The organism is Streptomyces mirabilis, from assembly GCF_018310535.1.
Lineage (GTDB): Bacteria > Actinomycetota > Actinomycetes > Streptomycetales > Streptomycetaceae > Streptomyces.
The window spans coordinates 8806662-9037347 of the sequence record NZ_CP074102.1 but is presented as its reverse complement, the minus strand read 5'-3'; the positions used below and the strand labels follow the sequence as shown (position 1 = coordinate 9037347).

At 68.7% G+C, this 230686-nt stretch carries 198 protein-coding genes and 38 pseudogenes (2 of these 236 only partly in view); 137 read left to right on the top strand and 99 right to left on the bottom strand.

All coding sequences use genetic code 11. The features are described 5' to 3' along the window. Positions 1–373, bottom strand: the beginning of a protein-coding gene (locus SMIR_RS40350; RefSeq protein ID WP_212728218.1) for a sensor histidine kinase. Its footprint begins 920 nt before the window's first position; 373 of the gene's 1293 nt are visible here — the first part of the coding sequence; the start codon lies at positions 371–373; its stop codon lies beyond the left edge, outside the window. 184 nt (positions 374–557) lie between these two features. Here SMIR_RS40350 and SMIR_RS44085 point away from each other — a divergent pair, with 184 nt between their 5' ends. After that, positions 558–1130, top strand: a complete 573-nt coding sequence (locus tag SMIR_RS44085; RefSeq protein ID WP_168488221.1) for a hypothetical protein — start codon at positions 558–560, stop codon at positions 1128–1130. A gap of 529 nt (positions 1131–1659) precedes the next feature. On the opposite strand, the gene SMIR_RS40340 is transcribed toward SMIR_RS44085, so the two are convergent. Beyond that, positions 1660–2421 carry a DeoR/GlpR family DNA-binding transcription regulator gene (locus tag SMIR_RS40340; RefSeq protein ID WP_212728217.1) on the bottom strand — a complete coding sequence of 254 codons (762 nt, stop codon included), beginning with the start codon at positions 2419–2421 and terminating at the stop codon, positions 1660–1662. Between the two features lie 89 nt (positions 2422–2510). Here SMIR_RS40340 and SMIR_RS40335 point away from each other — a divergent pair, with 89 nt between their 5' ends. The 3 genes and pseudogenes from SMIR_RS40335 to SMIR_RS40325 form a co-directional block, all read left to right on the top strand. Next, positions 2511–3713 carry an MFS transporter gene (locus SMIR_RS40335; protein ID WP_249938590.1) on the top strand — a complete coding sequence of 401 codons (1203 nt, stop codon included), beginning with the start codon at positions 2511–2513 and terminating at the stop codon, positions 3711–3713. A 32-nt stretch (positions 3714–3745) separates the two neighbouring features. Then, positions 3746–4378 carry an HAD-IA family hydrolase gene (locus tag SMIR_RS40330; protein ID WP_212728216.1) on the top strand — a complete coding sequence of 211 codons (633 nt, stop codon included), beginning with the start codon at positions 3746–3748 and terminating at the stop codon, positions 4376–4378. Between the two features lie 346 nt (positions 4379–4724). After that, positions 4725–4955: pseudogene (locus SMIR_RS40325) on the top strand (integrase core domain-containing protein); the annotation flags it as partial. 335 nt (positions 4956–5290) lie between these two features. On the opposite strand, the gene SMIR_RS40320 reads toward SMIR_RS40325, so the two are convergent. After that, positions 5291–6196, bottom strand: coding sequence for a S41 family peptidase (locus SMIR_RS40320; RefSeq protein ID WP_212728215.1), 906 nt, complete (start codon positions 6194–6196; stop codon positions 5291–5293). Between the two features lie 57 nt (positions 6197–6253). Between SMIR_RS40320 and SMIR_RS40315 the strand changes: the two genes are divergently transcribed. Beyond that, positions 6254–6796, top strand: coding sequence for an ArsR/SmtB family transcription factor (locus SMIR_RS40315; RefSeq protein WP_168488230.1), 543 nt, complete (start codon positions 6254–6256; stop codon positions 6794–6796). A gap of 428 nt (positions 6797–7224) precedes the next feature. Then, the gene (locus tag SMIR_RS40310; RefSeq protein WP_212728214.1) at positions 7225–7761 is read left to right on the top strand and encodes a GNAT family N-acetyltransferase; all 537 of its coding nucleotides are present in this window, start codon (positions 7225–7227) and stop codon (positions 7759–7761) included. Between the two features lie 763 nt (positions 7762–8524). On the opposite strand, the pseudogene SMIR_RS40305 reads toward SMIR_RS40310, so the two are convergent. Next, a pseudogene (locus tag SMIR_RS40305) lies at positions 8525–9178 on the bottom strand (universal stress protein); the annotation flags it as partial. Here SMIR_RS40305 and SMIR_RS45095 point away from each other — a divergent pair. After that, positions 9177–9776 carry a universal stress protein gene (locus SMIR_RS45095; protein ID WP_422664498.1) on the top strand — a complete coding sequence of 200 codons (600 nt, stop codon included), beginning with the start codon at positions 9177–9179 and terminating at the stop codon, positions 9774–9776. The pseudogene SMIR_RS40305 and the gene SMIR_RS45095 sit on opposite strands and share 2 nt — an antisense overlap. Positions 9777–9977: 201 nt before the next feature. Here the strand turns inward: SMIR_RS45095 and SMIR_RS40295 are convergent, their stop codons facing one another. Then, positions 9978–10175: a hypothetical protein gene (locus SMIR_RS40295; RefSeq protein ID WP_075032525.1), complete on the bottom strand. Its 198-nt coding sequence runs from the start codon at positions 10173–10175 to the stop codon at positions 9978–9980. A gap of 855 nt (positions 10176–11030) precedes the next feature. On the opposite strand from SMIR_RS40295, the gene adhE reads away from it, so the two are divergent. From adhE to SMIR_RS40255, 8 genes and pseudogenes are all read left to right on the top strand, one after another. Further along, positions 11031–13724, top strand: a complete 2694-nt coding sequence (adhE, locus tag SMIR_RS40290; RefSeq protein ID WP_212728211.1) for a bifunctional acetaldehyde-CoA/alcohol dehydrogenase — start codon at positions 11031–11033, stop codon at positions 13722–13724. Between the two features lie 353 nt (positions 13725–14077). Beyond that, positions 14078–15292 carry a globin domain-containing protein gene (locus tag SMIR_RS40285; protein WP_212728210.1) on the top strand — a complete coding sequence of 405 codons (1215 nt, stop codon included), beginning with the start codon at positions 14078–14080 and terminating at the stop codon, positions 15290–15292. 41 nt (positions 15293–15333) lie between these two features. Continuing rightward, the gene (locus tag SMIR_RS40280) at positions 15334–15756 is read left to right on the top strand and encodes a hypothetical protein (RefSeq protein WP_249938589.1); all 423 of its coding nucleotides are present in this window, start codon (positions 15334–15336) and stop codon (positions 15754–15756) included. Between the two features lie 206 nt (positions 15757–15962). Continuing rightward, the gene (locus SMIR_RS40275) at positions 15963–17534 is read left to right on the top strand and encodes an oleate hydratase (RefSeq protein WP_249938588.1); all 1572 of its coding nucleotides are present in this window, start codon (positions 15963–15965) and stop codon (positions 17532–17534) included. 247 nt (positions 17535–17781) lie between these two features. Continuing rightward, positions 17782–18118 (top strand): annotated as a pseudogene (locus SMIR_RS40270) (IS1380 family transposase); the annotation flags it as partial. A 209-nt stretch (positions 18119–18327) separates the two neighbouring features. Further along, on the top strand, positions 18328–18852 hold the full coding sequence (locus SMIR_RS40265) for a hypothetical protein (protein WP_212728501.1): 525 nt from the start codon (positions 18328–18330) through the stop codon (positions 18850–18852). Positions 18853–19088: 236 nt separating this feature from the next. Then, positions 19089–19256: pseudogene (locus SMIR_RS40260) on the top strand (regulator); the annotation flags it as partial. A gap of 26 nt (positions 19257–19282) precedes the next feature. Then, complete coding sequence (locus SMIR_RS40255) at positions 19283–19933, top strand: CBS domain-containing protein (RefSeq protein WP_212728208.1); 651 nt, start codon at positions 19283–19285, stop codon at positions 19931–19933. A 582-nt stretch (positions 19934–20515) separates the two neighbouring features. Here the strand turns inward: SMIR_RS40255 and SMIR_RS40250 are convergent. Beyond that, complete coding sequence (locus tag SMIR_RS40250; RefSeq protein WP_422664497.1) at positions 20516–20818, bottom strand: BON domain-containing protein; 303 nt, start codon at positions 20816–20818, stop codon at positions 20516–20518. A 240-nt stretch (positions 20819–21058) separates the two neighbouring features. Here SMIR_RS40250 and SMIR_RS45175 point away from each other — a divergent pair. The 4 genes and pseudogenes from SMIR_RS45175 to SMIR_RS40235 all read left to right on the top strand — a co-directional run. Next, positions 21059–21232, top strand: a pseudogene (locus SMIR_RS45175) (hypothetical protein); the annotation flags it as partial. A gap of 66 nt (positions 21233–21298) precedes the next feature. Further along, positions 21299–21625: a hypothetical protein gene (locus SMIR_RS44735; protein WP_349636923.1), complete on the top strand. Its 327-nt coding sequence runs from the start codon at positions 21299–21301 to the stop codon at positions 21623–21625. Beyond that, on the top strand, positions 21622–21759 hold the full coding sequence (locus tag SMIR_RS40240) for a hypothetical protein (protein ID WP_212728206.1): 138 nt from the start codon (positions 21622–21624) through the stop codon (positions 21757–21759). Before SMIR_RS44735 ends, SMIR_RS40240 begins: the two co-directional genes overlap by 4 nt. A 67-nt stretch (positions 21760–21826) precedes the next feature. Next, a complete protein-coding gene (locus SMIR_RS40235; RefSeq protein WP_212728205.1) occupies positions 21827–22999 on the top strand; it encodes a site-2 protease family protein in 1173 nt (390 codons plus the stop codon). Positions 23000–23336: 337 nt separating this feature from the next. Here the strand turns inward: SMIR_RS40235 and SMIR_RS40230 are convergent, their stop codons facing one another. After that, positions 23337–24242 (bottom strand): universal stress protein, encoded by a 906-nt coding sequence (locus SMIR_RS40230; protein ID WP_212728204.1) that lies wholly within the window; start codon positions 24240–24242, stop codon positions 23337–23339. 282 nt (positions 24243–24524) lie between these two features. On the opposite strand from SMIR_RS40230, the pseudogene SMIR_RS40225 reads away from it, so the two are divergent. After that, positions 24525–24791 (top strand): annotated as a pseudogene (locus tag SMIR_RS40225) (BON domain-containing protein); the annotation flags it as partial. Positions 24792–24930: 139 nt separating this feature from the next. Beyond that, on the top strand, positions 24931–25632 hold the full coding sequence (locus SMIR_RS40220; RefSeq protein WP_212728202.1) for a response regulator: 702 nt from the start codon (positions 24931–24933) through the stop codon (positions 25630–25632). 21 nt (positions 25633–25653) lie between these two features. Here the strand turns inward: SMIR_RS40220 and SMIR_RS40215 are convergent, their stop codons facing one another. After that, a complete protein-coding gene (locus tag SMIR_RS40215) occupies positions 25654–26526 on the bottom strand; it encodes a CBS domain-containing protein (protein WP_168488246.1) in 873 nt (290 codons plus the stop codon). Between the two features lie 166 nt (positions 26527–26692). Between SMIR_RS40215 and SMIR_RS40210 the strand changes: the two genes are divergently transcribed. Genes SMIR_RS40210 through SMIR_RS40170 form a run of 9 tightly spaced genes read left to right on the top strand, consistent with a single transcriptional unit; the run spans position 26693 to position 34411 of the window. Beyond that, a complete protein-coding gene (locus SMIR_RS40210; protein WP_249938587.1) occupies positions 26693–27136 on the top strand; it encodes a hypothetical protein in 444 nt (147 codons plus the stop codon). After that, the gene (locus SMIR_RS40205) at positions 27133–28062 is read left to right on the top strand and encodes a V-type ATPase subunit (RefSeq protein ID WP_212728201.1); all 930 of its coding nucleotides are present in this window, start codon (positions 27133–27135) and stop codon (positions 28060–28062) included. Before SMIR_RS40210 ends, SMIR_RS40205 begins: the two co-directional genes overlap by 4 nt. Then, entirely contained in the window at positions 28049–29491 is a 1443-nt protein-coding gene (locus SMIR_RS40200) for a V-type ATPase 116kDa subunit family protein (RefSeq protein ID WP_212728200.1), read from the top strand. Before SMIR_RS40205 ends, SMIR_RS40200 begins: the two co-directional genes overlap by 14 nt. Then, complete coding sequence (locus SMIR_RS40195; protein ID WP_168488248.1) at positions 29476–29886, top strand: ATP synthase subunit C; 411 nt, start codon at positions 29476–29478, stop codon at positions 29884–29886. The genes SMIR_RS40200 and SMIR_RS40195 overlap by 16 nt, the downstream gene beginning before the upstream one ends. After that, a complete protein-coding gene (locus tag SMIR_RS40190) occupies positions 29883–30116 on the top strand; it encodes a V-type ATP synthase subunit F (RefSeq protein ID WP_168488250.1) in 234 nt (77 codons plus the stop codon). Before SMIR_RS40195 ends, SMIR_RS40190 begins: the two co-directional genes overlap by 4 nt. Next, on the top strand, positions 30113–30622 hold the full coding sequence (locus SMIR_RS40185) for a hypothetical protein (protein ID WP_168486581.1): 510 nt from the start codon (positions 30113–30115) through the stop codon (positions 30620–30622). The genes SMIR_RS40190 and SMIR_RS40185 overlap by 4 nt, the downstream gene beginning before the upstream one ends. Beyond that, positions 30607–32406, top strand: coding sequence for a V-type ATP synthase subunit A (locus tag SMIR_RS40180; RefSeq protein WP_349636922.1), 1800 nt, complete (start codon positions 30607–30609; stop codon positions 32404–32406). The genes SMIR_RS40185 and SMIR_RS40180 overlap by 16 nt, the downstream gene beginning before the upstream one ends. Beyond that, the gene (locus SMIR_RS40175; RefSeq protein ID WP_168488254.1) at positions 32403–33794 is read left to right on the top strand and encodes a V-type ATP synthase subunit B; all 1392 of its coding nucleotides are present in this window, start codon (positions 32403–32405) and stop codon (positions 33792–33794) included. The genes SMIR_RS40180 and SMIR_RS40175 overlap by 4 nt, the downstream gene beginning before the upstream one ends. Next, positions 33791–34411 carry a V-type ATP synthase subunit D gene (locus SMIR_RS40170; RefSeq protein WP_249938585.1) on the top strand — a complete coding sequence of 207 codons (621 nt, stop codon included), beginning with the start codon at positions 33791–33793 and terminating at the stop codon, positions 34409–34411. Before SMIR_RS40175 ends, SMIR_RS40170 begins: the two co-directional genes overlap by 4 nt. 57 nt (positions 34412–34468) lie before the next feature. Here the strand turns inward: SMIR_RS40170 and SMIR_RS40165 are convergent, their stop codons facing one another. After that, positions 34469–34744 carry an Hsp20/alpha crystallin family protein gene (locus tag SMIR_RS40165; RefSeq protein ID WP_283959580.1) on the bottom strand — a complete coding sequence of 92 codons (276 nt, stop codon included), beginning with the start codon at positions 34742–34744 and terminating at the stop codon, positions 34469–34471. 154 nt (positions 34745–34898) lie between these two features. Between SMIR_RS40165 and SMIR_RS40160 the strand changes: the two genes are divergently transcribed. From SMIR_RS40160 to SMIR_RS44470, 4 genes are all read left to right on the top strand, one after another. Continuing rightward, positions 34899–36293 (top strand): nicotinate phosphoribosyltransferase, encoded by a 1395-nt coding sequence (locus SMIR_RS40160; RefSeq protein WP_212728197.1) that lies wholly within the window; start codon positions 34899–34901, stop codon positions 36291–36293. Between the two features lie 166 nt (positions 36294–36459). Then, the gene (locus SMIR_RS40155; protein WP_248002716.1) at positions 36460–36768 is read left to right on the top strand and encodes a DUF1918 domain-containing protein; all 309 of its coding nucleotides are present in this window, start codon (positions 36460–36462) and stop codon (positions 36766–36768) included. Further along, positions 36752–37633, top strand: a complete 882-nt coding sequence (locus tag SMIR_RS40150; RefSeq protein ID WP_168488260.1) for a universal stress protein — start codon at positions 36752–36754, stop codon at positions 37631–37633. Before SMIR_RS40155 ends, SMIR_RS40150 begins: the two co-directional genes overlap by 17 nt. Before the next feature lie 191 nt (positions 37634–37824). Then, complete coding sequence (locus SMIR_RS44470; RefSeq protein WP_282190413.1) at positions 37825–37947, top strand: hypothetical protein; 123 nt, start codon at positions 37825–37827, stop codon at positions 37945–37947. On the opposite strand, the pseudogene SMIR_RS40140 reads toward SMIR_RS44470, so the two are convergent. After that, a pseudogene (locus tag SMIR_RS40140) lies at positions 37890–38153 on the bottom strand (helix-turn-helix domain-containing protein); the annotation flags it as partial. The gene SMIR_RS44470 and the pseudogene SMIR_RS40140 overlap by 58 nt on opposite strands. A 264-nt stretch (positions 38154–38417) precedes the next feature. Beyond that, positions 38418–39339, bottom strand: a pseudogene (locus SMIR_RS40135) (helix-turn-helix domain-containing protein). 118 nt (positions 39340–39457) lie between these two features. On the opposite strand from SMIR_RS40135, the gene SMIR_RS40125 reads away from it, so the two are divergent. Next, positions 39458–40132, top strand: a complete 675-nt coding sequence (locus SMIR_RS40125; RefSeq protein WP_212728195.1) for a CBS domain-containing protein — start codon at positions 39458–39460, stop codon at positions 40130–40132. Between the two features lie 214 nt (positions 40133–40346). Here SMIR_RS40125 and SMIR_RS40120 read toward each other — a convergent pair whose 3' ends face one another. Then, on the bottom strand, positions 40347–40952 hold the full coding sequence (locus SMIR_RS40120; RefSeq protein WP_212728194.1) for an Rv1733c family protein: 606 nt from the start codon (positions 40950–40952) through the stop codon (positions 40347–40349). A 179-nt stretch (positions 40953–41131) separates the two neighbouring features. Here SMIR_RS40120 and SMIR_RS40115 point away from each other — a divergent pair. The 8 genes and pseudogenes from SMIR_RS40115 to SMIR_RS40080 form a co-directional block, all read left to right on the top strand. Continuing rightward, a pseudogene (locus SMIR_RS40115) lies at positions 41132–41625 on the top strand (universal stress protein); the annotation flags it as partial. Between the two features lie 165 nt (positions 41626–41790). Further along, complete coding sequence (locus tag SMIR_RS40110; protein ID WP_168488264.1) at positions 41791–42966, top strand: 4Fe-4S dicluster domain-containing protein; 1176 nt, start codon at positions 41791–41793, stop codon at positions 42964–42966. After that, positions 42963–43421, top strand: a complete 459-nt coding sequence (locus SMIR_RS40105; RefSeq protein WP_422664496.1) for a Crp/Fnr family transcriptional regulator — start codon at positions 42963–42965, stop codon at positions 43419–43421. Before SMIR_RS40110 ends, SMIR_RS40105 begins: the two co-directional genes overlap by 4 nt. Next, complete coding sequence (locus SMIR_RS40100; RefSeq protein ID WP_168488266.1) at positions 43418–44236, top strand: FAD/NAD(P)-binding protein; 819 nt, start codon at positions 43418–43420, stop codon at positions 44234–44236. The genes SMIR_RS40105 and SMIR_RS40100 overlap by 4 nt, the downstream gene beginning before the upstream one ends. Position 44237: 1 nt before the next feature. Continuing rightward, positions 44238–45188 (top strand): NADH-quinone oxidoreductase subunit B family protein, encoded by a 951-nt coding sequence (locus SMIR_RS40095; RefSeq protein WP_168488268.1) that lies wholly within the window; start codon positions 44238–44240, stop codon positions 45186–45188. Further along, complete coding sequence (locus SMIR_RS40090) at positions 45185–46531, top strand: Ni/Fe hydrogenase subunit alpha (RefSeq protein ID WP_212728193.1); 1347 nt, start codon at positions 45185–45187, stop codon at positions 46529–46531. The genes SMIR_RS40095 and SMIR_RS40090 overlap by 4 nt, the downstream gene beginning before the upstream one ends. 76 nt (positions 46532–46607) lie before the next feature. Then, positions 46608–47033 (top strand): hydrogenase maturation protease, encoded by a 426-nt coding sequence (locus SMIR_RS40085; protein ID WP_249938584.1) that lies wholly within the window; start codon positions 46608–46610, stop codon positions 47031–47033. A gap of 141 nt (positions 47034–47174) precedes the next feature. Next, the gene (locus SMIR_RS40080; RefSeq protein ID WP_212728192.1) at positions 47175–48038 is read left to right on the top strand and encodes a universal stress protein; all 864 of its coding nucleotides are present in this window, start codon (positions 47175–47177) and stop codon (positions 48036–48038) included. A gap of 188 nt (positions 48039–48226) precedes the next feature. Here SMIR_RS40080 and SMIR_RS40075 read toward each other — a convergent pair. Further along, positions 48227–48583: pseudogene (locus SMIR_RS40075) on the bottom strand (ATP-binding protein); the annotation flags it as partial. Between the two features lie 197 nt (positions 48584–48780). On the opposite strand from SMIR_RS40075, the gene SMIR_RS40070 reads away from it, so the two are divergent. Beyond that, the gene (locus SMIR_RS40070) at positions 48781–49053 is read left to right on the top strand and encodes a hypothetical protein (protein WP_212728520.1); all 273 of its coding nucleotides are present in this window, start codon (positions 48781–48783) and stop codon (positions 49051–49053) included. On the opposite strand, the pseudogene SMIR_RS40065 reads toward SMIR_RS40070, so the two are convergent. Then, positions 49020–49493, bottom strand: a pseudogene (locus tag SMIR_RS40065) (NUDIX domain-containing protein); the annotation flags it as partial. The gene SMIR_RS40070 and the pseudogene SMIR_RS40065 sit on opposite strands and share 34 nt — an antisense overlap. A 302-nt stretch (positions 49494–49795) precedes the next feature. On the opposite strand from SMIR_RS40065, the gene SMIR_RS40060 reads away from it, so the two are divergent. Next, positions 49796–50176, top strand: coding sequence for a hypothetical protein (locus SMIR_RS40060; RefSeq protein WP_212728190.1), 381 nt, complete (start codon positions 49796–49798; stop codon positions 50174–50176). A 76-nt stretch (positions 50177–50252) separates the two neighbouring features. On the opposite strand, the gene SMIR_RS44070 is transcribed toward SMIR_RS40060, so the two are convergent. The 3 genes and pseudogenes from SMIR_RS44070 to SMIR_RS40050 all read right to left on the bottom strand — a co-directional run bounded on the left by SMIR_RS44070 (position 50253) and on the right by SMIR_RS40050 (position 52167). After that, on the bottom strand, positions 50253–50642 hold the full coding sequence (locus SMIR_RS44070) for an MFS transporter (RefSeq protein ID WP_249938583.1): 390 nt from the start codon (positions 50640–50642) through the stop codon (positions 50253–50255). Between the two features lie 85 nt (positions 50643–50727). Then, positions 50728–51486: pseudogene (locus SMIR_RS44065) on the bottom strand (MFS transporter); the annotation flags it as partial. Positions 51487–51792: 306 nt separating this feature from the next. Beyond that, positions 51793–52167: a VOC family protein gene (locus SMIR_RS40050; protein WP_212728498.1), complete on the bottom strand. Its 375-nt coding sequence runs from the start codon at positions 52165–52167 to the stop codon at positions 51793–51795. A gap of 525 nt (positions 52168–52692) precedes the next feature. On the opposite strand from SMIR_RS40050, the pseudogene SMIR_RS44060 reads away from it, so the two are divergent. From SMIR_RS44060 to SMIR_RS40040, 3 genes and pseudogenes are all read left to right on the top strand, one after another. Beyond that, a pseudogene (locus tag SMIR_RS44060) lies at positions 52693–52809 on the top strand (IS5 family transposase); the annotation flags it as partial. 43 nt (positions 52810–52852) lie between these two features. Then, a complete protein-coding gene (locus SMIR_RS44055; protein ID WP_349636931.1) occupies positions 52853–53485 on the top strand; it encodes an IS5 family transposase in 633 nt (210 codons plus the stop codon). A gap of 59 nt (positions 53486–53544) precedes the next feature. Next, positions 53545–53889: a hypothetical protein gene (locus SMIR_RS40040; protein ID WP_168486692.1), complete on the top strand. Its 345-nt coding sequence runs from the start codon at positions 53545–53547 to the stop codon at positions 53887–53889. Positions 53890–53898: 9 nt separating this feature from the next. Here the strand turns inward: SMIR_RS40040 and SMIR_RS40035 are convergent, their stop codons facing one another. The 5 genes and pseudogenes from SMIR_RS40035 to SMIR_RS40015 all read right to left on the bottom strand — a co-directional run bounded on the left by SMIR_RS40035 (position 53899) and on the right by SMIR_RS40015 (position 59306). Next, positions 53899–54444 carry a hypothetical protein gene (locus SMIR_RS40035; protein ID WP_212728115.1) on the bottom strand — a complete coding sequence of 182 codons (546 nt, stop codon included), beginning with the start codon at positions 54442–54444 and terminating at the stop codon, positions 53899–53901. A 188-nt stretch (positions 54445–54632) separates the two neighbouring features. After that, positions 54633–56231 (bottom strand): serine/threonine protein kinase, encoded by a 1599-nt coding sequence (locus tag SMIR_RS44730; RefSeq protein ID WP_349636920.1) that lies wholly within the window; start codon positions 56229–56231, stop codon positions 54633–54635. Between the two features lie 541 nt (positions 56232–56772). Then, positions 56773–58083, bottom strand: a complete 1311-nt coding sequence (gene tnpB / locus SMIR_RS40025; RefSeq protein WP_249938582.1) for an IS607 family element RNA-guided endonuclease TnpB — start codon at positions 58081–58083, stop codon at positions 56773–56775. Between the two features lie 34 nt (positions 58084–58117). Next, positions 58118–58663 (bottom strand): annotated as a pseudogene (locus SMIR_RS40020) (IS607 family transposase); the annotation flags it as partial. Positions 58664–58796: 133 nt separating this feature from the next. Beyond that, on the bottom strand, positions 58797–59306 hold the full coding sequence (locus tag SMIR_RS40015; RefSeq protein ID WP_212728189.1) for a DinB family protein: 510 nt from the start codon (positions 59304–59306) through the stop codon (positions 58797–58799). A gap of 274 nt (positions 59307–59580) precedes the next feature. Between SMIR_RS40015 and cpt the strand changes: the two genes are divergently transcribed. Continuing rightward, positions 59581–60111 carry a chloramphenicol phosphotransferase CPT gene (cpt, locus tag SMIR_RS40010; protein ID WP_168499318.1) on the top strand — a complete coding sequence of 177 codons (531 nt, stop codon included), beginning with the start codon at positions 59581–59583 and terminating at the stop codon, positions 60109–60111. A 45-nt stretch (positions 60112–60156) separates the two neighbouring features. Here the strand turns inward: cpt and SMIR_RS40005 are convergent. Both SMIR_RS40005 and SMIR_RS40000 read right to left on the bottom strand, forming a co-directional pair. Then, positions 60157–61277 (bottom strand): annotated as a pseudogene (locus SMIR_RS40005) (IS630 family transposase). Between the two features lie 274 nt (positions 61278–61551). Beyond that, a pseudogene (locus SMIR_RS40000) lies at positions 61552–62929 on the bottom strand (IS1380 family transposase). Between the two features lie 170 nt (positions 62930–63099). Here SMIR_RS40000 and SMIR_RS45090 point away from each other — a divergent pair. The 4 genes and pseudogenes from SMIR_RS45090 to SMIR_RS39980 form a co-directional block, all read left to right on the top strand. Next, positions 63100–63306 (top strand): annotated as a pseudogene (locus SMIR_RS45090) (winged helix-turn-helix domain-containing protein); the annotation flags it as partial. Between the two features lie 388 nt (positions 63307–63694). After that, positions 63695–64162, top strand: a complete 468-nt coding sequence (locus tag SMIR_RS39990; protein ID WP_168488282.1) for a DUF4232 domain-containing protein — start codon at positions 63695–63697, stop codon at positions 64160–64162. A 965-nt stretch (positions 64163–65127) separates the two neighbouring features. Beyond that, the gene (locus SMIR_RS39985) at positions 65128–66762 is read left to right on the top strand and encodes an FG-GAP-like repeat-containing protein (RefSeq protein WP_248002720.1); all 1635 of its coding nucleotides are present in this window, start codon (positions 65128–65130) and stop codon (positions 66760–66762) included. Between the two features lie 163 nt (positions 66763–66925). Beyond that, a complete protein-coding gene (locus SMIR_RS39980; protein ID WP_282190284.1) occupies positions 66926–67951 on the top strand; it encodes an IS701 family transposase in 1026 nt (341 codons plus the stop codon). A gap of 276 nt (positions 67952–68227) precedes the next feature. On the opposite strand, the gene SMIR_RS39975 is transcribed toward SMIR_RS39980, so the two are convergent. Beyond that, entirely contained in the window at positions 68228–68443 is a 216-nt protein-coding gene (locus SMIR_RS39975) for a hypothetical protein (RefSeq protein ID WP_212728188.1), read from the bottom strand. Positions 68444–68738: 295 nt separating this feature from the next. Here SMIR_RS39975 and SMIR_RS39970 point away from each other — a divergent pair, with 295 nt between their 5' ends. After that, entirely contained in the window at positions 68739–69941 is a 1203-nt protein-coding gene (locus SMIR_RS39970) for an IS110 family RNA-guided transposase (RefSeq protein ID WP_168491262.1), read from the top strand. Between the two features lie 223 nt (positions 69942–70164). Here SMIR_RS39970 and SMIR_RS39965 read toward each other — a convergent pair whose 3' ends face one another. Further along, entirely contained in the window at positions 70165–70650 is a 486-nt protein-coding gene (locus SMIR_RS39965; protein ID WP_212728187.1) for a hypothetical protein, read from the bottom strand. A 237-nt stretch (positions 70651–70887) separates the two neighbouring features. On the opposite strand from SMIR_RS39965, the gene SMIR_RS39960 reads away from it, so the two are divergent. Then, the gene (locus tag SMIR_RS39960; protein WP_212728186.1) at positions 70888–71865 is read left to right on the top strand and encodes a MarR family transcriptional regulator; all 978 of its coding nucleotides are present in this window, start codon (positions 70888–70890) and stop codon (positions 71863–71865) included. Here SMIR_RS39960 and SMIR_RS39955 read toward each other — a convergent pair. Both SMIR_RS39955 and SMIR_RS39950 read right to left on the bottom strand, forming a co-directional pair. Continuing rightward, on the bottom strand, positions 71805–72605 hold the full coding sequence (locus tag SMIR_RS39955) for an IS701 family transposase (RefSeq protein ID WP_212728185.1): 801 nt from the start codon (positions 72603–72605) through the stop codon (positions 71805–71807). The two genes, SMIR_RS39960 and SMIR_RS39955, sit on opposite strands and share 61 nt — an antisense overlap. 306 nt (positions 72606–72911) lie before the next feature. After that, a complete protein-coding gene (locus SMIR_RS39950; RefSeq protein WP_349636930.1) occupies positions 72912–73709 on the bottom strand; it encodes an NAD(P)-dependent alcohol dehydrogenase in 798 nt (265 codons plus the stop codon). Between SMIR_RS39950 and SMIR_RS44725 the strand changes: the two genes are divergently transcribed. From SMIR_RS44725 to SMIR_RS39910, 9 genes are all read left to right on the top strand, one after another. After that, the gene (locus SMIR_RS44725; protein WP_348774831.1) at positions 73626–73814 is read left to right on the top strand and encodes a hypothetical protein; all 189 of its coding nucleotides are present in this window, start codon (positions 73626–73628) and stop codon (positions 73812–73814) included. The two genes, SMIR_RS39950 and SMIR_RS44725, sit on opposite strands and share 84 nt — an antisense overlap. Positions 73815–73861: 47 nt before the next feature. Then, entirely contained in the window at positions 73862–74782 is a 921-nt protein-coding gene (locus tag SMIR_RS39945) for an alpha/beta hydrolase (RefSeq protein ID WP_168488296.1), read from the top strand. A 159-nt stretch (positions 74783–74941) separates the two neighbouring features. Beyond that, positions 74942–76402, top strand: a complete 1461-nt coding sequence (locus SMIR_RS39940; RefSeq protein WP_249938581.1) for a Na+/H+ antiporter — start codon at positions 74942–74944, stop codon at positions 76400–76402. 550 nt (positions 76403–76952) lie between these two features. After that, positions 76953–77714 carry a DeoR/GlpR family DNA-binding transcription regulator gene (locus SMIR_RS39935; protein ID WP_168488298.1) on the top strand — a complete coding sequence of 254 codons (762 nt, stop codon included), beginning with the start codon at positions 76953–76955 and terminating at the stop codon, positions 77712–77714. Positions 77715–77874: 160 nt separating this feature from the next. Beyond that, positions 77875–79239 carry an ABC transporter substrate-binding protein gene (locus SMIR_RS39930; protein ID WP_212728184.1) on the top strand — a complete coding sequence of 455 codons (1365 nt, stop codon included), beginning with the start codon at positions 77875–77877 and terminating at the stop codon, positions 79237–79239. A gap of 85 nt (positions 79240–79324) precedes the next feature. Further along, complete coding sequence (locus SMIR_RS39925; RefSeq protein ID WP_168488302.1) at positions 79325–80287, top strand: carbohydrate ABC transporter permease; 963 nt, start codon at positions 79325–79327, stop codon at positions 80285–80287. Beyond that, a complete protein-coding gene (locus tag SMIR_RS39920; RefSeq protein ID WP_212728183.1) occupies positions 80287–81153 on the top strand; it encodes a carbohydrate ABC transporter permease in 867 nt (288 codons plus the stop codon). The genes SMIR_RS39925 and SMIR_RS39920 overlap by 1 nt, the downstream gene beginning before the upstream one ends. After that, positions 81150–82139: a zinc-dependent alcohol dehydrogenase family protein gene (locus SMIR_RS39915; protein WP_168488306.1), complete on the top strand. Its 990-nt coding sequence runs from the start codon at positions 81150–81152 to the stop codon at positions 82137–82139. The genes SMIR_RS39920 and SMIR_RS39915 overlap by 4 nt, the downstream gene beginning before the upstream one ends. Further along, the gene (locus SMIR_RS39910; protein WP_212728182.1) at positions 82136–83101 is read left to right on the top strand and encodes a carbohydrate kinase family protein; all 966 of its coding nucleotides are present in this window, start codon (positions 82136–82138) and stop codon (positions 83099–83101) included. The genes SMIR_RS39915 and SMIR_RS39910 overlap by 4 nt, the downstream gene beginning before the upstream one ends. Positions 83102–83133: 32 nt before the next feature. Here the strand turns inward: SMIR_RS39910 and SMIR_RS39905 are convergent, their stop codons facing one another. After that, entirely contained in the window at positions 83134–84333 is a 1200-nt protein-coding gene (locus SMIR_RS39905) for an RNA-guided endonuclease InsQ/TnpB family protein (RefSeq protein WP_168488311.1), read from the bottom strand. Between the two features lie 50 nt (positions 84334–84383). Here SMIR_RS39905 and tnpA (SMIR_RS39900) point away from each other — a divergent pair, with 50 nt between their 5' ends. The 3 genes from tnpA (SMIR_RS39900) to SMIR_RS39895 all read left to right on the top strand — a co-directional run bounded on the left by tnpA (SMIR_RS39900) (position 84384) and on the right by SMIR_RS39895 (position 86913). Continuing rightward, positions 84384–84812, top strand: coding sequence for an IS200/IS605 family transposase (tnpA, locus tag SMIR_RS39900; RefSeq protein WP_168488313.1), 429 nt, complete (start codon positions 84384–84386; stop codon positions 84810–84812). 360 nt (positions 84813–85172) lie between these two features. Next, positions 85173–85298 carry a hypothetical protein gene (locus SMIR_RS44460; protein ID WP_283959578.1) on the top strand — a complete coding sequence of 42 codons (126 nt, stop codon included), beginning with the start codon at positions 85173–85175 and terminating at the stop codon, positions 85296–85298. A 451-nt stretch (positions 85299–85749) separates the two neighbouring features. After that, on the top strand, positions 85750–86913 hold the full coding sequence (locus SMIR_RS39895) for a glycoside hydrolase family 64 protein (protein ID WP_249938660.1): 1164 nt from the start codon (positions 85750–85752) through the stop codon (positions 86911–86913). A 14-nt stretch (positions 86914–86927) separates the two neighbouring features. Here the strand turns inward: SMIR_RS39895 and SMIR_RS39890 are convergent, their stop codons facing one another. Beyond that, positions 86928–87587: a TetR/AcrR family transcriptional regulator gene (locus SMIR_RS39890; protein WP_101408396.1), complete on the bottom strand. Its 660-nt coding sequence runs from the start codon at positions 87585–87587 to the stop codon at positions 86928–86930. A gap of 128 nt (positions 87588–87715) precedes the next feature. On the opposite strand from SMIR_RS39890, the gene SMIR_RS39885 reads away from it, so the two are divergent. After that, entirely contained in the window at positions 87716–88279 is a 564-nt protein-coding gene (locus SMIR_RS39885) for an NADPH-dependent FMN reductase (RefSeq protein ID WP_168488318.1), read from the top strand. A 133-nt stretch (positions 88280–88412) separates the two neighbouring features. Continuing rightward, positions 88413–89090 carry an AIM24 family protein gene (locus SMIR_RS39880; RefSeq protein WP_212728181.1) on the top strand — a complete coding sequence of 226 codons (678 nt, stop codon included), beginning with the start codon at positions 88413–88415 and terminating at the stop codon, positions 89088–89090. 64 nt (positions 89091–89154) lie between these two features. Here SMIR_RS39880 and SMIR_RS39875 read toward each other — a convergent pair whose 3' ends face one another. The 3 genes from SMIR_RS39875 to SMIR_RS39865 form a co-directional block, all read right to left on the bottom strand. Further along, positions 89155–90930: a M4 family metallopeptidase gene (locus SMIR_RS39875; RefSeq protein ID WP_168488322.1), complete on the bottom strand. Its 1776-nt coding sequence runs from the start codon at positions 90928–90930 to the stop codon at positions 89155–89157. 203 nt (positions 90931–91133) lie between these two features. Further along, positions 91134–92207: a polyprenyl synthetase family protein gene (locus tag SMIR_RS39870; RefSeq protein WP_212728180.1), complete on the bottom strand. Its 1074-nt coding sequence runs from the start codon at positions 92205–92207 to the stop codon at positions 91134–91136. Continuing rightward, entirely contained in the window at positions 92204–93262 is a 1059-nt protein-coding gene (locus tag SMIR_RS39865) for a tetratricopeptide repeat protein (RefSeq protein ID WP_168488324.1), read from the bottom strand. Before SMIR_RS39865 ends, SMIR_RS39870 begins: the two co-directional genes overlap by 4 nt. A gap of 292 nt (positions 93263–93554) precedes the next feature. Here SMIR_RS39865 and SMIR_RS39860 point away from each other — a divergent pair, with 292 nt between their 5' ends. Further along, positions 93555–94457 carry an aminoglycoside phosphotransferase family protein gene (locus SMIR_RS39860; RefSeq protein ID WP_168500790.1) on the top strand — a complete coding sequence of 301 codons (903 nt, stop codon included), beginning with the start codon at positions 93555–93557 and terminating at the stop codon, positions 94455–94457. A 45-nt stretch (positions 94458–94502) separates the two neighbouring features. After that, a complete protein-coding gene (locus SMIR_RS39855; protein WP_212728179.1) occupies positions 94503–95129 on the top strand; it encodes an alpha-ketoglutarate-dependent dioxygenase AlkB in 627 nt (208 codons plus the stop codon). Between the two features lie 39 nt (positions 95130–95168). On the opposite strand, the gene SMIR_RS39850 is transcribed toward SMIR_RS39855, so the two are convergent. From SMIR_RS39850 to SMIR_RS44040, 3 genes and pseudogenes are all read right to left on the bottom strand, one after another. Then, on the bottom strand, positions 95169–95768 hold the full coding sequence (locus tag SMIR_RS39850) for a TetR/AcrR family transcriptional regulator (RefSeq protein WP_168500791.1): 600 nt from the start codon (positions 95766–95768) through the stop codon (positions 95169–95171). Next, positions 95765–97210, bottom strand: a complete 1446-nt coding sequence (locus SMIR_RS39845; protein WP_168488328.1) for an MFS transporter — start codon at positions 97208–97210, stop codon at positions 95765–95767. The genes SMIR_RS39850 and SMIR_RS39845 overlap by 4 nt, the downstream gene beginning before the upstream one ends. Positions 97211–97317: 107 nt before the next feature. After that, a pseudogene (locus SMIR_RS44040) lies at positions 97318–97469 on the bottom strand (FAD-dependent monooxygenase); the annotation flags it as partial. A gap of 484 nt (positions 97470–97953) precedes the next feature. Here SMIR_RS44040 and melC1 point away from each other — a divergent pair. Both melC1 and melC2 read left to right on the top strand, forming a co-directional pair. After that, on the top strand, positions 97954–98346 hold the full coding sequence (melC1, locus tag SMIR_RS39840; protein WP_168488333.1) for an apotyrosinase chaperone MelC1: 393 nt from the start codon (positions 97954–97956) through the stop codon (positions 98344–98346). 34 nt (positions 98347–98380) lie between these two features. Next, entirely contained in the window at positions 98381–99205 is an 825-nt protein-coding gene (gene melC2, locus SMIR_RS39835; RefSeq protein ID WP_168488335.1) for a tyrosinase MelC2, read from the top strand. A gap of 102 nt (positions 99206–99307) precedes the next feature. Here the strand turns inward: melC2 and SMIR_RS39830 are convergent, their stop codons facing one another. Beyond that, entirely contained in the window at positions 99308–99646 is a 339-nt protein-coding gene (locus tag SMIR_RS39830; protein WP_168488337.1) for a thioredoxin family protein, read from the bottom strand. A gap of 558 nt (positions 99647–100204) precedes the next feature. After that, the gene (locus SMIR_RS39825) at positions 100205–101344 is read right to left on the bottom strand and encodes a PucR family transcriptional regulator (RefSeq protein WP_168488339.1); all 1140 of its coding nucleotides are present in this window, start codon (positions 101342–101344) and stop codon (positions 100205–100207) included. Positions 101345–101431: 87 nt separating this feature from the next. On the opposite strand from SMIR_RS39825, the gene SMIR_RS39820 reads away from it, so the two are divergent. The 4 genes and pseudogenes from SMIR_RS39820 (at position 101432) to SMIR_RS39805 (ending at position 104952) form a co-directional block, all read left to right on the top strand. Next, a complete protein-coding gene (locus SMIR_RS39820) occupies positions 101432–102487 on the top strand; it encodes a ferredoxin reductase (RefSeq protein WP_168488341.1) in 1056 nt (351 codons plus the stop codon). 7 nt (positions 102488–102494) lie between these two features. Further along, positions 102495–103613: a fatty acid desaturase family protein gene (locus SMIR_RS39815; RefSeq protein WP_168488343.1), complete on the top strand. Its 1119-nt coding sequence runs from the start codon at positions 102495–102497 to the stop codon at positions 103611–103613. Positions 103614–103984: 371 nt separating this feature from the next. Further along, positions 103985–104461, top strand: a pseudogene (locus SMIR_RS44720) (ATP-dependent DNA ligase); the annotation flags it as partial. 249 nt (positions 104462–104710) lie between these two features. Next, positions 104711–104952 (top strand): annotated as a pseudogene (locus tag SMIR_RS39805) (hypothetical protein). Between the two features lie 33 nt (positions 104953–104985). On the opposite strand, the gene SMIR_RS39800 reads toward SMIR_RS39805, so the two are convergent. From SMIR_RS39800 to SMIR_RS39780, 5 genes are all read right to left on the bottom strand, one after another. Further along, complete coding sequence (locus SMIR_RS39800; RefSeq protein WP_212728178.1) at positions 104986–105306, bottom strand: hypothetical protein; 321 nt, start codon at positions 105304–105306, stop codon at positions 104986–104988. Positions 105307–105339: 33 nt separating this feature from the next. After that, entirely contained in the window at positions 105340–106542 is a 1203-nt protein-coding gene (gene ltrA / locus SMIR_RS39795; RefSeq protein ID WP_249938636.1) for a group II intron reverse transcriptase/maturase, read from the bottom strand. 754 nt (positions 106543–107296) lie between these two features. Then, a complete protein-coding gene (locus SMIR_RS39790; RefSeq protein ID WP_168486688.1) occupies positions 107297–108748 on the bottom strand; it encodes an NF041680 family putative transposase in 1452 nt (483 codons plus the stop codon). Between the two features lie 339 nt (positions 108749–109087). Further along, on the bottom strand, positions 109088–110071 hold the full coding sequence (locus SMIR_RS39785; RefSeq protein ID WP_212728177.1) for an NADPH:quinone reductase: 984 nt from the start codon (positions 110069–110071) through the stop codon (positions 109088–109090). Positions 110072–110089: 18 nt separating this feature from the next. Beyond that, the gene (locus SMIR_RS39780) at positions 110090–110668 is read right to left on the bottom strand and encodes a PadR family transcriptional regulator (RefSeq protein ID WP_212728176.1); all 579 of its coding nucleotides are present in this window, start codon (positions 110666–110668) and stop codon (positions 110090–110092) included. Positions 110669–110701: 33 nt separating this feature from the next. On the opposite strand from SMIR_RS39780, the gene SMIR_RS39775 reads away from it, so the two are divergent. Together SMIR_RS39775 and SMIR_RS39770 are read left to right on the top strand one after the other, a co-directional pair. Further along, a complete protein-coding gene (locus tag SMIR_RS39775) occupies positions 110702–111187 on the top strand; it encodes an ester cyclase (protein WP_249938578.1) in 486 nt (161 codons plus the stop codon). 79 nt (positions 111188–111266) lie between these two features. Then, a pseudogene (locus tag SMIR_RS39770) lies at positions 111267–112178 on the top strand (IS630 family transposase); the annotation flags it as partial. A 49-nt stretch (positions 112179–112227) separates the two neighbouring features. Here SMIR_RS39770 and SMIR_RS39765 read toward each other — a convergent pair. Then, positions 112228–112989, bottom strand: coding sequence for a class I SAM-dependent methyltransferase (locus tag SMIR_RS39765; RefSeq protein ID WP_212728175.1), 762 nt, complete (start codon positions 112987–112989; stop codon positions 112228–112230). 236 nt (positions 112990–113225) lie between these two features. Here SMIR_RS39765 and SMIR_RS39760 point away from each other — a divergent pair, with 236 nt between their 5' ends. Together SMIR_RS39760 and SMIR_RS39755 are read left to right on the top strand one after the other, a co-directional pair. After that, complete coding sequence (locus SMIR_RS39760) at positions 113226–113708, top strand: helix-turn-helix domain-containing protein (RefSeq protein WP_249938536.1); 483 nt, start codon at positions 113226–113228, stop codon at positions 113706–113708. Beyond that, positions 113705–114259 (top strand): transposase, encoded by a 555-nt coding sequence (locus tag SMIR_RS39755; RefSeq protein WP_168499913.1) that lies wholly within the window; start codon positions 113705–113707, stop codon positions 114257–114259. Before SMIR_RS39760 ends, SMIR_RS39755 begins: the two co-directional genes overlap by 4 nt. 108 nt (positions 114260–114367) lie before the next feature. Here the strand turns inward: SMIR_RS39755 and SMIR_RS39750 are convergent, their stop codons facing one another. Then, positions 114368–115231 carry an IS701 family transposase gene (locus SMIR_RS39750; protein ID WP_283959589.1) on the bottom strand — a complete coding sequence of 288 codons (864 nt, stop codon included), beginning with the start codon at positions 115229–115231 and terminating at the stop codon, positions 114368–114370. Positions 115232–115745: 514 nt separating this feature from the next. Next, the gene (locus SMIR_RS39745; RefSeq protein WP_212728496.1) at positions 115746–116651 is read right to left on the bottom strand and encodes a LysR family transcriptional regulator; all 906 of its coding nucleotides are present in this window, start codon (positions 116649–116651) and stop codon (positions 115746–115748) included. Positions 116652–116797: 146 nt separating this feature from the next. Here SMIR_RS39745 and SMIR_RS39740 point away from each other — a divergent pair, with 146 nt between their 5' ends. From SMIR_RS39740 to SMIR_RS39720, 5 genes are all read left to right on the top strand, one after another. Beyond that, complete coding sequence (locus SMIR_RS39740; protein WP_212728174.1) at positions 116798–117916, top strand: PrpF domain-containing protein; 1119 nt, start codon at positions 116798–116800, stop codon at positions 117914–117916. After that, a complete protein-coding gene (locus SMIR_RS39735; RefSeq protein ID WP_212728173.1) occupies positions 117913–119328 on the top strand; it encodes a C4-dicarboxylate transporter DctA in 1416 nt (471 codons plus the stop codon). The genes SMIR_RS39740 and SMIR_RS39735 overlap by 4 nt, the downstream gene beginning before the upstream one ends. A gap of 211 nt (positions 119329–119539) precedes the next feature. Then, complete coding sequence (locus SMIR_RS39730) at positions 119540–120046, top strand: hypothetical protein (RefSeq protein WP_249938577.1); 507 nt, start codon at positions 119540–119542, stop codon at positions 120044–120046. A 67-nt stretch (positions 120047–120113) separates the two neighbouring features. Then, positions 120114–120947: a transposase family protein gene (locus tag SMIR_RS39725; RefSeq protein ID WP_212728172.1), complete on the top strand. Its 834-nt coding sequence runs from the start codon at positions 120114–120116 to the stop codon at positions 120945–120947. Positions 120948–121634: 687 nt separating this feature from the next. Next, a complete protein-coding gene (locus tag SMIR_RS39720; protein WP_212728171.1) occupies positions 121635–121928 on the top strand; it encodes a hypothetical protein in 294 nt (97 codons plus the stop codon). A gap of 115 nt (positions 121929–122043) precedes the next feature. Here the strand turns inward: SMIR_RS39720 and SMIR_RS44035 are convergent, their stop codons facing one another. Then, entirely contained in the window at positions 122044–122343 is a 300-nt protein-coding gene (locus SMIR_RS44035) for a hypothetical protein (protein ID WP_249938576.1), read from the bottom strand. A gap of 429 nt (positions 122344–122772) precedes the next feature. Next, positions 122773–123309, bottom strand: coding sequence for a DinB family protein (locus SMIR_RS39710; protein WP_212728170.1), 537 nt, complete (start codon positions 123307–123309; stop codon positions 122773–122775). Positions 123310–123808: 499 nt separating this feature from the next. Between SMIR_RS39710 and SMIR_RS39705 the strand changes: the two are divergent. Beyond that, positions 123809–124006, top strand: a pseudogene (locus SMIR_RS39705) (CorA family divalent cation transporter); the annotation flags it as partial. Positions 124007–124032: 26 nt separating this feature from the next. After that, positions 124033–124887: pseudogene (locus tag SMIR_RS39700) on the top strand (site-specific integrase); the annotation flags it as partial. A gap of 153 nt (positions 124888–125040) precedes the next feature. Here the strand turns inward: SMIR_RS39700 and SMIR_RS39695 are convergent. Beyond that, on the bottom strand, positions 125041–125622 hold the full coding sequence (locus tag SMIR_RS39695; RefSeq protein ID WP_212728169.1) for a suppressor of fused domain protein: 582 nt from the start codon (positions 125620–125622) through the stop codon (positions 125041–125043). A 1218-nt stretch (positions 125623–126840) separates the two neighbouring features. Here SMIR_RS39695 and SMIR_RS39690 point away from each other — a divergent pair. Then, positions 126841–128616 (top strand): IS481 family transposase, encoded by a 1776-nt coding sequence (locus SMIR_RS39690; RefSeq protein ID WP_212728492.1) that lies wholly within the window; start codon positions 126841–126843, stop codon positions 128614–128616. A gap of 163 nt (positions 128617–128779) precedes the next feature. Here the strand turns inward: SMIR_RS39690 and SMIR_RS39685 are convergent, their stop codons facing one another. Continuing rightward, positions 128780–129010, bottom strand: coding sequence for a DUF7848 domain-containing protein (locus SMIR_RS39685; RefSeq protein WP_212728168.1), 231 nt, complete (start codon positions 129008–129010; stop codon positions 128780–128782). Continuing rightward, on the bottom strand, positions 129007–129159 hold the full coding sequence (locus tag SMIR_RS39680; RefSeq protein WP_212728167.1) for a hypothetical protein: 153 nt from the start codon (positions 129157–129159) through the stop codon (positions 129007–129009). The genes SMIR_RS39685 and SMIR_RS39680 overlap by 4 nt, the downstream gene beginning before the upstream one ends. A gap of 243 nt (positions 129160–129402) precedes the next feature. Here SMIR_RS39680 and SMIR_RS39675 point away from each other — a divergent pair, with 243 nt between their 5' ends. The 4 genes from SMIR_RS39675 (at position 129403) to SMIR_RS39660 (ending at position 133598) form a co-directional block, all read left to right on the top strand. Then, on the top strand, positions 129403–130590 hold the full coding sequence (locus SMIR_RS39675) for an FtsK/SpoIIIE domain-containing protein (protein WP_212728166.1): 1188 nt from the start codon (positions 129403–129405) through the stop codon (positions 130588–130590). Positions 130591–130760: 170 nt separating this feature from the next. Then, positions 130761–132107: a replication initiator gene (locus SMIR_RS39670; protein WP_212728165.1), complete on the top strand. Its 1347-nt coding sequence runs from the start codon at positions 130761–130763 to the stop codon at positions 132105–132107. Next, positions 132100–132285: a helix-turn-helix domain-containing protein gene (locus SMIR_RS39665; protein ID WP_212728164.1), complete on the top strand. Its 186-nt coding sequence runs from the start codon at positions 132100–132102 to the stop codon at positions 132283–132285. Before SMIR_RS39670 ends, SMIR_RS39665 begins: the two co-directional genes overlap by 8 nt. Next, positions 132282–133598, top strand: coding sequence for a tyrosine-type recombinase/integrase (locus SMIR_RS39660; protein ID WP_212728163.1), 1317 nt, complete (start codon positions 132282–132284; stop codon positions 133596–133598). Before SMIR_RS39665 ends, SMIR_RS39660 begins: the two co-directional genes overlap by 4 nt. A 463-nt stretch (positions 133599–134061) precedes the next feature. Here SMIR_RS39660 and SMIR_RS39655 read toward each other — a convergent pair whose 3' ends face one another. Both SMIR_RS39655 and SMIR_RS44455 read right to left on the bottom strand, forming a co-directional pair. Beyond that, positions 134062–134535, bottom strand: coding sequence for an SUKH-3 domain-containing protein (locus SMIR_RS39655; RefSeq protein ID WP_212728162.1), 474 nt, complete (start codon positions 134533–134535; stop codon positions 134062–134064). Next, the gene (locus SMIR_RS44455; protein WP_212728161.1) at positions 134523–143063 is read right to left on the bottom strand and encodes a ricin-type beta-trefoil lectin domain protein; all 8541 of its coding nucleotides are present in this window, start codon (positions 143061–143063) and stop codon (positions 134523–134525) included. Before SMIR_RS44455 ends, SMIR_RS39655 begins: the two co-directional genes overlap by 13 nt. Positions 143064–143371: 308 nt before the next feature. Between SMIR_RS44455 and SMIR_RS39645 the strand changes: the two genes are divergently transcribed. The 5 genes and pseudogenes from SMIR_RS39645 to SMIR_RS44015 all read left to right on the top strand — a co-directional run. Next, a complete protein-coding gene (locus SMIR_RS39645; protein WP_212728160.1) occupies positions 143372–147724 on the top strand; it encodes a LamG domain-containing protein in 4353 nt (1450 codons plus the stop codon). Between the two features lie 100 nt (positions 147725–147824). Then, on the top strand, positions 147825–148190 hold the full coding sequence (locus tag SMIR_RS39640; protein ID WP_212728491.1) for a TIGR04141 family sporadically distributed protein: 366 nt from the start codon (positions 147825–147827) through the stop codon (positions 148188–148190). 359 nt (positions 148191–148549) lie between these two features. Next, a complete protein-coding gene (locus SMIR_RS39635; RefSeq protein ID WP_212728159.1) occupies positions 148550–148972 on the top strand; it encodes a hypothetical protein in 423 nt (140 codons plus the stop codon). A gap of 470 nt (positions 148973–149442) precedes the next feature. Next, a complete protein-coding gene (locus SMIR_RS39630) occupies positions 149443–149793 on the top strand; it encodes an antibiotic biosynthesis monooxygenase family protein (protein WP_168488416.1) in 351 nt (116 codons plus the stop codon). A gap of 469 nt (positions 149794–150262) precedes the next feature. Then, positions 150263–150814, top strand: a pseudogene (locus SMIR_RS44015) (suppressor of fused domain protein); the annotation flags it as partial. A gap of 69 nt (positions 150815–150883) precedes the next feature. On the opposite strand, the pseudogene SMIR_RS44010 reads toward SMIR_RS44015, so the two are convergent. After that, positions 150884–151117: pseudogene (locus SMIR_RS44010) on the bottom strand (transposase); the annotation flags it as partial. A gap of 196 nt (positions 151118–151313) precedes the next feature. Between SMIR_RS44010 and SMIR_RS44450 the strand changes: the two are divergent. From SMIR_RS44450 to SMIR_RS39615, 3 genes are all read left to right on the top strand, one after another. Beyond that, the gene (locus SMIR_RS44450) at positions 151314–151439 is read left to right on the top strand and encodes a hypothetical protein (RefSeq protein ID WP_282190287.1); all 126 of its coding nucleotides are present in this window, start codon (positions 151314–151316) and stop codon (positions 151437–151439) included. 75 nt (positions 151440–151514) lie between these two features. Beyond that, a complete protein-coding gene (locus SMIR_RS39620; protein WP_168488423.1) occupies positions 151515–152048 on the top strand; it encodes an RNA polymerase sigma factor in 534 nt (177 codons plus the stop codon). After that, on the top strand, positions 152045–152500 hold the full coding sequence (locus SMIR_RS39615) for a hypothetical protein (RefSeq protein WP_168488425.1): 456 nt from the start codon (positions 152045–152047) through the stop codon (positions 152498–152500). The genes SMIR_RS39620 and SMIR_RS39615 overlap by 4 nt, the downstream gene beginning before the upstream one ends. 4 nt (positions 152501–152504) lie before the next feature. Here the strand turns inward: SMIR_RS39615 and SMIR_RS39610 are convergent, their stop codons facing one another. The 3 genes from SMIR_RS39610 to SMIR_RS39600 form a co-directional block, all read right to left on the bottom strand. Further along, a complete protein-coding gene (locus SMIR_RS39610; RefSeq protein WP_168488428.1) occupies positions 152505–153386 on the bottom strand; it encodes an alpha/beta fold hydrolase in 882 nt (293 codons plus the stop codon). 609 nt (positions 153387–153995) lie between these two features. Then, positions 153996–154757 (bottom strand): SDR family NAD(P)-dependent oxidoreductase, encoded by a 762-nt coding sequence (locus SMIR_RS39605; protein WP_168488437.1) that lies wholly within the window; start codon positions 154755–154757, stop codon positions 153996–153998. Positions 154758–154794: 37 nt separating this feature from the next. Then, positions 154795–155646 (bottom strand): SDR family oxidoreductase, encoded by an 852-nt coding sequence (locus tag SMIR_RS39600; RefSeq protein WP_168488439.1) that lies wholly within the window; start codon positions 155644–155646, stop codon positions 154795–154797. A gap of 118 nt (positions 155647–155764) precedes the next feature. On the opposite strand from SMIR_RS39600, the gene SMIR_RS39595 reads away from it, so the two are divergent. From SMIR_RS39595 to SMIR_RS44005, 3 genes and pseudogenes are all read left to right on the top strand, one after another. Next, a complete protein-coding gene (locus SMIR_RS39595) occupies positions 155765–156736 on the top strand; it encodes a LysR family transcriptional regulator (protein WP_168488441.1) in 972 nt (323 codons plus the stop codon). Positions 156737–156940: 204 nt separating this feature from the next. Next, a pseudogene (locus tag SMIR_RS45085) lies at positions 156941–157405 on the top strand (ATP-dependent DNA ligase); the annotation flags it as partial. Between the two features lie 76 nt (positions 157406–157481). Next, positions 157482–157733, top strand: coding sequence for a hypothetical protein (locus SMIR_RS44005; RefSeq protein WP_249938575.1), 252 nt, complete (start codon positions 157482–157484; stop codon positions 157731–157733). Between the two features lie 355 nt (positions 157734–158088). Here the strand turns inward: SMIR_RS44005 and SMIR_RS45170 are convergent, their stop codons facing one another. After that, complete coding sequence (locus SMIR_RS45170) at positions 158089–159063, bottom strand: hypothetical protein (protein ID WP_527252129.1); 975 nt, start codon at positions 159061–159063, stop codon at positions 158089–158091. Positions 159064–159934: 871 nt separating this feature from the next. Between SMIR_RS45170 and SMIR_RS39585 the strand changes: the two genes are divergently transcribed. Next, complete coding sequence (locus SMIR_RS39585; RefSeq protein ID WP_248002734.1) at positions 159935–162079, top strand: SpoIIE family protein phosphatase; 2145 nt, start codon at positions 159935–159937, stop codon at positions 162077–162079. Between the two features lie 177 nt (positions 162080–162256). After that, positions 162257–162493, top strand: a complete 237-nt coding sequence (locus SMIR_RS39580; protein ID WP_168488448.1) for a hypothetical protein — start codon at positions 162257–162259, stop codon at positions 162491–162493. A 452-nt stretch (positions 162494–162945) separates the two neighbouring features. Here the strand turns inward: SMIR_RS39580 and SMIR_RS44715 are convergent, their stop codons facing one another. Together SMIR_RS44715 and SMIR_RS44710 are read right to left on the bottom strand one after the other, a co-directional pair. Further along, the gene (locus SMIR_RS44715; protein WP_212728490.1) at positions 162946–163509 is read right to left on the bottom strand and encodes an NADPH-dependent F420 reductase; all 564 of its coding nucleotides are present in this window, start codon (positions 163507–163509) and stop codon (positions 162946–162948) included. Positions 163510–163851: 342 nt separating this feature from the next. After that, positions 163852–164298 (bottom strand): annotated as a pseudogene (locus tag SMIR_RS44710) (RICIN domain-containing protein); the annotation flags it as partial. A gap of 620 nt (positions 164299–164918) precedes the next feature. Here SMIR_RS44710 and SMIR_RS39565 point away from each other — a divergent pair. From SMIR_RS39565 to SMIR_RS39555, 3 genes are all read left to right on the top strand, one after another. Further along, positions 164919–165923, top strand: a complete 1005-nt coding sequence (locus SMIR_RS39565) for an expansin EXLX1 family cellulose-binding protein (protein ID WP_249938573.1) — start codon at positions 164919–164921, stop codon at positions 165921–165923. Between the two features lie 153 nt (positions 165924–166076). Continuing rightward, positions 166077–166580 (top strand): transposase, encoded by a 504-nt coding sequence (locus tag SMIR_RS39560; RefSeq protein ID WP_422664495.1) that lies wholly within the window; start codon positions 166077–166079, stop codon positions 166578–166580. A 50-nt stretch (positions 166581–166630) separates the two neighbouring features. Beyond that, positions 166631–167182, top strand: coding sequence for a hypothetical protein (locus SMIR_RS39555; protein ID WP_212727417.1), 552 nt, complete (start codon positions 166631–166633; stop codon positions 167180–167182). Here the strand turns inward: SMIR_RS39555 and SMIR_RS39550 are convergent. From SMIR_RS39550 to SMIR_RS39540, 3 genes are all read right to left on the bottom strand, one after another. Continuing rightward, positions 167139–168056 (bottom strand): IS5 family transposase, encoded by a 918-nt coding sequence (locus tag SMIR_RS39550; protein WP_249938474.1) that lies wholly within the window; start codon positions 168054–168056, stop codon positions 167139–167141. The genes SMIR_RS39555 and SMIR_RS39550 overlap by 44 nt on opposite strands. Positions 168057–168299: 243 nt before the next feature. Next, positions 168300–169502, bottom strand: coding sequence for a group II intron reverse transcriptase/maturase (gene ltrA / locus SMIR_RS39545; RefSeq protein ID WP_249938636.1), 1203 nt, complete (start codon positions 169500–169502; stop codon positions 168300–168302). 754 nt (positions 169503–170256) lie between these two features. Further along, positions 170257–171708, bottom strand: a complete 1452-nt coding sequence (locus tag SMIR_RS39540; protein ID WP_168486688.1) for an NF041680 family putative transposase — start codon at positions 171706–171708, stop codon at positions 170257–170259. A 147-nt stretch (positions 171709–171855) separates the two neighbouring features. Here SMIR_RS39540 and SMIR_RS39535 point away from each other — a divergent pair. The 4 genes and pseudogenes from SMIR_RS39535 to SMIR_RS39520 form a co-directional block, all read left to right on the top strand. Continuing rightward, positions 171856–172776, top strand: a pseudogene (locus tag SMIR_RS39535) (ISAzo13 family transposase); the annotation flags it as partial. Positions 172777–172845: 69 nt separating this feature from the next. Beyond that, complete coding sequence (locus tag SMIR_RS39530; protein WP_282190263.1) at positions 172846–174204, top strand: IS4 family transposase; 1359 nt, start codon at positions 172846–172848, stop codon at positions 174202–174204. Between the two features lie 17 nt (positions 174205–174221). Next, positions 174222–174952, top strand: a pseudogene (locus SMIR_RS39525) (ISAzo13-like element transposase-related protein); the annotation flags it as partial. A gap of 3 nt (positions 174953–174955) precedes the next feature. Further along, a pseudogene (locus SMIR_RS39520) lies at positions 174956–175840 on the top strand (IS701 family transposase); the annotation flags it as partial. A gap of 279 nt (positions 175841–176119) precedes the next feature. Here SMIR_RS39520 and ltrA (SMIR_RS39515) read toward each other — a convergent pair. From ltrA (SMIR_RS39515) to tnpA (SMIR_RS39500), 4 genes are all read right to left on the bottom strand, one after another. Then, on the bottom strand, positions 176120–177322 hold the full coding sequence (gene ltrA, locus SMIR_RS39515; protein ID WP_249938636.1) for a group II intron reverse transcriptase/maturase: 1203 nt from the start codon (positions 177320–177322) through the stop codon (positions 176120–176122). Between the two features lie 754 nt (positions 177323–178076). Beyond that, on the bottom strand, positions 178077–179534 hold the full coding sequence (locus tag SMIR_RS39510; protein WP_168489884.1) for an NF041680 family putative transposase: 1458 nt from the start codon (positions 179532–179534) through the stop codon (positions 178077–178079). Positions 179535–179938: 404 nt separating this feature from the next. After that, on the bottom strand, positions 179939–180313 hold the full coding sequence (locus tag SMIR_RS39505; protein ID WP_212728156.1) for a hypothetical protein: 375 nt from the start codon (positions 180311–180313) through the stop codon (positions 179939–179941). Positions 180314–180853: 540 nt separating this feature from the next. Further along, positions 180854–181282 (bottom strand): IS200/IS605 family transposase, encoded by a 429-nt coding sequence (gene tnpA, locus SMIR_RS39500; RefSeq protein ID WP_212728155.1) that lies wholly within the window; start codon positions 181280–181282, stop codon positions 180854–180856. 2 nt (positions 181283–181284) lie between these two features. Between tnpA (SMIR_RS39500) and SMIR_RS39495 the strand changes: the two genes are divergently transcribed. After that, the gene (locus SMIR_RS39495) at positions 181285–182430 is read left to right on the top strand and encodes an RNA-guided endonuclease InsQ/TnpB family protein (protein WP_212728489.1); all 1146 of its coding nucleotides are present in this window, start codon (positions 181285–181287) and stop codon (positions 182428–182430) included. Between the two features lie 353 nt (positions 182431–182783). Beyond that, on the top strand, positions 182784–183611 hold the full coding sequence (locus tag SMIR_RS39490) for an SAM-dependent methyltransferase (protein WP_212728154.1): 828 nt from the start codon (positions 182784–182786) through the stop codon (positions 183609–183611). Positions 183612–183893: 282 nt separating this feature from the next. Here SMIR_RS39490 and SMIR_RS43995 read toward each other — a convergent pair whose 3' ends face one another. From SMIR_RS43995 to ltrA (SMIR_RS39475), 3 genes are all read right to left on the bottom strand, one after another. Next, a complete protein-coding gene (locus tag SMIR_RS43995; RefSeq protein WP_249938572.1) occupies positions 183894–185351 on the bottom strand; it encodes a hypothetical protein in 1458 nt (485 codons plus the stop codon). Positions 185352–185376: 25 nt separating this feature from the next. After that, positions 185377–185898 (bottom strand): hypothetical protein, encoded by a 522-nt coding sequence (locus tag SMIR_RS39480; RefSeq protein ID WP_249938571.1) that lies wholly within the window; start codon positions 185896–185898, stop codon positions 185377–185379. Positions 185899–186119: 221 nt separating this feature from the next. Then, on the bottom strand, positions 186120–187322 hold the full coding sequence (ltrA, locus tag SMIR_RS39475; RefSeq protein ID WP_249938636.1) for a group II intron reverse transcriptase/maturase: 1203 nt from the start codon (positions 187320–187322) through the stop codon (positions 186120–186122). Between the two features lie 868 nt (positions 187323–188190). Between ltrA (SMIR_RS39475) and SMIR_RS39470 the strand changes: the two genes are divergently transcribed. Continuing rightward, entirely contained in the window at positions 188191–189642 is a 1452-nt protein-coding gene (locus tag SMIR_RS39470) for an NF041680 family putative transposase (RefSeq protein WP_168486688.1), read from the top strand. Positions 189643–189794: 152 nt separating this feature from the next. Then, positions 189795–190712: an IS5 family transposase gene (locus SMIR_RS39465; RefSeq protein ID WP_249938474.1), complete on the top strand. Its 918-nt coding sequence runs from the start codon at positions 189795–189797 to the stop codon at positions 190710–190712. On the opposite strand, the gene SMIR_RS39460 is transcribed toward SMIR_RS39465, so the two are convergent. The 7 genes and pseudogenes from SMIR_RS39460 to SMIR_RS39430 form a co-directional block, all read right to left on the bottom strand. Next, the gene (locus SMIR_RS39460) at positions 190669–191220 is read right to left on the bottom strand and encodes a hypothetical protein (protein WP_212727417.1); all 552 of its coding nucleotides are present in this window, start codon (positions 191218–191220) and stop codon (positions 190669–190671) included. The two genes, SMIR_RS39465 and SMIR_RS39460, sit on opposite strands and share 44 nt — an antisense overlap. A gap of 215 nt (positions 191221–191435) precedes the next feature. After that, positions 191436–192638 carry a group II intron reverse transcriptase/maturase gene (gene ltrA / locus SMIR_RS39455; protein WP_249938636.1) on the bottom strand — a complete coding sequence of 401 codons (1203 nt, stop codon included), beginning with the start codon at positions 192636–192638 and terminating at the stop codon, positions 191436–191438. Between the two features lie 754 nt (positions 192639–193392). Continuing rightward, positions 193393–194844: an NF041680 family putative transposase gene (locus tag SMIR_RS39450; protein ID WP_168486688.1), complete on the bottom strand. Its 1452-nt coding sequence runs from the start codon at positions 194842–194844 to the stop codon at positions 193393–193395. Positions 194845–194954: 110 nt separating this feature from the next. Then, positions 194955–195173, bottom strand: coding sequence for a hypothetical protein (locus SMIR_RS39445; protein WP_212728153.1), 219 nt, complete (start codon positions 195171–195173; stop codon positions 194955–194957). 79 nt (positions 195174–195252) lie between these two features. Beyond that, positions 195253–196959: an IS1182 family transposase gene (locus tag SMIR_RS39440; RefSeq protein ID WP_168500831.1), complete on the bottom strand. Its 1707-nt coding sequence runs from the start codon at positions 196957–196959 to the stop codon at positions 195253–195255. 167 nt (positions 196960–197126) lie between these two features. Beyond that, on the bottom strand, positions 197127–198224 hold the full coding sequence (locus SMIR_RS39435) for an integrase core domain-containing protein (protein ID WP_212728152.1): 1098 nt from the start codon (positions 198222–198224) through the stop codon (positions 197127–197129). Between the two features lie 125 nt (positions 198225–198349). Continuing rightward, a pseudogene (locus SMIR_RS39430) lies at positions 198350–198841 on the bottom strand (helix-turn-helix domain-containing protein); the annotation flags it as partial. Positions 198842–198989: 148 nt separating this feature from the next. Here SMIR_RS39430 and SMIR_RS39425 point away from each other — a divergent pair. The 5 genes and pseudogenes from SMIR_RS39425 to SMIR_RS39405 all read left to right on the top strand — a co-directional run bounded on the left by SMIR_RS39425 (position 198990) and on the right by SMIR_RS39405 (position 204603). Further along, the gene (locus tag SMIR_RS39425) at positions 198990–200255 is read left to right on the top strand and encodes an IS701 family transposase (RefSeq protein WP_168488627.1); all 1266 of its coding nucleotides are present in this window, start codon (positions 198990–198992) and stop codon (positions 200253–200255) included. Between the two features lie 188 nt (positions 200256–200443). Further along, positions 200444–201447, top strand: a pseudogene (locus SMIR_RS39420) (IS5 family transposase). 153 nt (positions 201448–201600) lie between these two features. Beyond that, entirely contained in the window at positions 201601–202218 is a 618-nt protein-coding gene (locus tag SMIR_RS39415; protein WP_212728150.1) for a hypothetical protein, read from the top strand. A gap of 218 nt (positions 202219–202436) precedes the next feature. Further along, complete coding sequence (locus tag SMIR_RS39410; RefSeq protein WP_212728149.1) at positions 202437–204149, top strand: ISL3 family transposase; 1713 nt, start codon at positions 202437–202439, stop codon at positions 204147–204149. After that, a complete protein-coding gene (locus SMIR_RS39405) occupies positions 204130–204603 on the top strand; it encodes a WapI family immunity protein (RefSeq protein ID WP_212728148.1) in 474 nt (157 codons plus the stop codon). The genes SMIR_RS39410 and SMIR_RS39405 overlap by 20 nt, the downstream gene beginning before the upstream one ends. Positions 204604–204647: 44 nt before the next feature. Here SMIR_RS39405 and SMIR_RS45080 read toward each other — a convergent pair whose 3' ends face one another. After that, entirely contained in the window at positions 204648–204821 is a 174-nt protein-coding gene (locus SMIR_RS45080; protein WP_422664494.1) for a transposase, read from the bottom strand. 46 nt (positions 204822–204867) lie between these two features. Between SMIR_RS45080 and SMIR_RS39395 the strand changes: the two genes are divergently transcribed. Continuing rightward, positions 204868–205017: a hypothetical protein gene (locus SMIR_RS39395; RefSeq protein WP_212728146.1), complete on the top strand. Its 150-nt coding sequence runs from the start codon at positions 204868–204870 to the stop codon at positions 205015–205017. A 61-nt stretch (positions 205018–205078) separates the two neighbouring features. Here the strand turns inward: SMIR_RS39395 and SMIR_RS39390 are convergent, their stop codons facing one another. Beyond that, the gene (locus SMIR_RS39390) at positions 205079–205801 is read right to left on the bottom strand and encodes a DUF5677 domain-containing protein (protein WP_212728145.1); all 723 of its coding nucleotides are present in this window, start codon (positions 205799–205801) and stop codon (positions 205079–205081) included. 549 nt (positions 205802–206350) lie between these two features. Here SMIR_RS39390 and SMIR_RS39385 point away from each other — a divergent pair. The 4 genes and pseudogenes from SMIR_RS39385 to SMIR_RS39370 all read left to right on the top strand — a co-directional run bounded on the left by SMIR_RS39385 (position 206351) and on the right by SMIR_RS39370 (position 209227). Further along, positions 206351–206629, top strand: a complete 279-nt coding sequence (locus SMIR_RS39385; RefSeq protein ID WP_249938570.1) for a DUF6233 domain-containing protein — start codon at positions 206351–206353, stop codon at positions 206627–206629. 384 nt (positions 206630–207013) lie between these two features. Then, complete coding sequence (locus SMIR_RS39380; RefSeq protein ID WP_212728519.1) at positions 207014–207244, top strand: DUF6207 family protein; 231 nt, start codon at positions 207014–207016, stop codon at positions 207242–207244. Between the two features lie 468 nt (positions 207245–207712). Beyond that, the gene (locus tag SMIR_RS39375) at positions 207713–208132 is read left to right on the top strand and encodes a hypothetical protein (protein ID WP_212728143.1); all 420 of its coding nucleotides are present in this window, start codon (positions 207713–207715) and stop codon (positions 208130–208132) included. Between the two features lie 91 nt (positions 208133–208223). Then, positions 208224–209227, top strand: a pseudogene (locus SMIR_RS39370) (IS5 family transposase). A gap of 245 nt (positions 209228–209472) precedes the next feature. On the opposite strand, the gene SMIR_RS39365 reads toward SMIR_RS39370, so the two are convergent. Continuing rightward, positions 209473–209667: a hypothetical protein gene (locus SMIR_RS39365; RefSeq protein ID WP_212728142.1), complete on the bottom strand. Its 195-nt coding sequence runs from the start codon at positions 209665–209667 to the stop codon at positions 209473–209475. Positions 209668–210068: 401 nt separating this feature from the next. On the opposite strand from SMIR_RS39365, the gene SMIR_RS39360 reads away from it, so the two are divergent. The 4 genes from SMIR_RS39360 to SMIR_RS39345 all read left to right on the top strand — a co-directional run bounded on the left by SMIR_RS39360 (position 210069) and on the right by SMIR_RS39345 (position 212523). Continuing rightward, positions 210069–210389, top strand: a complete 321-nt coding sequence (locus SMIR_RS39360; RefSeq protein ID WP_212728141.1) for a hypothetical protein — start codon at positions 210069–210071, stop codon at positions 210387–210389. 292 nt (positions 210390–210681) lie between these two features. Then, positions 210682–211542 carry an aldo/keto reductase gene (locus SMIR_RS39355; RefSeq protein WP_212728487.1) on the top strand — a complete coding sequence of 287 codons (861 nt, stop codon included), beginning with the start codon at positions 210682–210684 and terminating at the stop codon, positions 211540–211542. Between the two features lie 308 nt (positions 211543–211850). Further along, complete coding sequence (locus SMIR_RS39350) at positions 211851–212306, top strand: hypothetical protein (protein WP_212728140.1); 456 nt, start codon at positions 211851–211853, stop codon at positions 212304–212306. Positions 212307–212361: 55 nt separating this feature from the next. After that, a complete protein-coding gene (locus SMIR_RS39345) occupies positions 212362–212523 on the top strand; it encodes a hypothetical protein (protein WP_249938569.1) in 162 nt (53 codons plus the stop codon). A gap of 451 nt (positions 212524–212974) precedes the next feature. Here SMIR_RS39345 and SMIR_RS39340 read toward each other — a convergent pair whose 3' ends face one another. From SMIR_RS39340 to SMIR_RS39305, 8 genes are all read right to left on the bottom strand, one after another. Further along, positions 212975–214000, bottom strand: coding sequence for an aldo/keto reductase (locus tag SMIR_RS39340; protein WP_168488516.1), 1026 nt, complete (start codon positions 213998–214000; stop codon positions 212975–212977). Between the two features lie 8 nt (positions 214001–214008). After that, positions 214009–214473 carry a MerR family transcriptional regulator gene (locus SMIR_RS39335; RefSeq protein ID WP_168488518.1) on the bottom strand — a complete coding sequence of 155 codons (465 nt, stop codon included), beginning with the start codon at positions 214471–214473 and terminating at the stop codon, positions 214009–214011. Positions 214474–214569: 96 nt separating this feature from the next. Beyond that, positions 214570–215154 (bottom strand): DUF6262 family protein, encoded by a 585-nt coding sequence (locus tag SMIR_RS39330; protein ID WP_168488521.1) that lies wholly within the window; start codon positions 215152–215154, stop codon positions 214570–214572. Positions 215155–215441: 287 nt separating this feature from the next. Then, positions 215442–217775: a tyrosine-type recombinase/integrase gene (locus SMIR_RS39325; RefSeq protein WP_248002745.1), complete on the bottom strand. Its 2334-nt coding sequence runs from the start codon at positions 217773–217775 to the stop codon at positions 215442–215444. A 71-nt stretch (positions 217776–217846) separates the two neighbouring features. After that, positions 217847–218968, bottom strand: coding sequence for an IS630 family transposase (locus tag SMIR_RS39320; protein WP_422664493.1), 1122 nt, complete (start codon positions 218966–218968; stop codon positions 217847–217849). Between the two features lie 34 nt (positions 218969–219002). Beyond that, positions 219003–220079 (bottom strand): tyrosine-type recombinase/integrase, encoded by a 1077-nt coding sequence (locus tag SMIR_RS39315; protein WP_248002746.1) that lies wholly within the window; start codon positions 220077–220079, stop codon positions 219003–219005. Between the two features lie 120 nt (positions 220080–220199). Beyond that, the gene (locus SMIR_RS39310; RefSeq protein WP_211118548.1) at positions 220200–220457 is read right to left on the bottom strand and encodes a hypothetical protein; all 258 of its coding nucleotides are present in this window, start codon (positions 220455–220457) and stop codon (positions 220200–220202) included. 24 nt (positions 220458–220481) lie between these two features. Next, a complete protein-coding gene (locus SMIR_RS39305; protein WP_168488523.1) occupies positions 220482–221216 on the bottom strand; it encodes an alpha/beta fold hydrolase in 735 nt (244 codons plus the stop codon). 79 nt (positions 221217–221295) lie between these two features. Here SMIR_RS39305 and SMIR_RS39300 point away from each other — a divergent pair, with 79 nt between their 5' ends. The 3 genes and pseudogenes from SMIR_RS39300 (at position 221296) to SMIR_RS44700 (ending at position 222849) form a co-directional block, all read left to right on the top strand. Further along, on the top strand, positions 221296–222267 hold the full coding sequence (locus SMIR_RS39300; protein WP_212728139.1) for a helix-turn-helix transcriptional regulator: 972 nt from the start codon (positions 221296–221298) through the stop codon (positions 222265–222267). A gap of 27 nt (positions 222268–222294) precedes the next feature. Further along, positions 222295–222645: pseudogene (locus SMIR_RS44705) on the top strand (recombinase family protein); the annotation flags it as partial. Beyond that, positions 222622–222849 (top strand): helix-turn-helix domain-containing protein, encoded by a 228-nt coding sequence (locus tag SMIR_RS44700; protein WP_348774810.1) that lies wholly within the window; start codon positions 222622–222624, stop codon positions 222847–222849. The pseudogene SMIR_RS44705 and the gene SMIR_RS44700, both read left to right, overlap by 24 nt. Positions 222850–223016: 167 nt before the next feature. Here SMIR_RS44700 and SMIR_RS39290 read toward each other — a convergent pair whose 3' ends face one another. The 10 genes and pseudogenes from SMIR_RS39290 to SMIR_RS39250 form a co-directional block, all read right to left on the bottom strand. Then, entirely contained in the window at positions 223017–223844 is an 828-nt protein-coding gene (locus SMIR_RS39290) for a class I SAM-dependent methyltransferase (protein WP_249938568.1), read from the bottom strand. 132 nt (positions 223845–223976) lie between these two features. Then, positions 223977–224510 (bottom strand): hypothetical protein, encoded by a 534-nt coding sequence (locus tag SMIR_RS39285; RefSeq protein WP_212728138.1) that lies wholly within the window; start codon positions 224508–224510, stop codon positions 223977–223979. Positions 224511–224633: 123 nt separating this feature from the next. Further along, positions 224634–224807, bottom strand: a complete 174-nt coding sequence (locus SMIR_RS39280; RefSeq protein WP_212728137.1) for a hypothetical protein — start codon at positions 224805–224807, stop codon at positions 224634–224636. Between the two features lie 468 nt (positions 224808–225275). Next, positions 225276–225599, bottom strand: a complete 324-nt coding sequence (locus SMIR_RS39275; protein WP_168488529.1) for a helix-turn-helix domain-containing protein — start codon at positions 225597–225599, stop codon at positions 225276–225278. Further along, positions 225596–226165: pseudogene (locus tag SMIR_RS43990) on the bottom strand (site-specific integrase); the annotation flags it as partial. The gene SMIR_RS39275 and the pseudogene SMIR_RS43990, both read right to left, overlap by 4 nt. 30 nt (positions 226166–226195) lie before the next feature. Next, the gene (locus tag SMIR_RS43985) at positions 226196–226627 is read right to left on the bottom strand and encodes a hypothetical protein (protein ID WP_249938567.1); all 432 of its coding nucleotides are present in this window, start codon (positions 226625–226627) and stop codon (positions 226196–226198) included. 176 nt (positions 226628–226803) lie between these two features. Then, positions 226804–227247, bottom strand: coding sequence for a recombinase family protein (locus SMIR_RS39265; RefSeq protein WP_248002751.1), 444 nt, complete (start codon positions 227245–227247; stop codon positions 226804–226806). Between the two features lie 27 nt (positions 227248–227274). Further along, complete coding sequence (locus SMIR_RS39260) at positions 227275–227520, bottom strand: hypothetical protein (RefSeq protein WP_168488531.1); 246 nt, start codon at positions 227518–227520, stop codon at positions 227275–227277. Beyond that, positions 227504–228028, bottom strand: coding sequence for a helix-turn-helix domain-containing protein (locus SMIR_RS39255; protein ID WP_212728136.1), 525 nt, complete (start codon positions 228026–228028; stop codon positions 227504–227506). Before SMIR_RS39255 ends, SMIR_RS39260 begins: the two co-directional genes overlap by 17 nt. A gap of 174 nt (positions 228029–228202) precedes the next feature. Then, positions 228203–228481: a DUF5372 family protein gene (locus SMIR_RS39250; RefSeq protein WP_212728135.1), complete on the bottom strand. Its 279-nt coding sequence runs from the start codon at positions 228479–228481 to the stop codon at positions 228203–228205. Between the two features lie 47 nt (positions 228482–228528). Here SMIR_RS39250 and SMIR_RS39245 point away from each other — a divergent pair. From SMIR_RS39245 to SMIR_RS39235, 3 genes and pseudogenes are all read left to right on the top strand, one after another. Further along, positions 228529–228738 (top strand): annotated as a pseudogene (locus SMIR_RS39245) (integrase core domain-containing protein); the annotation flags it as partial. A 31-nt stretch (positions 228739–228769) separates the two neighbouring features. Further along, positions 228770–228973 (top strand): annotated as a pseudogene (locus SMIR_RS39240) (carbohydrate ABC transporter permease); the annotation flags it as partial. A gap of 161 nt (positions 228974–229134) precedes the next feature. After that, a complete protein-coding gene (locus tag SMIR_RS39235) occupies positions 229135–230109 on the top strand; it encodes a helix-turn-helix domain-containing protein (protein WP_212728134.1) in 975 nt (324 codons plus the stop codon). 179 nt (positions 230110–230288) lie between these two features. Here SMIR_RS39235 and SMIR_RS39230 read toward each other — a convergent pair. After that, positions 230289–230686 (bottom strand): annotated as a pseudogene (locus tag SMIR_RS39230) (transposase) (its annotated part continues 109 nt past the right edge of the window); the annotation flags it as partial.

Sequence of the window (230686 nt, the reverse complement as noted above, 5' to 3'; positions counted from 1 at the left end):
AGGCGGCCTTCCGCCAGGTCTGCGCGGAAGCGAGCAGACGGAGCGGGTGATGCGGCCCCAGACGCTCTCCCGCCGCCGGTGCCGAGGCCGGCAGGGAGCGGGGGATGTCCGCTCCGAGCAGTTCTCGATGACGCCACCTTTGAGCCGCCGTCAGCGGCAGCGCGACCAGGAGGAGCAGGAGGACGACGGCGACCAGGCCGGGAACGATGTCCCAAGGCGTGTGCACCGATCTGACGATCGGCTTGGCCCCGAGCCACAGCCACGCCGGTACCGCGGCGAGATGCGGCACCACGCCCGCGGCCAGGAAGGTGGTGTCCTGCCCCCGTCGTCGCAGTAAACGGCGGGGCGGCCCGAGTACGGAGGAGAGCGTCATGGACCGACCGTAAAGCTCCAGGTGGGGCGGGGACCATGCACCTGTCTTCAGGTTCGATGGTGAAGTCCGCACCACCCCGAAGCCGGATCCGTCCGTTACTGACCTTCGCGCGCCCCACAGCCACGCTGTTTCCACAAGGCCGCAGACCCGCTGCGGTACTGACAGGGACGGGGTGGAAGACGCCATGGACGCACCACACGCGCAAGGTCCGGGAGCCCACCGTGAGCAGGCGCCTCAGCAGCCGCGGTCCGCGGGGCGGACGGTCACCGAACTCCAGGAGACCGGAGTTCCGTACGACGCGGAGGCGGCGCCCGGTCCTGGGCCGTCGTCGCGACGCAAGTGGCGCGGTGGCGAGCCCCGTTGCCTCAGCCTGGCGCTCGTCGGCTGCGGCGTGGCCATGCTGCCCTGGCTCGTCGTCCTCGCGAAGACCCTGCCGGACACCATGCGCGTCCGGCACTGGTCGACCGCCTGGGTGGGACTCGACGCCCTCGAGGCGCTCGGTCTGGCTACCACCGGCCGGCTGCTGCTGCGCCGGGATCCCCGCTGCGCCCTCACGGCCACGGCCACCGCCGCCCTCCTGGTCACCGATGCCTGGTTCGACGTGACAACTTCGGCCGCAGGCACCGAGTTCACCACGGCCGTCGTGATGGCCCTGTGCGCCGAGCTGCCCATGGCGACGCTGTGCACGCTGTTGGCGGTCCGCTCGCTGCCGCGTCCGTCCCGGGAGCCGGGCCGAGGTGTCCGGACGGGCTGGTGACCGAGAGCCCGAAGCAGCGGTACGGCGGACGATCTGCGGCCTTCGCCCCCGGGCGATGGGTTCGGCCCCGCCCCCATGTCCGGAAACTGCCACCTTCACTGCGAATTCTTGAAGCAGGTGGCCCGATGTCCTGACGAGGCCCAGCTCAACAAGCACCGCCCTCGCCATGATCGATGGGACACATGCGCGACAGCGGCCACATCACTGCCGGAACACCTCGCCTCGCCTGCCGTGAGTCGCAAATCAACCAGTCACCCCGCAGGTCAGCGGCCCCGTCTCTGCGAGATCTAACGAGACGGGACAAGGGCACTCGGCGCCATCACCCACAAGGATGACAGCGCCGCCTCGCTGGCCTCCGAGCCGAGACCGGCCACTGCATTGAGACCGAACAGCTTGGCCACGGCGTGAGACAGCCCGAGAAGCAGCAGGTCACGGGCGCGCGCTCGGCCACTCGCGGCGAGACCCTACAACCAGCTGTGGGATCTCACATCCCGTGGCCAAATCTCACGACCGATGGCCGACGGTCTTGTCAGACGGCCTTGACGACGGTGCCAGTGCCTTCGAGCGCGGTGACCTCGTCGACGGGTGCTGCGGTGTCGGTGACGAGGGTGTCCAGGAGTGTGGAGGGACCGACGTAGGCGTAGGCAGTGTGGCCGAGCTTGCTGCCGTCGGCGGCGACGATGATGCGGCGGGTGGAGGCGATGCCGGCCTTCTTCACGGCCGCATCGTCGAGGTCGTAGGCGGTCAGGCCCTGGGCTGCGCTGAGACCGCAGCAACCCATGACGGCAGTGTCGAAGCGCAGCGCCGCCAGGGACGCGAGGGTGAGGGGGCCGGTGAGGGCTCCCTCGGCGGCCCGTGGCTGCCCGCCGGGCACCATCAGTGTGGCCGGGCCCGGGCCCTCGCCGAGTACGTGGATGGCCTGCAATGACAGGGGCATCACAGTGATCGGCCGCCGGCGCAGCAGGTGGGCGATCTCCAGGCAGGTGGTGCCGCTGTCGAGGAGGACGGTCTCGCCGTCGGCGATCAGCGAGGACACCTCGGCGGCGATGCGGCGCTTGGCGTCGACGGCCTCGTGAGCACGCAGCGCGAAGGGCGGTTCCTCGCCCCTGAGCAGCAGGGTGCGCGCCCCGCCGCGGACGCGCTCGAGGACGCCTTGCGCGGCCAGCGCGTCGAGGTCGCGCCGGATGGTCATCTCGGAGGCGCCGGTCAGTTCGGCGAGTTCCTGGACCGTGATCCTTCCCGTCTCTCTGACGGCCTGCGCGATCATCCCGTGCCGGTCTGCGTTGCTCATACCGCGATTGAACACCACACGAAACGAACAATCAATGTGTGCGAATGGACAGTATTCAACCGCTCACTATGTTCGTTACGGTGCCTGTCATGAACGATTCGCTTCGAGCCGCCCGAGTAGCGACCTTTGTCTACTTCAGCCTGTGCGGCACTCTGATGGGCACCTGGGTGGTCAACATCCCCGCCATCGAGGAGCGCGTGGGCATCAGCCACGCGACGCTCGGGGGACTGCTGGTGCTGCTGGGGTTGGGAGCCTTCATCGGTATGCAGGTGGCCGGACGTCTGACTGACAGGCTCGGGGCGCGCATCGTCGTTCCCGCCACCGGCGTGCTGTGCAGCGCGACCCTGGTGCTGACCGGCCTTCCCCGGGAGCCGTGGACGCTGGCAGGTGCCCTGCTGGCCTTCGGATTCTGCAACGGTTGCCTGGACGTGAGCATGAACGCCCACGCCGTGCACGTGGAGAAGGCGTACGGCCGGCCCGTCATGTCGGCCTTCCACGCCACGTTCTCGGTCGGCGGCATCCTCGCCGCGCTCGTCGGAGCTGCTACCGCGAGCGCCGGCCTGAGCCCGGCCGCAGGCATGGCCGCCATGGGAGCCCTGGGCATCGCGATCGCCCTGGTGTCGGCACGTGCCCTGCTGCCGAACGCACCCACCGCTGCCGACACCGGCTCCGCGGGGGAGACCGAGCAGGCGCCGGCCGCCGAGCAGCGCGGCACCAGCAGGCGCATCTGGATCCTCGCCGCCCTGGCTCTGATGGTCATGCTGTGCGAGGGAGCCGCCAACGACTGGAGCGCGCTACACCTGAAGGACGTCCTCGGCGCACCCGCGAGCACTGCCGCCTTCGCGTACGGCACCTTCGCAGCGACCATGACCATCGGCCGACTGCTCGCCGACCGCCTCGCCGACCGGTTCGGGTCCATGGCGATCCTGAGATACGGCGCGGCGACGGCTGCCGCCGGCATCACGATCGTGACCGTCTCCCCGTGGATATGGGCCGCGTTCGCGGGGTGGGCGCTGTTCGGTCTGGGGCTGTCCGGCTGTGTCCCGCAGTTGTTCAGCGCGGCCGGGCACGCCGACCCCTCCGCTGCGGGGGCCAATGTCTCCCGCGTCGCCGGGCTCGGCTACGTCGGCATGCTCGCCGGCCCCGCCGCCATCGGCTGGTTGACCCACCTCGTCGCTCTGAACCACGCCTTCGTACTGCTGATCCTGCTGTGTGCGATCACCTCTGTGGCCGCCGGGATCCTGCGCACCGGATCCGACCGCACGAGCGAGATGGCAGCAAGCAGCAGCTGAACGCCCCTCGGGATCCGGAGGAACCCACGACGATGTCCACCGACCGCAGCATCGTGCTGTTCGACCTCTTCGGGGTCGTCGCCCGCCACCAACGCCCGGGCGCCCTGGGAAAGATGGCCGCCCGCTGTCACACACCCACCGACGCCTTCACCACGGCCTACTGGGCCTGCCGCCCGCCCTACGACGCCGGTCAGCAGTCCGCGCCCGAATACTGGACCGCCGTACTGCGACGGCTGTCCCTGTCCGTCGACGCCGACACCATCGAGGAACTGCGCCTCACCGACATCGACAGCTGGTCACGCATCGACGACCGGATGGTCGCCTACGCCCAGTCCCTCCGCGACGTCGCCGAGGTCGCCTTGCTGTCCAACATCCCCTCGGACCACGCGGACGCCTTCCTCGCCGCGCAACCCTGGCTGCACCATCTGGACCACGTTGCCTTCTCCGGGAAGATCAAAGCGGCGAAGCCGGCCCCGGCAGCCTTCCATCACTGCGTCGTCGCCATGCGGGCCGCCCCGACCGACTTCCTCTTCGTCGACGACCGCGAGGAGAACGTACGCTCCGCGCAGGCCATGGGTATGAACGGACACGTCTTCACCGATCGCGACGAGCTGGCAGCCGTCATCGACACCTGGTTGCCGACTCGAGGACTCACGTGGAAATGACACCTCCGTCACCGCCTGACTCCGGACCAACTGTCCTGGTACCCCGGGCCGGCAACCGCATCAGTGCCTCGGAGGCTTCCTCCGGGGCGCCGGCGGAGCGCACGAGGCCCCGGCCGCGACGGCGTACCGCAGGAAATGCGGTACGCCGACTCCGGCCGACCAAGACCAGAGGGAAATGCCACGTTCGTGAGACCGAGCGGCTGTGCCACCGTCCTGAGACAGCGGAAGAACCGCAGTTCAGCGAACGCTGCCTATGCAACGAGCGGCAAGATCCTACAATTGTGGGATCTCAGATTCCGGGGCCGAATCTCACGGCCAATGGCCAATCGATGGCCGATCGGCCACGACCGTCGGGGACGGCCTGGACAACGCGATGATGGAGTCGTTCTGGTCCTCGATGCAGATCGAGCTGTTAAATCGCAGGCGGTGGAAGACCCGGGTCGAGTTGGCGAACGCGATCTTCGAATACATCGAGGTCTTTCACAACCGACAGCGGCGCCACTCAGCACTGGGCTACCGCACCCCGATCGAGTACGAACTACTCTTCGAGCAAGACACCATCCCCGCCGCCAGTTAGCCACTGCGGCTGGAACCCAAACCGTGGGGCACGTCAACCTGTCACCCAAACCTGCAGCAGACCCATGAGATACACACGACCCCGAACGGCGTCAGCACGAGCAGACTCGTTGACATCCAACCCGTCGACCCAGGTCAAGTGGCTGCACACGACTAACTTCGCTATCAAAGGACAACTGCTGTCCTCTGCCGTCCAATCAAGGCGGTTGACAGCGGACCCGGCCGTTTCGGGGTGAGCACGTAGGGGCCGCCGGAGACTGGGGCCTCCGCCGCCGAAGCCAGCCACGGACGTGGATAGGGGCACTGCGCGCAGTGCTGTCGATGAGCTGGACCGGGTCAGCCTGCCAGTCGGGCGAGGGCCAGCGCGTGCGCCTGGCTGAGGGAGTCAACAGCAGCGCAAGGGACGTCCGGCTGCACACCGGCACCCTCCCAGTTCGCGCCGGAGACGGGATTGATGGCGCGGCCAACGGGGACGGTGGCTTCCAGGTGTGGGTGCACGGTCCAGCCCTCGCACGGATGTGCGCCGCCGCGGGTGCGCTCGCCGACGACAACGGCGCGGCCGAGCTGCTGGAGGTCGTACGCCAGCTCCTCAGCGGCAGAGAAGGTGCTGTCACTGGACAACACATACAACGGCTTGCTGCCACCGAAGCACGCGCCGGGAACGTGCGGCAGGCTCCAGGACTGCTCGCTGCGCTCGCCGCCGCGCCAGTACATGGTGTTGAGGTGCGTGCGCTCGTCCAGTAGGTAACTGCAGACGAAGGCGACCGTGTCCGGGTCGCCACCCCGGTTGGCGCGAAGGTCCACGATCAGCGCCTGGGCGCGGGAGGCCATGGTGAGCGCGGCGCTCAGCGGCTCGGCGGCCCACTCCAGCGGAAACAGCATCGGCGCCAGCTCCACCACGGCGACCCCTCCGCCGAGCAACTCCACCCGGGGCGCACCGCCCAGCGAGGTGTCGAAGTCCCGGCGGATGGCGGCCCGGTTGGCCGCCCCCTGCTTGGGGGGCACGGGGTCGGCGTGGTGCTTCAGTCTCAGGTGTCGGTCGCCGTTGACGGACTGCAGGTCCGCGGTGACCAGACGGGCGAGCGCCTCGGCGTCGTCGACGTCATAGGCGCCCTCGGTGAGGCGTCGGTGCAGCAGGCCGGCGAGCTGCTCGGCTATCTCGGGGAAAACGTAGTGCTCGGTCAGCAGCCGGGCTGTCTCGTCGATGACAGGGGCGGGCTGAAGCTTCGTCAGAGTCGTCATGACAGGGAGTAGAGCACTGCGCTTGCGAAAGCGTCAATGAGATTAGACACTTCCGGTATGCGTGATCAGCCTTCCCACCTGCCACCCCCTGAGGATGTTCTGGAGATCGGTGCGCCTGACCAGTTCGCGGCGCTCGCCCACCCGTTGCGTCAGCGGTTGCTCTTCGCCCTGGGCCACCGGCCTGCCACCATCAGCCAGCTTGCGGCGCAGCTCGACGCGAAGAAGGGCAACGTGGCCCACCACCTCAAAGTGCTCCGCGAAGCCGGGCTGGTCCACGTCGCCGAGACCCGCCAGGTCCGCGGCGGCACCGAGCAGTACTACCAGCGCACGGCCCGCCAGATGGTCGTCGCCGAACCCCAAGCGGCAGGCACCGCCGCGATGCTCGCCGCCATCGCCCAGGAGCTGGACCTCTCTCCCGCCGAGACCCACCTGACACTGCGCCACCTGCGTCTCAGCCCTGCGAAGGCAAGAGAACTCGGCGAGGCTCTCGCCAAACTGGTCGACGAGGCCGAGGAAAATGCAGAGGACCAGCCAGTGCACGGTGTGTTGGTGGCGCTCTATCAGCAGGCTCTGCCAACCAGCACCACCAGTTCCGCCTAGCGGTACCAGCCTCACGAGACAGCACACGTAGCCCACTCGAGACGAGCCGCATCCATTGACATCCGACCCAGTCGCCCCAGATCAGCGCGCTGCACACGACTATCTTCGATGTCGAAGGACAACTGTTGTCCTTTGTCCTCCAATCGAGGCGTTTGACAACGACCTAAGCCGTTTCGGCTTCCTTGCCAGCGAACCTAGTCGTACGAGGGGACGTACTGGGGGTGCTGGGTGGCCGTACCGGTCGGGGCAGATCTTGCGGAGCCGTATGTCGAGCTGTCGTACGTGGATGCTGTACGCGAGTCTCGGCGGCGTCCGCTGCTGGACTGCGCGACTGAGTCCCGACACCGTATGTCGACCGGGAGCGACAGCGCCCAACGTCGGCGGAGAATCGCTTGGCCAGTGCTCGGCGGAGAGATCATCATGTCGGAATGTCTGAGAACCGATTCTCTGTGGCACCGAGCGCGGTGCGGCTCCCCCAGTATACGAAGGCGGACCAGGAGGAGATCCTTGGCAAAAGCGACGATCCCTTCGGCGTCGCCTCGACCGGTCTGACCTGGCTGCCGAAAGAAGAACACTTCGGCATCAGACACGAAGGCCGGCTCGTGGCACACGCCGGCCTGCTGCGACTGCCTGTCGCGATCGGCGACGCCGAGACAGAGGTGGTGGGTGTCGGCGGGGTGGCCGTCGCACCCTGCATGCAAGGTCAGGGCCTGGCTCGGCTCGTCGTCACAGCTGCCCTGGAGCACGCCCGCGCGATGGGTCCTCAACACGCACTGCTGTTCTGTCGGCCTGCCCTCGTGCCGCTCTACCAGCGCCTTGGATGGCACTCGCTCGACAAGGACGTACTCGTCGAACAACCCGAAGGCCGCCTGGTGACCATGCCGCTGCGAACTATGGTGACGCCCCTGCGCGACGACGCCCGCTGGCCCTCAGGGACAGTACGGCTGTTCTCGCTCCCTATGTGACGGAGGGCCACCCAGCACAGCGACCAGGGTTCACCCATCAGAGTCGGATCTCGGTGACGAACCCGACCCGCCTCGCCTGATCGTTTGCCAACCAATCCAGTCGCCGCAGGTCAACGCGAACGGAACGACTAACTTCGCTGTCAAAGGACAACTGCTGTCCCGTCTCATCGAACCGAGTCGGCATCGATTCGTCTCAACGAATCCAGTCACCGCAGGTCGGCGATATGGAGCAGTAGGCCGGCCCGAGAGAGGCCGTCTCAATCAAGTTGGTCCGCTCAGGTCAGCCGCCTGCCGTCGACTGGGTTCGTTGAGAACGGACAACTGCTGTCCCTTGTCGCCCAATCGAGTCGCTTGGTGTCCCGTCTCTCTCGATCTGGTCCCCGTCTCAAGTGATCTGGTCCGATTCGCTCGTTGCCTCAGACGGTCCGGCGTCCTGTTCCTCGACTGCGTGGGCAGTTGAGGTCTTCCAGGCATCCGCAGCGACGACTCGTCCAGGTCTCGGTAATTACGTAGTCGGCGCCGGTACTCGTCCTCGTCGACCTCCCCGCGTGCGAACCGCTCGGCCAGCAGCTGCTCCGGTGTGGTTCGAGAGGCACGCGTATGCATGTCCGTAGTGCCTCGGCTCAGAGCCCGGAAGAGCAGGACGCCGACGGCGATCAGCAATGCCCAGAAGAGGACCATGCTCAGCGACATGGTGAGCCAGCCCCAGTCGTTCATGTGGTTCGAGTTCCAGTACATGGTGTCAGTTCCTTCCCAGGTGAGCTGCGCGGGTCGCCGGGCGCAACCCGTCACTGTCGCCGGATCCGAGGCCGGTCCGGTGGGGCGCGTGCCAGGCATGCACAGCCCGCAGCCGCGCATGCCGGAGCCGGGCCGCCTCGAAGGCGAACTCGATGACCTCGTAGCAGGGGTCGTCCAGGTCGATGGCGAGCACCACGTCCCGGTATCCGGTGTCCGTCGAGGCTCTTCCCTCACCCGTCGGTACGTGTTCGTCCTCCGCCTCCTCGTCCGCCCGTACGAGGACGACGGGACGCGTGACCTCCGCGACCACGCCGAACGCGACGGAACCCACGAGGAATCCGGTGAAACCGCTCAGTCCGCGCGAGCCCAGAACCGTCACGTCGGCCTGGTCCACCGCCTTCAGCAGGGCCGCGACGGCCGGGCCCTCCACCTGCTCGTCGGAGAGACGGACGTCCGGACACTCGGTGCGGACGCGTTCCTCCGCCTGGCACAGTGAACGCCGGGCCAGATGCCGTTGCGCGGCGTTCGCGATCTCACCGTCCCGCTGGCGGGGGTGCCAGTCCCAGACGTGTACCAGGCGCAGCGGTCGTCCTCGCCGCACGGCCTCGCGCACCACCCATGCGCCGGCGGCCAGGCTCTCCGCGGATCCGTCGACTCCGGCAACAACGGGCAGAAGCATGCCGGCACCTCCAGCGCCAGGTCTGTCATCCAGTACCAGCGTCACGCCGCGGCCCGCACTGGGGCAGGGGCTGTCAGGTCCCCTCGGAGGGCCGTCCGGCCCTGCCGCACCGCCCTCGTCAGCCCCGGAAGCAGCAGCCGGCACGCCCCTCCCCGGCTGCACGCGGACAGCGCGGTCCGGCAGTCTGATCCTCGGCGTTCCGCTCGACATCGGCGTCATCACCGCCGACAAACGGGCCGTTGTGGGCGTCGACGGATCCATGGCACCCCCGGCCGCTCTCCGCTGGGCCGCGGAGCAGGCCGGAGCCCCGCAGAGCCGGAGGGTTGCCGTCCACGCATGGGAGCGGCCCAGGCTCGCCCCTACGCTCCTGTGCAGGCTGACCCGACGATGTCCCAACAGGCAGGAGGCCAAGCAAGTACTCGCCCAGTCCCTTCGCGAGGTCCACAGCTCGTACGTCGACAGCACCGTACGTACCTTCGTGGCCGAGGGAAGCCCGCCGGGGTCCGCTCGCGGAGCGCTCCCGCCGGCCACCGGGGGCACGGCTCATGAAGAAGGCGGATCACCAGTGAGAGGCGCCGTCTGCCGGGAGTGCCTATGACACGCGGCTGTCCCCTGTGGTCGCGGTGCCGGCGACGGACCAGCCGATGCGGCCGCTCGGGAAAACCGGAACGCTGGTGCTCCTCAAGAGCGGAGCCGCGTAACGTTCACGGAAACGCGTGGCGACGCCGCCGGAGTTGTACTCAGCAGCGTGGGCCGGGGACCAGGTCCCCAGCCCACGAAACGTTGCTCGCCGAAAGCGTCAGCAGTGCACCGACGTACGGTGGTCGTTCCGCTCCGGCCGGTACGGCGCCTGTGGCGGCGTCCTGTGTGCCCGAAGGCGCAAAACCCGGACGGCGAGATCGTCGAAGACCGCGGCGAGGACACACGTCAGACCCGCCGCCAGCACGAGCAGCACCGCGAACCGCTCCCAAAACTCCGGTGTGAGACTGGTACCCACTGCCCTCGCCCTCCCTGGTCGACGTCCTTCTCCGTGCTCCCAGCCAACTCCGCCGCAGGTCGGGGCGCATGGGCCAAGAGGGCCTGCCAGAGGTCCACAACGGCCCTTGCACACGGGGGCTCACCGGCCTTGGGCCGGCCCACCCGAGGGGGAAGAGCGAGAGGTCCCGAGGTTGGTGGACGATCGCCTCATGATCCGGCCGCCCGTCACAGACGAGGCCACGGACACGGTGCCGAAGAAGCCGGCCGAGCGCGGACATCCGTGCCGGAGGCGGCGATCATGAAGGCATACGTCGCGCCCTGCGGGGTCGCACCCTCAGCGGACTAGCGCGTCCTCCCCGGGCCATGACACCACCTCCGCCCAGCCCAGGGTCCGATCGATCCGGTCGCGCAGCACGGCTGCCGCGTCCGGTTCGCCGTGGACCAGGTAGTCCGAGTGAGGGGACTCCTGAAGAAGATCGCCAACGCTACCTGCGCCCTCGCCCCTGCCCTGCTCCCGCAAGATCAACAGAATGACCCGAGCCCGCTCCCTCCAGAACCACGAACTGTTCGACGATCACACCGCGTTCCCACCCAACTTGCCCAGACCGCTTGACATGTCAGAAGCGTGAGGTGGCTCTGCGGTCACGGCACCAGCCGGCACGAGTGGCCGTGGCGGGGCGAGTAGCACGGCCCGGCGACTTCGAGGCCGGTCAGCCCAGCAAAGGGACCAACGGGACCTGGGTCGGAGAACCGCGGACGAGAGACGGTGCCGGTGGGAGCGGTACCGGTCTTTCTCTCTCCTCCCGCCGTGCCGTTCCCTCCGCGCGCCGCCGCCTGTGCGGCGTCGCCCTCTCGACAACGGAGGCTTGCCCCCATGACCCGCCACGACGACCCAGGCGCGACCGCCGGCCCCGCCGCCACGCCGTCCGACATCGCCATCGCGGTGGACCGGCTGGTGACGAACGGGCTCAAGGCGCTCGCCGACTATGAGACGCTCGATCAGGAGCAGGTCGACCACATCGTGAAGAAGGCATCAGTCGCCGCCCTGGACCAGCACACCGCGCTCGCGCGGCTCGCGGTGGACGAGACCGGACGCGGCGTCTTCGAAGACAAAGCCGCCAAGAACATGTTCGCCTGCGAGCACGTCACGCACAGCATGGACCCGATGAAGACGGTCGGCGTCATCGCCCGCGACGACATCGAAGACATGATCGAGGTGGCCGAGCCCGTCGGTGTGGTCTGCGCGATCACTCCGGTAACCAACCCGACCTCCACCACGATCTTCAAGGCACTGATGGCGCTGAAGACACGCAACCCGGTCGTGTTCGCCTTCCACCCTTCCGCCCAGCGCTGCAGCGCGCAGGCGGCCCGCATCGTGCGCGACGCCGCGGTCGCAGCGGGTGCGCCCGAGCACTGCGTGCAGTGGATCGAGACCCCGTCCGTGGAGGCGACCGGCACCCTGATGCGACACCCGGGTGTCTCGCTGATCCTCGCCACCGGCGGCAACGCCATGGTCAAGGCCGCCTATTCGGCGGGCAAGCCCGCTCTGGGCGTGGGCGCCGGAAACGTCCCCGCCTATGTCCACAGGAGCGCCAAGCTGCGCCGGGCCGTCAACGACCTGGTGCTGTCCAAGTCGTTCGACAACGGCATGATCTGCGCCTCCGAGCAGGCCGTCATCCTGGACGAGCAGATCTACGACGCGGCCCTCGCCGAGTTCCACACCCTGCATGCCCATCTGGCGACCGCCGAGGAGAAGGCGAAGCTGGAGGCGTTCCTGTTCCCCGCAGGCACCAAGGGCGCCGGCTGCGAGCCCAAGGTCAACTCCGCGGCGGTCGGCCGGAGTCCGGCCTGGATCGCCGAACAGGCCGGATTCTCCGTGCCTGACGACACGTCGCTCATCCTGGTCGAGGCCGACCGGGTCGGCGCGGACGAACCGCTCACCCGGGAAAAGCTCTGCCCGGTCCTCGCCGTGCTCCGCGCCGGCTCCGAACAGCAAGGCTTCGACCTGGCCGCCGACATGGTGGCCTTCCACGGGCAGGGACACAGCGCCGTCATCCACACCGAGGACCCCGCACTGGCCGAGGCGTACGGAAGGCGCATGAAGACCGTGCGGATCATCGTCAACGCCCCGTCCTCGCAGGGCGCGATCGGTGGTATCTACAACAGCCTGCTGCCGTCGCTGACACTGGGGTGCGGCTCGTGGGGCAGCACGTCGGTGTCGAACAACGTCTCCGCCGCCCAGCTGCTGAACGTCAAGCGCGTCTCGGTGCGCCGCAACAACCTGCAGTGGTTCAAGGTGCCACCGAAGATCTACTTCGAGCCACAGGCCATCCAGTACCTCGCCTCCATGCCGGAGGTCCACCGCGTCACCATCGTCACTGACGCGACAATGACCCGCCTCGGCCTCGTCGACCGGGTCGAGCGCGTGCTACGGCGGCGCCGGGAACCGGTCACCATCCAGGTCATCGACAACGTCGAGCCCGAGCCCAGCATCGACTCCGTCCGGCACGGCGCCCGCCTGATGGGCGACTTCCACCCGGACACCATCATCGCGCTCGGCGGCGGCTCTCCCATGGACGCGGCCAAGGTGATGTGGCTGCTGTACGAGCAGCAGGCCATGGGCAAGGACGTCGACTTCGCCGACATGCGGCACAAGTTCTCCGACATCCGCAAGCGAGCCTTCCGCTTCCCCGTCCTCGGCAGGCTAGCCCGCCTGGTGTGCGTCCCCACCACCTCCGGCACCGGCGCCGAGGTGACCCCCTTCGCCGTCATCTCCGACCCTTCCACCGGAAAGAAGTACCCGCTGGCCGACTACGCGCTCACTCCCAGCGTGGCCATCGTCGACCCACTGCTCACCACCGGGCTGCCCCGGGCGCTGGCCGCCGACAGCGGCTTCGACGCCCTCACCCACGCCATCGAGGCGTACCTGTCGGTCTACGCCAACGACTTCACCGACGGCCTCGCCCTGCAGGCGATCCGACTGATCTTCGACAACATCGAGGCAGCGGTCAACGACCGCGCGGCCCAGCCGGAAGCCCGGGAGAAGATGCACAACGCCGGCACCATCGCGGGCATGGCCTTCGGCAACGCCTTCCTCGGCATCGTCCACGCCATGTCCCACACGCTCGGCGCCACCTTCCACATCGCGCACGGCCGTACCAACGCCGTTCTGCTTCCACACGTCATCCGCTACAACGGCACCGTCCCCCCGAAACTCACCGCCTGGCCCAAGTACGAGGACTACCGCGCCCCCGAACGCTTTCAGGAAATCGCCCGCAGCCTCGGACTGCCCGCCACCACCCCGGCCCAGGGCGTCGAGTCGCTCGCCTCAGCAGTGGAACGTCTCCGCGACGCCTTGAGTATCGAGCCTACGTTCCAGGCCCTCGGCGTCGACGAGCGGGCCTTCCTGGACGCGCTGCCCCTGCAGGCCCTCAACGCCTACGAGGACCAGTGCGCCCCAGCCAACCCACGGATGCCCATGCTCGACGACATGCAGGAACTCATGCGTACGGCCTACTACGGCCGTGTGCAGGGCCCTCCGGACGACGAGCGGGCAGAACGACCGTAGCGTGCGCATCGCGGCCGTCGTTCCGATGAACCGACCAGGCCTGACGTGTTCAAGCGACCGTGCGGGCGGGCCTCGTCCCGCCCACATCAGCCGGGCGACGACTGCCTCGTAAGCGCTCCTCCGCGAGAACGGCGGTGGCAGGGGCCGAGAGGGTAGCGCCAAGCGCCGTCCGACCCCGGCCGCATGGACCCGGTGGAGCCGATGTGCCCCAGGTGATGGGGCCCTTCGGCCCTACTTCACCCGCTGCCGCCAAACGGCGTCGAAACGCGGTCCGCCCGCCTGCTACACAGAAGACCGCCGCCCTGACGCGATGCGGCTCCTTTCCTCTTCATCCGCCCTTTCCGGGAGGTTCCATGCTGTCCGCAGAATCCGCCGCTCTCGTACGGGCCACCCTGCCCACCGTGGCTGGGGCGCTCGACGAGATCACCACCCGCTTCTACGACATGATGTTCCACGACCGGCCGGAACTGCTCGACGGGATGTTCAACCGCGGCAACCAGGCCAGCGGCGCCCAGCGCCGCGCCCTGGCCGGCTCGATCGCCGCCTTCGCGACTGCGCTGCTCGACGATCCGGACACCCGCCCGGACACACTGCTGGCCCGGATCGCGCACAAGCACACGGCCGTCGGCGTCACTGAGGACCAGTACACGATCGTGCACAAATACCTGTTCGGCGCGATAGCCGAGGTCCTCGGCGACGCGGTCACACCCGAGGTGGCGGCCGCCTGGGACGAGGTCTACTGGCTGATGGCCGGCGCCCTGATCAGCCAGGAAGCCCGCCTCTACCAGGCCGCCGGGGTGCAGCCCGGCAAGATCTGGCGGCAGTGGACGGTCGTCGAACGCCGCACCGAGACCGCGGACGTCGTGTCCCTCCTGCTCCGCCCGGCGGACGGCGAGCCGGCGCCGCGGGCTCGGGCGGGACAGTACGTGAGCGTACGCGTGCGCATGACCGACGGAGTCCACCAGTTGCGTCAGTACAGCCTGTCCTCGGACCCGGGCCGAGAACTGCGGCGGATCACCGTGAAGCGTGTCACTCGTGACACCGGCGGGCCGGACGGCGAGGTCTCCAACCTGCTGCACGACCACATCCGTGAAGGGGACGAGCTGACACTGTCCACGCCGTTCGGCGACGTCTTCCTCGACGCCCCGGCCGACGCCACCACCCCACTCGTCCTGGTCTCAGCGGGAATCGGCTGCACTCCCATGACCAGCATCCTGGCCGATCTCGCCGCCCACGGCTCGACCCGCCCGGTACTGGTCCTGCACGCCGACCACTCCCCGGGCGACCACGCCCTGCACGCCGAGACACGCGACCTCCTCGGCCAACTTCCGGAAGCCCGCGCCGTCTTCTGGTACGAGCGACCCGGACCGGAAGAACCCGACGCCCTCACCGGCCTGATGGACCTGAGGGAGACCCAACTCCCCGACGACGCCACTCTGTTTCTGTGCGGCCCGCTCCCCTTCATGCGCGAGGTACGCGGACAACTGCTGAGCGCCGGGGTTCCCGCACGACGCATCCGCTACGAGGTCTTCGGACCCGACCTGTGGCTGCCCGACACCGCGGCCTGAACCGCGCCGAACTTTTTGATATCCCCAAGGAGGCACCTCGCATGACCACCGACAACACCCAGGCGACGCCCACGATTCGGCTGCGCTCCGATGGCGCCGTGGACGAAGAGACCCTGGCGTACGCCCGTACGAAGATCGACGCCGTCGTGAGCAGGCCGGGCTTGCCCGCCGTCACGGGGGAGGTGCGCATCGTGCGGGCAGCCACCCACCACGCCGACCGCCCGTGGTCGGCCACGGCCGACCTGCAGGTCAGCGGTCACCAGGTGATCGCCATGGCCGAGGACGCTACGGGCACGGAGGTCGTCGACCGGCTTCAGGACCGGGTGCGCCGCCAGATCGACAAGGCCGCCCAGGCCTGGGAGAACGGTCACCGGACGACTGCCCCGCCGTGGCGCGGCGGAAGCCGACAGTCGCGTCCCGCCACGGAGCCCGGCAGCACGGCAGAGGACTCCCGCACTGCATGAATCCGCGTGAGAACAGGCCCGGTCGGTGACTGTCCACCGACCGGGCCGCCGCCCTGTCCTCCGCCTGCAGGCGGCAACCGCCGAAACTCACTTCGAGGGCCGTCCGGACCAATGAAGTGACCAACGGCCCACTGCGGAATTCCGGGCCTAGGGAGACCGTGGGACGAGTGGTTCCCGATCGACCGGTGAGAACGAGGAGTTGTGTGATGGCCAAGGCATATCTGGTGGGCAGCGGAATCGCGGCACTCGCCGCTGCCACGTTCCTGATCCGCGACGGCGGATTCAAGGGATCCGACATCCACCTCTTCGAGGAACAGCGGACCATCGGCGGCAGCCTGGACGCGGCCGGCACACCGGACGCCGGCTACACCATGCGCGGAGGGCGGATGTTCGAGGCCGAGTTCCGCTGCACCTACGACCTGCTGTCCGGCATCCCCACCCTCGACGACCCCTCCGTCTCCGTGACCGAGGAGATCTTGGCCGGACACGAGGAGTCCGCCTGGGACGACATCGCCCGTCTCGTCAACGGGGATGGCGAGATCGTGGACACGACCTCGATGGGATTCTCCGAGCGCGACCGGCTGGAGCTGGTCCGCTGCCTGGCCACCCCCGAGGGGCACCTGGACGGCAGGCGGATCACCGACTGCTTCGGCGAGCACTTCTTCACCACCAACTTCTGGTTCATGTGGTGCACCACGTTCGCCTTCCAGCCCTGGCACAGCGCGATCGAGTTCCGCCGCTACCTGAGGCGCTTCATCCACCTCTTCCCCCAGTTCGCCACGATGTCGGGCATCCACCGGACCCGCTACCACCAGTACGACTCCATCGTGCGGCCGCTGACAACCTGGCTCCGCGAACGCGGTGTCACCGTCCACACCGGCTGCCGTGTGATCGACCTCGGGTTCACCCCGGGAGTCGAAAGCGGCACTGTCGAGATTCTCTACCTGAGCCGGGACGGCCACGACGAGAAGATCGCCGTCGCTCCCGAGGACCTCGTCTTCGTCACCAACGGCTCCATGACCGATGCCTCCAGCGTCGGCTCGCACACCTCCGCACCCCCGTCGGCTCCGCATCGCTCGGACGCCTGGCTGCTGTGGCACCGGCTGGCCCGCGGACGCGACGACTTCGGCGACCCGGCCGTCTTCGACAAGGACGTCAAGGCGTCCCGCTGGGAGTCGTTCACGGTCACCGCGAAGGACCCCGCCTTCCTGAAGGCTCTCGAGGAGTTCAGCGGCCGTCCGGCCGGCAAGGGCGGCCTGATGACCTTCACCAACTCCAACTGGCTGCTTACCATCGTCGCCAACCGACAGCCCGTCTACCACGACCAGCCCGAGGACGTCTCCGTCTGGTGGGGCTACGGCCTGTTCCCCGACCGTGCGGGCAACCACACGCCCAAGCCGATGACCATGTGCTCCGGCCGGGAGATCCTCGAAGAGGTCCTGCACCACCTCCCGTTCGACGAGCAGACAGCGGCCCGGGTCCTGGAGACGTCCAGCGTCGTGCCCTGTGTGATGCCGTACATCACCAGCCAGTTCCTGGCCCGTCGCCGCGCCGACCGGCCCCAGGTGGTACCCGAGGGATCGGTGAACCTCGCCTTCATCGGGCAGTTCGCCGAAGTGCCCGACGATGTCGTCTTCACCGTCGAGTACTCCGTGCGAACCGCCTGGACGGCGGTGGCTCAGCTCCTGAACCTGGACAAGCGCCCTCCGGCGGTCTACAAGGGCCACCACGACCCCCACGTACTGGCCGCCGCTCTGGAGACCATGCACCGTCGATAACTCAGAGCGTGATCACCGACGCGCTCCCGTCGGGGGGAGGAAAGACAGCCGCCAAGTCCGCTCGGACTCCTGGGGGGCCGGGACGCAGCCTCCGCGTCCCGGGAAGGGCGGCGCAATGAGCGTCACCGTCCATACCACTGCTGACAGCGGCACTAACCTGCGCGATTCACTTGCGGCGGTGTCCGAGTCTTGATCGGAAAAGCGAAAGTGTCTTCTGAACTGGGAAGATGAGGCTTGCCGAAGGTCTCTGTCATCACAGCCGGAGGGCACTTTCTGCGCGCACACGACCGGGTCGCGTCCCAAGCTCGTCCTCTCGGCCGACGGTCACGGGGTGGTCAGCCACGCGGGATCCCGCCTGCTGGCCGACCTCGCCGACACCACTGGTCTGACCAGAGCCAGCACGGACGCGCTGCGTCGACTGCGACCACGTGGCACCGGGCACGGCCCCGGCCGGATCGCGGTCGATCTCGCGGTCATGCTCACCGACGGCGGCGAGGCGACAGCGGACCTGGCCTTGCTGCGCCACCAGGCGGAGGTGTTCGGCCCCCCTCGCCTCCACGCCGACCGCCTGGCGCCGACTGGCCGACGCCGTTCCAAAGACGCGTCCGGGTTCGCCGTCCTGCCCCGCCGTTGGGCCGCCGCATCACCCGCGGCAACAGCAGCCTGGTCCGCCTGTCCGTCACCCCGGACCGCGCAAACCGCCGGCATCAGCCGAAGCCGTCCCTGCCCGCCCCGTTGTCAGTGCCGACTGGCAGGATCAGAGAGCAAATCAGCCGAGGTGAGAGCGGGATCAATGAAGTTGCTTGTCAGTGGCGAGGTGCATGTGGACTACGGCCAGATCTTTGTAGAGAGCGGCGGGGACGAATGCGACCTGCACGATGCCTTCACCGGGCAAGAGGGCGTCGGGCTCTGCGGAGGCGGGACGGACGGGACGCTGTTCTTACTGACCGGTCTGCGCATCGGTGGCATCGGCTTCACCGCCGAGCTGCATGACAGCCGACCTGTACTGGACGAGACGTGGGAGGAAATCGTCGAGGTCCCGTTCCGTCCGGTGTCGGAGGAGACCAAGCTGCGGCAGTGGAACTGGAAAAAGTGGTGGGAGTTGGGACTGGAGGTGCGCGACTACCGCGTGCGGTACTCCGCCACCGGTATGGATGCCGGCAAGAGTAAGAACGTCCGGGAGGACGACGAGTCTCAGACGGATGACCGGTATCTGCTGCAGTTCTGGCCTGCCCCGCCCGAACCGGCCCGGCTGCTCAAGCAGACCAGCAGCACGGCCGCGTCCTGGCACGACTTCGCCACTTCGCCCGTGGGCTGACCGCTTGAACGGACCGGGTGCGGCACCCGCCCCTACGCTGACCTCCGCGTCGAGTTCGCCCGACGCCTGCAGACACTGCAACAGCCCGACACCCGGGGAGGACTGATCAACGGGGTTCCGGATGAACGCCTCCCAGCGGAACTTGCGGTTCGCCTCCGCCATGTCATCGTTGAACTCGGCCGCGGCTTCTCGCTCGGAGGCCGCATCGTCGGTCAGCCCGGCAGAGGATCCGGCCCGCTTGGAAGTTCGACGCCGAGACGGTCCGGGCGATGTGCGCCGAGGACCCCGAGTTCGGCCGGGCGATCGCAGTCTGGGTCGGGCGCGTGGTCGCCCAGCGGCTGCACGCCTCCCGGATCCGGCTGCTCGACCTTTACGCCCCCTACGGCAGCGGTGGTCTGACGTGACCACCCGGCCTGGTGAGGAGGACAGCATGCACAGTAGCCCGCATCGAGTGAGTGACGTGATGACGGGTGCCGTCGTCGCGGTGGGCCGCGAGGCTCTGTTCAAGGACATCGTCGAGCGCATGGAGCAGTGGAAGGTCAGTGCCCTTCCCGTGCTGGAGGGCGACGGCCGGGTGATCGGGGTGGTGTCGGAGGCCGATCTGCTGCCAAAGGAGGAGTTCCGGGACAGCGATCCGGACCGGTTCACCCAGCTGCGCCGGCTGCCCGACCTGGCCAAGGCCGGGGCGATGAACGCGGAGGAGCTCATGAGCACCCCGGCCGTCACCGTCCACTCCGACGCGACGCTCGCCGAAGCGGCCCGCATCATGGCCCTGCGCCAAGTCAAGCGACTGCCCGTCGTGAACGCCGAGGGTCTGCTTGAGGGCGTCGTCAGCCGCGGGGACCTGCTCAAGGTGTTCCTGCGCCGGGACAATGATCTTGCCAACGAGATTCGCCGCGACGTGGTCGACCTCCTCTTCCCCGCTCCGGTCGAGCCCGTGCACATCACGGTCACCGAGGGCGTCGCGACGCTGACCGGACGAGTGCCGGACGCCACCCGGATTCCTCTCGCCGTCCGCCTCGTGCGGGGCGTCGAGGGCGTGGTGGACGTGGACTGCCGACTCACCGCGACCGATGAGTAGTGGCCCTCGCCAGCGTCTGCCTAACCCCGCTCAAGCGCTCAGGTTCCCCCACTGAAGTCCGGCCTGCTTCCATTCCTGGCCCCATTCGGCCTTACGCCGCCGGATGAGCCGGGTGCGGACCACCCACCCTGCTGCCGAGACAGCAGCACCGGCCGCCGGGGCGACGAGCGCGCCGATCAGGCCTGCCTGCAGCCTTGCGGCGGTCCCCGTGACGGGTGCGGACACCCTCCGGCCGGAGGGGTCCGTCCAGACCGTGATCCGGATACACGGGGGTCCATACCGGGCCGTCGTCGTATCCGGTCCCTCCGAGCGGGTTTCTCGGCGCGTCGTCGGTGAGGACGGCGGACACAGCGTGGACCTGGGCCTGCCGCGCGGCGAACGTCCCTGGGCTGCCGCCGCGCCCGCGAGGACCCCGCCGAGGAGGGAGCAGATCCAGGTGGCGAGCACGATCCGGACCTCGACGACATCACTGTGCCGACGGAGCGGGTTTCCGCCGCCAGCGCCACAGTCGTGCGCGCTTCACCGTCGTGGGAGGTGTCCGCGTCGCGGTCGCCACCTCCTCTCGGCGGGCGCCGCCCGCCGTCAGGCGGGGGCCGCTCGCTGTGGGTCCGGCAGGTCAGGATCGAGGTCCGGATGGCGCGGCGGACCGGTCAGCACGCACTGTGCGTCCACCACGCCTTCGACGGCCCGCGCCGGCAGGGTGGCGAGTGGGACGAGCGCGGTGCCGTGCACCCGGCCACCGAGTGTCACAACACCGTCGTGCACCTCGATCCGGACCGCTTCGGCGTGCGTACCGAAGAGGCGTAGGACGATCTCGCGCTGGACCTCCTCGGCGATGTCCGCGTCGTCCCGCAGGAACACCCTCAGCAGGTCGGAGCGGCTCACGATGCCCTTCAGAGCGACGCCGGCCGCCACGGCCTTGTGGCGCGGGGCCTCGCGGGACGAGCGTCGAGGTCATCACCACGGCGAGGAGGTGTCCCGCCATGAGCGCGAGGAAGTCGATGTGGCGATGGCGGAGCAATCCGCTGCGGCGGCACGAGGACATTGTCGAGGCATGGGTCATCCTCGCCGTCTGGATCACCGTGGTTGTCGGCGGGGCCACCGCCGGACTGGTGACGGCTCGCGCTGCAGGAGAGATGTTCGCGCAGCAGCGGGCCCAACGGCATCCTGCCTACGCGGTACTGCGCTCCGACGCGCTGGGCGAGGCGGCCTGGCCGACAAGAGGCCGGGTCCAGGGTCCGGTGCGCTGGAACGCTCCCGACGGGTACGTCTCGTACCGGGCGGACGCTGGTCGAGGGTGGGCTGAAGGCCGGCGCCCGTGTGGTGGTCTGGCTGGACGTCTGGGGCCGTCTCACCACGCAGCCCATGGACCGCATCGAAGCAGCCGTCGAAGCCGACCTCTTCGGCTCTGCGGCCGCACTCGCGGTCGCAGCTCCGGCTCTCGGCGCGGGGCCCTCGCACGAGCGCGGCTCGACCGGCGTCGTGTTGCCCGGTGGGACCGGGAATGGGATCTGGTGGGGCGACGGTAACCTCGAGGGCGAGCTGAACCAGGAGAGCCAGGGCCGACTCCCTCTGGGGCCATGGGCGATCAACTCCCTTTTGTCGGGCTGCCCCTGGCACGACGCTGAGCCCTGCACACACCAACTGACCATGGTTGCTCGCGGTGCCCCCGACATCGTCGCAACGGCATGAGCGGCTCCAAGGTGGTCTCCCTGGAGAGGAGCCGTGGCAGCGCCCGGGCCGGTCGTCCCTGGTGCGAGCCGATCGGCCCCTCCCCGCGAGACGACCGCCGCCGGACGATGAAGGTGCTGCGGACCTGCTTCTAGCAGGGAGATCGGCGCCGTCCGCCCGCGTGACGGCCGAGGCGCCAGTCGGAGGGTGAGGCGAGATTTCATGAACGAGACGTTGCCCCTCGGCCGGATCGCCGGCGTGCGGGTCGGCCTGCACTGGAGTGTCCTGGTCATCGTCGCCCTGGTGACGGTCGCATTGGCGCGCGGCCGGTTTCCCGATGCCCACCCGGGCCACTCCGCCATCGCGTACTGGGCACTCGCGCTGCTGACCGCAGTCGTCTTCCTCGGCTCCCTGCTGACGCACGAACTGGCACACGCTGTGGTCGCCCGCCGCAACGGCGTCCAGGTGGAGGGCATCACTCTGTGGATGCTGGGTGGTGCCGCCCGCCTGCACGACGAGGCGCCGACTCCGGCCGCGGAACTGCGCATCGCGGGTGTGGGTCCGCTCACGAGCCTGCTGGCCGGTGGTGTGCTCGCGGGCGTCGCGGCAGGGCTGGACGCACTCCACGCGTCCGGGCTGGTGGTCGAGGCGTTCGTCTGGCTGGCCGCGATCAACGTTCTGTTGGCTGTCTTCAACGCGCTGCCCGCCGCGCCGTTGGACGGGGGGCGGCTGCTGCGCGCGTACTTGTGGCATCGCACCGGCGACCGTCTGAGGGCCACTCGAGGTGCATCGTCGGCGGGCCGGGCACTGGGCTGGTTCATGGTGGTGACCGGATTCGTGGCCGTGCTGTACGGGCGTGACCTGTCTGGTCTGTGGGCCGCGCTGATCGGCTGGTTCCTCATAGGTGCGGCCACCGCCGAGGCTCGTCAGGCCGAGATGCGCAGCCTGCTGGGCGGTGTCCCGGTCAGCCGGGTCATGACTCCGGACCCGGTGACCGTGCCGGCCACGGCGACCCTCGCCGACTTCCTTGCCGAGGGGCCCTTCGGCCAGTACCGCCACTCCGCGTTCCCAGTGCTTGCAGCCGATGGCTCGGTGACCGGTGTGATTAGCCTTAGGCGCGTCGAAGCGACCCCGCCCCAGGCCCGGGCGAGCACGATGGTCCACGAGGTGATGCGTCCCCTCGGCGACATCGTCACGGCCGCCCCCGTGGAACCCGTGCTCGGCCTGCTCCCCCGCCTGCAGGCGAGCCCGGTGCGCCGGGCGCTGATCCTCGACGAGGGCCGCCTCGTCGGCATCCTCACCATCGCCGACGTCACCCGTGCCCTGGCTTGGCCGGGCACGCCCGGCCCTGACGGGCCGCACCACGGTCCACCCGCACAACCGAAGGAAACATGATGACGAACAACAGCCCGCCTATCACCCCGGTAACTCCGGGCCGAGTGCAGGTGGGGCTTCCTGACTTCGAAGGCCTGGCTTTCGCAGTATTCGGGTCGCGTTCAGGTGACCCGTCTCCTCAATGGACCCGGTGCAGTGCCCCGGATACGCCCTGCCGCAGCGGCGTTCAGCACTCTCCTCGGCATTGCCGCATCGTCCGGTGAGTACCGCGCTGCTCGTGGTGGAGGTCCGGCACCGCACGGGCGGGGCGCAGTTCGTCGTTCCGCCGGCTGCCGACACCCGCGATCGTCATGGCCGAGCGCTTGCCGTAGTACGTTCTCCTGCTCAGAACGCCGGGTTAGCCGTGCGCCACGACGGCGACAGGGGCGGTGATGTGGTGCAGAGCCGCGTGCGTGACGTGGCCGATATGAGCACCGAGGGGGCTGGTGCGGATACGCCGGCCGACGACAGCCAGTGATGCGTCGTGTGAGGCGCTGACGAGAACCTGTCCGGCGCTGCCGCACCGGCTGGCCTCGATCACTTCGACACCCGGGAACTTCTGCCGCCAGGGACGCAGAACCTCGGTCAGGGCAGCGGCCTGCTGACGCTCGAGAGAGTCGTAGAGTTCGGCGTCGCCGGAGAAACGGTAGAAGGAGGTGGGCGGCTCGGGCCAGGCGTGCACGACACGCAGGGACGCTTCCCGGCGCGCGGCGGCGTCGAAGGCGAACTCCAGCAGGGTGTCGTCCGGAGCATCGGTGTCGAGGCCGAGCACCACGGGTCGGAAGGGTGCCGAAGCGGAGGGCGCACCCGTCGGGTCCATCTTGCGCTCGTCCGCGGCCTGCTCTTCCGCCCGCACGAGTACCACCGGCCGTTCAGCGCGGGCGACGACGGGCAGACTCACCGAGCCGAACATGAACCCGCCGATCTCACCGAAGCCCCGCGAGCCCAGCGCCAACAGCTCTGCCAAGCCCGCCGTCTCGCACAGGATGTCGACCACGGTCCCCCCTGTGAGCTGCTCGCTGATCACCTCGAGACCGGGGTGGCCCAAGCGCAGGCCCTCGGCGGACTCGCGCGTCAGCTGCTCGATCCAGTGCTCGTGGGTCTCGGAACCGTGCAGAAGGTGAGCCGTGTACTCGGGCACCGGCTCCCAGACGTGGACGATCTTCAGCGGCAGTGCGCGCAGCAGGGCTTCACGCGCCGCCCACTCGGCGGCAGCCCGGCTCTCGGGCGATCTGTCGAGGCCTACGGTGACGGTTCGGGACATGGTCTCCACCTCCCGGGTGAGGGTTCGATTCCAGCGTGATGACGCGGTCGTGGCTGAGGTCAGGGGCCACACGTCCCTGAGCGGGGCCAACCGGCCCACAGGAGCGGCGGTGGCCCGGGGTGCACAGGGCCGCGGTGTCCCTCACCCGCTGGTCGTACCGCAGGTACTCGGCGTGCCGGATATCGGAGGTCTGTCTCCGTGACCCCGAACGGCCCTGCCGTGCGGGTCGGTGTGCGGGCAGTGTGGGTGCGGAGGATGTGAGCGGCTTGCGGGGTCTGCACTGAGGGCGTGATCAGCCGCACCGACCTGCTCAAGGTCTTCCTGCGCGACGAGGAGGACATCGCCGAGGAGGTCCGGCGCGACATCGTGGCGAACCTCTTCCCCCTGCCGTCCTCTGCCATCCAGGTGAAGGTGCACGACGGAGTGGCCACCCTGACAGGCAAGGTCCGCGACTCTGCCCTGATCCCCGTGGCCGCTCGTTTGGTGCGGGCCGTCGAGGGAGTGGTGGACGTGGAGTGCGACCTCACTCGGGGGGCTGGTGTGCGGTAGGCGGTGCGCACTCATCGTAGGAGGCCCGTCTCCAGATGAGTGGGACCCGGACGGCCCTGGTGTGTTCGGCAACTGTGGGTGACGATCGCCTTCGTCGACAGCTCGCAGTCCGTGCTTGCCCGGGGGCCGAGGGGTGATCATGGCCGAGACAGGCGCCTTCACGGAACAGAACCCGATCCGGGTGTTCCTGCTCGACGACCACGAGGTCGTACGACGCGGCCTGACCGACCTGCTCAACACCGAACCGGACATCTCCGTCGTCGGCGACGCCGACACCGCCGAACACGCCCTCGCCCGCGGCCCCGCGCTCCGCCCGCACGTCGCCGTACTCGACGTACGTCTCCCCGACGGTGACGGGATCTCGGTCTGCCGGGAGCTGCGCGACCGGATGCCGCGGCTCGCATGTCTGATGCTGACCTCATTCGACGACGAGGACGCCCTACTGGACGCGATCATGGCCGGTGCCTCCGGCTATGTGCTGAAACACATCAAGGGCTCCGACCTGGTGTCGGCGGTGCGCACCGTCGCTTCGGGACAATCGATGCTCGACCCGGCCACGACAGCCCAACTCATGCGGTCGCCGCGTGCAGAGCCGGCCGGGACACCGTCGCTGCCGCCCGAACTGACGAGTCTGTCGCCCCGGGAACGGAACATCCTCGCCCTGATTGGCGATGGCCTGACCAACCGTGAGATCGGCAGGAAGCGGTACTTGTCGGAGAAGACCGTCAAGAACCACATCTCCCGGCTGTTGGCCAAGCTGGGCGTCCAGCGCCGGGTCCAGGCGGCGGTCCTCGCCTCCCACCTCGACCAGGACGAGGCCGGGGACCACTCAGCGCATTGATCGACATCAAGGAACCCTGAGTCAGGCGGCGGTGAGGAGGTTCTTCACCTCGACGACATCAGCGATGTCTTCCACCTCCGCCACCAGCCGGGCCGAGGTGGCCGACGGCATCCGTCCCGTCAGTTCCACGATGCCGTCATGGACGGCCACCTCCACCGTGGCCCGGTCTTCCGGCGGGCAACAGGCCTCGATCCTGGCCTCGGCCTCTGCCCGTATGCCTGCGTCGTCCCTGATGAGGGCTTGGAGCAGCGCGTCGCGGGGCACGACTCCGACCAGGCGACCCAAGCCATCGGTGACCGGAAGCCGCTTGAGCCGGGACAGTGCGGCCAGCCAGGCGGCCTCGGCGACGGTCGCGCCCGGGAGCACCGTGACCGCGGGGCTCGTCATCAGGTCGGCGGCCGTCTCACCGCGGGCCTTGCTGTACATCCGTCGCTCGCGCAGCCTTCCGATGCGTCCGGGCCGATGGCCGGAAGCCTCGAAGGCCACCTTCGCCAGCAGGTCGGACTCCGAGACGACGCCGACCACGTGGCCCTCGCCGTCCACGACCGGGAGGGCGCCGACCCGCTCACGCGCCAGCAGACGGGCGATGTCGCGGTACGGCAGGTCGTCGCGCAGGGAGGCAGCGGGTACGTCCATCACGTCCCTCACCAGCGGGACCCCGGCTTCGGGCGGCGAAGGTTGCCGCGAGGGCGAGGCGGCCGGCGTCGCGGGGCGGGCGGTGCCGCGTACAGGGGCCTGCTCTTCGGCATGTGCGTGTTCGGCCGCGGCTGTGGCCACGGCTCCCAGGTAGCGAATCAGCATGTCCTGTCGGCCCGCCTCGCCGGGGCTCCAGGGTTGGGAGGGCAGGTCCTGCCGGGCCTCGGCCTCCGCGGAGAAGTTCTCGTGGTCGTTCACGGCCGCCTCCGGACTCCGTCGAGTTGCCTACCGTCCCAGTCTTTCGCTCTGACCGCCGTCGCCAAGAGCCGAACGGCCCTGATCGACGGCGTTACGGCCCTAGCCGGTGCGGGGCGGAAGGAGAACGGTGACACTGAGAGAGCAGCCGACCGGCAGGAGGCCGCCGATGAGCCTGCGGGACTTCCTGGAGCGGTTCCGTCCGGTGGGGACGCCGGGAGCGTCCGCCACTGGCGTGCCCGCCGACCGTACGGCAGAACGGGCCGCGGAACTGGAGCCCGCCCTCGCACAGCTGACGGATGTGCAGCAGGAGGCGGAACGGATCCGGGCCGCGGCGGACGCGGCGGCCGCAGCCGTACGGCAGGACGCCGTGCGGCAGGCGGCAGAGCTCGTGGCGGCCGCCCGCGAGCGTGCTCCCGAGATCCGACGACAGGCCGCGGAACCCGTCCTCCGGGAGGCGCGGCGGGAGGCGGAGGCCCTGCGCGTCGCCGGGGGCCTCGCCACTTCGGCCGTCCGGGAGCGGGCCGGGGAGCGCATGCCGGATCTGGTGGACCGTGCGGTGGCCGACGCGCTGCGCCTGGCAGGAGGCCCCGGCGAAGGCGAAGCGCCATGAGTGCCGGTTGGGTCGCCGGGGCGGTACGGGCCAAGGCCCTCGTCTGCCGGTACCCGGGTGCCGGTGGGGCGAGGGAGATCGCCGGGTGTGGCACGTTCGACGACGCCCTGCGATGCCTGGCGGCGACCCCGTACTCGAGATATGCGCGGACGGTGGTCGGCCTGCCCGAGGCTCAGCGGGCGGTGACCGCCACGCTGCTGTGGCATCTGCGGGTGCTGGCCGGCTGGCTGCCCCGGGGTGGTGCCCGCTTGCTCGTTCCGCTTGCTGCGGGGTTCGAGATCGCCAACGTGGCCTCCCTGCTGCCCGCGCCGGACGGTCGCCGTGCGGAGGCCCCGGAACCGTACCGGCTCGGCGCGCTGGAGACTGCCTGGCGGACGCTGGAGCGTGCCGGGACACCTGCGGAACTGCGGGCGGCGCTCATCGCCTCACCCTGGGGCGATCCGGGTGGCGACACGCCGTGGGCCCTGATCACGGGCATGAGGATGGCCGCCGCGCGGCGCACCGCCGTCGCCGTACCGCCCGCGCGTCGCTGGGCCCAGGGACGCGCCGTCCTGCTGACGGCTCGTGAACTGTTCGTGTATCAGCGCCCTCTGCCGGGGCCCGCGCGGCGTGACGCGGCACGACTGCTCGGGGCGCGGGCGTCGGCCGCCACCTCGTACCAGGAGTTTCGCGAGCGTCTTCCCGCAACGGCCGGTTGGGTCCTGGCCGACATCGAGGAAGCGGGCGCGCTGTGGAAGGCCGAGGCCCGCTGGTGGCGGACGGTTCAGGCCGACGGTGCGGCGATGCTGCGCGAGGGCCGGTACGGGCTCCGCGTGGTCGTGGGTGCGGTCGCGGTGCTGTCCGTGGACGCCTGGCGGGTGCGGGCGGCGCTGGAGTCGGCGGCGCGTGGCGGACGGTCCGGGGAGGTCTTCGATGCCCTGGTCTGAGGCATGGACGCCGGTCCGGATGCGCCGTGTGGCGGTGATCGTGCCGCAGGTGGCCCTGCGGGACGCTCTGGTACGCATCGCCGAGGAGGGGTGCGTGGAGCTGGACCGTGCCGAGGAAACGGCTCCAGGCGCGGCGGCGGTGCGGCTGCGGCGGCTGCGGGGACGCGTCACGACGGCCGGGCCCGAGAGCACCGCTTCGGCCGTCCTGGCCGCCGCCGCGCCCGACCTCGACCTGCTCGAAGAGCGTCGCGATGTCGAATTGTTGGCGGGCGAGGCTCAGTTGCAGGAGCGCGCGGAAGGCGCTGTACGGCATGGAGAGGTGGCCGCGCTGGCCGGATGGTGCCCGGCCGCCGAAATGCCCCGCGTCGCGGGCCGGCTGGCCGCCGCAGGCGGCGCACTGGTGCCGCTGCCGTCCCCACGCGGCACCGATCCACCGACGCTGCTGCGGCCGGGCAAGGCCGTCTCCTTCGCGCCGTTGGTGACGACGTACGGCACACCGGCCTATGCGGACCTCGACCCCTCGTGGCCAGCGGGCCTCGCCTACATAGCAATGTTCGGGATCATGTTCGGTGACGTGGGGCACGGAGCGCTGCTGGTGCTCGGAGCGCTCGCGCTCCGCCTCGGGTGGCCCCGCCGATTCGCCCGGTTGGGCCGACTGTGGCCGTTCCTGGCGGGCGCGGGAGTTGCCTCCATGCTCGCGGGCGCCGCCTACGGGGAGTTCTTCGGCCCCACCGGGCTGCTGCCGGTGCTGTGGCTGAGCCCGTTGGACAGTCCTGCCCGCCTGCTGGCCGCCGCCGTGGTCTTCGGGGCAGGACTGCTGGCCGTCGCACATGCCGCCGGCGCGGTCAACCGCGTTCGTGAGGGCGGCTGGGGCACGGCGCTGTACGCGGCGTCGGGCTGTGCCGGGCTGCTGTTCTACCTGGGGCTCGCTCTGGCAGTGGCGGGCCTGCTCCTACATCGGCCGCCCGCGACCGTCGCCGGGGCCACGCTCGCCGTCGTCGGGCTGACGCTGGTGGCCCTCGGCATGTTCCGCGCCACGGCGGGCGGCGGTGCCGGATGCGCCGAGACGGCCGTGCAGGTGTTCGACGTGGTCGTGCGCACGGGCACCAACACCCTGTCGTTCGCCCGGCTCGCGGCCTTCGGCCTTACCCACGCCGCGCTCGCCGACCTGGTGTGGCGCGGCACCACCGCCCTGGCCGGGCACGGTGGCGCCGGAGTCGCGGGGGCAGTGCTGCTGTTCGCCGCGGGCACGGCCCTCTCGTTCGGCCTGGAGGCCCTGGTGGCGGGTGTCCAGGCCCTGCGGCTGGAGTTCTACGAGCTGTTCTCCCGGCTCTTCGAAACGGAGGGCCGTCCGTTCCGTCCGTGGCACGTTCCCTCGGCGGAACCTGCCGACAGTACTACGAAGGTGATCCCATGCTCACCTGGCTGATCATCCTACCGGTCCTGGCCGCGGTACTCGGCGCCGTCCGGCTGCTGCGGCGGCGCCGGGTCAGACACGCCTTCCGCTGGCTCCTGGCCACGAACCTGGCCGTCCTGGGCGGCGCCTGTGTCGTACTGGCCACGGCACTCGCGGGACCCGCACAGGCGTCGGCACCCGCCCCGTCCGGCGGAGTCAACGGATCTGCTCTGATCGGGGCAGCCATCGCGGTGGCCGGAGCCTCGATCGGGGCAGCGATCGCCGTCGCCTACACCGGCGCCGCAGCGCTGGCGGCACTGAGCGAGCGACCGGAGATGTTCGGCCGGGCGATGGTGATCGTCGGTCTGGCGGAGGGCATCGCCGTGTACGGGCTGGTAGTAGCGATCCTGCTGATCGGAAAGGCATGACGGGGGGCACCGTGGCCGCCATCGGGGCACGGACCAGCGTGTGCGGTCTGGCCCTGGCAGGGGTGGACGTGCTTGTCGCGGACGATCCGGACGCCGTCCGCCACGCCTGGCGGACGCTCCCGGGCACGGTCGGCCTCGTGATCCTCACAGCCGAGGCCGCCGAAGCGCTGGGGGCCGAGGCAATGGCGCCCGGCCCTTCCCGGCCGCTGACCGTCGTGATGCCCTCATGACCGCGTCCATGGACGCACTGGACCCCGTGCGCGCCGAGTTGTTGCGCGCGGCACGGGCGTCGGCCGACGCTGTCCGGGAACGAGCGCGGGCCGACGCGGAGGAAACCCTGCGCGCGGCACACGGTTCTGCTGACGAGGTGCTCGCGCAAGCCCGGGACCTCGGGGAGGCAGACGGCGCCGCCGAGGCGGCCCGGGAACGAGTGCGAGCGGTGCAGGACGCCTGGGCGGCGGAACTCGCGGCTCGCTCCGAGGTCTACGCCGAACTCAGGGCCGCGGTCCGCACGGGCGTGCGCCGAGCGATGGCGGAAGGTGCCGTACCTCAGGCCCGACTCGCCGAGGCGGCACGGGCGCTGTTGGGAACACAGGCGCGGGTCACGGCTGCCGCGGAGGGTGGAGTGACGGCCGAGGTGCCCGGCCGACGGGTCGACCTGTCGGCGGACGCCCTCGCCGACCGTGCCCTGGAACGGCTGGGTGCGCAGGCCGAGACGCTGTGGAGGCCGCCGTGACCACACCCAGCAGTTCGGGGCCAGGCCGGCAGGCCACGTGTGCCGGACCGGCACGCCTCCAGGCGGACGATCCATCCCGCTCTCGGATTCTCCGCGTGACCGGCCCCCTGGTAGAGATCGTCTGCCCCCCTTCGGTCGCCATGCACGACATGGTCGTGCTCGGCGCCGCCCGGCTGCCGGGCGAGGTGGTCGCCATCCACGGCGACACGGCCACCGTCGAGGCGTACGAGTACACGGGTGGACTGAGCCCGGGACATCCGGCGGAGCCCCAAGGCCGACCGTTGTCGGTACGCCTGGCCCCGGATCTGCTCGGCGGCGTGTACGACGGCCTGCTGCGCCCCCTGGCCGGCGCCGGCGACCTTCTCACGACAGGCGAGCCGAGCGAAGCACCGGAAGCGCGCAGTTGGTCGTTCACACCAGGGGTGGCCGAGGGAGCGCGGGTCGCGGGCGGGGACGTCCTCGGGGAGATCGCCGCGAGCGTGCCCATGCGGCTCCTGGTGCCTCCGGACCGCTCGGGCGAGGTGACCCGGGTCGCGGCGGCGGGCGAGCACTCCGCCGACGCCGTGCTCGCCGTGGTGGGCGGACACGAGGTGCGGATGGCGCAGTCCTGGCCCGTGCGCAGGCCGCGACCGGTAGCGCGGCGGCTGCCGGCCGACATGCCACTGAACACCGGGCAGCGGGCCGTCGATCTGCTTTTCCCGGTGGCCCGCGGCAGCACGGTCGCCGTACCGGGCGGCTTCGGGACTGGCAAGACCATGCTGCTGCAACAGATCGCCAAGTGGTGCGACACCGACGTGATCGTCTACGTCGGCTGCGGCGAGCGCGGCAACGAGATGGCGGACGTCATCGAGGAGCTTGCGGAGCTGACCGATCCCCGTACCGGAGGCCGTCTGGCGGATCGGACCGTGACAATCGCGAACACCTCCAACATGCCGATGATGGCCCGCGAATCAAGCGTGCACACGGGTGCGACGGTCGCCGAGTACTTCCGCGACATGGGCCTCGAAGTCGTCCTGATCGCCGACTCGACCTCCCGCTGGGCGGAGGCACTGCGCGAGTTCGCCTCCCGCATGGGCGAACTCCCTGCCGAGGAAGGCTATCCGGCGGGGCTCGCCTCCCAACTGGCCGCGTTCTATGAACGGGCCGCCGCGGTGCGCACCCTCGGCAACACCCGTGGCTCCGTCACGGTGATCGGAGCCGTGTCCCCGCCGGGTGGCGACCGCACCGAGCCGGTCACCGCGCACACCGAACGGTTCGTGCGGTGCCTGTGGAGCCTGGACCGCGACCTCGCCTATGCACGGCACTATCCGGCCATCTCCTGGGCGGACTCCTTCTCGCGGGACACCGCCGCGCTGGCCGCTGCGCACGCGCGGGCCGGCGACCCCGAGTGGACCGAGCGGCACGGGCGAGTGACGCGGCTGCTGGCCGAGGCCGACCGGCTGGCCGATCTTGTCGAACTGGTCGGCATCACGGCCCTGCCGCCGCGGGAGCGGATCAGCGTGCTCGCGGGACGGCTGCTGCGCGAAGCCGTGATCCAGCAGAGCGCACTGTCGCCGGCGGACGCCTACAGCGCCCCCGAGAAGACCGCGGCCCTCGTGGACGCCGTGCTGGCAGCGATCGACTGCTGTCTGGAGCTGGTGGACTCCGGTGCCCCGGCGGACGCAGTCGAGGCGGTCGACTTCACCCCGCTGCTGCGGGCCCGTGAGACCGCGGGCCCAACGGAGACCGCTCCCGTGGCGGCGGCCCGCGACACCGTGCTGGCCCGGCTCAAGGAGGCGGCATGAACAGTGCGGACATCGAGTACACGGGCGTGCGGGAACTGCGCGGCCCGCTCGTGGTCGTCGAAGGCGTGAGCGGGGTGGGGTGGGACGAGTTCGCCACGATCGTCCTCGACTTCGGAGAACGACGGCACGGGCTGGTCCTCGAGGTGGACCGCGACCTTGCGGTGGTGCAGGTCCTGGAGGACACGGCCGGCATGAACCGCACGGGCACCCGCGTCGCGTTCTCGGGCACGCCACTGCGGATCCCGGCCGGAAGCGGATGGCTGGGGAGGGTGTGCAACGGGAGGGGCGAACCGGCCGATGGCGGGCCGCCGGTGCTGGGCAGCACGTCCGTGGCGGTGGGCGGCGCACCGATCAATCCGGTACGGCGGGAACCCCCTGACGAGCCGGTGCTCACCGGCGTGGGCGCCGTGGACGTGCTCACCACGCTGGTGCGGGGACAGAAGCTGCCGGTGTTCTCGGTGGCCGGGCTGCCGCACCTGGAACTGGCGGTGCAGATCGCGGCCCAAGCGACGTGCGGCGGCGAGGCGTTCGCCGTCGTGTTCGCCGGTATGGGGCTCACACACGCCGACACGGCGTTCGTCCGTGACGGACTGGCCGCCCGCTCCGCCGCGCGAGAACTGGTCCTGTTCCTCAACACCGCGGACGACCCGGTGATCGAACGGTTGCTGACGCCGCGTCTCGCGCTGACCGTCGCCGAGCACCTGGCGTTCGCCGAGGGCCGTCACGTCCTGGTCGTGATGACAGATATGACGGCCTATTCGGAAGCGCTGCGCGAGGTGTCCGCTGCACGGGGCGAGATTCCGGCCCGGCGGGCGTATCCGGGCTACCTCTACAGCGACCTCGCGTCCCTTTACGAACGCTGCGGCAGGATCAGGGGCCGCCCGGGGTCGGTGACCGTCCTGCCGGTGCTCACCATGCCGGCGGGCGACATCACCCACCCCGTTCCGGACCTCACCGGTTACATCACGGAGGGGCAGATCGTGCTGTCCGCCGAGGTGCACGCGGCCGGCACGTATCCGCCCGTGGATCCGCTGGCCTCGCTGTCGCGCCTGATGCGCAAGGGAACCGGAGCGGGACGGACCCGCGCGGACCATCCGGCCGTCGCCGCGCAGCTGATCGCCGCGCTGGCCCGGTCCCGGCAGGTGCGGGAACTCGCCGACCTGATCGGACGGTCGGCACTCAGCCCGACCGACCTGCGCCACCTCGACTTGGAGAACGCTGTCCGGCACCGGTTCCTGGCCCAGGGAACGAAGGAGAACCGGTCATTGGACGAGTCCCTGGACCGGGCCTGGGAAGTGCTGCTGACCTTGCCGCGCAGCCAGCTCGGCATGATCCCGGCGGACCTGCTCGACGCCCACGCCCCGCCGCAGGGCGAGGGGCCGCCGTGAGCACGCACGGGCGCCGAGTGCCGGTGGGACGGGCCGGGCGGTTGCGGCTTCGCCGTAACCTCGCCACCGCGCAGCGCGGAGCTGACCTGCTGGAACGCAAACTCCGGCTCCTGCTGGACCGGGAGCGTGTGCAACGACGGGCTGCGGAGGATGCGGGTTCGGTGTGGCGGGAAGAACTGGCCGCCGCCGACACCTGGCTGCTGCGCGGGGTGCTCCTCGGCGGCGAACGAGCACTGACCCAGGCGCTGCCTGTGAACCGAGCCTGCATCGACGTCGAGTGGGCAGCGCTGATGGGCGTACGCCATCCCGCGGCCGTGGCCTGGACCGCCCCCGTCCGCTCCCCCGCGGAACAGATGCCGCCCAACACCGCGCTGGCGCACGCCGAGACGGCCTACCGCTCGGCGGTCCGCGCAGCGGCGGAACACGCCGCCCACCGGACAGCGGCCGAACTGCTCGCCGCCGAAGCCGAACGGACGCGGCGGCGATCCCGCGCCCTGCGCCGACACTGGATCCCCCGGTTGCAACGTGAACTGTCCGCGGTGGAGCTGGCGTTGGAGGAGGCCGAACACGAGGAAGCGGTGCGACGCCGCTGGGCCGCCTCACAGGGGGTACGGTGATGGCGCCGCGAAAAGGGCACGGCGTTGGCGGGCCCACGCGGGACCCGCCAAATGCCGTCAGCCGCCGTGCTGGATCTCGACGTGCTTGGCCTCCGCCTTCTCGGCGCCCAGGCCGACGCTGACGGTGAGCATGCCGTCGGTGTAGTCGGCCGTGACGTCGTCCTCGTCGGCGCCCGGCGGCAGCGTCACGCTGCGGCTCATCGCGCCGTAGCCGATCTCGTTGTGAGTCTTCGTGACGTCCTTCTCGGTGCGTTCGGCCTGAACGGTCAGCACCCCGTCACTGATGAAGACGTCGGTGTCCTCGGGGGACATGCCCGGAAGTTCCGCTCGCATCACGTAGCCTGCCGACACTTCCAGTCCAGCGCGCACGGGCCCGTACCGCTAAGGCCGAACAGCCCATGCCGATGGTCCCAAACGTCCCTTTCCTCCCACGCATGCGCGGTCAGACTGGTAAAAGAAGGGACGACCACATTCGGCGGCGATCATCATGTCCGACGTCACGACCACCGATCTCTACGAAGTAACCATGGCCCTGTCCTACCTCCGGGAGGACATGTGGGCCCCGGCCACCTTCAGCCTCTTCGTCCGCGACCTCCCGCCCGGCCGGGGCTTCCTGGTCACCGCAGGGCTGGAACCCGCCCTGGACTTTCTTGCCGACTACCGCGTGGAGCGGGAGGACGTCGAGGAGTTCGCGACCGCGCTGCACCGTCCGGTACGGGACCTCGAACCGCTCCTCGGCCTCGCCTTCGAAGGCGAGGTGCGCGCCGTGCCGGAGGGCCGTACGGTGTTCGCCGGGGAGCCGTTGCTGGAGGTGACCGCCCCGCTGCCGCAGGCCCAGCTGGTCGAGACGTACCTGCTGAACCAGGTCTGCCACCAGACGGCGGTGGCGTCCAAGGCTGCACGCTGCGTCCTGGCCGCCGCCGGGCGGCCCGTGGTGGACTTCTCGCTGCGCCGCACGCACGGCCCCGGGGCCGGATACCAAGCGGCCCGGCTGGGCGTCCTGGTCGGCTTCGCCGGTACCAGCAACGTCGCCGCCGCCACCGCGCTGGCCGTCCCGGCCTCGGGCACCATGGCCCATTCGTACATCGAGGCGTTCCCCGGCGAGGAGGAAGCGTTCCACGCCTTCGCACGCAGTCACCCCGGCCCGGTCACCTTCCTCGTCGACACCTACGACACCGAGGAAGGCGTGCGGATCGCGGCGCGGGTGCTGAGAGACCTGGGGCGCGGTACCGGCTGCGCGATCCGGCTGGACAGCGGAGACCTCCACGCACTCTCGTGCCGGGCACGCGCCATTCTGGACACCGCGGGGCTGACCGACGTACGAATCGTGGCCAGCGGCGGACTCGACGAGTACGCCGTCGCCCGGCTGGTGCGCGCCGGTGCCCCGATCGACGTGTACGCCGTGGGCACGCGTGTGGGTGTGGCCGCGGACGCCCCGTACCTGGATGCCGCGTACAAGCTCGTCGAGTACGACGGCCGCCCGGTCATGAAGCTGTCCTCGGCGAAGGTCACGGCCCCGGGCGGCAAGCAGGTCTTCCGCCGCGCCGGGCAGCCCGACGTCATCGCCCTGCGGCGAGAGGAACCGCCGGACTCGGCACGGCCGCTGCTGCGCACGGTGATGTGCGGCGGCCGTCGGACGGGGCCGCCGGACCGCTGGCAGGACGCCCGCGACCGGTTCCGCGGGGACATCGCCGATCTGCCCGGCCCGACGCTCCGGATCGAGAACCCCGAACCGGTCCGACCGGTTTGGTCCCAGGCTCTGCAGAAGCTGACAGCCACGGTACGTGCGAGCATCGAAGCACGGTTCCGCCCGGACCACCTCGCCGCTCCCTGCGGCACGGCTGCCTCCCACTCTTCGACGTTGTCGGCCGGTGCACCATGAGGGGCCCGGCGGTGGGGCCAACGGGGACGAGGCGAGGACCAATGGCCCCTGGAACCCTGACCGCGCCAGGTCTTCCATGAAATCGGCGGCACTGCTCCGCGCCACCACAGGGAGGAGGCGAGCGAGATGTCCGCTCCTCCACCAACAAGGAAGAAGGAACAGGCCCGTGCCGAGTACCGGACCCGAGGCGACCGGCGCCTCGATGCGCGCCCGCGTGGGCGACGAGATCGTCATACACGGCACTACTGCCGGGGTCGTGGCCCGGGACGGCGAGGTCGTGGGGCTCTCCCATCCGGACGGCAGCCCGCCGTACGACATGCGCTGGGCCGAGAACAGACAGGTGACCCTGTACTTGCCCGGGCCCGACGCCATCGGGCATCTGACGCCCACGCCGCACCCGGCACGCTCGTCCGCACACACCTCGTCGGCCTCCGACGGACTGGTGACTGGAGGCGGTCATGTCCCGACCCGGTGACCGTCGGCCGATCGTGGTGGGCGTCGATCCCGACCCCAGCCGACGGATGGCCCTGGCCTGGGCAGCCGACGAGGCCGCCCGCCGTCGGCTGCCGTTGCGTCCGGTCCACGTCGAGGGCGTGCCGACCAGGGGCTATCGGGGGCAAGAGATCCCGCCTTCCTGGGAGGAATGGAACGAGGCTCTGCACAGGGCCGGGAAACAGGTACTCGAAGAAGCCGCGGACTTCGTCACGGCACGGCACCCGCAGGTCGAGGTGGACGCTGTGCTCGCGGAGGGCGACCCCGTATGGGTGCTGCGTGAGCAGAGCCGCGACGCCACGGCTGTCGTACTGGGCTCGCGACATCTGAGCCGGACGCAGGAGGTGTTCGGCTCCGCCTCGGTCGCCCTGCCGGTCATGGCCCACGCGCACTGCCCCGTGGTCGTCGTGCCCGAGCCGGAGCACGTCACCCAGGAGCCCGCGTACTACGTCGTCGGCGTCGACGGCAGCGAGCACTCGGCCGCCGCCGTCGACGTGGCATTCGAGGAGGCGGCCCTGCGTGGCGCCGAGGTGCGGGCCCTGTACGTCTGGGAGCCAGGTCCGCTCAGGATCTTCGACGAGTACGCCCCGCAGCAGGAGGCCCGCCGGTTGCTCTCCGAGACCGTGGCCGGCCGCCAGGCCCGCTACCCAGAGGTGGACCTGCGCCACGAACTGCTCGTCGGGCATCCCGTGCAGGTGCTCACCGACGCCTCGGCCCACGCGCTGGGCCTGGTGGTGGGAACCCGGGGTCACGGAGGATTCACCGGCATGTTGCTGGGCTCGGTCAGCCAGGGCGTACTGCACTATGCCCGCTGCCCCGTCATCGCCGTTCCGTCGAGGCCGACATGAGGAGTCCCGGGCGAGCAGGAGGCGCGGGAAGCCCATTCGGCCCCACGCCGGGTCCAGACGGCCCCTGCCCTACGACGGTCCGCGCGCACATGCTGGAGACGGGATTCGAGGAGGTCCTCGGGCTGTCGTCCGAGCAAAGACGGGGTCCCCCTGGCCGAGCTCGGCGCACCCTGCCGCAAAGGGAAGCCATCGTGACTGCACAATCCCTGGACGTGAAGACCGTCTCCGCGCTCGTGACGGAGGCCGCGGCGGCACCCTCGCTGCACAACGCACAGCCCTGGACGTTCCGCAGCTCGCGGTCCAGTACCCGTTGAATCGTGGGCAGGTCCATGCCCAGCTCGCGCAGTGTCCGGAGGAGTTCCAGACGAAGCAGTGCGTCGAGGTCGTAGCGCCGATAGCCGGCGGGACTTCGGGGGGTAGGCGCTACCACCCCCGAATCGGAGTAGAACCGGATGGTCCTCACAGGCAAGCCGGTCCGCCGGGAAAGCTCCCCGATCGAGTAGAGGGTCGTAACGTCCATGTCCCCCCCCACTCTGCTGTCTCCAGTCACTGGAGACTCAAGGCTATTCCCCATCTGGTCCCCGACCGAGACGTCCTCCGAGTCGCTGAGCACGCGTCACGTGCTTACCGCTGATCGCCAGGACGACGGGGACGCCTTGCACGCGCTGGGCGAGCGATGGCAGGGACATGTGCCACCGCTCGCTGGCGGCCTACGGCTAAGAGCCCTTGGACTCATTCATCTGGGGTCGGTGGAGGGGCCAGCACTTCACCAGCGCATCGGCGTCTACTGATCGGCCGGAGTGATGCGACGCCCCGTGAGGCTCGTGGGCCGGATCGACACCCACATCTCGCGTTCGCCGCCGGGCCATGGCGTGGTGTGGGCGCGTTGGGTGAGACGGCGCACGGCGTCAGGCTCCGTCACAACGCTCGCGGGGCCGACGGCGAGCACGCTCCAGCCCTGGCTCAGAGCCTCGTCCACGTGGTCGACCTCGAAGGCGACTTCCGTTTCCACGGCCGCTGCGGCCACGGCGTCGGGCGCGGTCCGGAAGACGATGGCTTCGTCGACGACCTCGTAGTTGACCGGTACGACCGCCGGGCGGCCGTCGGACGCCGATACCGCGACGCGCCCGACGCCGTGCGTGGAGAGCAGAGTGCGGCATTCGTCCGGGCCGAGGTCCAACAGTTGAGGGTGCAGCAGTGCGTGGCCTTGTCCGGGCGGGAGATCGATGCCTCCGCCGAGCAGAGCCGTGACCGTGGTACCCAGCGCGTCGGCCAGCCTGATGAGAGCCGCCATCGTGGGGTTGGCGGGCCGCTCCTCCAGGTATGCCAGGTAATGGGGCGACATTCGGGCGCGGCGGGCAGTTTCCTCCCGGCTGAGCCCCTGTCTCCGGCGTTCGACGCCCACACGCCGACCGATGTCGCCAGGATGGGCTGCACCGGTTGGTGGGGCAGCCGCGGGCACGGCCTCCGCCTCACCCGTGCCCTGCTGCGACTCGCGGGGGGGTCCCGGACTGTTCGTACTCGAGGTGGCGGATGTGCGCATCGGGCCCGGGGAAGACGAGCGTCACTTCGTCCGTGTCCGACCAGTGCACGTCGTAGGGAGGTGTTCCGTCCTCGTGGTGGAGCCCGACAATCTCGCCGTCGCGCTTGGCGCCGTCGGCGGTCGGACTTTCGATGACGAGTTGGTCACCGAGGTGAGCTCGCATGATCGCCGCCCTCTGCTCAGAATGGTGCTGTATCCAACCTGCCACGCGGGACGCCCCACCACATGGGACGAGAGCCCCTGCTGTCCGCGAGGTGGGCGGCCCATATCCGGGAGGCGACATGCACCACCGAACAGTCGAAGAGCTCATGACCCGGGGCGTCGTCAGGGCACGGCGTGACACGCCGTTCAAAGAGCTCGTCAGGCTGCTGGCGGAGAACGACGTCACCGCCGTGCCCGTGGTGGACGATCTGGACCGCCCCATGGGTCTGGTGTCCGAGGCCGACCTGCTGCGCAAGAGCGCAGACCAGACCGATCCGTCAGGCAGGATCCCCGTTCCGCACCTGGAGGCCTGGGAGCGGGCCAAGGCCGAGGGTTCCCGCGCCGAGGAACTGATGTCGGCTCCCGCGGTCTGCGCACGTCCGGAGTGGAGTGTGGTCGAGGCTGCGCGCCTCATGGAGGCCCAGCATGTCAAGCGGCTGCCTGTGGTGGACGAGGCGGACCGGCTCCTGGGCATCGTCAGTCGTGGTGATCTGCTGCGGATCTTCCTGCGCCGTGACGACGCCATCCGCGACGAGATCGCAGCGGACGTGCTGCGGCGCACGATGAGGCTCGGTCCCTCGGAGGTGACGGTCGAGGTGCGCGACGGGAGGGTCGCCCTCGGCGGGTCCGTGGAGTTCCGGAGTCTGATCCCTGTCATCGAGCAGCTGTGCCGCGGCGTCGACGGCGTTGTCTCGGTCGCCGGCCACATCGCGTACCGGACGGATGACGCCGACCCTTCCCCCACCGGCGTCTGACGAGGGCCGGCAGGCACGGCGGCCGGCAGCCGTCCCGCTGGATGGCCCATGTGAAACCCGGCGGATTCCAGAGGGATCACCCATGACAGATCCCGTGTACAACGTCGGAGGCCTCCAGTCCGGGCCGATGTGATCCGAACCAGTTGGTATCCGGCGGAGACCCTGTGCAGACATCATCGACCGCACTTCCTCGGCCCCCGTCCGGTCCTGCGCGTCACCGACGGAAGCGCTCGGACCACAGCGGCTCCACCAGGTCCCATTCGACATCCCACTGCGCGTACCTTCTCCGGTCCAACGCGAGGAGCATGGCTGCTCGTGCCGCGTAGAACCAGGCGACCACACAGAGTGCCGCCATGCCACCCACGAACCAGCCGTTGGCCTTTGCGGTGACCGCGTTCATGGGTGCACCGGTGATGGCTCCGTCCCGGTCCACCCACACCCGCATGGTGGCGCCCGTGGGTGTTCCCGGTCCCACGAGGGTGATCCCCGTGCGCACGATGCCGTTCCGCTCGGTCCAGCGGATCTGCGCCCGTTGCTTCGACACACGGTCGTCGCCCGGCGCGTTCGGCGTCACTCGGGCGGTGACCTCGTGTCGTTCCGCAACCTGGGCCTGCACGGTGCGCATGGATGACTCGTACGCCGTCAGCCCCGTGCTGAGCGCCGCCACCGGCAGTCCGAGGACGAGGAGGAGCATCAGTACGCGGCGGAACCAGGATTCAAACCTGTCGGACGTACGCCTCAGAGGGTTCGCCCCATGTGGCGCGTTGCCTTTGCGCGGCCGGGGCGGACCGGATGCGGACGGCGAACCTTTTGCGCTCATGATGCGGCCTCCAGCACGTTGCTGGTCCGTTCCCCCACCTCGTCCCACAATCGAACGACAGTGGGCTTCGGTCACGAGGCCGAAAGTCCCTTCGGGACCGGCGTCCGGCCCCGAAGGGTCGGCCGTCGACACGGTCCGTCTCAGCCGGTGGCGGTGGTGGCGGTCATACAGCCGTCACCGTGGGCCTCGACGGCTCGCCCGAGAGCCTTGCCGCTGCCCACTGGGCCGCCGACGAGGCCGAGAAGCACAAGCTCACCCTGCGCCTGCTGCACGCGTGGCCGCTGCTGGCGCCGGAACCGACCTGCGTCCCCGCGGAAGTCGTTCAGAACTACCGGGCGAAGCGTCTCGTCCGCACCGCGCGGGCGGAGCTCCAGGCGCGCCATCCGGGCCTGCCCATCGTCGGGAACCTTGTTGCCGACGACGCTTCGAAGCCCTGCTCCAAGCGGCGTCGGAGTCGGCGTCGGAGACGACGGTGCTGGGTTCGCGTGGTCTGGAGCGCGTCGAGAGCTACTTCCTGGGTGACGTCAGCATGCCCGTCGTAGCACGGGCCGAGCGGCCGGTGTTGCTGCTCCGCGCCGAACCCAGGTACCAGGGACCGACCCCGGCACCCGCCAGCCGTGTGGTCGTGGCCCTGAAACTGCACAGGACCTCCGATGCCCTGCTCGACTTCGCAGCAGTGTGAGCCGGGCCGATCGAGTGGGCGAAGACGAACGGCCCCCGGCCCATGGCCCGCATGGCCCTACCCGAGTGGTGCCGGACCAGAAATCCTGGGTTCGTGGACTCTGTGAGGCACCCGCGATGTCCCACTTGCCAGACGCGGTGCTGAAGGAGAACGGCCATGACTACGGACCCCGACATGAACGCCTGCTCCCCTCCTGCGTCCGGCGGGTCGAATATGGGGAAGGACGGCATGGTCGCGCTGGTGGAGGTGTTGACCGGGCGCGGTTTCACCGTGATCGGGCCCACCGTGCGGGACGGTGCGATCGTGCTGGCCGAGCTGGAGTCGGCCGACGAGCTGCCGTACGGGTGGGGTGTAGAACTTGAAGCCGGGCGGTACCAGCTGCGGGAGCGGACCGACGGTGCCGCCTTCGCGAACGCGGCGGGCCCCCAGTCGTGGAAGCAGTTCCTGCATCCGGCGAAGGTGCGGCAGTGGCGTGCCGACCGGGTGGGCGAGGAGATCGTGTTCACGGCCGAGGAGCCCCCGGCACCGCGGTACGCCTTCCTCGGGGTGCGTCCCTGCGACGCACGGGCCATCGCCATCCAGGACCGGGTACTCACCGGGGGGACCCACCGCGACCCCGCCTACCAGGGGCGGCGCGCAGGAGCGCTGCTCATCGCGGTCGAGTGCACGGAGCCCGGCGGTACCTGCTTCTGTGTCTCGATGGGCACGGGACCCGCGGCCCCTCTCGGCTGTGACCTGGTGATCACCGAGGTGGTCGATGACGACGGCCACCGCTTCTGGATCCGCGGCGGTAGCCGGGAAGGCGACGAGATCCTGGCGCAACTGCCCGTCCGCCCGGCCGACCCCGCCACCCGTGAGGCGGCCCGCGCGGGCGTCGCCGCCGCCGCGGACCGGATGGGACGGACCATGCCCGAGGCCGACCTGCGGGAGCTGATGGCCGGTACGCTCGACGCCCCCCGCTGGGACGACGTTGCCGGGCGCTGCCTGACGTGCGGCAACTGCACCATGGTGTGTCCCACATGCTTCTGCACCACCACCGAGGACGTCACCGACCTCACCGGTGACCACGCGGAGCGGTGGCGGCTGTGGGACTCGTGCTTCGACCTGGACTTCTCCCAGTTGCACGGCGGCCCCGTCCGTACGTCCCCGCGCAGTCGCTACCGGCAGTGGATGACCCACAAACTCGGCACGTGGTACGACCAGTTCGGCTCCTCCGGCTGTGTGGGCTGCGGCCGCTGCATCGTGTGGTGCCCGGTGGGCATCGACATCACCGAGGAGGCCGCCGCTCTGCACGACTGGACGCGGTCCGAGGCATCGGGGCAGGCACCGTGACCGAGCTGCCGCCGCCCCTGGACTTCCTGCCACTCGCACAGCGCGAGCGGCTGATGGCCCTCGGGCTCGACGTGGTGTTCCCGGCCGACGCGCGCCTGTTCGACGAGGGTGCAGAAGCCGACCGCTTCTGGCTGCTGCGCGGCGGCAGGGTCGCCCTCGACATCTGCGTTCCCGGCAGGCAACCGGAGGCGCTGGTGGAAACGCTCGGTCCGGGCCAACTACTGGGCTGGTCGTGGATCTGCCCGCCGTACCGCTGGCACCTCGGCGCACGAGCGGTGACCGCGGTGGAAGCCACGGAGTTCCCCGCCACCGACGTCCTCGCCCTCTGCGCCGCCGACCCAGAACTCGGCTACGCCCTGATGCGCCGCTTCACCGAGGTTGTCGCCGAGCGCCTGCAGGCCACCCGCATCAGGCTGCTGGACCTCTACGCACCCCACGGAAGCGGCCCGCCATGAGCACCGTGACGCCACCGCTGCCGTACCGGGTCGCAGAAACCCGGGCGGAGACTGCCGACACCCGTTCGGTGGAACTGGTTCCTGCCAGCAGGGAACTCCCGCCCTTCTCACCGGGCCAGTTCGCGATGATCTACGCGTTCGGGGTCGGTGAGGTGCCGGTCTCGGTCAGCGCCCTGCGCGGCTCGCACGGGGGCCTCGTGCACACCGTACGCGCGGTGGGGGCGGTCTCGACCGCCCTGTACGACCTGTGTCCGGGGGACACCGTCGGGCTGCGCGGGCCGTTCGGCACCCGCTGGGACCTGGACGCGGCAGCCGGCCAGGACGTACTGGTGATCGCCGGCGGCATCGGGCTGGCGCCACTGCGACCGGTGGTGCACGCGGTCCTGGACCGGCCGGCCGCCTACGGTCGGCTGGGGATCCTGGTGGGAACCCGTAGCCCTGGCGATCTGATCTACCTGGAGGACATCGAAAACTGGCGCAGCAGGGCCGAGGTGGGAGTGACCGTCGACCGCCCCGGCCCGGGCTGGCAAGGCTCGGTGGGGGTCGTCACCACCCTCCTCGACGCGTTGGCACTCCGGCCGGACCGGACCCACGCGCTGGTGTGCGGGCCCGAGGTGATGATGCGCCACACCGCGCGAGCCCTGATGGGCCGAGGCCTCGCCGCGCACCGCGTTCAGGTGTCGCTGGAACGCAACATGCGCTGCGCCTCCGGCCACTGCGGCCACTGCCAGCTCGGCCCGCTGCTGCTGTGCCGGGACGGACCTGTGGTCGGCTACGACCGCGTGGAACGCCTGCTGTCCGTACGGGAGTTGTGAGATGGAATCCGACCGAGGACTGGCCGGCGCCCCAGGACGGTCCACCGCCCGAGCGGCGGACACCGATCTGGGAGACGCCGCCCGCCGACGAGCGAACCCGGACCGTCGGCCCACGCTCGCCGTATGGAAGTTCGCGTCCTGCGACGGCTGCCAGCTGACCCTGCTCGACTGCGAGGACGAACTGCTCGGCCTCACCGAGCAGGTACGCATCGAGCACTTCCTGGAGATGTCCGCCACCGAGGGTCCCAGCGGGGGGCGCGCGGAGCTGTCCGGACGGGGTCCGTACGACCTCTCCCTGGTCGAGGGCTCGATCACCACGGCCGAGGACGCCGAGCGAATCCAACACATCCGGCGCATCTCCCGGCGCATGGTGACCATCGGAGCCTGCGCCACCGCGGGCGGCATCCAGGCACTGCGCAACTTCGGAGACGTCGACGCATTCCGCGCGGCGGTCTATGCCCGCCCGGACTACATCGCCACCCTGGAGACCTCGACCCCGATCTCGGCACACGTACCGGTCGATTTCGAACTCCGGGGCTGCCCCATCGACCGCCGCCAGCTCCTCGAAGTCATCACCGCCCACCTGTCCGGACGCAAACCCCAGATCCCCAGCCACAGCGTCTGCTTCGAGTGCAAGAGGCGCGGCACCACCTGCGTCACAGTGGCCCACGGCACCCCCTGCCTGGGCCCGGTCACCCATGCCGGGTGCGGTGCCATCTGCCCCGCCTACGGACGCGGGTGCTACGGCTGCTTCGGACCGGCCGAGCGGCCCAACCTGCGCTCCATGGTCGCGCAGCTGCGCCGCGACGGAATGAGCGAGGCGGACATCCTGCGTGTCTTCCGCACCTTCAACGCCGCGTCGCCGGAATATGCCCCCGTAGCCGATCTCGCCGCCGAGGAGCAGGACACCCCTCGGGCAGGAACAGAAACCGACCCGGAAAGGCCCGCATGAGCCATCGCGGAACCCGCGTCCTGCGGCTGGACGCACTGGCCCGGGTGGAAGGCGAAGCCGCCCTGCACCTGCGCGTACAGGAGGAGACGGTCACCGAGGCGCGGCTGCGCATCTACGAACCACCCCGGTTCTTCGAGGCCTTCCTGATCGGCCGGGGCCACACCGAGCCACCGGACATCACCGCCCGCATCTGCGGAATCTGCCCGGTCGCCTACCAGATGAGCGCCTGCCAGGCGATCGAGAACGCCTGCGGTGTCACCGTGGACGGGCCTCTCGCGGAGCTGCGCCGCCTGCTGTACTGCGGCGAATGGATCGAGAGCCACACCCTGCACATCTACCTGCTGCACGCCCCCGACTTCCTCGGCCGGGCCGATGCCATCGAACTCGCCCGCGACCAGCGGGCGGCCGTCGAGCGCGGCCTGCGGATCAAACAGACCGGCAACGCGATCCTCGAACAACTGGGCGGACGCCCCATCCACCCGGTCAACGTCCGCGTCGGCGGCTTCTACCGCACACCGGCGCCCGAGGAACTCCGTCCGTTGGCCGAACGGTTGCGGCAGGCCCGCGACGACGCACTGGAAACCGTCCGCTGGGTGGCGGCGTTCGACTTCCCCGACGCGGCAAGCGATCACGACCTGCTCGCACTGCGCGACCCCGGCCGCTACGCCATCGACTCCGGCACACCAACGGCCATCACCGCCCACGGCCGAACCCCTGCGCTGCGCGAGTTCCCCGTGTCCGACCTCGAACAGCACGTGCACGAAGAGCAGGTGCCGCACAGCACCGCTCTGACCGCCGCGCTCGACGGCCGCCGCTACCTGACCGGCCCACTGGCCCGCTACGCGATCAACGGCCGGTGGCTCCACCCGGTGGCGGCCCAAGCCGCCAGGGACGCCGGGCTGGGCGATCCCCTGGCCGGGGACATCTGCGACAACCCCTTCCGAAGCATCGTCGTACGCGCCGTGGAGGTGGTGCAGGCCGTCGAGGAAGCCCTGAGGATCATCGAGGGCTACGAACAACCGTCGCGGTCGGCTCTCGACGTCCTCCCGCGGAAGGCGGTGGGCGCCGGAGCGACCGAGGCACCCCGCGGGCTGCTGTACCACCGCTACGCCCTTGCCGAGGACGGCACGCTCACCTCGGCCCGCATCATCCCGCCCACGGCACAGAACCAGACGGCCATCGAGGAGGACGTACGCCGGGCCGTCCAGGCACGCCTGGACAGGCTCGGAGCCGCAGCCGACGACGAGGAGCTCATTCGCTTGTGCGAGCGGGCCATCCGCAATCACGACCCCTGCATCTCCTGCGCCGCCCACTTCCTCGATCTGACCGTGGAACGCGCATGACCGGCCGGGTCGTGGTGATCGGCGTGGGCAACCCCCTCGCGGTGACGACGGGGCGGGTCCGGCGGTGGTGGAGGCCTTGCGGGGCAGGGTCCCCGAGGACGTCGTGCTGGCGGTCAGCGACGGCGAACCCGGCCGGATGCTCGAACTGTGGCGCGGAGCGGACACCGCGGTCGTGGTGGAAGCCCTCCGTCTACATCCGGCCAGGCCGGGCGCGCTGCACACCCTGACAGCGACGGAGGCGGCCGGCCGCGGGACTGGTACGGCGAGCACACACGCCCTGGGGCTGGGGGAATGCCTCGCTCTGGCGGAAGCCCTCGACCTGCTCCCGCGGAAGGTCGTCGTGCACGCCGTTGAGGTGGCCGATGTCGAACTCGGCACGGGACTGAGCGACCCGGTGCGGTCGGCCCTCTCCGAATTGATCGAGCGCACCTCCGCCTCCGTACTTCAGGCCCGCGAAGGGAACCACCAGCGGCAGACGTCTGGCGGTGCGCCTCTACCGTGAGCGGCCGTGGCGGGGATGGACGAGCCATGGACCTATGGGCCCCGGAAGGGGCCGAAGGGCCCCTCGTGCCCCGGCGAGAGAGGGTGCAACGGTTGAAGTCGGTCCCATGCGCTGTAAGTCCCAAGAAAGGCGGTGGGGACGATGACACTCCCTCTGGTTGTAGGCATCGACGGATCGGACTCGAGTCTGCTTGCCCTCGACTGGGCCGTGGACGAGGCAGTCCGCCACGGGGTTCCCCTCAGGCTCGTCTACGCCTCCCTCTGGGAGCGATACGAGGGTGCCCTGCCGTCCATCGGCCTGACGCGCCCCTCCGAGCAGGTGCTGGCGGAGCACATCGTAGCTTCCGGGGCGGAGCGCGCCGAGCGGCGCAACCCTGACGTGAAGGTCACCACCGACATCCTCGCGGAGGAGGCGGCAGTCGCCCTCGTGCGCGAGGGTGATGGTGCGTCCGCGCTGGTGACGGGGTCGCGCGGTCGCGGTCAGCTCAAAGGAATGCTTCTCGGGTCGGTCGGTCTGGCCGTGGCGGGCAGGGCCCGTTGTCCGGTGATAGTGGTCCGAGGCGATCGAGCGGGCATGGCCGGAACACATGAGCGGATACTGCTTGGCCTGGGGGACGCCGACACCACCGCCGAGACCGTGCGGTTCGCCTTCCGCGAGGCCGAGGTGCGCGGTTGCGTCCTGGACGTGGTCCGGGCCTGGCGCAGTCCCGCCCACCTGAGTCGTCCTCCCGAGGAAGCGGCGAACACTCCCGAAGAGGAGGCCTCCGCACTGCTCGACGCCGTGCTCGCAGAAGCGATCGCCGAGCATCCCCGGGTACGGACGCACCGTACGACGATCGAGGGGCCGGCCGGCAAGATCCTCGTGGACCGATCGGCAGCCGCTGACCTCGTGGTCATCGGGGCCCGGCCCAGGACAGGCCACTTCGGGCTCCAGCTCGGACGCGTCAGTCACACACTTCTGCACCACGCCCAGTGCCCGGTCGCGGTCGTGCCGCAGAGGCCGTGACATCTCAGGCGAGCACGCGCGCTGCCCCTGACGGCCAGCGCCGGGCGCCCCAGCGGCTCCCGCAGATGGCACGCGGCCGCACCGGCCGACAACTCGATCGGCCCGGTGTACAGCGCCGGCGCCGCGACGGACGCCCGGTGCAGCGCCTCCAAGGCCGACTGCCCGGCCTGCCGGTCGAAACCCGGTGATCAGATGTCCGGGGCGACAGGCACGGTGCCGTCCGGATGCGTGGGCAGCGGTTGTTCGGTCCAGATGGTCTTGCCGCGGCGGGTGTGGCGGGTGCCCCAGCGGTCGGTGAGCTGGGCGACGAGCAGGAGCCCGCGGCCGCCCTCGTCGGTGGTCCGCGGGTGGCGCAGGTGAGGGGCGGCGCTACTGCCGTCGGTCACCTCGCAGATCAGCGCGCGGTCCCGGATAAGCCGTACCTGGATGGTGCCCGGGGCGTACCGGATGGCGTTGGTGACCAGCTCGCTGACGATCAACTCCGTGGTGAAGGCGAGCTCGGACAGTCCCCAGCTGGTGAGCTGGCGGTCGGCCAGGGCTCGCGCCGGTGACCGAGCAACGCCTCGGCTTCCCCGCTCCACTCGATGATCACCCCGTCGGCGTCCAAGAGGACCCTGGCCTGCGATGTTGTCAGTGCGTCCACCCGCCCCCTTCCCTGAAGTGGTCATGGCAGCCCTCCAGTCCCCCGGGGTCCGCGGCGTCCGCCCGGTAGGCACCGCCCTACCGGGACCATGCCGGGCCCGTGTCACTCCTTCAAGCAGTCAAGGACGGCATCACCGAGATGCTGGAACAACTCGACCTCACCGAGGACGAGCGCGACGCCCTCGCCGGGGACCTCGACGCCATCTCGGCCCTGGCCGACAAGCTCGCCGACACCCCCACCCCGGCGGGCCCCACCCCCAGGGAGCTCGGAACGACCAGCGGCTTCATTCCCCTGACCCAGCTCACGAACACCCTCTCCGCGAGAGACGCCGGGTCAGCGCGACGTGCAGAATACCGATCGAAAATCTCCTGACTATCAGGAGTGAAGGTCCACTGCTGCAGGGCCCGCCGCAGCTCGGACTCGGTCAGCCACCCGTGCCAGGCCACCTCTCCCGGATCGGGGGCGACGACCTTCGGAAGCATGGCATCGCACGCCCCAAGCCAGTGAGGGCTGAGCCCAACCCGGTTGAGGAACTTGAACCGAAGGCACACCGTCGCCTGCGCCCCCAGCTCCTCACTGAGCTCGCGGGCAGCCGCCTGCTCATAAGACTCGCCAACGCCCGCAGCGCCCCCGACACCGAGTTCGTAGTGCCCTGGGAACCGGGACAGCTGCTCGGCACGCCGATGGACGAGAAAGCGACCCTGCCTATCACGGCACACGACCACGCCAACACGGTGCAGCCAACCCTCCCGGACGGCCTCCCTCCGGCTGACCACTCCCAACACTCGGTCCTGAGCATCGACACGTTCCACGAGTTCATCCACGACGCACACGGTCCCAGACACCACTGACACCGTGCCGAAATACCCAAAGCGTCAGGCCAAATAGCCCCGCCGCGCGAACTCCACTGCACGAAAGATCACGCTCCTGTCTCGATTCTCAATAACTCTGACATCATCGCTTCCTGCGTGGAACGAGCCCGGCTGCGCAATCCCGAAGTGAAGGCGTCGGGCGAGGTACTCCCCGATGATGCCGTTTCCGTGCTGTTGCGTGCGGGTCCCGAGGCATTCGCTCTGGTCGTCCCGGCGACATCCGTGCACTCCAGCTCGACGACGTGAACCTCGGCGACCGCCTCATCACCGTCGCAGGACGCCACCGGCGACTCGATGACCTCACCCTCAAGGTCCTGGGCGACTACCTGCACCATCGCAGGACACGCTGGCCAGACACCGACAACCCCCACCTGCTGGTGTCAACCCGCACCGCCTACGACACCCGCCCCGTGACGGACTATTTCCTCTCCACCCTGTTCCGCGGCCACAACGCCACCCTCGACCGCTTGCGAGCAGACCGCTGGCTCGCCGAAGCTCTCGACCGCGGGCCCGACCCACTCCACCTGGCCGCCGTCTTCGGCATCAGCACGGCCACCGCCATCCGCTACGCGAACGCCGCCCGCTCAATCCTCGAACCGGACCCCGAACAACAACCGCCCTGACCACCCACGTCGCGACGAATAACAAGTCATCTCATTCGGCGAGTCTGCGGTAATGGATGAGGGTGCAGGCAATCGCTCACCCTTGCTCCTCCTCCGTCACCGCCCGATCCCCCCTGGTCGTCGCACGTTGTTTGCACGCTGCCGTTTGGTCCCACCAGGCCGGGACGAGGGCTGTCAGCATCAGGAGCGCGGTCAGGACGAATGCCCAGGGGTAGCCGGTCAATCCGGCCACCGTGCCGAAGCCGACCGCGCCGATGCCCATACCCGCGTCATAGGCGACATTCCACAGGGCGCTCACCGTCCCGTACCCGGAGGCCGGGACCCGGGAGTACATCAGCGTGATGGTTGCGCTCTGGGTGATGCCGAAGCCGGCCCCGAACACGGCCGCACCCACGACGACCGCGACGGGGACGCCCGTGCGGGCAACGACGAGGATGCCGACGGCTGAGGCGACCAGCCCCGGCACGACCAGGCCGGCGGCACCGCGGCGGTCGGCGCGCCGACCGGCGAACCAGGGATGCGGTCGCGGCGGCCGGTTGCACGAAGAGAGCCGCGGCGACCACGCCGGAATTGCCCGGCGCCAAGGCCAGTGGCAGAAAGGTGACGACGATCCCCGCGCCCACTGCCGTCACCGCGAACACGGCCGTGGGACGGCCGAGCGTGCCGGAACGGGCCCCAGCGAAGATCCCCAGGGGCGGCCCCGACGCCGCTTCCCGGCCGGGCAGGCCCGGGACGGCGGCGATGGAGACCAGAGCGATCAGTGCCGCCACCGAGCAGACGGGCCCGTACCCCGTGTGCAATGCCAGCCAGGCCCCGAGTGGCAGGCCCACCAGCGACGGCACGCCGGCCATGACGCCGATCAGTGCCAGCCCCTCCCCGCGGCGTTCGGGCGGGATCAGTGACGCCGTCAGCGCCCCACCCGCCACCAAGGTGAACGCGAAGCCGAGCCCCCGGACAAGGCACACCGCCACGACGCACGCCATACTCTGCGACACGGTCAGGGCCAGTGCCGGAGCACCCAGCAACAACAACCCCGCCCCCAGCATCACGCGATAGCCGCAGCGTGCGGCCAGCCCTGGGGCTATCAGCTCGCCAGCCACCGTGGCCAGCATCAGCGCACCGGTGACCAGGCCCGCCTTGTCGCTGCCCCCGCCCGGCGCGCTCTGCGCGTACGCCGGGACGACCGACAGCAGCAGGTAGAAGCTCGCCGAGGAGCCGACGACCGTCACAAAGCGCAACAGGAGCGGGCGGGTCACCAGGCGCGGCCGCGCCTCGGCAGCTCGGTGTTCAGGATCGGCGGATGAGGCCATGGGGCGAAACCTAAGGGACGGAGCCGCCCGTCACTGGTGACCGATTGCAAGAGCCACTACCCGTGCAACTCGCTCACCACGTCATCTCATTCAACGATCCCCACCCGACCGGTTACCGAACAAGCCAAATGAGATGGCCTGTGTGCACATTGCACAAACCCACGGCGCAAACCCACCACACCGTCTTCGACGCGCTGGTGCTGGCCGTGGCGCTGGGATGCACCTGGCAGATCGAACGCGGGGTCGAGAACCCCGCCCGACGGCTGATCCTGACGCCGCCTCAGTGGCTGTTGTGGTCCGGTGGACTCAGTGGAGGCAGAGGCAGAACGGATGGCCGGCCGGGTCCGCGTAGACCCGCCAGTTGGCCTCCGGGCGGAGCTGGTCCGTCCGCTCCAGCATGGTCGCGCCGAGGGTGAGGGCCCGCTTCTCCTCCCCCTCGAGGTCGTCCACGTCGAAGTCCAGGTGAAGCTGCTGCGGGCGCTGCTGACCGGGCCATTCGGGCGGTCGGTAGCCGTCCACCCGCTGGCAGGCGAGCGGCGTCCCCTCGAACCCGTGCACCTCGACCCAGTCGGGATCCTCAGGGTCCGCGACCACCCGGCCGCCGAGCAGATCCGCGTAGAACTCAGCGAGCCGTACCGGATCAGCGCAGTCCAGCGCGACCGCCTGCAGCTTTCGAATCACTTCCGACACCCCTCGCTCCTCGGCCGCTTCCGCGACGTCCCCGTACGGGAGGGGTCGTACCCGCCGCCGCGGCGGGCATGCGCGGCGGTACGCCGGACCGCCACCGGGCTACACCCGAGAGGCGAGGCAGCAACGGGATCCGCCATCCGCTACGCGAACGCCGCCCGCTGGCTCCTCGTACCGGACCCCGAACAACAACCGCCCTGACCACCCACGGCGTGACAAATAGGGCACATTGCACAAACTCACATCTAAGTGGCTGTTGTCGTTCCGATCTTGAGCGGTGTTGGTCGAACGGGAGTCTCGTTCGGGTGATCGCGGCGAGTGTCGGGCATGGAGAACAGGGCCCCTTGGTAGCTGGGGTGGTGTCTACGCCAACAAGCTGTCCAGGGAGCCCTGTTGCCGCATTTGTACGCCCTCGGGCCAGTCGGGTCCAGTTCGGTCACCCCGTCGTGTGACTGCCTCGCGCACCGGTTCGGGAACGCCGCGGACAACGGCACGCGCGAGCGGCGCTATCCCACTGACATGACGGACGCGGAGTGGGCCGTAGTCCGTCCGCTGCTGCCGGTGCCGGGCTGGCTGCAGGGACGCGGCGGCCAGCCGGAGGCGTACTGCCACCGGGCGATGTTGGACGCGGTGCGCTACCTGGTCGACAACGGAACCAAATGGCGGGCGATGCCGTCCGATTTCCCGCCGTGGGACCGGGGTCTACGCCTTCTTCCGCCGCTGGCGCGACCACGGCCTGGTCACCGAGTTCCACGACCGGCTGCGCGGCAGGGTCCGCGAAAAGGCGGGCCGGGATCCGGAGCCGAGCGCGGGCGTGATCGACTCCCAGTCGGTCAAGGCGGACGCAGTCGTCGGCGCCGACAGCCGCGGCTTCGACGGCGGAAAGCTGATCAACGGCCGCAAGCGCCACGCCGTCGTTGACACCCTCGGCCTGCTACTCGCCGTGCAGGTCACCCCCGCGGACACCGGCGACCGCGCCGCCGCGCAGACCCTGCTCGCGCGGGTCGTCGACGCGCACCATCGGTTGGAGCTGGTCTGGGCTGATGGCGGCTACACCGGCAGCCTGATCAAGCGCTGCCTGACCGCGCTTGCTCTGGTCATCGCGGTCGTCAAACGCAGTGACGACATGCGCGGTTTCGTGGTCCTGCCCAAGCGGTGGATCGTCGAGCGGTTCTTCGCCCACCTGATGCGCACCCGCCGCCTGGTGCGTGACTTCGAGCGCCGCACCTCCAGCGCCGAAGCGATGATCTACTGGTCGATGACCCTGCTCATGACCCGCCGCCTTGCCCGGCCACGCCCCTCGCGGGTGTGAACCCCTCCGGCGCCGGGGCTTTTGGCACAGGCCAGGTGGGCACCTGAGATCATTCGCACATGAGCTACGACCTGGCCGTGTGGGATGGAGAGCTGCCGCGCGGCGACGAAGCCGGCGCTGTCTTCGACGCGCTTTACGAGCGCTACCTCGATTCTGAAGACGTGATCGCCGAGCTCTCGCCGCGCATCGAGACCTATGTCGAGGCACTCGTCGAGCGGTATCCAGATGATGTCGCCGGCAGTCCCTGGGCGTCACCGCCCGTCATGGGCGAGGCATCGGGCCCGATCGTCTATCTGCTCATGTCCTATAGCAGAGCGGAGGAAGTCTCCGAGTATGCGGCTGCCCTGGCACGCGAGCACGGGCTCGTCTGCTACGACCCCCAGGGAGAAACCCTGCGGGTCTGAGGTCGCCGTTCACAGTCCCTCGCCTTGTCCGGCCACGGCCTGCGAGAGCGTGAACCGACCCGGCACCGGCTCGACCAGCCACCCCCGGGCCACCATCCGCTTCGCCTTCGACCGCAACGCTTCCACCTTTGCCGGCACGACCTCCAGGCCGAAGCAGACGGCCATCTCCTGGCAGGAAAGCGAACCCTGACCAAGTCGGTCGCGGTCGGCAAGGACTCGCAGGATGCGTTGGTAGTCCACCGACAGCGCCGACCAGGCCAGCCCCGCACGCCACATCGGCACCATCGACTTCGACTTCGCTGGTTCCAAAGCCCCTGCGGGCAACGGCTGTTCACCGCCATTCGGCAGGTCCAAAGCGATATCAGGACCGGCGACGTCACCCTCGCCTGGGGCCAGTACCTCGCGGACACGCAAGCGAGCGATGACCCACTCGTTCCAATCGTGCTCGGCCACGGACAACTCGGCCTGGATCCGATCGGCCTCCTCCCGCAGTTCGTCCACACGACGGCGAGCGGCGCACTCGCGCTGTTCCAGCAGTCCAACGACCGACGGCATTCCTGACCTCCACTGGAGCGACGACACAACAGGTCACCACTGCAACGGAACCGCCGCCCCCATGCCTGACCAGCGGAAATGCAGTCCTCAAGCTCGGAAAGACAACGGCTTCTAAGCACCGCATGCACCGCACCCCCCGGCCTGCCCGAGGATCGGCGCAAGCTGAGGCAACCAACCCTCTCCCCTGCTCACGCACGCAGGGACAGCCGGACACGGCCAGACTCAACAGATGCAGCTACGTTGACGTCCGGATGTGCACGGACTGCCTGCACGTCTTTGGCGTAGACCCCCTCGACCCCCAAGACGGCCGCTGCCCCAACGGCTGCGCCCGGCTCCCCCTTGAGCGGGCGTGGCTGGCCTCGCTGTAACGAGCCCCCAAACACACGCTGAGCAGGTGCTCGGTCAGGCGCCGACGTGTTCGGTGAGGCAGACATACTTGGGGACTCCTGGTCGCCGAGGCTGCTGTAGTCCAGAACGGCGGGGTAGGTCAGGCGGGTTCCGGGGTACAGGGCTGTGCAGTGCTGCTCGTGTCGTAAAAGACGATCGCGCCCCCCAGCGCATCCCGGTGCCGGAGGGGCCGCCAGGTCGGCGCCGCACTGGTAGCCGGGTGCGTTCATCAGCAGCACGGCGTCACGAGAGGTGTCGCTGGCGCTGCCGGTCCAGGCCACGCAGTAGAAAACACCTGGATCTCCGCCGGTGGACGGCTCGGAGATGATGTTCACCCTCTGCAGGGCGGGCGGGCCACCGCACAGGCTGTTGATGTCCTTGACGTAGTACGGGGACCCGACGGCGCAGATGTCCTTCTTGGACTCGCAGACCGCCGTGCCCGTGGACATCTTGTAGGTGACTGGCAGGCACGTGGCAGACACGGTCGCCGCCGGGGTCTTCTTCTCTTGCCCGGCTTTCGGGGCGCCTGCTGTAGGGGAGGCGGTCGCCGCTCCCTGAGAGGCGATCACCGCTCCGGAACGTTGGCCGGGGGAGACCGTGGCGGAGGCCGTCGTGCCCGCCCCGGCCCGCGTGGTGCCCCGCTGCCCGTCCCGGTTCTGTTCTGCGATCAGGTAGGTGCTGGCGGCGGCCACGGCGAACCCGGTGACAGCAGCCGCGGCAACGAGTCCGGAGCGACGGCGGGCGAACCGGCGCCGGGCCAGGGTCCAGGCCGGGTCGTCCTCGGCCGCCGGTAGACCCTCCCACCCGGCCGCCACCAGGTCACCCGCCAGGGTCGGCGCCGCGGCCCCCGGCTGCAGGACCTGAGTGCTCTGGGCGGCGAGAAGCACTGTGCATTGCCCGGCCAGCGCCGCGGCCGTAGGCCGCTCCTCAGGGGTTTTGGCCAGTGCGGACGTCACCAGGGCCAGGAGGTCGTCGGGGATCCCGGCCAGGTCGGGGTCGCCGGACATCACCCGGGCCGCGACCGCGTCCGGTGCACCGGTTCCGAACGGCAGCCGTCCGGTGGCGGCGTAGGCGACCAGTGCTCCCCAGGCGAAGACGTCCCCGGCCGAACCTGTAGCGCCGGTGCGGTAGCCCTCCGGGCTGATCCAGCCCGCGGTGCCGGTCATCACGCCGGTCCGGGTCACCGAGGTGCCGTCCAGGGCGTGGGCGATGCCGAAGTCCAGCACCCGTGGTCCGTCCGGTGCCAGGATGACGTTCCCCGGCTTCACATCGCGGTGCACCACCCCGGCTGCGTGGACGGCTGCCAGCGCGGCCGCGGTCCCGACCGCCAGCGCGTACAGCCGTGCCCCGGACAGCGGGCCGTGCGCGGCGATGTGCTCGCCGAGCGTGAGGCCGGGCACGTACGCGGTGGCCAGCCAGGGAACATCCGCGCCGGGGTCGCGGCAAGCAGGGGCACCAGACAGGGCCCCGTGACCCGCCGGGACACCTCGACTTCCCGCTTGAACCGCGCCCGGAACTCCTCGTCGCCGGCCTGCGCCGGGTGGACGACCTTGACCGCCACCCGCCGCCCGCCGGGATCCAGGGCCGCATGCACCGTTCCCATACCGCCCGAACCCAGCTGGCCGATGACCCGGTACGGGCCGATCCGGCCCGGATCGCCAGGCCGCGCAGGATGAACACGCATGGACAACAACGCCGTTGCTTCGAGTCTCAGCGACTCTCAGTATTCCGGGTGTTTCCGCCCGGAAGGTTCGTGACGGTGTCACCAGAGCGCGAGTTGCTCGCGCCTGGTGTCCTGTCGACGATCTCTCGTTTCCGTCCCCTGGCGGGGTGTTGCGCCAGCTGCCCGCGTGCCGGTCCCCTTGCGGGTTCGGGCGGTGCGGGTCTTCTGGTTGGCTCCACGAGGCTTCGGCACCACCACCAGGGGGCCCGGGTCTCCGGTCACTCCGGTACCCGTTTTACCGTTGGCCGCCGCGAGGGCGGCCAGGTTGTGGCCTGCGTTCGCGTCCGGTCCAGGACGAGTCCGCAGGCGTCGCACTCGAAGACGCGCACGCCGAGGGGCAGTTTGGCTTTCACCACACCGCAGCGGGAGCAGGTCTTCGAGGAGGGCATCCAACGGTCGGCGACGACAAGACGTCCACCGTGGCGCTGGGTCTTGTAGGTGAGCTGGCGCCGCAGTTCCCCGAACGCCGCGTCGGAGATACGGCGGGACAGACGCCGGTTGCGGACCATGCCTTTCACGTTGAGGTCCTCGACCACGACGGTGCCGTACTCGGCGGGGATACGCGCCGTGGCCTGGTGGAGATGGTTCTCCCGCAGGTTCGCCACCCGGTGGTGCACCCGGTTACGGACCGCGTTGGCTTTCTCCCAGCGACGGGACGGGGCCTGTCCGGTGCGCCGGTTGGGGCCGCGTCGGCGGGAGACGGTCCGGGAGGCCTTCCAGAGCTGCGTGAGTGCCTGGTCGTAGTGTTTGGGGTTCGCGACCTCGCGGACCTCGCCGGCCGAGTCCGCCATGACAAGGAGAGTCTTGACGCCGAGGTCGATCCCGACCGCCGTGCCGGGCGGATGGCAGGAGCGATGGTGTGGCGTTCCTCGGTCTGCAGGACCGCGAACCAGCGGCCCCGCTCGAACCGCACCGTCACCGACAGAATCCGCCTCCCGCCTTCGGCGATCGCGTCCACGAGGGGCTGGACGTCCTGTGGAGGCGGATCCGCCGAGGCGGGGCAGGACGATATGCCGCCGGTCATCGAGGCGGATGGTGCCGGTGGTGAACTTGCACGCCGGACGAGCCTTCCGCTTCGACTTGAAACGGGGTCTGCCCATCCGGGCGCCCTTGCGCTCGCCGCGCCGGGACTTGGCGTAGTTGTCGAACGCGGCGGCAGCGTTCGCGAGGCCGGTGTTGTAGGCCTCCTTCGAGTTCTGTGCCCACCACTCCCGCAGGAACGGGTCGGTGTGTTTGGCCTCGTTGAACGCCTTCCGCAACGACGGCAGCGACCACGACCGCCACGCAACGCGCTCTGCCTCGGGGACGCCGTAGGTCTCCTCCGCTGCGCGCTGCGACCAACTCGCCAGCACATGCCGCACCGCCCAGTTGTAGGCGACCCGCGCCGCCCCGCAATGCGAGGCCAGAGCCTGCAGGGCGGACGCGTTGGGATCGAGGGCGAGCCTGTGGCCCACGACGTGGAAGCCGGGCCGCGCCTCGAACCCCCGGCGCTTCTTCTTCCCGTTCCCGGCAGGCTCCGCCCCGCTCACCCGGTCGTCTCCGCCGCCGGGGGGTGGCCTCGGCGATAGCGCGTGCGGCCCGGTTCTTCGCCGCTCGCTGCCCATACAGTCGGGCACACATCGAGGTGAGGACTTCGGTGATGTCCCGGACCAGGTCGCTGGTCGTCTCCTGCGGATCGAGTACCACCAGCGCCGGCCGGAAGCCGACAGTGCCGATTCCAGCTGCTCGACACCGAAACGGGCCAGCCGGTCGCGATGCTCCACGACGATGACGGCAACGGCCGGGTCCGACAGGACACGGTGCAGCTTTGCGCCGATTCCCGTTCAATCCCGACCCGACCTCGGTCACAACCTCGGCAACGGCGAGCCCCAGCCCGCCTGCTCCCTGGACGACACGGGAGACCTGCCGGTCAAGATCCGCCTTCTGGTCGCCGGACGAAACACGGCAGTACGCCACCGTCCGCCCAACGACCTCGGGAGCGGACTCTTCGACCAGCCACATACCGGACGGCGTCTGCACGACAGGGACCGGCATACGCCCCTCCTTCGCCCAGGCCCACGCGGTCTGGTAGTGCACGCCGTTGCGCGCCGCCCACTCGGAAAGCTTCACGCAACCATGATAAAGACTGATGAAGGCAGATAACTACTGATGAAAAATGCGACTGTTGTTCACCCCTCCTTCCAGCCGCGCGGGCGATTCTCTGGAATGGATCAGCAATGGGAGACCGGTGGCTCCTGCGGACTCAGGCGCCCACAGTCCCGTCGACACCCTCACGCAGAAAGTCCGCGTGCCCGTTGTGGCGGCCGTACTCCAGGAGCACGTGCACCATCACCATCCGCAGCGATACCTCCTCACCCCATCTTGGCTGATACCCGGCCTGGTCCAGGGACTCGGCCTCCCGCTCGATACGGCGGGAGTTCTCCACCTCGGCCTCCCAGGCTACGAACGCCTCGTCCCTGGTCGACGCGCTCGCGTCGTAGGCCGCCTGGAAGTCGATCTTGTCGGACCAGACCATGGGAGCGTCGTTGTCCTCGAACACTCGACGGAACCAAGCACACTCCACCTCCGCCATGTGCCGCACCAGACCGAGTAGCGAAAGCGTGGACGGCGGCATCGACTGCTGCCGCAATTCCTCGTCGGTAAGCCCTTCGCACTTCATGGCGAGGGTCGCGCGATGGTAGTCGAGAAAAGCCCGCAGCACGTCGCGTTCGCTTCCAAAACTGGGCGGTCCTATGCGATTGTCGCTGGTCACTGGCCGCGCTCCTTATCTGTGCCTGCATTCAGGGCCAGAATCTACTCCCGTCGGCTGTCCCCATACGAGGCCCGTCAACCGGACCTGACTGTCACCACGAAGGGCGCCGGTCACAGGAATCAGCAAGGCTCATCGGTCACCCGCAGCCGCAACTACCCCTTGGAATCGATCATCTAGTGCTCTGACCGGGAAGGTTCACCGGGTTGTAGGAGGCGGCAGCGTTCGCGGAAATCCGTTTCGGGGGTTGCTGCGGTGCCTCTACTGTGGCGCGGTGATGACTGAGGTGATCGTTCTCAACGGTGGTTCCAGCTCCGGGAAGTCCGGGATCGCCCGGTGTCTGCAGGCGGTCCTGCCGGATCCGTGGCTGGCTCTCGGGACCGACACGCTGGTTGACGCGATGCCAGCGTCCATGCAGGCGTCGGATGCGGGGATCGAGTTCGCTCCGGACGGAGAGGTGGTCGTCGGGCCGGAGTTCCGGACGCTGGAAGCGGCATGGATCGAGGGAGTCGCCGCGATGGCCCGTGCGGGCGCCCGGGTCATCGTCGATGAGGTCTTCCTCGGCGGAGCGGACTCGCAGCAGCGGTGGCAGAAGACTTTGCGTGACCTGCGGGTGCTGTGGGTCGGCGTCCGGTGTGACAGTGCGGTTGCCGCAGGCCGTGAGGTCGCACGAGGCGATCGGGTCATCGGGATGGCCGTGTCCCAGGCGGATGTGGTCCACCGAGGCGTGGTCTATGACCTGGAGGTGGACACCACGCATGCCGAGTCGATGGAGTGCGCACGGGCCATCGCCGCACGTGTCAGGTGATCGACAGCGCGGCTGTCTGCCGCTATGACCGGGGCGCCGTGACGATCAGGCCGCTGGGGCCAGGGGCCGTCCTCCCCAGCGGATGCCCTTCTCGCTGCGGATCCGGGAGCGTTCGCGGCGTTGGGCGGCCAGCACGTCGGGGTGGCGGGCATGGGTGTTGCGCCAGCGCAGGTAACGGTGCAGCTCGCGGGTCTGGACGGTGTGGTTGGGGTGGTGGGAGTTGGCAAGGGTGAACTGCCGCAGCGGTCCGAAGTGCGCTTCGATCGGGTTGGCCCAGGAGGCGTTGGTCGGGGTGAAGCACAGTTCGACCTTGTTCTTCTTCGCCCAGCGGCGGATCTTGTTGCCCGTGTGGGCGGAGAGGTTGTCCAGGATGATGTAGATCGGGGCGCCGTCGGGGGGGCTGCCCGGATCGACTTCAGGGCCGTGAGGGTGTTGGCCGTGCCTTTGCGGCGGCGGTTGACGCCCCACAGGGTGTCGTCACCGACGGAGTAGCAGCCGTGGAAATAGGTGACGCCGTGGGCGCGGTGGTAAGTCGCCGGCAGCCGGTCGGGCCGGCTGCGTTGGGCCCAGCAGGATCCTGCGGTGGGCCGGATGCCCAGCGGGCCGAACTCATCGAAGGCGAACGTGCGGTCCGGGAAGTGCTCCAGGACGTGCTCGATCCGGTCGAGCTTGGCGTCGCGGGCGGGGTCGGTTGACTCCTTCCACGTCTTGGTGCGCTGGAAGGTGACCCCGCGGCGGGCCAGTAGCATTCGCAGAGCCTCACGGCCGATGCGGATCACCCTGCCGTGGACTTTGCGCAGATAGGCGGCGAGTTTGCGGATGGACCAGCGGGTGAAGGGCTGGTCGAGTGTGCGGGGGCGGGTGGTGGCCGTCTGGATGACGAAGTCCTCGTCGTCAGGGCTGAGCAGGCGGGGACGGCCTCCCGCCCACTGAGGGTCCAAGCAGGCCAGGCCGATCTCGTTGAACCGGTGGATCACATCGCGCACCGTGTCCTCGTCGGCTTGGATCAGCTGGGCGATCACCGGAACCCGGTTACCTCCGGCCGAGGCCAGGATCATCATCGCGCGCCGGTAGCGCACCGTACTGGTGCTGCCCCGGCGCACAATCTGCTGAAGCCTCTGCCCTTCCTGGTCGGTCAGTCTGCGGACCTTGACCGGCTCTGCCACCGCGCCTCCACGCACCAGATTGGATGTCGGCACACATCCAACCGCGCGCAAGTCCCGCACCGCGAACGGCAACCCGGTGAACCTTCGCGGTCAGAGCACTAGCCTCGATCGTTCATGAGTCCCCGTGAGTTTGCTGGCGGGAACTCTGCGTTCGTCGGGTGCGGTCTTTTCGGGGCTGGGGCAGGCTGAGGGCCCGGCTGTCGGGTCGGGTGGGCGCCGGGTACCACTTCACCGGTGTGGTGGTGCGGGTTGTTGGGACGGTCGAAGTGGCTGGTCAGCCCGGGTTCGGCAGAGCGTGGAGCCTGTTGATTGCCGTGGGTGATGACGTCGGTCCAGGGCCATCGGGCGGACAGGCGGAGCCAGCGCCGACGGCCGGTGTTCACGAGGTGGGCGGCGGCGGAGAACAGCCGCAGACGGAGTCTCTTGGGCTCCCAGAGCCGGGCCTGGCCATTCAGTGCAAGCATCGGCATCCAGGCCAGCAGGTCGAGTGCGATCTGAACGATCTCCAGCCAGACCCTGTTTTGCGCGGTGTCGTGCAGGGGCAGGTTCCGCAGGCCGGTCGCGCGGGCAGCCCGGACGCGGTCCTCGGCCCGTGCCCGCAGGCGGTGGCGGAGTTCGAGCTCGGCGATGGGCCGGCCGGTGGTGTTGGTGGCGAAGCACGTGATCCGCATGCCGTCGGCATCCGTGATCCTCAACTGGGCGCCGGGGTGCGGTCGTTCCTTCCGGACGATCAGCCGCATGCCCTTCGGCCAGCCGTCGAGCATGCCGCCGGTGAGTTCGGCCACCCAGGCCCCGTCGCGGATCTCTCCGTCGGGCTCGACGGCCGGCGTCCATGCCGCGAGCGGCACCTTGAGTACGGCCTGGTGAATTGCGTCGGTGATGGTCATGCCGACCGAATACGACAGCCACCGTCCGCGTTTCGCGAGCCAGGCCACGAACTCGTGGGTGCCGCCCGCGGAGTCGGTGCGGATCAGCGTCCGGCGCCCGCGCCGATAGGACTTGGGCAGCTGGGCCAGGGCCAGTTGGGTGGTCGTGATGTGATCGGCGGCGGTGTTGCTGCCGGCGTTTCCGGGTCTGAGCAGACCGGCCACAGGCTCGCCGGACCCGCCCGTCCCGTGGTCGACGAAGCCCATCAGCGGGTGGTGGCCGAAGGTCTTCTTCCAGGTCGCAGCCGTGTCTTCCTTGTCGGAGTGCGCGATCACCAGGACGCCGTCCAGGTCCACGGTCACAGAACCGGTCGCATCCGGCGCCGTCTACCCGGCCAACTTCCATACATGTTGACGCACTTGGGACCGGGCACTGCGGATCGCGTTCAGGGCGCGTTGGCCGCCCGCTGCGAGCGTGTCGATCAGCCGGGAGACTGTCGGGTCCGAGGCCACCGGCCCGAACACGGCCGGCTCGGCCCGCAGCATGCCGATGTCGGCCAGGCAGTCGCCACCGAGGGCGACCGCGAGCGCCACATCCAGCAGGATCTTGCCGGGATCGTGCACCGCCCGCGGCTTGCGCCAGGGTGCCAGAGCCGCCGATATCGCAGTATCCAGGCCCGTCTTGCGGACTGTCTCCACCAGCAGCACGGTCCCGGCCTGCGAGACCACTCCACGACCGCTGCCCTCAACGCGGACACGCGGGTACGACCCGATATGCTTCTTCACCTGAGAAGTGCTTCTTTCCACGGCACGATCTGGACCCTCGACAAGTCCTATCGTTCCAGGTCAGGAGCACTTCTCGCGTTTGTGATCAAGCCTCGGACAGACCACCTCGTGAAAGCCCGAGGTTAGGTTGGCCGGCGGTCCGCACCGCCCGGGCCGAAGTACGCGAACACGTCTGGTCCGGTGGTCGGCATGTTCTGGCCTCCAAGGGTCCTGGCGGTGCCCGCTGCAAGCTCGATCCGGGACAACTGCGCGTTCTGGAAACGGCGTTGGATGCCGGTCCGGCCGCCTTCGGCTGGAGTGACCAGTGCTGGACGCCAGCCCGGATCGCCGAGATCGTGCGCCGCCGGTTCGGCGTCGAGTACACCCTGGCCGGGCTCACTCGGCCGAGAGGTCTGGCCGCTATTGCGTGAATCCCCAAGGGATTGTGCGATGCGGGAGCGCTTCTCGCGGGCACTGCCCTGTCATGGGGGCCGTGGTGGTCGGAAGATGGCTCAGGCATGGGCGTGGGGAATCAGCCTTGGGAACCTTCCGGGAGGCGTGTGCATCTCCCTGTCCGGGAGTCGGAAGCGGGGGCACACGGCCTTTGCAGGGGTGCTCCGCCAGGGGGATGTACTCATGGCACGGCGAACAGCGGCAGTCTGCGCGATCAGCCTGGGGGTGGTTGTGGCTGCTGCAGCCTGCGGTCCAGAACACCGTGTTGCCGCGCAGCCGACCACCGGGCCGTCACGGACAACGGCGCCGACCGTCGAACCGTCACAGACGACCGTGTCGCCCTCGACCTCGGCAGGCGTCCGACCAGGTGCCGCATGCGGCACCAAGCAGCTGCGATGGAGACTGACGCGCCTCGCCGACAAGTCGAGCAAGGCGCCGACGGCCCTGCTGAGCGCGACCAACACCAGCACCGCGTCCTGCGCCTTCAACGGCTATCCGGAGCTTCACGCTTACGCGGGCAAAGGGCCGGCCGTCTGGTCGGAGCCGAAAGCGAAGGCGCCGGTCCGCCTGATGCTGGATCCCGGCAACGCGGTCGACTTCCCGCTCTTCTACCCTGCGTCCCCTGCCCCTGACGGTTCCTGCTCCATACCGGTCGACGACGACCCACGCATCGAGGTGGTGCCGCCGCACCCCGCGCCCACCGACTATGGCGCTACCGTGCAGATCACCGACCCACACGGCCGGAATGTGACCCCGGTGTTCTGCGACACCGTTCACCTCGGCGCACCCCGACTGCGGTAGACGGCGCACGGTACAGCGCCCCGCCCCGGCATTGCGTTCTCGCCGGTTGGTCGGTGCCGAGCCAGTGGGGAGGGCCCGCCGTACGGCTGTCATCCCACGCCCGGACATATAGGCGTACATATGTTCGAGGATTGTGCGATCATGGCAACGGCGACCGCTGACCACGGTCGACTGGATGCCGCCTCACGGGCGGCACGGGGGAACGCATCGGGGGGTGCGCTGTGAGCTGGGCTGGATTACAGGGGCGTCGACTCCTGTCCGCAGGTGATGGCCTGTTTGTCGGCCGACCCGCGCCGGGCCGGCTACCGAGCCCGTCGCCTGCCGGGGCGCCCTGTGGGCGCAGAGGGCAACCGGCACCGGGTGCCGATACCGCATCCGTCGGGGGCCCGGGCCGGACATCCGAATACTCACTGCCGTCTTGTGCGGCCGCACCCTCGCCTCCGCGGTGTCGACAGTGACTGCACAGGGCGCCTGGACCATGATCACGATCAGTCGCCCCCGCTGAAGCGCCGACACCCGGAAAGCCGCCGTCAGTGCGGAGGTCCCCAGCCCGCGTCGCCGCACGGCAACGGCGGGCCTGGCCGCCGCTCGCAATCCGTGGCGACGGACTGAACTTCCCCCAGGCAATGACCCGGCCTCGCACTCTGCGTCGGCCGTCAACCGCTTGCGTGGCCCCGGCTCATCGAGCCCTGAGGCCTGCCTGACCTGGAGCAATTAAGTTGCTTAATACACGAATAGGCTTGGGGGGTGTGTTCGCACTGTGCGCCGCGCTTCTGCTGGGCAACGCCGCTGCGGCCCGAGCTGTCACACCGACCCCGGCCCCCACCAGACATGTGACGGCCCAGTCGACACGCACCGGCAAGACAACCGCCGCCGCGAGTCCCTCGGCGTCCGTCGCACCATCATCGGCCGGCAACAGAACGTGGACGGTCCAGGACGCCGTCCGGTTCTGGACGCCCCAGCGCATGGCCTCGGCCACCGACCCCTCGGGCCGCATCGCGCAGCCGCAGGGCTGGAAGGCACCGCGCGGGAAGCGATCCGTCGCCACCAGGATCACCGGCGAGCACTTCGACGGCGTCAAATCCGTCGGCACGCTCTTCAGTACCACAAGTGACATGAAGGCCCATAACTGCACAGCCAGCGTGGTACGCAGCCCAGGGCGCAACCTCATCCTCACCGCCGGTCACTGCCTCGGCCACAACGCGGCGTTCGTGCCCAAGTACGACCACACCAAGTCGGCGGGCGACCAGCCGTACGGAATCTGGCCGGTCGACGAGTGGTTCCGCGACTCGCAGTACGCCTCGGACCGGAGCGCCAACTCCGACCTGGACTTCGCCTTCGCGAGCCTCAAGGAGAACGGCGGGCGGAAGGTCCAGGACCTCGTGGGCGCCAACACCCTGGCCCGAACGTCGGGCTTCGTCAACCAGGTGACTGTCATCGGCTATCCCATGGTCAAGTACGACTCGCAGGACCGCGCCTTCCGCTGCCCCAACGTCGGGACGACACCACTGCCGGCCTACAACCAGATGCAGATCGACTGCGCCGGTATGTGGGGCGGGGTCTCCGGCGGACCGTGGTTCTCCAAGTTCGACTCCTCGGGCGAAACCGGCGAGATCATCGGCAATGTGGGCGGCTTCCTGCAGGGCGGCCCCGATGTGAAGACCGACAACCCGCTGTACAACCGGATCACCTACAGCCCCCTGCACGGCGACCGGTTCTTCCAGCTCTACGACGATGCCCAGAAGGGCCTGCACACCGACCACGGCCCGTACCACCAGCCGCCCCTGCCCTACTCCATGGGCAGTGGCACGACGTGGGAGCACGCCAAGCTCATGGCCGCCGGCGACTTCAACGGCGCCGGCCACAGCGACCTGATCGTGGTGTGGACCGACGGCGAGGTGACCCTCTACACCAATGACGGCAACGGTCACTTCATCACAGAGCGCCAGTTGCTGGCCCCCAACTCGACCTGGACCCACGCGGAGACCATGACCGCGGGCGACTTCACCGGGTCGAACCGGTTCGACCTGCTCGTCCGCTGGTCCGATGGCGAGGTGACCCTCTACGGCGATGTCGGCACCAACGGTCTCACCGTCGCCGGCACCCAGATGATCGGCCCCAACTCGACGTGGCAGCACGCCACCCAGATCGCCGCGGGCCGTTTCAACGCCTCGGCCTATGTCACGGACTTGATGGTGCGCTGGTCCGACGGCGAACTCACCCTCTACACCAATGTGGGCGCCGGAGGCTTCGGGCAGGAACACAAGCTCCAAGACCCCAACTCCACCTGGCAGAACGCCACACTGCTCACCAGTGGCGAGTTCTCCGGCAACCAGAAGTGGGACCTGATGGTGCAGTGGTCGGACGGCGAACTCGACAACTACGTCGGCACCACCACCTCCGCCCTCGGCACCGAGGCACGCATCCAGAACCCCAACGGGCTGTGGACCCACAACACGGTGATGACGACCGGCAACTTCACCACCAACCACCGCACCGACGACCTCGTCATCCGCTGGTCCGACGGCGAGACGACGATGTACGTCGACACTGGGATGAGCACCCTCGGCACCGAACAGAACCTGGTTTCCCACGCCTGAGCTCGGAGGGTCGTGGTCGTGATGCAGAACGGGCAGGCCGATCACCTGCTCGTTCTGCACCGGTGGGGTCTTCGAACTTGAGCGGTGCAGCCGTACCTACGTTGACTGACTGTCACAGGCTGTGATCGGCAGTGCAGTTGTCGCCCCTGGATGAAGGACGCCCGTGGTCCTGGTTGATCATTTCTGTTCTCTACGCAGAAGGATCACCGGGGAGCCACGGGCTTGGTCAACGATACGACGTTGCTGCTGGACCTCGACGGGGTGTCCGTCATACACGTTGAGCGGCTTGCACTGCGGACTGACCGGAGATGTCCGCAACTGTCAGACCATGGTCATGCTCACCTACGCCACCGCCGCCGGACACGCCTTCATCGACCGCCCCCTGTACCTGCCCGAGGAATGGACCGAGGACCGTGAGCGGTGCCGGGCGGCTGGCATCCCCGACGAGGTTGACTTCGCCACCAAGCCCGAGCTGGCCATCGCCATGCTCGACGGCGCCCTGGCCGCCGGTGTCCCCTTCACCTGGATACTGGCCGATTCCGGCTACGGACGCGATCCGCAGGTGCGGGCCTGGTGCCATGACCGGGCCGTGCCCTACGTGCTCGGCGTCCCCGTCGACCTCCCGCTGGACGGCCCGCCGGGAAAATCCCGCCAACCGGCGGTGAAGCGCGCCGATGACCTGCTGCACTATGCCCGCGTCCGTGACCAGTGGGAACGCCGCTCCTGCGGCTTCGGCGCCAAGGGCGAACGGCTCCACGACTGGGCCGCGTTCACCGTCGAGGTCACGGAGGAGAAGCCGGCCGTGGGCCTCTCCCACTGGATGGTCCTGCGCAGATCCCTGCATCCCAACCGGCGCGGCAAGGACGGACAACTCCATCGCGAGATCGCCTACTTCCTCGTGCACGCACCCGCCTGCAGCACCGTTTCGGAGATCATCGCCAGGGCGGGAGGCCGTTGGCAGATCGAGGAGGACAACGAGATCAACAAGCAGCTCGTCGGCTTCGCGCAATACCAGGTCCGCAAGTGGACGCCCTGGTACCGGCATGTCACCGCCTGCATGTTGGCCACCGCCTTCCTCGCTGTCCAACGCGCCGCCTTCCCCGAACCAGAGCAGGAGAGCGACGCCGACTTGCAGCCGTCCGCCTCGGGAAAAGTCCTGGCCACGGCCGAGAGCGAGGCCACCGGCTGATCCCCGGACCGCTCCTGCGGCCCTCCGCCCACACCATCCGGCACTGCCTGGCCGCCACCCACCTCAACCCCCACCACCCCGTCGAGACCACCCTGGCCTGCCAGTTCTGGCGCCGCCTCCACCAGACCCGCGCCCTCGTCAGCCAATACCGCCGCCGGGGCGATCCCCTCCCGCGCCACCTACGCCCCTGGGCCAAGCACCAGCCGATCCCGCCGATTACAGACCCTCAAGATCTCCGGCTGTAGTACAAGCAGCGCAGCACGGTCCCGCGGTGCATCAATCATCGACCCGGTCCGGGTCGATTGTGCTGGCATGCACGGGCGTGGTAGGCGTCGGCGTGCCGGCGGGTTGCTGCCGCCCGTCCTTGTCACGCCCGCCGAGCCACAGCGCCTTCGGCTCAAAGCCATCCTGGCTCACTGCGCTGACCTCGATGCCTTCATCGGCCACGTTCGTGCCTTCGGTCAGAAGCTCACCGAGCGCCGGGGCAAACACCTGCCACAGTGGCTCCGGCGAGACGCCCCCCCCGTTATCTTCTTCGCGGTTCCGCAACGGGACCGCTGGCCTCCGGGCCCGGCATGGCTGTTCCCCCCTGTCGAACGGATGACCTGGGGGGTGGTGTCACCGGGCCCGCGAGGCGCCGTTGGAGACGCTGATGAGAGGTCCGACTACCGCCTGGCCGGGCGCAATGCCCGGCCGTTTTCGGGCGGCAGGTCTGCATAACGTGGATGCGCGTATACGACGCCGAAGCCCTGGCCAGCACCGCACGAACCCCGTTCGGGAGGACGGCTTGTACGACATCGACGACGTGGGCGTCTTCCTCGGCCTGGACGTAGGCAAGAGCGCCCATCACGGGCACGGCCTCACCCCGGCCGGCAAGAAGGTCTTCGACAAGCAGCTGCCCAACAGCGAGCCGAAGCTGCGGGCCGTCTTCGACAAGCTGGCCGCGAAGTTCGGCACCGTGCTGGTGATCGTGGACCAGCCCGCCTCGATCGGAGCCCTGCCTCTGACAGTCGCCCGGGACGCCGGCTGCAAGGTCGCCTACCTGCCCGGACTCGCGATGCGCCGGATCGCCGACCTCTACCCGGGCGAGGCGAAGACCGACGCGAAGGACGCCGCGGTCATCGCGGACGCCGCCCGGACCATGCCGCACACCCTGCGCTCGCTTGAGCTCACCGACGAGATCACCGCCGAACTGACCGTGCTGGTGGGCTTCGACCAGGACCTGGCAGCCGAGGCCACCCGCACCTCCAACCGGATACGCGGCCTGCTCACCCAGTTCCACCCCTCGCTGGAACGCGTCCTTGGCCCACGCCTGGACCACCCCGCGGTGACCTGGCTGCTGGAACGCTACGGCTCTCCGGCCGCGCTGCGAAAAGCCGGACGCCGCAAGCTCGTCGAGGTCACCAGACCCAGAGCTCCACGCATGGCCGAGCGGCTGATCGACGAGGTCTTCGATGCCCTGGACGAACAGACCGTCGTCGTTCCAGGCACGGGCACCCTCGACATCGTCATACCCTCCCTTGCCCGTTCGCTCGCCGCCGTCCATGAACAGCGACGAGCCCTTGAAGCGCAGATCAGGCAGTTGCTGGAGGCTCACCCTCTTTCCCCGGTCCTGACCTCGATGCCGGGGGTCGCGGTCAGGACCGCCGCCACCTTGCTGGTCACCGTCGGCGACGCAACCAGCTTCCCCACCGCCGCCCATCTGGCCTCCTACGCCGGCCTCGCCCCGACGACGAAGTCTTCGGGAACCTCGATCCACGGCGAACACGCGCCCAGAGGCGGCAACCGGCAGCTCAAACGGGCGATGTTCCTGTCCGCGTTCGCCGCCCTGCACGATCCCGCCTCCCGTTCCTACTACGACCGCTGCCGAGCTCGCGGAAAGACCCACACGCAGGCCCTCCTCCGCCTCGCCCGACAGCGGATCAGCGTGCTGTTCGCGATGCTCCGCGACGGCACCTTCTACGAACCCAGAACCCCACGCCTCGCTTGACGAAGGACATAGAGGCACCCCCCCGGCCTCCACGTACTCGGTGTGGGCATCGACCTGACCGCGATACGGTCATCGCCGTCCTGACTCTGCCCTGGACCCAGGCCGCGGCCTTCTTCGGGTTCTTCTCGCGCGAGCGGTGTTCCGGGCCTTGTCTGTACCGTGCGGGTCCGGCCGATACGTCTGGTCGACGCACCGGCCTCGCACCGCTTCATTCCGAATAGGGTCAGCAGCCGCCCGAGTGCGGGCCGTCCCAGTCCTGCCCGCCGTACCAGTGCTCCGTGCCCAACGCCCAGGAGCCGCAGCCGTTCACGATCGCCCGCGCGTGCCAGGCGTCCGGGTTCGCCGAGTGGATGTCAACTGTGCCTGTGGGGACGTCCTTGGTGTAGGTGTACCCACCGCCGTATCCGTACACAGCGCTGTAGTAGGAGACGATGTTGACGTCCACCCACGCGCCTGGGTGGGAGTTCTGGAAGCCGCCCGCCCACTGCCAGTGCGCGGACGCCTGCCCGTTGCAGGTGTTGTACTGCTGCTCGACCTGCCCGGCGTACTCACCGCCGTAATAGACGTTGCCGGGCAGCCCGATGTTGATCACGCCGCAGCTGAGGGCCTTGGCCGGCTGGCGGGGGGCGGTCTGCGCCGAGGCGGTCCCCGCCAGCGACGCTGCGAGCATTCCGGTGGTTAGGGCGAGCAGTGCGAGTCTCTTGATCATCTCGTGGTTCCCCTGTTCCTGTCCGTGACTTGGATGGTTCGACGGCGATGAACCACGCGGTGGTGGTTGGCGTCTTCGTTCTCAGCACAGCGCCCAGGGGCAGGTGCTCGGAACGCTGCTTCCGCAGTGACTCAGTGCCTCTACGATTGCCCGCCGGCCGGGCGTCCGACTACGCTTTTGCGCCGGCGCGCAAAGGCCTCAGGACATCAACGCAAGGCACGAGTTGGGGGACTCAGGTTGATACGGATACGCCTCGGCGCCGATGATCTTGAACGGGTGCAGATTGCTGATGCGCCCGACTTCGGCTATGAACTCGCCCTGGGCGGGTCCGTGTTGGCCGACCGGACCCGAGCCAGTCATCTCTCACAATGGCGACGTGAGGTCGCCCGCAACTGGAACCCGGGCTACTCCAGGCTATTTGACCTCTATACCCCGGGCTATCTGCCGACGTTCTCCGGCCTGGCCGCCCGTCCCGTCCAGGCCCAGATGGCCCACCCGGCCGTCGATCCCGACTCCACCGGCACTGTCCTCCACGTGCGCGACCTGGCTCGGGCCCGTGCCCTGACGCCCTTCACCACTGCTCTGGCCGATGGACATGCTCCCGCGTACGGCGCGTTAAGTAAGCTGGTCTCCGGCTTCCAGACCATCGCGTTGGATCCGTTCCGACGCCGGATCACCTCCGTTGTGGCTACCGCTTCGGCTCGGGCCGGAACCCGGGCTGCGACATCCGGTATCGATGCCATGCTGCGCACTCTGCACCCCATGGTGCACTGGGATGGGTCTGTACTGGCCCTGGACATCCTCCACGACTGCCACGAGCCGCTTGAAGGCCGCCCGTTGGTTCTTCAGCCCTCGGCGCTCGCGATCGGGATCAGCATCAACCCCGCTGCCGACTCGGTCACCATCACGTACCCGGCAACCAACGGTGTCCTTGCCCTTGATCCCGCATCACGCGCGCCAAGCTTGGCCTTGGCAACATTGCTCGGCTCCACCAGGGCGGCCGCTTTGGCCGCCGTGGTCGAGGCTCCGGCTCTGACCACCGGAGACCTCGCGGCGGTCCTGGGCCTGTCTGCTGCCGCCGCCTCCCGGCAGGCCACCGCCCTACGCGAGGCCGGCCTGATTGCCACGTTCCGCAACGCCCAGACCGTTCACCATCACCCGACCCGGCTCGGTAGGGACCTGCTCAGCGGCTCGGACGACGCCAGGGACTGGTGAAAGGGGAGGTGACGACATCTCGAACGCTCTCCCCGCGCGAGCGGGGGTGGTCCGTTCCCCCTTTCGGGATCGAGGGGAGCCTCCCCGGTTCTTCCTGCACAGGCGGGGGAGTCCGGCTGCGGGTCACGGCCGTAGTCGGCGTCGGCCAGCACCCAGGAGAACGGCACGTGGGTTGCGCGGGCCTGCTCGAGCATCGTGCTGGCCAGTTCGGGCTTGGTGGCGAAGCCGACGTCCTGGGGCACCCCGGTTTCACGGCATCGCTGCTGGTCGGCGGTCCATTCCTCGGGCAGGTACAGGCGGCGGTCGATGAAGGCATGCCCGGTTTGGGTGGCGTAGGTGAGCATCACCATGGTCTGGCAGTTGGGGACATCGCCCGTCAGACCGCAGTGCTGGTAGGCCACCCCGACCGACTTGGTGACCTTCTTCTGCGCCTGCGTGTCGTCGATCACCAGCGAGGCGTCCGGATCGCCCAGATGTGTCACGACGTACTCGCGGACCGCGTCCCGCAGCAGGTCAGCACACCACACCGAGCCGTTCAGCAGCCACTGCATCCGATCCGCGGTCACATGCCCGGCCCGCTCGGCCAACGTCCAGCCGTTCTTCCTCGGCAACTCCGCCAGCAGCCCCTCGACGAACTGCGCGAACACCACCCGAGGCTCCGGCCGGTTGAACAAACGCCCCATCGAGCCGCTCAGTTCGGTCAGCGCCGCGTCCCACCCGGCTATCTGCTCAGCCGTCACACTCTGCATCATGCCCGGTCAACGACGAACGAAGACCCTCGTCACATGATCTCCGGCTGTAGTACTAGCTCTTCGAGTAGCGGTCGCACCAAGCTCCAATGCCAACCCTGATGGGCTCCCCCGTGGAGGAATATGAACGTTGCCACTGGATATCCCTTCGCGATCACAACGTCAGGTGCCGTTGCCTTCTGCAACTGAGGGGGTGAAGGTTTGGGCCTTCAGCAAGGACGCCCGAGCCCGGCGGCTGAGCAGCGCCGGGTCTCCCGTCCTACTGCACAACAGCCGCAGGACGGGAGCTGTCCGTAGTCAGTCTGCCGCCATCGTGCTGATGTCGATCACGAACCGGTAGCGGACGTCACCAGCTGCGAGCCGATCGAAGGCAGCGTCGATCTGATCCGCCTTGATGACCTCCACTTCGGCGGCGATCTCGTGCTCGGCGCAGAAGTCGAGCATTTCCTGTGTCTCCTGGATGCCGCCGACCAGCGTGCCCGCCATCGATCGTCGGTTGTACAGAAGGGAGAAGACATCTACGCTGATCGGCTTCTTGGGGACGCCGAGGTTGACGAACGTGCCGTCCAGCGTAAGCAGTTCGAGAAGGGCCTCGTAGTCGAGGTTCGCCGGCGCGGTCGAGACGATCAGGTCGAAGGTTCCGGCCAGATCAGTAAACGTCGCGGGGTCGGTGGTGACCCGATAGTCACGGGCACCGCGCCGCATTGCGTCGTCACGCCGGTCCAGGGTCAGGTCCAGTACGGTCGGGGGCGCGCCCAGCGCTGCCGCGATCGGCACGCCGACGTGTCCGAGGCCCCCGAAGCCAACGATCGCGACACTCTTGTCCGCTCCGGCCTTCCAGTGCCGGAGCGGCGAGTACATCGTGATCCCGGCGCAAAGCAGGGGCGCGGCGGTGCGCAACGGAAGGGCATCGGGGATGCGGACCACATAGGCCTCATCGACGACGATCTTCTCGCTGTATCCGCCCAGGGTGGGCTGCCCGTCGCGGCCGGTGTCGTTGTAGGTCCGCACGTGCCCGACACGGCAGTACGGCTCCAGCCCCGCCCGGCAGTGGTCGCACTCCCGGCAGGAGTCGACCATGCAGCCGACTCCCACCCGGTCCCCGACCGAGAACCTGGTCACCTCGGGCCCCGCGGCGGACACGACGCCGGCTACCCCCAGGTCGGCGACCTCACCCTCAGCGGCCAGAGCATGCACTGAGCGCGCTCGCCACCGGTGTGGGATTCCTGCCGATGACCGTGCTCGGTGTGAGCACCGGGAAGGTCAGCTTCCCGCACGGCGGGCACCAGGTCGTCGGCAACGTCTTCCTGCCGCCCGGCTTCGACGAGACCAAGAAGTACCCGGCCATCGTCGCCCCCCACCCCTTCGGCGCCGTGAAGGAGCAGGCCTCAGGTCTGTATGCCGAACGCCTCGCCGGACAGGGGTACATCACGCTCGCCTACGACGCCTCCCACTACGGCGAGAGCGGCGGCGAGCCGCGCCTGTTCGAGGTCCCTGGCGACCGGGTCGAGGACATCCGCTGCGCCGTCGACTACTTCTCCGACCACCCCCAGGTCGACCCGGAGCGCATCGGTGCGCTGGGCATCTGCGCCAGCGGCGGTTACACCGTCAACGCGGCGCAGACCGAGGCTCGGATCAAGGCGGTCGCCACGGTCAGCGCCTTCAACGTCGGCGACGCGCGCCGCAACGGCGTCCCGCGCGGTCTGTTCACCGAGGAGTTCCGCGTCCAGCGTCTGAAGGAGATCGGCGAACAGCGCACCAAGGAGGCGGCGGGCGAGCCCCTCCATATGATCAACTTCGTGCCCATGTCGGCCGAGGAGATCGACGAGAACACCCCGGAGCTGTACCGCGAGGTCTACGACTACTACCGCACGCCGCGCGCGCAGCACCCGAACGCGCCCGGCAAGTACGCCTTCACCAGCCTGGACAGGCAGATGGCGTTCGACGCGTTCACCCACGTCGAGTCGATCTCGCCGCGGCCGCTGCTGATGATCGCCGGTTCCGAGGCCGACACGCTGTACTTCAGCCGCGAGGCCATCGACAAGGCGAACGAGCCCAAGGAGCCGTTCGTGATCGACGGCGCCACGCACATCGACATGTGCGACCGGCCGCAGTTCGTGCCGCAGGCGATCACCAAGCTGACGGACTTCTACGCCAAGTACCTGTAGACGGCCACACTCGTCCGTTGAGCGCATCGCCGTACTGCGGGATCGGTGATCCGGTCAGACTGCGCCCGTGGCGAGGGCGGGCGAGCGACGCCGTCGTCGTTGTCCGCCCCCGCCGCTCCGTCGCCGTCCCGTTGCCCTGCTGCCACTTGGGAGAGTCTCGTGCTCGGTCTCGAACTCCTCGTCGCCGTCGGGCTCGCGATCCTGGTCGGCACCGTCACCTCCGGGCGTCTCCGCGTCCCCGAACCACTTCTTCTGCTCACCCTCGGGGTGATCATCGGCTTCGTCCCGGCGCTGCGTCGGGTGCAGTTCTCCCCGGACGTGGTTCTGCTTCTCTTCCTTCCGGCGCTCGTGTACTGGGAGAGCGTCACCACATCGCTGCGGCAGATCCGCCGGGACCTGCGTGGCATCGTGCTCGTGAGCACCCTGCTCGTCATCCTGACGGCCGCCGTGGTCGCGGTCGTCGCCCATGAACTGGGCCTGTCCTGGGGCGCGACCTGGGTGCTCGGCGTGTCCGTCGCACCCAGCGACGCCACCGCGCTCGGTGTGGTCGCCCGCCTGCTGCCCCGCCGAAACGTCACGCAACTGCGCGCCGAGAGCCTGATCAACGACGGCACCGCCCTGGTCGTCTACGGCCTCACCGTCGGCATCGCCGTCGGCGAGGAGCACTTCTCCGTGCCGCACGTCCTGGGTCTCTTCCTCCTCTCGTACGTCGGCGGAGCCGCGGCAGGAGCGCTGACCGCATGGGTCGGCATCCAGGTCCGCCGACGTGTGGACGCGCCTCTGGCGGAGAACACCGCGATCCTCCTCATCCCCTTCACGGCGTATCCGTTCGCCGAGTCCATCGAGGCCTCCGGGGTCCTGGCCGTCATCGCGTGCGGGCTCATCATGAGCCAGGCCGGACCCCGCCTCGGCCATGCCCACCAGCGCCGCCAGACCGAGGAGTTCTGGTCCCTGGCCACCTTCCTCCTCAACGGCACCCTGTTCGTCCTCGTCGGACTCGAGGTGCGGACGGCCGTACGCGACCTGAGCGCCTCCGACCTCGGCCGCGCGCTGGCCGCCATCGCGGCCATCTCCGTGACCCTCGTCGTCGTACGCTTCGTCTTCCTGGTCACCAGCATCTACACGATCCGTGCCCTCGACCGCAGTCCCAGCCAGAAACTGCGCCGCAGCACCCACCGCGCCCGCGTGGTCAGCGCGCTGTCGGGCTTCCGCGGCGCCGTCTCGCTCGCCATGGTCCTCTCGGTGCCCACCGCACTCGACTCGGGTGAACCGTTCCCCGACCGCGACGCGATCATCTTCGTCACCTGCGGGGTCATCGTCGTTACCCTGCTCCAGAGACTCCTGCTGCCCGGCGTAGTCCGCTGGCCCGCCTCCCCCACGACACCTCCCTCGAAGAGGAACGCCACCTCACGGAGACCACCACCGCGGAAGCCCTCGCCGTCCTCCCGAAACTCGCCACGACCCTCGACACCACACCCGAGGCCGCCGATCGCCTTCGTCAGGAGTACGAGACCCACCTGGAGGTCCTGCAGGCCGACAAGGGCGAGCCGGCGGCACTGCACGCGCGGGACTACACCGCCCTGCGCCTGGCCCTGCTCACCCACAAACGCGGCATCCTGATCCGCCTCCGCGACGAACAGCGCACCGACGACAGCGTCCTGCAGCAGATGCAGACCCGTCTCGACATCGAAGAAGTACGGCTGATCCGCCGCGAGACCGCCGACTGACCGTCTGCCGGCATCCGAAGCCGCTCTGGACCCTCTGTCCGGGCATGCTCGCCGGCTAGTGGCTGCTGCCCCGGCGCTCCGCCGCCAATCACTACGCACCGCTCGGCGGCTGAACTGCAATCGGCAAAGGGCCCATGTGGACAGCGAACCTGCCCAACACCCCTCCTCTGTGCGAAACAAGCCATGGGCCGAGCGGTGACGAGGTGGGTCACGGTTCGCCGTCCACCCGAACCGGGCACTGAAGGCGGGCCATACGGACATCGGGAATGGGGACAAACCGCACAGCGGGGTCGTGAGCTGGGATTTCGTGTAATCCCTTCAGGCATCATCGGGCGAATTCAGGCCCATTGTGGGCCACTTTGCGCCAAAAGCTGATTGGTATAAATGTCCGGCAAGACCGGGCACGCCGTGCCCGGACCGGAACGGAAGGCGAGGTGAGTGCGATGAACGCCGAAGAGCGTCAGAGCCGGATTCTCGCGCTCGCCCGTCACCAGGGACGGGTCGAGGTCACCACCACGGCTGTCGACCTGGCTGTAGCACCTGAGACCGTCCGCCGCGATCTCGGCGTGCTGGAACGCAGGGGGCTGCTCCGCCGCACCTACGGCGGCGCATACCCCGTCGAAGGCGCGGGCTTCGAAACAGGCCTCCCCGAACGGGAGACTCTGCACGTCAAGGACAAGCGCCGTATCGCCGCGGAGGCGGTCAAGCTCCTCGGTGACGCAGAGACCGTGTTCGTGGACGAGGGCTACACCCCGCAGCTCCTCGCCGCGCTCCTTCCGGGCGAGCGGCCCCTGACCGTGGTCACCGCGTCGCTGTCCACCGCAGCCGCGATCGTGGACTCCCCGCAGCTCAACGTGTTGCTCCTGGGAGGCCGGGTCCGGGCCCGGACGCTGGCCACGGTGGGCTCATGGGCCTGCGCCATGCTCGAGGGATTCGTGATCGACCTGGCCTTCCTCGGGTCGAACGGCATCTCCCGGGAGCTCGGTCTGACCACCCCCGATCCGGTGGTGGCGGACGTCAAGGCCAAGGCGCTGGCCGTGTCGCGCCGACGTGTGCTCATGGGGCACCACAGCAAGTTCGGTGCCAGCAGCTTCTGCCGCTTCGCCGGGGTGGACGACTTCGAAGCGATCGTCACCGACACCGGGCTCTCCAGCGCCGAAGCGCACCGCTACTCACTGATGGGACCCCGCGTCCACCGGGTCTGACCGCTCAGCCCACACCCCCTACCCGCACGGGACGGATCCGCCGGAGCCGCCCCGACGGCACCCCCTACCCGCACGGCCGAGACCGCTTCCGCCCGATTCCCCATCCTTCTCCACCTCTCCCCTGTCAGCTCACACCCGACATTTCATGAAAGGGACAATCATGAATTCGAGACCGACTGTTCTGCGCCGCTCTGTGCCACTGGGAGCGCTGGCCGTGTGCGGCGCCCTGCTCACCGCCTGTGCCGGCGCCGGTGGCTCCGGGGGCGGCTCAGGTTCGCACTCCATCAACGTGCTGATGGTGAACAACCCGCAGATGGCGGACCTGCAGAAGCTCACGGCAGCCAACTTCACGAAGGAGACCGGCATCAAGGTCAACTTCACGGTGCTGCCCGAGAACGACGTCCGCGACAAGATCACCCAGGACTTCTCCAGCCAGGCCGGCCAGTACGACGTGGCGACGATCAGCAACTACGAGACGCCGATCTACGCCAAGAACGGCTGGCTCGCCCCGCTGACCTCGTACACGAAGAAGGACACCGCCTTCGACCAGAGCGACATCCTGCCCGCCATGCAGCAGTCCCTGACTGCGTCCGGCCAGGTATACGCCGAGCCGTTCTACGGCGAGTCGTCCTTCCTGATGTACCGCAAGGACGTCTTCAAGGAGAAGGGGCTGACCATGCCGGCCAACCCCACCTGGCAGCAGGTGGCGGCCCTGGCCGCCAAGGCCGACGGTGCCCAGTCCGGGATGAAGGGCATCTGCCTGCGCGGCCTGCCCGGCTGGGGTGAGCTGATGGCCCCGCTGACCACGGTGGTCAACACCATGGGCGGCACCTGGTTCGACAAGAACTGGAAGGCCCAGGTCGACAGCGCCGCCTTCACCAAGGCGACCAAGTTCTACGTCGACCTCGTGCGCGCCCACGGTGAGGCGGGCGCCCCGCAGTCCGGGTTCGCCGAGTGCCTCAACAACATGGAGCAGAGCAAGGTCGCCATGTGGTACGACGCGACCTCCGCGGCCGGGTCGCTCGAGTCCAGCGATTCGCCGGTGGCCGGAAAGGTGGGCTACGTGCCCGCGCCGGTCGACCAGACCAAGAGCTCGGGCTGGCTGTTCACCTGGGCCTGGGGCGTGCAGAAGGCGAGCACGCACCAGGCCGACGCCTGGAAGTTCATCTCCTGGGCGTCCAGCAAGAAGTACGAGGACCTCGTCGGCACCAAGCTCGGCTGGTCCCGGGTCCCGGCCGGCAAGCGGACCTCCACCTACACCAACCCGAAGTACGTCGCCGCGGCCTCGGCCTTCGCCACCGCCACCGCGAACGCGCTGAAGACCGCCGACCCGAGCAACCCGGGCGTGCAGCCCCGGCCGGCGCCCGGCATCCAGTTCGTCGGCATCCCCGAGTTCACCGATCTGGGCACAAAGGTCTCCCAGCAGATCAGCTCCGCCATCGCCGGCAAGACCAGTGCCGAGCAGGCGCTGAAGGCAAGCCAGGCGCTCGCCGAGAAGGTCGCCGCCAAGTACGCGGCCAAGTGATCCCTGCCCGATCCACCCGACGCTCCCGTCTCCCCTCTCCCGCACCAGTGGGACCGGGAGACGGGGGCACAGCGGAGACACACCGATGACCATCACTCACTCGCTCACCAGGCGTGCCCGGGCACCGCAGACCGCTCGACGGACAACACCCCCGCGGCAATCCCGCGGGGCATGGGCCCGGCGGGCCCCGCTGCTCCCGGCCCTGATCTTCATGATCGTGGTCACCCAGCTGCCGTTCGTCGGCACCGTGGTGATCTCGTTCATGCGCTGGAACGCCCTCGATCCGGACAACAAGGCCTTCGCGGGCCTCCAGAACTACAAGGAGGCGGTGACCGATCCGCAGCTGCGTTCCTCCCTGCTGACGACTGTCACGCTGACCGTCAGCGTGGTCCTGGTCAGCCTGGTCATGGGGTTGGGGCTGGCGCTGTTGCTGGACCGCCAGTTCCGCGGCCGCGGCATTGTCCGCACGATGCTGATCACACCGTTCCTCGTCGTGCCCGTGGCCTCCGCGCTGCTGTGGAAGCACGCGCTGTACAACGCCACCTACGGGCTGATCAACGGATCGCTCACCTGGCTGTGGAGCCTGTTCGGCAGCGACAGCCCACCGCAGCCCGACTGGCTGTCGTCGCTGCCGCTGATGTCCGTGGAGGCGTCGCTGATCTGGCAGTGGACGCCCTTCATGATGCTGATCCTGCTGGCCGGACTGCAGAGCCGCCCCATGGACGCCGTCGAGGCGGCCCGCGTGGACGGCGCCACCACCTGGCAGGTCTTCCGCTACCTCACCTTCCCCCACCTGCGCCGCTACCTGGAACTCGCCGCACTGCTCGGCAGCATCTACGTGGTGCAGAACTTCGACGCCGTCTTCACCCTCACCGGCGGCGGCCTCGGCACCGCCAACCTGCCCTACACGGTCTACGAGACCTTCTACCAGGCCCATGACTACGGCCAGGCCTCCGCGGAGGGCGTCGTCGTCGTCCTGTGCTCCCTCCTCGTGGGCTCCTTCGCGCTTCGGACCGTCTCGTCCCTGCTCCGAGAGGAGACTCGCTGATGGCCGCGACCCTCGACACTCCCCAGCGCCCCAGGGGCTTTGCGGCCCGAGGCCGACGCGGTGCGCTCGGCCTGCTGGCCTGGCTCTGCGGAACCGTATTCTTCCTTCCGGTCGTCTGGATGGTGCTCACCTCGCTGCACCGCGAGTCCGACGCCGCGACCAATCCGCCGAGCCTGGGGGCACCGCTGACCCTCCAGGGCTATCGGGAGTTCTTCGGCGCGAGTACCGGAGTCTCCCCCTGGCCGCCCCTCATCAACTCCTTCTCCGCAAGCCTCATGTCGACGCTGCTGGTGCTGGTGCTGTCCATCCCGGCCGCCTACGCACTGTCCATCAAACCGGTGCGCAAGTGGACCGACGTGATGTTCTTCTTCCTGTCCACCAAGATGCTGCCCGTGGTGGCCGGCCTGCTGCCGATCTACCTGATCGCCCAGAACAGCGGCATGCTCGACAACGTCGCGCTGCTGGTCGTCCTTTACACCTCGATGAACCTGCCGATCGCAGTGTGGATGATGCGTTCCTTCCTCGCCGAGGTCCCCGTCGAGATCCTGGAGGCAGCCTCCATCGACGGCGCCGGGCTGCCCACCGTCCTCGCCCGGATCGTCGCACCGGTCGTCGCGCCCGGCATCGCTGCCACCTCGCTGATCTGCTTCATCTTCAGCTGGAACGAACTCCTCTTCGCACGCGTGCTCACCGGCGTCGTCGCCGGCACCGCACCCGTGTTCCTCACCGGCTTCGTCACCAGCCAGGGCCTCTTCCTGGCCAAGGTGTGCGCCGCCGCCGTCTGCATCTCCCTGCCGGTTCTCATCGCCGGATTCGCCGCCCAGGACAAGCTGGTCCAGGGCCTGTCCCTTGGAGCAGTCAAGTGAAAGCCGCCGTCATCAGCGCGCCCGGCCAGGTCGGCGTGGAGACCGTCGACGACCCCACACCGGGCCCCGGCCAGGTGGTGATCGAAGTCTCGGCCTGCGGCCTGTGCGGCACCGATCTCCACATACTCCAGGGCGAGTTCGCACCCACCCTGCCCATCATCCCCGGACACGAGTTCGCCGGCGAGGTCGTCGCCCTGGGCTCCGGCGTACGCGACCTGAAGGTCGGCGACCGCGTCGCCGTGGACCCCTCCCTGTACTGCCACGAGTGCCACTACTGCCGTATCGGGCGCGGCAACATGTGCGAGCGCTGGAACGCCATCGGTGTCACCGTCCCCGGCGGCGCCGCACAGTACACGGCCGCCCCCGCCGCCAACTGCGTCAAGCTCCCCGAGCACGTCCGCACCGAGGACGCCGCCCTCATCGAACCACTGTCCTGCGCGGTGCGCGGCTACGACATCCTGCGCTCCACGCTCGCCAGCAATGTGCTGATCTACGGCTCGGGCACCATGGGCCTGATGATGCTGGAACTCGCCAAGCGCACCGGCGCGGCCACGGTCGACATGGTCGACATCAACGAGGACCGGCTCGCCACCGCCCGCACCCTCGGCTGCAGCAACGCGGTGACCACCGCCGACGCGATCGAGCGCCCGCGCGGCTGGGACGTCGTCATCGACGCCACCGGCAACGCCCACGCCATCCAGGACGCCCTGGGCCGGGTCGGCAAGGGCGGCACCTACCTCCAGTTCGGCGTCGCCGACTACGCGACCCGGGCCACCATCGACCCGTACCGCATCTACAACCAGGAGATCACCATCACCGGCTCGATGGCGGTCCTGCACAGCTACGAGCGAGCCGCCGAACTGTTCGCCGGCGGCGTGCTCGACCCGGAGATCTTCATCAGTGACCGGCTGCCGCTGGCGGACTACGCCGAGGCCATACGGCAGTTCCAGGCCGGCGAGGGCCGGAAGATCCAGGTCCTCCCGTGACCGGGAGACTCCCGGCACTCGTCATCGGCGAAGCCCTGGTGGACATCATCGCCGGCCCCGACGGCCCGCGCCGCAGCCACCCCGGCGGCAGCCCCGCCAACGTGGCGCTGGGCCTGGGCCGGCTCGGCCACCCGGTCCGGCTCGCCACCCGCCTGGGAAACGACCCCCACGGTCGCCTGGTGCGAGAGCACCTGGAGGGCAGCGGGGTCGAACTGGCACCGGGCTCCGTGGTCGGCACCGCGACCTCCACGGCAACGGCCGTGCTCGACGACACGGGCGCCGCGAACTACGCCTTCGACCTCACCTGGGCACTGCCGGCGGCCGTCGAGGAGTCGCTGCGCGACGGCCCGCCGGCGCACGTCCACACCGGATCCATCGCCACCGCCCTGGCTCCGGGAGCCGACCAGGTCCTCAGCGCCCTGCACGGCCTACGGGCCTCCGCAACCGTCTCCTACGACCCCAACCTGAGGCCCGCACTGCTCCGCTCCGCGGAGCAGGAACGCGAACGGGTGGAACAACTCGTCGCCCTCAGCGACGTGGTGAAGGCGAGCGAGGAGGACCTGGCCTGGCTCCACCCGGACGTCGCCCCCGACAGGACGGCGGCTCGCTGGGCCCGAAACGGCCCGGCATTGGTCGTCCTCACTCTGGGAGCAGACGGCGCCCGGGCCTGGTGGCGACACGGCTGCCAGGACATCGCGCCGTTGCCCGTCCGGGTCACGGACACCGTGGGGGCGGGCGACGCGTTCATGGCCGGACTGACCAGCGGGCTACTCCACGCCGGGCTGCTGGGAGCCGGCCCCGAAGCCGAGGCGGCGACGGCACGCGCGGCACTCCGCGCGGCGACGGAGACCGACCGACTACCCACGGCCCTCGGCGCGGCGCTGGCAGTGGCCGCCCGAGCGGCCGCTCTCACATGCGCGCGCGAGGGGGCGAACCCGCCCCCACTGCAGCAGAACTGGTGACTCCTCCCCCTCATAAATGAGGGGGCTTCTCGCTATGCCGGTCGGGCGTCGCGACGGACCAGCCCGGCCCGTAGAACGTTCAGGGCGCCCACTGTGTCCGCGTGCGCGTTGTGGCGGCACGAGACGCAGTGGAACTTTTCCTGTGTGGGCCGGTTCTCCTTGGCGGTGTGCCCGCATGCGGGGCACCGCCGGGAGGTGTTGCGGGGGTCCACGGCGATCACTTCCCGTCCGGCACCTTCCGCCTTGGCGGCCAGGATCGCGAGGAACACCCCCCATCCGGCATCGGCGATGCTTCGGTTGAGTCCGGCCTTCGCGGTGGCCCCGTTGGGCAGGAAGCTGCCCGGCTGTTCGGGGTCTGGCCTGGGCGCGGGGGTCTTGCTCATGTTGCGGATCTTGAGGTCTTCGTGCGCGATGATGTCGTGTGCGCGGACGAGGTCGAGCGCGGTCCTGTGCGCGTGGTCCAGGCGCTGACGCCGGACTTTTCGATGCATCCGGGCAACAGTCTCCACGGCCTTGCGGCGGCGCTTGGAACCGCGCTTGCACCGGGCGAGGGCCTGCTGCGCGGCTTCGAGTTTCGCGGCGGCTTTGCGGCCGTGGCGGGGGTTGGGTACGAACTCGCCGTTGGAATCGGCGAGGAAGTTGGCTATCCCGAGGTCGATGCCGACCACGCTGCCGGTCGCGGGGAGCGGTTCGGGTGCGGCCTGGTCGGCGGTGAGGATGACATACCAGCGGCGCCCTTCGCGCTTGACGGCGATCGTCTTGACCTTGCCGGGGACGGGGCGGTGCTGATGCACCCTGACGTGTCCGACACCTTGCAGACGGACGCGGGTGGCGGGGTCGTGCGGTGTGCTGTCCCAGCGGCAGCCGTCGCCGTCCTTGGGGAATTCCACGGTGTCGAACCGCTTGTTCGACCGGAAGCGGGGATAGCCGGGTTTTTCACCGGCCTTGACGCGCCGGAAGAACGCGGCGAACGCCTTGTCCAGGCGGCGCAAGGTGGCCTGCTGGGATGAGAAGGACCAGCGCCCCTGACGCTCGGGGTCGAAGGCGCGGATGTCCTTGAGCTGGGCGGACTGCTGCCCGTACCGGACGGTGGTCTTCGAGGTGTGCCGGTAGGCGTCGCGGCGTTCCTGCAAGGCTCCGTTGTAGAGCGAGCAGTGATCGCGCAGCATCTCGGCGAGCGCGCTCTGCTGGCCCACGGTGGGCCTGATGAGGAACTTGTACGCACGGATCATCCAGCCCACCCCCTCCCTGGTCCCTTCCAAGATCCTACTACGCTTGGGGTATGTCACCACGCTGGGATCCGAACCCCGATATCCGCACCGGCCGCCACGTAGCCTACGACCTGCACGCCCACTTGGTGTTCGTCACGAAGTACCGGCGTGGCGTCTTCGATGACGGGATGCTGAAGCGGTGCGAGGAGATCATGCGGGAGGTGTGTGGCAAGTTCGAGGTGGAGCTTCGGGAGTTCAACGGCGAGGCCGATCACGTACACCTGCTGGTGCACTATCCGCCGAAGGTTGCCCTGTCCAAGCTGATCAACTCACTCAAGGGCGTCAGCTCCCGCTACCTGCGGGCCGAGTACACCGGCCGGATCAACCGGATCGGCATGGGCTCCGTTTTCTGGTCCCGCTCCTACTTCGCAGGCTCATGCGGCGGCGCACCGCTCACCGTGATCCGTCAGTACATCGAGGGCCAGAAACGCCCCGTCTGACCGTCACCCCGGAGGCGCAGCGGACTCCGCCGCTGCGCGGCTCCGGCCCGAGGATGCGTTTCCCTCCCCGGCTGAAGCCGGGGATACCCACGCAAGATCAGGGATGGTGTGACCTTCGGGCCGTCCGTCCCGTTCCGGCGCGGCGGGCTGCTCGGGCGAGGCAGCACGACACCGGATCACTGCAGCCACCGCCTGCCATGTCGCTCGTGTCGGCGGCACCGTCGACGAGCGGGGCCGGCTGCTGTTGCACCCCGACCACGAGGGCGGCCGGCACGCCCGGCACACAGCGCTGCGCTCGGGGCAGCACGCGCTGCTGGCCCACATCCGTCGGCTCCGGCTTGAGCACTACCGATGGTGCTCGTGCGGCGTCGCGGTGCCCTGCGCATCGCTTCCTTCGAGCAGGAGCTCGGCGGCCAGGGCGCCCGGGGTGACCGCGGGCTGCTGCACATACCCGACCGGCGCAAACAGGGACGCAAGGGCCCCTGACTCATCCGGAGCGTCGGCAGATCCCAAAGGATCGCCTACTGCCACGAGTACACCCTTTGGCTAAGGGAGTACGAGCGGTGCTGGGGAGCGCATGAGGAGAATCGACTGCGTAACTCCATGCACCTTGAAAGACACTCAAAGACTCATCGACGCAGGCAATGGACTGCGATGATCGCTTGGGCGCGGGTCAGGGCTACCTGATAGATCGCTTCCGCCGGCTGCCGGTCAGATCCGCCCCGGACATCACCATGTGACGCCACCGCGACCGGTTGGACCAGACCAATCCTGTCCGAATCGTTGACATGTACGTCACCCGCCGCAATTCTGAGAGCGCTCTCAACGAGAACCGGACGGCTTCACTCCGCCGGAATCGACCTCGTTGGAATCCCCCCACCCAAGGAGAGAGCGAGTGCCCAGAAGGCTCAGGAGTCTCAAATGGCATGCCCTTGCGGTGGCCGCGGCCACCGCCACCACGGCGCTTCTCACGTTCGGCGCCCCCTCCGACGCGAGCGCGGCCGTCCCGACGACGATCCCGCTGAAGTTCACGAACAACTCCGGCCGCAGCGAACCCGTCTACATCTACGACCTCGGAACACTCCTCTCGACGGGCCAGCAGGGCTGGGCCGACGCGAACGGCACGTTCCACGCCTGGCCCGCCGGCGGCAATCCGCCGACGCCCGCGCCCGACGCCTCGATCACGGGACCGGCCAACGGCCAGTCGATGACGATCCGGATGCCCAAGTTCTCCGGCCGGATCTACTTCTCCTACGGCCAGAAGCTCGACTTCCGTCTGACCACCGGCGGTCTCGTGCAGCCGGCCGTGCAGAACCCGAGCGACCCCAACCGCAACATCCTCTTCAACTGGTCCGAGTACACGCTCAACGACTCCGGGCTGTGGATCAACAGCACCCAGGTCGACATGTTCTCGGCCCCGTACGCCGTCGGGGTCCAGCTCGCCGACGGCAGTACCAAGAACACCGGCCACCTCAAAACGGGTGGCTACACCGGGTTCTTCAACGCCCTGCGCGGTCAGCCGGGCGGCTGGGCCAATCTGATCCAGACCCGGTCCGACGGCACCGTCCTGCGGGCGCTGGCTCCCGGTCACGGCATCGAGGCGGGCGCGCTGCCGGGCACCGTCATGGACGACTACGTCAACCGCGTGTGGCAGAAGTACAGTTCGTCGACGCTGACGGTGACGCCGTTCACCGATCAGCCGAACACGAAGTACTACGGGCGGGTCTCCGGTGACGTCATGAACTTCACCAACAGCGCCGGAGCGGTCGTCACCAGCTTCCAAAAGCCCGACTCGGACAGCATCTTCGGTTGCTACAAGCGGCTGGACGCCCCCAACGACCTGGTACGCGGCCCCATTTCACGGACCCTGTGCGCGGGCTTCAACCGCTCCACGCTTCTCACCAACCCCAACCAGCCGGACACGAGCTCGGCGAACTTCTACCAGGACACGGTGACCAACCAGTACGCCCGCAAGATCCACGCGCAGATGGCGGACGGCAAGGCCTACGCGTTCGCCTTCGACGACGTCGGCAACTACGAGTCCCTCGTCCACGACGGCAACCCCCAACAGGCGTACGTCACGCTGGACCCGTTCAACTGACGGATACCGAAAGGCTAGTCGGACACCGGGCAGGTGGTCCGCTTCACGAGGTCGTGCCAGCCGGACTCCAGGCGTTCGAGGGGCATCCCGCACTGTCGCGTCAGGTGATGGATCAGGGCGGGTTCCAGGTAGCCCATGAGGGTCTGGGCCAGGAGAACGCTGTCCGCGCCGGGCACGGCCTCGCGCAGGAGCATGGCGACATGCGTGAAGCGGACGCGGTACGGGGCGGAGCTGAAGCGGCGGGAGGCGTCCGGCTCGGCGGCGATGTACAGGTCGAGCCGGTCGTGGATCTCGCGCAGGACCCGGCAGCCGAAGGCGTGCAGGCGGTCCGCCGGTGACGCGCCGGGGCCGAGAGGCGGCGGGCCGCTGAGGAAGGCGGCCTGGAACTGCTGCTCGGTGTGGTCGAGCAGGGCCATCAGCAGGCCGGTGCGGTCACCGAAGCGCCGGAAGACGGTTCCCTTGCCCACCGAGGCCGCGACGGCGACGGCCTCCATCGTGACATTGGCGACCCCGTGCTCCTCCACCAGGCGGGTGGCGGCCTCCAGCAGCCGCGCGCGGTTGCGCGCGGCGTCGGCGCGGAGCTGCGGCGCGGCAGGCCCGACGGTCAGCTCCAGCGGGACCGGGGCTCCCGAGGGTTCCTGCCCTCTCGGGAAGGGCGGAAGTGGGGTGGACATGAACACAGCGTAACGGCAGACGGGGACAACTGGACCCTGGTCCGTTTAGCTGCTACAACATTAAACAGACCAGCAAGCGGACCTCGGTCCGCTTTATTGCCGCAACGTTTCGTCCCCGGGAGTTCCCCATGTCCGTACGCATCCTCGCGCTCGTCGGCAGCCTTCGCGCCGGCTCCCACAACCGCCAGCTCGCGGAGGCGGCCGTCAAGCTCGCCCCCGAGGGCGCGGAGATCGAGCTGTTCGAGGGGCTCGCCGAGGTCCCGTTCTACAACGAGGACCTTGACGTCGAGGGCAAGGTGCCGGCCGCCGCCACCGCCCTTCGTGAGGCCGCGGGCCGCTCCGACGCCTTCCTGCTCTTCTCGCCCGAGTACAACGGCACGATCACCGCCGTCCTGAAGAACGCCATCGACTGGCTGTCGCGTCCGTACGGCGCCAGCGCCTTCACCGGCAAGCCCGCCGCCGTGGTCGGCACCGCGTACGGTCAGTTCGGTGGCGTCTGGGCGCAGGACGAGGCCCGCAAGGCCCTCGGTATCGCGGGTGCCGCCGTCCTGGAGGACCTCAAGCTCTCCGTTCCCGGCTCCGTGGTCCGCTTCGCCGAGACCCACCCGGTCGACGACGCCGAGGTCGCCGCCCAGCTCACCGAGGTCGTCGCCCGCCTGCACAGCCAGGTCGGCATCGCCAGCGCCTCCTGACGACTCCCCCCAGGGCCGGTCCGGTGCGCCGGACCGGCCCTTCGCGCGTTCCCGGCAGCCGCCAACCGCCCCCAACGGTCCCCGGATGTCAGCGATCTTGGCGGAACCAAACCCTCCGGGCCAAGATGCCCGCATGAAGGGTGATCTCTTTTCCAGTGACCACATGGTGCAGCCCGCCGTCACGCCGGGCATGACCATCCAGAACGCCAAGTCGATCAAGTACGCCGTCAACGGCGACATGCTCGCGCGCCAGGGGGCGATGATCGCCTACCGGGGGAATCTGCAGTTCGAGCGCAAGGGCCAGGGCGTGGGCGGCATGCTCAAGCGGGCGGTCACCGGTGAGGGACTGCCGCTGATGACGGTACGCGGGCAGGGCGAGGCCTGGTTCGCGCACGAGGCGCAGAACTGTTTCGTCATCGACATCGAGCCTGGCGACCTGTTCACCGTGAACGGGCGCAACGTCCTGTGCTTCGACTCCACGCTGTCGTACGAGATAAGGACCGTGAAGGGCGCGGGCGTCACCGGCGGCGGCATCTTCAACAGCGTCTTCAGCGGTCACGGCAGACTGGGGCTGATCTGCGAGGGCAACCCGCTGGTGATACCCGTCTCACCGCAGCAGCCGGTGTACGTCGACACGGACGCGGTCGTCGGCTGGACCGCGCAGCTCCACACCTCGCTGCACCGCTCGCAGTCGATCGGTTCGATGATCCGCGGTGGCTCGGGCGAGGCCGTGCAGCTGAAGCTGGAGGGCGACGGCCTGGTCGTCGTACGGCCGAGTGAGGCGACTCCGCAGAAGGCACAGCAGCACTGACGCCGGGAGAACAGTCGAAAGGGGCCCCGCCCGATGGCGGGGCCCCTTCTTCTTGTCCCGTCCGTCAGCGCCCTGCGGCCGGGGTGTTGGCGGTGGTGACATTGACGGCGGCCCACGCCGCGTCCACCGTCCGGTACTCGGTGCTGGTCGCCCCGTACATGTCGGCGGCGGCCTTGAGGGTCGCGGTCCGCGCGTCGTGGAAGTCGGTCGTGGAGACCATGTAGCGGGTCAGCGCGCGGTAGAAGATCGCGGTCGCCTTGGTGCGTCCGATGCCGGTCACCTGCGAGCCGTCGTACGTCGGCGAGTCGTACTTCACACCGCCGATCGTCTTGCGGCCACTGCCCTCGGCGAGCAGGTAGTACGCGTGCGAGGAGACGCCGGAGCCGGCGTGCACCTCGGTGTCGTACGCCGCGGGCGACCAGTAGTCGATGGTGCCCTCCAGCTTGTCCAGGGAGGGGTGGTCGAGGCGGCGCAGGAACTTCTGGGCGAGGCCCAGCTTCTCGCCCATGAGGTAGTTGGGCGGGTTCTTCGGATTGTTCGCGGAGAACTCGACGTTGGACCCGAAGATGTCGGCGAGGGACTCGTTGAGTGCGCCCGGCTCGCCGTACTGGTTGCCGTCCGCGTCCACCCGGGTGGGTTCGAGGGCGGCGGTGGCGTCGACGACGCCGTGGGTCAGCTCGTGGCCGGTGACGTCCAGGACGACCAGCGGCTTCTTGAACATGTCGCCGTCACCGTCGCCGTAGAGCATGCAGCCGCACGTCGAGTCCCAGAAGGCGTTGCCGACCTTGCGGCCGAAGTGGACCATCGCGCGGGCGCCGGTGCTGTTGTTCTTGATGCCTTTGCGGCCGAAGGTCTTCTTGTAGAAGTCCAGCGTCTGGGTGACGCCGTACTGGGCGTCGACCGCGGTGGTGGTCCGGTTGGCGGTGGTGCCGGTGCCCCACTTGTTGGTGGTGCTGGTGAACTTCGTGCCGCGCGAGAAGGCTTCCAGTTCCGCGCCCTTGGCGTCCCGGGTCTCGGTGTTCCACCGGGTGGGGTCCTTGAGGAGGAAGCTGGTGCGCGCGGTCCGGGTCGTGGTCAGCGTCACCTTGCCGACGAAGAGGGAGATGCCGCTGCCGGTGGCCTTGACCGGGTAGCGGGCGGCCGCCGTCACGCCGAGGAGGCCGGACGGCTGGGTGGCCACGCCCGTCACCGGGCTCGCCGTCTCGCCCTTCTCGCGCAGCGTCTTCTCCAGGTGCGGCGAGATGAACTCGTCGCTGTCGGGGGTGTTGCTGCGGATCCGGCCGCTCTGCGCGTCCACGACGACCGTGCGGGAGCCGCCGGCCTCGGTGGTGTCGCTGTCCGTCACGCGCACCTGGTAGGCGAGGGCGGCGGCGCCGTCGCGGGCGTCGACGACGAGTGCGGCGCTGCCCGCGTCGCCCTGGGCGACCGCGGCGGCCTTCTGCTCGGCCTGCCGGGGCGTCAGCTTCGCCTCGGTCGTGGCCGGCTTGACGGCGTGGTCGGCGGCCCGGGTCACGCCCAGGTAGGCGGACTGCTTGCCGAGATGGACGACGAGATCGCCGCCGAGCACCGGGAGTCCTTGGTGGCTACGGACGAAGCGGACGTGCTGCTTGCCGTCCGGGTCCGTCATGACGTCCGTGGCCCGCAGGGTGTCACCCGGGCCGACACCGGTGGCCGGGGCGTGGGCGAACGCGGCGGCCCGGGCGGCCTCCACCGGCGAGGAGGCCGAAGTCGCGGCGCGGGCGGGCGAGTCGGGCGCCGCGAGGGCGGGGCCCATCGGAAGCGTGGCCGCCGTCGTCACCGCGACGGCGATCGCCACGCGGCGTATGTGGGGTCTACGCACTGAGTTCCTTCGAACGGGGGCGGTCGGCGTCGCCAACCGCCCTGAGGCACGGCGCCGTTGAACGCCGTGGGGGCTGTCTGGCCCTCCCGACAGATGCGACGAGGGGGGCGGTGGTTGCCCGACGAGGTCCACCAACCCGCACATGTGATCGAGGTCGCAGCGCCTCCGGCCCACAGTGGGGGGGAGCCGGAGGCGAGCAGGTGTCAGATCGTGCGGTGGGCGAGGGAGGACAGGAGCGTCCGTAGGTCCGTGGCGGGACGCGGGGCCAGGGAGGCTTCCGTCAGCAGGGTGTCCGCCGCCGTGAGATGGCGGCGCGCCGCGCCCAGGGCCGCCGAGCGGCCGCCGGCCCGCTCGATCAGGGTCGCCGCCCGGCGTACGGCGCCGTCGTCGAGGACGGCGGCGGAGGCGAGGAGTTCGGCGAGCGCGGAGCGTCCCGGCGCGGCCAGGGCGGCGAGAACGGGAAGGGTCTTCTTCCCGTTCCGCAGATCACCGTGCACCGGCTTCCCGGTGACGGCCGGATCGCCCCAGATGCCGAGCAGGTCGTCGGCGATCTGGAAGGCCACCCCGAGATGCCGTCCGGCGCGGTCCAGGGCGGCGGCGGTCTCCCGCGGCGCGCCCGCCAGCCCGGCCCCGAGGGCCAGCGCGCAGCCGAGCAGGGCACCGGTCTTGTGCTCCGCCATCGCCTCGTACTCCCCCGCACTCACCGCGTCGGGGCCGCTCCACGGGCGGTGGGCGAACAGCAGGTCGTCGGCCTGACCGCGGACCAGGTCGCGCGAGGCCCTCGTCAACTGCCGTACGGCCGCCGCGGCCTGGGAGGTCGCGGGCGCCACGGTGAGGGTCTCGACGGCCAGGGCGAAGAGCGCGTCGCCCGCGAGGACGGCGGGGCCGGTGCCGTATGCCTTCCACACCGCTGGGCGGCCGCGGCGCATCGCGTCGCCGTCCATGATGTCGTCGTGCAGGAGCGAGAAGGTGTGCAGCAGTTCCACCGCCACCGCGCCCGGCACGCCCGCCTCGGCGGAACCTCCGGCCGCCTCGGCCCCGAGCACGGCGAGTGCCTGCCGTACGCCCTTGCCCTGGCGGTGGGTCGCGGGCTGGCGGTGGGTCGCGGGGGCGCCGCCGACCTCGCAGCGGCCCAGCGCGTAGCCGGCCATCTCCGCCACCCAGGGGTGCAGCCCGTCGATCGCCTCCGCGAGGGCCGGGGCGACCAGTTCGCGGCAGCGCGCCAGGATCTCCGCGGCGGCGGGCGGCGCCGTCAGGACCGTACGGGGAGAGGTCATCGGGCGGCCTCCGTGTCCGTGCCCTCCGCCGGGGTGAGGCCGAGTTCCGTCCGCGCCCGTTCGACCATCTCCCGGGCGTGCCGCAGCCCGATGCCCTCCAGCACCTTGGCCAGTTCGGTGAGTTCGGCGGCGGTCTCGGCGTGCGCGCGGCCGAGCCTGGCCAGGGACTTGACCAGCCCGAGCCGGGACAGCGCCCGGCCGCGCGGCTCGCTCATCGCCTCGAACTCCGCCAGTGCCTGCGCGTAGAGGTCCCGGGCCCGCTCATAACGCCCGGCCCGGTAGAGGACGTTGCCGCGCATCTTGTGGTTGTAGGCGAGTGCCCCGGACAGGTTCATCGCCCGGCAGGACACCTCGGCCTCGCTCAGCAGTGCCAGCGCGCGGTCCGGGTCCCGGTCGCGTACGGAGACGATGTCCGCGAGGCCGCGCAAAGCCCAGGCGTGGCCGCGCCGGTCCTCGGCGCGCGCGGAGATCTCGGCCGCTTCCTCGAACATGGCGTACGCGGTGTCGTAGGCGCCGGTGTTGCGGTGTATCTGCGCGATGCCCTCCAGTGCCCACACGGTGTGGCGGGCCTCGCCGCGCTTGCGGGCCTCGGCCAGCAGCTGTTCGTGCAGGGCGGTCACGGCGGCGTAGTCGCCCTGGATGCGGCCGGTCTCCGCCATGCCCGCCAGGGAGTAGCCGCGTACGACGACGTCCCCGGCCTGCTTGCCGAGTTCGGCGGCCAGTCGCAGCAGCCGCCAGGCCAGCGGGAACGCCCCGCGCTGGCGGGCCAGGGTACCGCCGCTCCACAGCGCCCATGCCATCGCGCCGGTGTCCCCGGCCTCGCGGGCAGTGCGGTAACTCGCCTTCCACGCCCGGTCGGCGTCGGCCACCTGTCCGAGCCTGCGGTGCGCCTCGGCGACCGCCAGGCCCGAACGGGCCGCCTCGGCACGGGCGCCCACGCGCTCGGCGGCGCGCAGCTGCTCGGTACCCGCCGCCAGGACATCGGTCAGCGAGGAGTTCACGGACAGGGTGGTCAAAGCGCCCTGGTATTCCGGGGCGAAGGCCTTGCCGTACATGGATCCCTTTCGATCGGCCGATTTTCACGGATCGGCGGCATCCGACGACTCGACTATGCACCTCACGTATACACACCTTGTATACACGGAGCGTATAGTGTGCTGGATTTCCACTCGGGAATCCGTGCTCCGTCGCGGTTGTCACGTCGCCCACCCGTTGCCGATCAAGACGACGACGGCGTGTGCCAGGTTGCCTGCCGCGAAAAAGAAGCGCGAACCGCCTTCGTCGCAGGCATAGTTGGGCCCCGTGTCAGACAGAGAACCAGAAGAGCAAACGATCCCCGAGGGCCCGATGCGTCCCGGCGAGTTCCCCATCGACGCCTCGCTCGTGCGACGACTGCTGGCCGCACAGTTCCCCCGGTGGGCCGAGCAGCCTCTGAAGCGCTTCCCGTCGGCGGGCACCGTCAACGCCCTGTACCGGCTCGGCGACGACCTGGCCGTACGCCTCCCCCGGATCGAAGGGGGCGCCGAGGACGTGGGCAAGGAAGCGCACTGGGTGCCGCGGCTCGCCCCGCTGCTGCCGGCCGCCGTCCCCGAGATCCTCGCCACCGGCACCCCCGGCGAGGGCTACCCGTGGCCCTGGATGGTGCAGCGCTGGCTCGACGGCGAACCCCCGCGCGCCGGCCGTCTCACCGATCCGGGGCCCCTGGCCGCCGACCTCGGCGCCTTCGTGGCCGCGCTGCGCCGGGTCCGGCTGCCCGACGGGCCGACCGCCTACCGAGGTGTACCCCTGTCCACCGTCGATGCCACGACACGCGCCGCGCTCGACGAGCTGCGCGGCACGATCGACACATCGGCCGCCACGGCCGCCTGGGAGGCGGCGCTCGCCGCGCCCGCGTGGACCGGTCCGCCGATGTGGGTCCACTCCGACCTGATGCCCGGCAATCTGCTCACCCGCGGGGGCCGGCTCGACGCCGTACTGGACTTCGGCACCGTCGGCGTCGGCGACCCGGCCTGCGACCTCATCCCGGCCTGGAACCTGCTCCCCGCCGAGGCACGGGACACCTTCCGGCAGGCGGCGGGCGCCGACGACGCCACCTGGGCGCGGGGGCGCGGCTGGGCCCTGTCCATGGCACTCATCCAGCTCCCGTACTACCGCGTCACCAATCCGGTGATCGCCGCCAACGCCGAGCACGTCATCCACGCGGTCCTCACGGAGGCCGACACCCTCGCGGAGGCCGATGTCAGACCCTGAGCATCACAATGGAACGTATATTCGAATACGGAGTACGCTGGAGGCATGTCCACGCACCTCCAGGGCTCGCTGTTCGACCAGACCGACGAGCTCCACCTCAGTCAGTTGACCGCGATGCGCCGGACGGTGCTGGGCGACGGGGCCTGGATCGACCTGTTGCCCGGATGGCTCAGCGGCGCCGACGCCCTGTTCGCCCGGCTCGTCGACGAGGTGCCGTGGCGGGCGGAGCGGCGGCAGATGTACGAGCACGTGGTGGACGTACCGAGGCTGCTCGCGTACTACCGGGCGGGCGACGCGCTGCCGCACCCGATCCTCGACGAGGCGCGACGGACACTGTCCGCGCACTACGCCCGTGAGCTGGGCGAACCGTTCACCACCGCGGGCCTGTGCTACTACCGGGACGGCCGCGACAGCGTGGCCTGGCACGGGGACCGGATCGGGCGGGGCGCTCGGGAGGACACCATGGTCGCGATCCTCTCCGTGGGCGCTCCGCGCGACCTGTTGCTGCGCCCGCGCCGCGGCGGGGAGACCGTACGGCGCCCGCTCGGACACGGCGACCTGATCGTGATGGGCGGCTCCTGCCAGCGCACCTGGGAGCACGCCATTCCCAAGACGGCGCGGGCGGCGGGGCCTCGAATCAGCGTCCAGTTCCGTCCCAACGGCGTGAACTGAGACGGACGCGGGCGTTCGTGTCCGGCAGCGCCCTTCGCCTCACGGCGTCAGGAGCGCCTGGACCGTGGGGCCGTACCGGTCGACGATGTCCTCGATCGCGGTAGCGCGCAGCCGCGTGCCGCGTGCGATGCCGTACATCGCGCCGAGGCCGAGCAGTGTGCCGACGGCGAGTTCGGCGCGCAGGTCCGCGTCGGGGCCGCTCAGCCGCAGGGCGAGGCGGTCGCTGACCTGGGTGCGGAAGTTGGCGCGCATGATGTCGCCCTGGTCGCCCTGGCGCGGGGCGAAGATGATCCGCAGCACGGGGTCGGCGCCGCGCTCGGTCTGGCCGACGAGCACCTGGCGGACCATGTGGGGGCCGAGTTGGTCCAGGGGTGCGTCCAGGAGGGCGGCGGCGTCCGTCTCGAAGGACATCACCCGCCCGAAGAGCGCGTCCTTGTTCCCGAAGTACTTGAGGATCAGCGGAGCGCTCACCCCCGCCCGGTCGGCGATCGCCTTGAGCGTGATGTCCGCGTGGGCGTGCCGGGCCATCAGATGGCGGGCCGCGCGGAGGATGGCCGCCTTCGTGGCCTCGGCGTCGCGGCGCGGTGGGGCGATCGGGGTCGCGCTGAGGCCGGAGGGCGGAGTGGACACGGTGCTCAGGCTCCTTCGAATGCCTCGTCCCGAGGTGCGTCCGAACTGCCGGAGGCCCGTCGGATGTCACGGAGGGTGGGGTCGGCGGGTATGACGAGGGCGGCGGCACAGGCCACCAGTGCGACCGTACCCGCCATGGCGAAGGCCAGCAGATAGCCGTGCAGCGTGGGTATCGGGGCACCGCCGACGAGGCTGGTGTGGTGGACCAGGATGGCGGCGACGGCGGCGCTGCTCACGGCCTGGCCGACGGTGCGCATCAGCACGTTGACACCATTCGCGGACGCGGTCTGCCCGGCGGGCACTGCGCGCAGGATGAGGGTGGGCAGCGCCGAGTAGGAGAACGCCGTTCCCATCGCACAGACCGCGGAGCCCAGCAGGATCACCAGCAGGCTGTGGCTGTTGATGATGCGTATGCCGTAGCCGGCGGCGATGACCAGGGTGCCGAGGGCCAGCGTCACCCGGGCACCGCGGGCCGCCGAGATACGCGCCGAGACCGGCGAGAGCAGCAGCATGATCACCCCGCCGGGCAGCAAGACCAGGCCCGTCGCCACGATGGACAGTTCGAGGCCGTAGCCGGTCGCCTTGGGCGCCTGTACCAGCTGCGCCGTCACCAGGGAGTTGGCGTAGAAGGCGAAACCGGTCAGGAGCGCCGCGACATGGGGCAGGGCGACGCGGGGGCTGGTCGCCAGTTTCAGGTCGACCAGGGGGCGTGCCGCGTGCAGTTGCTGAACCCACCACAGGCCGAGGACGCAGCCGCTCCCGACGAACAGACCGAGGATCCGGGGGCTGGCCCATCCCCACTGGCCGCCCTGTGACACCCCCAGCAGCAGACAGGAGAGCCCCAGGGCCAGGCCCAGCGCGCCGGTCATGTCGAAGCGGCCCGGCTCGCGGACGGGCGACTCGCGCACCGCCCACCAGGCCAGCGCCGTCCCGAGGGCGCCGACCGCGGTCGTCCCCCAGAACATGACGTGCCAGCTGGCGTACTGAACCACCATCGCGGCGATCGGCAGGCCGAGGGCGGCGCCGATCCCGACGGTGGAACTCATGAGCGCCACCGCGGAACCCGTGCGCTCAGGCGGCAGTTCGTCCCGCAGGAGACTGATCGACAACGGTACGACGGCGGCCGCGGCCCCCTGCAGGGCTCGGGCCGCGATGAGTATGCGGATGTCGGACGTGAGGGCGCACATGAGCGAGCCGACCGTCATCATCCCGAGGGCGATCAGCAGCACCTTCTTCTTGCCGTACATGTCGCCGGCGCGGCCCAGCACGGGGTTGAGCACCGCTCCGGTCAGCAGCGTCGCCGTCACCATCCAGGACACGGCACCCGCCGACGCACCCGTCAGCCGCGGCAGGTCGGGCAGCAGCGGCACCACCACCACCTGCATGACGGCCATGAGGCTCCCGCCGAGCGCGAGGACCGGGACCGTCAGTCGGTCACGCAGTGCCACCATGAACTCTCCAGAAGTCGGCGCGAAGAGGGGGGTGAATGGCAATTCACCATAGCTGGTGAATTGCCATTCACCCAATGGGCGCCCCACTTCAGGGGGTGCGACCGGCGCGAGCGGGCCTGCACCGTGCGCGCCACGCGCGGACCCAGCCAGCGCTTGAACCGGCGCAGCGCCTCCGGCTGCCCGGCCGCGCGGTCGATCCGTACAGGTGCGGCGGGATGTATGGGAGCAGTGGAGAGTGCCGCCGGCCGAGCAGGGCGAATCGACGTGGGCGACTCCGTCGCTCCAGCACACCGAGTGGTCGCGCACGGCGGTAGACGGCTATGTCGTGGGACGGGTCCTGGCGCTTCATCAGGATCGAGAAGTACGGGCTCGCGGGTCCGCCACCGACGCGCGCGATCTTTCACGGGCACTCCGATTCGCCACACAAGGCGGTCAATTGATCACGTAGAGCAGCAGGCAGGTGCGACCCCCGCGGTTCGCGCCAGCTTGCGGGCGTGAGCCGCGCCACCCGCCACCGGCCGACCCGGGAAGATCATCGGCGGAGCGTCCACCGGCCGGAGGAATTCCGCCTTCCGGTCTATCGCGGACACCCTCACAGCAAGATCATCTTCGTTCAACCTTGCACGACATTTACTTAATTGTCCTGATCGCGGCCAACCGACATCCGGCGATTTCTCCCACTCTCCGACGAACCGATAGGCATATCGGGTCATCGACCGAGCTTGATCGCAGGAGGTCTCCGCATGCCGGAACTCACCCGTCGCCGTGCCCTCGGGGCTGCGGCCGCCCTCGCCGCCGCGGCCGGCACCCAGACCGTCGCCGTGGCCAGGGCCGCGGACACCGGACACCACGGCGGGCCCGAGGCCTTCGACGAGGTGTACCAGGGCCGTCGCATCACGGGCCGTGCCGCCGGCGGCGGTCACCACCATGAACACGGCGCCGGGTACGCGGTGTTCATCGACGGGGTCGAGCTGCATGTGATGCAGAACGCCGACGGCAGCTGGATCAGCGTCGTCAGCCACTACGACCCGGTGCCCACCCCGCGCGCCGCCGCCCGCGCCGCGGTCGTGGAACTCCAGGGGGCACCGCTCGTCCCCCTCGGCATGCCCATGCCCATGCCCATGCCCCAGCAGTGACCCAGCCCCGTCAGCACATCGTGGAGTCCCGCACATGACCGTACGCAAGAACCAGGCGAACCTGACCGCCGACGAGAAGCGGCGTTTCGTCGACGCGCTCCTCCAGTTGAAGCGCAGTGGCCGGTACGACGCCTTCGTCACCACGCACAACGCGTTCATCCTCGGCGACACGGACAACGGCGAACGGACGGGTCACCGTTCGCCCTCCTTCCTGCCCTGGCACCGCAGATTCCTGCTGGAGTTCGAGCGGGCGCTGCAGTCCGTGGACGCCTCCGTCGCCCTCCCGTACTGGGACTGGAGCACCGACCGTTCGACCCGTTCCACCCTGTGGGCCCCCGACTTCCTCGGCGGCACCGGGCGCAGCCTGGACGGCCGGGTGATGGACGGCCCCTTCGCGGCCTCCGAGGGCAACTGGCCGATCAGCGTGCGCGTCGACGGCCGTACGTATCTGCGGCGTTCGCTCGGCAGCGGCGTCCGTGAGCTGCCGACCCGCGCGGAGGTGGACTCCGTGCTCGCCATGGCGACGTACGACATGGTGCCCTGGAACAGTTCCTCGGACGGTTTCCGCAATCACCTCGAAGGGTGGCGCGGCGTCAACCTCCACAACCGGGTGCATGTCTGGGTCGGCGGCCAGATGGCCACCGGTGTCTCCCCCAACGACCCCGTGTTCTGGCTGCACCACGCCTACATAGACAAGCTCTGGGCCGACTGGCAGCGCCGCCACCCCGCCTCCGGCTATCTGCCGCTCTCCGGCACCCCTGACGTCGTGGACCTCGACGAGACCATGAAGCCGTGGAACGACGTGAAACCGGCGGACCTGCTGGATCACACCGCGTTCTACACCTTCGACACCGTCTGACGGCGCGTTCACAGGTCCGGTCCCGGTCGCCCCTCCTCCCCGGGAGGGGCGACCGGGACCCCAGACGTGACGGGCGTCGCGGCCACATGCCGCAGCGGCCGCTCAGAGGTGGCCGTCCAGGAACTTCCGTACCTCGGCCATGGTCATAGGCCCCGTGCCGTGCGCCACCACCTCTCCCTCCTTCAGCAGGACGTAGGACGGGGCTCCGGTGATCCCGTATCGCTCGGTCGCAGCCGGACAACGCGTGATGTCGGCGCGGACGGCCGTCAGGCGGCCCGCGTAGTCGTCGGCGATGCCACCCACGACGAGGTCCGTCACCCGGCAGGGCTCGATTGCCTTGGGCCATGTCCCGGTGAAGTATGCGAGGACCGGAACTCCGCTCATCCCAAGGATGAAATTGAACTCCGCGTCCTCACGGGGTCGGTGAACCCTCTTCGCCATGGAAGCTCCTGACCTCACATTCCGTCATTCCATCCCCATCATCCCTCGCGCGGTGTGCCAGGCCCGCCCGGTCGGTCGTCCGGTTGACCTGTCGGAAGGGAGGCGCGGGGCCGTCGCAGAACCACGGTGGTCCCCGGCGCAAGCGGCCCGGCCCCCCGCCCCTGGTGACCCGGCCTGGCCGCCCCGCCGGTCACCCAGCTGCAGCCCGCCGCGCGCCCGTGGGTCAGCTCGTGCCAGGACAGCGCACGACGACATGAAAGCCGTTTTCCAGGGCATAGCGGCCCAGATCACCGACCAGATGCTCGATGAGCGCGTCGACGAGCGGGCCGGTGCGCATCGTCCACCGGATCCAGTCGAGCCGTATCGCGCCACCGCGCTTCTCAGAGACAGCGCCCCCGACGGGCTTCCCGAGGCCTTAGCTGGTCTTCACATCAACCCCCGGTCTCAGCTGGCTAATACCGCTCTTCCCCGGGCCGCATGAGCCAGCTGATGGCACCGAAAACGAGGCACGATTCCTGGACCGCTCGCGGACACAGTCGTGGACGGCCGAAGTACGCGTCAGCTGACCCGTAGACCGACCGCCAGCGTCAGTTCAAGGACCCGGTGTGGCGATGCGAGATCCGGAAACAGCTCCCGCAGCTGCGACATCCGGTACCGGACTGTCTGGGGATGGACGAACAACGCCGCCGCCACCTCGTCCCGTCTGCCCTGGTGCAGCAGCCACGCCCGCAACGTCTCCTCCAGCCGCTGTGCGGTCGAGGCAGGCAAGGTCCGCAAGGGTGTGAGGGCTCGGGCACGCAGGTCTGCGAACGCGTCCATGTCGGCGCTCAGCACCAGCTCGGGCAGGTGGTCCTCGGTGTCGCGAATATCAGAGGAGAGGGAGCGCGCGCGTACGGCTCGTGCGTACGAGGCGGACGCACGAGTCCATGGCCGGGCCGGGCCGACCACGGCGGTGCGGTCGGTCAGCTGCCGCAAGAGATGTGATCGGTCGGCATCGGGGACGAGCAGCACACCGGTGGCATCCGGCAGATCGTCGAGGACGAGGGTGCTCGGGTCGAGCGCGCGGTAGGCAGGCCGGGCCTGGGCGGCGGGCAGCAGGACCGCGGTCAGCGAAACCGGAGGCTGCCACCCGGCCCGTTGAACAGAGGCCAGCAGCACGTCCGGGCTCGCGCCGGCGAGGAGGTCGCGGGCCAGGTGTTCCAGGTGGCGCTCGTGGTCCCTGCCCCGGGCGGCCAGTTCGTCGGCGTGGCCCGCGGCGCTCGCGGCGGAGAGCTCGTCGATGTAGGCGAAGGTCAGCTCGGCGAACTTGGCGACCTCGGCGGCGGGCAGACCTGCGGGTACGGCACCCGCTGCCAGGCATCGCCAGGCCACGCGGGCGCCGACGCGGTAGGCGCTGAGCAGGGCGTCCATCGAACGGCCGTCGCGCACCTCGCCGCGGCCCAGCTCGTAGGCTGCGTCACCGGCGTCGCCGCCTGTGGCGTTCCCGCTCGCGAGGTCCAGGTAGTGCCCCAGGGCGGTGCGGACGGCTCGGCGGATGGTGGCGCCCATGTGGCCCGAAAGCGCGTTGGCGTAGGGAGGGACCTCGTCGATGATCGCCTGGACGACCTCGTCGGCGGTGGTCTTCAGCGCGGCCCGAAGTGCGGTGACCGTCGTCTCATCGAGGGCCAGTTCGCTGGCCCTCCGGATTGCATGGCTCACGTTTTTGTTCCCTGCGAACAATTCAGCCGACCAGATTTACGTCCTGCGGTCAGGACTTTACGCCTTGAGGCGCAGCAAGCTGGAGTCATGACGAGTGCAGCCCTCCGCAGCAGGGCGTGGAAACTGCTGGAGATGGTCACGACGCCGCTGCTGCCGTCGGACTACCTCGACCTGGTCAGCCCGCTGCGTGCGGGCGCTGACCTGCGTGGGCGCATCGAGGCCGTGCACCCCGAGACGGGTGACGCCGCGACTGTCGTGATCAGGCCGGGACGGGGCTGGCGTGGCCACACAGCCGGTCAGTACGTGCGGATCGGGGTCGACGTCGACGGGGTGCGCCTGTGGCGTGCCTACTCCATCACCTCGCCGACAAACCGCCAGGACGGCCGCGTCACGATCACCGTGAAGGCGATCCCGGACGGCAAGGTCAGCAACCACCTGGTCCGCAGGGCCAAACCGGGCACGCTGATCCAGCTCGACCAGCCGACCGGTGACTTCGTGCTGCCGCAGGCCAAGCCCGCCAAGGTGCTCTACCTGACGGCCGGCAGCGGCATCACGCCCGTGATGGGCATGCTGCGCGACATCGAGTTCGACGACGTCGTCATGGTCCACTGCGCGCCACAGCCGCAAGACGTGATCTTCCGCAACGAACTGCACGACCTGGTCGCGGACAAGAAGCTGCGGCTCACCGAGGTGCACACCGACACAGACGGCATGCTCGACATCGCCCGTCTCGACGAACTCGTGCCCGACTGGGCCGAGCGCGAGACCTGGGCTTGCGGGCCCGCGGGCCTGCTCGACGCCGCCGAAGAGCACTGGACCGAGCGCGGCGTACAAGAGCGCCTGCACACCGAACGCTTCCGCCCCAGCATCGTCGTCGCCGGCGACGGCGGCGAGGTCACGTTCAGCGCCACCGGCAAGACCGTCGCCGCGGACGGCGCCACGCCGTTGCTGGACATCGGCGAGGAGGCCGGCGTGCTCATGCCCTCCGGGTGCCGCATGGGCATCTGCTTCGGCTGCATCACGCCGCTCAAGGCGGGCGCCGTCCGCGACCTGCGCACCGGCGAGATCACCGAGGCCGAGCCGGGCGTCCTCATCCAGACCTGCGTGTCCGCCGCGGCGGGCCCCTGCGACATCGAACGGTAGGAGCACCTTGACCGCCATCGACCCCACCGCCCACCTGACCGCGGAGCAGATCGAGGAGCTTGGCCGCGAGCTGGACGCGATCCGCGACGAGGTGATCGCCAGCCGCGGCGAGAAAGACGCCGCCTACATCCGTAAGGTCATCTCGGCGCAGCGCAAGCTCGAGCTGGTCAGCAGGGGCGTGCTGCTGTTCTCGATCTTCCCGCCCGCGTGGCTGCTCGGCACCGCCGGTCTGTCCGTGGCGAAGATCATGGACAACATGGAGATCGGCCACAACGTCCTGCACGGCCAGTGGGACTGGATGCGGGACCCGAAGATCCACTCCACCACCTGGGAGTGGGATCACGTCTCGCCGTCCGAGCAGTGGAAGCACTCGCACAACGAGCTGCACCACACGTACACCAACGTGATCGGCAAGGACAACGACCTCGGCTACGGCATCATGCGCGTCGACGAGGACCAGAAGTGGCACCCGTTCCACCTCGGCCAGCCGCTGTGGAACTTCATCAACGCCTGCTTCTTCGAGTACGGCATCGCAGCGTACGACCTGGAGCTCGGCAAGAACCTGCACGAGCGCCGCCGCAAGAACCCGGAGTTCCGCGCGCGGGCCAAGGCCGTGGGCCGCAAGATCCGCAAGCAGGTGCTCAAGGACTACGTGATCCACCCGCTGCTGTCGGGCCCGTCGTTCCTCACCACGCTCGCCGCCACGTTCACCGCGAACCTGGTCCGCAACATCTGGTCCCACTCGGTGATCATGTGCGGGCACTTCCCCGAGGGCGTGCAGGTCTTCGAGCGCCGGTCGATCAAGGGCGAGACGCGCGGCCAGTGGTACCTGCGCCAGATGATGGGCTCGGCGAACATCAGCGGCAGCAGGGCCATGCACTTCATGACCGGCAACCTGTCGCACCAGATCGAGCACCACCTGTTCCCGGACCTGCCGAGCAACCGGTACGCCGAGGTCGCGGTGAAGGTGCGCGCGCTGTTCGAAAAGTACGAGCTGGAGTACGTCACCGGGCCGCTGCCCAAGCAGGTGTTCTCCGCGTGGCGCAAGGTCTTCCGGCTCTCGCTGCCGAACAAGAAGCCCAAGGTCAAGACGCCGGACCGCGAGCAGGAGCTCGTCGCGGCCTGATTCCCGGTATTGGTTCAGATCTTTCGGCCGTACCGGCGGCACCGCCGGGCTCGGTGAGATCCGTTGCGGACGGTGGGCGGCCGCGACATCAGACCGTACGACACGGGATCCGGGCAGCCCGGCTGCGCTGCCTGGACGTGCGCCAGGAGCTCAGCACACAGCCCCCGGCGAGGTGTTGTAGTGCGCTGACCTGCCGTGGTCGGGCCGGTAGTCGGGTGCGTACGCGCACTCGGTTTGCCGACGGGCGGGCTGGGTGGAAGGCATGGGCTGTGACGTGGACACTGCCGGAACCGATGCTCGCCGCCCCTGTGTCCGACCCTGCGCTGCTGCCGGGGTGGGCCGGTGAGCCGAAGTAAGACAGGTGGCAGGCCCTGGTCTCTATCGACGCGGGGCGGGTGGTACTGCGCTCGAGGCGCGGCACCGAGATGGGGCCGGCCTTCCCCGAGGCAGTCGCCGGGACTGCGCAGCTGCCGGACGCGACAGCGCTGGACGGCGAGCTGGTCATATGGGACGCCGCGGGCCGCCTCGCGTTCGAGCGGTTACAGAACCGGCTTGCCCGGCGCGGTGCCGGGGCCGCCCGGGCAGCGGAGGAGTGGCCGGCCCACTTCGTCGCGTTCGATCTGCTGAGGCTGTCCGGGACGGACATGACCGGATGGCCGTACCGGCGGCGCCGGGCCGCGCTGGAGTCCGTGTTCACCGCCCGCTGCCTGTCGGCGCCGTGGGCACTGTGCCCGTCGACCACCGAGGCCGACGTCGTCCGCGAGTGGCTGACATGGGCATCGGTCGGGATGGAGGAAGTGGTCTTCAAGAGACTGGACGACGCCTACCGGCCCTCGGTGCGCGGGTGGCAGAAATACAAGGTCCGCGAGACGAGCGAGGCGATCGTCGGCGCAGCCACCGGCTCCCCGGCCGCTCCCCGGACGCTGCTGCTCGGCAGGTACGACACCGATGGCCGCCTTCAGGCACGAGCGGTGCATGTACCCCTCGCCGCCGTCCGGCCTCTGGACCATGCCCGACCGGGTTATCCACAGGCCGGAACGCGATCGGCTGTTCCCTCGTACGCTGCTGCCTCAGTCGATCACACGGGGGTGTGCGGAATGCGGTACGGCCTGGTGGTGGAAGAGCTCGCGGTTGAGGTCATGGCGTGCCGGACGACCGAGCCCGGCAGGAGGTGATGGCGCTCGTGGAGGTCGCGCGGATGGATCCGCGGGCCTGGCCCGATGTGCGCGACCCGGGATCTGTGGAGGAGATCCGGGAAGCGTTCGGGCGACGGTGCTGGATCCAGTACATGCCGCATGCCGGAGCGATCGAGGTCCGTGCCATCGGGTGGGCAGGCTGATCTCCAGGCTTGGCTGACCGGGCGCAAGAGCCGTCAGCGTCGGCGCAGTTCCGCAGACCAGTCCCGGAGCTGGTCGGCGAGGGCAAGGTTGTCCCCGCGGCTCACTGTCTGCAGCAGCTGGGCGCACACGGTGGCTTCGGCGGCGAGGCCGGCCGGGCTGCCCAGGACGGGGAAGGCGTAGCGGACGCGGGTGGCGACGTCCTCCTGGAGCAGCGAGTAGGCGTAGAGCGTGGCGGCGTCGAACCCCTCCGGAGCCTGCCCCCAGCCCTCCCAGTCCAGAAGCCTTAGTAGGGTCGGGGACTGGCGCGGTGGCTGATGCCCCGTTTCCAGTCCCCGCCGCTTCAAACCGTGCATGCAGTTCTCCCGCACACGGCTTTCCGACATCGTTCACCGGCTGGCATGCGCCGTTGCCCTGTGCACGTTTCCGGTAAGGCGGTAGACACCGAGCCGGGTGATCCACCCATAAGTAAATCGGGTGGTCCAGTTCCTGCCCGCAAGTCCGTGTTTCGCGCTGGCAAAGATCGCCAGCCGTTCGTGGACATAGCCGTCGACCACGTTGAACTTCCGTCCGGAGTTCCCGTTACGGAAGTACGCCGACCAGCCCCGCAGGACCGGGTTGAGATCGGCGACCACGGCGGATACCGGCCGCTCAGTCTTCGAACGAGCGGTCGCCGCACGGACTTTGTCCCGCAGTACCCGCATCGCCCTGGCCGAGGGCCAGCGTTGCAAGTAGTACCTGCCCCGCCATTTCCACGATTCCATCTTCCGGTGGTGGAAGCCGAGAAAGTCGAAGCCCTGCCCGCCTCGGGTGAGGCAGACGATGCCGGTCTTCTCAGGATGCAATCGCATCCCGAGCCGTTCCAGAACTCGTGCCGCCAATTCACGGGCCTGTTCGGCCCGTTGCTTGGTCGGCGACAGGACTACGAAATCATCGCAGTACCTCACCAACGTCCCCAGCCGGCGACCTTCGTTCTGCCACGCCTCGTCGAGAACGTGCAGCGCGATATTTGCCAGCAATGGGGAAATCGGTGAGCCCTGAGGGGTTCCCGCCCCGGTAGGCGAGGTCACCCCGCCCACCAGGACTCCCATCCGCAGCCAGGCCCGGATCAGCTTCAGCATCGGCCGGTCCACCACACGCCGCGCCACTTGGGCCATCAGCGCCTCATGGTCGATCGTGCCGAAGCAGTCGCGGATATCGGCCTCGAACACCCACTCCCGCCGCTGGTTCGCGGCGACACGCACTGCCTCGCACGCGTCGATCGCGGACCGCTTCGGCCTGAATCCATAGCTCGCCTCGGTGAACTGGGCCTCGAATACTGGTTCCATGACCAGTTTCGCAGCCGTCATCACCACGCGGTCCGCCACGGTGGGGATCGATAGCGGCCGGAACTCCCCCGGCCGCCCCGGTTTGGGAATCTGGACCCGTCGCAGCACTGACGGACGATACGTATGCGCCCGCAGTCTCTGCGAAAGGTCTTGGAGGAATGCATCCACCCCCGAGGATTCCACCGCGTCGACGGTCGTACCGTCCACGCCGGGGGCACCCCGGTTTGCGCACACACCGGCCCACGCCCGCCTCAGAACGTCCATGCGGTGGACATGGCCATACAGGGCGTGAAACCGGCGTTCGGGTTCTTGCTCGGCACAGCGGTAAAGCGTCCGTTGCAAGGCTCGGACCTTGTCCAGAGGACGGCGGACTGGTCCTGCGACGCTTTCCTCCCGGCGGATGGAACTAGCCGTAACGGCACTCATCCGGGTCCCTCCCTGTTTTCGAATCGCGTCGATGAAGCAGGGGCCCTTCGCTCCCAGCGGGTTGTGTTGTCCCGCCGATCGTCACTACTACGACCCCCTCCGACTGCCTCTCGACAACCCGCCATTTCCCGGTTCTGCCGGTTATAGGCAGGCCACGCTTCCCGGGCCGCAATACCCGGGGCCGAGGAGGCTCTCTCCAGTTCCCAGGACAACCTTCCGACCATTCCACGCCCCTTACGCCGGGAGGTTCTTCGACGACCGCTCCAGGTCCGAGATCATCTTCCGTGGCCTTCGCCAATCAAGCACAGGCTCGGCTCCTCCTTGGCCCGCCCGCGGGCGGGGGTTAAATGACGACGCTGCAGGCTTCACTTCATGTTGCGGACTGGTCGGTTGCACGCCCCCGAGAGGCGCTTGTCACTCCACTTCGACGCCACCATTTCGGGCGACGCCGGGAGTCAGCTACCGGGGACCCTGGCGTCTCCCCGGACCGGACTTCCACCGGCTGGCTATCCTGAGCTTGACGTCCGGTTACATCGTTCACACCCCTTCTGAACTGGGAAGACGCCCGGACTGCTGGACGTACGCTTGATCATTAACCTCGCTGCTGTTTCAGGCGGACGTGTTCGGTGAGGGTTTCGATTCGTTTCACGGTCTTTCCAGGCTCGTGACGTGGGGCTGACCTGCGGTTCTTTGAACCGGGTGGGCGTCCGGGTCCGGGCTTGGAGGGTCTGGGCACGTCGGCGGGACGGGCGGTCTTCACGCGGAGGTGGCGGAACCCCCGCCGAACCCGGGCAGGGGTGAGGCGACGAGGTTGCGCCGGCCGCTCCCAGGGCCGACGAAGGTCCTCGGCGAGGGGCCGGGCAAGGCGGAGCTGGGTGTGGGCGGCGATGATCAGCCACGTCCACAGGTCGGCCGTGTGCGGATCGCGGACCTTGGGGACGGTCCAGCCCAGGGTCTGCTTGAACAGTCGGAAGGTATGTTCAAGATCGAATCTGCGAAGGAACGCCTGCCAGCGCAGGTTGACGTCTTCGCCGGTCATGCCGGTGCGTGAGGACCACAGCCATACCGGCTTCGGGTCACGGTCACCGGGCAGGTGCTCAACCTTCAGCCGGATCAACGTGCCGTGGAGCAGAGGGAGTTCACCGCAGTGATCGAGCCAGGGGCCACGGGCCTGTAACCGGGGGTGCATCCGGTCCCAGGCGAGGGCTTCGGCTGTGCCGTAGCGGGTGGTGTCGCACGTGGTGGCCTGGTCAGGGGTGTGCCAGGACTCCGGCTTGGAGAAGGTGAGGACGCCGCCGTGCTTGCGGGGCTGTCCGCCGCGCGGGGTGGAGCGGCGTGGGCCGGCGTCCCGGAGCATGACGCGGTCCGAGCGGAGCCGGCCGACCAGCTCGACGGGCAGGTCGGCCAGGACATAGGCAAGACGGGTGACGTCGTAGCCGGTGTCCATGACGACGAGGATGTCCGCGTCGCCCGGCCGCCACTGCCCGGCGTGCACCAGCCGGGTGACCACCTCGCGCAGCTGGCTGGCGGTCACCGCGGTGGCATCGTCGCACGGCCCCAGCCGGATCGCGTCCAGCACAGCCGTCCAGGACGTGCGTCCCGTCTCCAGCGCGGCAACGAAGGAGTAGGGCCAGCCGGGGATGAACTGATCCGCGCTGCGGCCCCGCCCGTAGACGTGGCAGAACAGCAACTCCGGGCTGGTGGGGGCGTCGGGACGCAGCCAGTTGCTCACGTCCACCGCGAGCACGATCCGCCCGTCGGCGGCACGCGGCAGCGGCGTGGAGGCCAGCAGCCTGCGCAGGCGGCGCGGCTCCAGCCAGCCGTGATTGACCGCGTCGTACATCGCTCCGTGCCCGCGCCGGTGCTCGGCCGTGAGCGTCAACTCGACCAGCGAGGTGACCGGGCCGTCCGAGCACAGCACCGCGTCGGCGAGCTCGAAGAGCGCATCCGCCCGGGTGTAGAGACAGTCGTAGAACTGGACACGAAAGTGGGACAGGACGCCCAACGCGGCGTCGGCGGACTGTTCAGGGGCGAGACTCTTCACCAGCGGCCGTTCCTTCACGCGACGTTGCTCGACACCTCGAAGCGTGAAGAACGGCCGTCCTGCTGTCCCGGGAACGAACCAAGATCAGCGGGTCAGGTGAACGGCCGAGGTTAAACACCAAGCTAAGCGGCGAGGTGACGTTAGCCCAGTGCAGGTCGGCGTGGGCGGCTGCCCAGCGGGTCACGGCCGGGTGTCCCTTGTCATCCAATCGAGTCGTTTGACAACGAACCCAGTCGTTTCGGCTTCTTTGACAGTGAACCTAGGCGCGTGGGGTGAGCGATCCAGTGGCCGTCAATGAGACGGGGGTTGCTGGTGACGGGCCGGTGTTCCGAGTCTGCGCTATTGGGGGAGGGTGACCAGGATGCGGCTGTGGACACCGTCGGCGTCGACGTGGTCGTGGGCCTTGGCGATGTCGTCCAGCGCGTAGCGGTCGCCGACGGCGACGGTGAGGGCGCCGACGGCGGCGGCGGAGGTGAGGTCGCGGGCGGCCTGGCGTTTGGCCTCGACGGGAAAATCGTCGCTGCCGAGCAGCCGCAGGGTGACGTTGTTGAACAGCAGCGGCCAGAAGGGGATCTCGGTGCGGTCCGTGCGGGTGGCGTAGGCGGCGATGACGGCGTTGTTGGCGGCGACGGCGTTGTCGAGATCGGCGTTGTCGGACAGCGCGACCTCGATGATCCGGTCGACGCCCCGCGGCGCGTACGAGCGGATGGCTGTGGCGGGGTCGCCGGTGTCCAGGGCGACGGCGTGGGAGACGACGGCCGGGTCGACGCGGTCGAGGTCCGCGGTGCGGCGGACGGTGGCGATCACGGTGGCGCCGGCCCAGTGGGCGAGCTGGGCGGCCAGGGAGCCGACGCCGCCGAGAACGCCGTGGACCAGGACCAGTTGGCCGTCGACCGGGCCGTCGGCGAAGACGGTGCGGTGGGCGGTGATGCCGGGGATGCCGAGGCTCGCCCCCAGCTCGTCACTCAGATGATCTGGCAGAGGTACGGCCTGGTGGTCGGGTACGACGGTGTACTGGGCGGCCGTGCCGAAGGGGCGGTAGGACTGGGCCCCGTATACCCAGACCCGTTGTCCGACGCGGTGGGCGTCGACTTGGGCGCCCACGGCGTCGATGACTCCGGCGGCGTCGCTGTGCGGGATCACTCGCGGGAAGGGCATGGACGAGCCGAGCCAGCCACGCCGTTTCTTGGTGTCGCCGGGGTTGACGCCCGAGACGGTGACACGGACGCGGACCTCGCCGGGGCCGGGGACGGGATCAGGGAGTTCGCCGACGTGCAGGACATTGGCGGCGGGTCCCTGGGCGTCGTACCAGGAAGCAAGCATGGGTACCTCTGTGGGCAGTCAGCTCGCGGGAGCGGCGGGCGCATGTGGATCGTTGTCGGTGCAGGCGGTGTCGAATACGGGCGGTTCCTCGCCGAGGGTCTCGCGCAGCCAGGTCCGTTCGGCGCGGCTGGTGGCGCGGGCGGTGAGCAGCATGCCCTGCCGGTAGGGGTCGGCGACCTCCTCGGCACGCAGGGGCCGCTCGTTGTCGTAGAAGAAGCTCGCCGGCTCTTCCAGGAACTCCAGCCGCCTGCGCAGCACCGCGTGCTGTTCGGCCACGTCGGGCAGGTGGGAGAGGAAGGCCAGGACGACGTAGAACCGGGTGAAGTCGGTGATCTCGTGGTCGGCGGGCTTGCGCAGGCGCTGAAGCATTTCGGCCCGGCCGGCCGCGGTCAGGCTGAGCACGTACCGGGCCGCCCCCGCGGCCGGGTCTGCGCGCCGCTCGATCAAGCCCGCCCTGGTCAGACGATTGATCGCCGGATACAGGCTGCCGTCACTGACCGGCCGCGTATAGCCGGTCAGCTGCGAGACGCGGCGGCGCAGCTCGTGTCCAGGCAGGGGTCCCTCGGCGAGGAAGCCGAGTATCGCGAGTTCCAGCATGAGCCCATCTTCGCACGCGAACATCGAATCGATGTGGACATCGATTCGATGTTACGCTCGCAGGTACCCGCCCAAACGTCTCTGGAGAGGCACAGCAAGATGCCATCGCAGTCCACCGAGTCAGTGATGAACCGTTTCGTCGAGTTCATCAACACGGGCAACGAGGATCTCGCCCGCGAGATCATTTCTCCGGACGCGATGTTCCACGCGCCAAGCCACCCGGAACCACTGCGAGGGCCCGATGGGTACATGGAAGTCATCGGGATGATGCGCAGCGCCTTCCCCGACGTCCAGTGGACGCTGGAGGAGACAGTCACCGAAGGCGACACCGTGGCCGCGCGGTTCACCATGCGGGGAACCCACGACGGTGAATTCTTCGGGATCCCGGCGAGCGGCAACAAGATCTCGGTGCAGGCCATGAACTTCTACTACCTGGCCGACGACCGGATCGTCGGCGAACGGGGCCAGCCCGACCTCCTCGGGGTGATGCAGCAGATCGGTGCCGTACCGGCGCCGTGAACCCAGTCGTGCTGGGTACCTTTTTTCGCGCGGAGCTACTGCTCCCAAGGGGCCCGTACGTCGCCGTGGCGGAGGGCGCGTGATCCACAAGTTCAACGAGATCGGGCTGGCCTGTCTGGACCCTCGATGGGCGGGAGGCCGTCCCCGCCTGCTCAGCGATGACCACGAGGACTTCGTCATCCGGACGGCCATCACCCGCCCTACCAAGCTCGGCAAGCCTTTCACCCGATGGTCGATCCGCAAGCTCGCCGACCACTTGCGGCGCAACGTCCCCCGCTCCATACGGATCGGACGCGAAGCACTGCGCTGCCTGCTGACCCGCCGCGGGATCACCTTCCAGCGCACCAAGACGTGGAAGGAATCGAGCGACTCGGACTTCGATACCAAGCTGGACCGGATCGAGTATGCCCTCACCCAGCGGCCCGAGCGGACCTTCGCCTTCTATGAGTTCGGCCCCCTGGGCATCCGCCCGACCGCCGGGTCCTGCTGGGCGAAGCAGGGGCGGCCGGACCGGCTGCCGGCCACCTATCACCGCACCCATGGCACCACCTACTTCCACGGCTGCTATTCGGTCGGCGACGACACCCTGTGGGGCGTCAACCGGCGCCGCAAGGGCATCGGGCCGACCTGGGCCGCGCTGAAGTCGATCCGCGCGGCACACCCGGACGGCGCCCCGATCTACGTGATCCTGGACAACCTGTCCGCCCACAAGAACGGGCGGATCCGCCGCTGGGCGGCGAAGAACAAGGTCGAGCTGTGCTTCACACCGACGAACGCGTCGTGGGCGAACCCGATCGAGGCGCACTTCGGGCCGCTGCGGCAGTTCACCCTCGCCAACTCTCACCACCCCAACCACACCGTCCAGACACGGGAGTTGCACCGATATCTGCGCTGGCGCAACCAGAACGCCCGGCACCCCGACGTCCTGGCCGCTCAACGGCGTGAACGCGCCCGCGTCCGCAGTGAGAAAGGCATCCGATTCGGCGGCCGCCCCGTCGTTGGAGCGGCCTGGCCGTCCGGATCTCAGGACACTGGGCAGGTCACGGACGAGTGGCCACCAGTAGATCAACCACGTAGACCTCTTCCACCGCCTCGCCGGGGAACATCTCCCGCAGTCGCCTGCGCTCCTCGGAGAGAAAGGCACGCTTGTCGTCCTCGGTAAGGACAAGGAACGCCGAGCGACTGCTGATGTTGGAAAGGTGCATGTCGAGGGAGACCACACGGCTCCACCGCACCTGGCGGCGCGCGACTCGGAGCCCCGACAGGCCCGCGAGCCGGACGGCGTCGCTGTCGTTGGGACGCGCCCGAGAAGTCGGCTTCACTCCGCAGTGGTGCGCGAGCCGCTGGTGCTGCTCTCGGATCCAGGGCACGTCGAAGGCGGTGGTGTTCCACCAGATCGCGAGCGCACCGCTCGGACGCAGGACCCGCAGCGTCTCCGGGACCGAGCGGGTGGTGTCGGTCCACTGCCAGGACTGTGCGTAGGTGACGAGGTCGTGGGAGGCGTCCGCGAGGGGGAGGGCGTTGCCGTCACCCCTCACAATCGGCACATCCGGGAGCACGGTGTGGAACTGGGCAGCCATGGCGTCGCCCGGCTCAACGCCGATTACGTGAGCTCCGCGCCCACGCAGCAGCGCGGTGGCGATTCCGGTGCCCGCGCCCACATCGGCGACGCGGGCACCCGCCAGGGGACGGCTCGTGAACTGTTCGATTAAATCGAAGAGCGCGGGCGGGTACGAAGGCCGGCTGGCCGCGTACTGGTCAGCCGCCGCGTTAAACGAATGGGCGCGCGAGCTGGCGGTCATCCCCACATCATCGCCCCTTGCCCCGCTGACTGCCCGCCCCGGTGATCATTTCCGGTCACAGCACTAGTGCTGGATTCCTCTTTCGTTGGGTATATGTCCTGGTGGCGGGGTAGTTGACGGTGCTCGGGGGCGGGTGCTGGGCGATGGTTTTACGAGCACGACCGGGGCGTGACGAGGACGAACGGACCGTCGTTCGCCGATTGTCGCGGGCGCGGAAGGCTCCGCGGGATGCAGTGATGCGGGCCCGGATGATCGAGCTGAGCTGGGCGGGGCTACGGGTGCCGGCGATCGCCGTGGAACTGGACTGCAGCCAGAAAACGGTCCGCTGCTGGCTGCACCGCTTCAACCGCTCAGGCCTGCAAGGGCTGGATGATCTGGGCGGGCAGGGCCGCAAGCGGCGGATCACCGAAGAGGAACGATCTCGGATCATCTCCCTGGTCAAGACCGTCCCGCCGGGGCGGCTGAGGTGGGAGCCGGTCGGGGAGCTGTGGGCCTTCGACGAGTCCGGGCCACCCGAGTGGACGCTGGATTCCCTGGCCGCGGCAGCGCGGGCCGAAGGGATCGAGGTGGGGCGCTCACAGGTCCGCCGCATCCTGCTCGCCGAGGGCGTGCGCTGGCGCCGCACCCGGTCCTGGACGCGATCGAAGGACCCGGACTTCGTCCCAAAAGGACACGGATCATCGGCCTCTACACCCACCCGCCCGCCGGTGCGACGGTGATCTGCGCCGACGAGCTGGGGCCAGTGATCCCGCGGACCTTCCCGCCCGCCCCCGCCTGGTCACCCGACGGGCACCGGATCAAAGCGGAACTCGACTACAGCCGCGGACCGGAGAAGACCTGGGTCTACGGCGGTCTGCGACCAGCCGACGGCCAGGCCGTCACGATGACCGCTTCCTCCCGCAACAGCGTCTTCTACCAGCAGTTCCTGCAACTGCTTGAGGACGCCAACCCGGAGGGTGAGATCTGGATCGTCACCGACAACCTGTCCAGTCACAACAGCCTGTCCACTCGGACCTGGCTCGAAGGCCATCCCCGGATCCACCACGCCTTCATCCCCGTCGGTGCGTGCTGGCTCAACCTGCAGGAAGGCTGGTGGCGCATCTTCCGCAAGGCCGCCCTCGCCGGCCGGTCATTCGCCAACCGCGACGACATCGAATACGCCACCACCCTTGCGACCGACCAGCTCAACTCCCGGGCCAACCCCTGGATCTGGGGCAGACCGGCACCGCCAACTCGCTTACTACGGCGCCGATATGTGTACACCGTTTGAGGAATCCAGCACTAGTAGGACTCCGTTAGGTCGTTCTTGATCTCGGTGTTCTGTGTGTCCTGCTGGGCAGCGGCTGTTGGCAGGTGGTGCAGATGCCGGTCCAGCACCTCAAGGTGTCCTGGAGTGCATCGAGGATCTGGTAGAGGGTGAGGCCGGACTGGGTGCTTTTGGGGCCAGGCGTTGTTCGGTGAGGAAGGCGTGGGCGGCGGTCACGAGGGTGACGAGGTGGTGCCAGCCGGGCCAGGACCGGCCTTCGAAGTGGTCCAGGCCCAGGCCGTGCTTGAGTTCGCGGTAGTCGTGCTCGATGCGCCAGCGGACCTTCGCCAGACGGACCAGGTCGACGATCGCCATGTCAGCCGGCAGGTTGGACAGCCAGTAGTCGGTGGGAGCCTCGGCCCCCTCGGGCCACTCGACCAGCAGCCAGCAGTCCGGCAGGACCCCGTCCCACCAGCCCTGCTCGGCCGAAGCAGCGGTTCGGATCGGACGCTCGACGGCCTTGCCTGCAGGGCGGATGCGCACGGCGGCGAAGCGGGACCGTAACTCTCCTCGCGAGCCGTTCCGCCAGGCGGCGGTGGTGAACGCGTCCTGCGCGAGACCGGCGGCCAGGGCTGCCACTGACGGTGCGGGATGGCGGTAGCGAGGCTGTGGCCAGCACCCGACGGGCCCGTTGCGGGCTGGAGCGACGGGCTGTTCCTCGAAGGGATGGGCGGTCACGTCCGCGCGGACGGCCAGCACGTAGTCGATGCCGCGCTCTGCCAGGCCGGCCCGCAGGTGTGCGTTGGTGCCGTAGGCGGCGTCAGCCACGACGACCGGCGGCCTCATGCCCCAGCCGGCCAGGGTGTCGAGCATGTCCAGAGCCAGCCGCCACTTCTCCCGGTGCGTGACCTCGGGCGGGACGCGGGTGACGGTCCTGCGGCCGGTGTCTGACGCCCATTCCTTCGGCAGGAACAGCCGCCATTGAGGATCTGCCATCTTGAATTCGCTGGTCACGGGGCTGGTGTGTGTGGTGGGTTGTGTACTCGCGCTGGTCGGGGGCGATTGTCTGGCGTCAAGATCGTCTGTCAGCGCGCGATCTCGATGTTGGTCAGTACGAGCAGGGCGCGAAGGAGCGTGGTGGCGTGTCGGACGTGCAGGCGGAGCTTGGTGATGATGCGCCAGTTCTTCAGGTGGGCCATCCCAAGATCGCCGTCAAGTACCGTGCACGCCGCGCACCCGGACAAGGCGCTGCCCCGGATCCGCTGACCGGGCGCACCGCCCCCACCCCGCAGTGGAAGACCTCGATCAAGCCTTCGGCCTGTCACTGCCGGAGCCGACGCTCGCCACGCTCACCTCGGAGCCTGTGCTCCTTCCGGATCACGAACCCAACGTATGGCCAGGGTTGCTTGGCGCCGCCCGTTGCCCACGTCCAACACCGAAGTGCGGGGCCTGGATTGGCGGCGGTGAGCGCGGCGGTTCCATGACCGGTGGGCGTGGTTCGGTGTCAATGTCAGGTTGTTCGGGCTGCGGCGGTATCGCGGAGGAGTCCGGCGAAGGTGAGGGCGGCGGGGGTGAGCGAGTGGTCGGCCATGCGAACGAGGAGGATGCGGCGGATGGGGGCCGGCGGCTGGAGGGGCAGGACGGTGACGCCGGGTCGGGTGCCCTCCAGGGCCAGGGTGGGGGCGAGGGCGACGCCGATGCAGGCGGCGACCATGGCCTGGGCTTCCTGGTAGTCGTGGGCCTCGTAGGCGATGTGGGGCTCGAAGCCGACGGCGCGGCAGCCGCGGACGAGGGCTTCGGCCACCGGGTGATGGTCGGCGCGGGTGATCCAGGGGTCGTCTGCGAAGTCGGCGAGTGAGGCGGCGTTACGGCCGGCGAGTGGATGGTGGCCGCTGATGAGAAGGGCCGGCGGGTCATCGAGGAGTGGGGTGACGACGATGTCCTCCCGGTCGATTCGGCTCCAGTCGTAGTCCCACATCAGCGATATTTCGATCTCCCGGTTCTCCAGCATCGTCCAGAGTCCGGCGATGCGGGCGCTGCGGACGGTCAGCCGTACGTCGGGGTGGGCGTCGCGGAAGGCGATCACGGCCTGCGGGAGGAGCGAGGCGCCGACGGTGGGGAAGGTGCCGATGCGCAGTGTGCCTGCGCGCAGGCCGGCGAAGTCGGCGAGTTCGTTTTCCGCGGCCTGCAGTTCGCGTTCGATCCGTTGCCCTCGTTCGGCCAGCGCCCGTCCGGCGTCGGTGGGGGTGACACCCCGGGCGTGGCGTTCCAGCAGGGGCTGGCCTGCCTCTGTTTCCAGGCGGCTGATCTGCTGCGATACCGCTGACGGGGTGTAGTTGAGGGCGCGGGCTGTCGCGGTCACCGAGCCGCGCCGGGCGACCTCCGTGAACAGCAGGATCCGCCGGACGTCGAGCATGCCGCCACCTCCAGCGTTCACTTCACCTTAATAGCCATGCAGATTTCCGAGATTGTACTTCACGCTGCTGTAACCCACCGTGGAGGACACCACGCACGGCGAGACCGCCGGTGGACTTCCCCTTCCATGGCTGTGAGGAGTCAGTTGTGCTGCGTCTGCAGGGCGAGATGATCCGCGGAGGAACCAGCAAGTGCTGGATCTTCGACCACCGCGACGTGGCCGCCACGGGCGTGGACGTCGATGCCCTCCTGCTCGCCGCCTTCAACGCCGCCGACCCCCGTCAGATCGACGGCGTGGGCGGCGCCTCCTCCACCACCTCCAAGGCCGCCGTCGTACAGGCGTCGACCCAACCCGGTGTGGATGTCGAGTACGCCTTCGCCCAGGTCGGAATCGGCGACGAGCGCGTGGAGTGGGCCAGCAACTGCGGCAACTGCGCCACCGCCGTGGCCCTGTACGCCGTCCACCACGATCTCGTGCCGATCGCGTCGGACACCACCACCGTCCGCATGCTCAACGTCAACACCGGGGCCCGCCTCACCGGCACGATCCCCACCCCCGCGGGCGTGGCCCCGGAGGAGGGCACGGCCGTGGTCCCTGGTACCTCGGCGCCCGGCGTGCCGGTCCTGCTCGGGTTTCAGGACCCGGCGGGCTCGACGACCGGCCGCGCACTGCCGACCGGCCGGGCACTGGACGAGCTGACCGGCCCGGACGGTCCCGTCGAGGCATCCCTGGTGGACGCCGGCGCTCCGGCCGCGCTGTTCGAGGCCAAGGCGTTCGGCCTCGATGGCACGGAATCCCTCACCGCGTTCGCCACCGCAGTGTCCGCGCTGACACTGCTGCGCCGCCAGGCAGCGCTGGCCATGGGCCTGGCCCGCGAGGGCGATCCGGTCAGCCACGCGGTGCCGAAGGTGGGCATCGTCGCCCGGCCTGCCCCCTATCGCACCACACAGGGCATACTCGTCAACCAGGACGAGTACGACCTGGCCGTGCGCATGGTCTCCATGCACGCCCCGCACCCGGCGATCGGCCTGACCTCCGCCGTGGCCCTGGCCACGGCCGCCGCCACCCCCGGCACCCTCGCCCACCGCGTCGCCCGGCAGACCGCCGACGGCACGCTGCGCCTGGGCACCCCCGCCGGCGTGATCGCCACCCAAGCCGTCCCCGCACCGGACGGCGCGTCCCCCACGGTGCTGCTGCACCGCGCCGCCCGGCGTATCGCCCGAGCCGAACTCCTCGTTCCCGTCCTGGAAGGACGCCCCGCATGAGCCGCAACGACGCTGCCCCGGGTACCGTCACCGCACCACCCGGCCGCATCCGCCGGATGCTGTCCCACCTCTACGTCCAGTGCCTGATCGCCGTCCTCCTCGGCGCCGCCGTGGGCGGGCTGTGGCCGTCCATCGGCGGTGACCTCAAGCCGCTCGGCGACGGCTTCATCGCGCTGGTGAAGATGTTCATCGCGCCGATCATCTTCTGCACGGTCGTCCACGGCATCGCCTCCATGGGCAACGCCCGCGCGGTCGGCCGCGTGAGCCTGAAGGCCCTGGTCTACTTCGAGGTGCTGACCACCGTGGCCATGGTGATCGGCCTGGTCGTCGTCAACGTCGTCAAACCGGGCAGCGGTCTGCACATCGACCTCTCGACCCTGTCCACCAAGGGCCTGCCGCCGGAGGCGACCACGGCCCACGAGGGCTTCGCCGCCTTCCTCCTCACCATCATCCCCGCCACGCTGGTCAGCGCCCTGACTGGCAACGAGATCCTGCCGGTGCTGCTGGTGTCGGTGCTGTTCGGATTCGGCCTGCACGCCAGCGGAGAGGCCGGCCTGGGCATCGCCCGGGGCGTCGAGAAGTTCTCCATGGTTCTGTTCACGCTCATCCGGTGGATCATGCGGCTGGCCCCCATCGGCGCGTTCGGCTCGATGGCCTTCACCATCGGCAACTACGGCCTGGGCACCCTGCGCCACTTGTCCCTGCTGGTCGGCTCGTTCTGGCTGACCGCCCTCTTCTTCGTCCTGGTCGTCCTCGGGACCGTGATGCGACTGAACGGACTGCGGCTGCTGCCGTTCCTGCGCTATATCAAGGAGGAGCTGCTGATCGTCCTGGGCACGTCCTCCACGGAGCCTGTCCTGCCGCGCATGATGGCCAAGCTTCAGCATGCGGGCGCCTCGAAACCGGTCGTCGGCATCACGCTGCCCGCCGGGTACTCCTTCAACCTCGACGGCACCGCCATCTACCTGACCATGGGCTCGGTCTTCCTCGCCCAGGCCCTCGGCATCGACCTCAGCCTCACCCAGCAGCTGGCCATGCTCGCCGTCATGCTGCTCACCTCCAAGGGCGCCGCAGGCGTCACCGGCTCCGGCTTCATCGCCCTGGCCGCCACTCTCAGCGCCGTCCCGCACGTCCCGGTCGCCGCCCTCGCGCTGATCTTCGGCGTCGACCGGTTCATGTCCGAAGCCCGCGCCCTGACCAGCCTGGTCGGCAACGGCGTCGCCACCCTGGCCGTCGCCCGCTGGGAGGGCGAGCTCGACGAGGACCGCGCCAAGGCCGTCCTGAGCGGCGAGATTCCCTACACCCCTGCCTCCGCTCCCTCTGCGGTGACAGTCGAGCCCGATCCGAAGCAGACGCCCGCACCCGAGGCGATGCCCGAACCAACCCGCGACCCGGTCCCCGCCGCAAGCTGATATTGCGTGGGCGGGTCGGCCCAGAGCAGATGCTCCGCTCCGGCCCGCCCACGTCTCAACAGGACGTCGTACTCGCCGTCCAGGCTGGTCAGGAACGTCTGGCCCTCCGGTACGCCCAGTCTTCCAACCGCTGATCAAGTCCGGCGAACGCCGCGCAGAACTCCCGCGGAGTCTGCCGTTTCGGTGACCAGGGATCCGCGGATTTCCCGGCGTGAGCGAGGTACCTGTCCGTACGATCCGGCGGGAGGTGCGTCAGGTGGCCAGGGATGCGGAACCGGACCTTCATGGGCTGATCACGGCCCGCAGGGCCGAACTGGAACTGCAGGCAGAGAAGTTGAGCCAGCAGCTTCAAGAGGTGCGCGACGAGCTCGAGGAACTCACCGTCGCCGAGCGGGTCGCGCGTCGGCTGGCCGAGCAGCTGCACGCCGAAACGAGGACGACGCCTGGGGGTGCCAGCCAGGTCGCGGGCCGCGCGGTGCTGCTGGTGCCGCAGCGCGAGCGCAACACAGACGAGACGGTACTGCCTGTGGACTACCAGCGGATCATGGACGTGGTGCGACGGGCGGATACGCCGGTCATGGTCAAGCAGGTCTGCGGTGAGCTGGGGATGTCCGAAGAGCCGGCCCGCTCGGAGGCGATGCGCTCGAAGCTGAACCGGCTGGCCGAGCGGGGCTGGCTGCGCACGCTGGCCGACGGGAAGTTCACCACCACGCTGTGAGTGTGGTCCAGCAACGGCATACAGCCCGGGCCGTAACGCCGATGGCCCCGGCGGCAGTTGATAGATCATGCCAAAGAAAACCAGCCCCGCCGGGGGCACTGAGACGGTTGTCTACCAGTCCAGTCTGCAGCTGTCCACGGCCACCCTGACCTTCCTCGGCGACCTGCTCCGCGGCCATCTGAAGAAGATCCGCTCCCGGTGGCGCAAGCTGCCGGCCGGGAAGACCGCCACGATCGTCCTCGCAGTTCTCCGCCATGACCAGCGGCTTGCCGACATGGCGGGCGGCAACCACATCTCCGCCACGACGGTACGTCGTTGGGTCCTGGAGGTGATCGAACTGCTTGCCGCTCGGGCCCAGCGCCTGGAGCGCGCGCTGAAGAAAGTCATCCGAACGGGTGGCCACGTCGTCCTGATCGACGGCACTCTGATCCGCACCCGGCGGCGCACAGGAGCGGACAACCGCCGCAACTACAGCGGGAAACACAAAGCCCACGGCCTGCTCTTCCTCGCCCTCACCGATCACAAGGGCCGGCTGCTGTGGCTGTCCGCGGCCCGCCCGGGACGCTCCTCGGAGATCACCACCGCCCGTTACAACAAGCTCGTCGAGCGCCTGCGGGCCGTCGAGCTGGGTGCCATCGGTGACCTCGGCTTCGTCGGCCTGGACGACGACCCGGACAACCCCGTGGTCATCACCGGCTACAAAGCCGCCCGCACCAAGCCACTCATCCCTGCGAAGAAGCAGGTCAATAAGCTGATCGCGTCTGTCCGCGCGGTCTGCGAGCACGCCTTCGCGCACCTGAAGAACTGGCGCATCATCACCAAGCTCCGCCTGCACGTCCGACACGCCACCACGCTCCTTCGCGCCCTGCTCGTACTGACCAACATCGAGATCGCGCGCTGACAGACGATCTTGACGCCAGACAATCGCCCCCGACCAGCGCGAGTACGCAACCCACCACACACACCAGCCCCGTGACCAGCGAATTCAAGATGGTGGATGTTCACTGGGCACTGCTCGCCATCGCCCTTGCGATCCCTGTGGTGAGTCTGGTTCTCGGGGCCAATGGCTCCCCTTGCGAGGTATGGGTCGCAATCTCCTCGGTGTCGGGTGTCTATAACGTGCTCCTCGTGGTGCTAGAGCGTCGCCTCCGACGTGGCTGTGGAGCGGCAAGGCTGGCGCACCGTTCTGAAGCTTCGAAATGGCAGACCGTGGGCGAGCGAGCGGGAGAAGCAAGCACCGGACAGAACGGTCACGACGTATCGGGACCAGAGAGCGTCTGAGTAACTGAACCACTCGGGGGCCACTGGGGGCTGCCCCGTCGCGCCTCGGAAGTCGTGTAGGGATCTCCGACTCGGGGAAGACACCGGCCAACGGAGACAACGCATAGGGGGATGCACATGCCAGGGGCGACGCCACCGGCGTCACCGGCATGCCGAACCCGGTGACCAACCGCCCCACCTGGCTGAGTCGAGCGACCTCCCGACAGCACGGGCACGGCCACCGCTCGGCCAGCGCCAGGCTCCTCGGCACGCCCCTGGCTGGTTCGTCGCGGACCTCGCCCTCGCGCCTCCGGAAGGCCCTCATCCCGTGCTGCCCGACCTCTCAGCGGTCCCATCCTGGGCCGCCGCCTGCCTCGTCGCCCTGACCACCATCACCACCGCGCTCGTCACGCTGGCGCGCACTCTCGTCCGCGCCCTGCCCCAGACCGCCCCGGCGCGGTTGGAGTGGTGGCGTGAGCTACTCCGCTACCGCCTCACGGTTCGCGAGCTCAAGGACGCCCGCCGGACGAACCGCCGCCGCACCCACAACCCCCGTATATCCAGCGGCGATACGGATGCTGTCCGTACGGGGGACGGCCAGCGCGAGAGCGCCGATCCGTGAAGGATGCGGCGGCCGACCTCAGTTGGCGGCTAGGGGTGTCCGTTCGGCGGACACGGGAGGCTGGAGAGGTCGACGCATGCTGCCTACCCTGGTCGGGTCATCAACCCCAGCAGGGTCAACCGACGAACCGCACCCTCGGTGCCTCCGGCACGTCCACCTCGTACGGGACCGTCCACGGCTCGAAACCTTCTCGACGGCAGGTGAGGACCAGGCGCATCGGCAGGTTGAGCCACTTGTCCCGCCACCGTTCCTCCCGGTCGTTGCCGTCCCACCAGAGGGGTGAGCGCGTGCGCTCCAGCGCGAACGGCCGCCCCCTGCCTATCGCGAGAGCGAACGGGGCGACCGTCTGCCCGTTCCGGTCCGCGCCGTCGGAGCCGGGCACGAACCGCAGCGGTCCCCACACCTGGGCAGCCACCGGCTCCTCGGTCGCCCCCCCGCCCCGCGAGCCGGGACGTGTAGTCCATGTCATCGCTCTGCGCGACCTCGACTCGGATCTCGTCGAGATGGCAAAGCGGAAGCGGGCCGACGAGCCGGACGTTGAGCGTCGCTCGGTCGCCCTCATCCATCTCGATCCTCACGATGAACTGCGGCAGCAGGTCGGCGTGCCAACGGTCCCGCTCGATGCGCGCAACCGCGTCCGCGGTGGCGTTCGCACGGCGCGCCGCCAGCCACGCACCCCCGGTGGCGACCGCGCTGAAGACGGCCGTCGACGCTGCGATGATGGAGGCCCAGGGTGTTCCCATGAGGCGGGAGCGTAGCGGGAGTTGCACGAACCGTTTGCCGTGACTCCGGCAAACACTTCGTCTGACGAGCCCTGGAATGCTTCGTAGGGCACAGCGGTTGGCTACTCGCCGGTGGCGCCGTCGATGGCCTCGCGGAGGAGATCCGCGTGGCCGACGTGGCGGGCGTACTCCTCGATCACGTGCTCAAGGACGAACCGCACGTCGGTGTCACCGAATTCCGGGTTCGGCACGATACGCGCGAGGTCGACGGTCACCCTCGCGAACACCTGCCGCGACTCCTCGCACGCCTTCAGGTAGTCCGCGTAGACGTCCCTGGCCGGCGTGATGTCCGACTCGTCGTACCACTCGCCTCCGTCAGCGGTGACATAGGTCCGATAGGGGAAGAAGCGAGGCGCCGTGCCCGCCAACGTCCGCTGGAACCAGGCACGCTCGACCCCCTGCAAATGGCGCATGAGCCCCAGCAGGGTCAACGCCGACGACCCCACAGCGCGTAGCCGCAGCTGTGCATCCGAGAGACCCTCGCACTTCCACAGGAAGGTCGCTCGGTGGTAGTCGAGATTCGAGGCGATCACCTCCAACCACGGGCCCGATACCGCACGCTCGGGCCGGACGATCTTCTGGACGACAAAGTCGCTCACGCTGGGGTCTCCCTGTTGGGCATCAGTCTTGGCCGAGTTAGTACGTACCCACGATCCGAGGACCGAGCAGCGTCTCTATCGGCACCTCGGGGGCACGTCCGACCAAGACGACCTCTCTTCGTATCGGAACTCATCGCCCGACGCCGCACCGAACGTGGCCAGGTGTCGCTGCGAGTCGCAGACGGCCTGAACGCAACCCGGTGAACCCATGCGGGCACAGGATTCGGGGACCGCGAAATGCACTCGCCTGGAGGCCGGTGGACGACACCTCAGAGGTAACCCATAGTGACTTCCACCGGCCGCCAGGCGAGCACGAGCACACGTGGCGCGGATCCCTTCGGGACACCCTCGCTGGGGAGAATCTAGGGAGTATGGGCTGCGCCGGGGAGCGCGTGGGGAGAATCGGCCGCATAGCGCGGCATGATCCGCTATGACGCTGAAAGATCCATCCGCGCAGGCCAGAGGCCACCAAAGCCGCATCACCGCAGGTCAGCGCCCCCAGGCAGACAACTTCAAGAAGATTTCGTCATGGGCGGCGATTCTCTTCACTCCGACGCTGGTCGGGACCATCTACGGGATGAACTTCGACAGCATGCCGGAGTTGCACTGGGTGCTCGGATACCCCTTCGCGATCGTCCTGATGGCGGTCGTATGCACCAGTCTGTACGTCATCTTCAAGCGGAAAGACTGGCTCTGAGCAATCGCCGCGCCCAGACGGGCCGCCGCCCGCGCTGCTGCGCGATCGGCCAGTGCTGCCGCAAGCGCCTCTCCCCGGTCACGCTCGCCTACATCCACTCCGTACTCAAATCCGCCCTGGAACACGCCGTCCGTGAGGAGGAGATACCCCGAAACGTCGCCCGCAACGTCCGCACCGGCACGCCCCGGCCCCGCCGCTTCGAACCCCTCACCGCCGACGAGGCCCGTACCTTCCTCGCAGCCACCAACGGGCACCGACTGCAGGCCCTGTTCGAGCTCGCACTCCGCACCGGACTACGCAAGGGCGAACTCCTCGGCCTGTGCTGGGAAGGCCTCGACCTCGACGCCGGCACGGCCAGCATCCACCGTACCCTCCAGCGCACACATACCAACGGCCTGACCACCCTGCCGACCAAGACCATCAGCTCGGAGCGACGCATCGCTCTGCCGACCTTGTGCGTCACCTCACTGCGCGCGCATCGCGCTGAGCAGGCCCAGGAACGGGACAGGGCGGGCGCGGTCTGGCTGGACAGCGGCCACGTGTTCACCCAGCCCGACGGCCACCCGATCGAACCTGCCACCCTCACCCGGCACTTCGACGCCCTACTCCGCCGAGCAGGACTCCGGCAGATCCGGTTTCACGATCTCCGCCACTCGACCGCGACCCTCCTCCTCGAACAGGGCGTCGAACTCGTCGTCATCAAGGAACTCCTCGGCCACGCCCACATAGGGGTCACCGCGACCGTATACGCCCACGTCCAGCTCCGCCTCCAGCGCGGCGCCATCGACCTCCTCGGGCGGGCCCTCGACGACCGGGGCGGCCGCGCTGCCCGGCCCGATGACGGCGAGAGCCCTCCGCTTTGCGCAGCTCCCGTCCGCTGATGTTGCCGTCAACTACTGCCGTCAAACGGCGACAGCGGCCCCACCGGAAAGCATCCGGTGGGGCCGCTGCAATTTATTCAGAAGCGAGGCAAGAATCGAGTGAGCCGCTCATCCCGCGCCATGCGGAACCATCAGCCTCGGGGCACCCCCACGTCAAACCACCGCAGGACGAGCGGGATCATATGGGTCCCATTCGGAGTTCCACACCACTCCGGCTCCCTGAGCATGGATGATCTTCCTCTCCGAGGCATAGATCGGATAAGCACCAATAATCTCTACGAAATCGCCGGAACCCATGCCGGAGCGTGCGAGATCGATCTGGTCGGCGAGCATCAGCCGAGGCGAGGGTACAGCCAAGAGCAGGCTGCTCAATCCCGAACCTGGCACATACGGCTTCATGTAACCAATCACCATCCCCGGATCGAAGGGGCACATGCCACGTAGGGCTGCCACCGTGATGGCTGGTACCTTCGCCCATTCTGAATCATTCGAACGCATCACTATGCAAAGCTCGCGGGATGATGACAGCGAATCCGCGCCCTCCCACAGCGACAGCCCGTATGTAAATCCAGAAATGAAGCCGGGCTCCGGGGTATCCGCATAGATGAGAGCGAAAACTTGACCGTCACCTGGCTCCCGGGGCGGAACCTCACGGATCTCCGGCTCCACACCGAGCGTCGAACTCAGCTGCTCTACAAAGTGAGCGAACCGATCTGGATCATTGAGACGAACCATCCAAGTCTCACCTTCTGTCGGGTTGGTGGGGTGGCCCTCTGTAGGGCCACCCCACCAAAGAGAGTCACGGCTAATGTATGGATCCCGGTGGCTGGAAGAAGTGCCCATCGGCAGCATCCCACCACTCGGTGAGATCGTGGTCAATGTATGAGTTGAACTCATCAAATCGACTCGCCGGAATCCTCCATTCAGTGAGGCCCTTCGTTAGTCCCATTGAATTCTTTAGTGGGTACTCCAGGCCTCCATCTTCCACCGGGCCCCCAAATGCCTCCCTGAATCCAGGTTTCATCACGAAGACATGCATTCCGAGGTCGTGACCATTGCCCGCATAGTGGGCCGCCCCCTCAGGAAGGTTAGACAGGTAAGCCGTAGGATGATCGCCAGCATGATTAGCGGCATTTAGACCACTGGCCTCGCTAGCCCTATTACCCGTCCCAGGAGAGCGGTACAGGACCACCGGGTCGCCACAGGTGTTATGCACAAGGACCGGTGTGGTCCCTGCCAGCACATAGTACGTGTGCTCGCCGCGCGGTCGTCACCTGCATTTTCGCTGGTCAGCCAATTCCGGCCGGTCCGTGGGTGTGCGTGGAAGTGCCGTGCTGTGCGCTCGTGTTGCCGTCGGCGTTGCCGTCAGACGGCTACGTGCGTGAGGGCGGTGGAGTGGGCTTTGGCCGGTGTCCTGCCCGGGTTGGGGTCGGGCATGGTCAGGGGGCCGTACGCTGGCCCGGCAACTCGGGCAGGCTTTGCCCCTGCCCGGAATTTGAACGAGTGGCCCGCTGGCCTTGCCCGACGCGGGCCCCGACCCGGGGAGGTGGGTAAAGCACACGGAGCCGACCGGCCCCACCGACAGGCCTGCGCACCGGCCAACTCCCCCGCCACCGCCTCGCCTCGGCGTGGCACTCGCCGTGCGGGCGCGTCCAGTTTCTCCGCGTTTCCGGTCGTCCGCTACGTGCTGCTGCGCGGCCTGGTCGCTGGCCGGCCCGCGGTGGCGGAGCCGAGAGCGGGCCGGGTGGGCGGCCGTGCCGCGCGCGGCCCGCGTCAGCGGGTCGCCTTGAAGACGTAGAGAAAGTTTGGACGCATCCCGCTTCGGTGGGCGTGTCTTGTCTCGGTTGATGCTTGACGTTGTGGCTTCACCTGATGCTTGACACCGCTTGCCTCGGCTTGGCTGTGCGCGTCTGATCGGCGTGTGCAGGGAGGGCCGGGGCCGTGCTGGTGGAGTTGAGCGTGGTCGAGCAGCGGTATCACGCGGTGATGGAGGTTGCCGCGGGGGTTGCTGTCACTCAAGTCGCGGCCCGGTATGGGGTGTCGAGGCAGTCGGTGCACTCCTGGGTGCGCAAGTACGGGCAGTCGGGTCTTGCGGGGCTGGCGGACCGGTCGCACCGGCCGGTCTCGTGTCCGCACCGGATCGCCGGGGAGGTGGAGGCGGTGGTGTGTGAGCTGCGGCGCCGGCATCCCACCTGGGGTCCGCGCAGGTTGGTGCACGAACTGGAACGCAAAGGCCTCACGCCGGTGCCCTCAAGGGCGACGGTCTATCGGGTTCTGATCCGCAACGGTCTGATCGAGCCGGGGGTGCGTCGTCGGCGTCGGTCGGATTACCGCAGGTGGGAGCGGTCGACGGCGATGGAACTGTGGCAGATGGACATCGTCGGCGGGGTCCTGCTGGCAGATGGCGGCGAGTGCAAGATGGTCACCGGGATCGATGACCACTCACGGTTCATGGTGATTGCGAAGGTGGTCCAGCGGGCCACGGCCCGCGCGGTCTGTTCGGCTTTCGGGGAAGCGCTGGTGCGGTTCGGAGTGCCCGAGGAGGTGCTGACCGACAACGGCAAGCAGTTCACCGCCCGCTTCAGTCCCGGCAAGCCCGGAGAGTCGATGTTCGATCGGATCTGCCGGGAGAACGGCATCGCCCACCGGCTCACCAAGCCGCAGTCCCCGACCACCACCGGGAAGATCGAACGCTTCCACCAGACCCTGCGGCGTGAACTCCTCGACCAGCATGATCCGTTCGCCGACCTGGCCACCGCGCAGGCGACGGTGGACGCCTGGCTGGACGACTACAACCGGATGCGGCCGCATCAGGCCCTGGACATGGCCGTCCCGGCCAGCCGCTTCGTCCCCCGGCCGCGGTCCGAGCAGGATGCCCTGCCGGTGGTCCTGCCCGCCCGCCTCGACCCGGTCTCCGCCCCGGCAGCGGCGGAGCCAGAACCAGAGACGGTGCCGCGGGCCTGGCCGATGGCCGAAGGCGAGGTGGGTGTGATCGAGCTGGACCGGGTGGTTCCCGCGTCGGGGAACCTGAGCCTGCGCGGGCAGCAGATCTGGTTCGGCCCGGCCCTTGCCGGCACCACGGTGACCTTTCGGATCGACGTGAACCGGCTGCACGTCCTGATCGGCGGTGGCCGGCACAAGACGCTGCCTTCGAAGCTGTCCGGCCGTGACCTCAAAGCTCTGCTGGCAGGCGGAGATGCCCGGCCCGCCGGACCCTGGGCGCAGAAGCCCGGACCGGTCAAGGACACGAAGGGGGCGGTGGAGGTGGACCGCACCGTCAACGCGGTCGGCTACGTCGGCCTGGCAGGCGACAAGGTCCTGATCGGCTGGCCGTTCGCCGGACAGCGAGTCACCCTCCGGCTGGGCGGCCGCATCCTGCAGGTCCTCGACGAGCAGCGGGTCCTGAAGGCCACCCTGCCCAGCCCGCTGCCGGCCTCAGCCTGCGGACGCCTGCAAGGAGCCCGTCCGGCCGGGCCGCCCCCGCAGCTGCCACCGCCCGGCGAGCAGATCGCCGAGCGGACCGTCAGCAGCACCGGCGGGTTCATGGTCGCCGGACAACGCATCCAGCTCGGCCGGACCTATGCCCGCCAGGTCGTCACCGCCCACCTGGACGAGGACACCATCCGGGTCTTCCTCGGAACCGACCTGATCACCACCGTCCCCCGAGTGACCAGGAAAGAGGTGGTCGTCCGCAAGTCCGGCGAACACAACCGCCGGAAGATCGTCTAGGGCAGACGTCAAGCATCACCCGACGCCAACCCGTCAAGCATCACCTGAGACTCGACACCGCTTCGGTGGGCGCCGTGGCTGTCGGTTGAGCGTTCGGCTGGGGCTGCTGGCCTGGTGCGAGAACCTGCGGGGTGTGGATCTCGTTTCGGCTGCCGGTGGGGTTCTACTCGGTTCGGGTGGCCTTGGCGTGGTCGGTGAAGACGCGTCTGAACAGGTCGTGGCCGGTGCGTCCGGTGTGGCGAAGTGCCCAGTCCTGTGCGGCTTCTTGCTCGTCGTGGGGGCCGGATTCGGCTCCGCAGCCGAAGGCGGCGCAGAACGTCTCGTAGGTGATACCGCCTTCAGGGGCATGGCGGATGGTGTGAGTGATGTGCCGGTAGACGGCGCGGGGGCTCACTGGTGGCCCTCCGGGTGGCGTCGCATGTAAACGTTGCAGTCGGTGACGGTGGTCCAGTCGCCGACCGCGCGGGCCCGGTCGCGCACGTTGGTCAGTTCGGCGCAGCCCGCGCAGCCCTCGACGGGTGTCGGCTCCAGCTCCAGACGCAAGGGGACTCGCCTCGGCCTGGGAGAACGAGATCAACGGCAAGGACCGACACGGCATCTCCCTGCGCGCCGACGCCATCACCGCCAAGGCGGGCTCGTGACATCCGGGTCCCTCGGGCCCGTGCTCCTGGCCGTGGTTGGTCTCGGCGTGCTTGGGCTGCTGGGCTGGGCCGGGTTCTGCTTCGCCCGCTGGTACCGGGCCGATGCCGAGACCCGGGTCAGTCTGCGGCAGGCGCGGCGGATGCGGTGGAGCTGGAAACCTGGAAACGGCTCGCGCCGATGCTCGGCCTGGCCGTCAAGGACGCCACCCCCACCGTGCTCCAGCAGTACGGCCCACAGGAACAGCCGGCGAAACCGCGCGTGTTGGTGCCACGCCTGCACACCCGCGCCGACGCCTTCGGCGTCACCGTCACCGCCGACGCGCTGCCGCAGGTCGGGCTGAGCGCCTGGCAGGACGCCAGCGAGGGCCTGTGCGACGCCTGGGGCATGCGACGCATCCGGATCACCCAGCCCACACCAGGCGTGATCGTCGCGCGCGGCTTCCGGCGGGAACCACTGGAGGCGGTGATCCGCTCACCACTACTCGATCCCGACGGTTCCCCGGCCTGCCGACCCGGTCAGTTCGTCTCCACCAATGACGTGCTGCTCGGATGGGACGAGGACGGCACCCCCGTCGTGCTCAACCTCACCTACTCCGCCCACGCCCTCGTCGCCGGCGCCACCCGCTCCGGCAAATCGATCACCGTCAACACCCTGCTCGCCCACGCCTCGCTCATGCGGGACGTGCGCCTGATCGTGATCGACCCCAACCTCGGCGCGGTCGCGCCCTGGTGGCGTACCGCGTACAAGGTCTCCGACGCCATCCACCCCGACGAGCCGACCGAGATCCTGCGCTGGGTGCGCGAGGAGATGCAGCGCAGGGAGCGGCTGTTCTGGTCCGGCCGTACCGACCGCATCACCGACTTCAGCCTGGAACTGCCGCTGCTGCTCGTGGTGATCGACGAGGTGGCGAACTACACCCGTCACCCCGACCGCAAGGCCCGCGAACGCTTCGAGGCCGAACTGCTGGCCATCGCCAGCCAGGGCGCCAAGTTCGGCGTCCGGCTGTGGCTGCTCACCCAGAAACCCTCCGCCGACGTGCTCACCACCGCCATCCGCACCAACCTGTCCGCCCGGATCTGCCACCGCGTCGACACCGTCGAGGACTTCCTGCACCTCTTCCCCGACGGCCGGGAACTGGACATCACCGCCGCCGACCGCACCATGCCCCAGGGCGTCTCCATCGCCTCCGTCGGCGACATGCGCACGCCCGTCCGGCTGCGCTCGGTCTACCTGCCCACCGAAGCCTGCTGGCAGATCAACGACCTCATGTGCAGCAACGGACTGAAGGTCCGCGAACTGCCCGCCTCTGCCGACCTGGACAAGGCCGCGTGACCCGCGCCGGTCAGCCGCCCGAGTCGGAAAGCCCCGCTCCCGACCGAGTCCGTAACGCAGTCATCCCCGGCAAGAGCGTGTAGTCGCCAAACCCTCGCCCCTGCCGGGGCCTCCCTCCCCATCCATCCACGGCACACGCATGTGCCGCAGCGCAGAGAGGTCCCGCCAGCATGCCACCACACAACCCCACCACCACAATCCCCCGCCCCGAACCGGCCGCAGCCGTACTGCCGTCGTTTACCGGGTACCGGGACCTGCTCGGCCTGATACGGCAGCTGTCCTCGCTCGGCGGGTGCGCCCGGCCCATCCGGCTCGAAGGCCACCGAACCGAACTCGACGCCTTCACCGGCGAGATCCTGCGCGAACTGAAGTCCAAAGAGCTGCCCGCCGGACACCTCCTGGTCCGCTGCGGCAACCGCCGCACCACCCGCTGCCCCTCCTGCGCCGAGCTCTACCGCCAGGACACCTACCACCTCATCGCCGCCGGCCTGCGCGGCGGCAAGAACATCCCCGACCAAGTCGCCACCCACCCCCGCGTCTTCGCTACCCTGACCGCACCCTCGTACGGACCGGTCCACGGCCGACGCGTCAACGGCTCCGCCCGCTGCCGCTGCGGACGCACCCACACCAAAGGCGACCCGCTCCTCGGCACACCGCTCGACCCGGATCGGTACGACTACACCGGCGCGGTGTTGTGGAACGCGCACGCCCCCGCCCTCTGGGCCCGCTTGATGCTCCACCTGCGCCGCACCATCGCCGCCGCAGCCGGTATCCCTCAGCGCCTGCTGCACAAGGTCGCCCGCGTCTCGTACGCCAAGGTCGCCGAGTACCAGCAGCGCGGACTGATCCACTTCCACGCCGTGATCCGCCTCGACGGCCCCGCAGGCAGCTACACCCCACCACCCGCATGGGCCACGCCCGAGATGTTGGCCGATGGCGTCCACGCTGCCGCCGCCCGCGCCCACGTCGACGGGCCGGAGATCGACGGTCGGACCTACTCCTTCGGCTTCGGCAGGGAGCTGGACGTCAAGGTCATCCAGTCCGCCGCCTTCCAGGCCGGGGCCACGATCACGGAGGGCAAGGTCGCCGGGTACGTGGCGAAGTACGCCACCAAGGGCGCCGCAAGCGCGGCCGGCACCCTCGACCGCCGACTGAAGCTGATCGCCGAACTCGGCCAGGAGACCATTCCCGAGCACGCCGCCCACATGATCCGCACTGCCTGGGCCCTCGGCGCCCGCCGCGACCTCGCCCACCTGAAACTGCGGGCCTGGGCCCACATGCTCGGCTTCCGCGGCCACTTCTCCACCAAGACCCGCGCCTACTCCACCACCCTCGGAGCGCTCCGAGCCGCCCGCGCCGCCTGGCAGAGCCGTCACACCCCCGACCCCGAACCGACCACCCTCGTCCTCGCCCACTGGGCCTACGACGGCACCGGACTCACCCCTGACCTCGAACGCCTCGCCGCACTCATCGGCGGCGGCCCAGCGCGCGAACAGGCGGTGACAGTCGGTGCGTGACGACGAACTCCTCACCGTCCCCGAGGCCATGGCCCGTCTCAAGATCGGCCGCTCGGCACTCTACGACCTCCTGCGCACCCGCCGCCTGGCCTCCCTGACCATCGGCCGCGCCCGCCGCATCCTCGCCCACGCCCTCGCTGACTACGTTCAGCGTCACCTGGAAGAGGCCGCCCAATGACCGCGCCCAAGCGCAAGAAGACCCGCGCCAACGGCGACGGCACCGTCTACCAGCGCAAGGACGGACGCTGGGAAGCCGCCGGATACGTCCTCGCCCCCGGCAACACCCGCAAACGCGTCCGCGTCTACGGCAGCACACGCGAGGAGGCCCTCGCCAAGCTGACCGAGAAGATCGCCGCCAGCAACCGCGGCGTCCCCATCATCACCGCCCAGGGCAGCCTCGCGGCGTACCTGACGTACTGGCTGGAGAACGTCGCCGTCCACCAGCTCCGCGAGACCACCCACACCCGCTACACCACCTGCGTCAACCAGTACCTCATCCCCGGCCTCGGCCGGAAGAAGCTCGCCAAGCTCACCGCCAAGGACATCCGCACCTGGCTCAACGAACTGCGGACCGTCTGCCAGTGCTGCGCACGCGGCATCGACGCAGGACGCGATCAGAGGGCCCAGGCCAGCCGCCGCCCGCGCTGCTGCGCGATCGGCCAGTGCTGTCGCAAGCGCCTCTCCCCGGTCACGCTCGCCTACATCCACTCCGTACTCAAATCCGCCCTGGAGCACGCCGTGCGCGAGGAGGAGATTCCCCGCAACGTCGCCCGCAACGTCCGCACCGGAACCCCTCGCCCCCGCCGCTTCAACCCACTCACCGCCGACGAAGCCCGACGCTTCCTCACCGCCGCCCAAGGCCACCGGCACGCCGCCCTGTTCGAACTCGCCCTGCACACCGGCCTGCGCAAGGGCGAACTCCTCGGCCTGTACTGGGAAGACCTCGACCTCGACGCCGGCACCGCCACCATCCGCCGCACCCTCCAACGCACCCGTACCGGCGGTCTGACCACCCTGCCGACCAAGACCATCAGCTCCGAACGGCGCATCGCGCTGCCGGTCTCCTGCGTCACCTCGCTTCGTGCGCACCGCGAGCATCAGGCAGAGGAGAAGGAGGAGGCGGGCTCGGTCTGGCAGGGCAGCAGCCACGTCTTCACCCGGCCCGACGGTCACCCGATCGAACCCGCCACCCTCACCCGCCACTTCAACGCCCTGCTCCGCGACGCCCGCCTACGGCCAATCCGGTTCCACGACCTCCGCCACTCAACGGCGACGCTCCTCCTGGAACAGGGCGTCGAACTCGTCGTCATCAAGGAACTCCTCGGCCACGCCCACATCGGCGTCACCGCGACGGTGTATGCCCACGTCCGCCTCCGCCTCCAGCGCCAGGCCATCGACCTCCTCGGCCACGCCCTCCGTAACTTCTCGGCGCCCGCGTCCGGGACCGAGGACGGCGACGACCCGCCGCTCTGCGCAGCACCTGTCCGCTGACGTTGCCGTCAAGTACTGCCGTCAGACACTGCAGAGGCCCCACCAAAACAAATCTGGTGGAGCCTCTGCAGTGTCACCCGGTAATAATCCAGACCTCATATTCCTCAGTTGTCACTCCGCATGAAACGCGACCATCGAGAGACATCGCAACGAACTCCGGCTCCCCTTCAACGGAACCGAGCCACTGAGCCAAACTCATCGAACTGGCGCGCTGAACGTAAGCCCATGGAGCTTTCGCGGCGCCTATACCACCAACACTGATGAGAAAGTCACCTTGGTCTCCAAAGAGTCCATTTTCATCGCAAAGCCTCGCCCATTGGTCCTGCACCTCGAGAAGATGCCCATTCGCCTCTAGTGCGCGGATCCGAGCTGCGCGCTTTGCTCCACCACTGATAATTGGACGCCACGCTTTCATGGGTTCCGGAGTTCCCCCGACCATGCACAGTAGATATCAGATTCGGACTCAGGGCAACCAATCAGCCCGATGCGCCCGATCCTCTCCGCCGGTGACCACGTAGGTCACCGCCTCAGTAAAGCTCGAACCCAACTCCCAAATGGTGTGCGTCCCCACGGCAATAACCTTACCGTCAGCCGCAATATAAGACCTAAATTGCACGGACCACATTCCGAGGGGCGAGTAGTTCTGGCCAAGTCGTTGAGACAACAGGACAGCTTCGTCAAGGGCATCGATGCAGGCGTCCACCGGATCGACCCGTAGGGACGATGCAGGAACACGAGCTGCGGAGCTTTTGATCGCCAATTCCCCGAATTCTTCCCATACCCGAAGGGCGGTTCCATTCAACTGGAACCCGGCCCCCTCAAGCAAATTAACCGAGGAAGTAATGTCAATTCGCCTATGCGGAAACCATCCAGCTGCAACCAAAGCCCTCACGACTGAAGGATCGCCGTCTCCGAACATTCCGCTCAATTGCTCCACGTCCCGAATGTTTTCCTGATCACTACCTGACACGATTCCTCGCACGGGTCGAATGGCACACCACTCTCCAATGGAGACCCCAGGGGCCTTACTCGCAGCGTTCTAAAAGATCCGCCGAATATAGCCGAATCACCTTCTGCTTTCTGCGCCTCATTCATAGCGCAGATCTCCGAGCAGGTATCACGCCCATTGGCACCCAGGACGTCATCGAGCGCACTTCCCGGTTCAATTTCAGTATCTCCCTGGGTGCGCCCCCAATAGGACCTTCCAGAAGGTGACGTGTACTCCGTGACAAAGTCAGGGGTTGTCGCCTGATTATGTCCGCGATTTGCGTTGGCGTAATCCTCTAGCGTATGTCCATCTTGAGCTGGGCCAGGTCTCGGATCGGGCCCACAAGCGTTGTGGACCAAGATCGGGACGCTGCCCGCCACAACATAGTACGTGTGCAGCTGTTGAACCGTGAGGTTGTCCCGGACTGCGGTGCCGCGGGTGGAGGTGACGGCCTTTATGTGGACGCGGTGACCGTCGGGGGTGGTGAGGGTGTGGCCCGGGGTCAGCTTGCCGGCGGGGATCCAAGCGCGGGTGGTGGCGTCGTAGAACGGGTGGTTGGAGGTGGTGTGCAGGGTGGCCGTGTGGCCGTGGCCGGTGTCGACGGTGACGTCGACCAGGTCGTGGTCGTGGTTGTGCCACGTAGCCTGAACTGTTCGGGAGCCCTTGTCCTTGCCGGTGTCGGGGTCGGCGGACTCGACCTTGTCGCCTGGCTTGACGTCTCCGATGGGTTTGCTCGTGCCGTCTGCCATGAGCACCGGCGTGTCTGGCGAGAAGCTGCAGCCCTTTTCTGGTTTGGTGCCTGAGGCGCCCTTGGCAGGGGTGTCCGCCGTGGTCGCGGTGGCCTCGGCGGACTCGGCATGGGCCTGGGCGTCGGCCTTCTTGGCCGCTGTGCCCTTGGCGGTGTCGGCAGCCGCGGCGTCTTCAGCGGCCTTCTTGGCGGCGCCGGCCTCGGCAGCCGCATCCTCAGCAGCCTCGTCGAATGCCCTGGCAGCAGCGGCGCCCAGTCCCACGGCGACGCGGACACCGAGAAGCATGCTTCCGCCTGCCTCGGCATCCGCGGCGCCAAGTACCGCGCCAGTAGCACATTCCACGACACCTGAAGCCAGGCACACGCCAGCAAGGGGCAGCCCTACTATCAGCACGCCCGTGGTAATGAGCAGACTTCCGCCACCATAGCTTTCGCACCGGTTCGTGCCGAAGTCAGCCGGCTGGCAGGGGGTCTCGCCGAGGGTCGGCGTGGGGGTCTGCGTAGAGACGGGCGTGGGGCCGCTGGAAGGCGTGGGGGTGGTGGACGGTGTGGGCGCGGCACTGGTCGCGCCGCTGGAGTTGTCGGTACTGCCCGTACTGCCAGTGGTGCCGGTGCTGCCGGTGCTGCGCCTGTGGTGGCAGTGGCCAGTGCCGTCGTCCAAGCACAGGCCGCTGGGGTCGGAGCCGCTGGCGGGGTTGTCGGCGGCGTAGGTGTAGCCGCCCATCTGGTTGGGATCGCCAGCCTGGAAGATCGGGTCGGGGGTGAGGAAGCGGCCCAAAGCGGGGTCGTAGTTACGGGCGCCGAGCAGATCCAGGCCGGTGGTGGCGTCGGCGGGCTGTCCGAGGAAGCCGCGGTTCTCGTCGGCGGCGACCCAGCTGGTGGGCTTGGTGCCGCGGGGGTTGCCCCAGGGATCGAAGGAGCGGCGGGTGACGGCCAGGCTGGTGGCGTCGATGGCCGTGGTGGCGGTGCCCTGGCTGTTGCCGACCTGGTAGGCGACGCTGCCGCTGCTGGAGCGGGTGATCACGGTGCCGTCCGGTCCGGCGTAGTTGCGCAGGCCGGTGAAGGTCTTGGCGGAGACGTTGAGGGTGATCTGCTCGGCGCCGCCGAAGAGGTAAAGGATGCGGGTCTTGTCGGTGCTGCCGGAGGCGCTGGTCTGTTCCAGCAGGTTGCCGTCGGCGTCGTAGAGGTACTTGCTGGTGTTACTGGTAGCGCCGGTGCCGGTGGTGACGGTGGCGGTGCGGCCCTCGGCGTCGTAAGTGAGGGTCTGGGTCTGGCCGGGGGGGAGGTCGCCGGCACCGATGGTGGTCCACACCTGGCCGGTGCTGCCACAGGTGGCCAGGGTGAGCTGGGTTCCCTTGGTGGCGTTGGCGGCCGGGTCAGTCAGGCACACGGCCGTGTTGGCGTTGTTGACCAGTGTGCCGGTGGTGGTGGCCTTCCACTTCTGGGTGGCGTCGCTGCTGCAGGTGTCGATCACCACCAGGGTGCCGGCGGCGGCGGCGTTGCCCGTGGTGTCCAGGCACATGCCCTTGACCTTGACGGTGCCGTCGGTGCCGATGGTCCAGCTCTGCGAGGTGCTGCCGTTGCAGGTGTAGACCTGGACCTTGGTGCCGGCCGTGGTGGAACCGGAGGCGTCGTCGACGCAGAGCTTGCCGCCGCCGGAGAGGGTGAAGCCGGTGGCCAGCGGTCCGGTGGTGGCGGTCTTGCGGCTGGTGGTGTCGCCGGCGTTCTTGTTGCTGTAGGCGGGATCGGTGTAGCCCGAAGTCTGGGTGGCACTGCCCAGTTGGGGGTTGCTGGTAGTGGTGGTGCCGGCCTGGTCCGGCAGGGTGGAAGCGGCAGTGCCGTCGGTGCCGGGGTAGTTGATGGTCTGGGTGGTGTCGGCCAGGGCGTTGCCGGTGGTGTCGTGGTTGACCATGCCGGTGCGGTCGCCGAGCAGGTCGTAGGTGTAGGTCTGCCAGTAGGGGGCGGGGCCACCGACCGTGCTCGTTTTGACGGGTACGGTCCCGGTGGTCTGCACGGAAGTGGTGGTGCAGCTACCCACGTTGCCGACCGGTGCGCTGGTGGGGTCGGTGATCCCGGAGGTGTCCGTCCAAGCGGCGGTCAGCCGCTGGAAGGAGTCGTAGGTGAAGCACTGGGTGTCGTGAATGGTGTTGTTCTGCAGGTCGTCGGCGGCGGTGAGCTCACCGACCCGGTTGTAGCGGTAGTTGACGACGTCCAGGGCGGTCGCCGAGGTCTGCAGCATGCTGCTGGTCTGCGTGCTCCGCCCGGTGGTGGCGTCGTACTGGGAGAAGGTCGCCAGCTCCTTGCCGGTCGGACCGTAGTTCGCCTGCTTGATCCGCCCGAACGGGTCATGAACGGCGATGTCCAGGTAGGACGGGGTGTTCGCGTTGTTGATGTAGCCACCGAACGCGTCCAGGTTGCCCTGCTGGGTGTAGCCGTAGTCCACGCTCTCGGCCGGCAGGTTGCCGTCGGCCTGGTAGCGGGTGGTGGACAAATGCCCGACGGTGGGGGTGTAGCTGGCGGTGGTGGTGTAGGTGACCGAGCCGCTGGTGGGGGCGCTGGTCTGGCCGGCCGCGGCGAAGCCGTCGGCGGCCGGGATCGTCACGCTGGTGCCCAACGGCTGGTAGGCCGTGTTGTAGCCGGTGACCGTCTCGGTGTACGCCTTGCCCGACACTCCGCCCACATAGCGAGTTGAGGAGGTGGGGTAGCCGTTGGCGAGGGTGTCGTACACCCGGTTGGCCAGCTTCTTCGCCGGGTCCGGGTTGGCCGACCACGCCGCGGCGTACTCGTCCGTGACCCGGTTGTCCCAGTCATAGGTGTAGGACAGCACCTGGCCGCGCGGGTCGGTCATCTGCAGCAGGTTGCCCAGCACGTCGTACTGGTCGAAGGTGGCGGTGCCCAGGTTCGGGTCGGTCTGAGAGGTCTTCTCGCCCTCGAAGTTGTAGTGGTTCGACCAGGTGTTGCCCGCGTTGTCCTTGACCGTGTCCACCTGGCCGGCCGGGGTGTAGGTGTACCGGGTGGTGGCGTGGGCCGCCGGGACCGCGTCGGCGGTGCCCTGGTGCCACAGCGCGGTGCCGCCGCTGGAGACGATGTCCAGGGTGGAGTCGTTGCGCAGTTCCATGGTGGCACCGGTGGTAGCGGTCAGGCCGCTGGTCCACAGGGTGGTGCCGGTGGTGGTGGAGACGGAGAGGTTGCCGTCGGTGCCGAACTGGGCGAAGGCGCCGGGGTTGCCTGCAGTGCCGCTGGCCCAGACGGTCTTGCCCGTGTTCAGCGCGCTCAGCACGAGGTTGCCGTCGGCCTGCATGGTCAGCCGCACACTGTCGCTGGTGAGCGAGGTCCCGGACGGGATGACCTGGCCGCCCTTGAGGGTCACAGTGAAAGCGGTGTTGCGCACCACGGACTTGGTGGTCTGCCCCAGCGCGTTGGTGAACGTCGCCGTGGAGGGCCCGCCAGCCGGGGCGGTGGTGTCGATCTCGTCCGCACCCGGGTAGGAAGTAGTGGTCTTCCACTGCTGGATCGCCTGGTGCCACAGGGTGGCGGCGGCCGGGCGGCCCTGGCCGTCATAGTCGGTGGTGGTCTCTGAGGGGACCTCGTTCTCGTTCGCCGCGTACAGCGTCGCCGACGGACCGTTGGCGGGCTCGGAGTACGGGGCGTACGCGATCGTCGGCCACCCGTGCGAGTCGTAGAACGAGTCCGAGATGATCCGGCCGGAGTCGGAGTCGCCGTCCGCCGTCTCCTGGGTCTGCCGCGGCTGCAGCATTCCGTCGTAAAGGGTGATGGACGTCGAGTAGGTGCCGTCCTCGCGGAGCGTGCGGGTGGTGACCGCCGAGGGGTCGCCGGGCTGGGTGATGGTGCCGCCGGGCGCCGAGACCGCGCCGGGGTTGACCGAGTAGGCGAACGTCATGCTCGCGCTCTGGCCGGCCGTCTTGTCGCGTCCCGGCAGCCACACCGCCGTGCGGCGGCCCAGCGCGTCATAGGTGACGTCGGTCTTGCGGCCGTTGGTGTCGATGTTCTCGGTCGGCAGTCCGCGCAGCGGGTCAAGGGTGGAGATGGTCTTCCACTGTTTGGTGTTGGCCGAGGTGGAGCCGACCGGGTTGGTGTTGCCGCCCGCGTCGCTCCAGGCAGGGCTGAAGTCGGTGTGGGTCGTGTGGCCCGCCGCGTCCAGCGCGTCGGTGATCCGGCCGGCGCCGTCGTAGGCCATGGCGGCCGTGGTCCGCCAGGTCTCGGTGCCGCTACTGAAGCCGGTCGCGGTGCGCACCGCGCTGGCCTGGGCCGCAACCGGAGTACCCAGGTTGTGCCCGCTCTGGTCAAGCTGGCCGTAGGTGCCCAGGTTGGTCAGCGTGCCGTCGCCGTTGTAGTAGATCTCCTTGTCCGACAGAAGCGTGGCGGCAGAGACGGCAGTCCCGCAGGGGCCGGAGACGGTGGTCATCCGATCGGGGTACGCGATCATCGCCGGGTTGGTCGACGGAGGTGCGGCGTAGGTGGTGGTGGTGCACTTCTCCTGCGTGGGCACGGAGACGTCGCCGTGGGAGTCGACCGTCGACGGACGCCCCTGGTCGTCGTAGGTGGTGTCCGTGCGGGTGTGGCGCCAGGTTCCGTCGGTAAGCAGCGCGTACTGGTGCTGCTGCGCGGAGGTGGCACGGTGGGCCGTCAAGTCGGGGAGGGTGGACAGGTCCGGCTTGCTGGCACCGGGGTTGTCCCCCTGGGTCCAGTCCGTCCAGGGCTTCTGAGCAGCGTGCGCGGTGGCGGTGTAGCCGAAGGGGCCGTTGACGGTCTCGGCGTCGACCGTGCCGTCGGCCTTAGTGTAGGAGTCCATCTCCAGCGGTGTGCCCGCCAGTTGCGCAGAGTCGGTGACCAGCTGGACGGTGTCTCCGCCGGCCTTGGCAGCCACCGTCACCGACCGGCGGCTGCCGTCGGCCTTGTAATCGCCGTCCATGCCCTGCAGGTAGGTGGTGGTCTGCTGGGTGACGGGCTCGGGCGCGGCGCCGGTTTTTACCGTGACGGTGCGGAAGCCGCGGAACTGGTCCCACGTGCGGTACTGGTCGTCGGTCTGCTCGGAGTCGTCGCGGTGCCAGGCGGGGCCGCTGTAGCTGTAGGTGGAGACCTGGGCCTCGGAGCCCGCCGGGACCTTCTGCGCGTCCGGGTTGTACTGGGAGGCGATGGTCAGGTCGGAGGCGACAACCTGACGGACGGTGACCTTGTTGAACCAGTCAGCGGTGGGTTTGGAGTCGCCGGGGACCGTCCAGTACGTCGGGTAGCAGGAGTTGGTGTTGGAGTCCGCCATGGACATCGACAGCGTCTTGTCCGCGCACGGGGCCTGGTTGTAGTCGACGGCGACGGACTCGCCGGTCTCCGTCTGGACCGAGGAGATCCGCGGGCGGTAGAGCGGCGGCGCGGCCGGCTCGAAGTCGTTGACCCGGTTGTCGATCTCCGTGCCGGAGAAGGCCACCTTGTTCTGAGTGATGTCGCTGTTGCCGTTGCCGTAGGTGTCCTTGCCCGTGTGCTGAATGGTCTGCAGCCACATCACGGCCTGCAGGGACCCGGCGTCTTTGGGGTCGACTGTGGTGCCGGTGACGGGGTCGACGGCGCCGCCGGCGTCGGAGTAGACCTGCCCCAGCGCGTAGCTGTCGACCGGTACGAACTTGTCGGTGGTGGAGTCCTTGACGTGCACCTCGGTGGCGATGGTGTCGAGGCGCGTCGTGGACCAGAAGGTCGGGGATGAGGTGACACACACGTCGGTGGGGACCTTGGTCGCCCCGTCCGGCAGCTTCGTCTTGTCGGTGGAGTCGCAGTGAAGGTCCCACGGCACGTCGGGCCAGTGGGGCGCGGAGTCGTCCGTCAGATTGCCGGCCGAGCAGTCGGTGAAAGAGGACGTGGTCTGGCAACGCTGCGCGGAGGTGAAGGTCACCTTGGCCGCAGGGGTGCGTGCGGCCAGCTCGTCATCGAGGGTGTAGCCGTAGGAGATCGAGGTGAGCGCGCCGCCCCGGGTGTACGGGGTCAGCGTGCCGCTGCTGTCCGAGGCGGCCTGGCCTCCGCCGAGGTCGTAGTAGTTCTTCTCCGTCGAGTAGTCGTAGCGCTGCACGAATCCGTGGGGCGAGACGACGAAGTCCAGGTTCCAGCGCCAGCCCTCGGGATCGTCGCACCGGGAGGCCTTGCCCTTGCCGGAGTCGTAGCAGGGGTCGCCGCTCTGCGGGTGGAGCACCGGCACGCCCCATGCCGCGTCGGTGGAGTCGTCGGAAGGTGTCCCGGACTGCGGGAGCGCGACAGTGCCCACGCCTCCCGGGGCGTGGTCCGAGCCGAAGTACGCTGCGGTGCCGTCGGTGGTCAGCACCCGGAAGTAGGTGCCGTCCTGAAGGCCGTTGGCCGCCCCGGACAGTTCCTGTACCACCGTGCCGTCGTCACCCTGCAGTCGCCACTGCCTGATCTCGCCGGGGACCCCGGAGTCCTTGCCGTCCGGCACGAGGACTCCGGAGTGGGCGCCGAAGGACACGGCGGCGTTGGCACCGCCCCAGCACTCGTCCCCCGAGCCCTTGAGCAGTTTGTTGCCATCGCTGTCCAGCAGGCTGCCACAGGAGCGGTAGGTGCGTTCGACGAAGCCGGGCGTGTAGTTCCACCCGTCACCGATCGAGGACGCCTGCGAGTTGCGCGCCGAGGTCTCGCCGTCCACCGTCTGCGAGTCGTACCCCAGGGACACGGAGGGTGTGTTGCCTCCCACTGCGGAGGGGATGTCGATCGGGTAGGAGTACGTGAACGCGCCGGTGCCGGACGCCTGCCAGGCCCCCGAGGGGCTGAGCGAGGTGGCCGCGTAGTTGCCCTGGGAGCCGGAGCTGCCCGCGGTGACGGCCACCGCGGCGGTACTCATGGCCTGCGCCTGCGCCGCGGTGGCGGCACGGCTGGAGACGGTCCCGGCTTTCGTCTTCGCCCCAGCCGAGGTGAGGGTGAGGGTGGCGGTGAGCTGGTCCGCGCCGGGCCGGTTGGTGAACCGTATCGGAGTGCGGGTGCGGCAAGCGGCCAGCTGAGGGGTGGTCAGAGCGCAGGAGGGCAGCTGAACCAGCCGCAGCCGGGAGCCGTATCCGCCGCCGTATGCCTTGGCGATGGACGAGTAGTCGATGACGACCTGAACCTTGCCGGTGCCGGTGCCGCCGTCGGTGCGGGTGACGTCCAACAGCATGCCTTCCGTCCCGGCGCGGAGGGCTTGGGCGTGGGAGGTCATTCGGACCCGTACCGAGGAGGGTGTAGCCGCGGAAGCGGTCTTCGCGCCCCCTCCTACGGTCGGAGCGGGTGCGACCCATACCGGCAGGTGCCCGGCCTTGACCGGTCTGCTCACCGGGACGGGTTGTGACGACGCACCGGCCGCGGTGCTCCGCTTCGTGGCGGTCGCCGACCGGGTCAAGCTGAGGGTGCTGGTGCCGACCGCGGGCCACGTGGGCGTGGCGGCCCGGTAGCGGGGCAGGGCCTTCTGGGCCGTCACGCGGGCGGTTGTTCGCGGCTGGAGCGAGTGGCTGCCGACGCTGGGGGTGTCGGGCAGCGACTTGGGGTTCCAGACGGTGCCCTTGAAGCGGTACTTGCCCGGCTCCTGTCGGCCTTCGTCCGTGTCCGCGCCCTGCCCTATGTGGTAGGGGCCGATGCCCACTCCCTGGGCGACCGCGTCCGGGGCCAGCAGGGCCAGGAGCGCGGCCGCGGCGGTGGCGCCCGTCAGCGTCCGCCCCCAGATCCGGTGTTGCACCGTCATGAACCAACGCCGCTTGCCGCTCAACGCGGTACCCCCACCCGACACAACCATCTTGACGATCAGTCAGTTACTGATCTTTAGGTCAATGATCAAGCCTGTGGTGACACTGTGCGCAATGCGTACGCAAAGCTTGTGTTTTATGTGTCCATGCCATGAAGGGACAAGATCCGCAGCATCTGACAATACGAGCGCCGGGCGCGACGCGCACTGCGATGGATGTCCCACAGATCGGAGGATCTGTGGTCCTGACCCGAGGAAGGCCATACGTGTTCCACTCTCGTGCCCGAAGTCGTGGTGTCCCCCGCACCGTGACGAGACGTCTGGCGCTGGTCTGCGCGCTCGCCACGGCAGCCGTCCTGGCCGCACCGACGCCACCCGCGTCCGCCGCTGGCCCGGCTCCCACCGACTCCATGGCCGCTGCACAGACCCAAGCCGCCGCGGACGGGCAGGCGGTGCCGATCGAGGCCCTGACCACCGAGACCTACAGTGTGACCGCCAATCCGGACGGCAGCTTCACCTCCACCACCAGCCTGATACCCGTGCGCGTGCGCAAGGACGGCGACTGGGTCCCGGTCGACGCCACCCTCCAGGCCAACCCGGACGGCACCTACTCGCCCCGGGCCACGCCTCACGGTGTCACCCTCTCCGGCGGCGGAGACGGCCCGCTGGTCACGCTGCACCACCAGGACAGGTCCAGCATGGTCCTGTCCATGCCCTTCACCCTCCCGGCACCGACCGTGGACGGCGACAGGGCCCTCTACCCCTCGGTGCTGCCGGGTGTGGACCTGTCGGTATCCGTCACCGACCAGGGCGGCTTCAGCGACGTCCTGGTCGTCCACGACGCAGCGGCGGCCGCCGACCCGCGGATCAGGAAGCTGACGCTGGCCGCCTCCACCGACGGCCTCACACTCTCCTCCACGTCGTGGGGCGGTATGCAGGCCACCACCGCCGACGGCACCCTGGACTACACCATTCCCCGGCCGCTGATGTGGGACTCCGGCAGCACGCCCGCGACTGCCCCAGCCTCCGAATCTCGTGCCACGGCCTTCGCGGACAACGGGTCCGTCACTTCGGCCGCCGCCGACCAAATCCCTTCCTCCGTGGACGGGCCCGGCACCAACGCACAGGTTCAACAGGTGCCGATGACCGCCGGCGACGACGGACTGACACTCAAGCCCGACGCCTCGGTTCTCACCAGCCCGGACACCACCTACCCGGTGTATATCGACCCCGCCGCCAATGTCGTCACCTCGACGGCCGGCAACTACGACGAGGTCTACTCCAACTCCTCCTGCTCAGACAGTCCCCAGTACGACAAGCCCCAGACCAACGGCGAGGGCGTCGGCTACCAGGGCTACGGCGGCCTCTGCGGCAACGGCATCGAGCGGTCGTACTACGCCATCAACACCAGCAAGCTCACCCCTGACATGGTGGTCTCCGAGGGCGACATCGCCATCAAGACCACCTACGCGGCCAGTTGGGACTGCTCCCACAACCAGCCGATCACCCTGCACACCACGGACGCCATCAGCAGCTCGACCGACTGGGACAGCCGGCCCAAGACCCGCGACCCGGACTATCCGCCGGTCACCACTCACGTCGCCAGCGGCGCCAACTCCAACAGCAGCTGCAGCAACCACACCGCCGCCTTCGACGTCACCAAACAGGCGCAGACCGTCGCCGACAGCGGCAGCAATGTGTGGACCATCGGGCTGTACGGCAACGAGTCCAGCTCCGCTCCCGACGACTATCTGCGGATGTCCACCACCTTCGCACTGACCGTCACCTTCGACATCCCGCCGGACGTCCCCACTGGGCTGCACACGACCCCGAAGGCCGCCGCAGCGGACGCCGCCTGCACCACCGACGGCGTGGGCTGGATCGGCGCCACCACCTACAGCGACGCCGGCAGCAACATCCACCTGGATGCCACCGTCACCTCCAACGTCCCCAGCGAGAACGTTGCTGGCGAGTTCCACGTGTGGGACCGCAGCAACCTCGACAGCGCCGGCAACGCCGCCGACATGTCCTCTCCCGCGAGCGGCTACCTGGCCCCGGGCAGCACGGCAGACGTCCCCATCGGCTTCACCCTCAAGGACGGGCACGAGTACGGCTGGGACGTCTACGCGAAGGACAACTTCAGTGCGCACCTGATGTCGGGCACAAGCGCGCACTGCTGGTTCGACACCGACTTCACCGCGCCGGACACCCCTGCCGTCGCCGACAACGCCTCCTTCCCCCGGGTCGGTCAGGGCACCCCGGACAAGACCGTCTACGCCGGACCTGGTGTCTCCACCGGCTTCACCGTGACCGCCAAGGACGTCGCCCCCGCCGATACCTGCAACCCCAATGCCTGCCTGTCGAGCGGCGTCGACCATTTCCTGTGGGCCCTGGACAGCGAGCCCACCGCCGACACTGGCACCTCGACCAAGGTCGCGAGCACCAGCGGAGGTGTCGCCACCACCAGCCTTCCCGTCCCCGTGACACGCTGGGGTGTCCACACCCTGTACGTGGCGGCAGTGGACAAGGCTGGCAACATCTCCGAGGCGCCTGCCAGTTATACCTTCACCGCCCCATGGAACCCCGGCACCAAGGTCGCCCCGGGCGACATCAGCGGCGACGGTGTCCCGGACCTGCTCGCCACCACCAGCACCGGCGACCTGGAGATGATCCCCGGCGACACCGATCCGGCACAGGCCTCCACGCCCGCGCAGAGCGGCCCGCTCACCGGGTCGGACCCGGTCCCCGCGGTCACGGGTCCGGTCATCGTCTCCACCGCCGCCGACGCGCCCACCGGCAGCTGGAAGGACTATCTGGTCGCGCACCGCGGCAACCTGCACGGCGCCGACGTGGACGACCTGTTCGCGTATAACACCAAGACCAGCAAGCTCTACGTCGTCAAGAACGACTGGGACCCCGCCGACGACAACTCCTTCCCGACCGTCAAGTACTCCAACTACGCGGGCTACACCGGCGGACGCAGGGTAGAGGTGCTCAAGGATGCCTGCGAGCCCGCCGACCACGTCGCCGACGACAGCCGCTGTCGCACCGCCGGGTACGACAGCCAGACCTGGTCCATCAGCCAACTAATCACCCCCGGCAACGTGTTCAGCAACCCCAACTTCCCGGCCGTGATCACCATGGAGAGCAAGCGCCTGTGGATCTACCAGGCCGACGGCGGGGAGCATCTGAAGAACCCCCTGCTGTTGGGTGACGGCGACTGGTCCGGCCTGGACCTGATCGCGCCCGGCACCGTCGGCGGCACCCCCACGCTGTGGGCCCGCGACGAGACCTCGGGCACTCTCTACACCTTCCCCCTCACCCTCGACGGCAACGGCCTGCCGCCGCTGCTGCACGCACCGGTCCGCACCGCGCTGACCTCCGCCGTCACGGTGTCCGGTGGGGGGACGCTCTGCCTTGACGACAGCAGGTCCGGCACTGCAAATCACAACAAGATCCAGATCTACACCTGCAACGGCACCCCCGCGCAGAAGTGGTCGTACCTCGCCGACAGCTCCCTGCGGGTGCTGGGCAGGTGTTTGGATGTCACCAGCGGCGGCGTCGACAACGGCACCCTCGTCCAGCTCTATACCTGCAACGGCAGCGCGGCACAGAAGTGGACCCCGGGCGCCAATGGCAGCCTTGTCAACCCGCAATCGGGTAAGTGCCTGGACAACCCCAGCGCCAGTACGACCAACGGCACGCAGGTCCAGATCTACACCTGCAACAACACCGCCGCGCAGAACTGGACCAGCAGTGCCGCCACCGGCTGGAACACCCACCTGGGCACTCCCTTGATGCCGGTCCTGTCTGCGGCCGACGACCCGCGTGTTGCGTCCCTCGGTGACGTCAACAGTGCCGAAGGCGGCCCGGACGGCAACCCCGATCTGTACGCAGTCGACAGTGGAGGCCAACTCACCGAGTACCCGGGGGCAGCGCCCACGAGCACCACCGCCGCCTTCGGCGCATCCGTCTCCCTGGGCACCGCCGTCAACAGCTCGGCACACTGGTGGAACCTCGACGAGGGCGCCGGCGTCACCGCCGCCGACCAGGCTGCCGGGCTCGACGCCTCAGTGACCGGCGCCTACTCCTGGGCCACCGACAGCACTCGCGGCAAAGTGCTCGGCCTCGGCGGCACCACGGGCTACGCGACGACGACCGGACCAGCGGTGAACACCTCCCAGAGCTTCACTGTCTCCGCCTGGGTGAAGCTCAACGCTCTCGGCGCCAACTCCACCTTCGTCTCACAGTCCGACGATCCCTCGGTCGGTGCGGCGAACGGCTTCCAGCTGTACTACTCTTCCGGCGCCCAGGTGTGGGCCTTCAACCGGCACAACGCTGATGACACCAGCGATTCCTTCACCGCCGCCTACGGCGCAAAGGCTGTCACCGGCAAGTGGACCCACCTCGTCGGCGTCTTCGACGCCGATGCGGGGAAGCTGAGCCTGTACGTCAACAGCAGCCTGTCCGCGACCAAGGACTACGCCGGGACGTCCTGGAACGCCACCGGCCCGGTCCAGATCGGCCGACGGCTGTACCAGAACAGCTATGCGGAGTACGCGAACGCGCAGATCAGCGATGTCCGCATCTGGAACACCGCTCTCCCGCCCGCCGACGCGGCGGCTCCGGGCGACAACCCTCGGGTCAGCGGACTCAGCTGACCTGTACGCCGCCAGTGGGCCCCGCTCCAGGATCCCTGGAGCGGGGCCCATGTGCAGCCTTACGAGACCGGCTGATCCGCGCATGTTGTGAGACGCCCGACTGTCCGTACACGCCCTCCCCGCGCGAGCGCAGGAGTGCCAGGCCACCCTGGCGGCACTGCTGTCTCCCTCGCCTTCCGTCACCCTTCCCGCCTGGGTCGCTGGCGAGTCCGGAAACGCCTACAACAACAGGGTGGCTGATGACCGCCCTGGCTGGCTCTGTCTCGACACCAAGAACGTCACCAATCCTCTCCTGCCCAGGGACCAGGTCGAGATCTGCGACCTGCTCGTGCTCGACGGCAGCCTGGTCCTCGTCAAGCGCGCGGGCATTTCCGGTCCGCTGAGTCACTTGTTCAGCCAGGCCAGGGTGGCGGTGGAACTGCTCCAGGAGTCCGCCCAGGTCCGTGCGGAGGTTAGACGTCATTGAAAATGCCTACGAGTGCGGCAGTTTGGGCAGCTTGGTGCCGACAGGATCGGTAAGCGTGCCTGCCGACGAAGAGGTGCAGATTTGGGGCGGCACCTTGCCGACGAAGGGCATGCGAGAGGCCCTCCCGGTATCTCTTGGGCGAGCGCCGGGAGGGCCGTGTAGCGCGCGGAGGCGCTGTGCTCACGGTAGAGGCTGACCCGGCGCGGGTCGATGTTCGGCTGGTGCAGGGCGAGTTGGTATGCCCGAGATGTGCGGGCGTCTTGCGGCCGTGGGGGTGGGCACGTTCGCGTGTACTGCGTGACGCCTCGGGTGTGCCGGTGGTGGTGCGTCCTCGGCGGGCGAGGTGTGTGGGCTGCGGCATGTCGCATGTGCTCCTTCCGGTGATTGCGCTGGTCAGGCGGGCGGATCTGGCCGAGGTGATCGGGTCGGCTCTGGCCGCGAAGGCAGCGGGGCCGGGAGCTCGGGTGATCGCTGAGCGGCTGGGCCGTCCGGTCGAGAGGGTTCGTGGGTGGCTGCGCAGGTTCGCTTCCTGGGCGGAGTGGGTCCGGCGGTTCTTTGCGGTGGTGCTGGTGGATGCCGGTGTTGACCCGGCTGTTCCGGGGCCGGCCCGCACGGTCTTCGCCGACGCGGTCAGCGCGGTCGTCGGAGCGTGGTGGTCGGTCGCGTCCCGGTGGCCGCGGGTCGGCGAGGTGTCGCCCTGGCTGGTGGCCTGCGCGGTCTCCGGCGGGATACTGCTGGCGCCGTCCTGGCCCTCGGAAACGATCAACACCAGTCGACTCTGACGCCACGCCGACACCGCCTGTCACCGTCACGCGTGTGTGTTCACGCTGCGTGAGAGGGCTGGTGCCAGATGCCAGGTCAGGAAGACCAGACACGGCTGGAGCGAGCTCAGGCGATCGGCCTGTTCCGCTACATGCTGATCAGAGAGGGCGGAGGCCCTTCCACATGCGGGGCGGTGCTCCTGCGGATTCACGGAATTTCACCTCCGCCCGTGTCGGCCGCGAGCCCGCGCCCCCTCAGGGTCCGGTGTCATCCCCACGTATGACACGGCTTCGCGCGGTCCCACCGAAGTCGCCCATCGGAACGGGAACTGCGGCTGACTTCACGGCCCGCTTACGCCGGGACGATGGAACGGTCCCCAGGAAGCAGTACCCCTACGGACAAGCGAGCGTCGTGAGCGTCGCCGGATCCAGTACGGCGGTGGCCGGCCTCGGTGCCGTGGGACTACCGATAGCGAGAGGAAGTACCGAAGATGGCCAAGCTGCAGAGCCTGGACCCGTTTACGCCGATGTTCGCGCAGTTCAAGGAGAAGACCGGGCCCATCGTCCTGGCCAACACCTTCTTCGTTCCGAAGGAGAGGACTGAAGCGTTCCTGCCCCTCTTTCGGAGGCAGGCGGAGTTCATGAAGGCTCAGCCGGGATTCGTCTCCCTGCAGATGCACAAGGGAACGGCGGGCAGTCAACTTCTGATGAACGTCGCGGTCTGGGAGTCGACCGAGGCTCTCGCCACGGCGTTCGGCAGCCCGGAGTTCCAGCGCATGGCTGCCGAGTTCCCCGACGACATCGTGTCGTACCCGCACATCTTCGAGCAGGTCGACGTATGACACACCGACTGTAGAGACGTGACCGTGCTCGGCAGCGACTCCGCCCTGCACGGCACCGTCCCCTTCCATGGTCGACGGGTTCCTCGCCCACGACGGCGAAGTCCGCCCGCTACCGTGAGGGGCGAGCCGATGGCGAGATGCCCTGGGGGCGGGGCCGCACCCCGAGAAGGTGTGCCGCGTCCGTGGATCTGCACGAGTACCTCGGCCTGCCCACCGACGAGCCCTCGATCAACGTCACCCGCTCACGCCTGGGACGACCCGTCCACCAAGGCCCCCTCGAACAACCAGCACGCGGAATATCGGAAACGGACTTAACGCCCTCTGAGAGGCGCACGGTTCACTCGGCGAGAGGTCCGGAGAAACGGACCGGGAGTAATCCCGGCACCGCGCTCCGGGCCTACTCAGCGATCGGGCGGTGCTCTGGGCCCCCGTCCTCGCAGCTGCCGGTGGTGTTCGGCATCATGAGCAGATGTCGAACACCGCAGCCCGCTCCGCTCTTCTCGATCACCTTCGCAAGACGCTGCCGGGTCGCGTCATCGACGAGGTCCCGGGAGTCGATGGGCCCATCGAGGATCGCGTGCCCGGATTTCGGGTGTTCCGGGTTCATCCCGCTCATCCTGGCGATTGGTGGCTGTATGTGACGTCAGGTTGCTGGGAGGCAGCTCAGCATGACGGTCACGGGGTGGAGTTCTTCCTCGCGGCGCCGCGCGACGAGTGGCTCAACCTGGAGAGCCTCACCATGAACGCGTACTACCACTGCGGGCCGGCCCACCAACGACTCGCTGTCGGGCACACCGTTCCGATCGGCAGACCATGGCTCGACGACTCGGAATGCGATCACTACTTGGTGAGCCTGCCCTATCCCTTCGGTGCGGAGTTCGAGATCTGCAAGTGGAACGGAGGAGCCCGCGCCCAGATCCTGTGGCTGCTGCCGATCACCACAGCCGAGAAGGACTTCCGCCGGGAGAACGGTCTAGAGGAACTTGAGGCTCGATTCGAGGAGCACGCGATCGACCCGGCTGATCCGAAGCGAGCCTCCGTGGCCTGCGCGGCCGTAGCCGGCGACGACACAGAGGGCGACGCGGCCTGCTCAGGTCATCAGAAGGATCCGTTTGCGGAGCAGATCAAGGTTGGCGCGACCATAACCCTGCCGCTTGATCAGCTTGATTCGCGTGACCTGTCCCTCGACCTGGCCAGAGCTCCAGTGCGTGGACAGACCGGCGGTGACCGCGTCCAGGTCCCTCTTCATGCCGTTGACCAGGGAATGCAGGGCGGGCAGGTCGTCTGCGAGGAAGCGGTCCATCCATGCGGGCAGTTCCTCACCTCGCAGATGTAGATGAACAGAGCGCGCTGCACCTTGGGCGGGAGAATCCCGGCGTTGGCGGAGGCGAAGTCACGGGTGGCTTCCTCGAAGCCGGTTACCAGGTCGTCGGGTACGTCGCCGACGGCACCGTCGTCCGCGTACGGTCCGTCGATCCCGACCTGTCCAAGTCGCCGAGGACGACCTCGGCTACGCCGACGTGCCCGTCATCCGCAAGCTCCTGGACGACCTCCAGATCGCCGAGCAACTCCCCACCCTCGGCCTCCGCAACGGCGACAAGCGACCCCACGTCCGCGGCAAGCTCCGCGAGCACCTCGTCCTGTAGCCGGCAGGCAGTAAACGAGCGAGAGACTCGCCCTGCGCCGCCCCATCCGAGGCGCTACATATACGGTGTGCGGCGATGGATGACGACGTGCGGCCCTGGGACGCAGCGGCGCCGCTCGTACGGGCCGCGCGGTGTGGCGACGCCCTCGCCATGGACGACCTGCTGAAACTGGTGACGCCGTACGTCACCCGGCTGTGCGCCCCGATTGCCCCGGCCGACACCGCGGACGCCGTGCAGGAATCCCTTCTCGCGGTGTTCCGGGGGCTGCGCGGACTGCGGGATCCGCAGGCGTTCTATGGGTGGGTGCGTGCGGTCACTGTGCGGGAGGCTGTCCGGGTGGCGCGGCGCACCGAAGGCGAGACGCCCGCCGACCCCGAGGAGATTGCCCGGCTGCGGGACCTGCTGCCTGGCGTCGGCAATGAACTGACTACAGAAGTTCGGGACTTGCTCGACCGACTGCCCGTCCAGCACCGCACCGTACTGGTACTGCGGGAACTGGAAGGGCTGGACGAGCGGACGATGGCCGAGCTGCTCGGCGTACCCGAGGGCACCGTGAAGTCACGGCTGAACAGGGCCCGTTCCTCCTTCCGGAAGGCGTGGACACGGTGAACGCACCCGATACGGTCGCCCGGCTGCGCGTACTGGCTGCTGGACTGCGCGCCCCCCTGTACGCCGAGGCACGGATCGCTCTGCCCTTCGACCAGGTATGGGCGGTCATCGCCGACCTGGAGGGCGAGCTGCCCTATCTGATCTCCTTTGTCCGGGAGTTCAAAGTCCCGCCCGGCGACAGCGAGCGCAAAGCGGCGCAGGCCGTTGACGTACTTGGCCTGCGCGGGCCGTTCGATGTACGGCTGAGCCCCGGGTGGTGCCTGATGCAATCCCGGCTGGTGACGATGGGAATGGCCGCCACGCCGGACGGCACCGGGACGCGGCTCGCCGTCTGCGGCGCGGCGCGCCCGGCCGTCCTTGGCCCCGTGCAGCGCGTGTACCGCCGCCTGCTCGGGGAGCGCCGCACTCATGCCTTCTTCCGCGAGGTGGAGCGCCGCGCCGCCCTGCGTTGACCCCTCAGCTGGCCTCGGCGATGAGTTTCCGCAGGGCCTCGGCCACCAACTCCGGCCGCTCCTCGTGCAGATGGTGCCCCGCACCCGGCACCACCCGTACGGTCAAATCGTCCGCGTTAGGATCGCCGCCGCGCAGCAGGGCAGGCGGGATCACCGGGTCGTGCTCGCCGCCCAGGACCAGCGTCGGGACGGCCAGCCGCCGTCGTCGGTGGGTGCCCCGGAAGCCCGCGGGGATGTCCCGCACGACGTACTGCCAGAACATCGCCTGCCCGGCATGGGCCGAGCCCTGTGCCGCCTCGGTGAACTCCGCGAGATCCGCGTCCCGCCACGCCGCCGGGTCGGCGACCGCGCGTCGCAGCAGATAGCGGGTGAAGGCCGGCCAGTGCCGCAGGACCAGCCGTCCGAGCACCGGGTACTCGATGAAGGCGGTGAACCACATCCGCCACAGATTCGGCAGGACGTCGCGGTGGCGCGTCCACGGGTGCGCCATGTTCAGCGCCAGGAAGGCACGGAACCGCTCCGGGGCCCGCTGGCAAAGCCGGAAGCCCACCCCGGCACCCCAGTTGTGCCCGACCAGGGTCACCCGGTCGAGGCCGAGCGCGTCCAGCAGCGCGAGTATGTCGTCACCGAGCCCGTCCGTGTCGTAACCGCGCTTGGTCTGCTCCGACCAGCCGAAGCCGCGCAGATCGACGCAGATCAGCCGGTGGCCGTCGGCGAGCAGCGGGACGAGCGCGCGCCACGCGTACCAGTGCTGCGGGAAACCGTGCAGCAGCACGACGGGCTCGCCGCTGCCGGACTCGGCGATGTGCAACTGGGCCCCGCGGACCGTCACCCACCGGTGCTCGGCCCCTTCCAGCGGGGGCATGGGGCGGTCGCTGTTGGTCATGAGGGGATCCTTTCGCCAGATACGAGAAGTCGCGTTCACCCCGCCAGGAGGCGCACGATCCGGCGAAGGTTCCCTCGTGTTTGTGTGTACGTACGTCCAGATCTCGACCAGGCGATTTCCGTCGTCTACCGCTGCCTCAGCCAATCCGTCCACGTGTCGGATAGCGGTGAAGGTTCCACGCCAAATAGCTCTGAAGGTCACATCATCGGGTCGCCCTGACACGGCGGACCACTGGCAGGATTCTTAACAGCTCTGCGGGCAGGGGCAGTTGAGGTTCTCGGCCTCATCCGTAAACCCGTTGCTCCTGTGTCGGGGCAGGCGCTAGAGTCCGATGTGTTGCGTGATGTTCACAGCAACCGTACAAAGAGCGCGGCCGGCCTTCGGATATCCGGGGCAGCGGGGCCGCGCCATTCCCGTGGGGCGAATCCAGCAGTGAGAACACGCTCTTTGGTGTCGGCGGCCGTGTCCGCCGCACTGGGCGCCGCGCTCCTCGCCGCGCCGGCGCTGGCGTACGGGGCCGACGGTGGCACGTCCGGTCAGGAAGGGCGACACCACGCGAACCAAGTTCGCCAGTGAAGCGGGAAGCGCCCAAGGAGCCAGTACGGAAAGTCACGGCTTCGTGGCGGGAACGGGCCCGAGGAGGTAGCCGCCGTCGGCGACGAACTCCGCGCCGGTCGAGTAGCCGACGTCGTCCGACGCGACGAACAGCACAAGGCTGCTGATCTCGTCGACGTCCGCCAGGCGAGGGATGGGCTGGTCGTCGATGCTGACGATGAGCTCGCCGGTGGCGGGGTCGTAGGCCAGGGGTGTCTCGATGATGCCGGGGTGCACGCCGTTGACGCGGATGTTCTCCCGGCCGAGTTCCTTCGCGCTGATCCTGGTCAGTCCGCGGATGCCCCACTTGCTGGTGCCGTAGGCGGCCAGTCCCGCGGCAGTGCCGATGCCGGCGGTGGAGTTGATGTTGACGATGGAGCCGCCGCCGCGTCGGCGCATCGACGGCACGGCCGCCCGCGTGCCCAGGAAGGTGCCGACGAGGTTGGTGTCGATCACCTCCCGGAACTCGTCCGGGGTCAGTGACATGGTGGTGCCGACGATGGCCCTGGCTGCGTTGTTGACGAGCACGGAGACCGGGCCGAAAGCGGCTTCTGCGGTGGCGACGGCAGCGGTCCAGTCTTGTTCGCTGGTGACGTCGAGCTGGGCGAATACCGCGCGGTCGGCGCCGAGCTCGTCCAGGAGGCCGGCGACCTGCTCGTGATGGCGGGCGCCGACCACCACGCGGGCGTCCTCGGCGGCAAACCGGCGGACCATGCTGGCGCCCAGGGCGCCGGCGGCGCCGGTGACGATGACGGTCTTGTCGGTGAAGCGTGGCATGGCAGAGGTCCTTTTGCGGTGAGTCGATGGTGGGGCGTCACGTTCGGGGCGGTGTGAAGCCGTCCCGGTCGGTGGAGAAGGCGACCTCGCGCTGGGCCTGGGCGCTTTCCAGCCGGGCGGTGAGGGCGTCGTGGACCAGGTGGTAGGCGTCGGAGCCGAGGAGCTGGCGCCGTGGCGGCTCCTTGAGGTCGCCGATGCGGATCATGGCTTCGGCGACTTTGCGCGGGTCACCGGGCATGGCCTCCAGGGGCACGCTGCTCTTGCCGTGGGTGAAATCCGCGGCTTGGGTGCCGGCGTAGGCGGGCAGCTGTGAGGGGGTGCTGTCCGCTGCGCCGTAGAAATCGGTGGCGACCATGCCCGGTTCGATCAGCGTGGTGTGGATGCCGAACGGTTCGGTCTCCAGCGCGTAGGCCTCGAAGAAGCCCTCGATGCCCCACTTGCTGGTGTGGTAGAGCGACATCGCGGGGAAGGCGATATGGCCGCCCATGCTGGAGGTCTGCAGGAAGTTGCCACCGCCCTGCGCGCGCAGGTACGGCGTCACCGCGCGCGCGAGCTGGATGGGGGCGATCACGTTGGTGTCGATCTGGCGCTCGATCTGCTCGTCGGTCAGCTCCTCGGCCAGGCCGATGAGACCGTAGCCGGCGTTGGAGACGACCACGTCGATGCGTCCGAGATCGGCGAACGCCGTGTCCACGACCTTCCGCATGCGTGCGGTGTCGGTGACGTCCAGCTCCGCGCGCCACAGCCGGTCGCCGTGTCGCGCGGCCAGGTCGTCGAGTCGGGCGGGGTTGCGCAAGGTGGCGGCGACGCGGTCGCCGCGTTCCAGCAGCAGCTCGGTCATCTGGCGGCCGAAGCCGCTGGAGGTTCCGGTGATGAACCAGGTCCTCATGTCGGTACTCCTTGGGTCGGACGGTCGGTTCCTGTCCTCCATGAGAGCGCGGTGCCCGCGACACGATCAACGACGAACGCCCGCATGTTCGACAGGCTGAACCTGTCAATATGGGGGTGTGGAGCTTCGCCAGCTGGAATACGCCGTCGCCGTCGCCGAGGAACTGCACTTCGGCCGGGCCGCGGCGCGGATGCACGTCACTCAGCAGTCGGTCAGTGAGCAGATCCGTCGTCTGGAGCGTGAGCTCGGCGCCCCCCTGTTCACCCGTACCAGCCGACGCGTGACCGTCACCGCGGTGGGCGAGGCGTTCCTGCCCGAGGCGCGCAGCGCGATCGCCGCTGTCCGCCACGCCCTCGACGTCGGCCGCCGCGTCGCCACCGGCACGGTCGACGAACTTCGTCTGGGCTACGCGGAGGATCTTGGTCCGCTGCTGTTCCAACTCACGGTGCCCGCGCTGCACGCCCGTTTCCCCGACGTCCGCCTGGCCCCGCGACCGATGACCACTGTCGCCCAGCTGTCCGAGCTCAGCGACCGCCGCCTCGACCTCGGCTTCTGCTGGACCGCCGAGCACCCGCCGCCCGACCTGGCCTCGCTCCTGGTTGTCCGTGAACCGCTCGTGGTCGCGCTGGCCGCCGATCATCCCCTCGCCGCCCATCAAGCGATCGACCCCGCCCAGCTGTCCCACCAGCCCCTTGTCATCGTCGAGCGCAAGGTCAACCCATGGCTGCACGATCATTTCGTCAGCCAGCTCGAAGCCCGAGACGCCACGGTGACCATCCACCGCGAGATCTCCAGCCTCGACCGGCTCCTCCCCTTGGTGCTCACCGGCTCGGCCATCGGACTCACCATCACCAGTGCAGCCGCAGCCAGGCCTTTCGCCGGAGTCGTCTATCGCCCCTTCACCGACCCGAGCCCCTACGCCGGCCACAGCATCGTCTGGCACCGCGACACCACCGATCCCGCCGTCGCCGCGCTCATCGACATCGTCCGCGAACTGCGCGATACAGGAGCCTTCCTCCCACCCGAAGTCCCGCACGAACCCGACGAGCCACACCGCGGCACCGCCACCGACGACACAAGGCCAGACTGACCAACATGGTCACCTGGGGAATTCCGTGACCGCACGATGTCAGGCGGCCTGCCAGCGGGACTCAGGAGGAGCATCGTGCCGAACTCCCGCATGAGTGGGGTCTCTTCACGCGGCCACGCGAGCTCCCGGCGGGTGAAGTGACCCGCCAGCCTGTGATCGACATGGCGCGGGACGATAGCCCGTGGACAGCTCAATAGCGCATAAGTGAAACTCGACGGCCACAGAATGATCATGTGGGGTACCGACGACGGAGTCCGCCTGCAGGCCCGCTCCGGACGCGACGTCACCGCCGCATGGGGCGACCTCGCCCTCGCCGGCCACCACCTCCCGGCCGGGACCGTCCTCGACGGCGAGGCCGTCATCACCACCGAGGACGGCCGGATCAGCTTCGAGGCCGCACAGGCCCGAGCCGCCTCCTCCCCCATCCGCGCCCGCCGCCTGGCCGCCCAGCGTCCCGCGCACTACATCGCCTTCGACGCCCTGCAACTGCCGTCCGGCGATGCCCGGCCGCGCCCGTACAGCAAGCGCCGCGCAGCCCTCCTCAAGCTCCTGGCACAACTGCCCGCGAACACCCCGATCCAGGCCGTCTCCGCCACCACCGACCGCGACACCGCACTCACCTGGTACAACACCCTCCACACCGGCGTCGAAGGCATCGTCGCCAAACGCACCACCTCCCTCCACCGGGCCCGGCCGCACCGGGGCGTGGTTGAAGATCCACCACGCGGACACGATCGAAGCGACCGTGGCAGGGTTCACCGGCACCGCACGCCAGCCGCGGGCACTCGCCGTACGGCTTCCCAACGGACGCGACGCGCTGTCCCAGCGCCTGACCACGGCCCTGGCCACCCTGATCGCCCCGCGTCTGGTCCCCCAGTCCGGGCGCGCGTACACGCAGGGCGGCAACGCCTACACACCCGTAAGCGGTCAGGTCGTTGTGGAGGCCCGGGCAGGCACCACCCGGCATGCGGTGGTCACCGTGGTCCGCCTACGCTGACCCGACCACAGGCTTCTGCTCGACTGCGCCTAGGGGGCTGCCACGTGTGTCTCCCACAGCAGGTGTCACGCGAGCGGCCTGCGGCGCGAGGCCCCGCCGACGCGCCGCTACCTGCAGGCCGCCCGGATCCGCCGAGGCGGCGCACCGTGTCCCCGCCCCTCCCTTCTTCTCCTACTTGCGTGTGTGAGGTGGGTGCAGGGGGTTGCTGAGGGGGATGTCAGGCCCCCGACCACGGAAGAATCGTGGGATGACCAGCGGTGATGCGAGCGGTGAATTCCGGTGAGGGCAGCCGAAGTCGAAAGAGCTGTAGCAAGAGATGGCGCATCCGATGGTGCAGGAGACGTGTGCCGGCTCATCAGCAAGCAGACGTCGCTTCGTCGGGCACAGACGGGTGGCTGCGACCGGCCGGGAGTTGGGTGGCGCCAAGGCGGCTCACGCCTTGGCCCGAGCGAAGGTCGCCAAAGCGGAGGAGCCCGTAGGTCCTTGCGTTCAAGCGCCTGGAATGGCCCACCACACCGCCCACTACTGCATCTGTCTGGTCGCCCTCTCGAATCAGGTGATCCCCGTGCATGCGACAGCAGCCGGGTCGGTCCTGACGTCCTTGTATGGGAGGCGAGTTGAGCTTCGTCCGCTGAGCAGCGCCGTGGGTAGGAGCTGTGCACTGCGCGCGGACCAATACCGTGAGTCGGGTGCCTTCGGGCACGTCGGCTCCGGCCTGGGGTTCCTGGGATACGGCGATGTCGTAGGCGTGGCGTTGTTTTCTGCTGCCCTCTCCGCGGCGAGTTCTGCCTGCCGAGGCGAGGGCAGGGCAGGGTGGGAACCAGTCGCACGGGGACCAGGTTTGACTCACCGCTCGGCCGTCTTCGGGGCGGGTCGCGAGATCCGCCCGCTCCTGGCGGCGTGCGGGTTCGCCGCTTCCGGCCGTCCGGGCCTGCGGCTGCGCAACCGGAAGGATCTGTCCGGCGTCGCGGAGGCAGTCGCCCTGCGCAGGCTCGGCCGTTCGCCGTCCCGGGGCGGCCTCGGCGCCTCGTTGCTTCTCCCCAGATCCACCAATGCGGTCACCGTATCGACGTGCCATTCGGATGCCGTGACCGCACCCCGAGTTCGGCGAGGTGAGGCCGATCTCGGCGAGAGTGATGGGGCGTTTGAGCCGATGGGACAACGTCTCGCCCAAGATATGGGGCGCCCTGCCGGAGGGTTCCGTTCCCGGGATCCACATCGCGATGTGCGAGCGGCTGGTGCCGAGCAGCTCGTCGGCGCCGACCTCGGCCGCAACGCGCACGAAGGCAGCGGCGACTTTCGGCTGCGCCCAGCGGGTTTCCGCGATCACAGCGGCCAGTTTCTCGTTCCGCTCGCCCTCATCGTGCGTCCCTGTTCACAAGCCGGTCTTTGACGGGTTTGACGGCGTCGCCGACCGGTCGGGGATACCAACCCACCGTGATTCACGGTTCGCTCAAGGTCAACGAAACCATGAACGTCTGACCACGGCTGGGACAGGCCTTGGGCGCCTGAGAAGCCTGCCGCACGCGGCTTGTGCCGTACCCACCGACGGACCGTCGCTTTTCGTCCGGGGTGGGCGAAGGATGTGCGGCAGGGGGTGGTGCGCCGGGCCGGAGCGGGGCATGTTCCTGCGGATCCTGGCGGGCCCTCTGGGCATGGTGCCGTAGTGGGTGTGCTCATTCCGTCCCAGACGGAGGAGTGCTGCTGTCGTGGCACTCGTGTGCGGTGAGGGACTGGCAGGCCTGGCACAGTTCGTGCCGCCCCTGGAAAGTGATCACGCTTCCCCAGCCGTAACACAGCTCGCAGCCAGCGGCCAACGCGGTGTTGGCGCGGGGGTTGGAATCGAGAGCGACCATCGCTCCGTAGGTCATGAGTTCTCCTGGCGCCGAGACCGTGCCGGTGGTGCACACCTTTGCTACACAATGCCCATTCTATACCGTTTCGTGACTGATTATGCCCGATTATGCAGATTTTATGATCGTTTTGCCTGTAGGTAGTGCCAGCCGGGCTCGCCTACGGCCAGGGATTCGACCCCTGAAGTGGTGCTGCGGCGTAGCCAACCGACCCGTCCCTGCCGACGGGTTCGAAGCTGGGGCCATGGACGGGCGGCAGGGTAGTGTTTAGGAGTGTTTGCATGATTTGCGGACCATCCGTCACCGCTTGTACAGGCCCGCGAGCTATAAGAGTGAATAGGAGACGAGTTGGCACCTGGGGCAGCCAAAGCCGGGAGTCACCCTCAGCCGTCAGGGCTGAGCTTTCCTGCCGCCTCGTACAAAACGCTGCGGGGCGCGGAGACACTGACGCTGGCCCTCAAGGCCACCGAGTGCCTGGATCGCCGGGGCGCGTTCCTGCACTGGTGGGACCCTGCTGCTCGCCGGCTGCGCCTGATTGCGGCCAGCGGGTTGGCCGCAGAGAGCGCCGAGGCGTGGGCGGATCTGTCCGATGAGCAGGACGTGGCGCCCATACGCGCCATGCGGCGCGGTCACTACGCCTGGGTGGCCGGGGACAGCCTGGGTATGGGGGCGGCAGGCACGGCAGCAGTACCCCTCCCCGGCGCCGACGGGCCGGTTGGTGTGCTGTCCGTGATCACGGCAGGGCCCGGCGAGCCGGAAGAGGCACAGCGATCCTTTCTGCGGTCGGTGGCGGGATGGGCCGCTGCGCGCCTGGAGGACTTGCCCAGCACGCCACCCGTCCGTCGTTCGGTGGCCGGCTCTGAGCGGACTGTCCAGATGGGCAAGCTGACCTCGGCGCTCGCCGAGGCCGTCACCTCCCGGGAGGTCGTGCAGGCCGTCGCGGCGCACGTCCTGCCCCCATTCGGCGCCGACGGGCTCATAGTCTGGGTGTTCGAAAGCGGCCGACAGCATGTGGTCGACTCCGCCGGATACACACAGGAATTCCTCAGCCTGCTTGACGGGCTCGCGGTCACCGACTACCCCGTGGCCGCCGACGTGTTCGGGACGTGCGCTCCCCGGTTCATCGAATCGGCCGCAGAGTACCGCCGACGCTATCCAACACTGAAACCCATACCGGCCGCGTCCCAGAAGAACGCGTGGGCGTTCCTGCCCATGATCGCCTCCGGGAACGCCATCGGCATGTGTTTGGTGTCCTTCACCCGGCAGCGCTCCTTCACCGACGAGGAGCGCACGCTGCTGACCGCCTTGAGCGGTCTGGTCGGCCAGTCGCTGGCGCGGGCCCGCTTGTACGACGTGGAACACGCCCGGGCACAGGAGCTGCAGCGTGGCTTGCTGCCCCGGACACTGCCCCGCTTGCCTGCCGCCTGCGCTGCCGCACGCTACCTGCCTGCGGGCCTGGGCGAGCAAGTCGGTGGCGACTGGTACGACGTGATCCCGCTGTCCGCCGACAGGGTCGCCATGGTGATCGGCGACGTCATGGGACACGGCACCCCCGAAGCGGCCACCATGGGCCAGCTGCGCACCGCGGTGCGCACCCTCGCCGACCTGGACATACCCCCTGCCGAGCTGCTCAGCCGTCTCAACGACCTGGTCAGCGACCTGAGCGAGGACTGCTACGCCACCTGCCTGTACGCCGTCTTCGACCCGATCACCCGGATGTGCTCGTTCTCTCTGGCCGGTCATCCCCCACCGGTCGTCGTCCATCCCGACGGCACTGTCCACAGGCCCGCCCCGACCGCCGATCCGCCACTGGGAGCCGCCGAGCCACCGTTCGAAACGCACCAGATACTCCTGCCCGAGGAGAGTCTGCTGGTCCTGTACACCGACGGACTCGTCGAATCCGCCACCCGCTTCATCGACCAAGGACTGGCCCGACTGCAACAGGTCCTCGCCCAGCACGCGGTGCCCACCTTCACGGCATCCGACGAGGACGACGACGTCCGGCGCCTGACCGACCTGTGCGACACGGTGGTCTCGGCCCTGCTGCCCGACCACGCCCGGACGAACGACGACGCAGCGCTGCTGATCGCCCACACGCGGGCCATCCACGCCGGTGACGTCGCCTCCTGGATCCTCCCGGAGGATCCCCGCGCGGCCAAACAGGCCCGCGAACACGTCCGAAACCAACTGGCCGCCTGGGAACTGGACGAGCTAGCGATCACCACCGAGCTGCTCGTCAGCGAACTGGTCGGCAACGTGATCCGGCACGCCAAGGGCCCCATCCGCCTGCGCCTGCTACGCAGCCGCTCGCTGACCTGTGAGGTCTACGACGGCAGCCTCAGCACCCCCCGCATCCGCCACGCCGCCCACACCGACGAGGGCGGCCGCGGCCTGCAACTCGTCGCCGCCCTCTCCAAACGCTGGGGCGCCCGCTACCACCACGACGGCAAATGCATCTGGACCGAACAAGACATCCCGCACCGCGCCGCATGACGGAACTCGAACACAAAGTCCAGACCGGATGCAGCGGCGACCCTCGCCGAATCGCTCCCGTGGCTGGAGCCCATCCGCTCACTCGGCGTCCCGGTCGCCTTCGCCGCCCAGGACAGCAGCGAGGACGGCCTCATCCCCCTGGGACGCGATCGACGTGCTGTTCCTCGGGGCTCCACCGTGTGGAAGACCTCACCGACCGCCCACCGCCTGGCCCAGCAGGCCCCCGAACGCGGACTCGCCGTCCACATGGGCCGGGTCAACTCCCGCCGCCGGCTCCGCATCGCGCAGGCCTTCGGCTGCACCACCTGCGACGGCACCTGCCTCGCCTTCGGACCCGACACCAACCTCCCCCGCCTCCTGGCCTGGATGAACGAACTCCACACCACACCCGCCCTGTTCGGAGACCAGACATGACCACCCGGCTACGCCACATCGGCGTATCCCTCATGGGCATCCTCGAACCAGTCCCCGGTAGGCGGCGAAGTCGCGTGAGCGGGGCAGGCAGGTGTCCCGGATCGGGACGCGTGAGCTGATCTACATCAATCCCAAGGGCACAGCCATGCGGCGCGTGATCCGCCCGGAGAACTATCGGTGCTCGCAGTTGGTCGTCCAGCTGGCGCACGCCACCGGGCTACGGCCTTGACGAACAGCCAGACCCAAACGCGCGTGACCAGGCTGCTCGCCGAGTTCACCGACGGCTGCCCGGCGGCCCGGGGGCTGGAGGCGGCCGAAGCACGGCTGGACGGAGCGGTCATCGACCTGACGGAGTGATCTTCGCCTTCGAGAAGGACGTGCAGGACGGCTACCCCGCCGACTCGCCACGGCCCCACTTGGCGAGTCCTTTCGGTGATCCGTCAACCGTTAACTCAGACGGGAAGTTCGGTGATGCTGAGGGCGAAGTCCAAGTTACCCACCCCATGGTTGGCGAGGCCCACCGTGACCACGCCCGCTCCTTCCAGCCAGTGCGCCATTCTCAGGCCGCCGACGTCCAGCGGGCGCAGCCCGAGGCTCTCGATGAACGCCTCCACACTTGCCTTGGCCTGCGCATTATCGCCAGCGATGAAGACGTCGGGCCGACCCTTCTCCAGGACAGGGCGGAAGACGGTGTTGAACGCCTTCACCACGCTGGCGCTTGCCGGGGCCGCCTTGGCAACTTCCTGCGCGATCGAGGTCTCCTCGCGGTGGGCTAGCCCGTCGAACGTGGAGTTGAAGGGATTGCTGATGTCGACGATGACCTTGCCCGCGAGAGCGTCTCCGTACTGGGCGACGACCGGCACGACGCCGTCGTACAGCAGGGCCACGATGACGATGTCCCCGGCCGGGGCGGTGCCCCATTCTCCCGTCGTGGCGCCGCCGCCGAGAGCCTTGGCCAGGTCAGCGGCCTTGGACTGATCGCGGCCCATGACCTCGACGGTGTTGCCGCCCGCTATCGCCCGCGCGCCGCCGGGCGCCGTGGTGCCGCCGGACCAGCAGCCCCACCAGCTCTTCGACGCATCCTGGCAACGCGACGCCGTGTAGTAGTCCGACGAGGGCGCGGGCTGGCTGTGCACATAGGCGTATCGCACGTCGAACGGCGCGGCGTTCGACGATTCGTCATTCATCAAGCCGCCGATGAGCACCTTGTCACTGCCCATGAAACGGCCCGTCGAGCTGCCGCCGACGGCAGCGGGAGACGACGCCGGCGACGGGCGCGTGCCACTCGGCGCCTGGTTGCTGGAACCACCGTCGACGCTCCCGGCCGGGACGAGCTGCCACTGCTGATTGGCGCCGCCCCAGTGGCGGTACTGGACGACCGAGCCCCCGTCGGCCTTGGAGGCCTTGTTGACCTCGACGGCCATGCCGCTGAAGCGATTGATCAAACGCACGTAGCCGTCCGACGACTCCGCCAGCTTGAACTGCTGGATGGCGCCGTTCACATCGCTCCACTGCACGAGGGGGGAGCCGGCGGTCTTCGACCACTTGTTGTCGTCCAGCACCTTGCCGGAGTTCCGGTTCTGCAGCCGGTAGTAGCCGTCACCCGCGTCGATGAACCGCCACTGCTGGTTGGCCCCGCCGTGACGGCCCCACTGCACCACCGCCGCGCCGTTGTTCGTGGCGAAGCCGTTGCCGTCCAGCACCTTGCCGCTGTTGCGGTTGACCAGCACGTACCACGACTTCGAATCCACGATTCCCGCCGAGACCGTGTTGACCACAACGGCGGAGCCGGCCACGACAGCCATGACCATGGCCGCCCAGACACTCCGACGCGCGAGCAGCCGGCGGGCACGGTGCATTACTATGCGTTGTCCCGTGTCGGCTGAGCGGGACGACCGGCGACGTCCGCGGGCGTGGCCGCGCGGCGCGGCCTCCGCCGACGCGGTACGCCGTCGACGACGGGGTGGGCGAGGGACATGTCTGTGCTCTTTCAGCCGTTCCATCTGACCGGACCACCTGGCCGGACAACACCAAGTGGTCCGGTGCGGCCGAAAGGTTGCCGCGGACGCGAAGATTCGCAGATCTTTTTTTCCGCCCCGACAGCCACCCGCTCGCCGCGGAGCGCGGCCCGGCGAACGCCGGTGGTGGCGAGCGCCTGATGGCTGCTCCCGTCCCTGCCGCTCACGTCGCGCCCCGCGAACCGCGGCCGCCACCGGTCGTCCGCGCGGACGGCCTTGTCCCGCGGCTCCATGGACCCGACGTCCGCGGAGCACGTAAGCCGTCAACCTTTCGAGGCGGGTTGGTCAAAGATTCGGCCCGGACGGCAACCTTTTCTCGTTCGGCGGCCACTGACGGTCAGGCAGCTTCCGTTCCCGGAAGCTTCGACTGCCGGACGTGCTCCGCCGAACCCCGTAAGGATTCATCCGTGGCATCCCCTTCGCACCACCGCCGGTCCCCCCGCCCCGATAGGCACGCCGCCAGGCGCACGGGCCGCCGTGTTCCCGTGGTCGCCCTGATCGCCGTGGCGGCCGTCGCGCTCGTCGTGTCGCTGGTCGTGGCCTTCCGGCCCGACGGCGCGGGCGACGACGGGTCGAACACGGTCAGACCGGTGGCCGGCGCCCCGGTGACCCCCGCAGTGAGGCCGACGGCGTCGGCATCCGCGTCGCCGAAGCCTTCGACGTCCGGGACCCCGAGCCCGACCGCCGACGGGACGGCCAGTCCCTCGGCCACCCCGTCCTCGGCCCCGTCCTCCACCAAGCCCTCGGCCGAGCGCGCCGCGCCCGCCGCCCGGGCGGCGTCCGGCTCGGCACCGAAGGCCGGGCGGATCCGGCCCGGCACCAGCTACCGGGGGGTCGCCACCGCCTACGTCATCGGCGACGGCAACGGCTCCTGCTCCTACGGCCCGACCTCCGACCGCATGACCGCAGCGATGAACACCACCGACTACGAGACGTCCAAGGCGTGCGGCGCGTACGTGTCCGTCCGCGCGGCGAGCGGCGCGTCCATCACGGTCCGGATCACCAACGAGTGCCCGGCACCCTGCGCGCCCGGCCAACTCGACCTCAGCCACGAGGCGTTCTCCAAGCTCGCCCCGCTCTCCACGGGCCGGATCTCCATCACGTGGCGCCTGCTGAGCCCGGCCATGTCCGACACGATCTCGATCCGCTACAAGGTCGGCTCCAGCCAGTACTGGTGCGGCGTCCAGGCGATCGGCCACCGCAACCCGCTGGCCCGCCTCGAGGTCCGCGCGAACGGCTCCTGGGTCGCACTGCCCCGCACCAGCTACAACTACTTCCTCTCCGAGCACGGCCGCGGATGCGGCGGAACGATCAGGCTCACCGACATCTACGGGCAGCAGCTGACGGTCGCCGGGATCGGCATCCGCCCGGACGCGGTGCAGTCGACCCGGGTCCAGTTCGCCCGGCACTAGTACTCCAGCAGGATTTCGCTGTCTGACCTGGTCTTTCGCCGGGTGGCGGGAGTGTAGCGGGACTCTGAAGGTGCAGGGGCGGTCTCACGGAGACCGCCCCTCGAACGTGCGACAACGCCGCAGGTAGTGACAGCGGCGGGGCAGCCTCCCAGGGTGATCACCGAGTACGCCGCCGCGCAGTGGGACCTCGAACTGGACGATCTCTTCCTGGCCATCGGCCACCGCTTCGGCCGTGTGGAACTGCGCCGCCGCATGCGTGACTACGTCCGCGGGCTGCTCGCCCCGGTGGCCCGCAAGAACAGCTGGCAGCTGGCCGAACAGGCGGGCCACTCCACCCCTGACGGCCTGCAGCACCTGCTCGCCGGTGCGAAGTGGCAGAGCGACGACATCCGCAACGACCTGCAGCAATACGTCGCCGACAAGCTCGGCGAGGACGACGGTGTCCTGATCATCGACGACACCGGCTTCATCAAAAAGGGCACCACGTCGGCCGGAGTCCAGCGGCAATATTCCGGCACCGTCGGGGCTCGTATTTCAATAAGTGCTCGGCAGAGGGGTGTTGGTGGGAGTCTGAGATATGACCCCGTGTCTGTCAGAAGCTGTTGTCTTTCCGGACGTGATCGCCGCGTTTCCGCTGGTCGGGCGTGGGGTCGGTGATTCGGTGGGAGTAGTGGCCTGTCGTGCTGTCGCTCCCTGGGAGGTCGTGGATGCCGTCGGTGGTCGGGCTGTTGGAGCAGCGTGAGCTGGGTGCTCGCCGTCGGTTGGACGGGCTGCGGGAGGAGGCCGACCGCATCCAGGCCGAGCTGGCCGTGGCCGAGCGGGAATGGAAGGAGTGGGCCATCGCCTGCTCGCGGGTCGGCGAGGTGCTGGCCCCGGCAGACGAGAGCGCGCAGGACCACGCCCGGGTCGAGGGGACCGCGCCGGCCGCCGGGGAGCAGACCGCAAAGACGTCGCAGGTGCCGGATGCTGCGAAGACGAAGTCGCAGGTGCCGGTGTGGCGTGAGGGGCTGGCCTGGGCGGTGCTGTCGGTGGACTACCAGCGCATCCTCACGGCGCTCGCGGACCGGCACCGGCTCCATCAAGGGCCGCTGACCTGCCAGGAGATGGCCGCGGCGTTCGGCATGGACGCGGTGCCGGCACGGGTGGAGGCGCTGCGATCGAAGGCGAAACGCCTGGTCGCGCGCGGCTGGCTGGCCGAGCCCGCGCCGGGCAGGTTCACCCTCGCGCAGGCCGTGGCCGGGCCAGGCGGCGGGTCATGAGCAGGGTCATCGACCAGTAGATCATCGCTTCGGCGCTGGTGGTGCGGCGTTCGTAGTCGCGTGCCAGGCGGCGGGTGCGCATCAGGTGGGCGAAGAGGCGCTCGACGATCCACCGCTTGGGCAGCACCACGAAGCCGCGCATGTCGTCGCTGCGTTTGACGATCGCCAGGACCAGCGAGAACGCGGTGAGGCAGTACTCGACGAGGCTGCCGGTGTAGCCGCCGTCGGCCCAGACCAGGGCGAGCCGGTGGTGCACGTCGGCCACCTGCTCCAGCAGCACCCGGGCGGCGGCGCGGTCACCGATGTCCGCGGCGGTGACCATCACCCCCAGCAGCAGGCCGAGCGTGTCGACCACGACGTGCCGCTTGCGCCCGTTGACCAGTTTGCCGCCGTCGAAGCCGCGGCTGTCCGCGCCGACGACGGCGTCCGCCTTGACGGACTGCGAGTCGATCACCGCAGCCGTCGGCTCCGCATCCCGCCCCAGCTCCTCGCGGACCCTGGCCCGCAGCCGGTCGTGGAACTCCTTGACCAGGCTGTGGTCGCGCCAGCGGCGGAAGAACGCGTAGATGCGGTCCCACGGCGGGAAGTCCGCCGGCATCGCCCGCCACTTGATGCCATTGTCGACCAGGTAGCGGATCGCATCGAGTATCGACCGGTGGCAGTACGCCTCCGGCTGCCCGCCCCGGCCCCGCATCCAGCCCGGCACCGGCAGCAACGGGCGGACCACGGCCCACTCCCCGTCCGTCATATCAGTCGGATACCGGCGCTCACGCACCGGATTGTCGGCGGCGTTCCCGAACCGGTGAGCCAGACAGTCACACCCAGGGGTGACCGAGCTGGACTGCCCGGACATCGACACGGAAGACTGCGGCACCAGGGCCTCCTGCTGCTCGGTGACTAGACACCAACGAGCTGTTCAGGAGGCCCTACTTGTATGCACCGACCACCCCGCGACCACCCAATCGGGACTCTCGTTCGACGCGCATCTCTCAAGATCGGAAAGACAACAACTTCTCAGTAGGGTCGGGGACTGGCGCGGTGGCTGATGCCCCGTTTCCAGTCCCCGCCGCTTCAAACCGTGCATGCAGTTCTCCCGCACACGGCTTTCCGACATCGTTCACCGGCTGGCATGCGCCGTTGCCCTGTGCACGTTTCCGGTAAGGCGGTAGACACCGAGCCGGGTGATCCACCCATAAGTAAATCGGGTGGTCCAGTTCCTGCCCGCAAGTCCGTGTTTCGCGCTGGCAAAGATCGCCAGCCGTTCGTGGACATAGCCGTCGACCACGTTGAACTTCCGTCCGGAGTTCCCGTTACGGAAGTACGCCGACCAGCCCCGCAGGACCGGGTTGAGATCGGCGACCACGGCGGATACCGGCCGCTCAGTCTTCGAACGAGCGGTCGCCGCACGGACTTTGTCCCGCAGTACCCGCATCGCCCTGGCCGAGGGCCAGCGTTGCAAGTAGTACCTGCCCCGCCATTTCCACGATTCCATCTTCCGGTGGTGGAAGCCGAGAAAGTCGAAGCCCTGCCCGCCTCGGGTGAGGCAGACGATGCCGGTCTTCTCAGGATGCAATCGCATCCCGAGCCGTTCCAGAACTCGTGCCGCCAATTCACGGGCCTGTTCGGCCCGTTGCTTGGTCGGCGACAGGACTACGAAATCATCGCAGTACCTCACCAACGTCCCCAGCCGGCGACCTTCGTTCTGCCACGCCTCGTCGAGAACGTGCAGCGCGATATTTGCCAGCAATGGGGAAATCGGTGAGCCCTGAGGGGTTCCCGCCCCGGTAGGCGAGGTCACCCCGCCCACCAGGACTCCCATCCGCAGCCAGGCCCGGATCAGCTTCAGCATCGGCCGGTCCACCACACGCCGCGCCACTTGGGCCATCAGCGCCTCATGGTCGATCGTGCCGAAGCAGTCGCGGATATCGGCCTCGAACACCCACTCCCGCCGCTGGTTCGCGGCGACACGCACTGCCTCGCACGCGTCGATCGCGGACCGCTTCGGCCTGAATCCATAGCTCGCCTCGGTGAACTGGGCCTCGAATACTGGTTCCATGACCAGTTTCGCAGCCGTCATCACCACGCGGTCCGCCACGGTGGGGATCGATAGCGGCCGGAACTCCCCCGGCCGCCCCGGTTTGGGAATCTGGACCCGTCGCAGCACTGACGGACGATACGTATGCGCCCGCAGTCTCTGCGAAAGGTCTTGGAGGAATGCATCCACCCCCGAGGATTCCACCGCGTCGACGGTCGTACCGTCCACGCCGGGGGCACCCCGGTTTGCGCACACACCGGCCCACGCCCGCCTCAGAACGTCCATGCGGTGGACATGGCCATACAGGGCGTGAAACCGGCGTTCGGGTTCTTGCTCGGCACAGCGGTAAAGCGTCCGTTGCAAGGCTCGGACCTTGTCCAGAGGACGGCGGACTGGTCCTGCGACGCTTTCCTCCCGGCGGATGGAACTAGCCGTAACGGCACTCATCCGGGTCCCTCCCTGTTTTCGAATCGCGTCGATGAAGCAGGGGCCCTTCGCTCCCAGCGGGTTGTGTTGTCCCGCCGATCGTCACTACTACGACCCCCTCCGACTGCCTCTCGACAACCCGCCATTTCCCGGTTCTGCCGGTTATAGGCAGGCCACGCTTCCCGGGCCGCAATACCCGGGGCCGAGGAGGCTCTCTCCAGTTCCCAGGACAACCTTCCGACCATTCCACGCCCCTTACGCCGGGAGGTTCTTCGACGACCGCTCCAGGTCCGAGATCATCTTCCGTGGCCTTCGCCAATCAAGCACAGGCTCGGCTCCTCCTTGGCCCGCCCGCGGGCGGGGGTTAAATGACGACGCTGCAGGCTTCACTTCATGTTGCGGACTGGTCGGTTGCACGCCCCCGAGAGGCGCTTGTCACTCCACTTCGACGCCACCATTTCGGGCGACGCCGGGAGTCAGCTACCGGGGACCCTGGCGTCTCCCCGGACCGGACTTCCACCGGCTGGCTATCCTGAGCTTGACGTCCGGTTACATCGTTCACACCCCTTCTGAACTGGGAAGACGCCCGGACTGCTGGACGTACGCTTGATCATTAACCTCGCTGCTGTTTCAGGCGGACGTGTTCGGTGAGGGTTTCGATTCGTTTCACGGTCTTTCCAGGCTCGTGACGTGGGGCTGACCTGCGGTTCTTTGAACCGGGTGGGCGTCCGGGTCCGGGCTTGGAGGGTCTGGGCACGTCGGCGGGACGGGCGGTCTTCACGCGGAGGTGGCGGAACCCCCGCCGAACCCGGGCAGGGGTGAGGCGACGAGGTTGCGCCGGCCGCTCCCAGGGCCGACGAAGGTCCTCGGCGAGGGGCCGGGCAAGGCGGAGCTGGGTGTGGGCGGCGATGATCAGCCACGTCCACAGGTCGGCCGTGTGCGGATCGCGGACCTTGGGGACGGTCCAGCCCAGGGTCTGCTTGAACAGTCGGAAGGTATGTTCAAGATCGAATCTGCGAAGGAACGCCTGCCAGCGCAGGTTGACGTCTTCGCCGGTCATGCCGGTGCGTGAGGACCACAGCCATACCGGCTTCGGGTCACGGTCACCGGGCAGGTGCTCAACCTTCAGCCGGATCAACGTGCCGTGGAGCAGAGGGAGTTCACCGCAGTGATCGAGCCAGGGGCCACGGGCCTGTAACCGGGGGTGCATCCGGTCCCAGGCGAGGGCTTCGGCTGTGCCGTAGCGGGTGGTGTCGCACGTGGTGGCCTGGTCAGGGGTGTGCCAGGACTCCGGCTTGGAGAAGGTGAGGACGCCGCCGTGCTTGCGGGGCTGTCCGCCGCGCGGGGTGGAGCGGCGTGGGCCGGCGTCCCGGAGCATGACGCGGTCCGAGCGGAGCCGGCCGACCAGCTCGACGGGCAGGTCGGCCAGGACATAGGCAAGACGGGTGACGTCGTAGCCGGTGTCCATGACGACGAGGATGTCCGCGTCGCCCGGCCGCCACTGCCCGGCGTGCACCAGCCGGGTGACCACCTCGCGCAGCTGGCTGGCGGTCACCGCGGTGGCATCGTCGCACGGCCCCAGCCGGATCGCGTCCAGCACAGCCGTCCAGGACGTGCGTCCCGTCTCCAGCGCGGCAACGAAGGAGTAGGGCCAGCCGGGGATGAACTGATCCGCGCTGCGGCCCCGCCCGTAGACGTGGCAGAACAGCAACTCCGGGCTGGTGGGGGCGTCGGGACGCAGCCAGTTGCTCACGTCCACCGCGAGCACGATCCGCCCGTCGGCGGCACGCGGCAGCGGCGTGGAGGCCAGCAGCCTGCGCAGGCGGCGCGGCTCCAGCCAGCCGTGATTGACCGCGTCGTACATCGCTCCGTGCCCGCGCCGGTGCTCGGCCGTGAGCGTCAACTCGACCAGCGAGGTGACCGGGCCGTCCGAGCACAGCACCGCGTCGGCGAGCTCGAAGAGCGCATCCGCCCGGGTGTAGAGACAGTCGTAGAACTGGACACGAAAGTGGGACAGGACGCCCAACGCGGCGTCGGCGGACTGTTCAGGGGCGAGACTCTTCACCAGCGGCCGTTCCTTCACGCGACGTTGCTCGACACCTCGAAGCGTGAAGAACGGCCGTCCTGCTGTCCCGGGAACGAACCAAGATCAGCGGGTCAGGTGAACGGCCGAGGTTAAACACCAAGCTCAGGCCGCGTTGCCGCTCGTGCTCTGCGGGCCAAGTTCGATCAGATCCTGCCGCACTTCGATGAGCGCCGCCGTCGGTTGTACCTGGCCAGTGAGGCGACGGCCCTCGGCCGCGGCGGGATCGTCCGGGTCGCCGCCGCCTCCGGCACCAGCACTGCAACCATCGCGCGAGGTATTGCCGAGTTGGCCGGTTACTCCTCACCGACCCTGCGGGTCCGGGCTCCAGGTGCGGGCCGCAAGCGGCTGACAGTCACCGACCCTGGTCTGCTGCCCGCGCTGGAGTCGCTGATCGAGCCGCACACCCGAGGCGACGCCGTCTCCCCGTTGCGGTGGACCACGCTGTCGTTACGGGCCCTGGCCTCGGCCCTCACCGCACAGGGCCACCCGGTCAGCGCTTCAACCGTCGGACACCTGCTGCATACCCTGGGCTACAGCCTGCAGGGAACCGCGAAGACGACGGAGGGCATCAGGCATCCGGACCGCGATGCCCAGTTCACCCACCTCAATGCCACCGCCGCCGAGTTCCTCAACGACGCCCAGCCGGTGATCAGCGTCGACACCAAGGCCAAGGAATGGCTCGGCAACCGGGACCGGCCCGGTCGCACCTGGCGGCCGGGCAAGAACGCGATCAAGGTGGACTGCCACACGTTCACCACCAACGACCAGCCCATGGCGATCCCCTACGGGATCTACGACATCGCCAACAACACCGGATGGGTCAACGTCGGCACCGACCACGACACCGCCCAGTTCGCGGTGGAGTCCATCCGACGCTGGTGGCAGCACCGCGGACAGGCGGACCACCCGAATGCCGGCAGGCTCCTGATCACCGCCGACTCCGGCGGCTCCAACGACCCCCGGCGCTGGACCTGGAAAAGCAACCTGGCCGCCTTCGCACGAGAGAGCGGCCTGGAGATCACGGTCTGTCACCTACCGCCGGGGACTCAATGCCGTTGCTTGAACTCGTCAAGCAATTCGTGGTGACGCCGGAGGAGCGCGGTCGTTGGGCCCGGCATGCATCCTTGGGTGGGGTTGTCCGATCATGTGCGACTGGGGGTGGTGACCCGGTGGGTGACTCCGGAACTGGTCGGCGAGGTGCTGGAGAAGTGCCGGGTCCGGGACAAGAAGCCCGGCGCGCTGCCGGCCGGGTTCATGGTCTACTTCACGCTTGCCCTGGCGCTGTTCCAGCAGGACTCCTATGACGATGTGGCGGAGCAACTGGTGGGCTGTATTCGGGAGTTGAGCGGGAGCATCCCGAACAAGTCCTCGTTCACGCGGGCGCGCAGGCGTCTGGGACCGCTGGTCCTGGAGGCTGTCTTCCGCGAGCTGGCCGACCCGTTGGCCCCGGTCGGCCTGGAGGGCTCCTTCTACCGCGGGATGCGGCTGGCCGCGGTGGACGGGTTCGTGCTGGACGCGCCGGACACACCGGCCAACCGGGCCGCGTTCGGTGGGCCGGTCAAGAACGGCCAGCCGGCGGGGTTCCCTCAAGTGCGGGTGGTGACACTGACCGAGTGTGGCACGCACGCGCAGATCGACGCGGCGGTGGGCGGATTCAGCGGCGGTGAGCGGGAGTTGGCGATCACTCTGGCGACCTCGGCGAGCAAGATGCTCGTCATCATGGACCGGGGCTTCCCTGGGGTCGAGTTATGGAAGGCCTATCTCGGATTCGGGGCCCATCTGCTGATCCGGGCTCGCTCGCCGGTGGCGCACCGGCCGGTTGAGTATCTGCCCGACGGGACCTACCTGGGGAGGATGAACCTGGGCGGGCAGAAGGGCGCGCATCCTGGCGGGGTGCTGGTCCGGGTGATCGAGTACCGCGTCGACGGCGGCGAAGTGGTCAGGCTGTTGACCGATCTGTTGGACCCGGTTGCGTATCCGGCGGCGGAGTTGGCAGCGCTTTACCATGCGAGGTGGGAGGCGGAGTCGGCGTTCCGGCAGATCAAGACGTTCCAGCGCGGGCCGGTCGAGGTCCTGCGCTCGGGAGACCCGGATCTGGTGCGGCAGGAGGTCTGGGCGCACCTGGTCGTGCACCACTGCCTCACGCGGGTCATCATGTGTCTGGCCGACGACAACGGCATCAACCCGGACCGGGTCTCGTTCGTCAAGGTCCTCAAGCACACGCGGCGCAGCGTGGTCCGGCAGTGCGCGGATACGCCCAAGAAGATCAAGAAGTTCCTGGCTGTGCTGGCGGCGAAGGTGCGCCGGAAGCTCGACAACGGCGCCAGGCGCCTGCGCGAGGCGGACCGGCACCTCAAACGGCCGGACTCGAAGTACTCCTCGAAGCTCTCCTACCGGATCAACACCCGGGACCGGCAACCGACACGGCGGATCACAGCCAAGGCCATCACGCTGCACACCGCGATAGTCCAGTAGTCAAGCAACGGCATTGGCCGGGGACTTCGAAGTGGAACAAGATAGAGCACCGGATGTTCTGTCACATCACCGCGAACTGGCGGGGGCGGCCGCTGACCAGCTACCAGGTCGTCCTCGAGACCATCGCCGCCACAACAACCAAGACCGGCCTGACCATCGGGGCCGAACTGGACACAGGCAACTACGACCTCGGCATCAGCGTCACACCCGCCGAGTTCCACACCCTTCCGATCACACCCAACACCTTCCACGGCGACTGGAACTACACACTGTCTCCCGTTCCACCGCGAGCGCCAGACGCGCCGACAACGACACACCGGACCGACCCGGCCCTGACCGCGATGCTCACCGATCCGGCCCTGACCGGCATGTCACGAACCGCCTTCGAGCATTTAGTGGCGGTCTCGGAGCCATTCTGGGACGCCATGGCCGAGGCAGCATTCCAGCGACGCTTCCACCGCCCGCGCAGCTACCGCCACCCACAGACCAGCAGTGTGGACCACACCCACCGGCTCCTGGCAGCCATCCTGCGCCGCCGCAGAGCGGTGACCATGACCTTCCTGGCCCAACTACTGGGCGTCAACCGCACCAACCTGTCCATCCAGTACCAGGACGCAAAACGGCTCCTGGACCTGCACCGGATCCTCGTCACGCCGATACCCGGATCGCCCGCCCGCACATTGGAACAGCTACACGCCCGAACAACCCCCGCGGAAACCCGTCGCTGACAGTTATTGAAATACGGGCCCCCGGCCGCACCGAGAACTGCCAGATCGGCGTCTTCGCCGCCTACGCCACTGCCCGCGGCCGCGCCCTGGTCGATCGCGACCTGTATCTCCCGAAGTCCTGGACCGAGGACCGAGAACGCTGCCGCACCGCAAAGGTCCCTGACGAGCGGGAGTTCGCCACCAAGGGCGAACTGGCCCGACACATGGTGCTGCGGGCCCTCGCCTCGCCGCTGCCCATCGCATGGGTCACTGCGGATTCCGCCTACGGGCAGGACAACCGCTTCCGCCGACTGTTGGAACAGTCGGGCACCGGCTACGTGCTGGCCGTTCCCAAGTCCCAGTTCAGCGTGGGGTGTTCCCGGATCGAGGGTCTGTTCGCGCAGGCCCCCGACGAGGCGTGGGAGAAGGTCTCATGCGGCGACGGCGCGAAGGGACCCCGCGTCTATCATTGGGCGGCGGTGCGGCTGCCGGCCGTCGCCGAATTCGACTACCAGGGCGAGGTCCCTCACCGGATGCGATGGGCGCTGGCCCGGCGCAGCATCAGCAAGCCCGACGAGATCGCCTACTACCTCGCCTACGCGCCCCTGGAGACCACGGTCCAGGAGTTGGTGTGCGTCGCCGGGGCACGCTGGGCGATCGAGGAGTGTTTCCAGACCGCGAAGAACGAGTGCGGCCTGGACCAGTACGAGGTCCGCCGCTACGTGGGCTGGTATCGGCACGTCACCCTGGCCATGCTCGCGCACGCCTTCCTGGCCGCCACAGCACACCAGGCCGGGGAAAAGGGGGTGCAACCAGTGAGACGACCGGGGCCGTCGCGCTCACAGTGGCGGAGGTTCGGCGACTCCTGGCAGCTTGTCGTCCCCTGCCCCCGCACCTGCGCGGACACCGAAGACGACACCACGCGCTGAGCTGGTCGAACTGGCGCCGCCGACGCCAAGCAGTCGCCCGCCGCTGTCACTACCTGCGGCGTTGTCGCACGTTCGAGGGGCGGTCTCCGTGAGACCGCCCCTGCACCTTCAGAGTCCCGCTACACTCCCGCCACCCGGCGAAAGACCAGGTCAGACAGCGAAATCCTGCTGGAGTACTAGTAGGGTCGGGGACTGGCGCGGTGGCTGATGCCCCGTTTCCAGTCCCCGCCGCTTCAAACCGTGCATGCAGTTCTCCCGCACACGGCTTTCCGACATCGTTCACCGGCTGGCATGCGCCGTTGCCCTGTGCACGTTTCCGGTAAGGCGGTAGACACCGAGCCGGGTGATCCACCCATAAGTAAATCGGGTGGTCCAGTTCCTGCCCGCAAGTCCGTGTTTCGCGCTGGCAAAGATCGCCAGCCGTTCGTGGACATAGCCGTCGACCACGTTGAACTTCCGTCCGGAGTTCCCGTTACGGAAGTACGCCGACCAGCCCCGCAGGACCGGGTTGAGATCGGCGACCACGGCGGATACCGGCCGCTCAGTCTTCGAACGAGCGGTCGCCGCACGGACTTTGTCCCGCAGTACCCGCATCGCCCTGGCCGAGGGCCAGCGTTGCAAGTAGTACCTGCCCCGCCATTTCCACGATTCCATCTTCCGGTGGTGGAAGCCGAGAAAGTCGAAGCCCTGCCCGCCTCGGGTGAGGCAGACGATGCCGGTCTTCTCAGGATGCAATCGCATCCCGAGCCGTTCCAGAACTCGTGCCGCCAATTCACGGGCCTGTTCGGCCCGTTGCTTGGTCGGCGACAGGACTACGAAATCATCGCAGTACCTCACCAACGTCCCCAGCCGGCGACCTTCGTTCTGCCACGCCTCGTCGAGAACGTGCAGCGCGATATTTGCCAGCAATGGGGAAATCGGTGAGCCCTGAGGGGTTCCCGCCCCGGTAGGCGAGGTCACCCCGCCCACCAGGACTCCCATCCGCAGCCAGGCCCGGATCAGCTTCAGCATCGGCCGGTCCACCACACGCCGCGCCACTTGGGCCATCAGCGCCTCATGGTCGATCGTGCCGAAGCAGTCGCGGATATCGGCCTCGAACACCCACTCCCGCCGCTGGTTCGCGGCGACACGCACTGCCTCGCACGCGTCGATCGCGGACCGCTTCGGCCTGAATCCATAGCTCGCCTCGGTGAACTGGGCCTCGAATACTGGTTCCATGACCAGTTTCGCAGCCGTCATCACCACGCGGTCCGCCACGGTGGGGATCGATAGCGGCCGGAACTCCCCCGGCCGCCCCGGTTTGGGAATCTGGACCCGTCGCAGCACTGACGGACGATACGTATGCGCCCGCAGTCTCTGCGAAAGGTCTTGGAGGAATGCATCCACCCCCGAGGATTCCACCGCGTCGACGGTCGTACCGTCCACGCCGGGGGCACCCCGGTTTGCGCACACACCGGCCCACGCCCGCCTCAGAACGTCCATGCGGTGGACATGGCCATACAGGGCGTGAAACCGGCGTTCGGGTTCTTGCTCGGCACAGCGGTAAAGCGTCCGTTGCAAGGCTCGGACCTTGTCCAGAGGACGGCGGACTGGTCCTGCGACGCTTTCCTCCCGGCGGATGGAACTAGCCGTAACGGCACTCATCCGGGTCCCTCCCTGTTTTCGAATCGCGTCGATGAAGCAGGGGCCCTTCGCTCCCAGCGGGTTGTGTTGTCCCGCCGATCGTCACTACTACGACCCCCTCCGACTGCCTCTCGACAACCCGCCATTTCCCGGTTCTGCCGGTTATAGGCAGGCCACGCTTCCCGGGCCGCAATACCCGGGGCCGAGGAGGCTCTCTCCAGTTCCCAGGACAACCTTCCGACCATTCCACGCCCCTTACGCCGGGAGGTTCTTCGACGACCGCTCCAGGTCCGAGATCATCTTCCGTGGCCTTCGCCAATCAAGCACAGGCTCGGCTCCTCCTTGGCCCGCCCGCGGGCGGGGGTTAAATGACGACGCTGCAGGCTTCACTTCATGTTGCGGACTGGTCGGTTGCACGCCCCCGAGAGGCGCTTGTCACTCCACTTCGACGCCACCATTTCGGGCGACGCCGGGAGTCAGCTACCGGGGACCCTGGCGTCTCCCCGGACCGGACTTCCACCGGCTGGCTATCCTGAGCTTGACGTCCGGTTACATCGTTCACACCCCTTCTGAACTGGGAAGACGCCCGGACTGCTGGACGTACGCTTGATCTTTAACCTGTGCGGCGGGGTCGTGGGGTGGTTGACTTCTTCGTTCTCTGCTTCGGCGGCTGTGTTTTGCGGGGTGTGTGCACGTCGTGGCGGGGTGTGGGTCGGGTGTTCTTTCGGCCTGGTGGTCGTCCGGGGCCGGGTCGGGAGGGTTTCGGTGCTTGGGCCGGGCAGGCGGCTTGTGGGCGGATGTGCCGGAAGTCGCGGCGGACGCGGGCAGGAGTGAGTCTGTCCGGGGAACTGGGTTTCTCCCAGGGGCGTCGTAGGTCGGCTGCGAGTGGGCGGGCGAGACGGAGTTGTGTGTAGGCGGCGAGGATCAGCCAGGTCCATCGGTCGGCTGCCTCGGGGGTGCGGATCTTCGGGGAGGTCCAGCCGAGGGTCTGTTTGAAGAGGCGGAAGGTGTGCTCGATGTCGAAGCGCCGCAGGTAGGCCTGCCAGAGGCGGTCTGCGTCTGCCGGGGTGGCGTCGGTGCCGGACCACCACAGCCAGACGGGCTTGGGGGTTGCTCCGCTGGGCAGGTGGTCGATGTCCAGGCGGATCACGGTCCCCTCGACGATCGGGAGGGTGCCGTCGGCTGCGGCCCAGGAGGAGCGGTGGGTCAGTTTGGGGTGGAGCCGGTTCCAGGAACGAGCGGTGGCGGTGCCGTAGAGGCGTGTGTCGGTGACGGTTTCGGTGTCCGGGGTGTCCCAGGTGTCGGGCTGTCCGAAGACGAACTCGCTGCCGTGCCGGGGAGGCCGGCCCTGGGTGTGCGGCAGCCGGGGCGGGACAGCTCTGCGCAGGACGCGGTCCGAACGCATCCGGGCCAGCACCTGCACGGGCAGGTCCCTCAGGAGGAAGCCGAGGCGGGGTGCGTCGTATCCGGCGTCCGCGACGATGAGGATGTCCGGGTCGCCCGTCTGCCACTGCCCCGCTGCGATCAGTCGCTGAAGCAGATCGCGCAGCTGCCGGGCGGTGACGGTGGCGGTGTCGTCGCCGGGCGCCAGGCGCAGCGCGTCCAGGGGTGCGGTCCATGAGCTGCGGCCTGGCTCGAGTGCGCAGATGATCGAGTAGGGCCAGCCGGGGACGGGGATGTGCTGGTCCTTGCCCCGGCCGTAGGTGTGGCACAGGATCCGCTGTGGTGAGGTGTGGGCATCGGGCCGCAGCCAGCAGGTGACGTCGACGGCCAGGACCAGCCGGCCGTCGGCAGCCCGCGGCAGTGGCACTTCGGCCAGTGCCCGCCGCAGCCGGCCGGCGTCGATGCGTCCACGGGCCAGGGCGGCGTAGAGCCCGCCATGGCCGCGGCGGTGTTCACCCACCAGCGACAGCTCGGCCAGCGACCTCACCGGCCCGTCACCGCACAGAACGGCATCAGCCAGCTCGAACAACGCGTCCGAACGAGCGGTCAGACAGGAGTAGAACTCGCCCCGGAAGCATGACAGTTGCGCCAACGGCTCTCGCCGGACAGCGTGATGCAGCAGACTCATCCTCACGGCCTTCGTGCTGGACGTGTGTGTTCCTTGGTCGGAGCACATGTTCAGCCGAAGGCCGCTTCCGCGTACGGCAGTTACCGGACCGAGCGATCAAGTTCGACGCACCATTCGACTCCGGACGTTAAAGATCAAGCTAGGCCGCGTATCGAAAGTGGATCTTGAGCGATGAATGATCGTGGTTCATGGGGCGGGGAGATCTCTAGGCACCGGGCACAGCCACCGCAGACACCGGGCAGCGTGGACGGCGGGGCTGCGCACCGCCGAGCAGCCGGTCGACTGACCGGCGGGCGCCCGCCCCGTGGCGGCGGCGGGCGCCGTACGGGGCCGGCGCCCGCCTGAATGCACGGCTGCTGTCCGGAGTGGTCACGCCAGTGCGGCACCCCGTGGGAGCGCGCGGGCTACCTGCCGGTGTCCTGGTACGGGGAGGCGCAGTAGTCGACGCTGTCAATGACCACGCACGCCGTGAAGAGAATGATCGGATTGCTCTGGATGTCGGTGGTTTCGCTGCACTTGCCCTTGAAGTTCGACAGCGTCTGAAGGTTTCCGACCCTGCGGTAGTAGCGGACGGCGACCCCGTAGCCGTCCGACGGATAGGCGTCGCAGACCCTGACGGCGCCGTTCGCACCGTAGGACACGGCCTTCGCGCGGGTATAAGCGCCGTAGGCGACGATGGAGGTGCGGTCGGCGGCCTGCGCCGGCCCCGAAAGCGCCAGTGCGCCCAGCAGAGCCGCGCCGGCGGTCAGTGCCCGCTCCGTCTTCCGATACCTGGTCATGATCTTTCCCTTCTCGTCGGCCCGTCGGGCCTAAAGGTCCCCCGTGGCGTGTGCCTCGGGCTGGGCGGGGCCGGTCGAGGTGCTGTCGGGCATCGAGCTTTCCGGCCGCGGCTTTGTCTGGCAGCCCCCTGCTGCCACTTCGGACAATCCCGTAGCGCCGCGTCGGAGCGAGGCTGCCGTTGACCAGGACGCCGGGGAGCGTGTCGCCATCCATGCCGTCTGGCCCGGACTTCCACAGTGCGCCAGGCCGGGTGTCGGAGCTCATGAGTGCCTCCTGCCGCAGTCGCTACGGTTTCCCCCTGAGAGGGAGGCGAGCCCCGGAGTGTGACATCGACGCCCCCGGAGGTGACCCACATCTCACTGCTCGACAGCGCGTGGTCCACACATGGACGCAGTCGACACCCAGGCAAGGAGCTGGGTGAGGCAGTTCAGCATGATCTAGCGCGAAACCCCGGGCGTTCACGCCCGGGAGGAAGCGCTTCTCTGGACTGCTCTGGCCCGCGCGCGTGCATGGGTCTGCACTGTTTTGGCCTCAGCTGTCTACTGCGGGCGCTTCTGGTTCTCGATGCACTCCTTGATGATGCTCAGCGGGGCGCCGCCGCAGCTCGCCGCGAAGTACGAGGGTGACCAGAAGTGCGCGCCCCACAGGTACTTGTGGATGTGGTCGGGGTACTCCTGGCGGAGTCTGCGGGCGGAGACGCCTTTGAGGGAACCGACCAGCTTGGAGACCGAGACCTTGGGCGGGTAGTGCACGAGGAGGTGGACGTGATCCTTCTCGCCGTTGAACTCGACCAGTTCGGTTTCGAAGTCGGCGCAGACGGCTCGGTTGACTTCCTCGCAGCGTCGCAGGATCTCGTCGGTGAACGGCCCGCGCCGGTACTTCGGAGTGAAGACCAAGTGGGCGTGGAGGGTGTAGACGACCGTGCGGCCCCTGCGGATATTGGGGTTTGGTTCCCAGCGTGGTGACATAGATCAACTGTGTCAAACTGGTGCCGGATGCCGCGCAGGCATCCGCTGTCGGCGCGACCTTGCACACGGTCAATGACCGGGCCAACTGGGTGTCCGGGGTGGCTTTCGCCCATGGTGTGCCGCGCGAGTACGAGCTGCGCAAGCACACCTACGCCGAGCTGAAAGCGGCCGGTCTCGGAGCGCAGGCCGCGCAGCACACGATCAAGATCGTGGACGCCTACACCACGCTGCGGGCGAACCTGCGGGCGGGGAACCTCGGCAAGCCCGGCTCGAAGCGCCGGAAGAAGGCCGAGTCCAAGCCGGTCGCCTTCCGCCCTGAGGCCGCGCATCCGTTTGACGACCGGTGCTTGTCCTGGCAGTACGACGCGCAGACCGTCTCCATCTGGACCACCGCCGGACGACTCAAGAACGTCCGCTTCGTCTGTTCCCCGGACGCGCTGAAAACTTTACGGGAGTACCGCAAGGGCGAATCGGACCTGACCGAACGTGACGGCGTCTTCTACCTGATCGCCGTGTGCGAAGTTCCCGAGGCCGAGCAGTACGAGCCCGGCCAGTTCATCGGCGTGGACCTCGGCATCGCCAACATCGCCACCACGTCCACCGGATACCGGGCGGCCGGTCGCGGCCTGAACCGGCACCGTAAGCGGCAGCTCGACCTGCGGAAGAAGTTGCAGGCCAAGGGCACCAAGTCCGCCCGGCGACGGCTCAAGAACCGGCGCCGCAAGGAAGCGCGGCACGCCGGACACGTCAACCACATCATCGCGAAACAGATCGTGGCCGAGGCTGAACGCACCTCGTCCGGCATCGCCCTGGAAGATCTGGGCGGAATCCGGCAGAGGGTACGGCTCCGCAAGCCCCAACGGGTCACGCTCCACTCCTGGGCCTTCCACCAGCTCGGGAAGTTCGTTGAGTACAAGGCACGCCGGGCAGGCGTCCCGCTGGTGTACGTCGATCCGGCGTACACCAGCCAGGAATGCGCCGAGTGCCATCACATCGAGAAGAAGAACCGGGTCGACCAGGCCCTCTTCATTTGCCGGAAGTGCGGGGTCGTTGCCCACGCCGACCGGAATGCTTCCCACAGCATCGCCACTCGCGGTAAGTCTGTGTGGATTGCGGGGCGTGAGTCACGCGTCCCAGCACCTTTCTAGGTGTCTGGACGGAGGAGGCCACACCACAGCCAGTGGTGCCCTACCTCCAAGCCCGCTCGTTTACGGCCGGGTCAAGTTGACGCCTGACCGCTGCATGGAGATACCAGGACATCGCTGGGCCACAGCGGCGACGGTATGGCTGCAAAGCGCCAACTATTGCTTCAATCCACACGAGTTCACCTACGAGCAGCCCGGGAACCCCCGACAGATGCTGTCCTTGGACAGTGAAGCCAGTCGCCCTGTCATCCAATCGAGGCGTTTGACACCGAGCCCAGGCATCCATGCCCTCGCGCCGCCCCCGCCCGGCCGGAGGATCCCAAAACGAGGGTCCGCAGGCGACGTTGCGGGAAAGAATGGCAGCCATGACGTACGAAGGCTCCTCCATCGACCCGGCCAAGCCCAGCATCGCCCGCGTCTACGACTACCTGCTCGGCGGCAAGGACAACTACGCCGTGGACCGTGAGATCGGCGACGTGTTCAAGCGCGACCTGCCCGGTTCGGTGGCCATCGCCTTCGCCAACCGCGCAGCCCTGACCCGGGCGGTCAGGGAGATCGCGAAGACCACCGGCATTCGGCAGTTCATCGACCTGGGCAGTGGCCTGCCGACCGCGGACAACGTCCACCAGGTCGCGCAACGGCACGCCCCCGAGTCCCGAGTCGTCTACGTCGACATCGACCCCCAAGTGCTGGTCCACGGCCGCGCACTGCTGGAGAACAACGACCGGACCCGCGTCGTCGCGGTCGATGTGCGCAACCCCGAAGGCATCCACACTCACCCCGACACCCTGGAAATCATCGACTTCACTCGTCCCGTCGCCGTCATCCTCAGCGCCATCCTCCACCACGTCAACGATGACGAGGACCCGGCCGGCATCGTCCGCTACTGGCGAGACCACGTCCCCTCCGGAAGTTACTTCTTCATCAGCCACTTCCGCTCCGGCAACAACCCGGAGACCGCGGAGGCCGAGAAGGTCCTCCAGCAGACGTTCGGCCGCGGCCGGTGGCGCACCGACGCGGAGATCGCCTCCCTGCTGGACGGCCTGGAGATCCTCGACCCCGGGATCGTCCCCGCGTCCCTGTGGCGTCCCGACGAGAGCGACAACCCGTGGAACAGCGGCGAAAGACGAGAGCTCACGGTCTGGGAACACCTCATCGCCGCCGGACTGGCCCGGAAAGCCTAGACGTGATCCCCGGATGACGATCGCCGGGCAGCTGCGCCTCCGGCCGACAGGTCGCCGGGGTGGCGAAGCTCCTCGGCATCGACGCCGGCAGACAGAGCTGCAGACATTGCTCGGCAACACCTTCCGCGACGGCCCCGGTGGCGGCACCCGCACTTGCGGCTGGGCGAACTCGCACGCGGTAACCGGACGGAGTCCGCCCAGCGGCACGGCGCCCCAGTCTTGTCTGGGACACCGTCTGTGACCGACAGTCGATGTGCTCTAGCCACAACTGGGTTGGTGGAGTCATGCGGGGCGGGTGGGCGAGGGCAGCAGGCCGTCGCCGGGCCAGAACTCTTGCTCGGCCACCAGGCAGGCGAGGAACTGATCGACCTCGGCCAGGACGGCGGCACGCTCCGCCGGTCCGTAGGCGATGAACTCGTCAGCCGCGGCGTCGAAGGCGCGCACGTGGCTGTGAGGTCCGGTGCAGATGAGGGCACGTCCGATCTCGGGCAGGCCGAGGCTGAGGGCGTCGCACTCCCCGTCGCGGACGAGCTGCAGCAGGTCGGTGGTGACGCTCTCCCAGTCGCCGACCGTCGGCCAGTCGGCGCCGCCACCCAGTTCGTGAGTGAGGGTGGCCAGCGGGACGATCTCTCCCGGATGGCGTGCTTGGGTGAGGCGGTCGTGGATCTGGGCCCCGTCGGGCTGCCGTACCCGGGGGTGGAGCAGAGAGGCAGCAGCCACCAGGGTGGTGTTGATCTCCTGGGCGCCGGGGCCGGGGTAGTACGGCTCGTGCGCGAAGAGCAGGTAGACGTCCGCAGCGTGGCCGGCGTGATCGGGCTGAGTCTGGGGCTTGGGGTGGAATCCCTTCAGTGGTGACGAGCCGGGTGTGCGTCGGGATGCTGGCCGTGCCGTCTGTTCGAAACCGGGCGGGTATGGGCCCAACGGCCGCTCGTGCCAGCCGGGCTGGTCCGCGTCGGCTGGCCCGTCCTGGGTGTGGGTGCGCTTCAGGCTCTGGGCGGCCTGGTCTGCGAGCTGGACCAGCAGCCGTTCGCGGGCGATGAGGTCGGCCGAGGCTGAGCGGGTGTCCTGGGTCTGGAGCAGGTCGGCGGCGTCCCACAGCAGGTGCTGGCCGATCTCGGCCGCGCGGCGCAGCTCGTAGCGGTCGCTGCCGGCGGCGGCCTGGACGAGGGAGGTGTGCAGGGCGGCGAGGCGCTGCAGGTAGCGGCAGGAGCCGTCGCCTTCGACGTTGCGGACGTGTTCGCGGGCCCGGGCGTCCAGCTGGCCCGGCAGGTGCTCGGCGAGTATCGGAGCGAGCACCATTCCCGGCAGCACGGCCTCGACGGGAACGCCGTGGCCCATCGCGAACAGGCCTGCGAGCACGCTGATGACGCCGACGGCGACGGCGGAGAGCCGGAGGGACCCGGGGATGGTGGGGGCCAGGGTGAGGCGCTGGGCGGGGTGTCTGGTCAGCCAGCGCAGGGCCAGGCGTTGCATGCGGCTCGCGGTGGGGGTGAGAACGCCGATCTGATGGGGGTGATCGGGCGGGGTGCCGTCACCGGGAACGGTCCAGGCGAGCCAGCCCCACCGGGTGCGTTCGTAGACGAGGACGGGTTCGCACTCGGCCGTGCAGGTGTGGTCGCGGACGTGGCCGGTTCGCAGGGCACGTGAGCGTTCCGCCTCCCACCGGCCCGGGTCGAGGGTGAAGGGGCGCCGGTACTGCGCGGCCGCGGTCGGTGGCGGTGTGCGGAGCGTGTCCGTCACGGGCTTCTTCCTTCCAGTGGGTCGGTCAGGCGGAGGCGCACGTCCTGCAGCGGCCGTCGCCGTCGGGGTGGGCCCGACGGGGCGTCGGGCCCGGGCAGGTGCGGCACAGCGGCCAGCCCAGGCAGGCCGGGCAGAGGTCTTCGCCGGGGACGGTGGCGGGCACCCCACAGCCGGCGCACTCGACGAGGGCCCGGTAGGTCAGGGCCTCGGTCACGCTGCGGGCGGCGGCCCCCATCGATGACCGCTCGGCTGTCGCCGACGCGTACGGCTCGTCCCACGGGGCGGCATCGTGGTGGTCCGCTGCGGTGGCGGGCGGCGGGTAAGCCTGCGCGGCGCGGAGCCGAGCGGCGATGATCGCGCCAACCGAGGTGCGCACCGGGTCCGGCAGGGGCCGGCCGGTGATGACGTGGCGCAGCTGCTCGCTGCTCCAGCCGGCGTCCATCATCACGGTCGCCACGCGGCCCTGATCGGTCAGCGGCTTCCCGGTCAGCAGGAGTTCAGGACGGCTCGCTCCGATCTCGAGCAGCAGCCGGATCCCCGGATGCATCTCGTCCGCCGGAGGCGGGGACGCTGCGGCGTCCAGGGGGTCCGTCCTTCCGTTCGTTCGTGCGGCGTCGCCGCGGCCACACGGACGGAAGGGGTTGGTCTTCTGCTTGTTGGTCTTCTTAGTAGGGTCGGGGACTGGCGCGGTGGCTGATGCCCCGTTTCCAGTCCCCGCCGCTTCAAACCGTGCATGCAGTTCTCCCGCACACGGCTTTCCGACATCGTTCACCGGCTGGCATGCGCCGTTGCCCTGTGCACGTTTCCGGTAAGGCGGTAGACACCGAGCCGGGTGATCCACCCATAAGTAAATCGGGTGGTCCAGTTCCTGCCCGCAAGTCCGTGTTTCGCGCTGGCAAAGATCGCCAGCCGTTCGTGGACATAGCCGTCGACCACGTTGAACTTCCGTCCGGAGTTCCCGTTACGGAAGTACGCCGACCAGCCCCGCAGGACCGGGTTGAGATCGGCGACCACGGCGGATACCGGCCGCTCAGTCTTCGAACGAGCGGTCGCCGCACGGACTTTGTCCCGCAGTACCCGCATCGCCCTGGCCGAGGGCCAGCGTTGCAAGTAGTACCTGCCCCGCCATTTCCACGATTCCATCTTCCGGTGGTGGAAGCCGAGAAAGTCGAAGCCCTGCCCGCCTCGGGTGAGGCAGACGATGCCGGTCTTCTCAGGATGCAATCGCATCCCGAGCCGTTCCAGAACTCGTGCCGCCAATTCACGGGCCTGTTCGGCCCGTTGCTTGGTCGGCGACAGGACTACGAAATCATCGCAGTACCTCACCAACGTCCCCAGCCGGCGACCTTCGTTCTGCCACGCCTCGTCGAGAACGTGCAGCGCGATATTTGCCAGCAATGGGGAAATCGGTGAGCCCTGAGGGGTTCCCGCCCCGGTAGGCGAGGTCACCCCGCCCACCAGGACTCCCATCCGCAGCCAGGCCCGGATCAGCTTCAGCATCGGCCGGTCCACCACACGCCGCGCCACTTGGGCCATCAGCGCCTCATGGTCGATCGTGCCGAAGCAGTCGCGGATATCGGCCTCGAACACCCACTCCCGCCGCTGGTTCGCGGCGACACGCACTGCCTCGCACGCGTCGATCGCGGACCGCTTCGGCCTGAATCCATAGCTCGCCTCGGTGAACTGGGCCTCGAATACTGGTTCCATGACCAGTTTCGCAGCCGTCATCACCACGCGGTCCGCCACGGTGGGGATCGATAGCGGCCGGAACTCCCCCGGCCGCCCCGGTTTGGGAATCTGGACCCGTCGCAGCACTGACGGACGATACGTATGCGCCCGCAGTCTCTGCGAAAGGTCTTGGAGGAATGCATCCACCCCCGAGGATTCCACCGCGTCGACGGTCGTACCGTCCACGCCGGGGGCACCCCGGTTTGCGCACACACCGGCCCACGCCCGCCTCAGAACGTCCATGCGGTGGACATGGCCATACAGGGCGTGAAACCGGCGTTCGGGTTCTTGCTCGGCACAGCGGTAAAGCGTCCGTTGCAAGGCTCGGACCTTGTCCAGAGGACGGCGGACTGGTCCTGCGACGCTTTCCTCCCGGCGGATGGAACTAGCCGTAACGGCACTCATCCGGGTCCCTCCCTGTTTTCGAATCGCGTCGATGAAGCAGGGGCCCTTCGCTCCCAGCGGGTTGTGTTGTCCCGCCGATCGTCACTACTACGACCCCCTCCGACTGCCTCTCGACAACCCGCCATTTCCCGGTTCTGCCGGTTATAGGCAGGCCACGCTTCCCGGGCCGCAATACCCGGGGCCGAGGAGGCTCTCTCCAGTTCCCAGGACAACCTTCCGACCATTCCACGCCCCTTACGCCGGGAGGTTCTTCGACGACCGCTCCAGGTCCGAGATCATCTTCCGTGGCCTTCGCCAATCAAGCACAGGCTCGGCTCCTCCTTGGCCCGCCCGCGGGCGGGGGTTAAATGACGACGCTGCAGGCTTCACTTCATGTTGCGGACTGGTCGGTTGCACGCCCCCGAGAGGCGCTTGTCACTCCACTTCGACGCCACCATTTCGGGCGACGCCGGGAGTCAGCTACCGGGGACCCTGGCGTCTCCCCGGACCGGACTTCCACCGGCTGGCTATCCTGAGCTTGACGTCCGGTTACATCGTTCACACCCCTTCTGAACTGGGAAGACGCCCGGACTGCTGGACGTACGCTTGGTGTTTAACCTCGGCCGTTCACCTGACCCGCTGATCTTGGTTCGTTCCCGGGACAGCAGGACGGCCGTTCTTCACGCTTCGAGGTGTCGAGCAACGTCGCGTGAAGGAACGGCCGCTGGTGAAGAGTCTCGCCCCTGAACAGTCCGCCGACGCCGCGTTGGGCGTCCTGTCCCACTTTCGTGTCCAGTTCTACGACTGTCTCTACACCCGGGCGGATGCGCTCTTCGAGCTCGCCGACGCGGTGCTGTGCTCGGACGGCCCGGTCACCTCGCTGGTCGAGTTGACGCTCACGGCCGAGCACCGGCGCGGGCACGGAGCGATGTACGACGCGGTCAATCACGGCTGGCTGGAGCCGCGCCGCCTGCGCAGGCTGCTGGCCTCCACGCCGCTGCCGCGTGCCGCCGACGGGCGGATCGTGCTCGCGGTGGACGTGAGCAACTGGCTGCGTCCCGACGCCCCCACCAGCCCGGAGTTGCTGTTCTGCCACGTCTACGGGCGGGGCCGCAGCGCGGATCAGTTCATCCCCGGCTGGCCCTACTCCTTCGTTGCCGCGCTGGAGACGGGACGCACGTCCTGGACGGCTGTGCTGGACGCGATCCGGCTGGGGCCGTGCGACGATGCCACCGCGGTGACCGCCAGCCAGCTGCGCGAGGTGGTCACCCGGCTGGTGCACGCCGGGCAGTGGCGGCCGGGCGACGCGGACATCCTCGTCGTCATGGACACCGGCTACGACGTCACCCGTCTTGCCTATGTCCTGGCCGACCTGCCCGTCGAGCTGGTCGGCCGGCTCCGCTCGGACCGCGTCATGCTCCGGGACGCCGGCCCACGCCGCTCCACCCCGCGCGGCGGACAGCCCCGCAAGCACGGCGGCGTCCTCACCTTCTCCAAGCCGGAGTCCTGGCACACCCCTGACCAGGCCACCACGTGCGACACCACCCGCTACGGCACAGCCGAAGCCCTCGCCTGGGACCGGATGCACCCCCGGTTACAGGCCCGTGGCCCCTGGCTCGATCACTGCGGTGAACTCCCTCTGCTCCACGGCACGTTGATCCGGCTGAAGGTTGAGCACCTGCCCGGTGACCGTGACCCGAAGCCGGTATGGCTGTGGTCCTCACGCACCGGCATGACCGGCGAAGACGTCAACCTGCGCTGGCAGGCGTTCCTTCGCAGATTCGATCTTGAACATACCTTCCGACTGTTCAAGCAGACCCTGGGCTGGACCGTCCCCAAGGTCCGCGATCCGCACACGGCCGACCTGTGGACGTGGCTGATCATCGCCGCCCACACCCAGCTCCGCCTTGCCCGGCCCCTCGCCGAGGACCTTCGTCGGCCCTGGGAGCGGCCGGCGCAACCTCGTCGCCTCACCCCTGCCCGGGTTCGGCGGGGGTTCCGCCACCTCCGCGTGAAGACCGCCCGTCCCGCCGACGTGCCCAGACCCTCCAAGCCCGGACCCGGACGCCCACCCGGTTCAAAGAACCGCAGGTCAGCCCCACGTCACGAGCCTGGAAAGACCGTGAAACGAATCGAAACCCTCACCGAACACGTCCGCCTGAAACAGCAGCGAGGTTAATGATCAAGCTGAGAAGTTGTTGTCTTTCCGATCTTGAGAGATGCGCGTCGAACGAGAGTCCCGATTGGGTGGTCGCGGGGTGGTCGGTGCATACAAGTAGGGCCTCCTGAACAGCTCGTTGGTGTCTAGTCACCGAGCAGCAGGAGGCCCTGGTGCCGCAGTCTTCCGTGTCGATGTCCGGGCAGTCCAGCTCGGTCACCCCTGGGTGTGACTGTCTGGCTCACCGGTTCGGGAACGCCGCCGACAATCCGGTGCGTGAGCGCCGGTATCCGACTGATATGACGGACGGGGAGTGGGCCGTGGTCCGCCCGTTGCTGCCGGTGCCGGGCTGGATGCGGGGCCGGGGCGGGCAGCCGGAGGCGTACTGCCACCGGTCGATACTCGATGCGATCCGCTACCTGGTCGACAATGGCATCAAGTGGCGGGCGATGCCGGCGGACTTCCCGCCGTGGGACCGCATCTACGCGTTCTTCCGCCGCTGGCGCGACCACAGCCTGGTCAAGGAGTTCCACGACCGGCTGCGGGCCAGGGTCCGCGAGGAGCTGGGGCGGGATGCGGAGCCGACGGCTGCGGTGATCGACTCGCAGTCCGTCAAGGCGGACGCCGTCGTCGGCGCGGACAGCCGCGGCTTCGACGGCGGCAAACTGGTCAACGGGCGCAAGCGGCACGTCGTGGTCGACACGCTCGGCCTGCTGCTGGGGGTGATGGTCACCGCCGCGGACATCGGTGACCGCGCCGCCGCCCGGGTGCTGCTGGAGCAGGTGGCCGACGTGCACCACCGGCTCGCCCTGGTCTGGGCCGACGGCGGCTACACCGGCAGCCTCGTCGAGTACTGCCTCACCGCGTTCTCGCTGGTCCTGGCGATCGTCAAACGCAGCGACGACATGCGCGGCTTCGTGGTGCTGCCCAAGCGGTGGATCGTCGAGCGCCTCTTCGCCCACCTGATGCGCACCCGCCGCCTGGCACGCGACTACGAACGCCGCACCACCAGCGCCGAAGCGATGATCTACTGGTCGATGACCCTGCTCATGACCCGCCGCCTGGCCCGGCCACGGCCTGCGCGAGGGTGAACCTGCCCGGCGCGGGCTCGGCCAGCCAGCCGCGCGCGACCAGGCGTTTCGCCTTCGATCGCAGCGCCTCCACCCGTGCCGGCACCGCGTCCATGCCGAACGCCGCGGCCATCTCCTGGCAGGTCAGCGGCCCTTGATGGAGCCGGTGCCGGTCCGCGAGCGCCGTGAGGATGCGCTGGTAGTCCACCGACAGCACCGCCCAGGCCAGCCCCTCACGCCACACCGGCACCTGCGACTTCGTCTTCGCAGCATCCGGCACCTGCGACGTCTTTGCGGTCTGCTCCCCGGCGGCCGGCGCGGTCCCCTCGACCCGGGCGTGGTCCTGCGCGCTCTCGTCTGCCGGGGCCAGCACCTCGCCGACCCGCGAGCAGGCGATGGCCCACTCCTTCCATTCCCGCTCGGCCACGGCCAGCTCGGCCTGGATGCGGTCGGCCTCCTCCCGCAGCCCGTCCAACCGACGGCGAGCACCCAGCTCACGCTGCTCCAACAGCCCGACCACCGACGGCATCCACGACCTCCCAGGGAGCGACAGCACGACAGGCCACTACTCCCACCGAATCACCGACCCCACGCCCGACCAGCGGAAACGCGGCGATCACGTCCGGAAAGACAACAGCTTCTTAGTAGGGTCGGGGACTGGCGCGGTGGCTGATGCCCCGTTTCCAGTCCCCGCCGCTTCAAACCGTGCATGCAGTTCTCCCGCACACGGCTTTCCGACATCGTTCACCGGCTGGCATGCGCCGTTGCCCTGTGCACGTTTCCGGTAAGGCGGTAGACACCGAGCCGGGTGATCCACCCATAAGTAAATCGGGTGGTCCAGTTCCTGCCCGCAAGTCCGTGTTTCGCGCTGGCAAAGATCGCCAGCCGTTCGTGGACATAGCCGTCGACCACGTTGAACTTCCGTCCGGAGTTCCCGTTACGGAAGTACGCCGACCAGCCCCGCAGGACCGGGTTGAGATCGGCGACCACGGCGGATACCGGCCGCTCAGTCTTCGAACGAGCGGTCGCCGCACGGACTTTGTCCCGCAGTACCCGCATCGCCCTGGCCGAGGGCCAGCGTTGCAAGTAGTACCTGCCCCGCCATTTCCACGATTCCATCTTCCGGTGGTGGAAGCCGAGAAAGTCGAAGCCCTGCCCGCCTCGGGTGAGGCAGACGATGCCGGTCTTCTCAGGATGCAATCGCATCCCGAGCCGTTCCAGAACTCGTGCCGCCAATTCACGGGCCTGTTCGGCCCGTTGCTTGGTCGGCGACAGGACTACGAAATCATCGCAGTACCTCACCAACGTCCCCAGCCGGCGACCTTCGTTCTGCCACGCCTCGTCGAGAACGTGCAGCGCGATATTTGCCAGCAATGGGGAAATCGGTGAGCCCTGAGGGGTTCCCGCCCCGGTAGGCGAGGTCACCCCGCCCACCAGGACTCCCATCCGCAGCCAGGCCCGGATCAGCTTCAGCATCGGCCGGTCCACCACACGCCGCGCCACTTGGGCCATCAGCGCCTCATGGTCGATCGTGCCGAAGCAGTCGCGGATATCGGCCTCGAACACCCACTCCCGCCGCTGGTTCGCGGCGACACGCACTGCCTCGCACGCGTCGATCGCGGACCGCTTCGGCCTGAATCCATAGCTCGCCTCGGTGAACTGGGCCTCGAATACTGGTTCCATGACCAGTTTCGCAGCCGTCATCACCACGCGGTCCGCCACGGTGGGGATCGATAGCGGCCGGAACTCCCCCGGCCGCCCCGGTTTGGGAATCTGGACCCGTCGCAGCACTGACGGACGATACGTATGCGCCCGCAGTCTCTGCGAAAGGTCTTGGAGGAATGCATCCACCCCCGAGGATTCCACCGCGTCGACGGTCGTACCGTCCACGCCGGGGGCACCCCGGTTTGCGCACACACCGGCCCACGCCCGCCTCAGAACGTCCATGCGGTGGACATGGCCATACAGGGCGTGAAACCGGCGTTCGGGTTCTTGCTCGGCACAGCGGTAAAGCGTCCGTTGCAAGGCTCGGACCTTGTCCAGAGGACGGCGGACTGGTCCTGCGACGCTTTCCTCCCGGCGGATGGAACTAGCCGTAACGGCACTCATCCGGGTCCCTCCCTGTTTTCGAATCGCGTCGATGAAGCAGGGGCCCTTCGCTCCCAGCGGGTTGTGTTGTCCCGCCGATCGTCACTACTACGACCCCCTCCGACTGCCTCTCGACAACCCGCCATTTCCCGGTTCTGCCGGTTATAGGCAGGCCACGCTTCCCGGGCCGCAATACCCGGGGCCGAGGAGGCTCTCTCCAGTTCCCAGGACAACCTTCCGACCATTCCACGCCCCTTACGCCGGGAGGTTCTTCGACGACCGCTCCAGGTCCGAGATCATCTTCCGTGGCCTTCGCCAATCAAGCACAGGCTCGGCTCCTCCTTGGCCCGCCCGCGGGCGGGGGTTAAATGACGACGCTGCAGGCTTCACTTCATGTTGCGGACTGGTCGGTTGCACGCCCCCGAGAGGCGCTTGTCACTCCACTTCGACGCCACCATTTCGGGCGACGCCGGGAGTCAGCTACCGGGGACCCTGGCGTCTCCCCGGACCGGACTTCCACCGGCTGGCTATCCTGAGCTTGACGTCCGGTTACATCGTTCACACCCCTTCTGAACTGGGAAGACGCCCGGACTGCTGGACGTACACTTGATCATTAACCTCGCTGCTGTTTCAGGCGGACGTGTTCGGTGAGGGTTTCGATTCGTTTCACGGTCTTTCCAGGCTCGTGACGTGGGGCTGACCTGCGGTTCTTTGAACCGGGTGGGCGTCCGGGTCCGGGCTTGGAGGGTCTGGGCACGTCGGCGGGACGGGCGGTCTTCACGCGGAGGTGGCGGAACCCCCGCCGAACCCGGGCAGGGGTGAGGCGACGAGGTTGCGCCGGCCGCTCCCAGGGCCGACGAAGGTCCTCGGCGAGGGGCCGGGCAAGGCGGAGCTGGGTGTGGGCGGCGATGATCAGCCACGTCCACAGGTCGGCCGTGTGCGGATCGCGGACCTTGGGGACGGTCCAGCCCAGGGTCTGCTTGAACAGTCGGAAGGTATGTTCAAGATCGAATCTGCGAAGGAACGCCTGCCAGCGCAGGTTGACGTCTTCGCCGGTCATGCCGGTGCGTGAGGACCACAGCCATACCGGCTTCGGGTCACGGTCACCGGGCAGGTGCTCAACCTTCAGCCGGATCAACGTGCCGTGGAGCAGAGGGAGTTCACCGCAGTGATCGAGCCAGGGGCCACGGGCCTGTAACCGGGGGTGCATCCGGTCCCAGGCGAGGGCTTCGGCTGTGCCGTAGCGGGTGGTGTCGCACGTGGTGGCCTGGTCAGGGGTGTGCCAGGACTCCGGCTTGGAGAAGGTGAGGACGCCGCCGTGCTTGCGGGGCTGTCCGCCGCGCGGGGTGGAGCGGCGTGGGCCGGCGTCCCGGAGCATGACGCGGTCCGAGCGGAGCCGGCCGACCAGCTCGACGGGCAGGTCGGCCAGGACATAGGCAAGACGGGTGACGTCGTAGCCGGTGTCCATGACGACGAGGATGTCCGCGTCGCCCGGCCGCCACTGCCCGGCGTGCACCAGCCGGGTGACCACCTCGCGCAGCTGGCTGGCGGTCACCGCGGTGGCATCGTCGCACGGCCCCAGCCGGATCGCGTCCAGCACAGCCGTCCAGGACGTGCGTCCCGTCTCCAGCGCGGCAACGAAGGAGTAGGGCCAGCCGGGGATGAACTGATCCGCGCTGCGGCCCCGCCCGTAGACGTGGCAGAACAGCAACTCCGGGCTGGTGGGGGCGTCGGGACGCAGCCAGTTGCTCACGTCCACCGCGAGCACGATCCGCCCGTCGGCGGCACGCGGCAGCGGCGTGGAGGCCAGCAGCCTGCGCAGGCGGCGCGGCTCCAGCCAGCCGTGATTGACCGCGTCGTACATCGCTCCGTGCCCGCGCCGGTGCTCGGCCGTGAGCGTCAACTCGACCAGCGAGGTGACCGGGCCGTCCGAGCACAGCACCGCGTCGGCGAGCTCGAAGAGCGCATCCGCCCGGGTGTAGAGACAGTCGTAGAACTGGACACGAAAGTGGGACAGGACGCCCAACGCGGCGTCGGCGGACTGTTCAGGGGCGAGACTCTTCACCAGCGGCCGTTCCTTCACGCGACGTTGCTCGACACCTCGAAGCGTGAAGAACGGCCGTCCTGCTGTCCCGGGAACGAACCAAGATCAGCGGGTCAGGTGAACGGCCGAGGTTAAACACCAAGCTTAACGATGGTGTTCTTAGTGCCGGGATCAGCCAACACTGGCTCAGCCAATCCTGGATAACCCGACTCTGGTTGTGAGCTGGGGTTTTGCAGGGCGGGCAGGTCGGTGATGAAGTACAGCGCCTGCCCGAGCGTGCCGTCGGCGTTGCGGGCGCGGTCGCGCAGCAGGAATCCGTGCTTCTCCAGCTCCTCCAGGCCAGTTGTCACCGCGTCTACGCGTTCGCGGCCGTGTCGGGCCAGGTTGGCGATGGTGACCTTGTCCGATCTTGGTGGTTAATCCCAACTCTCAAGCTGCAAGGCGGAGTTGAAGTCTGGCGAGGTGGCTATGGTTGGTGCGGTCGAGGGGGTGGCCGTTCCACCAGGCGTTGAGTCGGATGAGGTTGAGGGCGGTGGCGCTGGTGGTGTGGTCGAGGTGGGTCTTTGCGAGGCCGCGGTAGCGGGCTCGGCGCAGGCCGGTGGTGTGGGTGGCCTGGCGGATGGAGCCCTCGACGCCGGCGCGGAGTGCATAGTCGCGTTGCCAGGTTCCGTCCTGTTGCTGGGCGCGGGCGGTGCGGATGGCCTCGGTGAGCTCACGGGGGTAGAGGCTGAGCCGACGGCCCTTTCGTGAGCTGGTGCACTGCTCCTTGGTCGGGCAGGGGATGCAGTCCAGCGCGGCGAAGGCGACGACGGTCTTGGCCACGCCGTCCTGGACGACGTCGTTCCAGGTGGCGCTGATCTTTCCGGCCGGGCAGACGGCCCGCTTGCGATCCCAGTCGATGGTGAAGTCGTGGGCGGCGAAGCCTTGTTGGGCCTTGGCCTGAGGGGAGGTGTCGAGCAGGACCGGGGTGACCAAGGCGATGCCGTAGTCCTTGGCGGACGAGACGATCAGGTCGGCGCTGGGGTAGCCGGAGTCGAGGTAGTGCCGGGCAGGCAGCAGGTGGCGGCGGTGAAGACTCTGGTGGATCGTGTCCAGAGCTTTGCTGTCCGGCAGGGTGGAGCAGGTGGTCGTGACGTTGGTGATCAGGTTCGGGCCAGCCGGCCGGTCTCCGTCGGCCTGCGGGTGGCAGGTCTCCGAGACATGCAGCTTGAAGCCGTTCCAGAACAGGTCACGCTTGGCGGACCAGCGAGTGTCAGTGTCGTAGGGCGAGGCCAGGCGTATCGGGGCGGGCGGCAGGCCGTCGCCGCCGTCCTCGGCCCGCTCGCGCTGCCGGATCCGCAGCCTGCCGGCCCGGTCCGGGGTGCGGATGTAGTTCTGCACCAGCACGCACCGCAGGGTCTGCACCGCAGGCAGCTCGCGCAGCCACCCCGGCGAGGCGGGCGCGTAGACGGCCTGCAGCAGCGTGTAGCCGTCGGTGGCGTACTGCACGGCGAGTTCGTGCTGCTTGGTCTTCGAGGCGGACAGTCGCCAGTTGTCGATCCGGTCCGCGTAGCGGCGGCTCCACTCCTCCACGACCAGCACCTGATCGACCCAGTCGGGGCATGCGGCGGCCAGCGCGTTCAGGGCCGCGCGGACGCTCTCGCCGACCAACTCGAGTCGGTTCAGATCTCGCACCACGGCAACGATGTGCGTGGAGTCGGTTCGCTGGCTGCCGCCCGCCTGCACCAGATCCAGGGTCTGCAGGCGCTCCAGCAACAGGTCCAGCACACGTTCCTCCAGGCCGTGGGCGACGACACGGGAGCGGAACTCTGACAGCACGCTGTGGTCGAAGCCCGGATCCTCCAGGTTCAGGCCGAGTGCGTACTTCCAGGCGAGGTTCTCGCGAACCTCGTCAGCAGCCTGCCGATCGGTCAGATTCGCGGCCTTCTGCAGCACCGTGACCAGCGCCAGACGCCCCGGTGACCAGCCTGGCCTGCCCACCTGGCCGAACGCGTCAGCAAAGGCCGCGTCCGGGAACAGCTCCCCGAGCCGGTCACGGACCTGCACCGCCAGCGGCGCCTCCCGCCTGCCCCGATACATCGCCCGGATCGCCGCCGCGACCTGCGGATCCGGCTCAGGCCAGGACTGCGGCTGCATCGACACGACACACTCCGATCCCCCAAGGAACCACGACAAGATCAACGATCAGCATGATGCCATCCACTGGATCCGTCGCTCCCGCAGCGATCAACTCCGCGACATGACAAGCGAATTGGGATTAACCACCAAGATCTTGTCCTTGCCGAAAACTTCGTCCGTACAGGTCACGCGGCATGTTGGTACTCGTGGAGGATGCCGCCGAGTCGGTCGCGTTTTCGTATGTCGAGGCGGGCGATCTGCCCCGGATCGGTGATCGGTGGGGGCAACGGGTGCAGTGGGCGGGCGTTGGCGATGCCCTGATGCGGTCGATGCCCGTTATAGAACTGCTCGAACTCCCTCAGCGCGCGGAGCAGGTGGTGATGGTTCCAGATGAGGGTGCGGTCCAAGAGTTCGTGGCGGCAGGTCTGCACCCACCGTTCCATGATCGAGTTCATGCGCGGTATTCGCACGCCGCTGAGGACTACCTCGATGCCGGCGCTGGTGAGGATGGTGTCGAACAGTGCGGGGAACTTCCCGTCCCGGTCCCGGATCATGAACCTTGCCCGGCAGTCGGCGTCTTCGAGGTCCATGACGAGGTTCTTCGCCGCCTGGGCCACCCAGGCCGCGGTGGGATGCGCAGTGGCGCCCAGGACCCGGATTTGCCGGTTGGCGTGCTCGATCACCGCGAAGACGTACAACCGCGCCCCGGACAAGGTGACGGTCTCGAAGAAGTCACACGCCAGAAGGACGTCCGCTTGGGAGCGCAGAAAGTCCGACCAGGTGCTCGACGCCCGTTCGGGGGCCGGCGGGATGCCGGCGTCCTGGAGGATCTCCCAGACCGTGGACGCGGCTACCTTCACTCCGAGTACCAGCAGTTCGCCGTGCACGCGCCGGTACCCCCAGCTCGGGTTCTCACGGACCAGGCGCAGTACGAGGGCCCGGATGGAGCGGACGGTGCGCAGTCGGCCCCCGCGGTGGGGCCGGGATCGGGCGGCATGCCGGCGGGCGACCAGGTCACGGTGCCAACGCAGGATCGTGTCCGGCCGCACCAGCAACCGCATACGGAGCAGCGCCTCCTTCGGGAGGTCATGCAGCAGCGCCGCCAGGAACGCCCGATCCCCCGGTGCGAACTGGACTCGCTGCCCGTTCAGATGCCGTGGCAGCACGGTGATCTGATGGCGTAGAGCCAGGATCTCTACATCCTTGTCCCGGGTGCTCACCGGCAGCAGTCGCAGCATCGCGAACATGTTGGTCACGCTCAGGTAGGCGAGTTTCAACAGCACGAGCGACCATCATGCCGAGGTGATCGTCATCTCCGCCAGAGCACTGCGCCGGCCTCAGCATCCGACGGAACGAAGATCACGGCACACGGGCTCTGACCAGGGCGGATGAGGTTATCGGCAAGGGCAGGGTTGAAGTACAGGCCGACGACGTCGTAGACCTTCTCCACGAACAACGGGTCCGTCGACAGCTTGAAGGTGTCCGTCAGATGCGGCTTGAGCTGGAACTGCCGCCAGATCCGGCCCACGGTCGACTTCGACAGACCACTGTGTTGCGCCATCGATGTCCGTGACCAGTGGGTGGCGTTCTTCGGGAGCTGTTCCAGCGTGGTGACCACGACCGCTTCCACCTGATCGACGCTGATGGTGGGCGGCCGGCCCGGCCGGGGCTCGTCGGCCAGCCCGTCCAGCCGCTCGGCGAGGAAGCGTCGGCGCCACTTGCGGACGGTGTCCGCGGTCACCCGCAGATCCCGGGCGACCGCGACGATCGGTGGTACCTCCGGGCCCGCGCACGCCAGCACGATCCGCGCGCGCAGGGCCAGGGCCTGGGCCGATGTCGCCCGACGCGTCCACCGTTCCAACAACGCCCGCTCATCATCAGACAGCAGTAACGGTTCCAGCTTCGGGCCCCGACGAGGAACTGACGCACCAGCAGCAGAAGTCACGCAACTACTAACGATCAACTACTGGCGCAGGACACTAGTAGGGCTTGGTCAGGTCGGTTGTGGTGGTGCGTGTCCTGTCGGCCCGGTGTGGCGTTGAGAGTGTGTGACTCCGGACGAGATTGCTGTGGTGCGTGGTGAGTTGGAGGCGTTCGCGGCGGAGGTGTTCGAGCCGTTCGCGCGCAAGGATCAGCGCCGGTGGGGGCAGGTTTATCTGCGGGGGCTGCTGACCGACGGGCAGCGTAAGTCGGTCGAGCCGATGGCCGCCCGGCTCGGGGAGGACGGCAATCGTCAGGCACTGGCCAACTTCATCACCACCAGCCCCTGGGACCCGGCACATATCCGGGCCCAGCTCGCCTGGCGGATGGAGAAGGTGATCGGGCCGGAAGCCCTGGTCTTCGACGACACCGGGTTCCTCAAGGACGGGACTGCCTCGGCATGCGTGTCGCGGCAGTACACCGGCACCGCGGGCAAGGTCACCAACTGCCAGGTCGGCGTCTCGGTCCACCTCGCGTCCGAGACCGCCTCGGCGGCGGTCAACTGGCGGCTGTTCCTGCCCCGGACCTGGGATCCCGCCTCACCGAAGGCCGATGCGGACAAGATCGCCCGCCGCACCGCCTGCGGCATCCCGGACGATGTCGGGCATGTGGAGAAGTGGCAGCTGGCCCTGGACATGCTCGACGAGACCCGCTCGTGGGGGATCGAGGTGCCGCTGGCCGTCGCGGACGCCGGATACGGCGACGCTGCCGCGTTCCGCCACGGACTGCAGGCCCGCGGCCTGAATTACGTGGTGGGGATCTCCACCACGCTGTCGGCTCAGCCCGCCGACGCGGTGCCGGTGGCCGAGCCGTACTCCGGGACCGGACGCCCGCCGGTGGCCAAGTATCCCGACAAGCCACGGTCGGTGAAGGAGTTGGTCATCGCGGCGGGGCGGAAGGCAGCTCGGCCGGTGCAGTGGCGTGAAGGCTCCCGGCCTGGCACCGGCCGCTCCGGCCGCAAGCGGATGTACTCCCGCTTCGTGGCCTTGCGCATCCGGCCTGCCGGACGCGAGGTTCGGCAGGCCACCAACGGCCCGGAGCTGCCAGAGTGCTGGCTGTTGGCCGAATGGCCTGCCGGTGAGAGCGAGCCGGTGCAGTTCTGGCTGTCCGACCTGCCCTCCGGCATGCCTCTGACCACGCTGGTCCGGCTCGCCAAGCTCCGCTGGCGCATCGAGCACGACTACCGGGAGATGAAGCAGGCCCTGGGCCTGGCCCATTTCGAGGGCCGGACCTGGGGCGGCTGGCACCACCACGTCACCCTTGTCTCTGTCGCACATGCCTTCTGCACTCTGCAACGACTGGCCCGGGCCCCAAAAGACACGGCGTCGGCCTGAGCCTCTACCAGGTCGTCCGCGAGCTACAGACACTGCTCGCGGTCTGGACCGGCGCCTGCCCGACCTGCCACCGCGACATACCAGCACCAATACAGACCTGACCAAGCCCTACTAGGGCCTGTGTGGTGTCGTGATCAATCTTGCCGATCCGGGTTCCTCGGGAAGGGGGATCCGGTAGGAAGACGATCGTGACACGCAGGCAACTCACCGACGAGCAGTGGAAGTTGATCGAGCCGTTCCTGCCGATAGGCGAGTACGGGCCGTACCCCGCACGGCTGCGGGATCAGTTCGAGGGGGTGATCTGGCGGTTCCGTACCAGCAGCCAGTGGCGGGAGATGCCCGGCGAGTTCGGCCCGTGGCCGACTGTCTACGGCCGCTTTCGGGTGTGGAGGGACACCGGCGTCTTCACCGCGCTGCTCGAAGGCCTGATCGCCGAGGCCGCCCGCCAGGGACGGACGGACTTGTCCCTGGTCAGCGTGGACTCCACCACGGCCCGCGCCCACCACGACGCAGCCGGGATGCGCATCGGCAAGGAGGTCCTGGACGCCCTTGAAGAGGCCGCCATCGAGCAGGAGCGGGCCCGGCAAAAGGGGGCGGCCGGCAAGAACAGAACGGACAGCACGGCAGTGACAACCCCGGTCGGGAAGAGCGGCGGCATATCAGGCGACGGCGCAAGCTCCGCTTGAGCCAGGCCCTGCTCGGCAGATCCCGTGGTGGACTGACGAGCAAGATTCATCTCGCCGCAGACCGCAAGTGCCGTCCGCTGTCTCTCGTCCTGACCGCAGGACAGGCCGCCGACAGCCCGCAGTTCGTCCCCGTGCTGCAGAAGGTGCGCATCCGTCTTCCCGTCGGCCGGCCCCGGACCCGGCCCGACGCCGTCGCCGCGGATAAGGCCTATTCCTCCCGCGGTAACCGCTCTTACCTGCGCAAACGCAACATCAAGGCAGTCATCCCAGAGAAGAAGGACCAGGCCGCCAACCGGAAGAAGAAAGGCAGCCGAGGCGGCCGCCCCACACGCCATGACGCCGATCTCTACAAAGAGCGGAACAGTGTCGAGCGCCTGATCAACAAGCTGAAGGCCTGGCGGGGTATCGCGACTCGCTACGACAAGACACCCGGGAGCTATCTTGCCGGCCTCCACCTGCGTGCCTCGATGATCTGGATCAACGACCTCCTGAAGGCAACTGGTTGATCACGACATCACACAGGCCCTAGTGCACCGTCCAGTCGCGCCGCCGGGAGTCGGGGAGAGGTCATCGGCCGGGCGCGGGTCCGGCGTGGACGTATTTTTTTGCATGGCGGCTGGACCGCCACGTAAGGTCACCGCATCCCAGGAGGTGAGGCCGTGGCCTCGTACGGCACGATGCTGATCCGCATGCCCCTCGGACAGGCGGCCCCCGTCCTGCGCGAGGTCTGCGCGGCTGGCTACGCGACCCCGGCCGGGCCGAGATTCTGCCTCGTCCATCCGGACCGGTCCGTCGACGACAATGGTGTCTTCACACTCGCCGGGCCGATCAGCGCCGAGCTGGGCGCCCCGGTGCTGGCCGCCTTCCAGTACGACGGCGACCGATTGGAGTTGGAGGTCTGGCGGGAGGGAGTACGCGCCCACCGCTACGACTCGCGGCCACACTGGGATGAGGAGATCGCCGACGGCACACCCGAGGATGCCGACCCCGCCGCGTTCCTGGACTTCGCGGCCGGCCCCGTGGACAGCCACCGCTTGGCCTGTGCGCTCGCGGACACTCCGATCGACGTCGAGGACATGGACGTTGACGGCGAACCGGGCTACGTCTGGGCCCAGGCCCTGCACTGGGACGTGCTGTGCGCGCTCGGCCACCCGGACCCGGTGATCCTCCGCGCGCAGTGGGACTACTTCCACGTACGCCGCGAGCCGCAGGCGTTCGGGAAGGTGCTGGACAGCACCGAACTCGTCGTCCTGGGTACAACCGATCGACCGTTCTGAAGCCCCACCAGCCCGCGCCGCCCCACCTGTCGCACTTTCCCCGAGTAGCCCCCGGCCGACAACGCGCCCGGCGCTCGGGAAGCTCCCCACTACGTTGAACGCCGGACCGAATGGGGCGACGAGCATGCCTGGCCGTTTTCAAGGGTCTGGGCGGAATTTCGTGACGGTCACGATCGTGTATTCGACGTCCCGTGTTTGACGGTGGGAATGTCCTGGTCATGGGGGATCTGTCGGCGTTGAAGGACGCACTGTTCCCGAACGCCGCGGGGATGGTGCTGGACCGGTTGACCGAGGTGGACGGGGTCGTTGTGGCCGAAGCCCATAGCGCCGTACTGGAGTTGAGATGCCCGAGCTGCGCGACTCCCTCGCGTCGGGTGCACAGCCGTTATGGGCGACGGCTCGCCGAGTATCCCGCCGGCGGGCGCCGGGTGGTGGTGAAGCTGGAGGTCCGGCGGTTCTTCTGCAACGCACCCGCTTGCGGGCGACGCACGTTCGTGGAGCAGGTCGAGGGTCTGACCACGCGTTATGCCCGTGCCGGGCCTAGCGTGAAGGCGTTGTGGCGGTCCGTTGCACTCGTGGCGGGCGGCCGTCCGGGCATGCGGCTGTGCAACTCGCTGGCCGTGCCCACCGGCCGGGCCCGGCTGCTCGGCCAGCTGCACGCGCCCGAGGTTCCCGCCCGCAGTCCGCGGGTGCTGGGTGTCGACGACTTCGCCTTCCGCCGCTCGCGCACCTACGGGACCATCCTGGTCGACGTCGAGAGATCCACCCCGGTCGACCTCCTGGCCGACCGCACCAGCGAGACGCTCGCCGCCTGGCTCACCGCACACCCTGGCGCCGAGATCGTCTGCCGGGACCGCGACAGCGGCTACAGCCGCGCGATCAAGGAGGCCGCACCGGACGCGACCGAGGTGGCCGATCGCTGGCACTTGCTTCAGAATCTGTCGGCAGCGGTCGAGAAGACCTGCCACCAGCACCGCGCCTGCCTGCACAAATACGCCCTGGACGACGTGGACGCACCCACCCCGGCGATCGCGCCACCCACGACGCTGTTGCCGCTGACGCCGCCGCTCGACAACATCCCCGCGACCCCGCTCATGCAACGGGTCAGCGAACGGTATGCGGAGATCCACCGGCTGCGGGAGGCGACGTGGACGATCAGCGCCATCGCCCGCCGGTTCGGACTGGACCGCAAGACCGTCCGCCGCTACCTGAGCAACGACCTTGACATGCTGATCGCCTCGGCCCGGGACCGCCGCCCTCGCCAGATCGACCCCTACCGTCCGTACATCCAGCAGCGTTTCACCGACGGCTGCACCAACGCGACCCAGATCTACCGGGAGATCCGCGAACACGGCTTCCGCGGCAACCACCAGGCCGTACGCCTCTACGTCCGCAGCCTGCGGGGCGGCACCGCAGCCACCGAAGCCTCCCGGCCGATCCCCAGCCCGCGCAAGATCACCTCCTGGATCATGCGCCCACGCGACACCCTCAGCGACGACGAGCAGTCCCAACTCGACGAGGCCCGCATCGCCTGCCCCGACATCGCCACCGCCTGCGACCTGGCCCGAGTCTTCACCGGCCTGGTTCGCGACCGCCGCGGCCACCTCCTGGCCGCCTGGATCCGCGAGGCCGAGACCAACGGGCCCGCTCCGGTACGGGGCTTCGCCGGATTCCTGCGCCAGGACTGGGATGCCGTCCTCGCGGGCATGACACTCGCCTACAGTTCCGGCGTCGTCGAAGGCCACGTCAACCGTTTAAGACGATCAAGCGGCAGATGTACGGCCGGGGATCATTCCGGCTCCTGCGCACCCGCGTCCTGCTGCGATCGTGACCGTTGTGGGCGCGTCGTCCATGCTCCAGCCGAGCGATCAATTCTGAGAGAGGGAACCGCGCGAGTGACATGCTGGGGCAATGCGGTTGATCGACAGTGACGGGCACGGCATTGAGCTGAGGGTGACGGACTACCAGTTCCCAGACGCTGCTCACATGGGGAAACGTCGGAGCTGGCTGATCGTCGAAGGTACTGCGAATTGCCCGCAGGGAGCGTGGACCTTCCGTTGGCAGGCTCTGACTCCAGAGGATGCGATCGCGTTGGCTAACTGGCTTCGCGACTTCGCTCGCTCGCCCGATGGTGGCCAACAGGCGGATGACAGCCTTGAGTTCATCGAGCCGAACTTGGCCTTCGCGGCTACCCGGGCCGATGCATATCAGATCGCTCTTCAGATCCGCTTGGACCTTGAGTTCTCGCCGCCCTGGCGGAAGCGGAATCGCGCAGGCGACCCGTTCACGGTCGTGTGCCGGATGACGCCCGAGGCCCTGCTGACAGCCTCGACTGAGTGGACCGCCGACATCACCCCCTACCCGCCATGGACCCCAGGGGAATAGAGCCAGCCTCCGTAACCATCACGAAATTCCGACCAGACCCGTTTTCAAGGATCCTCATCAAGCGCGGTGTTGGCCAGTTGGGCGACGTGGAATCGGCCCACCAAGAGCGTGGCATGTGGCAGCGAGTCGCGGACGGCAGCCTTGAACGCGGTGCACATGTCAATCGCGACCACGCGCACCTGCCCGCTTCGCAACGGAGCGTCTGCAGAAGTGACCATGGCCTTGGAGCGGGCTCAGATGCCACCGTGAACGGCGGTCGACGCCGTGGCGGCTGCCGACCCGGACATCGAGCGTACGTGGCAGACCCGCCGCAACGACCGTGTCTGTCCCGCACACGCTGCGGCGGAGGGCGTCACGATGCCCGTGAACCAGCCCTTCGAGATGAAGGGGCTGGCCGGTGCGGTTCCCCGGTGACCCGCTCGCCTCCGCTCCCTGACCCTGAACTGCCGCTGCCGTCTGCGCTATCGCACTGCGCCTACGGACGCCGCGGAAGCAGGTTCTCGGGCAGCCCCAGGTCTCGGCACGCCTCGGTGACCAGCTTCTTCATGGGGTCCCCCGTGATCATCGGACTGATCACGCTGGCCGCCTGCAGCAAGGGGATCGGCATCCAGCACAGGTCTGCGAGTCGATCGGTGTGCGCCTCCTGGTGCACGATGAGGCGCCCGTCGGCGGCCTGCTGGAGGTAGACGCCGGCGGTGAGGTCCGTGGTGTGCGAGAACGACGACAGGTTGCGGTAGATCGGGTACATCATCGGGTCGCCGTAGCCCTTCACCATGTTCATGAAGTTCTTCAGCTCGCCGAGCAGCTGTCCGTGCCGCTTCCGCTCCTCGTCGGTGGTGAACCCGAAGTCGGGCTTCTCGCCGATGTCGACGCTGGCTGCGGGCAACTGCCAGTTCACCTCGACCAGGTTGTCGAGCAGGTTCTTCTTCGACTTCCAGGAGGCCTCGGCCAAGGCGAAGACGGCGGGCTCCCCGTTGTCGGCGAGCCAGTGCATGGCGTACGCGTGGCCGATCAGATTCCGCATTAGCGGGGCCACCTCCACGGTGTACCCCTGCTCGAAGAGTGTCATCATCGCCTCCGCGGTGCGGTTGGCGAAGCGCCACCACCCCGCCAGGGTCGGGAAGACCACGTGGTGTTCACTGCTCGTCAGGGCCTGGACGTTCAGTGCGTCGTTGGCCCCGTCAATCAGCTTGGGCACGATCGCGCGTACCCTCTTCGCGGTCTTCTGATCCGCCCGAAATGCGTAAGTCATAGTGATCGACGGTACGCAGCCCAACCCGCGCGCGCAGCCGAATATCCGGGCCTCTGCGGGCGGTGTTCTCCAAGGGCAGCGAGCACGCGACGGTAACCACCCCCGGTGTGCATGGTCCGCCGCATGCCGAACCGGATCATCAACGCCCTCTGAGGACGAACAGGCAGCCGTCACCGACGGTCAGACCGCGATCGACCAGCTTCTCGGCAGACTTGCAGACATCCCCACGCCTTCTGGTCCCACCCCGCGCCAATTGCTGCCGATCGTCGAAGTCCGGCGGGACACGGACGACGACCGGTGACGTTCCTGGAGCGTGCGGGAATCGACAGGCCTTCGCCTTTTTACTACAGCCTCGGAACTGGTGAGGACGCATCTTAGGATGACGCAGAGTGACGGCCGCTGAGCCGTTCTGCGGCGCCTACTGAACCGGCCCGGCTCGTTACTGAGCCGCGGGCTTGACAAAGCTGATTCCACAGAATGCGGGTGTGGCACGCCATGTGGCTGCAGCGCATCGACACCAAGATCGCCGCCCTCCAGGAGCAGGAAGCCGAACAGGAACAGGGCCGCAAGAACCGGCCCCAGGAGCCGGACTGGATCGTCGAACTCGGCATCGGCAACGGACGCCCGCCCATCGAGGTGCACGTGGGCGGCTGTTACGCCGCGGGCAAACGACGACGCCCCGTCCCGCGCGACGAAGCACGCCGGCTCCTCGCCTCGGGCGTGCGTGCTTGTACACACTGCAAGCCCGACGCCCAGCTCCGCATCCTCGACTGACAGCAAGGGGTGGCGCAGGAGATGTTGCCGCCCGGGCCGGGCGCGGCTCGAACAACAGTGCCAGCCGGGCCGATATTCTGTGGGTGAGGTGACTGGAAATTGTCACCCGGAACAGGATCGATGATGACAACTCCCGCACCTCCGATCACGGAGCCCGACCCGTCCGCGTTGACCTGCCCCGGTGACCGGGTCGGCCTCTGCGCCGGGTGCCAGCGCAAGACACACAAGTACGGCAGTGGCGGCTGTCCGCTATGCCAGTGGTGCATGGCGCCCGTGATGGAGCAGTGGGGTCCGGCTGTGCGCTACGTCAGCACGCGCGCGTAGCTGCGCACCGGTCGGGTGAAGCCGTTCGGACGGGAGAACCTTCGGGGGAGCCGGCGCGTCGTGCCAGGCACGAGGCAGATCAATGACGCGCATGTGGCCGTGCCGGGCCTGGCCGTGGTGGAGGTCGCGGCCGCGGATGACAAGACCGCGTTCGCGATGGAGCTCCCCGGTGAACCGCCGTACGCAGAGGTCGCCGGTACGGGTGGTCACGGTCGGTGCCCAGGGAACCGGCTGATGGCGAAGACTTCGAACGTGATGAGGAAGACCGCGATGGGCGCCGGGACGCTCTGACTCCGAATCGGACACACCTACGGGCCCGGGGGATCAGCCATGACGTCTCCGGGACCCGGCTATATGAAGTCGCGCTGTCCAACGACAGCGGGACTCCAGCGTCACGCCGTGGCCGGTTGCGGCTCCTCCAGCACCCGGCCGGTCTGTGCCGGTGACGCAGGGGCGTCAACGTGACGTCGCAGCACTCACTCGCGAGGGTGGCGGTGTGGAGGCGACCAGCATCAATTTCCCGTCGTTGTGCAGTGCCGCGAAGCGTGAACGATCTCGCGGAGAAGGGTTTCTGCGTGCGGCACACCCCTCACCATAGGGCGAAAGGGTCAGATAAACCCATAACGCCGAGTTGTCCTATGTGCTCTCCTGTCGCCTATCACCCGCACCCCTGCCGCCGCTCTCATAGGGCCGGTGCTGACGGCATGAATGCCCGGCACAGTCAGTGTGTGTCCCAGCGCGACAAAGGAACTCAATGACATGACGACTCCAGCGAATTACCGGAAGGGCTCGACGTGGCTCCAGACCAGCCCGGTCGACTTCAATCACGACCTCACCTCCGCCGACCGCATCGATGAGCTGATCTCCGAGGTCCCGGAACTCAAGATCCCCTTCCCCGGGGTGTGGGAGATCTCCTACCACGCCCGCTCGTACACCGGCGGGACCGCAACGTCGGATCAGCTCGTCCGCACTGCACTGTTCAAGAACCGCAGCGTGCTCATCCCCGGCATTGAAGCACTGACCGGTGGGCGCGCGGTCATGCAGACCACCGCCGGGCAGACGATCCTGGAAAAGTTCGACGCCAATGACGTCATCACGCTCTACGCCTTCCGCTTCGGGCAGAACCCCGCCGCCGTCATCAGCAACGGTGACGGGCGTACGGGAGTCATGGCGCACTGAGTGAGCCCCGGGTTCTAGGGCGCGTATCGAGTCGTGATCAATCTGCGGGATTTGCTCTCGCGGCGGGGTCTGGTCCGGTAGGCCTTCTTGCGTGACGCGAGTGCAACTGACGGATGCAGAGTGGGAGTTCATCGGGCCGTACCTGCCGATCGGCGCGTACGGCCCGTACCCCGAACGGCTTCGGTACCAGTTCGAGGGTGTGATCTGGCGGTTCAAGACCGGCGGGCAGTGGCGGGAGATGCCGCGGGAGTTCGGCGCCTGGTCGACCGTGCACAACCGCTTCCGGCAGTGGCGTGACGCCGGCGTCTTCGAGGCCCTGCCGGAGGGCCTGATCGCGGAAGCGGCGAAGCGGGGCGAGGTGGACCTGTCCCTGGTCAGCATCGACTCCACCACCGCGCGGGCACACCACGACGCCGCCGGGATGCACCTGGGCGAGGACGTCATCACTGCACTGGAGAAGGCTGCCGCCGAGGAGGAGAAGACCAGGTCAAAGGGGGCAGCCTCGAAGAACAAAGCGGGCAGGACGTCACAGCAGATCCCGAGTGGGAGGAACGACGACGCATCCGGCGTCGGCGAAGACTCCGCCTGAAGGCCGCTCTCCTCGGACGCTCCAGGGGCGGGCAGACCAGCAAGGTCCACCTGGCCGCCGACCGCAAGTGCCGCCCGCTGGCGTTCGTGCTGACCGCGGGCCAGGCCGCGGACAGTCCGCAGTTCATCCCGGTGCTCAAGAAGTTAAGGGTCCGCGGCCCCGTCGGCCGTCCCCGCACCCGGCCGGACGCGGTCGCCGGAGACAAGGCCTACTCGTCCCGCGGCAACCGGGCCCACCTGCGCCAACGCGGCATCAAGGCAGTCATCCCGGAGAAGAAGGACCAGGCCGCCAACCGAAAGAAGAAGGGCTCCGGGGGCGGCCGCCCCGTCAGCCACGACGCCGACCTCTACAAGGAGAGGAACACCGTCGAGCGCCTGATCAACAAGCTCAAGGCCTGGCGAGGCATCGCCACCCGATACGACAAGACCCCGGACAGCTACCTCGCCGGCCTCCACCTACGCGCCTCGATGATCTGGATCAAAGACCTCACCCGGACCACCCATTGATCACGACTCGATACGCGCCCTAGTCCCCTCCTTTCGGGCGGCCAAGCCGGCCATTCCCGTATTGGCAATCATGGCTCACGCTTGTGCGCCGGTTGACTTACTGACACGCGTCACCAGGCTTGAACACGGCAAGGCACCCACCCGGAAGCGCGCAAGCCACTGCCCCGGCCCGACATCCCATGCCGAGCCGGGGCAGCACTTCGAATCCGGCCGTGCCTCACAAGGCGCCAGAGGGCAACGCGCCGTTACTGAAGGCGTCCTTGCACGCGGCTGTGCTGCGCCTCTTCGTACTGGTTGGTGCTCTGGTTTTTGATCGTGTACTTGGCACTTTGGCCCGATCCCTGGACGGACTGCACCGTGCCGTCGCATTGCTGCTGCTGGTCGTTCTGGTACCTGACCTTGTCGCCCTGTTTGTACTGCTGTTGGGGTTGCGGGTTCACGGTAGCCTCCTGTGATCATTTTCCGGTCGCGTCCGTGTTTCCCCGGCACGCTCCCCCAGTCACCGCTAGGGACCGACAACCACCCATAAAGGGGAAACGGTTGTCCGCTGACATCGAACCCAGTCCGTGGGCGTCCTTGCCATCCATTCCAGTCGCCGCAGGCCAGGGTGTCCCGTCGCAACTGGTCTGGTCCGACCACTGGGCCCTGAGCTGGGGCGACCAGATGGATTGAGACGACTACTTGACACCGATCCCGAGTGGTCTGGTCCGATGGGACAGTTCCCCTCCGGCTGGGTCAGATGACCTGGTCCGGCAGTTGCGGATACGAGCGCCCCGCCCCACGCATCGTGACCGCGCCCGTCACGGGTTGATCGGTTCGCGCATCGGGGTAGTGAGCGTGCATGGATGAGATCCTGGTGGAAGAGGACTTCGCGCATATAGACGGCCGCGACATGAACGTCATCCTCGACCTCCTCGACGAGCTGAACCTCGAAGCCGAGCCCACCGCCCCACGCAGCAGCGGCAGGGGCCGTCACTGGGAGCTGACCATGTACTGGCAGCCGGCGGGACCAATCCCGGAGAGTACCGAGGCGGGACTAGCCGACACGGTCGCCAAGATCAGGGACCACTTCGTCACCGCCGGGAAGCGACCGCCATCGAGGGTCGCCGTCTACGGCCGGGATGGATTGGTGCTCTGGACCTTCCCACTGGATGCCACGTAATGGGCTATCCCTTAACGGATCAGCGATCGGCCGATCGCCCATTCGGAGCCGCTGTGCAGGCCGATGGCCCGCAGGCGATGTCCCGGAGCACCGCGGTATGTGCGGACCGAGGCTGCGTCCTGACCACGGGCGGCTGCCGGACACGCGCCAGCTGCCGCGCTTGCGGCGCGCTGTTTCCGGTTCTCCCGGCATGGGGGGGGACTGCCGGGCGTATCCGGGGAACAGCGGTGGACATGAGCCTGGAAGCGTAAAGTCGCGGGCGTCGCATCGCGTTACTCCAGGGGGTATGGAAGTGCACAATCGCCGCATCGGCAGCGCCACAATCAGCGCCATCGGGCTCGGTGGGATGCCGCTGTCCATCGAGGGGCGGCCAGATGAGGAGCGCGCGGTCGCGACCGTCCATGCCGCGATCGACGCTGGGATCTCATTCATTGACACGGCCATGTCGTACTGCCTGAACTCGTCCGAGACCGGCCACAACGAGTCGCTGATCGCCCGCGCGCTCGCGTCGTACGGCGGCGACACCTCCGACGTGCTGGTCGGCACGAAGGGCGGGGCGGCTCGCGGAGCCGACGGAGCATGGTCCTTCAACGGGGATCCCGCGACCTTGCGGGAGGCGTGCGAGGACTCGCTCAAGCGGTTGGGCGGGGACTCCATCGGCCTCTACCAGCTGCACGTGCCGGACCCGAATGTGCCATACGCCGATTCGGTGGGCGCGCTGCGGGACCTGTACGACGCGGGCAAGATCTGTGCCGTCGGCATCTCGAACGTGAACTCCGACCAGCTGCGCGAAGCCCATGGGATCCTTGGCGAACGGCTGGTGTCCGTACAGAACAATTTCTCGCCGGCCGTCCGCGACAGTGAGCCGCAGATGCGGCTGTGCACCGAGCTGGGGATCGCCTTCCTGCCGTACAGCCCGCTGGGCGGTACCTCCCGTGCGGGCGGCCTGGGTTCATCGCACTCGGCATTCGCCCGAATCGCCATGGAGCATGATGCCAGCCCGCAACAGGTCTGCCTGGCCTGGGAGTTGGCAAAGTCCCCGATCGTCGTCCCGATCCCAGGGGCGTCCCGGCCGACGACCATCCGTGACTCGGCTGCAGCGGCCGATCTGAAGCTCACCGAAGCGGAGTTCGCCGAACTCGACGCCGCCTAAGGGCTTGGGACGGAGTGTTCCGGTGCGGCAGATATAAAGGCGCGAGTACCCGGGGCCAGCCCCACTGTGGCGAGGAGAAGCACTGCTGGGCGCCATGACTCTGACGCCCATTCACCTTGTGCTGTGTGGCCTGATCCCACTCCAATGAGTGGTGTGCATCGCGAAGTGGCAGGTCACGGGCCTGGTGTGATTCTGTGCGCGGGTGCTCGTGCTGGTCGCGCGGGGCAGTCTGCCGTGTAGATCGTCGGGCAGGGAGGTCTTCGCGGGTTCTGGTCCGTTCCAGCCCGGGGACTCTTACACTCCCGGGCATGGTGGACCCCGAGGTGCTGGAACGGATCGCCGTGCGCTGCGCGGAACTGGACAGTCTGGAAGAACAGCTGGTCAAGCAGCTGGACCAGGTGCAGGCCGAGCGGGACGAACTCGCGGTCGCCGAGCGGGTTCTGGCGAGGATGAGCGAGCAGATCGCCGGGGAACGGGCTGCCGTCGCACCGGCGTCGGCGCAGGTCGGCGGGCGGGCGGTGCTGCTGGTCCCGCACCGCGGCGACAGCTCGGACGAGACCGCGCTGCCCGGCGACTACCGCCGGATCCTGGAGATCGTGCGGGCCGTCGGCGGTCCGGTGCAGGTGCGGACGGTGGGCGAGGAGTTGGGCCTTCAAGTGGAGGTGCGCGGGAAGTTGGAGCCGCTGCGGGCGAAGTTGGTCAAGCTCGCGGACCGCGGCTGGCTGCGCAAACTGGGCGACGGGAAGTTCACCGCTCGCCTGTAACCGTCCCGGCCCTGCATGCCACAGTGGCGCCTCGCTCGACGGTGCCGACGTCGTCGTGCTGGCCACAGAGTGGCCCGAGTACCAGCAGGTCGACCCTCACACCCTCGTGGACCGGCCCGGGACGCCCCTGCTCGTGGACTGCCGCACCACTCTCAACGCTGAGTCCTGGCGCGCGGCCGGCTGGACCGTCCACCAGCTCGGACGTCCCGGAAAGTAGCGGCTCCAGACACCGGTTGGGTGGGCCACCTTCGCCCTGTACGACTTCTCACCTGCCACACCGGGCAGCCGGTGATCGTCGGATAGCACTCCTCCGGCATGCGCCGACGCGGGTGGGGCACCCGTCAAGGGTGCCCCACCCGCGCGTATTTCCACTGCTGGGCGCCGGCGTGGTGGCGAGTCAGGGCGTGCCAGCGCCGCTCGAAGTCGTCGGCCTCCCCGGCAACATAAGTGGGAGTGAGCGGCTTGTTGTACTCGATATTACCGACCGCAGGAGCTCGGATACCGGCTCTGAACTGCGACGATTCATAGACTACATGCCCGTGACGGGGAGTTGGGGTCGTTGCTGTAGCTCGTCCGGGTGGTCTCGTGACACGGCCCGTCCACCGGGGCGATGGGCGGCCCGTGAGGTCGTCAGCGGGACAGGACCACGTTGCGGATTCCGGGTTGACCTAGGCTTCCCGGGCTGCCGAGGTGAGGGACATGTCCGCGTAGCGGTCGCCCGCCACCTGGCCGGCGATCGGCTCGAGGAGCGCCAGCTCCTCGGCGGTCAGCGTGATCCGGGTGGCTGCGGCGTTCTCGAGGAGGCGGCTGCGCTTGCGCGTTCCGGGGATCGGCACGACGGTCAGGCCGTGCGCCTGCGCCCGCTGCTGCAACCAGGCCAGGGCGATCTGCGCCGTGGTGGCGCCACGGTCGGCCGCGATCTTGTGCAAGGGTTCCAGGAGCGCGGCGTTCGCCTTGGCGTTGTCGCCGCTGAAGCGCGGCATCTGCTGCCGGAAGTCGCTGCTGGAGAGGTCTTTGCTCGCGTCGGTGAAGGCACCGGTCAGAAAGCCCCGGCCGAGCGGCGAGTACGGCACGAAGGCGACCCCGAGCGCGGCGGCCGCGCCCACCGCGCTGCGCTCGACGTCCCGGCTGAAGACCGACCACTCCGTCTGCAGGGCGCTGATCGGGTGCACGGCGTGCGCCTCGCGCAGCTCGGCACCGGTGACCTCACTCAGCCCGAGGTGCTTGACCTTGCCTTCCCGTACCAGTTCGGCCATGGCGCCGACAGACTCGACGAGCGGGACGGCGGGGTCGCGGCGGTGCATGTAGTAGAGGTCGATGACCTCGACGTTCAGGCGGCGCAGACTCGCCTCGACGGCCTTCTTGATGTAGGCGGGATCGTTGCGGATAGCCCGGTAGCTCGGGTCGTCGGCACGGTACTCGATGCCGAACTTGGTGGCCAGAGTGATCTCGTCGCGGTGCGCGGCGACGAACGGCGCGAGGAACTCCTCGTTGGCACCAACGCCGTACATGTCGGCGGTATCGATGAGGGTGACGCCCGCCTCGACGGTGGCCTCCAGCGTGTCGCGGGCCGCCGCGTCGTCCGTCTGTCCGTAGGCGACACTGATGCCCATGGCACCGAAGCCCTGGACGCCGACGAGGGGGCCGCCGTTGCCCAGCTCGACCTTGCGGATCTGTTCGATGGCATTGCTCATGAAGGCGCTCAGTCCCTTTCCGACGCCCGGCGGGCGCCCGCAAAAAAGTCGATCTTGGAGTCGAGTACGGCGACGGTGTCCTGCAGCTCCGCGATGCGCGCCACGACCTCGCGCCGGGTCTGTTCCAGAATTTCCCGCCGTTCGTCGAAGGTGACCTCGCCCCGGCGGACCAGCTCCGCGAAGCGGACCATGTCGGCGATCGGCATCCCGGTCAGCCGCAGCTTGCCCACGAAGGAGAGCCAGTCCAGGTCCCTGTTGTCGAAGCGGCGCTGGCCGCTGTGCGACCGCTCCACCTCCGGCATCAGACCGATCTGCTCGTACCAGCGCAGGGTAGGCGCGTTGAGCCCGGTGTACGCCGCGACCTCGCTGATCGTGTAGCGGTCCTGGCCGTCGGGTCGCGGATGGGCCGGCCCCACGGGCACGCAAGCGTCCATGGGCGGGGACTTCACGGGAGTGCTGTCGGTCACCGTCATGCCGACCACGCTAGAACCTTCAAGTGCACTTGAAGCAAGTGCACTCCGCGCAGACGCCTCCTGGGCCGGGCGCCGCTACGGAGGGGCTGCGGGATTTTAATCAGGCGATGATCCCGGGGCGATGAGGGCTTCGAGGTCGGCGATGCGCCGGTCCTGGAAGCGGAGGTTGGAGCGGGCGGCCTTGAGCCGTTCGTCGAGGGTGCGGTTGTCGGCCGTAAGCTGGCGGATGCGCTGTTTGAGGGTGGTGTTCTCGGTGGTGGTCCGCTGGATGGCTTCCTCGGTCCATTCGGCCTGCAAGTCGCGGATTTGGCCGAGGAGTTCGCCAATGCGGGTGCGTTGGGTGAGGATCTCGGCGTGGGCGGCCTTGAGGGCTTCCTCGGCGTTCAGGGCGCGTTCGCGCCAGGTCGCCTCGTGTTCGTCGTCGTTGGCGAGCATTCGGATCCGGCGTTCGCCGGCCTCGGTCATCGCTGCGACGACCGCGGCCCTGGCCTTGGGGTTGTCGTAAAGGAAGGTGCGCGAGACGTCCGCGCGGCGGGCGACGGCGGCGACGCTGACCTGGGCCTTCTCGCGTAGGAGCCAGGCGATGGCCTCTTGGACGCGCTCAAGGGCGGTCTCGGTCTTGCGACGGCGGGCGGCCAGGGCCGCCGCGGTGCGGGGCTCGAGAACGGTAGCAGTGTTCATGCAACTTCCTGTTCAGGGTCGTCACCGTCGGCTGCGTACGTATCGCTGTACCCGTCCTGCTCGTTGTTGCCCGCGTGGGCGAGGTCGGCGGCGCGGAAGGCGGTGGACCACACGCGGTGGAAGTAGTCCTGGGGTTTGCGCAGGTCCAGGGCGAGGGCGTCATCGAGGAGGCCGAGGCCGGCCAGGGCCTTCTCCAGGCCGTCGATGGCGCGGGCGGTGGGCTCGAAGTGGCGGTGGAGGTAGTCGGCGGTGGCGTCGTCGGGAGCGCGCTCGGCCAGGAGCCGCCACTACTCGCGCTTGCGTCGCCAGTAGAGGAGATCGGCGCCGGACAGGACGAACTTGTCGCAGTTGTGGCAGTCGAGGCTCCAGGGGCAGGCACCGCCGTCGACAACGGGCTGGAAGGTGCAGAACCCGCCTTCGGCGGGGGTGCTGCGGCGGGACAGGTCGATGGCCAGGGCCTGGGCCTGTTCGCGGGTGAGCGGGGTGGTGTTGCTGGTGAGGAGTTCGCCGGGGTTGGTGGTGCCGGGGCCGGCGACCCACACGTGCTGAAGGACGTTCTCCAGGTCCGACTGGGTCAGGTGGACGTAATGCTCGGCCATGCGGTCGGAGAGCTGGCCGAGGTAGCGGCGGATGTGGGTCAGGGTCGCGCCATGCCGCAGCAACCGGGTGGCCAGCGTGTGGCGGGCCTGGTGGGCGACGTAGTGACCGCCGAGGTCGAGGTCGTTGATCCAATTGCGGAGGCCGGTGTGGAACCAGGTGTAGGACAGCGCGCGGCGGCCGTCGGGGTTGAGGATGTCGGTGGGGAACAGGGCCAGGTGGGCGCGCTCGGCGGGAGTGGGCGGGCGGCCGACGTGGCGGTCGGCGTAGTGGGTCAGGGTCTTTTGGCGGCGTTCTTCGAGCCGGTCCAGGAGATGGTCGGGGATGCGGACGGCCGCGTTCAGGTTGCCGACCTTGGTCTGGTCGTGCCAGAGCAGGGGCAGCCCGCCGTAGCGGCCGACGCAGTCCAGTCGGAGCTGGATGACCTCGCTGGCGCGCCGGCCGGTGACGATGATGGTCTCCCACACATCCCGCAGGCCGCGGTCGTGCGGGTCGTAGCTGTCGGCGAGCTGCTGCAGGTTGACCTCGTCCGCCAGGGCGCGGGCGACCTCGTCGGGGAAGGGGTTGCGGCTGCGGGGCGTGCCCGGGCCGCCGACCGGCATGGCAGCGATGAAGCCGCGGTCCAGGCCGATCTGCTCGGCGCTGCCGCTGTCCAGCGCGCCGCGCAGCAGGGACCGGCCGTAGTTGAACACCAGCCGGCGCGAGTTCTCGGTGACCTTCGACCTTTTGCCGTCCAGGCGGGCCTGGCCGCGGAAGGCCAGGCCGAGGCGTTCGCGGTTGCGCAGGTCCGCGACGAAGCGGTGGACGTGCTCGCCGCGCAGCACCGCTGGATCGTGGCCGCCGCCCGGCGCCTCGGCCTCCAAGAACGCGGACAGCTCCGCGCCCGCGCGGCGCACGAAGTCCACCGGCTGGGCGCTGCGCGGACAGGTGGGCGAGCGCAGCACGCCGGCGATGTGGTCCCACAAGAGGTCGCGCAGCCACCGCTGGGAGATGCAGGTCAGGTCGACGTAGCTGGAGCGGCCCGGGAAGCGCACCCCGAAGTGCTCGGTCTCGATGTAGCCGGCATCCCGGGTGTCGGAGGGGGTGAAGTAGATCTTCCGCAGGGCCTGTTGCATCTCCTGGACCATGCGCTGGTGGTAGGCGCGACGGAAGGCGGACGGGTCCAGGCCGGCCAGGGACGCCACGTCGCGGCGCTGGCACTCGTCCGCGAGCGACTGCACCCACGTCAGATGCCACACGGCGATGGGCTGCAGGCCGTGGACATACATGCACCACTGCAACTCCGCCCGCAGCAAGGGCCGCAGCCCGCGCAGGTTGACCTGCCCGGTGCGGTGCACCGGCAGCTGTGCGCGGCACCAGGCACGGAAGACGACTTCGTCCTCGCAGGTCACCGGGACAGGGCGATCGTGCCGCTCATAGGTGGCGAAGAAGTTCTTCGGCAGCCGGGCCCCGCCCGGCCGCCCGACCCGGATGTAGCCACGCTCGTGCGCACCGCACAACCCCAGCGGCGAAGCGGCCAGTTCGTCGCACACGTCCGCGCGGCACTCCCCATAGCCCGGCAGCGACGGCTGGCCGGCCAGCCACCGCTCGAACTCCGCCTCGCCCCCGCCGGGGTGCCGCTTGGCGTGGCCCAGCCACCTGTTGTGGTGCCGGAAGCACAGCACCAGCTGCAGGCTGAACGCCGACCGCTGCGGGCAGATCTGGCACGTCATCTCCTCCGGCGCCTCAGCGACCGACAGCGGCTCCGCCGTCCGCAGGAAATGAGACCGGCTCATCCCCCGCGCCTCCGCCTCCTGCCACTGATCGGCGTGCACCGAGCACATCGCGTAGCGTCGCCAGCGGGTCCGCGTACAGTCCGGGACGGTGCAGTTCCACGGATAGACCGGGTGGGCCGGCGGGATCTTCAGCACCCCGCCGCGCAGCACCGGGTCGAACTCGGGCCCGCCAATGAGTGCGGTGAGCACCTCCAGCCGGTCCCGTCGCGTGTCGGCATCATGCTGCGACAGTAGGGACAGCGCCGTCACCTGGCCTCACCCCAGACCGTGCGCAGGGCGGCGTCGAAGGCGGGGTCCTGGATGTCGACGTGCCCGTAGACCTAGTGTCCTGCGCCGGAGATCCGTCGGCAGAAGCGGGCGAGGGAGTCGAGGATTTCTTCGGCTGTCTTGGTCCAGATGAACGGCTTGGGGGCTTCGTTCCAGTCCTTGACCCATGCCCGGATGTCGGCTTCCAGGGCCTGGATGTTCTTGTGTGCGCCGCGGCGGATCATCTGGTGGGCCAGGTAGCCGAACCACCGCTCGACCTGGTTGATCCAGGACGAGCCGGTCGGGGTGAAGTGCAGTTCGAACCGCGGGTGTTTGGCCAGCCAGGACTTGATCGCCGGTGTCTTGTGGGTGCCGTAGTTGTCCACGATCAGGTGGACCTGCAGGTGAGCGGGTACTTCCTTGTCGATCCGGATCAGGAACTTCTTGAACTCCGCGGCCCGGTGCCGGCGGTGCAGGGCCGTGATGACCTCGCCCGTGGCGACATCGAACGCGGCGAAGAGCGTGGTCAGGCCGTTGCGGACGTAGTCGTGGGTGCGCCGCTCGGGCATGCCCGGCATTATCGGCAGCACCGGCTGGGACCGGTCCAGGGCCTGGATCTGCGACTTCTCGTCCACCGAGAGCACCACCGCCCCTTCGGGCGGGTTGAAGTACAGGCCGACGACGTCGTAGACCTTCTCCACGAACAACGGGTCCGTGGACAGCTTGAAGGTGTCCGTCAGATGCGGCTTGAGCTGGAACTGCCGCCAGATCCGGCCCACGGTCGACTTCGACAGACCACTGTGTTGCGCCATCGATGTCCGTGACCAGTGGGTGGCGTTCTTCGGGAGCTGTTCCAGCGTGGTGACCACGACCGCTTCCACCTGATCGACGCTGATGGTGGGCGGCCGGCCCGGCCGGGGCTCGTCGGCCAGCCCGTCCAGCCGCTCGGCGAGGAAGCGTCGGCGCCACTTGCGGACGGTGTCCGCGGTCACCCGCAGATCCCGGGCGACCGCGACGATCGGTGGTACCTCCGGGCCCGCGCACGCCAGCACGATCCGCGCGCGCAGGGCCAGGGCCTGGGCCGATGTCGCCCGACGCGTCCACCGTTCCAACAACGCCCGCTCATCATCAGACAGCAGTAACGGTTCCAGCTTCGGGCCCCGACGAGGAACTGACGCACCAGCAGCAGAAGTCACGCAACTACTAACGATCAACTACTGGCGCAGGACACTAGTCGACCATCGCGGCCGAGGCCCAGCCGCCGGCATCCCGGGCGATCAGCAGGTTGCCGTCCGCGGCATCGAGGACCGCAGAAGTAAACGAATGCCGGAAGGTATGGGGTTTCACCAGCCCCAGGCCAGCGCGCTTCCCGGCTCGGCCGAGCATCCGCCGGGCCCCGACCGGCGCCCACGGCTGCCCGGCGGCAGCGCCGTGCAGCCGCACCAGGAGCATGCCGTGCCCGGCCCCACGCGGGTACTCGCGGGTGAGGTACTCGAAGTAGGTGTGCACCATCGCGGGGCTGACCCGTTTGATCAGCCCGCCGGTCACCGCGCCCCGCTCGACCTGCCAGGGGTGCTTGGTCTTGGCCTCGGCCCGATTCGGGTTTCCGGGCCGGTGGCAGACGTGCAGGTGAGGGGCGCGGCACTCGCCGCAGGCCGCGTTCTCCCGCAGGTGTAGGTCGACCAGGTGCAGCCCGCACAGCTCGCCGATCCTCAAGCCCCCGTCGGCGAGCCAGGTGACCACCAGCCGGTCCCGGGCTGCGTTAACCGTTTCCAGCAGTCTCTCCCTCGCCCCGTCCGGGAGCATCTTCGGGTGCCGGCGGTGCGGCCCCTTCGGCGCGAGCGGGTTGGTCGGCAGCGCGTTCTTCACGTGCCCGAGGAACGAGCGGCGCCGGTCCGCCCGCGACGGCAGCCGAGACTTGTCGAGCTTCTTGCCGAGCTCGACGTTGACGCCGAGGGAGGCTTGGTGCAGGTAGAAGCCCTTCAGGCAGGCCGCCACGGTCGACAGCGCGGACCGGCCGTAAGGGCGCTTGCCGACCCGCCACGGTTCGCCGAGCGGCATGCGGACCTCGGCACCGAGGATGCCCATGTACCGTTCCAGGTCCCGTAGTTGGACCGTCTCGAAGGTCAGGCACTCTCGCTCCAGCCACCGCAGGTGGTCTACCAGGTAGTACGCGTACGTCCTCTGCGTTCCCGAGCCATCATGGAGACGCAGGAACCGGTCCGCCTCCTCGTGAACCGTGCCCTCGGGCCAGACGATCGTCCACGACCGCCGCCCGTCCTTCAGCTCGATTTGCTGGACCCTCAAGTCCCCGACTACGACGTGCCGTACCACTCGTCCTCCGCACCGACTCCGGAACATGAACGACGTCCCGGTCCCGGTCGGTAAACGAGCCCATGACGTCCACGTCACAGCCCCAGCCCGACATCACGGACAGCACAACTCACGGTCGGTAAACTGACGGAAGCTGTGATGAGGGGGAGGGCTGCCAGCGTTGGCATCCCGCCCCTTCGCCCTGTCACCCCTCTGCTCCATCGCATTACGGTCGGCGGCCGTGGCGTCCTGGGCCTGGATGGCGAAGACCTGGCGGACGACCGCAGCGGCGGAGGCTTCCCGAACTCCGCCGGCCAAGGCCTGCGTGCGGGCCCGCAGCTCACGAACTCGCTCGTCGTCGAGCATGGTCATCGTGCCTCGTTGGGTCCATCTCGGTCAGGAGACGGCCGTGTGGAGAATGTCGGCGAGCTCGGTGGGCGCCGACAGCATCGGCCAATGTCCGGTGGGCAGGTCGAAGCGCCGCCACGGCGCGTGGTTGAGGAAGGCCAGCATTGGCACCCCGGCATCCAGCAGACCCTGGAAGTCACGGCAAGCGATCAGGACACGGTCCACGCCGAGTCCGGGATCGGCATGGTTGGCGAGTCGCTGCGTGTAGGTGCCGAACGGCTGAGGAGTGGCACGCCCGCTCAGCACGTCCCGTTGGACCTGGTCGAGTCCGTCGAGGCTGCTGGACAGGCCCACGACCTCGAACGACGGCATCGGCAGCCGCCAGCCATCACCACGGGCCGCGACCTGCTGGCCCAGCTGGTCCGCTGCCTCCGGCGGCATGAGGTCTAGCATGCACATGCCCGCGGCGAACGGTGCGCTGTCCACGTAGACCACCCGCTGCAGCCGGTCGCCGAGGCGCCCGGCCGCCCCGGTGACGGGGGCGGCCGCATAGCTGTGGGCCACCAGGGTGACCTCGCGCAGATCATTCTTCTCGACGAAGTCGGTGATGTCCGCGACGTGCGTCTCCAGGTCCGTCTGGGGCCCGCCCTCCTCTGCACGCTCGGCCAGACCGGTCAGTGTCAGCGGCAGCACCGTGTGACCGTGCTCCCGCAGCGCGCGGGCAGTGTCCTCCCAGGCCCACGCGCCGAGCCAGGCGCCGGGAACGAGTACGAAGGTAGCCATGTGATCTCCCTGAAGTGAGTGCTGCGGGGAGCGTAAAGTCGATACAGGACAGAATCAGCCCTGAAATGTCGAGTGATCCGTGTCGCATCCCCTGACCCGTGTGCTGACCCTGCTGGAACTGCTCCAGTCGAACGCCGGGCTCAGCGGGCCGGACCTGGCCGACCGGCTGGACACCGACGTCCGCACGGTCCGCCGGTACATTGCCCACCTGCGTGACCTGGGCATCCCCGTGGAGGCCGAGCGTGGCCGCTACGGGGGCTACCGACTGGCGCGCGGCTACCGAATGCCGCCCCTGGTGCTCACCAATGACGAAGCCCTCGCCGTCGTCCTCGGACTCCTCGCCGCCGAACGCCTCGGGATGGGCACGACCGTGCTGGCCGGTGCGGGCGCCCGGGCCAAGATCGAGAGGGTGCTTCCGAACGCCCTGCGGGAGCCGCTCACCGCCATGCGGGAGACCCTGTTCTTCACTGCGAACGCCGTGAGCGCGCAGGCACCCGGGAGCGGCGTCCTGCTGGCCCTGGCCCAGGCCTCCCGCACCACAACGACTGTCGGCATCAAGTACCAGTCCTGGCGGCAGGACCAGACCGAGCGCGACATCGACCCCTACGGCGTGGTCTTCCACACCGGTCGCTGGTATCTCGTCGGCCACGACCATCTCCGCGCCGCCCTGCGGACCTTCCGCATCGACCGCATCGCCTCCGTCACCCCCCGCTCACAGACCTTCATCACACCCAACGACTTCGACGTCGTCGCCCACCTGACCTCAACCCTCGCTCAAGGGCCGTACTGCTGGCAGGTCGAGGTAATGATCCACGGCCCCCTCGACGAGATCGCCCGCAGGCTGCCGAACAGCGCGGTCACGCTCACCGCCCAGCCCGCTGGCGTCCTGATGCACGCCCGGGCAGAACGCCTCGACGGCATGGCACACATGCTCGCCTCCCTGGAGTGGCCCTTCACCATCCACCACCCCGACGAACTCCGACCAGCCCTCAAGAATCTTGCCGCCAAGCTCGCGGAAGCAGCCGAACGGACAGCGGAGGAACTGCGGTAGTGGCGCCGACCTACGCAGAATCCCGATCATCAGATCGACGCGCTCCTGCAGCACGGGGTGGAGCGGGGCGATATCCACGTCGACACCGCGAGTGGCGCGAAGGCATCCCGGCCGAAGCTCGACCTCGTGCTGCAGCTGCTGCGGCCCGGCGACACGCTGAAGATCACCCGGCTCGACCGACTCTCCCGCTCCGTCCCGCACCTGGTGACCCTGGGCGCCAACCTGCGCGAGCGCGGCATCGGACTGCACGTGATCGAGCAGGGCATCGACACCTCCACAGTGGAGGGCCGGGCCATGTTCGGAATGCTGTCCGTGCCCGCCGAGCTCCAGCGCGAGCTCATCGTGGCCAACACGATGGACGGCCTGGCCGCCGCACGGGCCCGCGGCCGCAAAGGCGGCCGACGTCCCAGCCTCACCGAGGACCAGGCCGCGCTCGCCCAGCAGCTCTACGACGCCCGGGAAAAGACCGTCCAACAGATCGCCGACCTGTTCGGCGTGCCCCGCTCCACGGGCTACGGCCACCTCGACCGCGAGAAGACCGTGCCGCGGCAGCCCAAGGGCACTGCGCCCGCGAAGCCCTGACCGCTACTTTGCGGCTGGGGCCAGAGATAGGAGTCCGGGGCCATGTCGGCCGTGGGTTCAGCGTGACTGAGGTGCTTTCACTGGGAACCCACGGCGTCTTCGGCAGGCAGGCATGAAAGTGCGGTGGGTCCGTTGCCGCTGAATCGGCAGGTCCTTCACCACTGGGCTCACTCGGCGCGCTGTCCGACACGAAGGACGCTCAGGTAACGGCGTGATGCTCGGTCGCCCATCCGCGTGCGGATGCGCTCGGCGATTGCGTCGAGCAGGGGCTCACGGACGTCGCGGTCGAGCCTCCGGTACAGCGACAACGAGCGAAGGTGATCGGCAAAGCCGTCCCCGTCGAACCACTGAACGGTCGGGTACCAGCGCACGATCGTTGGGCCGAACAATCCGCCGGGATCGTCGGCCAGGCCCCAGCCCTCGTCGGTGGTGCGCACGTCGTCCTCCAGGGGAGGATGACCCCAGCCGGGGTTCCCGGGGCAGAACCGCTCGTGGAGGTCAGCGGTCTCGGCGTACACCTCCGGCTCTCCCACTCGGCGGACAACGACGTTGCCGAGCAGTGCCATCCAGCCTGCGGGATGGAGCACGTCGTGCGCTCGCTGCCAGCCGATCGACGGGTCGACCCAGTGCCACGACGACGCAGCCACAAGGACATCGAAGCGTCGACCGCGGTCGTCCCACTCCTCAAACATCGACGTCTCGACTTCGACGTTGCCGAAGGTGGCGATCCGCTGGCGAGCGAGTGCGGCCATTTCTTCGCCCGGCTCGATGGCGGTCACTGAGCATCCGAGCGTTGCCAGCGAGCGCGTCGCCTGGCCGGTACCGCAGCCCACCTCCAGCACCGACGACCTTTCGTCCATGCCGGTGACGGTGACAAGGTCCGCGAACATTTCGTCGGGGTATGCCGGCCGGACCCGGTCGTAGAGTTCCGGCACCTCGTTGAACACCCGACCGAGGTCATGTCGATTCGGGCGCGACTTCGGATCATCTGTCACGAGCGCACAAGCTATGAGGCTCGTCCACGGGGACGCCACTGGTTTAACGGCACTTCCTCGACAGCAGCCGTGCCGGTCTTTTCTGTCTGCTCCGCCAGCATCGTTCGGTCGGAGATCCCCTTACGGGCACCGTCAAGAGCGCCCGCTCTCCCTTCCGACCGCATCTCGGCGGACTCCCGTCTGGTCGTCGAGCAGGTTTTGGGCGATGGTCGCGTAGCGGCTCGCGGCGGTGTGGGACAGGTTGAAGACCAGGGCGAGGTGCAACGGGTCGGCGCCGACGGTCAGTGCTTCGTGCAGTACCCGGTCGCCGCGGATGCGTTCGAGGTAGACACCCTGGTGCAGCAGGTGCCGCTTGAGGTATTCGGCACTGACTGGCCCGGTTCCCAGGGCCGTCTTCGCGTTGATCAATACGTGCCGGTTGGGAGTCTTCGGCCAGGTGACGCGACGCTGGGCGAGCCAGGCCAGCAGGGTCTGATGAGACAGTTCGCCAAGCCGCTGGGCGTGTCCGGCGATGGTGATCCGGCGGTTGGGAAGGTCGAGGTCGTCCAAGGTGAGACGTCGGATGGCCGCAGCGCGGGCGGCGTGGACGGCGGCCAGGGCGACGATCAGCCGTTGCGCCGGGGTGGCGGCGATCCGCTCGACGGCGAGGACCTCGGCGTCGGTCATCGGCAGCAGGTTGCGCGGGATGTCCTCGGCCTTCAGGCGGGTGGTGGGGTTGGCGAAGATCAGGCCGCGCTTCTTGGCGAAGCGAAACAGCGAGCGTAGTGCGGCGATCGCGTTGCGACGCTGTCATCCACGCAGGGGTGACAGCACGGCCGTGACGTCGGTGACGGTGATCTCGCGCAGGTGCCCACGGGTCGCCGTCCAGTTCTCCAGCAGGGGGCGAACGCAGCCGAAGTAGACGTAGAGGCAGGTGCGGGACCGGGGCTTGGCACGACTGTCGCCGTCGAGCAGGACCAGCACCCTTCCTCCAGGCGCGGACGTCGCCGGCGAAGCCGACGGGCAGTTCGCCGGTGCGGTCGTCGATCCAGGAGCGGATCGCCAACGCGCTGTCATCTTCCAGAAGTTCCAGGTCGGTGAGGACCTCGGCAACCCGATGACTGGAAGCGTGTCGCGGTATTCGCGCACGGACTTCGGTGAGCTTCACGGGCCTGCCAGGCGGACGGCCCTCCAGCACCGCCGTCAGGCCGTCCATCGCGCACCGCACGAGCGACGGCGACCATCCGTTGGTCTCGCCGAGCTGCTTGGCGTGGGCCGCAGCCGACCGCAGCGCGGGGTTGTCCGAGGTCAAGGCGGGATGCTGCCAGCGCGGCGGGGGTGGGACGCCCGCCTTGCGCCGGTAGTAGGAGCCCAGGCCCCGGCACTTGTTGTCACAGTACGCCCGGTCTCGCCGAGACCCTTCGGGCAGCGGCTTGCCACAGTGCACGCAGGTCATCGCGGTGGCAGAGACCTGCCGGTGCGAGGACGCGGGGCGACGGCGCGCGGCTGGCCCACCGCCGTGGCCTGCGAGTCGGTCGCCGGCACCGGCTCTGGCACCCGCTCCGGCTCGGGCAGCAGCAGTTCCTCGACTCCGCATCCGAGCACGGCGCAGATGACGTCCAGCTCGTCGAGCTTGACGGTGTTCGGCTGGCCGGACCACAGGCCCGACATCTTCCCCGCGCTGATCACCACGTCGCGTTCGGCGAGCATCCGCTGGAGTTCGCTGGCCTTCCAGATGCCGCGGTTGGCAGCCGTCAGGCGAAGGTTCCACTTCACTGGGCCAGTCCTTTCCATCGGTCGGTGGCGCGCTGCTGTCCGGCGACCCAGGCGTCTTCGACATGGGCGCCGTGGACGTGGATATACCGGGCCGTGGTGCCGGTCCAGGTATGTCCGAGTAGTTCCTGGATGGCGAACAAGGTCATGCCGGCGAAATAGAGCTGGGAGGCGCAGAAGTGGCGCAGCACGTGCGGAGTGAGCTTCCCGGCCCAGGTGGGCAGGTGCTGGGCGGCGGCATCGGCCAGCGGCCGGCGGAAGACGTCGGCGGTCGCCCGCGAGCAGGAGCCGTCCCGGTTCTTGCGCTCGGAGGGGAACAGCGGGGCACCGGGCCGGGTGTGGTCGGCGTCGAAGTGGCCCCACACGTCCTCGATGAACCACCGCAGGTTGCGGTCGGCGCCGTTGATCAACGGCACCAGCCGCGGCTTCGGCCCACGCCTTCGGGAGCCCTTGCCATGCCGGACGTTGAGCTTGCCGAACCGGCCCAGCTCCCACCGGACGTCGTCCAGGTCGAGCATCCGTGCCTCGTTGATCCGCAGTCCCACGTCCGCCGCCAGCCGGGCCACCGCGTAGTTGCGGGCAGCCGGACCGAACTTGCGTCACGTCACCAGCTCCTCGCGCCACCCCGCGAACAGCGCCTCGATCTCCGCTTCGCTGGGCGGGATCCGCAGTTGCGGCTCCACCGAGGCCCGCGGCCGGTTCATCTCATCCAGCGGGCACTCGACCACACGGCCGGTGAGGTTGTGCAGCTCGACCTTGTGCCGCAGCTCAAGGAACTGAAAGAACACCGCCAACGCACCCGCCCGACCGGTCCGGGTCGAGGGTTTGGCGTCGCGGAGCACCTTGCCGAAATAGACGTCGGCGTCGGCCGGCTCCATCTCCCACCGCGGACGGCCGAACCAGTCTCGGATCAGCTCCAGATGGTTGGTGTCGTTGCGAATGGTGCTGTCAACCAGACCGGCCGATGCCCGCGCGAGCACGAACCCCGACAGCACATCGGTCTCGAACTCGGCGAGCTCCTCCTCGCTCACCGGCGCCCGGTACTCGCGCAGATCGCGTACTAAGGCCAGAGCCAACCCACGCCTCCACGACTTCACCCAGACTGAAGGAATCCCGACAGGGATGAGAGTTGCGCACTACGGACGAGGTTGGGTCAGAACGGCCGACAGTCACCCGAACGAGGTAACGGGCCCAGGTCCAGGCACTCTCAGTCGCGCCAGGGAGCTGCGGACGAACACGGAACTCGGGGACTATTGCTCAGCGGATCGTATAGTCCGTCCTCGTCCAGGATCAGCGTCCCGGACAGTGCACAGATCTCCAGCAGCCGGTGCCCGTCGGTGTTGTTGCGGGCCAGGCGGGACACCTCGAGTCCCAGGACGATCCCGGCATGGCCCATGGAGACCTCGGCGACCAGGTGCTGGAAGCCGTCCCGGCCCGCCGTCGAGGACCCTGAACGGCCCTGATCGGAGTCGATCACGATGATCTGGGAGTCGGTCCAGCCCAGCGCGACGGCCCGGCCGCGAAGCGCGTACTGCCGCTGGGTGGACTCGCTGTTGTTGACCACCTGCTTGAGCGAGGACTGGCGCACATACAAATACGCGTCCCGCCGCAGATGATCCACCGTGACCTTCCCGGTCTGCTCGATACTCACCGCACCCTCCTCGCCGCGGCGCTGTGGTCATCCGCTGCGGCAGCCCCCGGCCGCCGTCCATGCCATGCGGGCCAGCACCTCCACCAACTCGCCCGCCACCGCGACCGGCGCCGACGGCTCGTGCCGAACGGCCGGCAATCGAACGGGGATCCGGACGACTGCCTTGATCCAGGCGGCCATGCCGGAACGGGCCAGCACCGCCCAGCCATGCCGGGATCCCCCATCGACACCGCCGAGGACCGCGGCCCGCAGGTCCTCATACCTTCCAGCCACCTCGGCCCCACCCACCTCGACCGCCGCCTCGCCAGTAATGGGCCTCCTCCGCAGTGCGCGGTTCGCGCCGCCTGGCCAGGGCTTTCTCCACCGACCGCGGATGAACTGTGATCCCGAACCGTTCCAAGACCGCTTCCGCCAGCTGGGCCGACCGCAACGAGGCGTCGCCGGACCGGAGTTTTTCGATGAACCCCATGACCTCCTCGGTGAGCTTGCGCGGTCCCTTCGGGCCGGGCTTGCCCGGCACCAGCGCGGCCGGCCCGCCCGCGTCCAGCGCGGCGGCGATCACATAGAAGGTCTGCCGGCAGAACCCGAAAGCCGCAGCGGCTTGGGCCACGGGCACCTTGTCCACCCTCACCCGCCGCACCATCTCGTACTTGACCTGCACCACATCGTCCGGGTCCAGGAACGGACAAGCGGCGAAGTCATCGTCGATCACGGCTTCGGGCCGCGGATTGAGCGCCCGGAACTCCTTCAGTGCCGCCTTCTTGCCTGCCGGCCGGCTCATCGCGCCTCCCCGTCGATCCCGATGTCCCCAGAATCAGACCGCCCACCACCGAGGCCAAGAGCGCGAAGGCCGAGCAGAGAAGCGGAAGAAGCAGGTCACGGACCATCCCGAGCCTCCGCACGCCCCCAGCGGCACCTGCAAGCGCCCCCGACAGCGGCCTCAATCCCACGACGATCACGGCGTCATCTCCCCGACACCGTTCCGGCCGCCAGACAGCAGCCCGGCCACCAGATCCGCCAACTCGACCAGATCCCGGGTCCGATACGCACAACCGCCACGGGCCGCCGCGACGAACGCGTCCACCGGCGCCACGTCGGTCCATTCCAGTGGGAACGAGCACTTGCGGCCCTGTCCGTCGAGGACCAACACCACATCTCCGCGCCATGAGTTGAGCCGCTCAAGGAACTCGAAAGCCTCACCGCACCGGGGATGGAACGGATGGATCAACCGCACACGTCCATCGTCAACGCGGGGAACGAGCGCATTCGACAGTGAATGCCAACGCCCTGGCCGAGTCGTTCTTCCAGGGTCTCAAGCGCGAGCTGTTCCATGGATACCGCTGGACCTCGAAGGCCCACACCCGGCTCGAGCTCTTCCGCTGGATGTCGTACTACAACCTGCGCCGCCGCCACTCCGCGCTCGGCTACCTCACACCAGCCGAGTTCGAACAACAACTGATCACGTCACGTACGCTGTCGCTCGTCGCATGAAACCCGGTGTCCACTCCCGGGGATCAGCCTCAACTTCCTCTTCGCCCTCACGCTGACCACCACGCAGACCGTACGGCCGATCACCCTGGGCATCTACCAGTACATCGGTGCCCACACGAACCAGTGGAACGCCATCATGGCCACCACGGTCATGGCGTCCGTCCCCGCCGCCGTACTGCTCGTCGTCGCTCAGCGCTACGTTGTCGCCGGTGCCACCAGCGGAGCCATCAAATGAGGGGCATCTCAGTCCAGCACCCCTGATCTAGCGGATTCACGCGATGTGCCGGCCCAGGCCGGCTGCCACGGTGTTCTGGAAGGCACACCGGGTCTTCGGTGATCGGGCTGTCCGGTGACCGGATCCGAACCGCCTGTCGATCAGGATGTCAAGGGGGCCAGATGTCCGTCGTCCTTTCCACCGCGGCGCTGTCGGCAGCCGACCGGATGGAGCGCTGGCATGAAGCGGTGTCCCAGACGTTCGTACCGCTCGATGTCAATATACTGGAGGAAGATCCGTCGCCGGGAAGAATCGTCACCCACCAATTGGGTGCCACACAGGTGTCGGACGTCCAGGCCGGGTCTCAAGAGGTGACGCGCAGCAAGCGCCTGATAGCCCGGGACGGGGAGGAATTCCTCATCCTCACGCTTCAGCGCAGAGGCGGCGCCGTCAAGGAGCAGGATGGGAGAGAGTGCCTGATAGAGCCGGGAGATTTCTCCATTTCTGATGCGTCTCGCGTGTTCAGAAAGAAAGTGGAGGGCGAGTTCTGCTTCACCTCCTTTCTTTTCCCTCGAAAGGAGCTTCGCGTGCGGGACGAGGACCTGCAGGCGTTGACTGCGAGAGCGTTCTCGGGTCGTGCCGGAAGTGCCGCACTGGTGGCGACCTATTTCGCGCGCATGGCGCGCGAAGCAGCGGGCTTCGACGACTTCGTCGGCCGTCAGTTCGTCGCCACCGGGCTCGACCTGCTGGCACTGTTCATCAACGAGCGGCGCGGCCGCTTCAGGCCTCAGGCTCCTGAAACTGCCGCAGCCATGATGGTGCGAGTGAAGGACCACATCTTGCAAAACCTCTCCGACACGGACCTGTCACCCACCGCGATCGCCGCCGCTCACTTCATTTCGGTGCGCTACCTGCACAAGTTGTTCCAGTCGGAGGGAACCACCGTCGGGGAGTGGATCCGGATGCAGCGACTGGAGCGGTGCCGTCGGGATCTTCTACGGTCCCCGGCTCTGGGACTCGGGGTGGCGACCGTCGCCCGACGCTGGGGTTTCGTGAGCCCCAGCCATTTCAGCCGTGTTTTCCGTGCCGCTTATGGCATAGCGCCTCGCGACTGGCAGCTTCACGGCCTGTCCGCTGAACGGCGCACGGCTCAGTGACGTTTGCTCGGCGGAACGATTCACGCGGAGCGGCTCATGGAGAGCCCGCGCCGACCCACCGGAACCGGGGACGGCCTGCCACCGGCGCGGCGCTGATCGGCATCGACCCTGCCCTCGCCGAGCCAACTGGCAGGCGGGGTTGAACCGCCTTGTCGATGATGTCCCGCCGAGTGGTGTAGTCACTGGCCGAGCTGGTGCGGTTTCTGCTGTGGAGGAAGCTGGTGGTCGTCCGCGACGGGTTGCGTCGTGAGGAGTTCGGCCATGGAGGCTTCGGAGAGGTAGCGGCGGTCGAGGACCTGCCATTCGTCGTGGAGTTCGGCCAGGACCGCAGCGGCCAGCCGTTCCAGAGCGGCAGGGTTGGGGAAGACCTGGACGACGTCGGCCCGGCGTTTGACCTCCCGGTTCAGGCGTTCCAGCGGGTTGGTGGACCAGATCTTCTTCCAGTGCGCCGACGGGAAGTCAGCGAACGCGGTGATGTCGACTGCGGCGTCCAGCAGCATGCTCTTGACCTGCGGGAATTGCCGTCCGAGCATGTCGGCCACCACGTTCAGCTGGGTGCGCACTGCCTCGCCGGTGG

What these genes read in the sequence shown, in the direction of transcription:
- SMIR_RS40095 (WP_168488268.1), top strand. Translation starts at nt 44,238, where the DNA reads ATGGAATCCGACCGAGGACTGGCCGGCGCCCCAGGACGGTCCACCGCC.
- melC1 (WP_168488333.1), top strand. Translation starts at nt 97,954, where the DNA reads ATGCCGGAACTCACCCGTCGCCGTGCCCTCGGGGCTGCGGCCGCCCTC.
- SMIR_RS39695 (WP_212728169.1), bottom strand. Translation starts at nt 125,622, where the DNA reads ATGGTTCGTCTCAATGATCCAGATCGGTTCGCTCACTTTGTAGAGCAG.
- SMIR_RS40275 (WP_249938588.1), top strand. Translation starts at nt 15,963, where the DNA reads ATGGCCAAGGCATATCTGGTGGGCAGCGGAATCGCGGCACTCGCCGCT.
- tnpA (WP_168488313.1), top strand. Translation starts at nt 84,384, where the DNA reads ATGTCACCACGCTGGGATCCGAACCCCGATATCCGCACCGGCCGCCAC.
- SMIR_RS39905 (WP_168488311.1), bottom strand. Translation starts at nt 84,333, where the DNA reads ATGATCCGTGCGTACAAGTTCCTCATCAGGCCCACCGTGGGCCAGCAG.
- SMIR_RS39745 (WP_212728496.1), bottom strand. Translation starts at nt 116,651, where the DNA reads ATGCTCGACGTCCGGCGGATCCTGCTGTTCACGGAGGTCGCCCGGCGC.
- SMIR_RS39765 (WP_212728175.1), bottom strand. Translation starts at nt 112,989, where the DNA reads ATGACCGCCAGCTCGCGCGCCCATTCGTTTAACGCGGCGGCTGACCAG.
- SMIR_RS40255 (WP_212728208.1), top strand. Translation starts at nt 19,283, where the DNA reads ATGCACAGTAGCCCGCATCGAGTGAGTGACGTGATGACGGGTGCCGTC.
- SMIR_RS39660 (WP_212728163.1), top strand. Translation starts at nt 132,282, where the DNA reads ATGACCGCGCCCAAGCGCAAGAAGACCCGCGCCAACGGCGACGGCACC.
- SMIR_RS39460 (WP_212727417.1), bottom strand. Translation starts at nt 191,220, where the DNA reads ATGCCGTCGGTGGTCGGGCTGTTGGAGCAGCGTGAGCTGGGTGCTCGC.
- SMIR_RS39965 (WP_212728187.1), bottom strand. Translation starts at nt 70,650, where the DNA reads ATGATCAAGAGACTCGCACTGCTCGCCCTAACCACCGGAATGCTCGCA.
- SMIR_RS39335 (WP_168488518.1), bottom strand. Translation starts at nt 214,473, where the DNA reads ATGACGGTGACCGACAGCACTCCCGTGAAGTCCCCGCCCATGGACGCT.
- ltrA (WP_249938636.1), bottom strand. Translation starts at nt 169,502, where the DNA reads ATGGACGTTCTGAGGCGGGCGTGGGCCGGTGTGTGCGCAAACCGGGGT.
- tnpA (WP_212728155.1), bottom strand. Translation starts at nt 181,282, where the DNA reads ATGTCACCACGCTGGGAACCAAACCCCAATATCCGCAGGGGCCGCACG.
- SMIR_RS39785 (WP_212728177.1), bottom strand. Translation starts at nt 110,071, where the DNA reads ATGCTTGCTTCCTGGTACGACGCCCAGGGACCCGCCGCCAATGTCCTG.
- melC2 (WP_168488335.1), top strand. Translation starts at nt 98,381, where the DNA reads ATGACCGTACGCAAGAACCAGGCGAACCTGACCGCCGACGAGAAGCGG.
- ltrA (WP_249938636.1), bottom strand. Translation starts at nt 177,322, where the DNA reads ATGGACGTTCTGAGGCGGGCGTGGGCCGGTGTGTGCGCAAACCGGGGT.
- SMIR_RS44085 (WP_168488221.1), top strand. Translation starts at nt 558, where the DNA reads ATGGACGCACCACACGCGCAAGGTCCGGGAGCCCACCGTGAGCAGGCG.
- SMIR_RS39930 (WP_212728184.1), top strand. Translation starts at nt 77,875, where the DNA reads ATGAATTCGAGACCGACTGTTCTGCGCCGCTCTGTGCCACTGGGAGCG.
- SMIR_RS39865 (WP_168488324.1), bottom strand. Translation starts at nt 93,262, where the DNA reads ATGTACGGCAAGGCCTTCGCCCCGGAATACCAGGGCGCTTTGACCACC.
- ltrA (WP_249938636.1), bottom strand. Translation starts at nt 106,542, where the DNA reads ATGGACGTTCTGAGGCGGGCGTGGGCCGGTGTGTGCGCAAACCGGGGT.
- SMIR_RS40190 (WP_168488250.1), top strand. Translation starts at nt 29,883, where the DNA reads ATGACGGGGGGCACCGTGGCCGCCATCGGGGCACGGACCAGCGTGTGC.
- SMIR_RS39530 (WP_282190263.1), top strand. Translation starts at nt 172,846, where the DNA reads ATGCATCCTTGGGTGGGGTTGTCCGATCATGTGCGACTGGGGGTGGTG.
- SMIR_RS39330 (WP_168488521.1), bottom strand. Translation starts at nt 215,154, where the DNA reads ATGAACACTGCTACCGTTCTCGAGCCCCGCACCGCGGCGGCCCTGGCC.
- SMIR_RS44700 (WP_348774810.1), top strand. Translation starts at nt 222,622, where the DNA reads ATGGACGGCCTGGCCGCCGCACGGGCCCGCGGCCGCAAAGGCGGCCGA.
- SMIR_RS39510 (WP_168489884.1), bottom strand. Translation starts at nt 179,534, where the DNA reads ATGAGTCTGCTGCATCACGCTGTCCGGCGAGAGCCGTTGGCGCAACTG.
- SMIR_RS39845 (WP_168488328.1), bottom strand. Translation starts at nt 97,210, where the DNA reads ATGGTGGCACTGCGTGACCGACTGACGGTCCCGGTCCTCGCGCTCGGC.
- SMIR_RS39310 (WP_211118548.1), bottom strand. Translation starts at nt 220,457, where the DNA reads ATGACCATGCTCGACGACGAGCGAGTTCGTGAGCTGCGGGCCCGCACG.
- SMIR_RS39830 (WP_168488337.1), bottom strand. Translation starts at nt 99,646, where the DNA reads ATGGCGAAGAGGGTTCACCGACCCCGTGAGGACGCGGAGTTCAATTTC.
- SMIR_RS44735 (WP_349636923.1), top strand. Translation starts at nt 21,299, where the DNA reads ATGGACCGCATCGAAGCAGCCGTCGAAGCCGACCTCTTCGGCTCTGCG.
- cpt (WP_168499318.1), top strand. Translation starts at nt 59,581, where the DNA reads ATGACTGAGGTGATCGTTCTCAACGGTGGTTCCAGCTCCGGGAAGTCC.
- SMIR_RS39610 (WP_168488428.1), bottom strand. Translation starts at nt 153,386, where the DNA reads ATGACCAACAGCGACCGCCCCATGCCCCCGCTGGAAGGGGCCGAGCAC.
- SMIR_RS39600 (WP_168488439.1), bottom strand. Translation starts at nt 155,646, where the DNA reads ATGAGGACCTGGTTCATCACCGGAACCTCCAGCGGCTTCGGCCGCCAG.
- SMIR_RS40200 (WP_212728200.1), top strand. Translation starts at nt 28,049, where the DNA reads ATGCCCTGGTCTGAGGCATGGACGCCGGTCCGGATGCGCCGTGTGGCG.
- SMIR_RS45080 (WP_422664494.1), bottom strand. Translation starts at nt 204,821, where the DNA reads ATGGTCACTTCTGCAGACGCTCCGTTGCGAAGCGGGCAGGTGCGCGTG.
- SMIR_RS40040 (WP_168486692.1), top strand. Translation starts at nt 53,545, where the DNA reads ATGAGCTACGACCTGGCCGTGTGGGATGGAGAGCTGCCGCGCGGCGAC.
- SMIR_RS39820 (WP_168488341.1), top strand. Translation starts at nt 101,432, where the DNA reads ATGACGAGTGCAGCCCTCCGCAGCAGGGCGTGGAAACTGCTGGAGATG.
- SMIR_RS39630 (WP_168488416.1), top strand. Translation starts at nt 149,443, where the DNA reads ATGGCCAAGCTGCAGAGCCTGGACCCGTTTACGCCGATGTTCGCGCAG.
- SMIR_RS39885 (WP_168488318.1), top strand. Translation starts at nt 87,716, where the DNA reads ATGTCCGTACGCATCCTCGCGCTCGTCGGCAGCCTTCGCGCCGGCTCC.
- SMIR_RS40285 (WP_212728210.1), top strand. Translation starts at nt 14,078, where the DNA reads ATGCTGTCCGCAGAATCCGCCGCTCTCGTACGGGCCACCCTGCCCACC.
- SMIR_RS40240 (WP_212728206.1), top strand. Translation starts at nt 21,622, where the DNA reads ATGAGCGGCTCCAAGGTGGTCTCCCTGGAGAGGAGCCGTGGCAGCGCC.
- SMIR_RS39800 (WP_212728178.1), bottom strand. Translation starts at nt 105,306, where the DNA reads ATGCACGGTTTGAAGCGGCGGGGACTGGAAACGGGGCATCAGCCACCG.
- ltrA (WP_249938636.1), bottom strand. Translation starts at nt 192,638, where the DNA reads ATGGACGTTCTGAGGCGGGCGTGGGCCGGTGTGTGCGCAAACCGGGGT.
- SMIR_RS39440 (WP_168500831.1), bottom strand. Translation starts at nt 196,959, where the DNA reads ATGCAGCCGCAGTCCTGGCCTGAGCCGGATCCGCAGGTCGCGGCGGCG.
- SMIR_RS39235 (WP_212728134.1), top strand. Translation starts at nt 229,135, where the DNA reads ATGTCCGTCGTCCTTTCCACCGCGGCGCTGTCGGCAGCCGACCGGATG.
- SMIR_RS40035 (WP_212728115.1), bottom strand. Translation starts at nt 54,444, where the DNA reads ATGCCGTCGGTCGTTGGACTGCTGGAACAGCGCGAGTGCGCCGCTCGC.
- SMIR_RS40160 (WP_212728197.1), top strand. Translation starts at nt 34,899, where the DNA reads ATGTCCGACGTCACGACCACCGATCTCTACGAAGTAACCATGGCCCTG.
- SMIR_RS40195 (WP_168488248.1), top strand. Translation starts at nt 29,476, where the DNA reads ATGCTCACCTGGCTGATCATCCTACCGGTCCTGGCCGCGGTACTCGGC.
- SMIR_RS40235 (WP_212728205.1), top strand. Translation starts at nt 21,827, where the DNA reads ATGAACGAGACGTTGCCCCTCGGCCGGATCGCCGGCGTGCGGGTCGGC.
- SMIR_RS40175 (WP_168488254.1), top strand. Translation starts at nt 32,403, where the DNA reads ATGAACAGTGCGGACATCGAGTACACGGGCGTGCGGGAACTGCGCGGC.
- SMIR_RS40340 (WP_212728217.1), bottom strand. Translation starts at nt 2,421, where the DNA reads ATGAGCAACGCAGACCGGCACGGGATGATCGCGCAGGCCGTCAGAGAG.
- SMIR_RS40330 (WP_212728216.1), top strand. Translation starts at nt 3,746, where the DNA reads ATGTCCACCGACCGCAGCATCGTGCTGTTCGACCTCTTCGGGGTCGTC.
- SMIR_RS39985 (WP_248002720.1), top strand. Translation starts at nt 65,128, where the DNA reads ATGGCCTCGGCCACCGACCCCTCGGGCCGCATCGCGCAGCCGCAGGGC.
- SMIR_RS40110 (WP_168488264.1), top strand. Translation starts at nt 41,791, where the DNA reads ATGACTACGGACCCCGACATGAACGCCTGCTCCCCTCCTGCGTCCGGC.
- SMIR_RS39870 (WP_212728180.1), bottom strand. Translation starts at nt 92,207, where the DNA reads ATGACCTCTCCCCGTACGGTCCTGACGGCGCCGCCCGCCGCCGCGGAG.
- SMIR_RS39405 (WP_212728148.1), top strand. Translation starts at nt 204,130, where the DNA reads ATGCGGTTGATCGACAGTGACGGGCACGGCATTGAGCTGAGGGTGACG.
- SMIR_RS39670 (WP_212728165.1), top strand. Translation starts at nt 130,761, where the DNA reads ATGCCACCACACAACCCCACCACCACAATCCCCCGCCCCGAACCGGCC.
- SMIR_RS39750 (WP_283959589.1), bottom strand. Translation starts at nt 115,231, where the DNA reads ATGGCAGATCCTCAATGGCGGCTGTTCCTGCCGAAGGAATGGGCGTCA.
- SMIR_RS39340 (WP_168488516.1), bottom strand. Translation starts at nt 214,000, where the DNA reads ATGAGCAATGCCATCGAACAGATCCGCAAGGTCGAGCTGGGCAACGGC.
- SMIR_RS39935 (WP_168488298.1), top strand. Translation starts at nt 76,953, where the DNA reads ATGAACGCCGAAGAGCGTCAGAGCCGGATTCTCGCGCTCGCCCGTCAC.
- SMIR_RS39855 (WP_212728179.1), top strand. Translation starts at nt 94,503, where the DNA reads ATGTCCACGCACCTCCAGGGCTCGCTGTTCGACCAGACCGACGAGCTC.
- SMIR_RS39285 (WP_212728138.1), bottom strand. Translation starts at nt 224,510, where the DNA reads ATGACCGACGCCGAGGTCCTCGCCGTCGAGCGGATCGCCGCCACCCCG.
- SMIR_RS39880 (WP_212728181.1), top strand. Translation starts at nt 88,413, where the DNA reads ATGAAGGGTGATCTCTTTTCCAGTGACCACATGGTGCAGCCCGCCGTC.
- SMIR_RS39890 (WP_101408396.1), bottom strand. Translation starts at nt 87,587, where the DNA reads ATGTCCACCCCACTTCCGCCCTTCCCGAGAGGGCAGGAACCCTCGGGA.
- SMIR_RS39605 (WP_168488437.1), bottom strand. Translation starts at nt 154,757, where the DNA reads ATGCCACGCTTCACCGACAAGACCGTCATCGTCACCGGCGCCGCCGGC.
- SMIR_RS40310 (WP_212728214.1), top strand. Translation starts at nt 7,225, where the DNA reads ATGTCTGAGAACCGATTCTCTGTGGCACCGAGCGCGGTGCGGCTCCCC.
- SMIR_RS39375 (WP_212728143.1), top strand. Translation starts at nt 207,713, where the DNA reads ATGACGACTCCAGCGAATTACCGGAAGGGCTCGACGTGGCTCCAGACC.
- SMIR_RS40315 (WP_168488230.1), top strand. Translation starts at nt 6,254, where the DNA reads ATGCGTGATCAGCCTTCCCACCTGCCACCCCCTGAGGATGTTCTGGAG.
- SMIR_RS39860 (WP_168500790.1), top strand. Translation starts at nt 93,555, where the DNA reads ATGCGTCCCGGCGAGTTCCCCATCGACGCCTCGCTCGTGCGACGACTG.
- SMIR_RS39480 (WP_249938571.1), bottom strand. Translation starts at nt 185,898, where the DNA reads ATGCATCCGGGGATCCGGCTGCTGCTCGAGATCGGAGCGAGCCGTCCT.
- SMIR_RS40335 (WP_249938590.1), top strand. Translation starts at nt 2,511, where the DNA reads ATGAACGATTCGCTTCGAGCCGCCCGAGTAGCGACCTTTGTCTACTTC.
- SMIR_RS39255 (WP_212728136.1), bottom strand. Translation starts at nt 228,028, where the DNA reads ATGAGCCGGCCGGCAGGCAAGAAGGCGGCACTGAAGGAGTTCCGGGCG.
- SMIR_RS40220 (WP_212728202.1), top strand. Translation starts at nt 24,931, where the DNA reads ATGGCCGAGACAGGCGCCTTCACGGAACAGAACCCGATCCGGGTGTTC.
- SMIR_RS39305 (WP_168488523.1), bottom strand. Translation starts at nt 221,216, where the DNA reads ATGGCTACCTTCGTACTCGTTCCCGGCGCCTGGCTCGGCGCGTGGGCC.
- SMIR_RS39385 (WP_249938570.1), top strand. Translation starts at nt 206,351, where the DNA reads ATGTGGCTGCAGCGCATCGACACCAAGATCGCCGCCCTCCAGGAGCAG.
- SMIR_RS40165 (WP_283959580.1), bottom strand. Translation starts at nt 34,744, where the DNA reads ATGCGAGCGGAACTTCCGGGCATGTCCCCCGAGGACACCGACGTCTTC.
- SMIR_RS39490 (WP_212728154.1), top strand. Translation starts at nt 182,784, where the DNA reads ATGGCAGCCATGACGTACGAAGGCTCCTCCATCGACCCGGCCAAGCCC.
- SMIR_RS40100 (WP_168488266.1), top strand. Translation starts at nt 43,418, where the DNA reads ATGAGCACCGTGACGCCACCGCTGCCGTACCGGGTCGCAGAAACCCGG.
- SMIR_RS44455 (WP_212728161.1), bottom strand. Translation starts at nt 143,063, where the DNA reads ATGACGGTGCAACACCGGATCTGGGGGCGGACGCTGACGGGCGCCACC.
- SMIR_RS40125 (WP_212728195.1), top strand. Translation starts at nt 39,458, where the DNA reads ATGCACCACCGAACAGTCGAAGAGCTCATGACCCGGGGCGTCGTCAGG.
- SMIR_RS39350 (WP_212728140.1), top strand. Translation starts at nt 211,851, where the DNA reads ATGGTGGACCCCGAGGTGCTGGAACGGATCGCCGTGCGCTGCGCGGAA.
- SMIR_RS40265 (WP_212728501.1), top strand. Translation starts at nt 18,328, where the DNA reads ATGAAGTTGCTTGTCAGTGGCGAGGTGCATGTGGACTACGGCCAGATC.
- SMIR_RS39725 (WP_212728172.1), top strand. Translation starts at nt 120,114, where the DNA reads ATGCCAAAGAAAACCAGCCCCGCCGGGGGCACTGAGACGGTTGTCTAC.
- SMIR_RS39555 (WP_212727417.1), top strand. Translation starts at nt 166,631, where the DNA reads ATGCCGTCGGTGGTCGGGCTGTTGGAGCAGCGTGAGCTGGGTGCTCGC.
- SMIR_RS39780 (WP_212728176.1), bottom strand. Translation starts at nt 110,668, where the DNA reads ATGCTGGAACTCGCGATACTCGGCTTCCTCGCCGAGGGACCCCTGCCT.
- SMIR_RS40120 (WP_212728194.1), bottom strand. Translation starts at nt 40,952, where the DNA reads ATGAGCGCAAAAGGTTCGCCGTCCGCATCCGGTCCGCCCCGGCCGCGC.
- SMIR_RS40185 (WP_168486581.1), top strand. Translation starts at nt 30,113, where the DNA reads ATGACCGCGTCCATGGACGCACTGGACCCCGTGCGCGCCGAGTTGTTG.
- SMIR_RS39735 (WP_212728173.1), top strand. Translation starts at nt 117,913, where the DNA reads ATGAGCCGCAACGACGCTGCCCCGGGTACCGTCACCGCACCACCCGGC.
- SMIR_RS40210 (WP_249938587.1), top strand. Translation starts at nt 26,693, where the DNA reads ATGAGCCTGCGGGACTTCCTGGAGCGGTTCCGTCCGGTGGGGACGCCG.
- SMIR_RS39410 (WP_212728149.1), top strand. Translation starts at nt 202,437, where the DNA reads ATGGGGGATCTGTCGGCGTTGAAGGACGCACTGTTCCCGAACGCCGCG.
- SMIR_RS39505 (WP_212728156.1), bottom strand. Translation starts at nt 180,313, where the DNA reads ATGACCAGGTATCGGAAGACGGAGCGGGCACTGACCGCCGGCGCGGCT.
- SMIR_RS40150 (WP_168488260.1), top strand. Translation starts at nt 36,752, where the DNA reads ATGTCCCGACCCGGTGACCGTCGGCCGATCGTGGTGGGCGTCGATCCC.
- SMIR_RS40205 (WP_212728201.1), top strand. Translation starts at nt 27,133, where the DNA reads ATGAGTGCCGGTTGGGTCGCCGGGGCGGTACGGGCCAAGGCCCTCGTC.
- SMIR_RS40230 (WP_212728204.1), bottom strand. Translation starts at nt 24,242, where the DNA reads ATGTCCCGAACCGTCACCGTAGGCCTCGACAGATCGCCCGAGAGCCGG.
- SMIR_RS39360 (WP_212728141.1), top strand. Translation starts at nt 210,069, where the DNA reads ATGGATGAGATCCTGGTGGAAGAGGACTTCGCGCATATAGACGGCCGC.
- ltrA (WP_249938636.1), bottom strand. Translation starts at nt 187,322, where the DNA reads ATGGACGTTCTGAGGCGGGCGTGGGCCGGTGTGTGCGCAAACCGGGGT.
- SMIR_RS39635 (WP_212728159.1), top strand. Translation starts at nt 148,550, where the DNA reads ATGTCGCATGTGCTCCTTCCGGTGATTGCGCTGGTCAGGCGGGCGGAT.
- SMIR_RS39760 (WP_249938536.1), top strand. Translation starts at nt 113,226, where the DNA reads ATGCGGGCCCGGATGATCGAGCTGAGCTGGGCGGGGCTACGGGTGCCG.
- SMIR_RS45095 (WP_422664498.1), top strand. Translation starts at nt 9,177, where the DNA reads ATGCCGGCACCTCCAGCGCCAGGTCTGTCATCCAGTACCAGCGTCACG.
- SMIR_RS39620 (WP_168488423.1), top strand. Translation starts at nt 151,515, where the DNA reads ATGGATGACGACGTGCGGCCCTGGGACGCAGCGGCGCCGCTCGTACGG.
- SMIR_RS40320 (WP_212728215.1), bottom strand. Translation starts at nt 6,196, where the DNA reads ATGACGACTCTGACGAAGCTTCAGCCCGCCCCTGTCATCGACGAGACA.
- adhE (WP_212728211.1), top strand. Translation starts at nt 11,031, where the DNA reads ATGACCCGCCACGACGACCCAGGCGCGACCGCCGGCCCCGCCGCCACG.
- SMIR_RS40280 (WP_249938589.1), top strand. Translation starts at nt 15,334, where the DNA reads ATGACCACCGACAACACCCAGGCGACGCCCACGATTCGGCTGCGCTCC.
- SMIR_RS39920 (WP_212728183.1), top strand. Translation starts at nt 80,287, where the DNA reads ATGGCCGCGACCCTCGACACTCCCCAGCGCCCCAGGGGCTTTGCGGCC.
- SMIR_RS39925 (WP_168488302.1), top strand. Translation starts at nt 79,325, where the DNA reads ATGACCATCACTCACTCGCTCACCAGGCGTGCCCGGGCACCGCAGACC.
- SMIR_RS40080 (WP_212728192.1), top strand. Translation starts at nt 47,175, where the DNA reads ATGACACTCCCTCTGGTTGTAGGCATCGACGGATCGGACTCGAGTCTG.
- SMIR_RS40090 (WP_212728193.1), top strand. Translation starts at nt 45,185, where the DNA reads ATGAGCCATCGCGGAACCCGCGTCCTGCGGCTGGACGCACTGGCCCGG.